Source organism: Frankia sp. Allo2 (assembly GCF_000733325.1).
Lineage (GTDB): Bacteria > Actinomycetota > Actinomycetes > Frankiales > Frankiaceae > Frankia > Frankia casuarinae.
In genome coordinates this window covers 1-213,532 of record NZ_JPHT01000005.1, presented here as the reverse complement: position 1 = coordinate 213,532, position 213,532 = coordinate 1, and the positions used below count along the sequence as shown (strand labels likewise).

Sequence of the window (213,532 nt, the reverse complement as noted above, 5' to 3'; positions counted from 1 at the left end):
GGCCAGCCGTGCGCGGCCGGACCGCGGTCCAGTTCGACCCGTAGCCGGTCACGCTGACTGTCCGACAGGCGGCATGACGCACCACTGGGTCCTCGTGAGGCCAGCGCCGCCGTGCCACCGGCCTGCCAGAGCCGTTTCCACTGGTAGGCCGACTTCGTACTCACCCGCAGCCGCCCGGCGACCTCGACCGGATCGACCCCGGCGGCGAACAGGTCCGCCGCCTGCACCCGGACCACTTCCCGACGGGCACGACCCTGCNCGGTAAGCCCGCCACCATCCGCATACCTCATGCCCGATACAAGCGTCGGACACGGCCGGGTCATACCCGGACAGACCGGATGTGATCAAACAGACCCCGACCATTCAAGATCTGTACTCCCGGATTGGTGTCGATGCGCGTCGCGCGTCGCCTGGGGGCGTGTGACGTAAATCTCCCTAACTGGGTGCCAAGCCCTTTTATCGATCTTGATCTCAGCTAGCTTGCTGGGAATTTTGGGGCATTTGAAGCTTTTGCGTAGCAATCATGTACGGTTCGCAATCGTGATGTCATCCTTGGTTAGGTTGCATGGGCTCTGGTCCGTGAGGAGGCGGAGTCCCAGGATTCCCGATCCTTATGATCTTAACAATCGATCGGTTGAAGATTGTGCTGTCGCTGGACGAGCACTGTGTCCCGCTCCGTCCACGCTGGTACATGCGTGGCTCACCGCTCGCGACCGTGCGGTGTGCCGGGCAGTTCTCGCCTGCTCGTGGTTACGGGTCCACGTGTAGAGCCGGGCACGGGCCCGGCGGCCGACCGCACGCCCCAGCCGATGGCCGTCGTCACCTCGGTGTCCCGCGCGACGGACAGGGCGCGTACCCAACGCCCGGCTGGTGTCGCCGCCCTCACCGGCCACCTTCAGTCCTTCGGGGCACGCCCGGCCGGGTTGGTCCGGACCGTGAACCCGGATCGGGAGAGGATTGGCACGGGACCGAACGGGATGGCCCGGATGGAAACGGGATGGCCCAGATGGGGATGGTGTCGTGCACAGGTTCGAGGACCGCTGGGTGGTTTCCGCCAGTGATCTTGTCGACGTCGTCGAGTGTGGGCATCGCGTCGGGCTTGCGCACGCGCTCGCCGCCGGGCTGGTGACCGGGGAGACGTCGGAGAACGGGCCGCGCCGGATCGACCGGGTGCGCCTGACCCCCGCGGACACCACTGCCGTGCGGCACGGCGAGGCGCACGAACGACGCTGGCTGGAGCATCTGCGCCGGTGTTTTGGCGCGGACGGGGTCGTGGCGATCGAGCGGCCCGCCCCCACGCTCGCCGCCCTGGCCCAGGCCCACGAGCGGACCCGCCAGGCGTTGGCCGCCGGGGTTCCCGTCGTCTACCAGGGGGCGCTGTTCGACGGCGCGTTCCAGGGGCGCCCCGACTTCCTCATCGCGGCGCATCTCGACCCGGTCGCCGGCGCATCGACCGGGCCCGCGGTCGCGGGCCGTTACGAGCCCTACGACGCCAAGCTCGCCCGGCACGCCAGTCCGGGAGCCGTGCTGCAGCTCGCCGCCTACGCGGCGGCCTTACCGTCGGTGGGCGTACCCGTTCCGCGGTTCATGCATCTGCTGCATCCCGCGCAGCGGGCCACCGCTCCAGAGCCAGAGCCAGAGCCAGAGCCCGCGCTCGGGGTCGGGGTCGGGGTCGGGGTCGTGCGCACGTTCCGGGTCGACGATGTCGTGCCGATGGTCGGGCACGCGCGCAGCCGTCTCGCCGATCGGCTGGCGGCTGCCCCCGCGGTTCCCGAACCGTCCTGGGCCGAGCCCCGGTCGGCCTGCGCCACCTGCGCGTTCAGCGCGCACTGCGCGCGCGGCCGGGCGGAGGCCCGCGACCTGTCGCTGGTCGCCGGGCTGCGCGGCGACCAGCGACAGGTGCTGCGCGCGGCCGGCATCACCGCGGTGGAGGAGCTCGCCGCGGCCCGCGACGACCAGCGGCCCGCGACGATGTCCCCGGCGACGTTCGCGGGACTGCGTCTTCAGGCGGAACTGCAGGCCGGGCAGGATGCGACGCGTACCGCGGACGACCCGGTCGGGACGGTGACCGTCCGGATGACCGGCCCGGAGGGTCTCGCGGCCCTTCCGGTGCCCGATCCCGGTGACATCTACTTCGATATGGAGGGCGATCCGTACGCGCTGGACGCCGCCGGTCTGGAGTACCTGTTCGGCGCGGTCACCCTCGCGGACGGCGAGCTCTTCCGGGCGTTCTGGGCACACGATCGGGCGGGGGAGCGGCAGGCGTTCGAGCGTTTCGTCGACTGGGCGACGGAGCGGTTGCGCGCGCACCCCGGCGCGCACATCTACCATTACGCGCCCTACGAGCCGAACGCGTTGCGCCGGCTGGCCGCGCGACACGGCACGCGGGAACGGCAGGTAGACGATCTGCTCGCCGGGCACCGGCTGGTGAATCTCTACGCCGTGGTCCGGCGCAGCCTGCGGATCTCCCAGCCGTCCTACTCGATCAAATACCTCGAACCGCTGTTCCTGCCCGGTGCCCGACAGGCCGAGGTGAAGAACGCCACCGACAGCATCGTGGCGTACGAGAGCTTCCTGGCACACCGCGCCGCCGGGGAGCTCGCCGCGGCCGACCGCGTCCTCGCTCAGATCGCCGACTACAACCGGATCGACTGCGTGTCGACCCACCGACTGCACCGCTGGCTACTGGGCCTGCGGGGGGCCGACGGCGGCACGCCGCGGATCGACACCGCTGCCGCCGTTGACACCGCTGCCGCCGTTGACACCGCTGCCGACGCCGCCGACGACGCGCTCGTCGACGCCGCCGACGACGCGCTCGTCGACACCCTCGTCGCGGGCCTTCCCGACGATCCGGCCGACTGGACGGGAGACGAGCGGGCGCGCGCCCTGCTCGCCGCGGCCGTCGGATACCACCGGCGTGAGAACAAGCCCGCCTGGTGGTCGTACTTCGCGGCGCTGACCGCCGATCGCGCCACGCTGGAATCGGCCGACGACTGCGCGGTCCCGGTGAGCTGGACCGTTGTCGAGGACTGGGTCGAACCGGCCGGGCGACGGCGGCGGAGTCGTCGACTGCTGCAGGCCCGCGTCGATCCGGACCGTCCGCATCCCTTCGACCGCGGCGAGGCGGTGCGGCTGCTCTACCCGGGACCGCCCGGGGCCGAGGGCGCCACCACCGACGCGGTCGTCGAGCGAGCCGAGCCGCACACGCTGCTGCTGCGGGAGAGCGTCGCCCCCGACGGCGTGGCCCGCAGGCCGCCCCTCGCCGTGCTGCCCGGATCGCCGGTGCGTCCGGAACCCAAGCCGGCGGCGATCCGCGGCCTCGCCCGCCGGACCGCCGACGCCCTGCCGGACCTGCCCGCGGACCCCGCGTTGGACCTGCTGCGACGTCGCCCCCCGCGGCTGGTCGGCCGGGACGACCTGCCGGCGCCCGGCGAGCACGACGGAGACCAGATCGCCGCCGTGCTCGCCGCGGTGAGCATGCTCGACGGCTCCTACCTGGCCGTGCAGGGGCCGCCGGGGGCGGGCAAGACCTACCTCGCCGGCAGGCTCATCCGCCATCTCGTCGAGCAGGGGCGCACGGTCGGGGTCTGCTCGACCAGTCACAAGGCGATCGAGAACGCGATGCTCGCCGCGACCGGCCAGCCGCCGGCGGACCCGAAGCCCGCGGATACCCGGGCCGCGGACGCCCGGGCCGCGGACGCCCGGGCCGCGGACGCCGTGCCCGCCTGGCGCCCCGCGGTGCCCGCCGCGAAGAAACAGCGGTCCGGGGCGAGGCCGGCTTCGGCGGCTTCGGGCATGTTCCCGCCCTGGGATGGTCCGCGGGATCTGCGGGCACTCGCGGCGTGGCGCCGGGAGCACCCCGAGGGCCACCTGGTCGGGGACACCGCCTGGGCGTTCGCGAACCCGGTGCTGCGTGGTGACCCCTTCGACGTTCTGATCATCGACGAGGCGGGGCAGTTCGCGCTCGCGGACACCCTCGCGGTGGCTGGCGCGGCCCGCAACCTCGTGCTCCTCGGCGATCCGCAGCAACTGCCGCAGGTGGTGGCCGGCATCCATCCGGACGGCGCGGACGCATCGGCGCTGTCGCATCTGCTCGGCGACGCCGAGGTGATCCCGCCCGAGTTCGGCTACTTCCTCGACCGGACCCGCCGGCTGCACCCGGCCGTGTGCGCGCCGGTGTCGGCGCTGGCGTACCGGGGGCTGCTGCACGCGCATCCGGTGGCCGGGACGCGCGCCGTGGCGGGTGTGCCGGCCGGGCTGTACCTGCACGACGTCGAGCATCACGACAACGGCACCCGGTCGGACGAGGAGGTGGCCGTGATCCGTGACATCGTTCGCCACCTGCTCGGTCGTACCCTCGTCGACGGCGGGCCCCCGCGCCNGCTCCTCGGCAGTGACCTGCTCGTCGTCGCCCCCTACAACCGGCAGGTGCGGGCGGTCGAGCACGCGCTGGGCAAGGCGGGCCTGCCCGGGGTGCGGGTCGGGACGGTGGACCGTTTCCAGGGCCAGGAGGCAGCCGTCGTCATCACCTCGCTCACCACGTCCAGCTCGGCCCAGGCGCCGCGGGGGCTGGACTTCCTGCTCTCCCGCAACCGGCTCAACGTCGCGATCTCCCGGGCCCAGGTGGCGGCGGCGCTGGTCATGTCACCGGCGCTGCTCGACAGCTCTCCCCGTTCGGTCGCCGAACTTCAGCTCCTCGCCGGGTTAGCCCGGCTGCGTGTCATGGCCCGAACGGACCTGCTCGCCGTGCGCTCCCCGATACATTCCTGACACTTTCCTGGTACGTTGCCGGAACCTGGTGGGTGGTGGCGATGAAGCCACGGAGTCCACTACGCGCCCGCGGCCCCCGACTCTCATGCAGATATGTAAAGTCCGTTTCGTCGGTATTTGTTTGTGCTTATTGTAAAGCCGGTGCTAGGATTCGCGACGTCTGGGCAGGTTGGGGAAGGGGATGCTCATGACTCTTACACTGGCTATTCCTAGCCGTATGCAAACTGTTCTGCCTCGGGCGCTCGTGCGCCTGCGGGCCTCATCGGGTGCACACATTACTTTCGGGGGAATGGTCGCACTCCATTCCCGCACCCTGACCATCACCAACGTGGACGGGCCGGGGCCGGCCGGGCTGATCGGTGTCGAGATCCCGTCCGGGATGGGCATCGGTGGTCAGGTCGTCAAGCATTGCCGGCCGGTCGTCATCAACGATCGAGCTGCCGCGCGAAGAGCGCTGCGATCCACCGCCGCGGAGATCGACGACACCGGTCTCGGTGCGATCATGGCGGTGCCGGTGTGCGAGGACGGCGCGGTGGCCGCGGTACTGTACGCCGCTGTCGAACCGGATCTGTCATTCGATGAGTCGGCTATTCACGCGGCCATGGCGGTGGCCCGGTTGATGGAGCGCGAACTCGGTCTCGTCAGTGGGGGGCCGCGGTCGAGAGTGCCGTCGGTACCGGTCCAGGGGCGGGTACCGGTCCAGGGGCGGGTACCGGTCCAGGGGCGGGTGCCGGTCGAGGGGCGGGTGCCGGTCGAGGGGCGGGTGCCCGTTCAGGGCGGGGTGCCGGTCGAGGGGCGGGTGCCCGTTCAGGGCGGGGTGCCGGTCCAGGGGCGGGTGCCGGTCCAGGGGCGGGTGCCCGTTCAGGGCGGGGTGCCGGTCGAGGGGCGGGTGCAGGTGCCGATCCAGGGCGGGGTGCCGGGGGCCGTCCCGTTTCCGCGGATGCCGGGTCTGCCCCGGGAGAGCCTGCGGCTGGCCTATCGGGAGCTTCAGGAGGTCACCGAGCATGTCGCCGATCCGTTTCTGCGTGGTCGCATCGGCGGGGTGTCCGAGCTGCTGCGCGGGCTGCTCGCCGAGGAAACGAAGACGGTCGGACGGCTGACGCTGACCCCGCGCGAGTTGGAGGTGCTTGCCCAGGTCTCGTTGGGATTGTCCAACGTCGAGACGGCCCGCCGGCTGACGGTCTCGCCCGAGACGGTGAAGGCGTACCTGCGCAGCATCATGCGCAAGCTCGGTGTCCGTAACCGGACGGCCGCGGTACACGCCGCGCGCCAGATGGGAATGCTGCCCTGATCTCAGGGGTCCGCACCGGACCCCTGCCGGGGGTGTGGCCGTGGCTGCCGGTCTGGCAGTCACGGCCATTCGACCCCGCCGTATATTCCCGGCGCCGGTGTACGAGGATCTCGACCGCGGGTCGATGTGGCCTGCCATCGGTGCCATAGCGGCGTTTTCACGTTGTGCGGGCAGGCGTGGCGGGGCCGCCCGGCCGGCGAGCCGAGGCTCAGGCTGGACCTGAGGCATTGCCCTACTACCTTTGGGATTGTTCCCGGCATTCCCGCCCACTCCTCCTACGCCGCGGCGGCAGCCTATCCTCGAAGATTCTTCCAGTTGCCCTGCTTTCGGCGGCCGAATATCGATCGTGGCCGGGTTCCCGCTACACTTCTGCCTCCGGGCGAGGGTAGTTCGGAACCGGGACCCCAGGCGGGTCTACTTTCGAGGCGGAAGCTCGGGACTTCCTCGCAGTGCTCCATGCGGTGCTCCATGCCCGGACGTGTGGTCGCTGGCGGCCACCGTCCGGCCGTTACGAGATCCATCGGCACGGGAGATCCTCGAAGGAGCGTCATGCCGTCGTTCGCTGATCCGGCGCAGCAGCGCGAATCCCGACCCGATCGGGTGACGTATGCCGCGTTGTCGCACGGACGGGACGAGGGGTCGCACGGACGGGACGAGGGGTCGCACGGACGGGACGAGGGGTCGCACGGACGGGACGAGGGCTGGGCCGACCGCGGCCCCGCGTCGGCGGGCTCCACCGGCGCACCACCCCGTTCGCTGTTCACGATGGTGGCTGACGCGGCCGTCGTGTACCGGGGAAGGGTACTCGCCGCCGCCTGCCTGCTGGTGGTCGTGCTGCTGCCGTGGAATGCCGGAATCTACGACCAGCTCGCCACCGGTGGTTTCTACGCACCGGGCGATCCGTCGACGCGGGCTGAGCGGCTGCTCGACGAGGAGTTCCCGGACGCGCCCCCCGACGTCGCCATCATGCTGACGTCGGCCCCGGGTATCGACGGGCCGATCGCCGCCCGCCTGGGCCGGGAGCTCACCGGGCGGATCGCCGCGGAGCCGGGGGTGACCTCGGTGCTGTCGTACTGGCCGGGCGGGCCCAACGAGGCGAGCCCGCTGCTGCGTGCGAAGGACGGCCGGTCGGCCCTGATCGTGTTCCGGCTCACCGGTTCCGAGGACCGCATCCAGCACCGCCTGAACGCCCTGCACGACCGGTACGCCCACGATGGTCCGGGGGTCCAGGTCCGGTTCGGCGGGGCGCCCGCGGTCATGCGTGATGTGACCGAGCGCAGCCGTGTCGACCTGGCGCACGGTGAGCAGATCTCCGCTCCGCTGGTGTTCCTCGTGCTGCTCTACGCCTTCGGCACGGTCCTGGCCGCCCTGCTTCCGGTCCTGGTCGGCGTGGTGTCGGTGGTGTCGAGTCTCGCGCTGCTGCGGCTGGCGGCCACGCTCACCGACGTGTCGGTCTTCTCGGTGAACCTGACGACTGCCCTCGGATTCGGTCTCGCAGTCGATTACAGCCTGTTCATCTTGCGACGTTTTCGGGACGAACGGGACCGCGGGCTGCTCCCGGCGGCGGCGCTGCGCCGGACGCTGGAGACCGCCGGGCGCACGGTGTTCTTCTCCGGGGTGACGGTGGCGCTGTCCCTGACGGCCGCGCTGGTCTTCCCGATCTATTACCTGCGTTCGTTCGCCTTCGCCGGCATCATCGTCGTCGTCGCATCGGAGGTGGCCGCACTGCTCGTGCTGCCCGCGGCGCTGATGGTGCTCGGTGACCGCATCGAGCGCGGCAACGTCCGGCTGGCGTTGTCGCGCCTGAGACGCTCGGGGTCACGCCCCTCGGGTCGCCGGCGGTCCGGTGGCCACCGCGTGGGGGCCTCGGCGGCTGGCCGCGGCTGGTCGGCGCTGGCGCGGCGGGTCATGCGCCACCCGGTGTTCTTCGGTGGGGTCGCGATCTTCGTGTTGGTGCTGTGTGCCGCCCCGCTGCGCCACCTCGACCTCGCGCTGGCCGACGACACGGTCCTGCCGGCGACCGCGGAGGCTCACGTCGTCAACGACGCGATGCGGGAGGACTTCGTCGTCTGCCTGTCCTGCCAGATTCCGATCGTGGTGCCCGGAGTGGACGCGCGGGNCCNGGGGAGCGCCGAGAAGCTGACCGACTACGCGACCCGCCTGTCCGCGCTGCCGGGCGTTGCCCGCATCGACACCGTCACCGGCAGCTTCCTGCGGGGCGAGCGGGTCGGTGTGGTGCCGAAGACTGCGATGAGGTACGTCGGAACGCACCGCGGCGCCTGGCTGTCGGTGTGGCAGACCGACAGGTCTCCGCTGTCCGAGTCGGCGAAGGACCTGGTGCGGAGGCTGCGGGCGGCACCGGCGCCGTTCGGCGTCCTCATCGGCGGACTCGCGCCGCACTTCCTCGACACCTCGCATTCCATCAAGCGGAGTCTGCCGCCGGCCTTCGCCGTCGTGATGACGGCGACCTTCATCCTGCTGTTCCTGTTCACCGGCAGCGTGCTCCTTCCGCTGAAGGCGATGTTCCTCAACACGCTGAACCTCGCTGCCACCGTCGGGCTGCTGGCGTTCGTCTTTCAGGACGGACACCTGACCGGTCTGGTCGGCGACTTCCAGGTGTCGGGCACGCTGGAGATGACCAGCCCGGTCCTGATGTTCTTCATCGCGTTCGGGCTCAGCATGGACTACGAGATCTTCCTGCTCGCCCGCATCCGCGAGGAGTACCTGCGGACGGGAGACAACCGCGATTCCGTCGCCCGTGGGCTGGGGACGACCGGTCCACTGATCACGAGTGTGGCGCTCGCTCTCATCGTGGTCATGGTTGCGCTGTCCGCGTCGGACATCAGCATGATCAAATTGGTGGGTATCGGGCTGACCGTGTCGATCGTGCTCGACGTGACCCTCGTTCGAGCGATCCTCGTCCCGGCGTTCATGGCCCTGGCGGGCGACTACAACTGGTGGGCTCCCGAGCCGCTGCGCCGTCTGCACGCGCGGTTCAGCCTGCGGGAGGGCGGCGACGAAGCGGCCTCGCACGCGGGGGACCCGGGGCCCGGGGGACCCCCCGACCCCGGGGGACACTCCGACCCCGGCAACCGCATGACGACGAAGATCATTTATCGGCGGGGGNGGGGNGAACCTACCCGAGGGGCCCGGCCGCCGGTCGGGCCGGCCCCGACCTGGCACTACTACCTGCGCCCGCGGCGGCGCGCGGACGGTGGGCCCTTACCGGCCATGATGGGTATCCGGGGTTTCGCACTCGACGACATCCGCGTCGAAAGCGCATAGGTAGTACGCATTAGGTAGTAAACGCCAATCTCGGCCTTGGCCGGTAGCCTCGGGAGCTGACGACTCCTACCCGCCGCCGCGGGCTTGCGCGGTCCGCCTGCGGTTGGCCTTCTTGATCGCATCGACGAGATCGTCCCTCGACATCGTCGAGCGGCCGGGGATGTCGAGCTCACGGGCGAGCGCGCGCAGGTGTGTCAGCGAGGCGTTCGCGTCCACGCCCTCGGCGGTCGGCCCGCTGTGCCGGGAGGCGGGCGTCGGCTTGGCGGCCTGATCGTCGGAGGGACCGGGCCGACTCTTCGGCCGCCAACGGTCCCCCACCTTCTCGTGGGTGTGCTTGAGCGCGGCAAAGGCCGCACGGTGGGCACGCGCACCCTCACCGTAGGTTTCCACCGCCGAGTCGTGGGTCTTCTTCCAGGTGCGGATGGCCTGATCGTCGGAGCGGGTGNTGGTGGACGGAACGTCGTCCCGCATCTCGTCGGCCTGCGCCTTCTTGTCGGTCTTGTCGGTCCGCGGCTTCTTCCCGACCATGGCACTCCTCCTCCCGAACGGATGCTCAGGTCCTCCCGAGCGGATGCTTATGGACCTTCCCTCGATGCCGGGACGTATTCCCGTCCCCGTTGCCGCCGGGTAGCTCGTGGCCCGTGGTGGATCTCTTGGCGCCTTGATGCAAAGAGTGAGGCATCGGCTACCGTAGCGTGCCAATGTCTCGACCATGACGACCCGAAGGACGCCTCATGTCCCATGCCGCTGACCCGTTTCGTCGGCGTCGCCGTGAGCCCGGTCTGTCCCGGCGCGGAATTCTCGGTCTCGCCGGTGCCGGTCTGGGTGGAGGGGCGGAGGCGCTGCTCGCCGCCGCGCCGAGCAGCGCGTCCGCTGGCCCGGCCGGGCCAGCGGACGCGGGGGCCCGACCCGGTGCGGAAGCGCGGGCCCTCTCGGCGCCGGGGACGCGTGTCGTGCTCGTGCCCCGGACCCTGGCCGCCGTGACGAGGGGAGCGGGGCCCGCGACGTCGGATTTCGACATCGGTTACGTGGCGGTCCGATGGACACGTGACGGGAACGATCGCGCGGCGGATGGCAGGGCCGGTTCCGGGGGTGCCGGCACGGGGACCGCCGGGACCGCCGATGCCGGCGGTGCCGTTTCTCGGGGCGCCGAGATCCGGCTGCGCCAGCCGGGGGGTGGGTTCGACGCATGGCGGCCGCTGGCGGTCGGCTGTCCGGCGGAGCGGGACGATTCGCCGGCCGGGGGGAGGAGCGCCGCCGTGCTGGTCGCCGCGCACCGCGCGACCGGCTACGAACTGTGGTTGCCACCCGGCGCGACGTCCGTGACGTCCACCGCCCTGAACACGACGTCGGGGCCGTTGCAGCGGTTGACGGCCCCCATTGTGTCCGCCTATGCCGCCCTTTCCGCGATCTCGGCTTCCCGCGCCGCCCTTTCCGCGCCTTCGGCTTCCCGCGCCGCCTGGTCGCCGGGGCTCTTCGCCGCGCCCAGGTCGTCGCCGCCGCCCCGGGTCGCGACCGCGTCCGGGGTGTCGGCGGTCCCCGCCGCGCCGGTCGCCCCCGTCCGGCTGCCGGCGACGCTTGACCTGCGCTACCTGCCCCGGGCCGCGTGGGGCGCGGACGAGTCGCTACGGCTGTCCCCCTCGTCCGGCAGCGGTTGGAAACCGACGTACCACCCGGGCCAGGTGGTCACGGTTCATCACACGGTGACGCCCAACGACGATCCGAACCCCGCCGCCACCGTGCGGGCGATCTACCACTTCCACACGGTCGAGCGGGGATGGTCGGACATCGGGTACCACCTCCTCATCGACGAGGCGGGCACGCTCTACGAGGGCCGGTGGTCGGGAACGGACAGCGTTCCCGGCCACCGGGAGGACGGCTACGTGGTGACGGGCGCGCATGTGGCGGACTTCAACGCCGGCAACGTCGGCGTCGCGCTGCTCGGTGACCTGCGGACGCGCATCCCCACCGCCGCCGCCCGTCGCACGCTCGTCCTGGTGCTGCTCGCGTTGACCGGAGCGCATCATCTCGACCCGCTCGGCACCGTCCACTACGTCAATCCGGTGAGTGGCAGGCGTCGTACCGTCCCGGCCGTCAGCGGGCACCGCGACTGGATGGCCACCGAATGTCCGGGCGGCACGGCCTACACCGCCCTGGCAGGTGTGCGGACGGACGTCGCCCGGCAGCTGATGTGAGGCTCACCGGCTGGTGCCCCGCCGGGCGACGGGGTGGGCCGTGGACGGATTCAGGGGCGCCAGCCGGCATAGACCGCGAACCTGCCGTGCTTGACGACGCAGTCGACCGGCGCGAATCCGGCGTCGGCCAGCCAGTCGAGCTGGTCGGCGAGCGGCGCGCACCGATCGAAGGACATCCGCCGCAACGCGGCCTCCCACTCGGCGTCGTCCGAACCCGCCGCCCGGGCCTGCCGTTCGTGCATGTCCTCGTACTGCCGGGTCAGGGCGGCGGTTGGGCCGTTGACCTGCTCGAGGTTGACGAACAGCCCACCCGGCCGCAGGACGTCGCGCACCCGGCGGAACAGGTCGCGCTTGCCGGGGTCGTCGAGGTGGTGGATGGCCAGCGCCGAGACGACCGCGTTGAACGGGCCGGGAGGCAGGGCGGATGCGAGGTCCGCGACGGTGACGGCCTCGACCGGGCCGCCGGACAGCCGCGCCTGGGCCTTGGCCAGCATCGGCGCGGCGCGGTCGAACAGGTGCAACCGGACGTCGGGGACGGCCGCGACGACCGCGGCGGCCAGCAGACCGGTGCCCGCGCCGAGGTCGAGCACCGCCGGTCGGGCGCCACCCTGGCGTGCCACCAGGTCGCCGACCGATCCGTACAGCAGGTCGAAGGAGGGGACGAGCCGGCGGCGCTCCCCGTCGTAGGTCCCGGGATCCCAGCTGGGTGTCTCATAATATGAGATAGGCATCTCATTCATTGAACAATCATACGATCGGGCCCGGCCGCGCAGCACCGCTTCCGGCGGGTCCGCACATCGTGCGTCACCCCGCAGGTCCGCCCCGTACTCCGCCCCTTGGGCCTCGTGGCGCCCTGTACGCCGGCGTTCGCTCCCGCTCGTCCCGCTGTCGGCGTCGATCTCGCCGACGGTGTTGCCTTCGGTACCTGAAACTCACAGGTACCTGAAAGTATGATGTTGTTCGCGTCATGTCTCGGGAGGCGTCACGTTCGGGAGGAGGGACGCTCGGGAGGAGGGACGCATGAAACGGGTGGCCGCGGTGAGCACAGCGACGGCGGTCGCCCATGTCCTGCGGGAGGAGATTCTCAGCCGGCAGGACGGCGACCTGTACCTTGGCCAGGAGAACGAGCTGCTGGCCCGGCTCGGCGTCAGCCGGCCGTCGCTGCGTCAGGCGGTGCGGCTGTTGCAGGCCGAGGGGATCCTCACCGTCCGCCGGGGTCATCACGGCGGTCTGTACGGACAGCGGCCGGACGCGGCCGGGGTCGCCCACATGGCGTCGGTCTTCCTGCGCACCCGTCGGGCCTCGTTCGCCGACCTCAGCGCGACCCACGCCCTCATCACCACAGAGTGCGCCCGGCTCGCCGCGCTCAATCCGGATCCGGCCGAGCGGGGTCGGCTGCTGACCTTCGTTGACGCCGACGCCGGTGGGGACGCCCGCGACCACGCCCGGGCCCGGGCGCAGTGGGGCGTGCTGCTCGCCGAGATCGCCCGCAGCCCCACCCTTCAGCTCTTCGAGGACGTGCTCGGTTCGCTGTCGCGGTATCCGACCTCGCGGCCGTTCCTGCTCGACCCCGACAGCGTCGCCCTGGCCTGGGAGCAGTGTCGGTGGATCGCGGAGGCGGTGCGGGACGGCGATGCCNACACCGCCGCCATGCTGTGCCGCGAGCACGAGGACGCGATGGCCCGCTACCTCCGCGACCAGCCGGATGATCTCCTCGGCTGGTGAGCCGTCCGGCCGGGTCCATGCCGCCACCCTCGCGCATCGTCTGCCCGGCGATAGTGGCCGGCTGGCCGGGCGCGCGGGGTGGGGCCCCGTGCCTCAGACCGTGAACGTCCTGGTGATGGCCTGCTCGGTCTGCTGGAACGAGCCGTTGGAGTCGTGCACCGCCGTCTTGAGCGCCAGGATGTCCTCGGTCAGCTCGCCGGCCGCCGTCGACCACGTGGTCCGCAGCGGGGCGTACGCCTGCTGCTCCGTGCTGCGCCAGCTCAACGCCGCCGACCTGACGGCGGCGTTGGGGTGTCCGTAGGCGGATGAGCCGCGGGCCCCGGCGCCGCCGGGGTCCACGGGCCGCCTCGGTCCACGGGTCGGGTTCAGTCCAGCAGGCCGCTCTGCCGGGCGGCGTGCACGGCTGCCGTACGGTTACGGACCCCCATCTTGCGCATGATGCTGCGCATGTAGGTCTTCACGGTCTCGGCGCGGATCGTGAGGTGCTCCGCCGCCTCGACGTTGGAGCAGCCGNTGGCCACGAGGGNCAGCACCTCCATCTCCCGCAGGGTGAGGCGGAAGGGCGGCGGCTTCGGCGGGCCGGGCGTGACGACCGGTTCGTTGCGCAGCAGGGAGTAGATGTGCAGGATCTGCCGCCGGAGATGGGGGGCCGTCATCTGGGCGCTCAGCTCCAGTAGCTCGATCTGGGCCAAACGGACCCGCTCCCGCTGCGTGCGAGAGTCGGGCGGCTGTCCATCGGCGACGAATGGTCCCGGTGCGTGGTCAAAGCCGGCGGGGGTCATCGTCCGGTGCAGGCGCACCTGCATCGGGATCGAATCCGATGCCACTGGGCCCATTATGCTCCTCTCCCTATCCACGTCGATAACCCGGCTACCTCCGGCTGGGCGCCCCCGGCCAATCAGGCGCGTACCGGTGTATTCATGAAGGGGTGGTCGGTCCCGGGATCAGCCGTACACCACCTTTGTGCGATGCCTTCCATGATCCGATCGCGGGTGAAGTGGACACACCGCCACGTCGGCTCCGCTCCAGGCTGGCCGTCCGTCTTCGTCGGATGGCCGCTGCCGGCTACATCGAAAAGGTTATCTCCTTGCCCCGGCCGGTCGTCAATGGTGTCGCTCCCATGGGTGAGAACATACTGCTCCCCCCAGTCGGAAGGTTCGAGGGTAGTCTTGAATGCTACCCCGAAAGGGGCTCCTTCGGGTGCGTCATGTCACGTCGCCGCACCAAGGTCCCCCTCGGTTTGAGGGGGTGCGAAGGAGATTCCTGGAGGTCGGCGGAAACCCGCACGTCAGCGGGTTGATGGTGGGCAGCGGAAACGGCCTCGGGAGTTATCCGATGAGCCGGCTGGGTTAATAGATGGGACGGCGGCGGATGATGTGCGCGGATGCACGGGAATCTGCGCGGGTGGACGGTAGGAATAGGCCAGGCTGGCCATGGCGGCCGCGGTCACACCCGGTCGGAGCCACCCGGTCGGAACCACCCGGTCGGAGTTACCCGATCGGAGCCACATCCGGCTGGAGCCACCCGGTCGGAGCTNCCCGNCCCGACCCGACCCGAGCCCGCCGGCCCGCGTCGGCCCGCCGCCCCCTCGATCATGCGCGCAGCCGTGTACCGAGATCGCGAGGACGTCAAGGTCGAGGAGGTCCCCGAACCGGGGTGCCGGCCGGGGCACGTCAAACTTCGCGTCGCCCACAACGGGATCTGTGGCAGCGACCTGCACGAGCACTACGCCGGCCCCATCCTCTTCCACGCCGAGCCGCATCCGCTGACCGGCCTGTCGATCCCCCTCGTCCTGGGACACGAGCTAGGCGGCACCGTGGTCGACGTGGGCGATGGTGTCGGCTCGGTCGCCGTGGGCGACCGGGCGGCGCGCGGTGACGCTACCAGGCAGTCGGTGGTGATCGACGATGGTCTCGTGATGCGCTGAAACGCGGGTTTCCGCTCGAGCCGGCGGGTCAGGAGTGGATGACGGCCCGGCCGGTCATCGACTCGGGCAGGATCCGTACCCAGTGCGGATGCTCGATGCGGTCCGCCCAGGGCTTGAGTCCCGTCTGCTCAAGCCTGGCCAGCGTGCCCGGGTCGGTGACGGACACGGCCTTCCCATTGATCAGGACGCTCCAGCCGCTGCGGGACGCCGGATCGCGCCCGTCGACCTCGAAACCAACCGCGTCCTCCTCGATCGCGGCGGTCAGCTTCGAGCCCACGGCCGTCCGGAAGGCCACCGCCTCCCCGTCCATCACGTAGTTCACCGGCAGCACGAGGACCTCCCCATCCGCCCGGAACGCCACCCGGCCGAGCTGCTCGTTCCCGAGCAGCCACAGGCAGGTTGCGGGGGACAGCACCCCGCCACCGGCATGGTCGAAGGCGAACGCCACCCTGATGCTGGTCCCGCTGGTCTGGGTCGGTGTCTGCGTCGTGGGCATGGCCAGCTCGGTCCGATCGGTCGGTGAAGCCACGGTGACGAGCGCCGGCGCGCCCGCGTTCGGCGGGGTCATCGCGTCATCCCCCTCGTTCTGGGTAGTCGACGTACCTCCACTTCTGGACGGTAGTCGGACGGGGCGACCGCGGGCAGGGCCGGTCGTCGCGCCGGCGCGGGTCGTCCGACCGGGGGATGGCCTGCCGGTGGTCCGCACCGGTCCGCGGGGAAGGCGTTCGCCGGCCGGCCGGGACGGTGGTTACGCGGCCGGGCGGTGGTCACGCGGCCGGCTCGATGTCCGGTATCCGCGCGGCGCGGAACGTCACCTCACGCCGCAGCCGGAACCCGAGCGACTCGTAGAGCCGGATCGCGTTCGTGTTGGTCGCCGCGGCGTGCAGGAACGGTGTCTCCCCGCGGGCCCGGATGCCCGCGGCGACCGCGCGGACGAGCCGGGTCGCGAGGCCCTGGCCCCGGTGGTCCGCGTCCGTGCAGACGGCGCTGATCTCGGTCCAGCCGGGCGGGTGCAGCCGTTCCCCGGCCATCGCCACCAGCGTGCCGTCCCGCCGGATGCCGAGGTACGTGCCGAGCTCGATCGTGCGAGGCAGGAACGGCCCGGGTTTGGTGCGTTCGGCCAGCGCGAGCATCTCCGGCACGTCCGCGGTCCCCAGCCGCACGGCCTCCTCGTCCGGGAGCGCGTCGACCCCCTCGTCTACGAGCTGCGCGCCGTCGAAGATCGCATCCCCCCAGCCGGGCGGCGGGGAAGCGTCGATGCCGGTGAACGGCGCGATCGCGCCCGGGCCGAGCAGCGCCGCGACGTTGCGCCAGGTGCTCTCGTCGGGCACGTCCGGCAGGGCGACGAACGGTGACACGCCGACCGGGTAGCGCAGCACGTCACCGACCCGCTCGGCGAAATGCGCGTGCGGACCCAGGAGGGAGGAACGGACGGGGTTGTTCAGCACATGCTGGCCGGTCGCGTGCCGCCCGGGCTCCGGCCGGTCGGGTCCCGGCCGCCCGGGGGCGTGCCGCCCGGGGGCGTGCCGCCCGGGGGCGTGCCGCCCGGGGGCGTGCTGTCGGGGAACGGCAAGCTCGGTCACGCGGCGACCTTGATCACGATCTTGCCGCGGGCGTGGCCGTTCTCCACCGCGCGCAGCGCCGCCGGGGCCTGGTCCAGCGGGAAGGTCGCGGTCACGAGCGGGTCCAGCGCGTCGTCCACGACCAGCTGGGCGACCGCGTCGAGCACGCGGCTGTCCCGGGCCCGCTGGACCGTCGTCCCGCCGTACCGGTCGCTCGCCCCAGACAAGGCCGTGACGAGCTTCGACCGGTCCGCGAGGACCTCGACGACGTCGTCCAGCGTCTCGCCCCCGACGAGATCGTAGATTCCGTCGACCCCCCGGGACGCGGCGGCCCGCACCCGGTCCGCGACATCGGGGCCCGGCTCGACGTGCGCCACGCCGAGGGCCTCGACGAAGTCCTTCTTGCCGGCGCTCGCGGTGCCGACGACCGTCAGGCCCGCATGCCGGGCGATCTGCGCGGCGGCCACTCCCACGCCGCCACCCACACCGATGATCAGCAGGGTGGCGCCGGGCGGCAGGGCCAGCTGGTGCACGCCGTCGTAGGCGGTCGCCGCCGCGACCGGAAGCGTCGCCGCGGCCACGAAGGACACCGCGGCCGGCTTGCGCGCGCTCTCCCTGGCGGTCAGCACCGTGTACTCGGCGTAGCCACCGCCCGGCGCGCTGCCGAACACCTCGTCGCCGACGGCGAATCCGTTGACGTCCGGGCCCACCTGCGTCACCACGCCGGAGGCCTCCACTCCGAGCACGACCGGAAACACGGCCGGCGGGGCGGCCGGCAGCCGCAGGCCGCCCCGCAGCTTCCAGTCCACGGGGTTGACCCCGGCGGCGCGTACCGCGATCGTGAGCTGACCCGGCCCGGCCACCGGGATCGGGAGGTCAGCGAACGCCTCCACCTCCGGACCGCCGTGGTCGTTGTAGACGTAAGCCTTCGGCACCACAACCACCGTTCCCTTCGCCGTTTCCCTGGCCGTCCCGCCGCGGCTGTCCCACCGCGTCGAGACCTCCGCGATGTCCGCGATGTCCGCGGCAGGCGTCAACGCCGACCGCGATCACCTACAACACCGGGGCGGGCCGTCACCTTCCGGCGGTGGCCGGCACCGGGACGGCGGCGGCCACCGCCGAGGTCAGGCCGATAGTCGAATTCTGGTTCTGTTCGACGTCGAAGAAGGGCCGAAGAAGATCGAAGAAGGCTGGGGGAGGCCGGGGGAGGCCGGGAAAGGCCGGGGTGACCTGGGAGGCCGAGAAAGGCCTGGACAGGTGCGAACCCGGCCGACTCACGTCCGGCGCAGCCACTGCTCGGTGAGTAACTCGTAGGACCGCACCTGCTCGGCGGGGGTGACCTGGCGGGGCCGGTTCTGCGCTCACGGCCACGACCCCGCCGGTGGCTACCGGCACCGAGCCTGCCCTACAGCCGACCCGGTGACTCCCATAAGCCTGCTAACTCCCTCCAGGTAGGGCCAGCGGAGTTAGCCGGCGAGGAGCTGGCGGGCCATGACGATGCGCTGGATCTGGTTGGTACCTTCGTAGATCTGGGTGATCTTGGCGTCCCGCATGAGCCGTTCGGCGGGGAAGTCCTGGGTGTAGCCGTAGCCGCCGAGTAGCTGTACGGCGTCGGTGGTCACCTGCATGGCGGTGTCCGACGCCAGACACTTGGCGGCGGCGCCGAAGAACGTGAGGTCGGCGTCCCCCCGCTCGGACTTGGCGGCGGCGACATACACCATCTGGCGCGCGGCCTCCAGCGCCATGGCCATGTCGGCAAGCATGAACTGGATCCCCTGGAAGTCCGCGATGCGCTTGCCGAACTGCTTGCGCTCCTTGACGTAGTTCAGGGCGAGGTCGAGTGCGCCCTGGGCGATGCCGATGGCTTGTGCACCGATGGTCACCCGAGTGTGGTCGAGAGTACGCAGCGCCAGCCGGAGGCCGTGACCGAGCTCGCCGATGAGACGATCCTCGGGAATTCGGCAGTCGTCGAAGAGCAGCTCGCGGGTCGGAGAGCCCTTGATGCCCAGCTTCTTCTCCGGGCTGCCGACGGAGAAGCCCGGGTCGGAGCTCTCCACGATGAAAGCGCTGATGTTGGCGCCGCGTCGGCCGTCGGGGTCGGTGACGGCGAGCACGGTGTAGTACTCGGAGATCCCCGCGTTGGTGATCCAGGACTTCTGCCCGGAGAGCACCCAGTGGTCGCCGTCGCGGACGGCGCGGGTCTTCATCGCAGCGGTGTCGGAGCCGGCCTCACGTTCGGAGAGGCCGTAGGAGAAGGCGGCCTCGCCGCGGGCCAGCGGTGGGAGGTATCGCTGTTTCAGGTCGTCGGTGCCGCCGAGGATGAGCGGGAGGCTGCCGAGCTTGTTCACGGCGGGGATCAGCGAGGAGGACGCGCAGACGCGGGCGACCTCCTCGATGACGATGCAGGTGGCGAGCGCGTCGGCGCCGACGCCGTCGTATTCGACAGGGACGTGGGGCGCGTGGAAGTCGGAGGCCACCAGCGCGTCGTAGGCCTCCTGCGGGAACCGGCTGTGGGCGTCGACGTCGGCGGCGTACGGCGCGATCTTGTCGTAGGCCAGGGTGCGCACGGCGTCGCGCAACTCGAGGTGCTCGTCGCTGAGTCGGTACAGGTCGAAGTCGGTGGCGGTCATGGGTTCCTCGCTCACTAGGTCGCTTGCCAGGGCGCTCAGTAGGTGCAGAAGAGTTACTAAGGCGCTCAGTAGGTGTAGGGCGCTNAGTAGGTGTAGAAGCCGCGGCCGGTCTTGCGACCCAGCAGGCCGGCGTCGACCATGCGGGCCAGCAGCGGCGGCGGCGCATAGAGGGGTTCCTTGAACTCCTCGTACAGCGACTCGGCCACTGCCTTGGTGGTGTCCAGCCCGATCAGGTCAGCCAGCGCCAGCGGTCCTTGCGGGTGGGCGGCACCACGGACCAGTCCCTGGTCGATGTCCTCGGCCGTGGCGAACCCGGACTCCAGCATCCGGATCGCCGAGAGCACGAACGGGATCAGCAGGGCGTTGACCACGAAGCCCGCCCGGTCCTGGCAGTCGATGGCGTGCTTGCCCAGATCGTCCTGCACGAACGCCCGCGCCCGCTCGGTCGTCTCCGGGTCGGTCAGCAGGCTCGGCACCAGTTCGACCAGGGACAGCACCGGGACCGGGTTGAAGAAGTGGATACCCAGGACATGGGTGGGCCGTTCGGTGGCCACGGCGAGCTTCATGATCGGAATGGAGGAGGTGTTGGAGGCCAGCACCGCGTCCGGGTCCTTGACGACCTCGTCGAGTCGCTTGAACAGCGTGGACTTGGCGGTCTCGTCCTCGACGATCGCCTCCACCACGAGGCCGCGGTCGGCCAGGGCCTCGATGTCCTCGACGACCTGGATGCGTTCGAGTACTTCCGCGGCGCTGGCCACCTTGCCGCGGCTCTCCGCGCGGGACAGTGATGTCTCCAGGCGCTGCCGTCCCGCGGTCACGGCGGGCGTGGTCATCTCCACGACGACCACGTCCTTGCCGGCACGGGCGCAGACCTCGGCGATCCCGGCACCCATCAGGCCACAGCCGACGATACCGACCTTGTTGATGGCGTTCACCTGGCTCCTCCTCCACGGTGTTGGTACGCAGTATCATAGTTGTGGAACTACGTACCACCAAGTAATTTCGGTGCCGTGGAGCAGCAGCNGGCCCGCTTGGCCAAGGACAGGCTCGTCGCGGCGGCGTTCGAGCTCTTCGAGGAGCGTGGCTTCGAGGGCACGACGGTCGACGACATCGCGCAACGCGCGGGCGTCGGTCGGACGACGTTCTTCCGGATCTACCGGTCCAAGGAGGACGTGATCTTTCCCGAGCACGACGTGCTGCTCGGCCACATCGAAGCCCGGCTTGCGACCGCCGCTCCAGAGACCCGCGGGCTCGCTCTCGCGGAGGCCGCCCGCATAGTGCTGCAGCACTACCTCGCCGAGGGCGAGCTCGCCCGCGCCCGCTACCGCCTGACCAGCACCGTCCCTACACTGCGCGCCCGCGAGGTGGCCGGCATCCGGCNGTATCAGCGCCTGTTCGCCAGGTTCCTGCGCGACTGGATGGGCAACGCGCCCGACGGCGCCCTGCGTGCCGAGTTGGTGTCCGCGGCCATCGTCACCGCCCACAACCATGTGCTCCGACGCTGGCTCCGAGGCGAGACCACCTCCCCCGGCGAGGAGTTCAACCGTGCGATGGAGGTGGCGCTCGAGCATCTCGAAACACCTGCTGAAGCCGGGACAGCCGTTGTCATATTCCGCACCTCCGCCGGCGTGGACGCCGTGGTCACCCGGCTGCGTCGGGCACTTGAAGAGGAACAGCGGCGCCCCTTGAGCTAGCGAGGGTGTCTGAAAGGGATGCCGGCGGACCTACTTCGCGGTACTGGTCACGGAAGGGGACGCCCCGGACCGCGCCGGGGAACGGTGGCGATCGACCGAAGGGCAGGATGGGCACACGGTCCGGGGCGGACACCGCCCGCCCGGCTGCTCTGCTCGTTGCCCCGCTCGGTCCGTTACCCTGCTACCCCATCCGAAGCTGGAGATCGTCTTGTCCCACCCCGAGGAAGCGGTGATTCTCATCGTCCCGGCGTCCCGGCGGCTACCATGATCGGACGCGAACCCTTCCGCGGCGCGGTCCTCGATGCGGTGCTGGAACGGATCACCTATGCCAACGAGGAGACCGGCTACACGGTCGCGCGGGTTGACACCGGGCGCGGCGGTGACCTGGTGACCGTCGTCGGGGCGTTGCTCGGCGCGCAGCCGGGGGAGTCGCTACGGATGCGGGGGCGATGGGGTTCGCACCCGCAGTACGGCCGCCAGTTCCAGGTCGAGGATTACACGACCGTGCTGCCGGCGACCGTCCAGGGCGTGCAGCGCTATCTCGGCTCGGGCCTTATCAAGGGCATCGGTCCGCGCCTGGCCGAACGCATCGTCGAGCATTTCGGGGTCGCGGCGCTGGACGTCATCGAAAAGGAGCCGGAACGACTCATCGAGGTGCCGAAGCTCGGCCCGAAGCGTACCAGGGCGATCGCCGAGGCGTGGGAGGAACAGAAGGCCATCAAGGAGGTGATGGTCTTTCTTCAGGGGGTGGGTGTGTCCACCTCGCTGGCGGTGCGGATCTACAAACAGTACGGGGACGCGTCGATCGGTGTGGTGCGCAATGAGCCCTACCGGCTGGCCACGGACGTCTGGGGCATCGGGTTCCGCACCGCGGACACCATCGCGAAGGCGGTGGGGATTCCGCATGACAGTCCGCAGCGGATCAAGGCTGGCCTGCTGTTCACGCTGTCCGAGGCCACCGACGGCGGTGGCCACTGCTTTCTGCCCGAGCCCCGGCTCATCAGCGACGCCGTGCAGATTCTCCAGGTCGACACCGGTGACGTCATCGAGTGCCTGGGGGAGCTGGTCGCCGAGGACGGGGTCGTCCGGGAGGAGGTTCCAAGCGAGGATCCGGCGACGCCGACGGCCGCGATCTACCTGGTGCCGTTCCACCGGGCCGAGATATCCGTTGCCGGCCAGTTGCGCCGCCTGCTGAATACCGGCGCGGACCGGTTGGCCGCCTTCGCCTCGGTGGACTGGGACCGGGCGTTGGGCTGGCTGCGGGAGCGGACCGGGGTCGAGCTCGCGCCGGCCCAGCGCGATGCGGTGCAGCTTGCCCTGACGTCCAGGGTCGCCGTGCTGACGGGCGGACCGGGCTGCGGCAAGAGTTTCACCGTCCGCTCCATCGTGACGCTCGCACTGGCCCGGCAGGCGAAGGTGATCCTCGCCGCGCCGACCGGCCGGGCCGCGAAGCGGCTGACCGAGCTGACCGGGCACGAGGCATCGACGGTGCACCGGCTGCTGGAGCTGCGGCCGGGCGGTGACGCCGCCTTCGACCGGGACCGCCCGCTCGACGCCGACCTGATCGTCGTTGACGAGGCGTCGATGGTCGACCTGCTACTGGCGAACAAGCTTGCCAAGGCGGTTCCGCCCGGCGCGCATCTGCTGCTGGTCGGCGACGTCGACCAGCTGCCGTCGGTCGGTGCCGGCCAGGTGCTACGCGACCTGCTCGCCGAGGGGACGCCGATCCCGCATGTCCGGCTCACCCAGGTCTTCCGAGCGGCGACCGAGTCCGGGGTGGTGACCAACGCGCACCGCATCAACCGTGGTGACTATCCGCTGGTCCGGGGACTGCCCGACTTCTTCTTGTTCGCCGCCGAGGAGGCGGAGGAGGCGGCGAAAATCACCGCGGAGGTGGTCGCCCGGCGGATTCCGGCGAAGTTCGGGCTTGATCCGCGCCGGGACGTGCAGGTACTGACCCCGATGCACCGCGGCCCGGCGGGGGCCGGCGCGCTGAACACCCTGCTGCAGGAGGCCCTGACGCCGTCCCGCCCGAACGTGGCCGAGCGGCGCTTTGGCAGCCGGACGTTCCGGGTCGGCGACAAGGTTACGCAGGTGCGCAACAACTACGACAAGGGCGCGAGCGGGGTCTTCAACGGCACTCTCGGCGTGGTCACCGCGCTGGATGTGGAGAACCAGACGCTCACCATCCGGACCGACGAGGACGAGGACATCGACTACGACTTCGGGGAGCTCGACGAGCTGACCCACGCCTACGCGGTGACGATCCACCGCTCCCAGGGCAGTGAGTACCCCGCGGTCGTCATCCCGCTCACCACCAGCGCCTGGATGATGCTGCAACGCAATCTGCTCTACACGGCCGTCACCCGGGCGAAGAAGCTGGTCGTGCTGGTGGGATCCCGCCGGGCGATCGGCCAGGCGGTGCGGGCCGCCGGTCACGGCCAGCGGCACACCGCGCTCGACCACCGGCTGCGTAGCGGGTGACTGGTGAACACCACCTACCATCGGCTCGTAACGGTAACGGCGACACGGTCAGCTCGACGCCGCCACGCCCAGGCTCACGCTGGTTGCCGCGGCTATGACCACTGCCTCCGCTTCCGCGATGACCTTCTTGACGATCGGGGCGACCGGCGTCAGGTCGGTCGCCGTCCGGATCCGCTCCTTCGCGTGCCCGCGGGACGCGCGCTCGGGTGCCACCACCTCGAGTAGACGGGCCGGGCCCGCGAGCGCGAGCAGGAGAAGTTCCTCGGCGAGCAGCATCGTCGTCTCCTCATTCGTCGGCGTTCGTGCCCCGGACCCTTACCTGGTCCGGGGACGGGGGCGCCCGGTCGGCCGGCTGGCAATCCCCGGTCGCGAAGCCGACGCCCACAACGGCGTATATCGGCCTCCGGCCGCTATGAACCATGTCACATCTACCGCTGACGTTAGATAGAGGCGCTACCTTCGTGCGGTGACGACTTCCGACACCGCCGCCGGCACCCTGTCGCTTGAGGCCGACGAGGTCCTGGCCCGGCCCGGTCCGGACAACTACAAGTGGATCGCGCTGTCGAACGCGACCATTGGCATCCTGATGGTGACGATCAACAGTTCGATTCTTCTCATCGCCCTTCCGGATATCTTCCGGGGAATCGAGATAGACCCGCTCGCACCGGAGAACACCTCGTACTTCCTCTGGATCCTGATGGGATTCCTGCTGGTCACCTCGGTGCTCGTGGTGAGTCTGGGGCGGGTCGGCGACATGTTCGGCCGGGTGCGGATGTACAACCTCGGCTTCGCGATCTTCACGCTGTTCTCGATCCTGCTCGCCGTCACCTGGATGCATGGCACGGCAGCCGCCTGGTGGATCATCATCATGCGGGTGCTGCAGGGCGTGGGCGGTGCCTTCCTCTTCGCCAACTCCAGCGCGATCATCACTGACGCCTTCCCGGAGGACGAACGCGGGCTCGCCCTGGGGGTCAACGGCGTCGCGGCGATCGTCGGATCATTTCTGGGGCTGTTGATCGGCGGTCTGCTGGCGCCGGTCGAATGGCATCTGGTCTTTCTTGTCTCGGTGCCGTTCGGCATCTTCGGGACGGTCTGGGCCTACCTGAAGCTGCGCGACAACGGGGCGCGCACCCAGGCCCGGATCGACTGGGCCGGCAACATCACGTTCGCGGTCGGCCTCATCGCGATCCTGACCGGCATCGTCTACGGGCTGCAGCCCTATGGCGGTCACACGATGGGCTGGACCAAGCCGTTCGTGCTGAGCTGCCTGTTCGGTGGTCTCGCGGTGCTGATCGGCTTCGTCGTCATCGAGCTGCGCTCCGCCGACCCGATGTTCCGCCTGGACCTGTTCCGGAGCCGGACCTTCACCATGGGCAGCATCGCGGCTCTGCTCGGCGCGCTCGCCCGTGGTGGTCTGCAGTTCATGTTGATTATCTGGTTGCAGGGGATCTGGTTGCCGCTGCATGGCTACAGCTTCGAGAAGACCCCGCTGTGGGCCGGCATCTACCTGATTCCGGTGACCGTCGGATTCCTGGTGGCGGGGCCGCTGGCCGGCCGGTTCGCGGACCGCTACGGTGCGCGTCCGTTCGCCACCCTGGGACTGGTGATCACGGCGGTGGCGTTCCTGCTGTTCGACGCCATTCCCATCGACTTCGACTATCCGTGGTTCGCGCTGATCCTGTTGCTGATGGGCCTGTCCATGGGCCTGTTCGCGGGGCCGAACACCAGCAGCGTGATGAACACCCTGCCGCCCAACCAGCGCGGTGCCGGTGCCGGCATGCTCAACACGTTCCAGAACTCGGCCAGCGTGCTGTCCATCGGTGTTTTCTTCACCATCATCGCGCTCGGGCTGGCCGCCAGCCTTCCGGACGCCATGTACTCCGGGCTTGTCGGGCAGGGCGTCTCCCCGGCGAAGGCGCACGAGCTGGCGAACCTGCCGCCGATCGGCAGCCTGTTCGCCGCGTTCCTCGGGTACAACCCCACCGAGCGACTGCTCGGCCCGGACACCCTGTCGCAGCTCGACCCGGCGAAGGCCGACTTCCTCACCGGGCACACCTTCTTCCCGAACCTCATCTCCGGGCCGTTCGGTGACGGTCTGCGCCTCGCCTTCGCCTTCGCCGCCGTCGCCTGCCTGGTCGCCGCGGGCTTCTCCTGGCTGCGCGGGAAGCAGCGGCCGCACGTGCGCCGTCCGCTGCTCGAAGAGACGGCCGAGGGGCTGGCCGGCGCGGGCGACATCGCGGCGATGGAGGACGGTGCCGGGAGCGCTCTTTCGAGCAGCCCCCTGGCCGCCGAGCGATAGGCCGCGGGCTAGGCCGAGCGTGAGAAAGGCCCTGACGTCGATGATCAGAGCCGCCGATGGCGCCGTGCGGGCCGATGGCGCCGTGCGGGCCGATGGCGCCGTGCGGAACAATTGCCTGGTGCGGGACGGCGACGCGGCCAAGAGCCCGGTCAAGAGCGCGGCCAAGAGCGCGGTCAAGGATGCGGCTCGTGACCTGCGCGGGATCGGTCAGGCCGCGCAGGAACTGGGCGTCTCGGTGCGGGCCCTGCGGTATTACCAGGAGGTGGGGCTGCTCACCCCGTCCGGGCGCACCCTGGGCGGGAACCGGCTGTACGCGGATTCCGACCTCGCCCGGGTGCGGCGCATCCGCGAGCTGCAGACGCTGCTCGGCTTCAACCTGGACGAGATCCGCACGATCCTCGCCTACGAGGATCGTCTCGCCCAGGTCCGGCAGGAGTACCACGCGGCGTCCGACGACGCGGACCGCATCCGGCTGCTGACCGAGGGCACGTCGGCCTACCGGAGGCTCCGCGTCGAGATTGACGAGAAAATCAGCCGGCTGGTGGCCTTCCGTGACGAGATCGACGAACGGATCGAGCGGGCGGACCGGCTGGCCAAGGGGGTCGCCGACAGCTCTCAGTGATCATCCGATCGTCGGGTTGGGCCGGCGTGCCGGGTCGGTCCGGGAACCTCGACCGCCAGGAGCGCCACATCGTCGTTCAGCGTCGATCGCGTCCAGTCCCGGACCCGGTCGGCGAGATCGGTCAGCGCCTCGTCGAGTGACGTGTGGGCGAACGCGGCCTCGGCCGCGGGCAGCAGGGGGAAGAAGGCGCCGGTCGTGGGGGCGCGTGCCTCGGTGATGCCGTCGGTATAGAACAGCAGGCGATCCCCCGCCCGCAGCACGGTGTCCGTCACGTTGCTCCCGTCCGTGATCAGCCCGAGCGGTGGCAGCCTGGACGAGACAGTGAGCAGATCCGCCTGCCCGGCACGAACGAGAACGGGATCGGGATGTCCCGCGTTCGCCAGCGTCAGACGGCTGCCGTCGACCTGCCCGACGACCGCGGTGACGAAGTCGTCCAGGCAGCTGGCATCGGCGACCTCCGCGTCGAGGTTCGCCAGCAGATCGCGCAGGCCGCCCGTGCGTCGACTCATCAGCCGGAAGCAGCTGAGCACCCGGCTCGCGATCCGCACGGCGTCGAGCCCCTTGCCCCGTACGTCACCAATGAGCAGGCGGGTTCCCCACGGGCTGTCGACGACCTCGTACAGATCCCCACCGATCATGGCCTCCACGGTGGCACTCTCGTAGCGGACGGCGAACCGCAGCCCGCCGGACGACGACGGGACGGGACTGAGGATCGTCTGCTGCGCCACCTCGGCCACCCGAGTGACGTTCTGCAGCTTCGTCTCGCGTCGGATGTTGTATCGGCTGACCAGGACGGCCATCACTCCGCCGGCCGTGACCCCGACCAGCCGGACCACCTGGGCCGTCGGGCCACCGCCGCTCCGGCCGAACAGGTCATCGTGCAGACCCAGCAGGATGCCCGCCAGGACCGCCGCCACCCCGTAGCCTGCGGTCAGCCGGGGTCCGGCGAACGTGGCCGCGAGCATGGGGCTCAGAATCGCGAGTCCGATCACGTTCCATTTCTGGTTGCTCAGTTGCAGTCCGACCACCAGGGCGAGTATGAGCATCGGGGTGATCGGGGCGATCGGGGCGAACCAGCGCAGCACCCTCAGCACCTCAGTACCGCAGCACCCTCAGCACCCCGGGAGATCCGCCCGGGGATCTCGCCTTGGCCAGGCCGCATGGGTGTCTGTCTACCCGCGAGCGGTCCGGACCGAACCCGCCGGAGCCTGCTTCCAGGGGGCCTCACCAGCCAGCATGGACGCGCTGACCCGGCGGCGGGCCCGGCCCGCCGAGACCTCGATCGCGCGCCTCGCCGAGCAGCTCGCGGCGCTGTGAACCCGTTCAGCGGGGTGCCATCCGGATGGCACCGTCGAGGCGGATGGTCTCGCCGTTGAGCATGGGGTTCGCGATGATCTGGGTCGCGAGCAGGCCGTACTCGTCGGGGGAGCCCAGGCGCGAGGGGTGCGGGACCTGCTGGCCGAGAGAGACGCGAGCCGGCTCCGGCAGCGAGGCGAGCAGCGGGGTGTCGAACAGGCCGGGGGCGATGGTCACCACGCGGATCTTCAGACTGGCGAGGTCGCGGGCGATCGGCAGCGTCATGCCGACGATGCCGCCCTTGGACGCCGAGTAGGCGGCCTGCCCGATCTGGCCCTCGAACGCCGCCACGGACGCGGTGTTGATGATGACGCCACGCTCGCCGTCGATCTCCTCGGTCCTGCTGATCCGCTCGGCCGCGAGTCGGATGACGTTGAACGAGCCGATCAGGTTGACCTTGACGACCCGCTCGAAGATGGCCAGTGGGAACGGCCCTTCCTTGCTCAGCGTCTTGGCGGCGTTGCTGATGCCGGCGCAGTTGACGGCGATGCGCAGCGGGCCCAGCTCGGCAGCCACGTCCAGGGCTGCCGTCACGTCCTGCTCGGAGGTGACGTCGCCGGGGCTGAATCGCACCGAACTGCCGAACTTCTCCGCGACCGCCGCGCCGTTCGAGGACGGGAGGTCGAGGAGGACCACGCTGGCACCAGCGTCGATGAGCCGGGTGGCGGTGGCAAGGCCGAGGCCGGAAGCCCCGCCGGTCACCACGGCGACTGAATCCGTGATCTGCACGTGAGTTCCTCTCCGGGAGGGACATCGGCCGGAGGCGCGGCCTTGGCTGTGCGGGGTGGAGCTGGGGGAACGAGCCGGCCGTCCCCCGACCGGCGACCAGGGGAGGCGGCCATCCGTGCACACCCCGGAAGACGTGCACACCCCGGAAGAGTAGTGCAAGCCGCGCGGGCGGACAGCGCTCCCGTGGGCCGCCAGCTCCGCGCTGCCCACCGGTTGGCGCGGATTGGGACCGGGCCGGTGGGACCAGGAGGATCAGTAGGTGCAGGTGGGCGGGCCCGGCGAGGGCGCTCCCGGCGGCGCCGGTCCGGCGGCGGGTCCGGCCGCCGCCGGTGCGGGCGCAGGCGCGGTCCCACCGGCCGTCACACTCGGCGTCACCACCGCGGTGAAGCCGGAGCCCAGGACGAGCTGGACACCGGTGATGCTCGCATCGGCGAGCAGGACCGAGCCGGGCACCGCCGCGGCGACGGTGTTCGCCTCGGCCTCCTGCCCGGGGGCGTAGAGCACCCGGGAGGTCTCGTGGGTGAGGACCGAGGCGTTGCCGGCGTTGCGGGCGTGGAAGCCCTTGGCAGTCAGCTGCTCGGTGACCTTGGAGGCGAGTCCGGCCCGCGACGAGCCGTTGTAGACGGCGACCCGGACCTGGGAGGGCGCGGCGGCGGCGCCGGGAGCGAGCGCCGGACCGGTCCCCCCGCTCCCGGCGTCGGTGGTAGAACTCGCGCCCTCGGCCTTGCCACCCATCGGCGCGACGATGCGCTGCAGGTCGTCCGGCCGGTAGAGCTGCACGGAGGCCGGGACTCCGTGCAGGCGGATGTTGCCGTTGTCGTCNATCGCCCCCTCGGCACGGGTCGGCGCGTGGACGGGCACGGTCTGCATCTGGAGGCCCCCGGTGGCCAGCCCGCGGACTCGGGTGCCGAGGCTGCGCAGGTCGGCGATGCTGGTGTGGTTGTCGAGGGTGAGCGCGCTCGCTGCCGCCGATACCAGCTTCTGGGCCTTGATCGGGTTCGTCAGGGTGTCGTCTGCCATGATCTTGTGGAACATCGAGCCGATGAACTGCTGCTGCCGGCGGATGCGGTCGAAGTCGCCGTCCGGCAGGCCGTGGCGTTGGCGAACGAAGGCCAGGGCCTGGTCGCCGCCGAGCTGGATCGTCCCGGGCCCACCGACGAATCCGCTCATCGGGTCGTTGGTGTTCGTGCTCATCCGCCACCGCCCGCGGTCGTCCTGGTAGCGGCTCGGTTTCGCGTCCGACGGCTTGATGCAGACCTGGACACCGCCGATGGCATCGGTGATCTCCTTGAAACCCTCCAGGTCCATCGAGATGTAGTGGTCGACCTGCAGGCCGGTCAGGCTCTGCACCGTCTGCACCAACAGCGACGGGCCGCCTACGGAGATCGCGGCGTTGAACTTGTCGTGCCAGGCCTTGTGACGTTTGCCGGCCCCGTCGGTGTACTCGGGGATCAGCACATACATGTCGCGGGGGAAGGAGACCATGGTGGTGGTCCCATCCTTCGTCAGGTGCGCGAGGATCGTCGTGTCGGAGCGCTGGCCCGGCGCGTCTCCGTACTTACCGTTGGTACCGGCGCGGCTGTCGGTCCCGACCAGCAGGTAGTTCGCGGTCCCCACCCCGCCGGAGTCGCCGCCCGAACCGAGGCCGAGGTCGACCCGGTTGACCTTGCCGTCGACATAGAAGTACGCGGCCCAGCCCCCCACCGTGGCCACGAACACGAGGCAGGACACGCAGGCCAGGAAGACCCGCAACCCGCGACGCCTAGCCGACCGTCCGCCGCGTGCCGACCCGGATCCCGACCGGCCGGACCCCGATCCCCGCGGGTCGAGCNGGGGTGGAAGCNCCCGCGCGTGGTCGGCGGCGTCGTTCTGCGGGTGNGGTGCGGTCACTTCCCGCCTCTCCTCGAGCGGTCCGGCGAGCAGGGTCCGGCATGGCACGGAAAGTAACACGAATGGTTTCATGCTCCCTGATGAGGGGTTCAGCCGAGTTTGGCCATATCCGGGTGAGCGGCGGCGGCTTCACCGGCTTCACCGGCGGCGGACGACGATCACATAGTCCGGTCGGGTCCCGCCATCGCCGCCTGGATGTTTTCGGCGGCCGCGTCGAACAGGCGGTGTGCCAGCTCCGACAACGCGCGCGCGGCGGCCACCTCGTCCCCGATCTCGGGAACGTCGGACTCCCCGGGGTGCAGCCGGGCCTGCCCCGTCCCATGTAGATCGTCGCGGGCGCTGCCGTGCAGGGCCGCATCCGCCTGGGTACGGCCGTGCTGCTCCGTCAGGGAGATCTGCACGGTCCAGGTTCTCGTGGTGGTCATCTCGGCCTCCGTCCGACGAGTTCTCCTCGGATGAGTTCTTCCTGGTTGTCACGTGCCCGCGTGGTCCCCGGTGACACGGGGGGGTGACACGGGGGGGGGTGACACGGTGCCCGGCCCGGGCACCGGCCGGGCCGGGCACCCACAGGTGGCGTATGGCCCGTTCATCGGCGCGCTTAATGTTGGGCATCCTCCGCCTTCCGGTATTGCCGGGATTCACCGTCCCGGCAACGGGAAGGCGTGGGGCGCCGCGCCGGTTGGTCCAGGAGGAACCGGTCCCTGGGAGGGACTGGTCCGAACGCGAGAACGGGAGGCGAGTGGATGACGGCCGAGGCACGAGGGCGGATTCGGCTCGAACAGGGCCGCGGGCGGGTGCGGACGTATCTGGGCGGCCAGCTGGTCGCGGATCCGTCGGCCGGCGGGATCCGCGGACGGGTCAGCTAGTCGGCACCGACCAGCGCAGCTGGGTGCCGCCGTCGGGGCCCGGGCCGAGTTCGAAGGTCCCGCCGAGATCCCGCGCCCGGGCCCGCATGTTCGCCAGCCCGCTGCGGCGGGTGGTAGGGCCGATGCCGACCCCGTCGTCCACCACGTCGACGGTGACGGCGCCGCTCGCGGCGGTCACGGTCACCTCGACACTGCTCGCCTTGGCATGCCGGGCGGCGTTGGACAGCGCCTCGCGCACGACCGCGATCAGATGGTCGCCGACGGTAGAGCCGATCATCGTGTCCACCGGTCCGTCCAGCCGGACCCGCGGGGTGAAGCCGAACGCGCCGGTCATGTCGTCGATGACGCCCAGGATCTGCGCCCGCAGGCCGCTGCCCGTCGCCGGTGCCGCCCGGCCCCGCAGCTCGAAGATGGTGTGGCGGATCTCCCGTACCGTCTCGTCGAGATCCTCCACGTAGGTGTTCATCCGTTCCGCCCGGGTGGGCCGCTCCTCGCTGGCCGCGAGGCCCTGCAGGCCCATCGCCACCGCGAACAGGCGTTGCATCACGTGGTCGTGCAGGTCGCGGGCGATCCGGTCGCGGTCCTCCAGCAGGGACAGCCGGCCGCGTGCGGCCCGGGAGCGGGCGAGTTCCAGCGCGAGCGCGACGTGCGCGGCGAACGCGGCCGCCAGCTCCAGGTCCGCGTCTGTGAACAGGTCACCGCCCCGGCGCCGGGCGAGGATCAGCGCCCCGGACGTGACATGTGACGTGATCAGCGGAACGATCATCGTTGGCCCGATGTCGAGGTCGTGGACCTCGGATTCGGCCAGTTCACGGACGTCGGCGACGACCAGCGGCGCATGGTCGCATACCGCGCGGCCGGCCAGCGAGCTCTCTATCGGTACCCGTCGGCCCCGCAGCAGGTCCGCGTCCTGCCCGGCGGCGACGTCGAAGGACAGCTCGGTCGCCGTCTCCGACCCGAGGGCCAGCGCCGTCGTGTCCGCGCGGGCGACGTCGCGGGCCCGCTGGACGATCAGCTCCAGCGGGTCGTCGCCGTCTGCGAGCAGATGCCGGGTGATGTCGGCGGATGCCTGCGACCACTGCTGGCGATGCTGGGCCTCCCCGAACAGCCGGGCGTTGTCGATCGCCACACCGGCGTTCGCGGCCAGCGCGAGCGCCAGCTCCTCGTCCTCCGCGGTGAACACCCGACCGCCGCGTTTCTCAGTGAGGTAGAGATTGCCGAAGACCTCGTTGCGGACCCGGATCGGCACCCCGAGGAAGGCCCGCATCGGTGGATGGCCCGGGGGGAAACCGACCGCCTGGAGGTGGTCGGCGATGTCGTCGAGGCGCACCGGCCGCGGTTCCGCGATGAGCAGGCCCAGCACGCCGTCTCCCCGGGGCAGCCGCCCTATCGTCTCGACGAGTCCCGGGTCCATCCCGACGTGCACGAACTGTTCGAGCCGACCGTCGCGGGAGATTACCCCGAGCGCGCCGTAGCGGGCGTCAACCAGCTCGCACGCGGACTCGACGATGCGCCGTAGCACCACGTCGAGACTGAGGTCGGCGGTGACCATCCGGTTGGCCCGCAGCAGGCCGTGCAGCCGGCTTTGAGTGGCCAGAACGTCCTGGGCCCGGTCCACCAGCTGGGCGAGAAGCTCGTCGAGCTCGAGCCGAGCGACCGCGGGAAAGATCAGCTCTCCCGGCGGTCCCGGAGACGGCGCGGTGCCGGCCAGATCGGAGGTCCCTTCGTCCGCGGAGGCGAGGTCCCGTTCGGACTCCATGTTCTCAAGACGATAACCGACCGGGCCTGGGCCGGCATGATCCGCGGGATGAGGCGATGACCATTCTTCGCTGGCCGCGCACCGGTACGCCACCATGCGGGTATGGATATCGTCAGCGAGGCGGAGTTCGGTCGCCGCATCGAGACCCATCTCGCCGCGGGTTCCGGTGTGGGCGGTGGAGCCGGTCCTCGTGGAGCCGGAGCCGGTACGGGGGTAGCCGGTCCTGGCCGATGGCGGTCGGCCACGCCGCGGGTCGTGGCGGCGGGGAACTTCGCCACCCCGCTCGTCGCGTTGCGTGTGATCGACGCGGTGGTGAGTGAATACCGCCTCTTTATGATCAACGCTCAGGGTGGCGTGCCGGAACGCGGCGGCGTGACGCCGGAGACCGCGTTCGTCGGCCCGGCGATGCGCAACGTGCCCGGCCTCGACTACCTGCCCAACCGGCTCAGCCTCGTGCCTCGCCTGCTCGCGACCACCCACCGGCCCGACGTCGTCGTGTTGCACGCCAGCGTGCCCGACGGGGGGAAGGTCTCGCTCGGCACCGAAGTCAACATCCTGCCGGCCGCGGTCGAGGCGGCCCGCGCGCACGGGGGACTGGTGGTCGCCCAGCTCAACCCGGCGATGCCCTACACCTTCGGCGACGGTGAACTGAGCATCGATGACGTCGACCTCGCCGTGGAGGTGGAGCAGCCGCTCGCCAGCCCCGCGGTCACGCCCGTCGACGACGTCCGCGGGCAGATCGGCGAGCGGGTCGCCGCGCTCGTCGAGGACGGGGCGACCCTGCAGCTCGGCATCGGCGGTGTCCCGAACGCCACGCTGTCGGCCCTCGTCGACCGGCGGGNTCTGCGCGTGTGGACCGAGACCTTCTCCGATGGCATGCTCGCGCTCGAAGCCTCCGGCGCGCTGGCCGCCGGGACACCGCTGCGGACCTCGTTCCTGTTCGGGTCGGCCGAGCTCTACTCGTGGGCGCACCGCAATCCGCGGCTGCTGCTGGTGCGCACCGAAATCGTGAACGACCCGGGGGTCATCGCCCGGCAGCCGCGGATGACCTCGATCAACACCGCGCTGCAGGTGGATCTGTATGCGCAGGCGAACGCGTCCTGGATCCGCAACCGCATCTACTCCGGCTTCGGTGGGCAGTCCGACTTCGTCGTCGGCGCGCTGCACGCGGCCGACGGCAAGGCGATCATCGCCCTGCCGAGCCGGCATGCCCGGTCGGGGGATTCCTGTGTGCTGCCGCGGCTCACCAGCCCGGTCACCAGTTTCCAGCACAGCTACGTCGTGTCCGAGAACGGGACCGCGGCCGTGTGGGGGCGCGGCCAGCACGAACAGACCGCCCGACTCATCGACCACGTCGCCCACCCCGACGCCCGAGCCGGCCTGACGGAGGCGGCCGGGTCGCTGGGACTGCTCGCCGGCCGCGCATCGTCAACCGTCTGATCCGGGACCGTCTGATCCGATGATCGTCTGATTCGGTAAGCTGACCAGAAAGCCGAGGAACGCACGACAAGTCACCGGGTGGTCCGCCGCCAGGAGCGGCTTTGCGTCAAAAAGCGCGAGAGTGCCCCGGGCGTTAAAGACGCGAACACGGCATCCATGGCGGCCATGGCTGCCGCCGTCAAACAGCATGGCTGGAATAAGCCGCCCCCAACGGTCAGTTCTGTCGTTCCTGCGTCGAGAATCGGCCGAGCCCGGTCCCAAGACGCGACACGCAAGTTTTTCAATCGCCGGTGACGCCCAGGCCGACCGCTAGCCTCGCCATGACGGAAAGGAAAGGATAGGTCCACCGTCCGCGGGCAACGGGGTCGTTCATCTTCGGGAGAAAAATGTGGGACAGACACGCGACGGGACTATCTCGTTGGCTACGGGCGCGAATACTCTCACGTCGGCGCCTGACACCGACTCGACCGAATCTCCCGACATCGGCGACGCAGGACGGGTTCTGATCGTAGTTCAGAACCTGCCGATTCTGATCGACCATCGGACGTGGCAGGAATGCCAGGCGCTTCGCAACCAGGGCTACCAGGTTGCCGTAATATGCCCACGGGGCCCGGGGCAGCGGCGTCACCAGATCGTTGACGGTGTCAGCATCTGGACGTATCGTGGCGCACCCCGGACCCAGGGTGTGCTCAGTTACGTCTTCGAGTTCGGCTACTGCTGGGTGCGAACCGCTGTCCTGTCCGTCGCCGTGGCCCGCCGGCACGGATTCGACGTGATCCAGGCATGTAACCCGCCGGACACGTACTGGGCGCTCGCGCTGTTCTACAAGCCATTCGGCAAGAAGTTCGTCTTCGACCATCATGATCTCTGTCCGGAACTCTATCGCTCACGGTTCGGTAAGGACGGGGGGCTGTTGCTCCGCGCGTTGCTGCTGCTTGAACGGATGAATCAGCGGGTCGCTGACCACGTGATCGTGACCAACGAATCTTACCGGCGGCTGGCCCTGACCAGGGGGCGGCTGCCGTCGGAACGGGTGACCGTCGTCCGAAACGGACCGGACCCCGAACTGATGAAGCCCGCCGCGGAGCGGCCCGAATTGCGGCGCGGCCGGCAGCACCTTGCCTGTTATCTGGGAATAATGGGCCCGCAGGACGGTGTCGACCGACTCCTCGATGCCATACATCACTATGTCCACGTTCTCGGGCGCACCGACTGCGCCTTCGCCCTGCTGGGATTTGGTGACTGTCTGGACGATCTGCGGAAACAGTCGAGCCGGCTCGGTCTCGACGACTGGGTCGAGTTCACCGGGCGGGCCGACGACCAGATGATCCGGGACTACCTGTCCACCGCCACGGTCGGATTGTCGCCGGACCCGCGGAGCCCGCTGAACGAGGTGTCCACCATGTCCAAGACGCTCGAATACATGGCCTATGCGCTGCCGGTGGTGGCCTATGACCTGACCGAGACCCGGGTGAGCGCCGAGGACGCCGCCGTCTATGTACCCTCCGACACGGTGGCGGACTTCGCCCGGACCCTCGCCGAACTGCTGACGGACCCGGACCGACGCCGGACCCTTGGCGCCCGGGGTCGGGAGCGCATTGTGAACGAACTGTCCTGGCGGTATTCGGAGCCCCGCTACGTCGGGGTCCACGACCGGCTACGTGGTCGCNAGGCCGGCCACCCCAGTATCCCGGTCCCTCGTCAGGGCGGCTTGACCCGCGTGAGCGGCTCGGCAGCGCCGGTTCACGCGACCGGCTCCCGGGAACGAGCGGAACGATGAAGGTCGGTATTCTTGCCGGCGGTCTGGGCAGCCGGTTGGCGGAGGAGACGGTCATCAAACCCAAACCGATGATCGAGATCGGCAACCGGCCGATCATCTGGCACATCATGAAGTACTACGCTCACTTCCAGTTCACCGATTTTACGATCGCCCTGGGGTATAAAGGCGAATATATCAAACGCTGGCTGGTGGACTACGCGGCGCTGACCAGCGATCTCACGGTGTCGCTTCGGCAGAGCGCTGTGGAGCGGCACGGGGGTACCTCGGAGGATTGGCGGGNAAATCTGGTCGACACCGGTCAGAATACCGCCACCGGCGGTCGTATCAGGCGACTCGCGCCCTGGCTCGGTGACGCGGGGACGTTCATGTTGACCTGGGGGGACGGCGTAGCGGACATCGATCTCAACGCGTTGCGCGACTTCCACCGCTCGCATGGCAGGATCGCCACGCTGACCGCCGTGCGGCCACCCGCCCGGTTCGGTCACCTCGAGCTGGCCGGGGACCAGATTGTGGAGTTCTCGGAGAAACCACAGGCCGGTGAGGGCTGGATCAACGGTGCCTTCTTCGTCCTGGAACCGCAGGTCTTCGACTACATTGCCGGCGACGACACCCAGTTCGAGAAGGAGCCCCTTGAGAGGCTCGCCAAGGACGGTCAGCTCATGGCGTATCGGCATGGCGGCTTCTGGCAGTGCATGGACACGGTACGCGACCGCAAACTCCTGCAGTCACTGTGGGATGGTGGCTGTGCGCCCTGGAAGGTATGGGACTGAGCTCGATGCGTATTCTGGTCACCGGACNCGACGGATATATAGGAACCCGTCTCATCCCGCTCTTCCGGGCTGCCGGACACGATGTGGTGGGTCTGGACAGCGGACTGTTCTCCGGGTGTACCCTCGGACCCGATCCGGACTTCGTGCCGGCGTTGAAACTTGATATTCGGGACGTCCGGCCGTCCCAGCTGGAGGGTTACGACGCGGTGGTCCATCTGGCGGGCATATCCAATGATCCGCTGGGTGATCTGAACCCAGCCGTGACCTATGACATCAACGCCCGGGGGACGTTGCTGGTTGGGCGTGCCGCCAAGGCCGCGGGCGTACCGCGTTTCGTCTTCTCGTCCTCGTGCAGCCTCTATGGTGCGCACGGAGACGCGCCCATCGACGAGTCGGCCGAGTTTCATCCGGTGACTCCCTACGGCGAGTCAAAAGTGATCGCCGAACGAGAGCTCGCCGAGCTTGCCGATGACGATTTCAGCCCGGTCTTCCTGCGTAACGCCACGGCGTACGGCGTCTCACCCCGACTGCGTGGTGATCTTGTGGTGAACAATCTCACCGGCTACGCGGTGACGACCGGCGAGGTTTACCTCAAGAGCGACGGGACGCCGTGGCGGCCGCTGGTACACATCGAGGACATCGCCCGGGCGATGCTCGCCGTGTGCGAGGCGCCCCGCGAGAAGATCCACCTCAAGGCCTACAATGTCGGCCGGTCGGCGGAGAACTATCGGATACGCGACGTGGCCGCGATCGTCGAGGAGGTCGTGCCGGGCGGCCGGGTGGTCTTCGCGGACACGGCCGGGCCGGACAAGCGGAACTACCGGGTGGACTGCGACCGTATCGCCGAGGAGATACCGGGATTCCGGCCGGTGTGGACCGTCCGCAAGGGGGTCGAGGAGCTCTACCTGGCCTACGTCGCCGCCGGGCTGACCAAGGAGGAGCTGATCGGCTCCCGCTTCCAGCGGATCCAGCGCATCCAGCAACTCATGGCGGACGGTCTGCTCGACGTCACCCTGCGGTCGGCCGCACCGATGCGGGTGCCATGAGCGTGCTCGGCCGCCGCTGCCGCGGCTCGACATACCTGCGGCGACGTACCCGCGGCGGGGCTGCCGGTTCATCCTTCCCGTTCCGACACCGAGGGTCGTTCCATGACTGACCAGTCCNCCGCCTGCCCCGCCTGCGGCGGTTCCCNTCTCACCNCCNTCTATACAAANGACGACGTCCCNTCGCACAGTTGTCTGCTGCTGGCCGACGAGGACGAGGCCCGGGCGTTCCCGAAGGGTGATCTGCGGATCGCCTTCTGCGAGCGCTGCGGCTTCATCATGAACACGGCCTTCGATCCGACCAAGAATCAGTACTCCGCCCGGTACGAGGAGACGCAGGCATTCTCCACCCGATTTCAGGAGTTCGCGCGGGACCTCGCCAAGCGCTGGACCGACAAGTACGATCTGTACGGGAAGACGGTCCTGGAGATCGGGTGCGGCAAGGGTGAGTTTCTCGTCCACCTGGTGGAGCAGGGTGCCGGCGCCGGCATCGGGATCGACCCGGGTGTCCGGCCCGAGCGCATCACCAGCCCGGTTGCCGGCCGGCTGACCTGGATCACGGNCCTCTNCNCCGAGCGGTATGCGCACCTGACCGCCGATGCCGTCGTGTGCCGGCACACCCTGGAGCACATCGCGCCGGTCGGCGACTTCATGCGGATGATCCGGGCCGCGCTCGGTGACCGGACCGATATCCCGGTCCTCTTTGAGCTGCCGGACGTCCTGCGGGTGCTGCAGGAGGCGGCGTTCTGGGATGTGTACTACGAGCACTGCTCCTATTTCAGCGCCGGTTCGCTGGCGAGGTTGTTCCGAGCTACCGGGTTCGAGGTGCTCGACGTCTCCCTCGACTATGACGATCAGTACCTGCTGATCGAGGCGCGGCCGTCCACCGTTCCGGCGGCCGGTGACCCGCTGCCGATCGAGGACGACCTGGCCACCCTGCGCGTCGGGGTACGGCACTTCCAGCGTGAGGTGGCCACGACGCTGAACCGGTGGAGCGAGATGCTGTGGCGCGGGCACCAGCGCGGCGAAAAGGCGGCGATCTGGGGTTCGGGCTCCAAAGGTGTGTCGTTTCTGGCGACCCTCGGCCCGGCCGCCGACCTGGTCCGCTACGCCGTCGACATCAACCCGCACAAACACGGCATGTTCATGGCGGGCAGCGGCCACCGTATCGTCCCGTCCGAGTGGCTGCGGGAAGATAGGCCGGATCTTCTGATCATCATGAATCCGATCTATCGTGACGAGATCGCGGGGGAGTTGACCCGGCTGGGCGTCGACACCGAGCTGAGGGCCGTCTGAGTGAGCAATGTCTGTCTGGTGAGCAACGTCTGTCCGGTGACCAATGTCTGTCCGGCATGCCAGGGCACCGCGCTCGAAGACCTGGTACGTGTTGAGCGTTCGCCGGTGATGACCGGCGTGCTGTGGCCGTCGCGGGAAGCCGCCATGACCGCGCAGCGCCGTGCTCTGGAGCTGTCGCTGTGTGCCGAGTGCGGCACCGTGGTCAATGTCGCGTTCGAGGCCGGCCTCGTCGAGTACGGCGGCGAGTATGACAACTCGCTGCACTTCTCGCCCGCCTTCCGGGCGTACGCCGAGGCGTTGGCGGACCGTCTGATCGTCCGGCATAACCTGGTGGGGCGGGAGGTTGTCGAGATCGGGTCGGGCAAGGGGGACTTCCTGCGCCTGTTGTGTGCCCGGGGACTGTGTGCCGGAACCGGGTACGACCCGACCTACATCGGCCCCGAACGTGCCGACGACGCCGCGGTGACCTTTGTGGTCGACCTGTACGGTTCGCGCTATTCCCATCTCCCGGCGGATCTTGTCGTCTGCCGGCACGTCCTCGAGCACGTGTCCGATCCACTGGGCTTTCTGACCGATATCCGCAATGCGCTGGGCGGCCGGGACGCGTCGCTGTATCTCGAGGTGCCCAACGGCGGCTTCGTCCTCGGCGAGGCGGGGGNGTGGGACTTCATCTACCCGCACGTGTCGTACTTCTCGCCGGCTGGACTTCGGCGGGTGGTGAGCGCGGCCGGGTTCACCATCACCGACGCCGGAACATCCTACGGTGACCAGTTCCTCTGGATCGAGGCCAAGACGGCGCCGACGACCCGTCCGTCCGGTCGGATCGGACCGGCCGCCGGCGAGGACGTGGTGGCGACGGACCGCTTCGTGGTCCAGGCCAGAAAGTTCGGTGACGTCTACCGGGAGGTTGTCGGGCGCTGGTCCGCGCATCTCGCCGACCTGGCGACGGACGCCGATTCCGCCTGGGACGCGCCGCGTGCGCTGGTCTGGGGCGCGGGGTCCAAGGGGGTGGCATTCCTCAACGTGTTGGACGTCGGTTCCGCCGTGCGGGGAGTCGTCGACCTCAACCCGCGGAAGAGGGGCCTGTTCGTGCCCGGCACCGGGCATCCGGTGTTGGCACCCGAGGACCTGTCGGTGGAGCGGGTGGGGCGCGTTTTTCTTCCGAATCCGCTGTATCTGGACGAGGTGCGCGGCCGGTTGGCGGAACTGGGTGTGCCCGCGGAGGTCGTGCCACTTAGCAGCTGACAATCTCGTCAGCAGAGGTTCGGCTCCGGTCGGACGGAGGGACGATGGAGAATGGCCATACCTATCGACAGCGGCACCCAGGACGAGGCCCGACCCAAGGGACCTGATCGCCAGGCGGGGCGTGGTGTCGTGGGGCGTGATGTTGTGGGGTGTGATGTTGTGGACCGTGGTGTTGTGGGGCCCGGTGTCCCGTCACCCCACCCGGACGCCCGGCCGCTCGTGACGGTGGGACTACCCGTCTTCAACGGGGAGAACTTCCTGGCTCGGGCGCTGGAGTCGATCGTCGTGCAGGACTACCCGAATCTTCAGATCGTCGTCGCCGACAACGGCAGCACCGACCGAACCGAGCAGATCTGCCGGGAATTCGTCCGCCGGGATCCGCGGATCGAGTACCACCGGAGTCCGGTGAACCGCGGCGCGGCCTGGAACTACAACCGGATCGTCCACCTCGCCGCGGGAACCTACTTCAAGTGGGCCGCCCATGACGACCTCTGCGCCCCCGCGTTCGTCAGCCGGTGCGTCGAGGCCCTGACTGCCGCGTCGTCCGCCGCCGTCCTGGCCTACCCCAAAACGGCGCTCATCGACCTGAACGATACGGTGACCGGTGGCTTCGAGGATGGGATGAACCTGTGTGAGCCGACGCCGCACGAGCGTCTGCGACACTTCCTGTCGACCCGTACGGAATACCATCCGGTATTCGGCGTCATACGGGCAGAAGCGCTCCTGAAGACGGATCTCATCGGAAAGTACGTCGGTTCAGACGTGGTTCTCCTGGCGCAGCTCGCCCTGGGCGGCCAGTTTGTCGAGGTGCCCGAACGCCTGTTTCTCAGGCGTTTCCACGAGAATACTTCTATGAATGCCAACCCAGATGCCGCGGAACGCGCTCTGTGGTTTGACCCGCACCGGCGGGCGCCGTCGCTGCCGATGGTGGAGAAGACCATCAGGATGGTTCACGTGATCCTGTCCCACGACCGGCTCGACCGGGCCGAGCGGGCTCGCTGCCTGGCGGTTCTGGGGCGGCAGTGGGCATTGCCCCATGCTCGGCACATGGGTGGCGAGGTACGCGCGGCATTCGGGACCCGAATCGGGACCCGAATCGGGACACGAATCGCCGCGAAGTTCCCCTCCCAGCGGTCCAGGTAGCGCGGCGACACGCGGGTCGGCCTGCATATCGGCGCGGCGCAGGGCGACTACATTGAATCGGTCCAGGCTGATGATGGGATCGGTTCAGGTGCATGAATCCTTGGAGCCCCGAATGACAGAACCTTCCGGTCATGGTGCGGACCAGGCCTCGCCGTCGGCGTCGTCGGCTTACCGGGGGAGTCCGACATGGACATCGTGACGGTCTCCAGAACGGCGTTCCGCCGATGGTATGTCATGCTTCCGATCCTGCTCGCCACGGCGGCCGCAATCGGGATCACGATGTCTGTCGCCAAGCCCGTCTACCAGACGAAGGCCATGGTCCTCGTGGTCGGCCCGTCGGTGGAGCAGAAGCTCGCCGCATCCTCCTCCGGTTCCGGGTTTATCCTGCAGCCCGTCAACCCGCTTTCCTACTTCGGCGATTCGCTCAAGTCGCTGGCTCTCACGGAGTCGAAGATCATGGACTCTCGCCAGGTACGGGAGGAGATCCGTTCGGCTGGATTCCATGGTGACTACGAGATCTCGGTGCAACCGGAGACGGTATTCCTCGACATAACGGCCACGGCCGCCGATCCCACCGAGGCCACTCGCACCCTGGATCAGGTGGTACGTGTGATCACCGCGAAGTCGAACGGCCTGCAGTCTGCTGTGCCGCCGGACCAGCGTTACCGGATAGCGCCGCTGTCCGAGCCGCCGCTGATGAGCGTGCGGCCCGCCCGCAGCCTCAAGCTGCTTGGCACCGTCGCGTTCCTCGGCGTAGCGGCGGCGCTGGGGCTGGCGCTTGCCGTCGACGCCGAGGTCGGGCGCCGGGCCCGGTCACGGTCACGGGCGGAGCATTACGGTGCCGCCCGGGCAGGCGCCAGCCGCGGCCGGGGTCGGCGCGGACGGCACGCACTGCCCGAAGATTCCATGGCGGGCACTCGACGGGTCGCCTGGCGGTTCGAGGCGAATCGGTGAGAGGCGAACCGGTGATCAGCGGGCTGGTGGCCGGATGACCGCCGGCTCTCTCGTCGGCCGGGCGGCGCCGGGGGTCGGGCCGTTCGGTACCGGCCAGGCACCCGGCGTCGCCGGGCCGGTGCTCGCCGCGGTCGCGTTCGGATCCGCCACCGTAGCGGCGGCGATGGTGCTCGGGCCGGTCGGGCCGGCCGTGGTGCTGGCCGTCCCGGCCGTGGCGGTACCCCTGCTGGCGAGTCGGCGGGACGCGGTGACGCTGCTGACATCGATGGTCTTCGTTCTCTTTGCCGTGCCGGCGACCTACCGGCTCCCCCCGCTGGGGAAGCTGACCGTGCCCGTCGGCCTCTGCTGTCTTGCCGGCTGGCTGGTTCACCAGGCCGCACGACGTGCCCGCTTCGACCCGGTGTTCCAGCCGGTGCGGGCCGCGACGCTGGTACTCGTATGGGTTCTCACGCTCAGTTTCGCGATGATGTTCACCCGCGTGGTGGAGGCGACAGAGGTCAGCTCCGCTCATCGCAGTCTCGTGACGGTGGTGGCACAGGCCGGGGTGACGCTGTTGGCCGCCGATGCGATCCGGTGCCGGACCCGGCTGGACAGCCTGCTGCGCCGGGTGGTGCTGGGCGCCACCTTCATGGCCGCCATCGGCGGGATCGAGTTTNTGACCGGNCGTAACTACAGCGCCGTCCTGGTCCCCCCGGGACTGTCGCTCAGTCCGGACGTCGATCGCATTGACGTCCGGTCCGGCTTCGAGCGGGTCGCCGCGACGGCCGTGCATCCGATCGAGTTCGGGGTTGTCCTGGCCGTGGTGTTGCCGTTGGCCCTGCACTACGCCATTGCCGCCCGCGGGTGGGCGCGGGTCGGTGCCTGGGCCCAGGTCGCCGTCATCGGGGCCGTCCTGCCGATGAGCGTCTCGCGAAGCACCGCCGTGAGCCTCGCCGTGGCGATCCTGACCCTGACGGCGATCTGGCCGGTTCGCCGCCGCCTCAACGGCCTGCTGGCGCTGGCCGGGTCCGTCCTCGTCCTGCACACGGTGTTTCCCGGTCTGATCGAGGCGACCGTCTCGCTGTTCCTGCGGGCCGACGCGGACCCCAGCGTGACCGGCCGCACCGAGGACTATGCCCCGGTCTGGAAGTTGTTCACGCAAAGGCCGCTCCTCGGCCGTGGGCTGGGCACGNTCACCCCCCACCAGTACTTCTACCTTGACAATCAGCTACTCGGCTCGGTGCTGGAGACCGGAGTCGTCGGGACAACCGTGCTGCTGGTCTGGGTCGCCGTCGGTCTCTCGGTGGCCCGTGGGGCGCGGCGGTGGGCCCGGGAACAGCGTGACCGGGAGCTCGGCCAGGCGTTGACGGCCTCGATCCTCGCCGGGGTCGCCAGTTTCCTCACCTTCGACGCCCTGAGCTTCGCGTTGCTCGCCGGCCTGCTGTTCCTGCTCATCGGCTGCGCCGGAGCACTCTGGCGGATGACCGCCGCACCGGCGGTCCTGGCCCCCGGGGGGCAGCGGTGACCCAGCCGGCCGTGACCCAGCCGGCCGTGACCCGGTCGGCCGCCCCGTCGGGGGCGAGGGAGACCGTGGCGGAACCGTCGCCGCCCCGTCGGGCGCCGCGCGGTTCGATGGCCAGCGGCGCCCGGTGGATGTCGGTGAACCAGGTTGTCGTGCAGGTCACCCGCCTGCTGGTCCAGGTCGTCCTGGCGCACCTGCTCGAACCGCGGGCGTTCGGTCTCATGACGATGGCGCTGGTCATCGTGATGTTCCTCGAAATTCTGCGGGGTTTCGGGACCGGCATGGCGGTCGTCCAACGAGACAAGATCAGCGAGCGGCTGCTCAGCAGCGTCTTTTTCCTCAATATCGGGCTTGGTCTGGTCATCTCGGGCCTGCTGGCGTTGCTGGCGCCCGGCCTGGCCAGCCTGTACGGCGACTCGGCGCTGACGCCCGTGCTCCAGGTCCTGGGCCTCGGCCTGCTGCTCGCCAGCCTCGGTGACCTGCAACAGTGGCTGCTCCGCCGGGAGATGAAGTTCGGTGCCGTCGCCGCGGCGAACATCATCGGGACGGCGGCCAACGCGGCCTGCTCGATCGTGCTCGCTCTGCTGGGCTACCAGGTGTGGTCACTGGTCATCGGCTATCTGGTCGGATTCGGGGTCACCACCCTCGTCGCGTGGCTGCAGTCGCCGTGGCGTCCCAGGGCCTCGTTCAGCCCCGCCGAGGTCAGGTCCGTGCTGCGTTTCAGCGCCAACCTGAGCGGGTTCAGCGTCTTCAACTTCTTTCTGCTGCACGGCGACAAGGTGATTGTCGGGCATTTCCTCGGAGCCCAGCAGTTGGGCTACTATGGCCTGGCGCAGCGGGTGCTCATGTATCCGGTGAGCACTGTTTCCACGGCGTTTCAGGAAGTCATGTTCGCCGGTCTTTCCCGGCTCCAGAACGATCACTCCGCGATCCGCCGGGTCTATTTCCGGTCATGCGCGGTCGCCGCTCTGGTCTGTTTTCCGGTCATGGCTGGACTCACTGTCGTCGCGCGCGACGTCGTCCTGGTCGTGCTCGGCGCGCGCTGGGAACGGCTGGTGCCGCTCATCTGGCTGCTCGCCCCGATCGGCGGCATCCAGTCGGTGAGNTTCAGCGTCGGAGTCCTCTACAACGTGAAGGGAAGAACCGACCTGCTGCTGCGCTGGGGAATCTTCTCCGGCCTGCTGATGCTCGGCAGCTACTTCGCCGGCCTGCCGTGGGGAATCAACGGGGTCGCGGCGGCGTACGCCATCGTGATCGTCCTCCTGCTGCCGCCCGGCTTCGCGATTCCCTTCAGCCTGGTGGACGCGAAGCCGCGCGAGCTGGTCACCGCGGTCTGGCCGCACGTCGTGGCGACCGCGGGGACCGTCGCCGTGATGGCCGCCGTCCAGTGGCTCACCCACGGGTTCCGGCTCGCCCGCCCGGTGTGCCTGTTGGCGAGCGTGCTGGCTGGTGCCGCGACCTACGTCGTGATCACGTGGAGGCAACGTCCACCCGCGTTGGCGGACCTACTGCAGTGCGTCCGGCGCGCGAGCGCCGGCTCGGGGCAGCCTGCTTCGGCGTCGTCGCGCAGAGACGGCGCGCTGGGCCCGACGGCTCACGGGTGAACCCGATGGCTCAACGGTGAAGGAGTTCACTCTTATGAAAGACGCCCCCACGGCGGATCAGCGGGACGTGGTGCTGGCCCTGCCGATCGAGACGCTCCAGGACATGGCGATCAGGGCGTACATGCGTCCTCCCGATCGTCTCCTGCTAACCCTGCTGCGATCGCCCCGGGTCCGGCGCGTGGTGGTGGCCGAGCCGTTCCGGAGCCATCTCGGTACGGTGCTGCGGGGCGGCCGGAGCACCGTCCTGCCACCGTCCGGTGGCGTTGAGGGGCATCTGGTGTCGCCGCAGCGGTGGCGCCGCAAGGACCCGGTGACGCTGCCGTCGCTGCGGGCGGCCTATCGGCGGTATGACAGGAGGCTCGGCCGGGCCGCGGCCCGAGCCGGCTGTAAACGACCCGTCGTGATCACCATGTATCCGCCGCTGGCGGGCTTTGCCGACATGTCCTGGGCCGGCTCGGTCATGTACTACGCCCGGGACGACTGGGCGACCTACCCACCGCTACGGCGGTGGCATCCGGCCTTCCGGCATGCCTACGAGGAGATCCGGCGCCGGCGGCTGCCGGTCATCGCGGTGTCCAGGCCGCTGCTGGAACGCCTCCATCCCACCGGTGCCGGGCTGGTCGTGCACAACGGTGTCGATCCGGCCGAGTGGCTGCGCCCGCCGTCCCCGCCGGACTGGCTCCGGCGCCTCCCGCGGCCGTGGTGCGTGTATGCGGGCACCGTCGACACTCGCCTCGATCTGGACATGATTCGCCGCCTGGCGTCGGCCGGCACCGTGATTCTGGCCGGCCCCATCCCGGACGAGGCCTCCGTCCGGTCGCTGCGGTTGCTGCGGTCGGTGCGGTTGCCTGGGCATCTGCCCCGGCCGGCCGTGACCGGTCTGATCGCCGCGGCCGACGTGTGCCTGCTCACCCACCGGAGCACTCCGTTGACCGAGGCCATGGACCCCATCAAGATCTACGAATATCTGGCGGCCGGGCGTCCCGTCCTCGCCACGGACCTCGCCCCGGTTCGGGGCATCGGGCGGCGGGTCCGGCTGCTGCGCCCGGGGGACGATCCGGTGGCGGCGATGAACGAGGTCCTGATCTGGCCGGCCGTCACGGAGGCTGACCGGCTGGATTTCGTCGCGGACAACAGCTGGTCCGCTCGGCACGTCGCCTTCCTGGACTTCGTCCTTGGCCCGGCCGCGCCGGCCGAATCCCGTCTTCTGGCGGTGCAGGCGTAGACCGGCTGGCGGTCCTCGCTCGGGTCTGCGGACCCGCGAAAAGAGCCGGTATGGCGCGGCCTCCGGCTCAGTGGGATATCCCTGGAAGGATTCGATGGCTCGCGCTGAGTTGACCAATCGACGCCGGTATGTCCTGATTGGATCCGTGGCGATGCTTGCGGTGCTGGTGGCGGGCGGTGGGCTGCTGGTCGCCCTTCGCTCGAGAGGCGGGCCCNCGCGGACGGCGGGCGCACCGGCCCCCGCCACTGTCCCGGCCGGGGTTTCACCGGATGGCGCTGCCGCGACCCGCGGCCTACCAGGGGACGACCAGGCCGCGGCCCGAGGATGCGACCGCAAGCCGGACGCCTCGAACACCGGCCCCGCGCCCGGATCCCGGTTCCAGCCGATGCCCGCCGGGAAACTGGCCACTCCCGGACAGGTACTGGAGAACAAGGAGTTCTCCGGACTCATCGACATCTACGCCGACAACGTGACGATAAGAAACTCGATCGTCCACGATGGCATCCGCGTGCGCGGAAGCCACGTGCTGATCGATCACGTGGCGACAAGTGGGATTGCGATCAGCGGTGGCACCGGTCACGTCATCCAGTACAGCAATCTTTCCGGTGGCGACGACGGCTTCCACATCTCGTCCACGCTCGAACCGGTTTCCGGCGTCATCATCCGCCATAACTACGTCCACGACCGAAGGCCGCCGAAAGGGGCCCACACCGACGGCATCCAGGTCCGCGGCGTCCGGAAACTGAGTGTGGTGTGCAACAACATCGACCTCTCCCCGTACGACAAGACCCAGACAGCCGTCGTCTTTCTGGAGTGGGCGAACGGAGGCAACCGTGACGTGGTCGTCGACCACAATTGGTTGAACGCCGGCGGAACGACGCTCGTGGTCGCCGCCAAGAATCTCCGCGTGACGGACAACCGTTTCGGCCGCGGCTTCCGCTGGAATGTCTGCCGGCTGGGCAACGACGATGCCGGTAGGAGCACTTTCTTCAGTGCCGGGAATGTCTGGGCGGACAACGGCCGGCCGGTGGTCCTGTGTGGCCAGACCCGATGACCTGTGTGGCCGGACCCGATGTGTGGCCGGACCCGAAGTAAGGTCAGGGACACGACGTCGACGTTGACGGTGCCGGGCTGCCTCCGCGGCTGCTGCCGTCACGCTCCCACGTGCCGAGGTCCCCGCGACGCACCTTCCGGCGGGCGAGCACCTTCGCCACGGTGGAGACCGCGAGGTACGCCGGCGCCGCGCCGAGCAGGCGGGGCTCGGCGCGGACCACCCTGAGCCAGTCCACGGACCCGCCGACGATGCCACGACCATCCTTCGTGGAACCGCCCGCGGGCGCCAGCCCGAGGGCGCGCAGTTGGGCGTTGCCGGCGAAAACCCGGCTCTTTTGTCGAACGAGGTCGCGTGCGGTCCGGGCCGGATGTACGACGAAACAGGTGCCGTCGACCGTGGATCGCTCATCCGGTGCGAACCGGTGATAGAGGAAGAAGTCATCCGCGATTGCGTCCGGGAAACGATCGAAACAGGCCCGGCCCTGCTCGCTCACTCCGATGACCCCACCGATTCGGCCGTTGCGCACATAGGGCAGCCGCAGCCAGATGCGGTAGTAGTCGCGTACTACACGGCTCGTGCCGGCAAGACGGATTGTCAGGTGCGGTGATGCGGCCAGTGCCGGGCCGGTCCGCAGCACGTCGGCCACCTGTAGCAGGTCGGCGCCGGACACCTCCAGGTCGGCGTCCACATAGAATCGCGGGAAGGTGGTGACCTCGGCGTCGCCAAGGTTCAGCGCGGCCGCCTTGCCGGCCTTCGCGGTCTCCACGCAGCGGACACCTCGGTCGCGGACCCGACGGGCGGTCTCGTCGGAGCAGCCGTTGGCGACCACGACGATCTCCAGGTCCTCGGGGGCGGCGCCGTCGGCGAGCCGGTCAAGGCAGCGGCCGATCACGGCCGCCTCGTTATAGGCCGGAATGACGACGCTTGCGCGCGCATGCTTATAGTGCGCCGGGGTGGCGGGGGTTTTTCCGCTCACCCGGTCGGCGCGATCTGACTGTTGCATGACAAAATCCACGGTCTGATCACCCCAGGCCGGCGCCGGCCCGCGCGACGCAGTCGTATTCAGGTAGGCGGGCGGCACACACGGTAGACCATCGTGACCGGACCGGGCGCGTGCGTGGGGACCCGACGACACTTCCCGTGGTGACGCCCGGCGCTGGCGATGAGAACTCTCGTGAACTACCAGAACTTAGGTGGACTAATGGTCGAATGTAATCTTGCGCTTCACTACAGCGGCGGCCTTGACGCGAACAAGTGGCGCGAGCGTCACGGTCGCGGCGAGGTTCCGGACGCTCTTCCGTATGGGTTCGATCGGTTGGCGCGCTATTCAGTGAAAGTCTCTCCGGTTAGCTTGCGGGTATCCCGGGACGCGTTCTTCGTTCGTGGTCCGCGTATTTTCGGCGGCTATGAGTGGGTGGAGACCGCGGCCTCCCGCCGAACGGTCGGTGGCTCGGACGTCGTCTTGTGCTGGGACGAGCGGGTCGGGGTCCCGGCGGCGCTGATGGCGGGAACGCGAAACCATCCCCCCGTCGTGACCGGCGTGATCTGGCTGGCCGATGTCGCCGGTCGACGGCCCGGCTCGCTGAAGATCGCCCGTTGTGCCCTGCGAAGGTCCAGCCGGATATTTACGCTTTCCACCGCCCAGATTCCGCCGCTCCGAACGCAGCTGGGCATTCCTGAAGGACGTTTCTCGCACGTCCTGTTCGGGGTCGACTCCACATTTTTCCGGACCTCTGTCAACCCTCCGAAGAAAGGGCTCGTGGTGAGTGTCGGAAATGATCGGCACCGCGACTTCGAAACGTTGATCCGCGGCCTGTCCCAGGGGTGGAGCAGGCTGGCGGAGCTGAGGCTGGCGGAGCTGAGACTCGAGCTGGTGACAGCCCGAAACGTGGCCGTGCCACCGTGGCTCGGCCGGCGTCGGAACCGTCTTACTCTTCCCGAGGTGAGCGATCTGTACAGGGCCGCGTCGATGGTGGTCGTCTGCCTCCGGCCCAATCTTCACGTGAGCGGCGTAACCGTCGTGCTGGAGGCGATGGCCAGTGGTNGTCCCGTCGTGGTGACCGATACCCCCGGCATCCGGGACTACGTCGATCACGGCCGTACCGGGATTCTCGTTCCGCCCTACGACACCGATGCGCTCGCTGAAGCGGTCGTGCATCTGGTGCTCGACCCGGACCGGGCGGCCGCGCTCGGTGCGGCCGCCCGCCTGGACGTCGAGCATCGCCTGAACACGGAAGCTCAGGCCCGCCGGTTCGCGACTTTGTTGAGAGAGCTCTAGCCCAGCCCGGAAAACGGAGAATCCGTGGTCAGGAGAAATACCGACAGATGGGCGTTCGGGACCGGCCGGGGTCCTCGGGCACCGACGGTTTCCTCGGTCGTGGTCGGACACCGGCATGTTTGAATGACGGTGTGGTTTCCGCTGCGTCGTCACCGCCGGCCGGTGAGCGGGGGTCATCCGGTCCCCCGCCGGGGGCGGGCCGGGCTGCGCGCCACCGGCGGGGACGAGCGGGGNGACGCCGGCTCATCGTGATGCTGTTCGCGGTGTTCCTGGCAGGTTTCACCGCGCTTACCCTTCGGCTGTTCGTATTCCCCGCCGCCGACGTGCCCGTCCAGGCGGACGCCATCGTCATGTTGGCGGGTCCGGGGGACAGAACCGGCAAGGCGATCGAGTTGGCCCGTACCGGTTACGCTCCCGTCCTCGTGATGTCCACCCCAGGGACGCGGGGGTGCTCGGCCCACGAGGCACCGAAGGCGGAGGTGATCTGCTTTTCTCCGCACCCGGTGACTACGCGGGGCGAGGCGCGGGCAGCCGCTGAGCTCGCCGCCCGACATGGCTGGACCAGGATCCTCTTCGTCACCGGCCGCGCGCAGGACACCCGCGCCCGCATCCGCATCAGCCGCTGCTTCCACGGTGATCTGCGGGTCACTGTGGTCGGTCCGCGTCGCCTCCGGGAATGGCCTTATGCGATCGCCTACGAGTGGGGCGCCCTCGCCAAGGCGCTGATCTGGCAGCGAAGCTGCTGACCCCGAGGAGCAGACCAGGAGACCGGGTGGGAATACTGGCCCACGTTGCGAGGATCCGGAATACGCCAGAAACGCCCGCCGGCCTGCGGTCGGATAACCAACCGAACGACAACCCGTCGTCTAGGGTGAGGCAGGAACTGGCGGCCGGGGCCAGCCGGCACGATTCGCGTTACGGCCGATGGCCGGACCACCACTGCCGACACAGATTACCTGGGTCACAGATTACCTGGGTCTGGAGAGGGAAATGGGCGTCGACGTCTCGATCCTGATCGTCTCGTACAACACCGGCGCGATGACGGCGGCATGCCTGGAGTCCTGTGCGGCCACGTCCGACGGCCTCGCGACCGAGATGATCGTCCTGGATAACGCCTCCACGGACGACTCCGTCTCGATCATCCGTGATCGGTTTCCCAGCGTGAACCTGATCGAGCAGAGGACGAACCTCGGCTTCGGTCGGGCGGTCAACCTCGCGGCTTCCCAGGCGAAGGGGGAGTACCTGCTCCTCCTCAACCCCGACACGGTGGTGCTCCCCGGCGCGGTCGCGAACCTGCTGGACTTTGCGCGGGCCAACCCTAGGCACGGCATCTACGGCGGTCGCACCCTCGGTCCAGACCACACCGTCGACCCCAGGTCGTGCTGGGCTGTTCCGACCGTCTGGAGCCATGTGTGCTTCGGCCTCGGACTGTCCACCGCCTTCCGGCGTTCGGCCCTGTTCGATCCCGAATCGATGGGACCGTGGCCTCGCGACACGGTTCGGACCGTGGGGGTGGTGACGGGCTGCCTGCTGCTCATCCCACGCGCGCTGTTCGAGCAGCTCGGTGGCTTCGACTCCCGTTTCTTCATGTACGGCGAGGACGTCGACCTGTCGATCCGGGCCCGCCGGGCCGGCCTGGATCCCGTGATCACACCCGCCGCGGTCGTGGTTCACCATGGCGGTGCGTCCTCCGCCGGATGGGCGGACAAGCACGTGCTGGTGATGACGGGCAAGGTGACATTGGCGCGGACCCATTGGACCGGGTGGCGCCGGACGGTGTGTCTGGCGATGCTGGTCCTCGGGGTGGCGCTGCGGGCGGCCCTCGCCACGGTAATCGGCCGGCCGGCCGGCACCGGGAGCGGCGGCTGGCGCGTCGTATGGACCCGGCGGGCCGACTGGCGGGCCGGCTATCCGCCCCTTCCGCCAGCCTAGAATGCGCCGGACCGCCGCAGCACGGCGCTAACAGTCCGGGCGATGATGGCGAGGTCGAGCATGATCGACCAATTCTCTACGTAGTAGAGGTCGAGTCGCACCCCGTCCCGCCAGGGCAGTTCTGAACGCCCATTCACCTGCCACAGTCCGGTCAGGCCGGGCTTGACCTTGAATCGACGGTGGACGGAGTCGTGATATTGAGCGACCTCTGCCGGCAGCGGCGGCCGCGGCCCCNCCAGCGACATCTCGCCGCGGAGGACGTTGACGAGTTGCGGCAGCTCGTCGATCGACAGGTGCCGTAGCGTTCGTCCGACCCGAGTGACGCGGGGGTCGTCGCGAATTTTGAAAAGTGGTCCGTCGGCCTCGTTGCGCTCCTCCAGCGCTGCCCGGCGCCGTTCGGCATCCACGTACATCGTCCGGAACTTGAGGATCTGGAACTCGCGGCCGTCCTTACCCACCCGGGTCTGGCGAAACCATGCCGGTCCGGTGCTGTCAACCTGGATGGTCAACGCGACGAGAAGCAGCAGCGGGGACAGGGTAACGAGGGCCACGGCGGCAAGGACCCGGTCGAAGATGTCTTTGGCCACCTTTCGCCAACCGGTATAGACCGGGCTCTCCACGTGTAGCAGGGGGAGACCGGCGATCGGCCGCAGGGATACCCGCGGCCCGGCGATTCCGGCCATGCTCGACGCGATGACAAGATCGACACCGGTCCCCTCGAGGTCCCAGGCGATCCGCTTGGCGGCTTCGATGTTGACCGCCACAGACGAGGCGACCACCACCGTGTCGGCCATGGCGCGGGCGACGGTGGACCGCAGCGCCGGCAGGGCGCCGAGGACGGGAAAGGGAGAATAATCGGCCGAGTAGTCGTCCTGCCGGGGTAGACATGCGCCGACGATCTCGAATCCGGCTGCGGGTTCATATCGGAGCTCGCTGACGAGTTCGGCCACCGTGCTACGGTCGCCGACGACGACGACCCGGTGGCGGGCACGGCCGGCCCGCCGAGCCGCCACCAGCCGTCGGCGGGCGAGCATCCGACCGGTAATCAGCAGCAGTAGCCCCAGCGGCAGGACCACCAGACAGAACCCGCGAGCGACTTCTGCGCGCAGGACGTAGGAGAGGATCGCCGTCGTGCCCCACAGTCGGAATGTCGCGACGCTGATCCGCCGGTATTCCTCGGTTCCGATGCCCAGATATTTCGTCTGATAGGTGTCGGCGGCGCCGAGCATGGCGATCCAGCCCAGTCCGATACCTATCGCGACGGAAAGATATGACGCCCCGTGGACGGTTGGGTTCGCATTCATGCCGAACCGGAGGAGATAGGAACAGGTAAGCGCGACCGTGATTGCCGTGGCATCGATGATGAAGATTCTGGCGGTCAGCCTGACCTTCCACTCCGGCGGCCCGGCTGCCGGCGGCTCTGGTTGCCGTTGTCGCGGAATAGCCGGGACGGTCGTGTCCCGGGGCGTGGCCGCCACCGACGAGAGCACCGCGGGGTCCTCGTCCCGCCCCCCGGTCGAGTCAGACACCTCGGGCCTTCGTCGTGCGGTGTCCCCGGCCTTGGCCATATTGGTTGTTCTCCGCTCCATCGGATGGCAGTGGGTGTTCATAGTTGCTGCTGGATTGGACCTGGAACGATCCTTCTTCCGTAGCCAGCGAAGGTGAGCCAGTCGGTGAGCAGCCCCAGCGACCCGCCGGTCGTGGCGAACGTACGCACCTCAGTGGTCGCGCGTCCAGAACCCCGTCTGGACACCTCGTCTGAACGTGTATCGCTGCCGCGACCGTGTCCCGGTGAACGCATCCGCTGGCCATGCCCCGACCGGCCGGGGAAACGGTTGAGCCGCCGGTTGCGTGCCATCCGCCGCCGGCGATGAGGAAATATCCCGACCCCCGTCGGCGACACGCCAGCATCCCGGGTTTCCAGAGCTATCAACATCCATTATCTAGAGTCACGGCGCGTGACGAGCGCGTGGTCGGAAGCTCGGCAGGACGAAATTCCACCGTGGTCCACCGACTATCCAGGTCTGTCCAGGGGGGCGTCCTTGTCTGGTTCGGGTGATTCGCCATCGGTAAGTGTGGTGATTCCGGCGCTCAACGAGGCGCGGAATCTGCGGGAAGTATTCGGCCGACTTCCGGTGGACGCCGAAATAATCCTGGTGGACGGGAACTCCACCGATGACACCGTCCGACTGGCCCGCGAGCTACGCCCCGACGTGGTCGTCGTCCGCCAGACCCGATACGGCAAGGGCAACGCCATGGCCTGCGGCTTTGCCGTGGCATCGGGGGACATCGTGGTCACGCTCGACGCCGACGGCTCGGCCGACCCGGCCGAGATACCCTCCTTCGTCGCGGCCCTCGTCCAGGGCGCCGACTTCGTCAAGGGAACCCGATTCGCCCACCGTGGCGGCAGCAACGACATTACCCTGCTGCGTACTCTTGGAAATCTCTTCTTCTGTCATCTGGTCAACCTGCTCTTCCACCGCCGGTTCACCGACCTGTGCTACGGCTACAACGCATTCCGGCGAGATTGTCTGCCGATGCTCGGGCTGATGCCGGGAGAAACCGACGGCATTCGGCGGCATGGCGACGGCTTCGAGATCGAAACCTTGATCACCCTCCGTGCGACCAAGGCCTGCCTGCGGGTCACCGAGGTCGGCAGCTTTGAGCACAAGCGCCTTCACGGCGCGAGCAACCTGAATGCGGGCCGGGATGGTATGCGCGTCCTGCGGACCATCCTCGTCGAATGGTCGGAAAACCTTACCGCCCGGTCACGAAACCGCGCCAGGTGGGACGGCATGCTGCTCAGCAGTCCCGGTCAACCGGTATCGACCATCGTCAGCCAGCGACGTCCGGGCGACCTTCCCCATGGCCGGCGCAGGACAACCGGCGCGACGGAATACGCGTGATGACCCCCCCGGCCGGCCCGCGGCTCTCGGTGGTCATCTGTGCCTATACCGAACGGCGCCGGCACGATCTGCAGCGCGCGGTGACCAGCATCGCCGAACAGACCAGGAAGGCCGACCAGCTGATCCTCGTCATCGACCACAATGACCGGTTGCGCCGGTGGGCCGAGGCTGCGTACCCCGGTGCCACCGTGATCCCCAACACCGGCCGCCGTGGCCTGTCCGGTGCCCGCAACTGCGGCGTCGGGGCCGCCACCGGCGACGTGGTCGCCTTCCTGGACGACGACGCCCACGCCGAGCCGGACTGGCTGGCCCAGTTGGCCGCCCACTACACCGACCCCCGGGTCGCCGGGGTCGGCGGTGCCGCCATGCCGGTGTGGCCGCACCGCCGACCCCGCTGGTTCCCCCCCGAGTTCGACTGGGTGGTCGGATGCAGCTACGTCGGGCTGCCGACCGACACGGCTGCGGTCCGTAACCCGATCGGAGCGGGGATGTCGTTCCGGCGGGCCGTGTTCGATCGCGTCGGCGGGTTCACCGAGGGGCTTGGGCGGGTCGGCACCACACCGCTGGGCTGCGAGGAAACCGAGTTCGGTATCCGCCTTCAGGCGATCCTCCCGGACGCTGTCGTCCGCTACGAGCCACGGGCACGGGTCTGGCACCAGGTAACCGGCGACCGGGCCTCCCTGCGGTACTTCCTGGCACGCTGCCATGCCGAAGGCCTGTCCAAGGCCGCGGTAGCCGACCGGGCCGGGGCGGACGCGGCGCTCGCCACCGAACGGCAGTACCTGAGGCGGACGCTGCCCCGAGCACTGGCTCGTGACCGCCACAGCCTGGGCACCTGGCCGCGAGCCGGGGCCGTGCTGGTCGGCACCGGGTCCACGGCCATCGGCTACGCACGCGGCCGGCTACGCCTCGCCGCCGGCCGGCGTGACACGCCACGTCAGCCGATCCCGTCGGAGGTAGCTGTGATCCCGATTCTGCTGTACCACTCGGTGACCGATTATCCGGTGGCGAGCTATCGACGTTGGACGGTCGATACCGCAACCTTTGTCCGCCATCTCACCCTCATTGCCGGTTCCGGCCGGGTACCGCTGACGGTGTCCGAGTATGTCGAACGGAGGCGGCACCAGACCCTGCCTCCGCGACCGGTCCTCATCACCTTCGACGACGGATTCGCCGACAACCTGGCCGCCGCTCGTGAGGTCGTCGCGCACGGGCTCACCGCGACCTGCTACGTCGTCACCGACTGGATCGGCCAGGTCGGCATGCTGCGCGGCGCCGACCTGCGGACCCTGGCCGGCCTCGGGGTCGAGATCGGTGGTCACAGCCACACCCATCCCCGGCTCGACGAGCTTCGCCCCGACGAGGCGCGCCGGGAGATCAGCGACTGCAACGCCCGGTTGACCGCTGCGATCGGCGCACCGGTGGGCTCCTTCGCCTACCCCCACGGCAATTACGACCATGCCGTTCGGCGGCTCGTCGGGCAGGCCGGCTTCACGTCCGCCTGCGGGGTGCGCAACATGATGTCGCACGGCGCCGACGACCCGTTCGCCCTTGCCCGACTGACCGTGACGGTCGACACCCCGGACCGGCAGATCAGGGCGTGGCTGGACGGGGCCGGCCGCGCGGCCCCCGCTCGGGAGTTGCTGCGTACGCGGGGCAGCCGGCTCTCCCGTCGAACGAGGGCTCGGCTCCTCGGCCCGCGTCTACCCTACCGACCAATCGTCACCGATCTGCCCGTACCAGCCGATCTGCCCGTACCAGCCGTCCCGGCGGCGTTCGGGGAGGTGCGGCCGTGACCACCACGCCGCCGGCCATGATGCTGCCGGGCGACGGTCCGATCGCGCTGCACGAGGTAGAACTGTCCGCGCCGCTTCCGGTGCTCACCGGTGACGGGCCGGCACAGGTGCTGGTCCGGCTGCACGGCCGTCCCCTGGGGGTGGTCGCTGCGACGCTGTCCCCGGCCGGCCTGCGCCCGGACCAGCTCGCCGGCCGGGTCATGGACAGACTCGGGCCGGACGTGGCCGCCCACCTGACCGCGGACGGGCTCGCGGTTCCCGAAACGGTCCCGATCGACGGAGTTGTGACGTCAGACGTCTGCCGGCCGGTGCTCCCCGCCGAGCTCGCCGGGACCGTCGTCGTGACAAGCTGCGTCGCCTCCCCCTCGCTGGCGGCCACGCTCGCGGGAATCCTGGCGCAGTCCGTGCCAGCGCAGGAAATCATCGTGGTCGACAACCGGCCGCGCACGAGCGGCATCCGCGAACAGCTCAGTCGGATGGCCGGCGAGGTGCGCTACGTCGCCGAGCCAGAGAGGGGGCTTTCCCGGGCCCGCAACGCCGGACTGGCCGCCGCGACCACACCGGTGGTCGTCTTCACCGACGACGACGTCGAGGTCGACCCGCGCTGGTTGGAGTTCCTCCTGTCCGGGTTCGCCGCCGGCTCGGGTGTCGTCGACGAGACGGTGGGGTGCGTCACCGGGCTGATCCGGCCACTGGAGCTCTCAACCCCGGCGCAGGTGTGGTTCGAGCAGTTCGGCGGCTTCGGCAAGGGCTTCGTCGGACGCCGGTTCGACCGCACCGAAAATCGATCAGGCGACCTGCTCTATCCCTATACCGCGGGCGTGTTCGGCAGCGGCGCGAACAGCGCTTTCCGGACTGATACGCTGCGTCAGCTTGGTGGTTTCGACGAATTTCTCGGCACGGGCACCGCGGCCCGCGGTGGCGAGGATCTCGACATCTTCCTGTCCGTGGTGCGCAGTGGCCACGTCCTGGTCTACGAGCCGGCCGCGCTGATCCGCCACCTGCACAAGCGGACCACTGTCGAACTGCGGCGCCAGATGTACGACTACGGGGCCGGCCTCGGGGCGATGGTCACCAAACGCATCGCGACTCAACCCGCCGAACGCCTCCAGATCGCCCGTCTCGTCCCCGGCGGCCTGCATCATCTTCTCCACCCACGCAGCAGCAAGAACGCCGGCAAATCCCGTGACTATCCCCGGTCCCTGACCTTGATCGAGTTGGTCGGTGTGGCCCGAGGGCCGGTCGGCTATGCCGCCAGCCGGGCCCTCGCCCGGCGCCGGCAGCGCGATCTTCCTCATGACCACGCACCGACTCCCGGTGCTCCCCCCGCCCCCTTTCCCAGGGCGCCCATCCCCGAACCGCGGATCTCCACCGTGACCACTGGAGCGCAACCATGAGCAGCGTGTACGCCCGCCGAACAACGCAGGCGGCGCTCGTGGCGGTAACCGTGATGCTCGCCTTTCTTGTGGTCTGCCGAACAGATTCTCCGGTACGGGTCCTGCTCGCCGTCCCCGCCGCCTTCCTCCTTCCCGGGGCCGCCGTGCTGGCCAGGCTCCCGGTCGACGGGACGGCGGCATGGATCGGGCTTGCCGTCGCCATCAGCCTTGCCGTCGACGTCCTGACCAGCATGCTCATGGTCTGGTCGGGATGGTGGCACCCAGCCGTGATGCAGTCCGTCGTGGGACTTGCCTGCTGCGCGGTCCTCATCCACAGCCTGCGCGCGGAGCTGCGCGCCCAGCCGCGCGCCCGGCCGCGCGCTGACGGGAAGGTGCGAGGGCGTTGACCGGCAGACCGCTGCTTCCGCCGGAGATACCGGATCCCCGGCTCGGCCAGAACGCGGCTTCCCAGCCCCACGCCGCGGCTGCCCGGGCCCGCCTGCGCTCGGTCCGTCAAAGACGGCCCGAGGACCCCGGAATCCGGCGGCCGGCGCGGTTGTCAGGCCCCTTCGCGACGGGCCTTCGCTGGCTGTTTCCGCTGGCGGTCGGCATCACCCTCTGGGGGCTGTCACTGCGGTGGATCCACGTCGAGAACCTCACCGACTACGGTCTCCCGCCGGCACTGCCCATCGCCTGGTACGTCGGCCTGGGCGTGCTCCTGCTCGGCGCTGTCGGCGCCGTCGGGCGGGCCCGCTTCCAGCCGTTCATCGCGGCGGCCTACCTGCTTGCCTGCATTCTCGTGCTCTACGGCACCCTTCCGCTCATCCTGGACGTTCCGCACTACCCCTGGGTGTACAAGCACATCGGCGTGGTCCGCTATATCGAGCAGCATGGCGGCGTCGACATCGACATCGATATCTACCACCGATGGCCCGGCTTCTTCGCCGGTACCGCGGTCTTCGGCTCGCTTGCCGGCCGACCCANCCCGATCGCCTTCGCCGCCTGGACCGAGGTCTTCTTCACCGGCATCGACGCCCTTCTCGTCTGGGCGGCCACCAGGACGCTGCTTCGCGAGCCACGGATCGCTGCGGGCGCGGCACTGGTCTTCGTCGTGACGAACTGGGTCGGGCAGGACTATTTCGCCCCCCAGGCCCTCAGCCGGACGCTGGCCCTCGCCCTGTACCTGGTGCTCCTGCGGCAACTCCGCACCGGCGCGCCGAGGGCCATCCTGCGGCGGACCGTGCGGTCCGCCGGAGTCCACAGCAGAAGGCCGCCGCTGCGCTTCGCCGCCCCGCCAGGCCCAACCTGGCCGCTGCCGGTGGCGGTCGGCGTCGTGCTGCTCCTGGACGGGGCGGTGGTGGTCAGCCACCAGTTGACCCCGTACCTGCTCCTCCTCGGAGTCGGTGCGCTGACCGCGGCCGGGCTTGTGCGGCCGCGGTGGGTGGTGGTCGCCATGGCCGGTCTGACGATCGCCTATCTGATCCCGCACTTCGCCTATGTTCAGGATCATTTCGGGGTCTTCAGCAGTCCCGACCCGTTCGCGAACGCCCGGTCAGAGGAGCCGCCGCTTCCTTCGTCGGGGAAGCTGGCCAAAACCACCGGACTGATCCTGACCGGCACGGTCTGGGCGCTGGCCGGAGTCGGCGGGCTGCGCCGGCTGCACCGCGGTGACGGCCGGGTGCTCCCGCTCATCCTGCTGAGCATCGCACCGGGCGTCATCCTGTTCGGGCAGAGCTACGGCGGTGAAAGCATCCTGCGGGCGATTCTGTTCTCCCTGCCCTGGTGCGCGCCGTTGGTGTGCTGCGCCGTCGCGCCGATGACCGGGCGGTGGCGACGGCGGCACGTCCTGGCGGGCTGCGGCGGGATTCTCCTCCTCGCCACGCTCTTCATGCCCGCCTTCTTCGGGAAGACGGAACTGAATCTCATGAACGCCGACGAGGTCCAGGCCGGTGATTATCTGTACGCGCACGCCCGGCCCGGGTCGGTGGCCGTGCTGACCGGGGCCACCTTCCCGAGCCGCTACGGGGCTCGATATCCCGAGGTGGACGATGTCCTGATCACCGACACCTTCGGCGAGCGCGCAATCAGGCCATCGACGGTGAATGCCGTGGCCGACTTCATCGGAACGTACCCGGGACGGGGTTACCTCGTTTTCTCGACGGCACAGGAGGTGTATGACCGTGTATACCGGACGGCGACCGCCGGTGCGCTGCGGGCGGTGGAGACGGCCGTCCGCTCCTCGCCGCGGTTCCGCCTCTGGTACGCGACCCGGAACACCCGTATCTACGAACTCGCCGGATAGCACCTGGACCCTGCCGCGGCCCCGTTCGCCGCGGACTCTGCCGCTATCGGCGAACGGGGCCGCCGGCCAGAGCGGTGCCCAGAGCGGTGCGCTGTACCGCAACGGCATGGCGTTGGCGATGAGCGGCGGCCTCTCGTCGTTGGTGGGCAGCCTCTACTGGGTGCTGGCCGCCCGGCAGGCCGACCGGCCGTCGGTCGGCGAGGCCACCGCCCTCATTTCGGCCCTCACCGGTCTGTCCTACCTGTGCCAGCTGGGCCTGGGGGGCGCATTGACCGCCTTCCTGCCGCAGGCGGGGGGCCAGGCGCGCCGCCTGGTCGTCGGCGCCTACGCCGGCGCGGCCGGCCTCAGCCTGCTGGTCGGTTTGAGTTTTGCCTTGCTGGCCGCCCGGATGAGCCCGGCTCTCGCAGTTCTCCAGTCACCCCGGATCGCCCTCTTCTTCGCCATCTCGGTGGCGATCTGGTCGCTGTTCGCACTGCAGGACAACGTCTTCACTGGCCTGCGGAAGGCGGTCGTCGTACCGATCGAGAACACCGCTTACAGCGTCGTCAAGCTCATTCTGCTCGTCACCTTCGGTGGCGGGGTGAGCGGACTGGCATTGTTCACCTCCTGGGTGATGCCCGCGGCGGTAGCCGTCATACCGGCGTCGGTCATGCTGCTGGTGTGGCTGCGACCCGCCGGACGTGCGCCAAGCCCACCCGGGCTGGCCGCGGACTTCCGAAAATACCTGGCCGGCGACTCGCTGGCGGAGCTGGTGTCCCAGCTCAGCACGACGCTCCTGCCGATGATTGTCATCGCCCGGATCGGGGCGACGGAAGGGGCCGCGTTCGGAATCAGTTGGTTGATCATATGCACGGTCGACGAAATCCCCTGGAGCCTCGGGACCTCGCTCACGGTCGAAGGCGCGCAGCCCGGCGCCGACTCTCGCCGCCTCCAACGGGCGATGCTGCGCCGCATTCTCCCGATTGTTATCGGAATCGTCCTCGCCCTCATCGTCGCCGCGCCGCTTGTACTGGCTCTCTTCGGCCCCTCCTACCGGGCCGACGCGACCACTGTGCTTCGACTGCTGCTGTTGGGCTCGGTCGCCCGCACAGTCGTCATCCTGGAGCTGTGCACGGCCCGCGCGCAGCGGAGGGCCGGGTGGCTCGTGTGTATCGAGGCGCTGCTGGCGGTGCTGGTGCTGCCCAGTCTCTGGCTGCTGGGTGGGAGCCTGGGACTGGCGGGGGNCGGNCNGGCCNGGTTCGGATCACAGACCGCGACCGCGTGTGTGGTGCTCGCCGCGGGTCGAACCGGCGATGACCAGGTCGACTCGCCACCCTACCGCGGCTTCTCCGCCCGCCCACAGGTCAGCACCGGAAAGCGCGCGTCCTGAACATCGAGATCCTTGCGACTGACGTCGCCGACTGCCAGACCCAACAACGCCGAGACACCGGCCAGGACGTTTCCGAAACCCTCCACCGTGGCCTCGATCCCGACTCGGGCGAGTTCGGCGCGAAGACCCGGCGGCGTCCAGCGCCACTTGTCGTCGGCCCCGTCGTCCACGTCAATACGTCCCAGTGCCGGAACCGAGATCAACAGGACGCCGTTCGGTCGAAGCGACCGCCACAGATTCTCCAGACAGCAGCCCGGAGAGGTGTACTGAAGGACCTGAGTGAGAATCACACAGTCGAACTCGGCGGCGGGCAGACTGTCCGCGACATCGAGGTCGACATGAAGATCGGCATGATGGTTCGTCTTATCCCGGTCGATGATCGTAATCCGACCCGGAGTTCCGAACCGCGAGCTGTATTCCGCGTTTTTGACCTCCAGTACATGCCCCCGGATATCGTTGGCATGCCGACTGATCCACTGTTCGATATAGTGCCGGTCGACCGGCAGCCCGCGGTCCCATCCGTAACGGTCGCTGAACGGTCTGACCCGTTTCATGTTCCCCCACGACACCCGGAGCCCAGGCGCGTTCCGCAGCGTCCAGTACGCCATCTGCCGCACCACTTGCGGCGATCGCCGGTAGTAGCCGAGAGCCCACTCCGGCGGGAATCTCTCCCGCTCGACCGCCGGGTTCCCCGCCCTGGGCCTGTCACGTTGCATCACGTCACGCGTCACAGCCTTTCCGGTCGTCGTCACCGCCAGGCGGCCGTTTGCCGCTCCCGGGCGTAGAGCAACGGTCCGGCGGCGTAGCCGGCGAACTCCCGCAGCAGGGCACCCTTCGGGGCCTGGACCCGCCCGTCGAGCCGCTGGCTCGTCGCATGGCCGATGCGGGCCATCCCACGCAGGCCTCGTGGGATGCGACGTACCACCTCACCCCGGGTCGACCGCTGGAGAAGCAGCTTGGCCAGGAAGGCCGTGAAACCGGAGCCGTAGCCGAACATCTGAGCGAGCAGCGCCGCGTCGTCGGCGCGGTGGTGATGCCAGACGAAGGCGGCTGGTTCGTACGCGATCGCTCGGCCCGCCCGCAACATGCGCACGAAGAGATCGAGGTCCTCGCCGCCCCGGCTCCTGGTGCCCGCTCCCAACGCCTCGTCGAAGCCACCCAGGTCCCGCAGGAACGCGACGTCGAACCCGACATTCGCGCCGGTGCCGACGAAACCTATATAGGGGTACAGCGGACCGTGCCGCTCGTTGTCGGCGAGGTCGAAAAGCACCGGCTCGCAGCGGGTGGACCAGTACGACGCCCGGGCGTCGAAGTAGACTTCGGCCGCGCTCACGATGCTCGCCGTGCAGACGAGTCCCGTGACGCACGCAACGTCCGGCCGGCGCCGGAAACCCCGAACCAGCCCGTCGATCCAGCCGGGGTCAACCGAGACGTCGTCGTCGGTATAGGCGACGTACACCCCCCGCGCCAGCGCGAGCCCGCGGTTGCGGGCGCGGGAGAGACCCGGGCGTGGTTCGGGGACATAGCGGAATCGTTCGTCGGTGGCCGAAAACGAGTCGACGACCCGCTTCGTGGCGTCGCTCGACGGGGCATTGTCCACGATGAGGAACTCGACGGCCGGATAGGTGACCTCCGTGAGTCGACGCAGGCAGTTGGCCAGGATCTCACTGCGGTCTCTGGTGGCGACGACGACGGAGACGAGATCCGTGGAATCGAGATCGGTGGATTGAACCTTGTTCGGGCAGGCCTCGGTGGCCGCGGCAGGCCTGGTGCGGGCGTCGAGGCGCTCGAGCGGGCGGAGACCCTCGCCGACCAGGTGATCGTTGATGCGCCCGCCGAACTCCGACCAGACCCTGCCGAGCAGCTCATCGACGTCGATGCCGGTGGCCGTCCTGGCGGCCGCCGCGTAGCCGAGCGGCTCACCGTGCAGCAGGGCGAGGACCCGCGCACGTCGCTGACGGTCGCGTGGCGGCACGACCGAGCGCACGACGCCCCCGGCCGACACCTCGAGCTCACAGCACCAGATACCCTCGTCGGCCGCGGCTGGGCCGGCCGGGGACTCCCGATTCCCGTGCAGGTTCATCCGACGCTCCTCGCCTCGTGATCTTCGGCCTCGTGATCTTTGGTGTGTCCGCGGATCGTCCGTTGGACCGGGAGAACTCGACGCAATGCCCCACCCAGTTCCCGCTCGATGTCGGGACGGATGTCGGGACGTCGGTAAACCTGCGATCTGCGCACCGTCTCGACGAGCGCATCAACGCGGGTATGGCGCTCCACCTCGATCCTGGGCAGGGCATAGCGGTCCTGAGCCGTGGGGAAGGCGCGCCGAGTTTGCAGCGCGAACGCCGCGTCGTATCCCGCCTTCTTCACCATCATGCGCACGCGCGCGTCATGTTCCCCGTAGGGATAGGCGAACAGGCGTGGCACGGGCAGCCCGATGGCCGCGAGGTCGCCGCGCGCCGCGGAAAGATCGTCCCACAGGCCGGCCCCACTCATCCTCGTCAACTGCCCGTGAGTGCGGGAGTGCGCCGCCACTTCCCAGCCTTCCTGGTGAAGGGCACGCAGCCGGCTCGCGTCGAGGAGCGGCAGCCTGGCGGCGCCGTTCACCGCATCCCACCTNTNCNAACCGCCGATCTCTTTCGTGACCACGAAAACCGTCGCGGGAATACCAAGTTCCCGAAGGACGGGCACGGCGTGTTCGAACAGACTCGAATAGGCGTCGTCGAAGGTGAGGACCAGCGACTGATGCCGGGCGGGCCGGCCGTCGAGATGATGCAGGAGTTCATCGACCCCGACGAAGGTGAAGCCGGCGCCCAGCAGGGCTGTCAGCTGGGCCCGGAACTGTGGCGGGGGAACCGCATACCTACTCAGCAGGGGATCCGACACGTCCTCTATCGCATGATAGGCAAGGATCCGCAGGCCAACGTCCGGTGCGTGCAGGAGACCGCCGCGCTGGTGGGTTCCCCGCCAGTAGGAGCAGTCGCGTAGTCCCAGGAACATCCATCTGGTGGGCCGGTCCACCTTCCCGGCGCTGACTCTTCCGAGCACGAGACCCGCCGGGACGCGGGACGCCCAGGGCGGTGCCGCCGCCGCGGCCCTGGTGAGGCTTCCTCTGATCGTCTTCCCGCCATGCTGGGCAAAGAGCAGGTCACCGAGACCCGGATGTTTTCGGGAAAGCGCGGCATCGGCCTGCCCGGCCTGCGTCCACTGCCTCAGGTGCGCCTCGGGCGAAACGACGTAACGCTGGTAGGAGACGGCGTCGGCGGCGAATCGAACCCGCGCACCGCTCTGCAGCAGCCGGTAGAGGAAGTCGGTGTCCTCACCGCCGAAGCTGCCGCCGGCGGTAAAACCCGTGTCGAAACCGCCGAGCCTGGCGAAGGTCGACGCCCGCATCGACACCTGCCCGGAGAGCAGGTCCGCGACGGTCAGCCGCCCGTCCGACCGCAGCAGCCTCCGGCGGCGTGCCCGGGCCCACCGGTCGACTCCGTAGGTGAGCACCGTAGGAGGCGAGGCGGGGTGCATCGGGATGTGGCCGACCACGGCGTCGGCGCCGGCGGCGAGAAGCCGCTCATGCTCGACGAGGAGCCGCCGGTCCGCCGCCATGTCGTCGTCGAGAAAGAGGATGAACTCGCCGAGCGCGCCCGCGGCGCCACGGTTTCTCGCTGCGGCCGCGCCCGCGTTCTCCTGCCACAGGATTCGCTTGGAGAACGGCAGAGAGACAGCCTGGAGAGCCTTCTCAGTGCCATCCGTGGAACCGTCGACGACGACGATCAATTCGCAGGGCCACGGCATATCGAGATACCTGAGTTCCGCAATACTCTGCAATACCACGTCTCGGCGGTTGTATGTCGGCATCACAATGCTGAACCGGACCGAACGCCCATTACGGGCGGGCTGCCCCGCCGAATGGTCCGGGATGTCCACGCTCGGTTTCTCACGGTAGCTCATCGCGAATTCCACCGAGCCAACCCGGATGACGCTCGCCCCATGGGCCTGACTCTAGTTCGAGCCGGTCGGTGCGGCGGGACGCGACCCNCGGNCGTGTCGTCCAGGCAGATCAACCTCACGATCGCGTTCCACGAGCGCGGATAACGCTACGCGGCACGCAGCGGCAGAGCCCGGTCCCGGTCACCGGCAACGTACCCGGTCGCTTCCTTCGTTTTCTTCACACCGTTGATGCGAAGTAATCCCATGGCGGGTAGTACCAGGGTTAGTAATCCCAGGGCAAGGTTCCTGGGGATGGTCATGGTGTGTGGGCGATTGCGAACTCCCTCGACCGAGGCGTCGCCTGACCGGGGCGCCGCTACTGGGCACCCAGTAGCGGCGCCGCTACCGCGCATCCGGCCGGCGGGGCTGGTCGCGCAGGCGTTCCAGCGCCCGCCGGTCGCGCTTCGTCGGCCGCCCGGCGCCCCGATCGCGCACGGCCACCACCGGCGGCACCTCGCGCGCGACCGGCGGGCTGCGGTCGACGAAGGACTCCGCGGCAACGGGCGCGCCGACCCGCCTGTGCGGGATCCGGGTGACGACGACGACCCGCTCGTGCCCGGGCTGGCGCACCCGGATCTCGTCGCCGGCCCGCACCGGATGGGCCGGCTTGACCCGCTCGCCGTTGAGGCGGACATGGCCGGCGCGGCAGGCGGCGGTCGCCTGCGATCGCGTCTTGACCAGGCGCACGCACCAGATCCAGGTGTCGATCCGGGCGGTTCCCGCCGGCGACGTCATAGGCGTGGGCGACGTCATAAGTCTGACTGTACGAATCGACCGGCCGACCTGTCGTCGTTCGGGGACGGTCAGGCGGTGACGATCGACCTGCGTGGCGGTAGCAGGGCGCTCGTGACCGCCGCGACCGTGCCGGCGCCGGGACCGGCGTCGGTGAGAGCCGCGACGGAGTCAATGGGGTGGGAAGGCCGTGACGGGCCCGGTGATCGACAGCCGCACGCGGGTGCCGGGTTCGGGAAGCTGGCGCCCCGGCACCCGCGCCGTCACGGTGCGGCCGGACCGGTCGAGCCGGAGCTGGACGGTGGCGTCGTGGCCGAAGTACCGCACCTCGGTGACCCGGCCGACCACCACGTTCCGCTCCTTGTTCCGCTCCTTGTTCCGCTCTTCGTTCCGCTCTTCGTTCTCGTTTCGGTCCTGGCTCTCGTGCTGGTTCTGGTTCTCGTTCTGGTTCTCGTTCTGGTTCTTGTCGCCGTCCGCCGCGGCGAGGAGCCTGATCTGTTCCGGCCGGACGAGCAGGCGCGCCTCGCCCTGGGGAGACCCGGGCCGGACGGCGAGTTCGCCAAGGTCGCAGGAGGCGGTGAGCCCGGTGACGACGGCGGGCATGAACACGGCGGCGCCGACGAAGGCCGCGACGGTCGGGTTGCCGGGTGAGGCGTAGACGCCCTGGGGCGTGCCGGTCTGGGCGATGCGACCGGCGGCCATGACGGCGACCTGGTCGGCCAGTGACAGCGCCTCGTTCTGGTCGTGCGTGACGAGCAGCGCAGTGGTCCGGTTGGCACGCAGCGCTTCGACGACGGCGCGGGCGGTGTTCAGGCGGAGCCCCGCGTCCAGGGAGGAGAACGGCTCGTCGAGCAGCACCAGGGACGGCCGCGGGGCCAGGGCCCGCGCCAGCGCCACGCGCTGCTGCTGGCCGCCGGAGAGCTGATGAGGGAACCGGCGGGCCAGGCTCGCGTCCAGCCCGACGAGGTCGAGCAGCTCGGCGGCCCGCCCGGCGGATCGGCGTTCGGCGCGGGGCAGGCCGAACCCGATGTTGGCCGCGACGTCCACGTGCGGGAACAGGGCACCTTCCTGCGGGACGTACCCGACCCGCCGCCGCTGGGCGGGAACGCTGCGACCGGGGCCGAACACCCGTTCGGCGCCGAAGTCGATCGTCCCGCCGTCCGGGTCGCCGAATCCCGCCACCAGCCGTAGCAGGGTGGTCTTGCCGCAGCCCGACGGCCCGAGCACGGCCGTCACACTGCCGTCGGGCACTCGCAGATCGATCCCGGCGAGGGCTGTCGTGGCGCCGAACCGTTTGGTGACCTGGCTGACACTCAGCGCTGTCACGTGCTTCTCCTAGCAGAACGGGTGAGCAGGAAGGTCGCCGGGGTCGACAGCAGCACCATCAACCCCGCGTAGGGGGCGGCCGCGCCGTAATCGACGTCGCGGACGTTGCTCCAGAACTCGGTCGCCAGGGTGTCGGTGCCGGTGGGTGACAGCAGCAGGGTCGCGGTGAGTTCGGTGACCACAGCGAGGAACACCAGGATGGCGCCGGCGCCGACGCCGGGGGCGATCAGCGGCAGGGTGACCCGCAGCCAGGCCCGCGTCGGGCGCAGGCCCAGGGCGTGTGCGACGTCGTCCAGGACGGGTGGCGCCTGCGCGATCGCGCCCCGTACCGCCACCGTGGCCCGCGGCAGGAACATGATCGCGTAGGCGGCGATCAGGAGGGTGGTGGTCTGGTACACGGCCGGCAGGATGTGCAGCGATACCGTGACGAGAGCGAGCGCCACCACGATGCCCGGCAGCGCGTTGGCCGTGTAGGTGCTGCGTTCAAGCAGCGTCCCGATCCGGCCCGGGTGGCGTACCGCGAGCCACGCCACCGGAAGCGCCAACAGGACGGTGCACAGCGCGCCGGCGAGGCCGAGTCCGGCCGCGGTCGCGGCGGCGGTGGCCAGTTCGACGGCGGGGAAGGCGGCGGAGGCACCCACCAGCAGCCAGCGGACGAGGCTCACCAGCGGCACGCCGAGCGCCAGGCCCACGACCGCGCCGAGCCCGCCGACGGCGGGGGCGGTGAGCCGGCCGAGCCGGGCGGGTTGCGCGGTGCGGCTGGCTCCGGGCCCGAGCCGGGCGTAGCGGTGCCGACCGCGCNGGCTCAGCTCGGTGCCGACCAGGACCGCGCAGTACAGCACCAGGACGCCGGCGAGCATGTTCGCCGCCGGGCCGTTGAACGACGAGCGGTACTGGTCGTAGATGGCCGTGGTGAAGGTGGGGAACCGCAGCATCTGCAGGGCGCCGAACTCGGCGAGCAGGTGCAGGCCGACCAGCAGCGACCCGCCGAGGACGGCCGGGCGCAACTGCGGGAGCACGACCCTGGTGAACGTCCGCCACGGGCCGAGCCCGAGTGACCTGGCGGATTCCTCCAGCGCCGGGTCCAGCCCCCGCAGGGTCGCGCCGACGGGGAGGTAGACCAGCGGGTAGTAGGCGAGTGTCACGATCAGCAGGGCGCCCGGGTATCCCTCGACGTCCGCGGTCAGCGAAACCCAACCGTAGCTGACGACAAACGCGGGCAGTGCCAGCGGAGCGGCGAGCAGCACGTGCCAGACCCGTCGTCCCGGCAGGGCCGTCCGTTCCACCAGCCAGGCGGCGGCCGTGCCCAGGACGGCGCTGGCCGCCATCCCGCCGGTCACGAGCTTGGTGGTGTTGACCAGCAGCTCGCCGACCCTGGGCCGGATCAGCAGCCGCCAGGCCTCCGACCAGCCCACACTGACCGTGTATCCGACGACGAAGAACAGTGGGACGGCCGCGAGCAGCGCGACGAGCACGCAGGCCAGCAGCAGCGGGCGCGGGTACGCCGGGCCGGTGCGTACCCACCATCCCGCCGTCGTGGGCTGGCCGTTCAGAGCAGGCCCGCCCGCTGCATCAGTTCGACGACCTTTGGTCCGTTCAGGGTCGAGATGTCGATGTCGGGCGGATCGAGGGTCGACAGCGGCTTCAGCGCAGGGTTCGTGGGGACCGCGTCGGACACGGCGTACTCCAGGGCACCGCTGTCGACCAGCGCCTTCTGCCCGGCGTCGCTGGTGAGGAAGGCGACCAGCCGCTGCGCCTCGGCCTGCTGGTCGCTGGCCGCGAGGACGCCGGCGCCGGAGACGCTGACGAACGCGCCCGGGTCCCGGTGGCCGAAGAAGTGCAGGTCGACGTTCCTGCTGTCCTTGCCCGACTCCGCCTGGTCCTGGTACCAGTAGTAATGGTAGATCACAGCGGCGGGGNCCTCNCCCGCGTTCACGGCGCGCAGCGCGGCGATGTTGTTGTCGTAGATCTTCGCATTGCGTTTCAGCCCGGCGAGCCACTCGGCGGTGGCCCCCTCGCCCTTCACCGCGAGTACGGCGCTGACGATGGCCTGGAAGTCCGCTCCGGCCGCCGCGACACCGACCTTCCCCTTCCACGCCGGTCCCGCCAGGTCCATGATCGACGTGGGCAGCTCGTTCTTGGCGACCTGCCCACGGTTGTAGATGAACACCGTCGACCGGGCCGCGAAACCGACCCAGTTGCCGGTGCTCGGGACGTACTGGTCAGGCACCTGGCCCAAGGTGGCCCGGTCCAGTTTGCTGAAGCGGCCGGCGCGGTCGACCAGCGTCATGGCCGGCGAGTTCTCGGTGACGAAGACGTCCGCCGGCGAGCTGTCGCCTTCCTGGACGATCTGGTTCGCCAGCTCGGGGTCGCCGCCGCGACGCAACTCGACCTTGATGCCGGTCTGCTTGGTGAACGCGTCCACCATCACCCGCATCAGGTCCTGGTGCTGCGCGTTGTAGAGCGTGATCGTCTTCCCGTCGTCCCCCGAGCCGCACGCTGACAGGCCGGCCAGGCAGGTGGCCGTCACCAGCACGACCAAGGTTCTTCCTAACGAACCCATCGGGCTCCTCCAGCTGAACACTCCACCTGAACCCTCCACCTGGACAGACACGTCCGACCGACCTCGAACCCCTAATCGGTGTAGAAGTTAACTCATGCTTACCTTAGCGCCGTAGAATGTGACGAGTGGCACAAGTCGGGAGCGCTGGCGGGCGAACCGCGGAGCGGACGCCTGGCGCCGAGTGGGATCGGCACGCCCGCCGTGAGCCGGCTGAGAAGGCCCATGGCATGGAACGAGACCTTCCACGCGGCGACGCCGACGGTGAGCGAGGCCAGCAGCGCCAGGACCGGATGGTCGTCCTGCAGAAGGGGGAACACCTGCCAGTGGGTCAGGTAGATGTAGAGCGAGCTGCCGGCCAGCGGGCCCGCCAGCCGGCGCAGCGGGCGTGGGCAGCGGACGCTCGTGGTCCAGGCCAGCAGGAGCACGCCGCCGAGCACCACGTGCTCCCGGCGTGCGTCAGCGAAGAACCCGGGGATGGTGAGCGCCGCCGCCGCGGTGAGGGCCAGCCGCTGCCGTACCGTGGTCGCGGCGGCGGTGGCCCATCCCAGCGCGAACAGCCAGAGCACCGCCACCGACGTCTGGGTGTGGCGTGGTCCCGGCGGTAGGGCCACGACGTCGAAGCGGGTGAGCAGACCGGCGGCGAGGACACCGGCGGCGACGGCCCACGGGCGGCGCCGCTGCCAGCGGTCGAACGCCGGCACGCCGAGCAGGGCCGCGAGGACCAGCAGGATCTGGACCAGGGCTTCGACGAACCAGAACTCCCAGGGTGGGCCCGCGCGGTCCGGCCCGAACACGCTGTTGAGCAGCACGATGTTGGCGGGTTCGTGTTCGTCCATGACGAGCACGAGTACGGTGATGAAGACGATGCTCGGCATCGCGAGGTACGCGATGCTGCGGAGCAGCCCGCGGACCCGGTCGCGCCGCGGCGCCGCGGTCAGGTGGAAACGGGCGAAGTTGTAGCCGGCGACGGCGATGAGGAGATGGGCGCCCCCGAGGATGCCGCCGACGGCGTCGAAGGTGTTGGCGTGCGTCCCGACGATCAGCACGATCGCAACCGCCCGGAGCAGCACGCTGGTCTCGATCGAGCTGCCAGAGCCGCCAGCCCGGCGCTTCGGTCGCGTGGCCGGCTTCAGGTCCCGCACGGCCATGGTGTGCCAGCCGGCGGGCAGGTGTCCGAGGGCGTCCTCCAGCCGCAGTGACAGTTCCACGTAGGACAGCGAGTCGCCGCCCAGGCTCACGAAGGTGCTGTCGTCGGTGACATCGTCGCGGTGGAGCAGCTCGGCGAACAGCCGGCGTACGTCGGCTGTTCCGTCCGACGGTCCGTCCCGTCCGGTGGGCGCGGTCGTGCGCGCCGGTCGCGCGTCGCGGGCGATCTCCTGCAGCGCGACCAGATCCGGTTTGCCGGTGGCCAGGCGGGGCAGGGCGGCCAGGCGGTGGACGCGGACGGCGTTCTCCGGCAGCCGGCAGGCCCGCGCGACCAGCCGGCGGACCGAAGGCGTGTCCCGGTCACCCTCGATCATCACGTCAACGGCGTCGTCGCCGGTCACGCAGCAGGCGCTGAGCCCCTGGCCGGCGAGGGTGTCTTCCACGTGTTGCAGGTCGATCCGGATCCCGAAGACCTTGGCGAATCTGGTCTGCCGTCCCACGATCTCGTACAGGCCGTCATCGGTGCGGCGCGCGACGTCCCCGGTGCGCAGCTCGTCGAGCGTCGGACCGAGCGCGAGGTCCGAGGCCGTCCGCGCGTAACCCATCATGACGTTGGGCCCGGAATAGACGAGCTGCCCCAGATCCCCGGTGCTGTCGGTGCTCCCGGTGCGGTCGGCCAGCGGCTCGAGCCGGAACGACCCGCCCGGGACCGGGACTCCGATGGTGTGGGGGTGGGTCGGCGCGAGGTGCGGCGGCAGGCAGGACATCCGCGCCGTGGCCTCGGTCTGGCCGTACATCACGACGAAGTCCCAGCCGTTGCGTCGTCCGAGCTCGGCGTAGCGGGCCACCCGGTCCGGCGCCAGTCGACCGCCGGCCTGCGTGATGTAGCGCAGATGCGGCAGCGACATCGCGTCGAAACCGATCCTGTCGAGCAGGTCGAACGTGTAGGGGACGCCAGCCAGCGAGGTTCCCTGCCCGTCCCGGAAGAGGTTCCAGAAGCAGGCGTCCACGACGGACAGGGACGTCAGGATCAGACCGGCCCCGCACAGGAGGTGACTGTGCACGACCGACAGCCCGTAGCAGTAGTACAGGGGCAGGGTCGTCGCGGCGCGGTCGCCGGGGCGAAGGCCGAGGCACTCGACGATCGACTCGGCATTGGCCTGCAGGTTCGTGTACGACAGCCGGACCAGTTTCGGTGAGCCCGTCGAGCCCGACGTGCTCAGCAGCAGCGCGAGGTCCGGATGAAGGTCGTGCTTCGAGCCCTCCCGCCGCTGCTCGACGCNGGTCCGCGTGCCGGCCGGGCGGATCACCACGTCGGGGTCATAGGACGTGATCAGGGCGTCGGTCGACGCGGCGTTGTCACCCGGCACCAGCAGGACCGCGTGCCCGGCGGACAGCGCCGCCAGGTACAGGACGAGGACGTCGATCGTGTTGACCGCCGCGAGGAGCACCAGCCGCCGCCCGGCGCCGAGCCGACCGGCGGCGGCGTCGACGCGTGCCGCCAGTTCGCGGTAGGACAGCCGGCCCTCAGCCGTGACAACGGCCGTGCGGTCACCGTGCCGTTCAAGGTGGCGGGCGAGGAACACAGTCGAGCTTGCGAGGGACGGGCCTGCCTTGGTCACCCAGCCAATGTACAAGTAAGGAAAGCCTACCCTAAGTCATACCTCTCACTGCGCCTACGTCATCGACCTGTGACGTTCGGTGCCGCAGCCGCCCATGGATGATCTTGCTGTGTGGCGGTGGCAGTGGCGGCGGCAGCGGNGGNGATGGTGGCCCCCCNCCCCAGGGNGGCACCCACCTGCTGGGAGGAGTTGAGTAACGCCGCGGGCGATATGGCGTCGTCGTCGGTTCGGAATGATGTCCAGCGGATAAGCGTGGTTCGCCGGGTGGCGGGCATCAGCTTGTTGACCTGTGATGTCGAGCGCCAGCTGACGGCAAGGTCCTTGTATCGGTGACCGACGAGGGGAGAATAGGATCGTGAGCGACATAACTGCCTCAGATCGTCGTACACATGAAAGATCCACAAATGTGCCCTGGTTTGGTTTTCTCGCCGTTGGAGCAGCTTTTGCCCTGTTCGCGCTGGCCATTCCGCAGTTCGATCTGACCACGGTATGGTCGATCGCCGTGCTTCTCGGGATCGTCCTGCTCCTCGGTGCGGTGAGTGAGTTGCTGGCGGCGGCGGCGACGGCCCGGGACTGGCGCTGGTCCCATGCGCTGCTCGCGGTGCNGTTCGTGGCCGGCGGGGTGGTGGCGCTGGTCTGGCCGGATCCCACGGTCAAGGCAGTGGGCCGGATCGCGGCCTGGTTCTTTTTGATCAAGGGTCTCTACGACGTCGTCAACTCGTTCGTCGCCCGACGGACTGAGCAGCAGGCCGCGGCCGGGCAGTACGCCACCGCGGCGGAGGGCCGCCCCACCCCGGCCCAGTGGTGGATGCCGCTGATCGTCGGTGCGTTGGAGATCGGGGCGGCGTTCTGGGTGGTGGGTTCCCAGCGGGTCTCGTTGCCGCTGCTGGCCCTGTGGGTGGGCCTCACGGCCCTGGCGATCGGGCTGACCAAGATTGCCATGGGGTTCCGGCTGCGGGGCGTTTCCCGACCGCCCGCCTCGCTGGAGGGCCTGGCGATTCCCGGCTTCGGCGCCGGCGCGGTGGAAGGCAGGCGGCTGGAGGAGGGGCGCGTCCAACGACCCGTGTCCGGGAACCGTTGACGATCCCGGGTGGTCCCCGGATCCCGGCCCCGGTTTCTTCCCGGCCCATCGGCTTCCGCCACCGCGGTCGGTCTGACCCTGACGCCCCACCGCCCCGACTCGCGTCAGGGCGGTGGGGCGTCAGGGTTGTGCCCCGCGGGAGGCCCCTCGCCGCCTCGGCGCGCGTCGGCATAGCCTCGGCGGCGTGATCCGTGAGTCGCTGCCCGTCCCGTCGTGGGTGATCCGCTTGCATGCGCGTGCGCTCGCGCGGTTGACCGGCGCGCCCGAGGCGCGGCGCAGCGTCCGGTTCTTCGCCGACCAGGGCCGGGTCGTCGCGGTCCTCGTCGGGCTGTCCGTTCTCGGTTCGGCCGCCGTCGCCGTCGGGCCGTTCGTCCTGCGCCATCTCATCGACACGTCGTTGCCCACCGGCCAGGTGCGTGACCTCGTCGTCCCCGTTCTGCTGCTGTGCGCGGTGCTGGTGTTCGAGTCGAGCGTGCTTTCGGTGCGCATGGCGCTCATCGCTCGGCTCGGCGGCGTTGTCTCCGTGCGGATCCGTCAGACGGTGAACGCTCACCTGCAGCGCCTGCCCTTCGCCTTCTTTCCCCGCAGCCAGCAGGGGGAGGTGATGACGGTGATGTCCACCGACGTCCTGAACGCCCAGAACGCGATTTCCGCCACCGTGCAGGCGGTGGTCTGCCGGATCGCGGACATCGTCGTCGGCTCGATCGTCGTCTTCGTGCTGGACTGGCGTCTGAGCCTGGCGGTGATGGTCTTCGCGCCGGCCACGCTGCTGATCGTCCGCTCGGGCCGGCGGCGGCTCGCCGCGCTGTCCATCCGCCAGCGGGAGCTCGACGGTCTGCTCATGGTCCAGGTCGCCGACACCTCGTCGGTCTCCGGGGCGCTGCACGTGCGGCTGTTCGACCGGGTCGACTACGAGCAGACCCGCTTCGACGCGGCGGGCGCCGAGCTGCTCGCCGCCGCCGAGGATCAGGCCCGGCTGATGTCGCGGGTCCGGTTCCTGGTCAACCTCGGGATTATCGCGACGATGACGGCGGTGCTGGCGCTGGGGGCCTGGCTGGTCTCCAGCGGTCGCATCACGCTCGGGACGGTCGCAGCCCTGGGCGGCGCGTTGCTGGTGGCCTTCGGACCACTGTCGTCCGCTGTCAACCTGCGTGCGGAGCTCGCGGGTGCGGGCGCGTCCTTCCGGCGGATCTTCTCCCTGCTTGACGTCCCGCAGGACGAGGTACGCCTGAGGTTCGAAGGGGCCCGGGCCCCCGCGCTGACCGTCCCCCGCGCNNNNCGGTCCGGGACGGAACCGGTGCCGGCCGCCGCTCGCTGGGGAGTCGATGCCGGCCGGGGACTCGATCTGACGTTCGACGACGTATGGTTCTCTTACGATCTTGCCACGGCCGAGGACCGGCCGGACGGCGACTGGCCGGACGACGACCCGACGTGGAACCTGCGCGGGGTGACCCTGAAAGTCGCCGCGGGGACGACGACGGCGATCGTCGGGGCCAGCGGGGCCGGCAAGACGACCATCACCTATCTGGCCAGCGGCATGCACCGGCCGCGGCGCGGCGGCATCCGTCTCGGCGGGGNTCCCCTCGACGACATCCCGCCGGATAGTCTGCACACGATGATCGGCGTCGTCCCTCAGGACCCGCATCTGTTCCATGACACGATCGCGGCGAACCTTCGTTACGGCCGGTTGGACGCAACCGACGACGAGCTGCGTGCCGCCCTGGCGGCCGCCAGCCTCTCCGCCCTGCTCGACCGGCTGCCCGAGGGCCTGGCGACCCGGGTCGGCGCCCGGGGCTACCGGTTGTCCGGTGGTGAGCGGCAGCGGTTGGCCATCGCCCGGGTCCTGCTGCAGTCACCACGGGTGCTGGTGCTGGACGAGGCGACCTCGGCGCTGGACACCGTCTCCGAGGCCGCCGTGCGCACCGCCCTGGACCGGCTCGCGGTGGGGCGGACGTGCCTGGTGATCGCGCACCGGCTGTCCACGGTGATTGACGCCGACCGCATCTACGTGATGGACCACGGCCAGATCGTCGAGGACGGCACGCACAGCGAGCTGCTCGCCGACGGCGGCGCCTACGCCCGCCTCTACCGGCCCACCGTCGTCTGATCGGGTGGGGGCTGTCGGTGGTGGTGCCGTCGCGAGCTGGCCGGCGGGAGGCCGTTACCCGCGTCGGCAGCCTTCCCGGTGCGCCCGGACCGCCCGTAGCACGCCCCGGGCGAGCAGGAACAGCACGAACAGCATCCCGCCGGCCGGCAGCGCGACCAGCAGCGCGGAGACGACCTCCGCGAATGCGGTGACCAGCTTCCCGTCACGGGTCGCCCGGCCCGCCAGCCCGAGATAGTCCCACATGGCCCGGGTCGTCCGGGTAAGCACGANCGGAACCGAGACCATGAGCACGACCAGGTTCACCAGGATCAGCGGCGCCGCGAGCAGCGCCCAGGCGGTCACCACGATCCGGGCCGGCCGGGTCAGCCCGTCCGGTCGGCTTCGGATGTCCGGCGGGGTCAGCCCGTCCGGTCGGCTCCGTCCTGCTGATCGGGCAGGCCGCCCGCGCGGGACGCGGTTGCGCCGCCGTGGCAGCGTCGCGCGTAGCGCCGGCCCCATCCGGTTGAACAGGTCCGGTACCCCGGCCAGGTCGCTGACGATGTAGTAGCCGTCGAGCCGGACGAAGGGCGCAAGCTGGCGCATGGCATCCAGGTGGACAAGGACGACGGCGGTCACCAGCACACCGGCGTGGGTGAGCGCGAGAGCCCCGGCGAGCAGCAGAACGAACAGTCCGTTGAAATAGATGCCGCCGAGGTCGGTGCGCAGCCGGCCGAGCCGGCTCAGCCGGTAGGAGTCGGTGACGTCGGTGAAGAAGGCCGGCCACACCAGGTACATGCCGAAACCGATGACTCCCGGGCGGGCACCGCCGTAGTGGCAGGCCGCGGCGTGCCCGCATTCGTGGAACAGTGCGCCGGCGAGGGCCAGGCCGACCACCACCAGGATCAGCGCCGGGGTCGCGAGCACCTCCGCCGCGCTGTCTCGGACGCTGTGCCGGCCGAACGTCCACACGTCGGTGACCACCAGCAGGGCCAGCAGCAGGGCCACGGCCGCTGGCCGGAACAGCATCGCGAACACCCGGCTGACCCGGTGCACGGCCGGCGCGGGTAGCAGGGTGTGCCGGGCTGCGAGTGTGAACAGCGCCTTCGCCCGTGGTGCCGGGGTGACGCCGTTCTCGCTGGCGATCAGGCCGAGTGGCATGAGCCGATCCGCTACGAGGTACGCGACGTCGGCGCCACTCATCCGGCGGGCGCAGACCACCGTGACCCGGTCGGCAATCGCGGCGACGTCGCGGGCGCCGTCCGCCGCTTCGAGGATGTGCGCGAGCAGTTCGGTGAGTGCGACGACCTGACCGTCGGCGCGGCGGGCCAGGAAGACGGGTCGGGCCAGGCCCGACCCGGTGAACTCGCCGAGTAGCGCCAGGCCGTCGGCCCGGCTCGGTCTGGCGGGTACCTCGGTCGGCCCGGGAACGCCCGTCGGATCGGTGACGCCGGTGACGCCGGTGATATCGGTGACGCCGGTGATATCGGTGAGGTCGGGCGTCCGGTCCGGTTTGGAAGGCACCGGCGGCATCGTTGTCGGCCGGGTGGACGACCGGGTGGACTCGGTCATCTGCGTCCCATCCTCATTGTCATGAACTGGCGGGAAGCCGGCCGCCGGTCCGTCGACCGGCGGCCGGCCGGGTGACCACCCCGGAGGAATCCGGCGGTGTATCTGTCGGTCGTAGCGGTAAAGCGGTAAAGCGGTAAAGCGGTCGGTGTTATTTCTGTATGATGATGTTGATGCTCGGTACCAGTGTGATGAGAATGGGCAGGAATCCACCGGCGACCTGCGGCTCCGCATGAGCGTCGATCTGTGCCATTTTCGACCAGGGGGAGCCGACCGGAAAGAAGGTTGGGTCAAACTCCTTCCGACCGATCTCGACCGCGGCGAGAGTCGTCCGTTCGGGTAGTAGTTCCGCCCATTCCAAGAACAGTTCTCCATTCAGCTCGCCGGCGCAGTTGCCCGTGATATCGTTCATCCTTGTTTCCCACCGATCTGAGTTGCCTCGGATATTCGGGCGGTGGGAACGCTAGCCACCGCTCAACCTGGTGGCCAGCACCTGCACAAGGTGTGTCACGGTCGTGCCAGCGTCGGTCGAAACTTCGGCTGGCCTTCTCGGATCGGCCTGACCGAGGCGAGGGCATGCCTTCCGGCCGGCCGAAGGATAGTCGGCCGGCCGGTGGCCGCGGGTGCACGGTGCCCTTGGCGACCTCGGGAGAACGTGGTCGGGTGCGGTTACCCGGCCGGGGAGACCGGCGTGAGGAGCAGAATCGTTCCGGAGTTCACCACTGCTCGATGCGGTTCCAGCTGTTGGCGATGGNCTTGACGAACGCTCCGTCGCTGTAGGCGGTCTGCGGCTCCGGATGATTATCGATTTGGGCATTGTTGCTGCCCGGCGAGCCGACCGGGTAGAAGGTGGGGTCGAACTCGGTGCGGTTTATCTCGATCGCCGCCAGGGTCATGCGCTCGGGCAGCAGCTCCGCGTGTTCTTGCGCCAGCTCGACGACGTCTGTCTCCCTGCGGTCCCTCATCTTCTGGCTCCCCTGTGTGTCGCTCGGTACCCGTCATGACGCAGGATGTGGGCACCGGCCGGTGGCGAGGAATCGGCCGGCGCGGGGCGGGGTCAGAACTCACCGGAGGGCGCGGATTCCGCGGCATCCGGTGGTACTACCGAACTGTAGGAGCCGCGGTTACCCTCCGCAACACGGATCTTGTCCTCGGTCGATCTGACCGGTCCAGGCCCACTCGGCGGGTGGTCGGATCATCATCNGCGCCCGGGCGCGAGCCTGGCGTGGGGAAGGCCGATTCTCTACGGATGATTCACCATGGCATTTTTCCCGATGGCGATAGATGGGAAATCAAAAATGGTAGACAATATTGAACTATGGTGAATTTTGTCAAAAAATATAAAATAATACTGACGTGTCGAACAATGCCGATCCACTTGTTGATGGATGTTCTCTTCCTTGGGGCTATCTTCGGCGGTGGATATCCGGATGCGGTCCGTTCAAACGACAGCAATTTTTCGCGTGGATGGTAGCGTCGTCGGTGTCCGAGGTCCCGCGTGAACGACGAAGGGTGGACAGGCGATGGCNGCGGCACCGATAGTTCCGCTGCATATACGGCGAGCGCAGTTCGATCCGATCGAGGAACTCGTCCGGATCCGGGACACCGACGGCGTCTGCCGCGTTGTCACCGTGTTCGGGATACCCGCGTATCTGGTCAGCCGGTACGAGGACGTCCGCGAGATACTCGCGGATCCGGGCAGGTTCAGCAACGTCAATCAGTGGGTCGTAGGTCCTGGCGGTCCCGTCCTGAGTGATGAGGAAATCGCCGAACTGCGGGCGGGGCAGATGCTCGCGTTCGATCCGCCAGATCACACCCGGCTGCGCCGGATGCTCACCCCGGAGTTCACCGTGCGCCGGATGCGCGGGTTGGAGCCGCGGATCCGGGACATCGTCGACGCGGCGCTCGACGAGGTGGAACGGGCCGGCCGGCCTGCCGATCTGGTCGCGACCTTCGCGCTTCCGGTGCCGTCGCTGGTGATCTGCGAGTTGCTGGGGGTGCCGTATTCCGNCCGCGCGGAGTTCCAGCAGCGCACCCGCCGGCAGATCGACGCCTCGTTGCCGATCGAGCAGCGGCTGGCCCTGCAGCGCGAGGCCCGTGCGTACATGGCCGGGCTGGTCACGCGGGCGCAGGCGGCCCCGGGCGAGGACCTGCTGGGCATGCTGGTGCGCGAGCACGGCGACGAACTGAGCACCGCCGAGCTGGTCGGCATCGCCTCGCTGCTGCTGGTCGCCGGGCACGAGACGACGTCGAACATGCTTGCTCTCGGCACCCTGGCGCTGCTGCGCCATCCCGACCAGCTCGCCATGGTCCGCGACGATCCGGCCCAGGTCGAGCCCGCCGTCGAGGAACTGCTGCGGTGGCTGTCCATCGTGCCCTCCGGTGTGCCCCGCACGACGACGACCGAGGTGGAGATCGCCGGTCACCGCATCCCGGCGGGCGAACAACTGCTCCTGGCGCTACCCGCGGCCAACCGAGACCCGGCTCTCGTCGGGGATCCGGACCGGCTCGACATCACCCGTGGCGCTCCCGGCCACGTCGCTTTCGGCCACGGCGTGCACCACTGCCTGGGAGCGCCGCTGGCCCGGATGGAGATGCGCATCGCGTTCCCCGCGCTGCTGCGACGCTTCCCCGATCTCGCGCTGGCCGTGCCCTACGAACAGGTCGCGTTCCGTGCCCATCATGTCGTACACGGGCTGCACGCACTCCCGGTCACCTGGTGAGACCCGGTCCCTGGTGGAAGAGGGCGGAACAGGAGGGTGTCGCATGAAGATTGTCGCTGATCGCGCCGTCTGTGTCGGCGCTGGGATGTGCGTGATGACCGCGCCGGAGGTCTTCGATCAGGGTGACGACGGCCTCGTCGTCACCCTGATCGAAGAGGTCGCCGCCGGTCGGCTGGACGCTGTGCGCCGATCGGTCGCGCTGTGTCCGTCGAAGGCGCTGCGCGTGCTGGACGACTGACGAACGGGTCGGCCGCCCGGCGGGCGTCACGCGGTGCAGTTGCTGGTGAAGCCATCCGTGGGCGGCGTGGATCCCGGGGGCGTGGACATGGCACCTCCGATGCGTCGCGACCGGGGTCATCGGGCGCACGTCCGGATGGCGGGCGAGATCCGGTCTCCGCTGATCATAATAGGTTGATGAGCTGACGGATCGCGGCGCATCAAGACCCTGATGCGTGGTTCCGTGCCGCTCCGGGGTGCCGTGTTCCGGGGTGCCGTGTTCCGGACCGCCGTGTTCCGGACCGCCGTGTTCCAGGGGTACCGTGCTTCCGGTTTTGGGGGCTTTCCCGACCGAGAATTTCCGTAGGCCCGCTCGGCCGAAGGTGGTCCATGAGCCNACGGGCGCGTCCGCACGTCCACCGAGACGGCGGCGTATATCTTGGGGTCGCGTCATATCAGTCCCGCGTCCGGAGTAACGTCTCCTTAGCGGTGCCACGCTGATATGCCGGCTGAACCCGACAAAACCCTCGGAGGAGACAGACTGTGTCGGATTCGNAAGGTCTTGTGTTCGCGTCAGCGGAGTGGCTGCCCAACGGAACCGAACATTGGGCCAACTTCAAGGTGACCATCTCCAACTACTCCACCGAGGACGTGGTGGATCCGGAGATATCCTGTACGTTCGCCGCGCCCCGGCTCATCCGGAATGTTTACGGACTGGTGTTCAACCCAGTTGATCGGCCGACTGACGTCGTCACTGGCCGCCTGGTGTCCGAACGGAAGATCATCCAGGCGAGGGGATCGCAGGAGTTCACCCTCGCGATGCAGAACGGTGGTACGGGCGCCGGCTCGGATCCCGCCCTGCTGCCGAACGGCTTCACGGTCAACGGGGAGAACGCCAACCCACCCGAGGACACCGATCCGCCCACGGTGCCGGAGAAGCTGCGCATCACCGGCTGGGCGCCGCACAGCCTGCACCTGACCTGGGATCCGTCCACGGACAACATCGCGGTGGCGGGCTACGAGGTGTTCTACCGGACTCCGGGTGGAGAACCCCGTGTCCTGGCGACCACCGCCGCCGAGGCCACGGTGTCGGGGCTGAACTCGTTGACGGAGTACATTCTGCGGGTCCGCGCGTTCGACGTCAGCGGCAACCGGTCGGAGCTGTCCGAGGAGGTAGCCGCGTCGACTACCGCCCCCCTCCCGGACCCCGGTACCTGGGATGCGCCGCGAGCGCCCTTCGTCGACTACACCGCATGGCCGAACCCGAAGCTCGCCGAATACGGCTCCCTGTCCGGAATCGACAGTTTCTTCGTCGGCTTCCTGGTGGCGCAGCCGGGCGGCGACAAGAAGGTGTACTGGGGCGGCTATCCGAGCTACGGGGAGGCCGCGACAGGCGATTTTGGCAAGGAGGACTTCGCCGCGTTCACCGCGCAGGGCGGGAAGGTCATCCTCTCCTTCGGGGGTGCTTCCAACGTCCCTCTGGAGGATGTGGAGACCGACGTTTCCAAGATTGTGGCGACGTATCGGGCGATCCTCGCGAACTACGGGGTCAGCCATGTCGACTTCGACTTCGAGGGAGCGTTCATCCAGAACCGGGCGGGGTTGGAGCGGCACGTCGCCGCCATCTCCCAGGTGCTCCCGGCCTACCCCGGCCTGAAGATCTCCTACACGCTTCCCGTCGACGGCGCTCCCGGCAGCCTGGTGGGTTTCAACCCCGACGGGGTGCGTCTGCTGCATCTGCTCGCCGACGCGGGCGTCCAGCCATCGCTGATCAACGGCATGCTGATGGAGTTCGGCCAGACGGCCCCCTCGGACGCCTATGAGTGCTGCGTGATCGCGCTTAACGGCATGTTCACGCACATCGCCGGGGCCTGGCGCGACTGGGACGAGCAGAAGGTCTGGCGGCGGATCGGCGCCTGCCCGATGTTCGGCCGCCACATCAACGGCCGGATCTTCACGCTGGACCACATGCGCCGGCTCGTGGAGTTCGCCCGTACCCACAACATCGGCGCCGTCTCCGGTTGGGACGCCACCCGGGACTACAACCAGGGCCGCCTGCCCGAATGCGCCGACTTCAACGGGAACGACCTGGCGAAGTGCACCTACGTCGAGCAGAACCCGTTCGACTTCTGCAAGATCATCGCCACCTACCGACCCGAGTCCGTTCCCGCCGCCGCGCTGCGGCGGTAGGTCCGCGCCCGCGGCCCGGCGGCGCACGTAGCCGCCGGGCCGCGGTCCGGCTTTCCTGGCGGCATTCCGCCAGGCGGACCGGCGGATCCGTCAGGCGACGGAGGACATCCCCGGTTCCCAGATCTCGAACCCGGCCGCCAGGTAGCGGTTCCTGGCCGCGGCTCGCATGATCTTGCCGCTGCTGGTCTTCTGTAGCCGGCCCGGCAGGGCCAGCACGAGGTCGTTCACCGAGAGGTCGTGTTCCCGCGTCACCGCCGCCCGGATCGACGCAGCGACGTCCCTCGCGTCGGCGGTGAGGCGCTGCTCGTCCCTGATCTCCTGCACGACGACCAGCTTCTCGCTGTCGGCACCGGGAACCGAGAACGCGGCGCACCCGCCGGGGCGCAACGCGGGGTGGGCCGACTGGACGGTGAGCTCGATGTCGTGGGGATAGTAGTTCCGGCCCCGAATGATCACCAGGTCCTTCAGCCTGCCCACGACGTAGACCTCGCCGTCGACCAGCAGGCCGAGATCGCCGGTGCGCAGGTAAGCCCGGCCGGTCTCGCCGTCGAACTCGGCGTGGAACACCTCGGCCGTCGCCTCCGGGCGGCGCCAGTATCCCTGCGCCACCTGGTCGCCGGAGACCCAGATCTCGCCCACCTCGTCCGCGGGGCACGGGCGTCCCGTTTCGGGGTCCACTATCCGGAGCTCCTCCTCCGGGAGGACGAGCCCGGATCCGACGAGACTCCGGCCGCGTCCGCCCGATGCCGGCACATAGCGCCGGTGACCGAGCGCCTCGACGTCCGCCTCGAGGGCGCGGGGACCGCGGCCCTTCCGGCTGCCGGTCACGAGCAGGGTCGCCTCGGCCAGGCCGTAGCACGGGTAGAACGCCTTCTCGTCGAACCCGTGGGGCGCGAAGATCGCCGAGAACCGGCGCAGGGTCTCGTGACGGATGGGCTCGGCCCCGTTGAACGCGACCTTCCAACAGCTGAGGTCGAGGTCCGGCACATCCCCCCGGGCGGCCCGTGCGACGCAGACATCGAAGGCGAAGTTGGGCCCGCCGCTGGTGTGGGCCCGGTACCGGGAGATGGCCGACAGCCAGCGCAGGGGCCACCGGATGAACGTCATCGGCGCCATGAGGATGCTGGTCGCCCCGAGGTAGAGCGGCTGCAGGATGTTGCCGATCAGCCCCTGGTCATGGAAGAACGGTGCCCAGCCGACGAACGTCGAGTCCTGATCGTGGTCGAACGCGCGCCGGATCATCTCCTGGTTCGCGGCGAGGTTCCGGTGGGAGACCATGACCCCCTTCGGATCGGACGTGGAACCGGAGGTGTACTGAAGGAAGGCGACGGAATCCGGCGGACAGGGCCGGGGGCGGAAGCTCGTGCCCGCCTGGTCCGTCTCGTTCGTCTCGTCCGCCACCTGGTCGACCGGCAGCCAGGGGAGGGGGCCACGGATCGATTCCACGACGGGCCTGATGTGCTCGACCATCGCGCCGACGGTGAGCACGGCCGAAGGCTCGCAGTCCTTGATGATGCTCCGGGTCGCGTCCTGGATCAGGTTCCTGCGCGGGGGGTTGACGGGGACCGCGATCACCTGCGCGTAGAGGCAGCCGAAGTAGGCGACGATGAAATCCAGACCCGGCGGGAAGAGCAGCAGCGCCCGGTCGCCGGGCCGGCAGCGCCGGATCAGCTCCCCGGCCACGGCGANCGCCCGCGCGTGCAGGTCGCCGTACGTCAGTACCGCCTTTTCCGCCTCGTGTTCATCCACGAACACGTAGGCCCGCCTGGCCGGCTGGCGGGCGGCGCGGTTCTGTAGGACTTCCGGCAGCAATGTCGCGTGCGGCACCCTTTTTCCTTCCCTCGACTTTCCCTCCCGCCCCGGGAGCGGCTCGACGGAGCTCATTCCAACGCCGCGGCGATGCGCGCCGCGATGGCCACCCGGTGGCGTTGATGGAAGAAGTGATCGCCCGGGAAGGTGTGGACCGCGAAGGCCGCGTCCGTCTCGTCCCGCCAGGCTTCGATCTCGGCCAGGTCGACAACCGGGTCCGCGGTTCCGTAGAAGGCCGTGATCGGGCAGCGCAGCCTGGGTTCGGAGCGGTACGCGTACTCCTCGCTGAGCGTCAGATCGACTCTGGTGAGCCGTAGCGTGTAGCGCAGGAAGGCCGCACTCCGATGTGAGCCCCCCGTGTCACCCATCGTCTTCAGCGCGGCAACGAGCGCGTCGTCCGGCAGGTGATGGATCGGTGCCCTGCTGGCGGGCCGGTGTGGCGCCCGGCGGCCGGAGACGAACAGATGCACCGGNGGGATACCCGCCGCACTCAGCGCGCGGGCCAGCTCGAAGGCGACCAGTGCTCCCATGCTGTGGCCATACAACGCCACGGGCGGGTCGATCAGCCGGGTCACCTGTGGTAGCAACGCGTCGACGGCATCGTGCACCAGGCGCAGCGCGGGCTCGGCCACCACGTCCTCACGACCGGGCAGCTGGACCCGCACCGCCGCGACGGTCGACGGGAACAGCCCAAGCCATCTGGCGAAGGAACTGGCTCCGGCACCGGCGTGCGGGAGGCAGATGAGCCGCACGGCGGCATCCGTCGGTTCGTACCGCAGCCACGTCCGGCCCGTCAGCCCGGTGCCCGTCAGCCCGGTGCCCGTCAGCCCGGTGCCCGATACCCCGGTGCCCGATACCCCGGTGCCCGATACCCCGGTGCCCGTCACCCGACACCCCGCACCGAGACCGGAAGCTGCTTCAGCCCGCGGACGATGAAGCTGTGATCCTGCCAGTCGGGTTGCGTGACCAGGAGTTCCAGGCGTTCGGCTCGCCGGTACAACCGATCAAGGGCGACCTGGGCCTGCAACTGCGCCAGAATCCCGCCCAGGCACCCGTGCATCCCGTGGCCGAAGGCGAGATGCCCTCGTGCGTCGCGGGTGATGTCGAACTCGTCCGGCCGGCTGAACACCGCGGGGTCGCGGTTCGCGGCGCCGAGGCACAGCAGAACCTGATCGCCTGCCCGGATCCGGCTTCCGTCGATCTCGACCTCGCGCGTCGCGACGCGCTTGGTCAGCTGCAGGGGACTGTCGTAGCGCAGAGCCTCGTCGACGGCGCCGCCCAGCAGCTCCGGCCGACGGCGCAGGCGCGCGTCCTGATCCGGGTGCTGGAGCAACGCGAGGAGACCGTTGCCGATGAGGGATTTCGTGGTCTCGTTGCCGGCCACGAAGCACATGATGCAGACGAAGACGACTTCCTCATCGCTGAGCCGGTCGCCCCCGGCCGTCCGCGCGGCGAGCAGCCGGCTGATCAGATCGTCACCCGGCCGGGACCGGCGTTCGGTGACCACGTCGTCCAGGGCCTGCGCGAATGTCTCGACGACGTCGGATACCCGGGTGAAGTCCTCGGTCTTCATCAGCCCCGGCTCGAGCAGGAAGCGGATGTCATGCGTCCAAGGCCCGACGCGCTCGCGCAGGCTGTCCGGAAGGGCCATCCAGTCGCACATGACCGTGAGCGGTAGGGGCCCCGCGAGATCGGCGACGACGTCCATGCCGCCGTCGTCCCAGGCTCGCCGCACCAGCCGCTCCGCGACCTCGTGGACGCGGGGGCGCAGCTCGGCGACCGCCTGCGCCGTGAATACCCGGTTCACCAGGCCACGCAGCCGGGCGTGGTCGAGGTTGTCGGTGAAGACGAGCGACTTGGTCGCCAGCCGCCCGATCCGCGCCACGTCGTCCCGCGACAGCCGCGACGCCTGCCGGCTGACCAGCTGGGGGATGAGCCCGGCGCTGAACGTCCGGTCGTGCAGGACACCGCGCACGTCGGCGTGCCGCGTGAGCACCCACATGCCCAGCGTCCGGTGGACGGGCTGCGCGCCTCGAAGCCGCGCATAGAGCGGGTACGGACTGCGCCGGAACTCGGCGCCGAAGGGGTTGAAGCGGATCGGTGCCCGGGTGGCTTCGGCGGTCGCGGTGTCGGCGGTCGCGGTGTCGGCGGTCGCGGTGCTGGGTGTCGGGGACGTCATCCCGCCCGTGCTCATCCCGCCCGCACCCCGCGGCCCTCGAAGTATCCGCTCCCGAAGGGCTGAAGGACGAGCCTGAGCAGGCAGATCTTTCCCATCCGGAACCCCAGGGCGGACAGCTTCAGGTAACGCTCGTACCGGGCGACCACCTCCGGTCCGACGACACCCACGGCCTCCTCGCGGTGTCGGCGCAGTCGGCGGGCCCACTCCTCGCATGTCCAGGCGTAGTCGAGCCGACCGTTGTGCACCGACTGGATCTCGAAGACACCCTCCGCCGCGGCGGTGATCTCCGTGAGCGTCGGCAGATCCGCCGCCGGAAATATCTCCTGCTGAATGAAGGCGCTCGCGTTCTCGCGGGACATGTTCGCGTAGGCGATCGTCTGCAGCGACAACACGCCGTCCCGCTTCAGCCAGCCGTGGCAGCGGGTGAAGAACTCCCGGTACAGGCGGATCTTCTCGGCGGACGAGTCGTCGGGTCCGGCGAAGTGCTCGAAGGCACCGATGGAGATGATCCCGTCGAACCGGGTGCCGGGTTCGTAGTGCGCCCAGTTCTCCGTGCGCACCTCGACACCGGGATAGCCGCGGGACCGGACGAAGGCCGCCTGCTCCGCACTGAGGGTGAGACCGACGGAGCGTCGCACCCCGTGCGTTTCCGCCAGTCGCCCCAGGATCGAGCCCCACCCGCAGCCGATGTCCAGAACGCTTTCGGCGCGGTCGGCGCGAATCGCGTCCAGGTGGAACCGCAGCTTCCTTTCCTGGGCTGTTTCCAGGGTGTCGTCCGCGCCTTCCCGCAGCGCGCAGGAGTAGGTCAGCGAGCGGTCCAGCCAGAGCCGGTAGAAATCATTTCCGACGTCGTAGTGGTGGCGGATGGCCGCCGCCGCTCCGACCGTCCGATCGTGTCCGACCGAGGTGGCCATGACGACTATGCCACGTGCCGCGGGAGCTGCGTGTGCAGGTACGTGGCGACCGCGTTGAGGTTCGGGTTCTCGAACAACGCCTCGGGCGGTAGGTCGACGCCGTAGCGTTCCTCAACCTCGATCAGCAGGGAGACGGCGAGGGCGGAATCGATTCCCAGTCGATCGAAGTCCGCGTCCGGATCGACCTCCTCCGCGGGTATCTCGAGGAGACCCGCGACATACTCCTGGCACCAGGTGACAATCTCTTCCCTGCTTGGCTCCACCGTGCTCGCTCCTTATACCGCGGTACTCGGAGCGGATCTTCTGGCGGCGATGCGCTTCGCCGCCATCCGCTCTTCGGACGGAAGTTTGACATCCCAGGCGAGGCCACTGACCGCGAGCAGCCTGATGAGCCAGTAACCCGGATCGAGGCGGTACCACCGCAGCCCGAAGGAGGGCGAATCGGGGAACGCGTGGTGATTGTTGTGCCACGATTCGCCCAGGCTCAGCAGGGCGAAGATCCCGCCGTTCCTGCTGTTCTCCCGGGACTCGTAGGGGCGGGTGCCGAACATGTGCAGGAAGGAGTTGATCCCCCAGATGACGTGTTCGAGGACGAACATCCGTACGAGACCACCCCAGAGGAAGCCGCTCACCGCCCCGGTCCAGCTTTGGTAGACGAGGCCACCGACGAGCGCCGGGAGCAGAAGCCCGAGCGTCACCCAGTAGTAGTAGAGGCGGGCCACCCGGACCAGCGCGCGGTTCTTGATCAGATCCGGCGCGTAGTGGACGACGTTGGGATATTCGTGGCGGCGCATCCACAGGAAGTGCGAGTGGGCCAGGCCGCGGAGCCGGCCCTTCAGACCGTTGCCGGCGAGATTCGGCGAGTGCGGGTCTCCGTCGCGATCGCTGCACTCGTGGTGCCGCCGGTGCAGAGCGACCCAGGACACCACGCCGCCCTGGCCGGCCATCGAGCCGAGTACCGCGAGCGCGGCCGCCGCGGCCGGCGCCGCCTTGAACGCGCGGTGCGTGAAGAGCCGGTGATAGCCGACGGTGATGCCCAGACCGGTCAGGAGCCACATCGAGAAGAGTAGGGCGAGTTCGGTGGCCCCGATCGGATGTACCGCGAGAAACGCGATGGCGGCGGCGGTGCCGGCAATCGGGAGGACGTCGAACAGCAGGAAGTGCCGGCGCTGCAGGCGATGCAGGTAGGAATTGCTGATCGTCTTCCGGCGGGGAGTGGATCCATCGGCTCCGTACCCGTTTTCAGAGTACCCGGTTTCAGGAATGTGCGTTGCAGGCTGGAAGCCAGCCATTCTCGACCGCCTCCTCCGGAGGGCTGCGGATGGGTCGTCGGCCCGAACTTTTCCGATCGTAACAGCCGTCGTGGCCGGTTCCGGAACATGCGCCGGAGTAATCGATCGTGAGATTGTGTTTCGTTATCGTCCGCTGCTGAGCCGCACCCGCCGGCTCTCCGGCCCACGGATAGTGCGGGTGCCGCGGTAGTGCGGATGCCGCGGTAGTGCGGATGCCGCGGTAGTGCGGATGCCGCGGTAGTGCGGGTGCCGCGGTAGTGCGGGGTGTCGCCCAGCACCGTCATAGGGCGACACCGCATGGTCAGGGCGACAGCCGGATGGGGAGTGTCTCCAGGCCACGCACGGCCAGATGCGGGCGATAGGAGGGAGGGTCGCTGGCCGGCGTGAGGCTACCGGCCCGGCGCACGAGTGCCTGCAGGGCGATCTCCGCCTCCAGTCGGGCGAGCGGCGCGCCGAGACAGTAGTGGATCCCCAACCCGAAGCCGAGATGACGGGGGGCGGGTGTCGGCCCGGCGTACCGGCGGATGTCGAACCGGTCCGGCTCCGCGAAGGTCCGCGGATCCCGCCCGGCGGCGGCCAGCATGATGACGCCGACCTCGCCCGCGGCGAAGGAGTGCCCGGCGACCTCGGTGCCACGCAGCGCGAGACGCCCGACGAACTGGACGGGCGGGTCGTGGCGCAGCGTCTCGTCAACGAGTGCGGGCGCCAGGTCGGGGTCGGCCCGCAGCGCGGTGAGCTGGTCGGTGTCACGCAGCAGGGCGAGCACCGCGTTGCCGATCAGGTTGATCGTGGTCTCGTACCCGGCGACCAGCAGCAGAGCGCACAGCTCCAGCAGTTCGGCCTCGGTCAGGCTGTCACCCTGCTCCCGCACCGCCACGAGAAGACCGAGCAGGTCGTCGGTCGGCCGAGCCCGTCTGGCCGCGATCAGATCCGTGAAGTAGGCGTCGAACTCGACGGTGGCCTTCCCTCGCAGGGCCAGCTCGTCGGGTGTGAGCAGATAGTCCGGATCGAGGCCGCGGGTGAGGGCGGTTCCCCAGGCCCGGAACGTCTCCTCGTCCCGCACGGGCACACCCAGCAGATCGCAGATGATTCTCAGGGGAAGGGGACGGGCGAACGCGTCGATCAGATCCACCTCGCCAGCCGCGAGCGCGGCGTCGAGCAGCGACTCGACCAGGACGGTGATCTGTGGCCGCAGCCCGGAGATGACCCGGGGAGTGAACGCCTTGCTGACCAGCCCGCGCAGCCGGGTGTGATCGGGCGGGTTCACGCCGAGGAGCGACCGCAGCCCGCCGTCGAAGCTGTTGGCGGAACGCCAGGCGTTGGTTCCCCCCTCACCCCGGCCCCAGGCGGCGTCCTGCAGAACGTGCATGCAGTCCTGGTAGCGGGTGAGCAGCGTGACCTGCTGGGCGCCCAGCGGCAGACGGTAGAACGGATCCGCCTCCCGTAGGGCGTGGTAGCTGGGGTAGGGATCATGGCGTCGGGCCGGATCGAACGCGCCGAAGGCCGGCGGCGTGCCGACCGCGGCCGCACCGGACGGGGAATCGGCATCCATTGTCAGCTCCTCGCTTCCGGTGGTCGGTGACCCCGCAGCCGCGCCGCCGCCGCTGCGTGCGACCGTGAAGGACGTTTGCAGGGCGAACCGGACTCCCGATGAAGGGAACGCGAACGGACGACGAGAAGAACGGGAAGGACGGGAAGGACGAGGAGACNGAGAAGGCCGNCCGGCCTCTCCCTCATNGNGGGAGAGGCCCGCCGGCGGCGGTGACGACCACCCCGACCGCGGCGGCGATGAGCAGGGTGAGAACGACGCCGCGGCGCAGGGGCAGCAGGAGGATCATGGCGCCGCCGAGGGTGGCATACTGCCAGGGCCGGTCGAGCGCGCCGGCTAGCGGGATGGCGGAGCCGAGGATGGCGCCGGCCGCGGCGGGGGCGGCGCCATCGAGGAAGGCGCGGATTCGCGGTTCGGCCCGCAGCCGGGCGAAGTGGGGACCGCCGAGCAGGATGAACGCGAACGACGGACCGAAGGCGACGGCTGCGGCCAGTAGCCCGCCGCCAATCCCGGCTGCCGCGTACCCGACGGCGGCGACGGTCTGCACGACGGGGCCGGGGGTGATCTGTCCGAGCGCGACCGCGTTGAGGAACTGGTCGGCGGTCATCCAGTGATAGTGGTCGACCGCGTCGGTCTGCATCAGCGGGATGATGACGAAGCCGCCGCCGTAGGACAGGGCACCAACCTTGAAGGCAACCCAGATCAGCGCGAGCAGCCCGCCGGTGCCGGTTGCCGCGGCGGCGAGCAAGGGCATGGGTGGCGCGGCAGCGCCCGGCTGGCGGCCGGGCCGATGGTGGCGGCGGGCGGCCAGCTCGAACGCGCCGCAGCCGAGCAGGACGAGCACCAGCCACGGGCCGACAGCGGCGGCAGCCGTCGCCCCGGTGGCCAGGTAGCACGGCCAGCGCAGGCGGCTGACCGTGCGGGCCCGCCGCCAGCTTGCCGGCAGCAACGCGACGCCGGTCTGGACGGCGACGGCCGCGACCGCGGAACCCGCCCCGGCGCCGGCGGCGCGCACCCACCGCGGCGGCGAGCCGGCGAGGAAGATCGCCGCCAGCGCGAGAATCAGGATCAGACCTGGCACGATGAACGCGATCCCGCCAACGAGCGCACCCGGCCGGCCCCGGAGCCGCCAAGCGCAGTAGATCGCCAGCTGGGTGGACGCCGGTCCGGGCAGCAGGTTACAGACCGCTACGGCGTCTTCGAATTCGGTGGCGGTCAGCCACCGCCGTCGCTCCACGCAGAGCTGGCGCAGCAGCGCGATGTGCGTCGGCGGGCCGCCGAAGCCGAGGCAGCCGATCCGGCCCCATTCCCGTAACACGGCGAGCAGGCTCGGGTGAGCGGGGGTGGCCGCGGACGGCGCATCGAGCTCCACGGTTGACATCCTCTCCTCCCCCGAGGGAGGGGATTCCCGGGCCTCGCGGCACCCGGCCGGGTGGTCAGGGTCGGCGCCGATCCACGAACCCTCCCTCCCCTGAAGCACTCGACTGAAGCACTCGACCGGCTGGCCGCGAGATGGTGGCCGCGAGGGTGTGTCGCGGCCACCATCTCTGCGAGCCAGGCAGCTCGGTCAGATCTTTCAGATTTTAGCGAGGAGGTTCCGCATACTCGTGATCTCGGCGTTCTGGGTGTTCTGAATATTCTCGGCGAGCTGCTGCGCCGGGGTATAGCGTCCGTCGCGGATTTCCGTCTTCGCCATGGTGACGGCTCCCTGGTGATGTGCGATCATCATGGTGAGGAACATCTTGTCGAAGGCGGGTCCGGTCGCGTTCCCCAGCGCGGTCATGTCCGCGCTGGACATCATTCCTTCCATGGTGTCGCCCGGCATCATGGTTTCTGATCCGTGGCCGTTCATGCCGTGGCCGTTCATGCCGTGGCCGTTCATGCCGTGGCCGCCCATGCCGGGGCCGCCCATGCCGGGGCCCGATCCGCCGCCGCCGGCGGGGGGAGCGGTGGGCTGCTTCCAGGCCGTGAGCCAGCCGACCATCGTGGTGATCTCCGGAGTCTGCGCGGCGCGGATCTGCGGCGCGAGGGTCTTCACCTCCGGGTTCTGGGCGTGGGTGCCGGCCAGGTCGGCCATCTCGATGGCCTGCCGGTGATGGGGGATCATGTTCTGGGCGAAGATGACGTCGGCGGCGTTGTAGTCGGTGCTGCCGGTGGCACTGGTGGCACTGGTGGCACCGGTGCTGCTTCCCCCGCTGCCGCACGCGGTAAGAACGGCTGCGGCCAGAAGCGCCGGGATGAGCAGGATGAGTCGTCTCATGCTGGTTCCTCGTCTGCCAGGTGTCGGTAGATCCTTGTGCGGGTTCGCCGTGCGGAAGTCCGTGGGGACGCGCAGGCGAAAGCCGACCGGTCTACAGGCGGAGCACGCAGAGGCAGACGAGTGAGGGTGCGTGGGACGGTGGCGGTCCGCCGGGGGGCGATCGTCCAGGCCGGGATGACGCCACACGTAGCCGGCTCCGGGCGGTGAAGGTCGAGCGGACGGCGCGGGTGAGCAGCAAGGCGATGAACAGGACGCCGGCCAGGCGAAGGAACGCCAGGCACAGCTGACCGGCATGCCCGTCGTGGCCTGCGTCTGTGGCCGGCATCGTGACCCTGGTCCGCGGGTCGAGACCGGCCAGGTGGACGGGCGCGGAGCGCGGATTCATCCCACCGTCGGGCATCGTCGCGTCGGGCATCGTCATTGATTCGCTCCGGGCCGCGGGGAGCCCGTGCGTGCCGGAGTCGGTATGGCCGGCNTGCGCGGACAGGCCGCCGTGCATGAGCAGAATGCCGAGGAGCACGGGCANGAGAAGCGGGAGCAGATGCAGCCTGCCCGGGGTGCTCTTTTCTCTTCCTCGGCGCCGGACCCTCACCGTTGCATGATGCTCCACGCGCAGGCGCTCGGTAAAACCCGCGCCCGGGCCGGCTCGTCTCTCGCACGGTCGAAAGAGCGGCTTACCGGACCCTGCCGACGTAGTAGCTGCTGCTGTAGATGGGCTGTAGGTTGACATTTCGTCGAGTTTGTGGCGCGGCCCACATATAGCCGTTGCCTGCGTAGATGCCCAGGTGGGTGATGTTGCCGGGAGTCCCGAAGAAGATGAGGTCGCCGGGCTTCTTCCCGGACCTGGGGATGCGCACCGTGGCCTGGAACTGCTGCTGGCCGGCCCCTGGTCCGCACCCGAGTTGCACATGCCGCACGGCTCGGACGCCGTACACCGACCACCGCACCGCCGGACCCTTGTTGACGATGTCGACCCGATCCAGCCCCAGAGAAACTGCGACAGCACGGCTCGCCGTGGTCTCCTCCCCGGCGTCGTCGAGCCAGCAAGGAGCTATGATCATGGTGTTGCGCGGCAGGGACCTTCGGATCCAGCAGGCTTGAGAGGAGACGCGATGATTCAGGATCGCGGTCCTTCCCTTCGTCCCCGATGCCGACGACCCGTACGGCATCGGGGACGGCTCGTCGACGCCCTGCTGTCCGGCAGCTACCTCGCCCTCACCCATGCCACTGTCGACTTCGACCCGACCCTGCTGGCGGCGACCGAGACCTATCGGCAACGCGGCATCCCACGCAGCCACGCAGCCGCGCCGAGGTGGAACGTTTCCTGGCTGGCCTGGAACTCGTCGAGCCGGGCGTGCAGGTCGTGCATCGCTGGCGGCCGGACGACACCACGCCGAAAGACGTCACCGACGCCCAGGTCAACAACTACGGCGCCGTAGGCCGCAAACCGTAACGTCCCTCCGATCGGCCCCGATGCTGGCGGTACCCACCTCCAGAGAAGCTGTGTCTCCCCAGATCACCTCTGGGGAGACACAACGAGGAAACCCTGGCGAACTTCGGCGCTTCGCCGCTGGGGCGGATCACTACCAGCGTGGGCGCACCGGTCCACCCGTGAAGAACCGGAGCAGGTCGCCGAGGATCCACTCAAGATCCAAATTGGGTTCCGGCTCGACTGGCGGTCCGGCCAGTCGAGCACCGGGGNGAACGGTGCGGTCGGTCACTGGATACCTCGATCAGACGGCGACCGACCTGAACGGGGCGCTCCTCCCCAGGCCGGTGATACGCGCGCGGAACGGGGCAGGCAGATGGATCACATCAGGCCTACTACTCGGCCGTAGGCGCCCACCGGGTCGTCCTGGCTGGGTGGGTCCGGGTGGCGGTGCTCGGGGAGGGCGGACAGCTCCGGCCGGTAGACGACCAGCCTGCCCGCGNGTTCCCGCTTGGCCGCGTACATGGCCAGGTCGGCCTGGTGCAGCAGGCTGTCGGGACTGGCCGGCCGGGTGGTGGAGCCGTCGAGCGTGACTAGGCCGAAGCTGGCCCGCGGGGTGTAGATCTGCCCGGCCAGCAGGCACGGCTCCTGGACTGCCATCGCGAGCCGCTCNCCCNCCTTCCGGGCGTCGACGCCGCCGCTGCCGAGAATGATGGCGAACTCGTCCCCGCCGAGCCGGGCGACGGTGTCCACCGCGCGGGTGTCCGCCCGCAGTCGCTCCGCGCTGATTTTGAGGAGTTCGTCCCCGGCGGCATGGCCGAGCGTGTCGTTCACCAGCTTGAACCCGTCGAGATCCAAAAACAGGACGGACACCGTCCCGGAGTCGCCGGCGTGGCAGGCGTCGGGGTTGTCGGGGTTGTCGGGGTCGTGGGTGAGGGCTCGTTGCAGCCGCCGAGTGAACAGCGCCCGGTTCGCCAGGCCGGTCAACGGGTCGTGGAACGCCTGATGGTGAAGCTGCCGTGCGCGCTGGCGTACCTCGGCCAACAGTCGGTTACTCTCCGCCAGGGTGACCATCTGCCGGACCAGCGCCACCAGCAGCAGTCCGACCATGCCGTACGCCTCGAACCGGTCGAGCTGCGCACCGGTCGACAGTTTGCCCAGGATCAGCAGGCCGGCCGCACCGAGCACGGCGTAAGGCAGCACGGCGTGCGCCCACACCGCCCGGGGGCCGCCCGGGGTGAGGCTGTCGGTCGTGAGGCTGTCGGTCGTGAGGCTGTCGGGTGTGGGGTTGTCCGGGTGCGTGCGCGCCGGTAGCAGAGCGGCAAGGAAGATCATCATAAAGGCGAGGGTGAATCCGATCATGGCCCAGGGGGGAAGGTGGTGGCTGTCCGGCGCGGTGCTGTAGACGGAGATGTTGCTGGTGAGTCCGTCGATCAGCAGGCCCGTGCTGAGCAGTACCGACGCCGCCGGGGAACGCGGCCGGCGGAAGCAGGTGATCAGCAGCACCGCCGTGGCGAGGATCAGGCTGGCGACCGGGTGGAGCAGGGCGGCCAAGAGCTGGATGGGGTCGGGCGGGCCGGCCGGGACGAGCGCGGCGAGAGTCGTCCCCCACGCCAGCAGGATGATCGAGCCGACGATCAGCACACAGTCCAGCAGGGTGATCGTATGCCAGCGGTATCCGCTGTGTCGCGCGGTCCTGGTGTTCTCGCCCTGGCCTTCCACCGGTGCGGTGGGTAGGGACAGCAGCCCGGCCAGGGCCACCCCGTAGAGAACGAGGAAGATGGCATAGCTCGGGGACATGCGGCCAGTCAGGAAGCCGCCGGCGAGGAACGTCGCCGCCGTCGCGAGGTTGGCGACCAGCACGCCGCCAGCGGCGAGGCGGGCGAACCGCCGGCGGCGCTCCGTCCCGCGAACCTGCCGGGCGGTCCGGAAGCAGGCGGCCGCAGTGGCCAGTTGGGCAGCGGCGTCGAGGAAAATCGACGCGATTCGGGGGGTCTCCGGATTTACGACCAGTTTTCCCCAGGTCTTGCCGGATTCGGCTGGCCGCTGCGGGGCAAGTTCCCGAGTCCTCGTCTGGAAGAACTCGACGGCGGGCGTCCTCGCCAGCGTGTACCACCTATCGTGGGTGATCGGGTATACGGGGGTCATTATTTCTCCTTGGCGGGGTGTCAACCCGGATCGCCGTATTGCGTGCACAGCCAGCGACGATCATGACGGTTGGCGGTCGACGAAACACCGCGCCTGATCGTGCAGTGCTGTCACCGTCTTGACCTGCGTGACAGGTTCACCGTCCGTCGCATACAGGTCGGTGAGCGTGTCAGCGTTGTCGACGTTGACAAGGGTTCCCATCGGCTTTCCGCTGCCTTGTTGTATGAAGTGAGTCACAGCCTTGCAGTCGGTGGGGGGTGGTGCACCACCCCTCCGGGTAGTCAATAGCTGGAAATCGGGTGGTCAGTGTCCTGAGCGAAGCCACTCTTCCCGGAGATCCTGGTTTAGATCTTCTTTTTTTATGCGGAGCGTGGCGAGAAGCATGGGCGGTGGTCGAATCCGAGCTCCCGCCACCGTCGAAAGACCGGCGGGCACCACCTCAAGGGCACGAACGTCCACGTCCGCCGACGGTGCTCCCGTTGCTGACGGTGTTGGTGCGGCTCGCCTGCGTGCAGGACCGGGATGGCGGCCGGCCGCCGCTGGCTGGCCGCCCCTGGCTACCCACCCGGCGATCGCCGGACGGGAAAACCACGGGTTCACCCGTGAATGGACATGAACCTAAAGTTTTGATATCGCGCCTGGACTGGGCGGTTCGGGTGCGTGGAGCCGGCGTTGCGGCGGTGGGGACGTTCCCATTTCCGTAGCCGGGNGTGGGTGGGAAAGGCGACGGGATCTGCCGGGCCGGGCCCGTTTCCAGCGGCCGCCTTCTCCAGGGTCGGGCCTTCTCCAGGGTTGCTGTGGATGGTGCCTGCCCGTGCCGTTAGGGTGCTCGTCAGTGGCATCCGAGTGGCATCCGAGTGGCGAGCGGATGTCCGAGTGGCAAGGGGATGGAGGAGCGGTGACGGAAACACGGGACCCGGCGTGGGTAGCGACGACGGGGGACCGGGAGCCGGTGAACCTGCGGATGGATCTTCCTCATACGGCCCGGATGTATGACTACTACCTGGGTGGGAAGGACAACTTCCCGGCCGACCGGGAGGCCGCCGAGCAGGTCATCGCCGCGTTCCCCAACGCCCGCGTCACGGCCCGGGAGAACCGGGCGTTCATGACGCGGGCGACCCGGTTTCTGGCCGGGGAGGTCGGGATCCGCCAGTTCCTGGATATCGGTACCGGCATCCCCACCAGCCCGAACCTGCACGAGATCGCCCAGGGCCTCGCCCCCGACACCCGGGTGGTTTACGTCGACAATGACCGTTGCAAGTCGGGTTGTGCACACGCCTGAGTCACGGGTGCACGTCGGCGCGCGACGCCGCGCCGCTATCCAGCACGCCGCACGGCCTTCGCTAGCCAGGGCCATGGCCAGGGTGGGGCGGCTGGTGGCGCTGCCCGCCGTGTGGGGCGCCGTACTGGACACGGTGCCGAGGCCCCGGATCTCGTCCGTGTCGAGGAAGGCCATCGGGTCTCAGCGGTGCAGGGGCCGTTACGATACGGCGTAGTTCGGGCCGGATATGTCGTTCTGCACCCTGTGACACGACATGCACAGGGCTCACGCGCGTACCCGTGGTGGGGTGCCACGGGCAGAAGGGGGTCAACAGTCAGTGACTGACAGCGATCGCGTCCCGGGTTGGTCCTTCTCATCGGCCGCAGCCAGCAATAAGATCACCGAGTCTGGCAGTNCCCCGGTTGATCTGAAGACCGATATTCCGCACTCAGCCCGCCTCTACGACTACTACCTCGGAGGCAAGGACAACTTCCCCGTGGATCGGGAGGCCGCAGAGAAGGTGATCGCGGCAGCGCCGGAAGCGCCGCTGATGGCCCGGGAAAACCGTGGCTTCATGCATCGTGCCGTCGGTCACCTCACCTCAGAAGGCGGGATCCGTCAGTTCCTCGACATCGGGACAGGTATCCCGACGAGCCCCAATCTGCACGAGGTGGCCCAAGGAACCGCCCCTGACGCGCGGGTCGTCTATACCGACAACGATCCGATCGTGCTCGTTCACGCCCGCGCTCTGCTGGCTGGCACGCCGCAGGGCCGTATCGCCTACCTTGACGCCGATGTTCGGGATCCTGTCGGCATTCTGGCCTCATCCGAGGTTCGGGACTGCCTGGACCTCACTCAGCCGGTCGCGCTGTGCCTGGTCTCGATCCTGCACTTCATCGCGGATGACGACGATCCGTATGGCATCGTGCGCACGCTGGTCGACGCTCTTGCACCCGGCAGTTACCTGGTTCTTTCGCACGCCACGACCGACACCCAGGCACGGGGAGTGTCCGACGTCGTGTCGACCTACGGTCGCTCGTCATCGTCGCTGACGGTCCGCAGCAACAGTCAGATCATGGCCTTCTTCGACGGGCTGGACATGCTTGAGCCCGGCCTGACCCTGGTCCCGGCGTGGCGACCCACCGGCGACCTCCCCAAGGGCCACGAACTGGTATGGATTGCGGGCGGTGTAGGCCGTCTGCCCTGACCAGCCCACCGCGCGGACCAGCCGCCTACCCAGGCTGGCTCGCTGGCCGGTGTACCGGTGGAATGTCAGGCTAGTTGGAGAGGGCGGCGATGCTGGATCTGAGGGAACAGTCCATACCGGACGTACTCGAAAAATGCAGGAAGGCACTGGATGTAGAGTTCAACGACGATATTCCGGCGTTCGGATGGGGTGGGAAATCCGTCGGCTTTGAAACAAGCCGGGGTACGTGGGTGAAGATTCTTTCCCGAGCGGCCGGTTCGATAAACGAGCGGACGTGGACCGGAGAGGAATGCTCCTCCGTCCTGTCGGGGGTGTCGAAACCGAAGCTTCTCCGCTCCATTCGGTGGTCGGATGATGATCGGGGAGTCGTCTGGCGTGCAGATGAGACGACGCTCGTCTCGTTCTCGATTGTCAGCTCCACGCCCGAGATTCGGAACGATTCACCTGGACTCTCTGATGCATGGTGGTCAGACCTACGTGAATCGTTGGCTGCCTTGGCAAGACACAGGACGACCCGTGTCGGTGTACGTCAGNATCTCATCAACCGCCGTATACGTGAATTCGCAGGAGACGCGATCGACTCTTCCGTGGATGAGTGGACGACCGCGCACGCCGATGTGCATTGGGCAAATCTGACGGCGCCCACGTTGGTGCTCCTCGATTGGGAGGGATGGGGACTTGGGCCGCGCGGTCTGGACGCGGCAACTTTGTGGGTGTTCTCGCTCCTCGCGCCGCCCGTGGCTGAGAAAGTGAGCCACGAATTCTCCGAGGATCTTTCATCCCGGTCCGGGAAGATCGCACAGCTTTTCATGTGCGTGGAGTTGCTGAAAATGGTGCGCGACTTTGGTGACCACCCGGACATGGAGAAGCCATTGGCTCGCGAGGCTGACCGGTTGACGATAGAACTCTCGGGCCCCATGNGATGATCCACCGCCCGGTTCCATTACTAGGCATCGAGTGGTCGACGATTACGCAGGAGAACCCTATACCGTTCGATATTCTCCTGATCAACGTCAAGTCGGGCTGCCTCCACGAGTTGCCTCAGGTGACTTAGGCGGTTGAGGCTAACCGCGACTCGGGCGGCCGGCGGCAATTCGTAGGCGAGACGGAAAGCCACCTGCGGTACGGCAAGGACAAATGGCGGGCGGGCACTCAGAAGCGATGCGAGGTTTAGACTTTCCCAGAAAGACTGCCGGGTGTCGCCACCAAAAGGGCTCATCCCCCACCGGTTCCTCACGTCTACGCGAAGCAGCCCAGCGAAGGAATCAGCAGCCTCCCAGACAGCCGGACTCGCAAGCACGCCACTTCGGTGCATCAGATGGGCGGGGCGGGGCGCGTGGTCCGGCAGGTAGCCTCCAAGCGCGTCGACCAGCGGTCGAGCATCCCATGTCGAGATGCCCCATTCCGCGCACAGGCCAGATTGCACAGCGTCGTTGAGTGTCCGGGCAGCTTCCAGGAAGAGATCCTGGCCGCGGCCGGCTCCAGCCTCTCTCACGCTCCTTTCCGGGTTGTGTAGAAAGACGACGTCGGGAACCCGCCCCAAAGCGTCCACGCTTTTTTCCATCGCGCGCCTAATCCGTGCAGGCTCCAAGGAATGCTCAGAATGCCCGGTCGAGGAAGGGAAAAATCCAACCTTCGTCGAGAGGTGGAACTCGGGGAGGAGATCGGGGATCATGGCGGACAGCCGCGCGTGCGACGAGAAATCGGCGTAGTTGAAGGCCGTGTCGATGTCCCGCACACCCTGCTCCAGGGCTGCTTCTAGGATGTCCCGCTGGTGACGAGTCCTGTATAGCCCGAGGACAATTCTTCGGTCAGCGCGATGCATATTCCCTCCCGAACGAGAATCCGCGCGAGAGGTCGGATATTGATCCCTGTCTCAGCACTCGCCTTATCCAGATCCACGGGACATCCTGCCAGCAGGAGGGCGAGTGCCGGCGCCGCCTTCTCCCGAACGGTAATCTTCCTGCCACCCGCGTAGACCACAAGGTTAGAACCTTCCCGTTCGACGTGAGGCGCGAACTCGGAAACGCAGACGACGACGTCCGGCTCCTGCGATGAAGGGAGCAGCGGAGCGTGCCGCGCGGAAGGCTGCGACCGCTCACGCGCGGCAAGGAAAGCTGCCGGCGGATAAGAACGGAACAGATCAACCGCAGCGGCTTCGAGACGCGCCTGTTCCTCTTCTCGCTCATCACTGGAACCGAAACGACTCAGATCTCGCCGGAAGATCTCCAGGTCGCGTGCGCGGTCGGCAACCCAGGCTAGCCAGTCTACTCCCGTACGTTTGACGAACCCGAAGGTGAGGTGAAGGCTCAACGGATCGCTGTGGTCGGTGCGAGTCGCCTGGTGCCAGTAGCCACGCGGGATATGCATCACATCCCCTGCCTTTAGGACGCCCTGCCATACCGATTTCTCGCTTGCGGCAGAATTCGGTTCGGCATCGCGGTACATAGGAACCGGCCGCGAGTAGCTACGGACGTCCCAGGTCTTTTCGCCCACAAGTTGGACAACGATGACGTCGTGGTCATCCCAATGGCTCGGAAAACCCGAAGTCGATCGGGTCGTCAGATACGCGTTGACCTGCACCAGTTCATGCGACCACCATTGAAGTGCGCGAGTGGCAACCTCCAGCGTGGGATCAAATGTGTCCAGAGCATCGAGCACAAGAGTCACGCCCGTATCAAACAGGCTTTCCATCGCCCGAGGATCCGCCACGCGAATATTCTGCCGTCGCCTGTTAGCCTGAGAACGAAGGTAGTCGCTGGGATGGAGTTCTCCTCCGTNCTTGAAAAGGCGAAGCTGAGGTGGTTCCAGACTTCGTCGCATGACGATGTCCAATAGTCGCGAAGGGGTCATCAGCCGTTGACACAATGACGTGTCTGCCAGATGACCCCGCGCGAACTTCCGTCCAAGAGGTGAGACGTCCTGCCAATTGAACGCACCCTCAATTCCCTGGACCAGACGATNCTCCATCGCTAGCGACTCGCTCCTCGCTGCTCAAAGGTATCGAGGGTGGCCATGGTGCCGCGTTCCTAGCTATCCCTAGCTGTTTTCCTCGGGAAAGTTCAGCCCGTCTCCCGATCCTCCGTCGCTACGACCGGTGCTTCCGCCGTCGGAGTGCTCGGCGTCGTAACGGTCCTGCACGTGCGCCAGGTTTTCAACGGCTACAACCAGGTCATCGTCAGGGTTCATCTAGCTTCCTCGCTCTCAATCAGGCGCCACTTGGGCTTCCGCCCGGACGTCACATGGTAGGAGCCCCCTAAAGGGCATCGCAACCGCTTTGACGAAAGAGATGCAGCTGTGTAACTGAAGCAAGCAGCCCGGGACCGGACGGCGAGCCGAGGCAGACGAAAGGCGTTGACATCTGTATGCGCAGGTAGACCGGCCAACGGGGCCGCCAAAGGAAGCAGTAGGCGCCCACACCTCGACCCGGGNGGGAGTGCTCAGGAGGGGTCAGCGCAAGCGGGCGTCGCTGGGCGGGAAATACCCGCACTTGCGACGCCCGCACGGTCCCGGTGGCAACGGGGCTCAGCGTCAGGAGTCGAACTCACCATCGTTGATGCCCGCGACAAACGCCGCCCACTCGGCGGGAGTGAAGCGCAGGACCGGCCCGCCTTGTTGCTTCGAGTCGCGGACGGCCCGGCCGCCGTCGGGTAGGGTGGCTACCTCGACGCAGTTGCCGCCGGTGCCTCCGGAATAGCTACTCTTGCGCCAATTCAGTGCGTCGTTACCGGATTCGGTCATCGCTCCATGTCCTCACGTGCGGCTTTGATAGTTGATAGGGAGCCGTTGGTCGGGGCGAGGGCGGAGCTTCGGAGTTGGTTCATCCATGTCTCGTAGCGCCGAACCTCCGCCTGCTTCTCCAGGTAGAGGCTTCCCGTGGGCGCCTCGATGTAGACCATTTCGGGTGCTCCTCCGGTGTCCGGGAAGCCCAGGATGGTGAAGCTTGAGATCATGCCGGCATGGGCGCCTGCGGTGAAGGGCACGATCTGGATCGTCACGCCGGGTTGGTCGGATGCCTCGATGAGCCGGTCAAGCTNCCTGGCCATGATCGCGGGGCTTCCGACGTGGCGGCGAATCACTGCCTCGTCAAGGATCGCCCAGAGCTGGACGGGCTGATCACTGGTGAGGATCTTCTGCCGGTTCATCCGTAGTTCCACGGCTCGGTCGACTTCGTGCGCAGGTAGTTCCGGCGATGCCGCGCGGATGACGGCCCGTGCATAGTCCTCGGTCTGGAGCAGGCCGGGCACAAGCAGGCTCTCGAAGGTCGTGATCGTGGAAGCTTCGGCTTCCAGGCCGATGTAGACCTGAAACCAGCGCGGGACAAGATCGCCGTAGGAGTGCCACCAAGCGGGCTTGCGACTCTCCTTCGCCAGCGCCAGCAACGCCTGTCGCTGGTCGGCGTCGGTGACGCCATAGAGGTCAAGCAGATCCGCGACGTTGCGCGTGATGAACCGGAACTGACCGGTCTCCATCCGGCTGATCGTCGGCCCGCTGCGGTGGATGTGCTCCCCGGCCTGGTCGACGGTCAGCTCCTTCGCGTCCCGTAGGCGGCGCAGCTCCGCGCCCAGCCGTCGCCGGCGCACCGTAGGGCCTGGCGTGCTCGCCATGCTTCTCCCCTCTTTCTGGTAGCAGTCTGCCAGCCCATCGCTCGGCGCTGCCTACCCAGATCGAACGCAGGGCACGTACGTACTTGCGTATGTTGGCTCAGTGGGTGCATCCTGCCACTACCGCGCTGTCGACCGTGACAGCGGGCGTCGCGCGGGANGGGAGGCACAGCGAGGGACTCCCGCCCGCGACCAAGGGAAGAGGGGCCATGGACGAACGCCGCTTCGTGGTGTGGCAGGCACCGCGCCCTCAGCCGGGCACCGGTCGCAACTCAGGGTTTCAGCATGACAACGGCTGACCCGTCGCCGGTGGTCCGGGTGGCCGTGGCGTACTTCCCCCCGACAGCCGCCGCTATTCCGGCCGTGCGTGCGAGCACGGTTCGCACGCTCGCAGCGTGGTTCCTCGATCCAGCGGCCGTCAGTGGTGCGGAATGCGTCGTGTGCGAGTTGGCGTCGAATGCTGTGAAGGCGAGCCGCCCGGAAGACGTGGTGGCCATTCGACTTACTGCCACGGGCAGGAATGTACTTGTGGAAGTGTGGGACGGTAGCGATATCACACCGCGGATCACAAGCCCCGACCCTTTCAGCGAGGGCGGGCGTGGCCTGTTGATGGTCGACGCGCTGTCGCGACGATGGTCGTGGTATCGGGTCAAAACGGGCGGAAAAGTGGTATGGGCCGAGATTCCCGGCGTAATGCGGGCCGCGTCGCAGACGACACGCGCCACCGCGCCGATGCCGACCCGGCAACCGCAGATAGGGCCGGAGCCTACAGCGCCGGTCGTCTATCGCACGGACCCGGAGACCTTGCAGCGGGTCGCGGACGCGATACGCGCGCTGGACCCGTGGCATCGACCCCCGACCGGCCGACGTTCACCCGAGAGCACAGCGCGCATCGCATAACACGCCAGGACGGAAAGGGGGGGACATGCGACGGCCGAGCGCACGTGCGGAACGAAACGGGTTACGGCTCCGCATGCTGGACGAAGGTATGACCCACGCGGATATCGCGGACGAGTTCATCCGCCGCTATCGGTATCGTCCCCGCGCGGCATTCCGGCACGCCTACGGGTGGACACTGGAACGGGCCGCCGACCATATCAACGGCGACGCGGCCCGTCTCGATCTCGACCCGGACGGCAGAGCTCCCATGACCGCGCCCCGCCTGTCGGAACTGGAGCAATGGCCGGAACCGACCGCACGGCGACGGCTCACCCCGCAGACCCTCGCGCTGCTCGCGACCGCGTACGGAACCGACGTGCACAGCTTGCTCGACGGTCACGATCACGCCCGCATCCGGTCCGCCGACCGGCTGGTGATCAACGCGATGATGTGCATCGGCCAGCCGTCCGCCTGCCTGTGCGACCGACGTCGACAACCAGCGGCGGCGCGGCCCCGGGTGCCCAGGCCACGGCCGGACACACGGGCATCGTCGGGAGTCCTGCTGTGAGGGCATACCCCCTGCCCGTCCGGTAGCCCGACCGGTCCGCGTTGCGGTCTCCCATTTGAGCCGCTACCCGGCCGGGGCTCGCTGGCGCAGGCCGCACGCCCGCTGGCACGACCCGAGGACAGCCCGACTTGTACCCCCGCAGGTCGTTGGTGCGGGGCGTCCGGCGCGGCTGCCGCGAGTGGCCGACCGGACGAGCACGTCTCGCCCGTCTCGCCACGGGCGGTGACCGCTGCGCTGTGCAGGGGTGTGCACAGCGGTGTGCAAGGGCTGTGCACAGCGGTGTGCACGAGGGTGTGCACGCATGGCCCTACGCGCGTGGGCGCGCGCCTGCGCGCGTAGGGCCATGCTGGTGCCCGCTGGGCATGCATTGCACAAGAAAGGTCACGTTCCGTGATGGCTAGCGTCATCGGGGATCGCTGGCGATGCGAGGTCGGTCGTCACGTGATGACCGGCGGGTCCGGGGCCTGGCCGTGCGTGGTGGCTGTGGTGGGAATGGTCGCGGTTGTGGCGGTGTGGGGTCGGCTGTGCGTGCGAGGGGCGAGTTTCGGGGGCGGGTGGCGGTGGGCTGCTACCCGCGTCGGACGGCTGTTTGTGCAGCGTGGCAGGGGTGTCGGGTACGGCGGGTCGGGTGGGCGTCGCCGCTACCCGTAGCGGCGACGGCGCGACCGGGGCGGGGGTGCCAGCGGAGTGCTGGGCGGTGCCAGCGGGGCGCTGGGCATGGTGCTCGGGCGGGGTGGGGCCGTGGCTGGCTGGCCAGTTGGGAGGCCCTGGGGTGGTTGGCGCGGACATGCGGCCGGCGGCGGCGTCCAGGATGGCCGTAGAGCGCCCGAACTGCCCAGCGGTAGCCCGGTTTCTGGGAATGGGCGTGCGGCTGTGTCTGGCGTGTCGGGGCGGGGTCGGCGGGCGGTTCGCTGGCAGGGCGGCGCGAGGTGTGCTGGTTAGGCTGGGGCCGTGGCCGGGCGTGGCCCGGTGGTGTCCCCCCGACGACGTGGGTTGAGGTTCTGGGCGTGTCCGGTCGCGGTTGCCGAGAAACGTGCCGAACCACCGTGGTGGAGATGTCCGAGTGAGGTTTTCACACCCCCCGATTCTGTGATCTCCGTCACCTTTGCTGATCGCTGGCGTGTTCTTTTGCGGTGTTTGCCGGAAATGTGAGTCCGCCCATCGGGCCCCCCACCCGCCTACCCACCGGACCCCCCAACGGGCCACCCGTAAAGACGGGTAGGTGTGACGTCCGGTGCTGGCGCAGGTCAGGGGCTGTTTCGCACCCACCCAAGCACTCCAGGACTGAACTCCTGATTCAGCATTCTGTCATAGTCCGGGGTGTGGGGGGCGGCCGTTCGCGTGGTCCGGTCAGGCATGGCGCGATGATTCTGCGGGTATGACAGATGTGATGTGTTCTGTGGTTCCGCGCGTCGCGAGGAGTGCCGTGCCCTGTGCGTCGTCTGCCCGCCCGCTGGTCCTCGGTTTCTCGTGTGGTTCGTCGGCGCGCCTGTGCGGCGCGGTCCGGGACCGCAGCGCGGGCCAGCGGTGCGGCCCACGGCGGCCAGACAGGCCCGTAGCACGGTCGCTGTTCGGGAGTGCTGGGCAAACGGCACGGGCCGCGCCACAGGGCGTCTGAGGCGGGCCGGGCGCCGCTGACGTCGCGGTGTGACGCCCCCCGGGGGGTGCTGTCCGCCCGTGCCGGGGTTCCGTGACGGCCGTGGACGCGATCCGGGTTGAGTCCGGGTCTGCTGCCGGTCGGGTCCGGGTCTGCGGCGCGTCAAGTCCCGATCCGGGTTGAGTCCGGGTCTGCTGCCCGGGAAATCCCCGGAATGACCCAGCCTGATAGCTGCCCCGCGCTGCCGCATCGGGAATGGTGGTGATACCCACCCCGACGATACGAGAAAAGACGCCGGAGTACCGCACGTGGCAGTGGTATTCCGGCGTACGACCCCCCGCGAGGAGGCGTCTATTGCCTGTTCTCCTGGACGCTGGCGACGAGTCCGCCCCGTCGTCACCCCCCTTGCGGGACAGCGTGAGGAACAGCCCGGTCGGTCTGACCGGGCACAGCCGGTGCGTCCGCGTGCCCCGCGCCCCTGTCCCCCGGGTGCGGGTCGGACGCGTCCACCGTCGTCCGCCGGTGCGCTGTCCACGAGCGCGCGCACGGCGGCCAGCACAGCCCCCGCCCTGGGGCGGAACGGTAGCGGCAGCGCCGCTACCAGGTAGCGGCACGGCTACCCCGCCCCGGGCCCGCGCACCCCCGCTGGCCTGCGCTGTTCCGGCCGGGTAGCGGTAGCGGCTCCCGCCCCGCGCCCCCCGCAACCCGCCGAAACCGGCCGTCGACGCCCCCGGCCCGCCGCTACCGCTACCGGGAACCCGTGCAGGGACAGGAGGACCCGACACGTCCGTTCCGGCCGCACCCGACGACCCCGCCCCATCCCCGTGGCCACCTCGCACCACCCCCGCCCCCGCACCACCCGCACCGGCCGCCCGCGACGACCCCGCCCCGTCGCCACCCCCGCCCGGCCCGACCCCGCACCCCCACAGCGACCGTGACCCTCTCCCGCCCGGTGAGACCGTCGTCACTGTCTCGGCGCAGGATTTCAGGCTTCCTGACGTGCTCAAACACCTGGAAGCAGGAAGGATCGTGCTCGTCATTCCCACCCGCCGGTAAGCCACCCGGCGGCGCGCGGAACGGCTGGACCCCCGTTCCGCGCGCCGCGTTACCCGCGGAAGCAAAACCCGTTACCAAGGTCCACAATGCCATTCGCGCCGCTCGCGTCCGCGAACTCCGTGCCGATCTTGATGCCCCACGTTCCGTCATGATCGGACAGTTCGATGCCCCACGAGTCCTTCACGGCGCGGACCATGCCCCGCTTCTCATCGGTGTCACCGGCCGCCCACGTGTCGGCCACCGTCCGCCCGGTCTCCGCGTAGTCGTACACATCGGGGATAACCTCGAATTGTTCGATGGCCACCCGCAGCGCCTTACGCGTTGCGACCAACTCATCAAGCTTGTCATCGTCTTCCGTGACGGACAGACGGCTTTGGATCCTGGCGAGTTCCGCCCGCATCTCGTCGAGCTCGTGAGCGTTTCCCGCGACACGCTGAAAAGCAAGGATCGGTGTCGTGTCATGGGAGAACATGGACTCGATGACCTCGATGATCGGCAGAGCATCGCAGCCCGTGAAAAGTCCGCACGCCTTACGCTGCTTGGCGTGACCACCACAACGGAGCTTCGGAGTGCGCGGGTTGCCGGCCGGAGTGAGACCAGCGTTAACATGAACCCTCCCGCCGCATGACGGGCAGTCCAGAACCCCACTCATCCAGTTGACGGGCCGCGCCACGGGTCGGCCCCCCTTGTTTCCCCTGCCGTCCGTCAGATTAGCGGCAAGCACGTTGTTCGCACGCCACCACAGCGCCGAGTCGACCACGGGCGTAACCTCATGCGCCCACGTCTCGGTAACGCCCCCATACGTGTACCGGCACTCTTCAACCCCGGTGTGATTCGCGGTAAATCGCACAAGGTTCTTGACCGACGCCGGATACAGGTCGTAGACGCGGCCGATCGATTGCAGGGATTCACGGTTGGCGACACGCTCGTAAATGTCCCTGACCGACTTCGGGTCGACGCAATACGCCTGCTTCGCGTAACGCTCCCCGTTAGCTGCCCAGAACGTCGGCAGCGGGCCGTGATGCGCACCATTCCCCATAATCATCGAGATACCGCGATAGGTCGTCTGCTTAACCGTCTTGGACTTCTCGGCATTCGCGTGCTGGGCGACAAGAGTCACGATGCGGCCGGCGAAATCCGTCCTACCGAACTGAGGTTCAGCAATCGAGATGATGTCACCACCCGCAGACCGGATACCGAGCAGGATCTCCGCTTGCGCGTCCAGATCATCGCGACGGTCAAGCCGTGAGGATTCGGTCACCATAAGAATCGTGTAGTCCCGACGCGCGATGTCGGCAATCACCTCGCGCAACGCCGGTTCCTGCGCGCCGTGGCTCGCGCTGTAACCGTGAAGCTTGACCCACTTCACGATCGTGATCCCACGCTGCGCGGACTCCTCAGTGATGATCTTGATCTGTGAGCTCTCGTCCTGGCTACCCGTGGACACCCTGACGAATCCGGCCCCAAGCTCGCCCACTGTCCAACCTCCACTGTCGGCGCTGGTCACGACCCCCTGCACCGTGCACACTACCCGACAACCTACGACCCGATCGTGCTCACCCACGCCCGCGCGTTGCTGACCAGCACCCCGCAGGGGCGCACCGCCTACCTCGACGCCGACCTGCGCGACCCTGACGGGATCCGCGCTGCCCCGCAGCTGCACAGCACTCTTGACCTCACTCGGCCGATCGCCCTGTCCGTCGTCGCGATCTTCCATTTCATCCCCGACGCGGATGATCCCTACGGGATCGTGCGTCGGCTCCTCGACGCGTTGCCGTCGGGGAGCTATCTTGTCCTCACCCACGGCACCGGAGATTATGATCCGGACGCGGAACGGGCGGCGGAAGCCTACCGGCAGAAGGGGATGTCGGTGCAGCCCCGCAGCCGATCCGAAGTCGAACGTTTCTTCGACGGGTTGGAGCTGGTCGACCCCGGGGTTCAGGTCGTTCACCGCTGGCGGGCCGACGGCAGCGCCGTCGAGGAGCTGACCGACGCGCGGGTCAGCATCTACGGCGGCGTTGCCCGCAAGCCGTAGCACACCATCCGGGCCAGGGCAGGTCTGAACCCGTCAGGCCGCGCAACATCCAGACATCCAGACGTGCCTACCCATAACAAGATCTACAAGATGCCTGAATGCTTACGCGCAACGCCCGGGCGGGCCGAGGGCTGTACGCCGGTGACCGCGAACCGCTCGACCACTACCGCTCGCCGTTGATCCATGGCTCCGGTCAGACCGGAAACTCGGTCCTCGCCGGCTCTGTGGCCACGTGCGACAGGTGTTCGCCCCACCGGCGCGCGCGGTCGATCTCCCCTGGTGCGAGTGCGTTGTCCTTCGTCACGAAGAAGCTCTCCGGCGGGCAAACCTGTCGCGCTCCGTGCCGGCGCAGCAGCCGGTGAATGCGCTTTGACGCCCGGCCAGTCAAGATCGAGGGCCCGTGTGCGCGCGTATCGAACGCTGCCGCATACCCCTCGATCACGCCGCAGCGGGCGAACCATTCCCGCAGTCCGGGGCCTTCTGCGCCGGGCTCGAGCGCCACACCGCTCGGTGGCTTCCGAGCGATCTCGCCGGCCGACGTACGGCTGGCCGGACGGCTCATGCCGTGCACATGCGTGGGACCGCCCACGACGACGACGTCGGCACCGCTGATCACCTCAGGATTTGCGTCACGCACCGGGATGACGACTACCTCATGGAGCGGGCCGATGCCATCCGCAATCGCCTGGCCAATCTGCCTCGTGTTCCCGAACATCGACTCGTACACAACAACAACCCGCATGGCGAAATGCCTCCTCGGATTCACTTACGGCGATGACCCGCAAACGCCGCCGCCTCGGGATCCGACGTTGCCGCTGCCTCGGGAGCCGACGTTGCCGCCGCGTCGCGGGAGGCAGCATCCGCATAGTTCCCTTCGTCTCCTCTTCGCCGTGACCGGCCAAGATCCGGCCCGGGCCTCCACGCCTTGTGCTCCTCAGTGGTCCCCAGCGGGGGCAGCATCCACCGGTGCGAAGGTCCCGGCCAAGCAGAGCACTGATGCCCGGTGGCCTCGCCCAACCGGTCATAGCGCGGCGGTGGGACTGAGCAGGATCGCGGACATCCTTCACGGTCCGCGTCGATGCCCATACAGTGAGCGCCTGATCAAACGTGTGCCCGGCTGGAGCGATTCCGCCTACGGCTACGCAGATCGTCCTGTTCCGCGCGCACCCACCACGCCGTCACGGCCGTCCGCCCGTGCCCGAGGAGTGAGAGGAGCAGAAGGCACGCCGCAGCGACCGGTTAACTGTCCCGGTCCCTGATCAGTCGTTGCCGCCTGTCGTGCGGCGGGTGCTGAGCAGGCGCTCTTCCAGCCAGGCCCATCCTTCGGGGCGACGGTGCCAGCGGTGCCAGTCCCACAGCACCCCGTGCACCCGCGGGCCCTGTTTGATGACCGCCAGCACCGCGACGCGGGTGCCTTCGGAGACAACCATCTCGGGGAACTCGCGAACCGCGCCGTCGGCGGTCCGGAACGATATGCCGCCGCTGCCGAACGGACCGGCGACCATGTCAGCCAGCTCCCCGACCGCTCCTTCGACGCGCGGGATCTCGACGGTCGCCGCCCCTCGATGGGGAACGTCACCGATCGCGACTAGTTCCCCCGTGTCGTGGAACCATTCCAGGTGCGCGACCCTCGACGCGAGGGCAGCAGCGACCGGGTCGGGCACCTGCCAGTTACCGAAATTGGTGATGAAACTGGTCGGGCGCCGCTCGTCGGCAGCGAGGAAGTCGTTGATCCCCCAGATCTCGACGTCCGCGCCTGCGACGGGCAGATGGNAAAGTGGNCCCCCGCCGGTATTCGCGGTCACCCTGCCTCCTCACGGCGCCGTTGCTCGATCCTCAGTTTGCCAGTTGCCAAAGCACGTTCCGCGCCGCCCCCTGCCGCGATGCGTTCCGGCCGGGTCGCGAGTCTGTTCTGGCGACCGTCGTAGGACGTCGTAGGACGCCGCCCGGCACGAGACACCACGGAGGAGACCATGACGACCACACCGGACGGCCCGGCCACAGCGCTGCCTGGCCGCCCGCCCGTCGTTGACCTGACTGCCTGGCAGACCGCCCNTGACGAGCTTCTGGTCCGCGAGAAGGCCCACACCCGCGAGGGCGACGCCCTCGCCGCGGCCCGCCGCCGGCTGCCGATGGTGGAGCTCGACGGGACGGTCGAGGTCGTCGGGCCCGACGGCCCGGTCCCGTTCCTGGACTTGTTCCAGGGCCGCGACGAGCTAGTGGTCTACAAGCACATGTGGTATGACGGCGCGCCGCACCAGGGGCAGTGCGAGGGCTGCACCACTACGGCCTGGCACCTGAAGGACGCCGTCTACCTCAACGCCCGCGGCGTCTCGTTCGCCATCCTGACCACGGGCCGTTGGGACGAGGTGGCCTCCTACGTTGAGTTCATGGGCTACACCCAGCCCTGGTACTCGGTGCGCGACGTGGACGGGCCGGTCGGCGGCAGCATGGGTTACATCACCTGCTTCCTGCGCGACGGCGACCGCGTGTTCCTCACCTACTCCACGACGGGCCGTGGCAACGAGCCGGTCAACGGGTCCCTCGGCCTGCTCGACATGACGCCCTACGGCCGCGGCGAGGCATGGGAGGACAACCCCGAGGCCTGGCCCGAGGGGCGCAGCTCGTGCTGGTTCTGGCGCTCGGACGCGGACGGGAACGCCACCTGGGGCCCGACCAGCCGCCCCGTGCCGCAGTGGACCCGCCCCGGCGCGACCCCCGTGGAGACCCTCGGTCGGCACGGCCACCACCACTGACGCGCCTTCGTCGACGGTGTCGGCAGGAAGCGCCCGTTGAGCGTNTCTATGCTGGCGTGCGTCTTAACGAGGATGAACAGGAGAAAATCCGCGCGGGGCTGCGGACGGAGCTTGACACTCGTCGGCGGGTGCGGCGAGCTGTACCAGCTGTCCGGACCGCAGGTGCAGCGCATGAGTAACCAGGCTTTCTTCACGAAGCTCTTGGCAGAGGTCGAAGAGGACGAGGCGGTCGTAACCGGCGTACGCCTCCGCGAGCCCTACGCCACGCTGACAGGAGAGGCGTTTCGGCGGGCGGNGGCCGGGGGNGGTGGCCGCGCCGGGCATGAGCCGGGCTGGGACAGTGACAAGCCCGGTCTGGCCGCGGACACAAGCCTCGGCCACGATCTGGACCCTGTTGGGGATCTTGGTCGTGGCCAAGGCTTGACCGTGACCAAGGTTCGAAAACGATCTATCTGGTACCCCGGGTGGGATTCGAACCCACACTGTCGGTGGTTTGAGCACCGTCTCTCTGCCGTTGGAGTACCGGGGCCGGCGGGNGGNGCGTGTTGGATCAGACGGAACAGGGGCGAGTTGGCGCAAGTGGAACGGGCGGAGGAACCGGGCGGGACGAGGGCGAGGAGATCGCCGTCGAACCTGGCCGGAACCGCTCCTTGAAGACTCTATCCGGGTAGGGTGCGTTTCGACCTCCCGCCCTCCGTGTCCGGGGNGGGACGGCCCCCCGATCGTCCGTCCTGCCACACTAGGGACGCACCTCCGAGACCAGGAGTCCGACTCGATGAGCCACCCCTCCTCGAACCCGCGCCGGGTTCTGATCGCCGAGGACGAAGCGCTGATCCGGCTCGACCTCAGGGAGATGCTCCAGGAGGAGGGCTATGAGGTGGTCGGGGAGGCGGGCGACGGCGAGATGGCCGTCAACCTCGCCGGCAAGCTCCGCCCCGACCTGTGCATCCTCGATGTGAAGATGCCGAGGATGGACGGCATCGAGGCCGGTGCGAAGATCGCCAAGGACCGTATCGCTCCCGTCGTCATCCTCACCGCCTTCAGCCAGCGGGAGCTGGTGGAACGTGCCCGTGAGGCCGGCGCCATGGCCTACGTGGTCAAGCCGTTCCAGAAGAAGGACCTGCTGCCCACGATCGAGATGGCGATGAGCCGCTTCACCGAGATCGTGAGCCTTGAGGCCGAGGTGGAGGACCTGCAGGGGCGCCTGGAGGCCAGGAAGATCATCGAGCGGGCCAAGGGCGTGCTGCAGACCGAGCACGGCATGACCGAGCCGGATGCCTTCCGCTGGATCCAGCGCACCTCGATGAACCAGCGCCGGACGATGCGGGCGGTCGCCGAGGCCGTGCTGTCGGGTGAGGCGTTGCCGGGCTCGTGACCTCCGTGTCCGTGACCTTCGCGTCCGTGACCTTCGTGTCCGTGATCCCGGAGGCCGGGTGAGCGATTCGTCGCGGACGTCTCTCGCGTCGATGACCGGTTCGATCGGGCGGTGGACCCGGGCCAGATCGCGCACCGGTCGCGGACGCGTGGCGCTTGCGGCTCTCGCCGTCCTGGTCCTCGCGGTGCCCTCGGTCCTGGGGCTCACGCTGGCCGCCAGCCTCGGCGCAGGCGATGACGCCGGTGGCGGCGCTGGCGCCAGAGCCGCCACCGGCGTCACCCGGGTCGCCACCCTCGGTGTGATGGCGCCGCTGTCCGGGGATCTCTCCACGGACGGGGTGAGCGCGCGCAACGCCGTCGCGCTCGCGGTCGACGAGGCCAACAAGTCCGGGGCCGTCCCGGGCTGGCGCATCGAGCTGTCCGCCCACGACGACCTGTCCCGTCCGGACGGGGGAGCGCAGGCCGTGGACGCCTTCGTGGCGAACAATCATGTCATCGGCGTGGTCGGGCCGCTGAGCTCACTCGTAGCGAAGGTGTCCCTGCCCACGCTGAGCGCCGCTGGCATCCCCGTCGTCTCCCCGTCGAACGCGGACCCGACGCTGACCGACTCCGGTTCCCGGCCGCGCACCCGGCCCTTCCCGTCCTACTTCCGCCTGGCCGGAACGGACGAGCGCCAGGCCCGGGTCGCAGCCGAGTACGCGGTCAGGACGCTCGGCCGCAGGCGTATCGTCGTCGTTGACGGCGAACCGAGATACGGCACGACCCTGGGCGCCCGCTTCGCGGCGCGCGCCGCCGCTCTCGGCGCGTCGGTGACATCGGTGTACCAGGTCCGGGGGGACGAAGCGGACGGATCCGAGATCGCCGACACCGCGCGGGCGATCGAGGAGGACGCCCCCGATCTGGTCTACGTCTCGACGGGTGCGGCCTTCGCCGGGAAACTGCGGGCCCGGCTCGCCGACGCGGGGACGTCGATCCAGGTAGTGGGTTCGGACGCGTTGCTCCAGCCCCGCTACACCGACGAGGCGAGGTCGGCAGCCGACGGCGATCTGATCATCGGTCCGCTGGTCCCGCCGACCCGGCTGCCGTCCTCGGGTGCCTTCGTCGCGGACTACTCCGACCGTTTCGGGGGACCGGCGGATGACGAGGGCAGTACCCGTCCCGGGGCCTCGGGCGGCGTGGAATCGCCTGGCGCGAGTGGGCGGTCGAGTGGGACTCTGGGCCCGCGGGGCCAGGAGGACCCTGCGGACCTGCGGAGCCAGGAGGATCCAGCGGAGACCGCCTCGCCCGGCCGGGGCGCCACCACCACCCCGAGGGTGGTCCACGGCACCTCGGCACCGGTATCGGCACCGGGGCCGGGCCTGGAGGAGGGGCCCCACGGGCCCCCGGCCGCCGGTACCCGCGGTACGTCCGGGGTGAACGACCCCGCCGCGGAGCTGGAGCTGCGGCGGGCCGAGGCCATCCCCGCGGTCGCGGCCTATGCGTACGACGCCGCCAGGGCGATCATCCGCGCAGCGGCCACGGTGCTGCCGGGCCGGACGACCGTGGACGCGGCCACCAGACACGACCTCGTGACGGCGATCGGAAGCGGCTCGTTCGCGGGGATCACCGGCTCCGTCGCCTTNGACCGCTGGGGGGACACCCGATCGCCCACGGTCGTGCTCTACACGGTACTCGGCGGCAGATTCGTCCCGTTGAAGACGGAGAACTGACCGACCGGCGGTGACGTGTCGGCGGCTGCCGTAATGGCTGCGGCGGCTGCGGCAACCGACATCCTCCGACCGGGCCGTTGCGGGTTCTGCCGGGTCGTTCGCTTCTCCGATCGGGTCGTTTGCTTTCGGACTCACCGGCGAAACCCCCTTCAAGTTACGACACGCTCACGTTGCGCTTCCCTTCCACTCCTCCGAAGGTTACGTTTTCGTCACTATCCGCTGTCGATCGGTTGCCGATGATGCGGTGGCGGACCGGGTCCTGACGCCGAGGGTGTCGGTAGCGGCAGCGATGTGCTGTGGGAGGGCGTGTCATGACGGGTCCTGGACGGCGAGGGGGCGTGCCCCGACCGAGCGTGACGCGGTGGGGGGCCCTCGGATCCGTGGGTGTGCTGACAGCCGCGGCCGTCCTTGCCGGCTGCGGCGGTGGTTCGTCCGGNGACGACGGGNAAAAGGAATACGCCATCGGTTTTCAGGGGCCGCTCTCCGGCGACAACCAGCAGCTCGGCATCAACGCCTACGACGGGGTGCTGACCGCTGTCGAGCTAGCGAACCGGCGCAAGGATCTGCCGTTCAGGCTGCGCCTGGTCGCCTCGGACGATCAGGGTATGGCCGAGCAGGGGCCCACCGCCGCGCAGAAACTGATCGACAATCCGGAGGTCATCGGCGTCGTCGGCCCCGTCTTCTCCGGACCGACGAAGTCGAGTGAGCCGCTCTACAGCGGGGCCGGGCTGCTGTCGGTCAGCCCGTCGGCCACCAATCCGGCGCTCACCGATCTCGGGTTCACCAGCTTCTACCGGGTCATCGCACCGGACACCGTGCAGGGATCCGCCGCCGCGGAATACCTTGCCAAGGTCGTGAAGGCGGACAAGGTCTACTCTCTCGACGACCGGAGCGAATACGGCACCGGCTTGTCCGGAGCGCTCGAGAAGGCCCTGACCGGCCGTGGCATCCGCGTGATCCACGACGGCATCAATCCGACGAAGGACTACACGTCCCAGGCCACGAAGATCCTCGCCGAGAATCCGGACGCCGTGTACTATTCTGGCTACTATGCGGAACTCGCGTTGCTGACCAGGGCGCTGCGCAGCAAGGGGTACACCGGGAAGGTCGTCAGCGGCGACGGCGCGAACGACGACCAACTCATCCACCAGGCCGGTGCCGGCAACGCCGAGGGAACGCTGCTGACCTGCCCCTGCGGTGACCCGAACAGCGATCCCGCGGCGGCGGGGTTCGTCGCCGACTACAAGACGATCAACGCCGACGCGCGGCCTGGAACCTATTCCGGCGAGGCTTATGACGCCACGAACGCCGTCATCGAGGTGCTGCGCCGGCTCGGTAGCGGCGCGACGCGGGAGGCCGTGCTCGCCCGGTTCGGCTCGGTCGACATTCCTGGCGTCACCAAGCGCATCAGATTCCGGAAGAATGGTGAGGTCGAGGGCTCGACGGTCTACGTGTACGAGGTCCGGGCCGGGAAACGGGCCGTGCTCGGCCCGGTCAGCTCCCTCGTCAGACCGTAACCGGCGGACCTGCCCGGCCGGCGGAGCGACGTGGTCGACGCATCGGTCCGCCCGCTCGCGGCGAAACTGTCCGACCCACGGCCTAAACTCGCCGCGTGTCCGTCACCACTTCGTCCCCCACCTCGTCTCCGTCCGGGAGCCGCTCGGCAGCGTCCGCCACTGGGGCCACTGGGGCCACTGGGGCCACTGCGGCCACTGCGGCCGGCCCGGCCGTGTCCTCGCCGAGTCCCGCGCCATCGAGCCCCGCGAAGTCGACCCCGGCAACGCCCCGGTTGTTGCTGCTTGATGGGCACTCGCTGGCCTACCGTGCCTTCTACGCGCTGCCGGTGGAGAACTTCTCCACCACCACGGGCCAGCCGACGAACGCGGTGTACGGATTCACCTCCATGCTCATCAACGTCCTGCGCGACGAGCGGCCGACCCATGTCGCCGTGGCGTGGGACCTGCCGACCCCGACCTTCCGGCACACCCAGTACGCCGAGTACAAGGCCGGTCGGGGCGAGACCCCGGCCGACTTCGTCGGCCAGGTCAGCCTCATCCACCAGGTGTGCGACGCCCTCGCGGTGCCGGGGGTCAGCGCGCCGGGATACGAGGCCGACGACGTGATCGCCACGCTCGCGACCCTGGGCGCGGCCGAGGGGATGGACGTGCTGGTCGTCACGGGTGACCGTGACGCGCTGCAGCTGGTCGACGAGCGGGTGACGGTGCTGATGACCCGCAAGGGCATCAGTGACATGGTCCGCTTCACCCCCGACGAGGTGCAGGCGAAGTACGGCCTGTCCCCAGTGCAGTACCCGGACTTCGCGGCCCTGCGCGGGGATCCCTCCGACAACCTGCCGTCGGTGCCGGGGGTGGGGGAGAAGACCGCCACCAAGTGGATCCAGCAGTTCGGCTCGCTGGCCGAACTGGTCGACCATGCCGACGAGATCGGCGGGAAGACCGGGGCGTCGCTGCGCGCCCACCTGTCCGAGGTCATCCGCAACCGTTCCCTGACGGAGCTGTCCCGTGACGTGCCGCTCGACGTCGTCCCCGCCGGCCTGCGGATGCGGCCCTGGGACCGGGAGGCCGTCCACCAGCTGTTCGACACGCTGCAATTCCGGGTGCTGCGGGAGCGGCTCTACGCGGCCCTCGCGATCGCGCCGCCTCCCGCCGACGAGGGGTTCGAGATCGAGCTGACCGTGCTCGGGCCGGGCGAGGTGGCCCGGTGGCTCGCCGAGCACGCCCACAGGGTCGGCCGTACCGGCCTGCACGCCCGGGGCACCTGGGGGCGCGGCACCGGTGTGCTCGCCGGTCTCGCGCTGGCCGCGGCCGGCGGTGCCGCGGCCTGGATCGACCCGACGCTGCTCACCCCCGCGGACGTGGCGGCGCTGGGCGCCTGGCTCGCCGATCCGAACCAGCCGAAGGCCGCCCACGACGTGAAGGGGCCGATGCTGGCCCTGACCGAGCTTGACCTGCCGCTCGCCGGCGTCACCAGCGACACCGCGCTCGCGGCCTATCTGGCTCTGCCCGGCCAGCGGTCCTTCGACCTGGCCGATCTCGTCGCCCGGTACCTGCATCGCGACCTGTCCGCCGACCCCGTCCCGGGCGGCCAGCAGCTGACCCTCGACGGCTCCGGCGAGGCCGACCAGGCGCACGCGGACGCCGTGCGGGCCCGGGCCTGCCTCGAGCTCGCCGACGCCCTCGACGCGGACCTCGAACGCCGCTCCGCCGCCACCCTGCTGCGGGACATCGAACTCCCGCTGGTCACGGTCCTGGCCGGCATGGAGCGGGCCGGCATCGCCGTGGACTCCGAGCACCTGACCGAGCTGCAGAAGCACTACGGCGGCGAGGTCAGCGCGGTCGCCGCGCAGGCCCACGAGATCGTCGGCCGGCCGTTCAACCTGGGCTCCCCCAAGCAGCTGCAGCAGATCCTCTTCGACGAGCNGGGCCTGCCCAAGACCAAGAAGATCAAGACCGGTTACACCACGGACGCCGACGCCCTCGCCTGGCTGGCGGTCCAGTCCGACCATCCGCTCCTGCCGGTGCTGCTGCGGCACCGCGACGTGGCCCGCCTCAAGACGGTCGTCGACTCGCTGATCCCCATGATCGACGATATTGGGCGCATCCACACCACGTTCAACCAGACGATCGCCGCGACCGGCCGGCTTTCCTCCGCGGACCCGAACCTGCAGAACATCCCGATCCGGACGGCCGAGGGGCGCCAGATCCGCCGGGCCTTCGTCGTCGGCGCGGGCTACGAGACGCTGCTGACGGCGGACTACTCGCAGATCGAGATGCGGATCATGGCTCATCTTTCGGGTGACGAGGGCCTCATCGAGGCGTTCGGCTCCGGCGAGGACCTGCACACCTTCGTGGCCGCCGAGGCGTTCGGCCTGCCGGTCTCCGAGGTCGACCCGGAGCTGCGCCGGCGGATCAAGGCGATGTCGTACGGCCTGGCCTACGGGTTGTCCGCGTTCGGCCTCGCCGGGCAGCTCGGCATCGCGCCGGACGAGGCCCGGGAGCACATGGACGCCTACTTCGCCCGGTTCGGCGGGGTCCGCGACTTCCTGCGTGGGGTCGTGGAACGGGCCCGCAAGGACGGCTACACCGAGACGATCCTCGGCCGCCGTCGCTACCTGCCCGATCTGACCAGCGACAACTCCCAGCGGCGGCAGATGGCCGAGCGGATGGCGTTGAACGCGCCGATCCAGGGTTCCGCCGCGGACATCATCAAGATTGCGATGTTGGGGGTCGACCGGGCGCTGTGTGCCGGGGGGTACGCCTCCCGGCTGCTGCTCCAGGTGCACGACGAACTCGNCCTCGAGATCGCGCCCGGCGAGCACGATGCGGTCGAGCGGCTGGTCCGGGCCGAGATGACCTCCGCGTACACCATGTCGGTGCCGCTCGACGTGAGCGTCGGCGCCGGCTGCACCTGGGACGACGCGGCGCACTGAGTGTTCCTGTTACTGAGTGTTCCTGTTACCGAGCGTTCCTGTACCCGGATGTCATTTTTGTGCCGAATTACTCCGCTGGCTTCCCGGATTTTCCGTCGTCTCCGGTATCAGTCGAGGAATTGTACCGAACCGTGAAATTGCATCGGTGTCGGGAAGCTGCTGGCTATGATGTCGGTCACGCCGGATCGACGGCTATGTTGGAAGGAAGCCTGACCCGGCCCTGTCGCCGTCGTGCACCGTGATCTCTCGGATGCGGGGTCGTTGCGACACCCGGAGCGACGTCCCGTTCGGTGCGGTTCGTCCCTGTTCGGTCCGCCTGATCCGCTCGGTCCGTTCGGTCGGGCTCATCGCGGGTCAGTGCGGGAGGAAGCGGTTTTTGATCAGCGGGCGTACGTTCGCCGGCCGTCGGCGTTTTCTCGTGGTCACCCCTGCGATCGCGGCGGTGCTCTTCCTGCTCGCCGGGTGCATTCCGGGCTCCCCGGGTTATCTGCGCTGGGGAAACTGGCTGGGTCTGGTGGTCGCGGTCGGTAACGCCGTCGTCGGGCTGGTGGCCAACCCGAGAGGGCGCTGGATTCCGCCCGTCGCCGTCGCCTCGCTCGCCGCCGCGCTCGCCTTCGCGCTGGCGAGCGCGGCGCCCGGCCGGAACGCGGACACATACCTGACCTGGTTCCCGGTGCTGTGCGCCTATGCCGCCCTGGTCCCCGTCGGCTGGGCCGTCGCCGGCACCGCGGCCGTCTGCGCTGCCGTCGTCGCCGGCGTCACCGCCCACGGCGGACTGGCCGAGGCCGCCGCGCCCATGTTCTCCACCATCGCCGCCGTCATGCTCGTGGGCGCGGTGGCGAAGGCCCTGTTCCGTGAGGGCCTGCTGCAGAACCGTTCCGATCCCCTCACCCGCCTGGCCAACCGGGGCGGGACGATGGAAATCGGGCAGTCCGCCGTTGCGAAGATCAATGCCGCGGGGAACGAGGCTGTCCTCGTCCTGGTGGACCTCAACCGGTTTCACGAGGTCAACGATGCGCTCGGTCACCTCGGCGGCGACCAGCTGCTGAGGATGATCGCTGAGACGTTGCCGACCCTGACCCCGAGGCCGGTGTTCGTCGGTCGGGCCGGCGGGGACGAGTTCGCGCTGGTGTTCCGCGGGCCCGAGATCATCCCGGCGCCGCCCGCTTCATCCGTCTCATCTGCCTCGCCCCCCTCATCCACCTCATCTGCTTCACCTGTCTCGCTCGGCCCGTCGGGCGCGCCGGCCGTCCGCGGCCCCCTGCCCGCGGCCATAGCCGCCGGGCGGCGGCGCACCCTGGGCCGGCGGGTCCTCCGCCAGATCCAGGGGCCCTTTCAGGTCTGCGGGGTCGACGTCGAGGTGGACGCCTCGGTGGGCATCGCGGTGGCCCCCCGCGACGGCGCGACCATGGCCACCCTGATGAGCTGCGCCGATGCGGCCCTGCTGCGGGCCAAGCGGGTCGGGGAGAGCGTGGGCCTGTGGGATGCCGGCATCGCCGGGGTGCGGCCCGAGGAGATCGCGTTGAACGCCCAGTTGCGCGCCGCGATCGGCCGCGACGAGCTCGTCCTGTACTACCAGCCGGTCCAGTCAGCTCGGACCGGTGGGATCGTCGGTGCCGAGGCGTTGCTGCGGTGGCGACATCCGAGCCGTGGGCTGCTCCCCCCCGGCGAGTTCCTGCCGATCGCCGAGCGGTCCCCCCTGATCGCGGACCTGACCCGGTGGGTTCTCGACGAGGCACTGCGGCAGTGTGCCGCCTGGGACGCGGGGGGCCTGCACCTGCCGGTGTCGGTCAATCTCTCCCCCCGGATGCTGGTGATCGACGATCTTCCCCGGGTGGTCTCGGACTCGATCGCCGCGCACCGGCTGGCCCCCGACGTCCTCACCCTGGAGATCACCGAGAGCGCCCTGGTCACCCAGCCCGCGCGTGCGGCGACGATGCTGGGTCAGTTGCGCTCCCACGGCGTGGCGCTCTCCCTCGACGACTTCGGCACCGGGTATAGCTCGATGGAGATCCTCAAGACGTTGCCGTTTGACGAGGTCAAGATCGACCGGGGGTTCGTCACGGACGTCCGGGGGAGCCTGCCCGACGCCGCGATCGTGCGTTCCGTGCTCGATCTGGGACATCGCCTGGGGCTGCGGGTCGTCGGTGAGGGCATCGAGGACGAACGGACCCTGACGATGATGGTCGACTTCGGCTGCGATCTGCTGCAGGGAGAGGCGATCTCGCCTCCGCTGCCGGCGGAGCGCGTCCGCGAGCTGCTGCGGACCCGGGCCGCGAAGGCGGGCAAGGTGGTCCCGGGCGGTGACGTTCGATGTCGCCGGGCGTGATGGTCCGAATTACCCGGCTGCGCTGACCTGCCCGGCTGCGCTGACCTGCCCGGCTGCGCTGACCTGCCCGGATACGCGGACGACGATGCCGACGGCCTGCCACGCCTCGGAGACGGCCTTCCGCGCGTCCGCACCGAACAGCAGGCCGGCCTGGTGCACGGTCACCGAGGCGAATGCACGGAACGTCGTGTTCGGCCGGATCTGCGGTGCGCGCAGGGTCTCGTACCAGATGCGGCCGGCCTTCTCCCAGGCGTATCCGCCGAGAGCCGTCGCGGCGAGGTAGAACGCCTTGTTCGGGATGCCCGAGTTGATGTGGACGCCGCCGTTGTCGGCGGTCATCCGGACGTAGCGGTCCATGTGGTCCGGCTGGATGTCGTCGCCGAGTACCGGATCGTCGTAGGCGGTCCCGGGGGCCTTCATCGACCGCAGCGCGACGCCTTGGACGGCGTCTGTGAGCAGCTCGTCGCCGATCAGCCAGTCGGCCTGCTCGGCGGTCTGGCCGCGGACGTACTGCTTCACCAGGGAACCGAAGACGTCGCTGATCGACTCATTGAGCGCGCCGGACTGGTTCACATACATCAGCGCCGCCTCGTCCTCGGTGACGCCATGGGTCAGTTCATGACCGATGATGTCGAGCGACGCCGTGAAACGCTTGAACAGCTCGCCGTCGCCGTCGCCGAACACCATCTGGCGGCCGTTCCAGAAGGCGTTCTCGTAGTGGTCGCCGTAGNGCACGGTGGCGAGCAGAGCCATCCCCTCGTCATCGATGGAGCTCCGGCCTAGGACGTCGGAGTAGAACGCGAACGTCGAGCCCAGGCCGTCGTAGGCCTCGTTGACCGCCGCGTCGTCGATCGCGGCGCCACCCTCCTCGCGAACCATCGCACCCGGCAGGATCTCGGTGCCGCCCGCGTCGCTGACGGTACGCCGCGGGCCGGTCTCGGGCGCCGGGCGCGGTGGGACGGCACCGCGCCGCGTCGAGCGCATCAGGGCGTTGTGCACCCGGATGGTGCGATGAGAGGTGTCCTGGAGCAGGGTGGACAGGGCCCGGGAACGCTGCTCCTCGGTGCCGTTGCGGACAATGCGTTCGAGGATGTGGGGTGGGACCGCGCAGGGCAGGGCGTGGCGGGGGCAGGGCATCGTCGACTCCGTAGCGTGAGATGATCGCCGGTGGATTCCCGCGGGCGTCGACGGCCGCGGATGACCCCGGAGTCACCGACCTTGCTACCTGCGACACAGGATGTCCAGAGAGTGCCGGTCCACCGCCTTCTTCTGGCTAGCCGGAAACGTTCCGTTACCACCCTATCCGCGATGCCGGCCGGGCGACCAGCCGGACGATGGGCCGGGCGGGGAACCGGATGCAGTGCGGAGCCGACCCCGACGGCGCAGGAGCGTCCGCGCCCCCAGCTGGATGATCGCCAACGTGAGGCTGCCGAGGATCAGGAAGGTCATGTTCTCGTCGAGCCAGGTGACGACGCCGTGCATCCATGGCGTCACGGCACGCGCCGCCGTCAGGTAGAGGGCCGAGGACAGCAGGGAGCCGGGAACCAGGAAGCGCAGGAACCGGCGCAGCGGGACGTCGCCGGCGCCGAGCGCCGCGTCCACCGCCGCGTTGGTGTTCAGCAGGCAGAACCACAGCAGCGGGCGCTGGGTGCCGCGGCGGGACAGCGCCGCCACGACGCGGCCGGTGCTGATGCGCCGTAGGAGCACCGAGCGGATGTTGTTGCGGGCCAGACCGAAGTAGCCGACGTCGATCAGCCCGCGGAAAAACGCGGCGATCAGCAGGGCGGGAACGAACGGCACCGTGCCGCCGACCAGCAGCAGGATCGCCCACGTGGGTCGCAGCGCAACGAGCAGCAACGGTGCCGAACCGGCGAGCGCCGGTGCCAGCGCGAGGCCGAGGGCACCGAGACCGAGCAGCGTGCCGGTGAGCAGGGCCGGCCAGAGCCGGTGCGCGACCGGGGCAACCTCCATCCGCACAGTCTGCCAAGTACGCGAGCTGCCAAGTACGCGAGCTGCCAAGTACGCGAGCTGCCAAGTACGCGAGCTGCCAAGTACGCGAGGGCGCAGCCGGGCGGACCGGCTGGGTGGCTGGCTCCGGGAGCTGGCAGACTCGGCGATGTGTTCACAGTAGGTCTGACGGGTGGCATTGGTTCGGGCAAGAGCGCGGTGTCAGCGTGCCTCGCGGCCCGGGGCGCCTTGCTGATCGACGCCGACCAGGTCGCCCGGGACGTGGTGGCGCCCGGCACCCCGGGGCTCGCCGCGGTCCTGGCGGAGTTCGGCACCGAACTGGCGAACGCGGACGGCGGCCTGGACCGCGAGGCGCTCGGCCGGATCGTGTTCGCCGATCCCGCCGCCCGCGGCCGGCTCGAAGCGATCGTCCATCCGCTGATCCGCGAGGAGACGGCGCGGCGCATGGGGGAGGTGTCACCGAGCGGAATCGCCGTGCACGACATCCCGCTGCTCGTCGAGGTGCACGCCGAGGGCACCTACGACGTGGTGCTGGTCGTCGAGGCGCCGCGGGAGCTGCGGCTGCACCGCCTCGAGGGCCGCGGCCTGCCCCGCGACCAGGCGCTGGCGCGGATGGCGAACCAGGCCACGGACTCCCAGCGCCGGGCCGCTGCCGACATCGTGGTGGACAACGGCGGGAGCCTGGACGACCTCGACGCCCGCATCGAGGAGGTCTGGCAGGATCTGCTGGCCCGCCGCGACGCCAAGGCCACCGCCAAGGCCACCGCCAAGGCCGAGACCGTCGCCAGCGGCACGGATACTGCCGCCAGCGGCACGGACACCGCCGCCCCAGCCGGCTGATCGTGGCAGGCCGGCGCTCACGGCATCACTGCACGCCGGCGGCGCCCATGCCACGCAGCTCCTTCTTCAGCTCGGCGATCTCGTCGCGCAGCCGGGCGGCCAGCTCGAACTGCAGCTCCTTCGCCGCCTCGTGCATCTGGTCGTCGAGCTGGCGGATAAGCTGCGCGAGTTCGTGGGAGGGCAGGCCGGCGAGTTCGGCGGCGTACCGGCCGACGGCGCCCTCCCTGCCGGCGCGCGACTTCATCCCCGGAACCGGGGCCTTGCCGCGGGACTGCGATCGGCCGCCGCCGCCAATCAGCTCGCCGTCGGCCGACTGGCGAACCATGTCGTCGAGGATGTCGACGACCTTCTTGCGCAGGGGCTGGGGATCCAGCCCGCGCTCGGTGTTGTAGGCGATCTGCTTCTCGCGCCGCCGGTTCGTCTCGTCGATGGCGCGGCGCATCGACGGGGTGATCGCATCCGCGTACATGTGGACCTGCCCGGACACGTTACGGGCGGCCCGGCCGATCGTCTGGATCAGTGACTTGTCCGAGCGCAGGAAGCCCTCCTTGTCGGCGTCGAGGATGCTCACCAGCGACACCTCTGGCAGGTCGAGACCCTCGCGGAGCAGGTTGATCCCGACGAGCACGTCGAACTCGCCGCGGCGCAGCTCGGTGAGCAGCTCCACCCGGCGCAGGGTGTCCACCTCGCTGTGCAGGTACCGCACCCGGATGCCGAGTTCGAGCAGGTAGTCGGTGAGATCCTCGGCCATCTTCTTGGTCAGCGTGGTGACCAGGACCCGTTCGTCCCGCTCGGCGCGCAGCCGGATCTCGTGGACGAGATCGTCGATCTGCCCCTTCGTCGGCTTGAGCACGACCTCGGGGTCGAGCAGGCCGGTAGGCCGGATGATCTGCTCGACGACGCCGACGGACCGGCCCAGCTCGTAGGGGCCCGGGGTCGCCGACAGGTAGACCGTCTGGCCGATGCGCTCGAGGAACTCCTCCCACCGCAGCGGGCGGTTGTCCATGGCACTGGGCAGCCGGAACCCGTGCTCGACGAGGTTGCGCTTGCGGGACATGTCGCCCTCGTACATCCCGCCGATCTGCGGGACGGTGTTGTGCGACTCGTCGATCACCAACAGGAAGTCGTCGGGGAAGTAGTCGAGCAGGGTGTGCGGCGGGCTCCCGGCCTCGCGGCCGTCGATGTGCCGGGAGTAGTTCTCGATGCCCGAGCAGAACCCGACCTGGCGCATCATCTCGATGTCGTAGGTGGTGCGCATCCGCAGCCGCTGTGCCTCCAGCAGCCTGCCCTGCCGCTCCATGGTGGCCAGCCGCTCGGCGAGCTCCGCCTCGATGCCGGCGATCGCCCGCTCCATCCGCTCCGGCCCGGCGACGTAGTGCGTGGCCGGGAAGACGTAGATCTCCTCCGCCTCGCTGACGACCTCCCCGGTCAGTGGATGCAGGTAGGTGAGCCGCTCGATCTCGTCGCCGAACATCTCGACTCGGACGGCGAGCTCCTCGTAGACCGGGAAGATCTCCACCGTGTCCCCCCGGACCCGAAACGTCCCGCGGGTGAAGGCGAGGTCGTTGCGGGTGTACTGCACGTCAACGAAGCGGCGCAGCAGCAGGTCCCGCTCGATCTCGTCGCCGACCCTCAGCCGCACCATCCGGTCGATGTACTCCTGCGGTGTGCCGAGGCCGTAGATACAGCTGACGCTCGCGACCACGACGACGTCCCGACGGGTGAGCAGGTTCATCGTCGCCGAGTGCCGTAGCCGCTCCACCTCCTCGTTGATCGAGGAGTCCTTCTCGATGTAGGTGTCCGTCTGCGCGATGTACGCCTCGGGCTGGTAGTAGTCGTAGTACGAGACGAAGTACTCGACGGCGTTGTGCGGCAGCAGCTCCCGGAACTCGTTGGCGAGCTGCGCGGCGAGCGTCTTGTTCGGGGCCATCACCAACGTCGGCCGCTGCAGGCGCTCGACCAGCCACGCGGTGGTCGCGGACTTTCCGGTGCCGGTGGCGCCGAGGAGGACGACGTCGGACTCGCCGNCCCCGACCCGCCGGGCCAGCTCGTCGATGGCGGCAGGCTGGTCGCCCGACGGGGAGAAGTCGGACACGACCTGAAACGGCGCCCGCGTCCGCTCGATGTCGATGGTGGGCCGTTCGAACGTTGTGCTCACGGCTTCTAGCACACCACAGGCCTCCGACAGTTTCCGAATCTCGATGTTGCCGAACTTCGATGTTGCCGAACCTCGGCAACGAAATCGTCGGCAAAGTCGCGGACTCCCTGCGGTGTCTGCCGGGACGTTGACGGGCAGGCTATGCGTTGAGCATGTATGACACCCGGTCGTGACCGCGGCCCGGTGAAGGCGAAAGGAGCTCTGAGCGGACATGNCCNCCCACGACGCCNCCCGACGGGGACATCTCCCGCCGATCACGGTGCGTCCGGGACTGGCTGTCTCGGTGGCGATCGTCACTGTCCTCCTCTCCGCGATCACGCTGCCGGCCACCGTGCCCGGCCGGCCCGGATTCGCCTACCTGTCCGGCGGTCTGATCGGGGCGGGCTTGCTCGTGGGCGTCCTGCTGGCCGCCGATCTGATGCGGGCCCGGTCGGCCCGTCGGTCGGGGGTGACCGTTCTCGGCATCACCCTCGGCGCCTTCGGAAGCCGGCTGGTCCTGGCCGGTGCGCCCGACCGCTCCGCGGGCGTGGCGGTCGCCCCTCACCCGACAACCCCTCACCCGGCCGCCCACCAGCCGGCACTCCACGGTATCGATCTCGCGCCGCCGCCCGTGGCGGCCCTCGATCCCACGCCGGGGACGGGCACCCAGGTCGGCACCCAGGTCGAGGCGCGGATCGCGCGGGCCGGCCTGCTCGTCACCGCTGCCGCCGGGGCCCTGCTTGTCGTGCTCGGTGCCCTGGCACCCGCCGGCACCTGGGAACTGGCCGGCGAGGTGGCCCTGTGGGTGGGTACCTTCGCGCTGCTGGTGACCCTCGTTGACGTCCTTCCCTCCCCGCGCAGCTCCGGCGGCCGGCTGATCGCAGCCCGGGTGGAGCGCCGCACTGGCAGTCGTGCGCGCGCCGAGCAGGCCGCGGCCCGCGCCGGCGTGATCACTGGCTGGTCACTGATCGCCGTCGGGTTGGTCGGGTCGTTCCTGGTCGGGTTCGTCGCGCTGTGGGCTGTCCTGCTGGGTTGGTTGGCGCTGGGCACCTCCCGGTTCGCCCAGGCGCAGCAGCGGACCTACGTCGCGCTGGAGGGTCTGACCGTCCGGGACGTGATGAGCCCGCCGCCGCCGCCGTTGTCCGCCTGGACGACCGTCGCAAGCGCGCTGGACGAGGTTGTACTGCCGTCGCGGAGGGCGGTGTTCGGAGTCGAGGACTTCGACGGATCCCTCGCCGGGGTGGCGCTGTTGCGTGACCTCGCCGCCGTGCCGATGGACGATCGAGGTCTCGCCCGGATCAACCGGGTCATGATTCCGCTGGAGATGGTTGCCACCGCCCGTCCGGACGAGCAGCTGACGGACGTCACCGGCCGGCTTCTGGAGCGGCCGGCCGCGGGCTGCGTCGCCGTCATTGGCGCCGCCCCGGATGACGGTCGCCTTCGCCTGATCGGAACGGTGGGCCCGGTGGAGCTGAAGCAGGCGGTGGAGACCGCCCCGCTGCGCGGGCGCGCCACCACGGTCCGCCCCGCCCATCCCGGCGGCTTCTGGCGCTGACCGCCCGCCGTGGCGGGCACCCGACTCCGCTGGAGATCATCTGTGTACGTGCCCCCCTGGGCTTGGGCCGCCTTCGTCGGCGTCCTGCTCACACTCCTGACCATCGACCTGCTGGCACATCGTCGGGCTCACGTCATCGGCTTTCGCGAGGCCGCGTGGTGGAGCGTTCTGTGGGTCTCGCTGGGCATCGGATTCGCCGGTGTCATCTGGGCCTGGCAGGGCCCGGGGCCCGCCGGCGAGTACGCCGCCGCGTGGCTGCTGGAAAAGAGCCTGTCCGTCGACAACCTCTTCGTCTTCGCGCTGATCTTCTCTTATTTCAAGGTGCCTCGCGCCTACCAGCACCGCGTCCTGTTCTACGGTGTGCTGGGAGCGCTTGTGCTCCGTTTCCTGTTCATTGCGGCCGGCATCGCGCTGCTCGAACGGTTCAGCTTTGTCATCTACGTCTTCGGGGCTTTTCTGCTCTACACGGCGGTCACGATGCTCCGGGGCGACGGCGTCGAGATGGATCCGGGCCGAAGCAGGGCGGTCGCGCTGCTTCGCAAGGTCATTCCGGTCACCGACGACTATCAGGGGCAGCGTTTCGTGTTTCGGCGTGCCGGGAAGCTGGTCGCCACGCCGCTACTGGCCGTCCTCGTCGTGATCGAGACCGCCGACGTCCTGTTCGCGTTCGACTCGGTGCCCGCCGCGCTCGGTGTGACCGACAAGGTGTTCCTGGTCTACACGAGCAACGCCCTGGCCATCCTGGGGCTGCGGTCGTTGTTCTTCCTGCTCTCCGGTCTGATGGAACGTTTCCACCACCTGGCGACGGGGCTCGCGTTCATCCTGGCCTTCATCGGCGTGAAGATGTTGCTCACCGACGTGTGGCACCCGCCGATCGCGCTGTCGCTCGGTGTCATTGTGGTGACATTGATCGTGGCCATCGTCTGGTCGCTGCGCACCNCCCCGCCGGCCCCGCGGTCCGTGGCCGAGCCGGAGGGGGTAACCAAGCCGGAGGGGGTAGCCGAGCCGGGGGGCGTGGCCGAAGGCTCCCAGGAGGTGCCCCGATGACCGGTGGGCGGGTGGCGAACCGGGCCCGGTTCGCCACTTGCCCGGAAACATATCGAGGAATGGTGTCGCGACGCGCCGGGAACGAGGATGCCTGACAGTCCTGGCTCAGCGGTTATGCTGGCTCCGGCGGGTACTGCGGTACATTCGGTGCACATCCAGCCGCCGGAACGTATCTCTCTGACGTGGGCGAGGAGACGCGCGGGCGGGAATACTCGACGTTCCGGGACCGATCGTGTGTACTCGTTCGGTGTGAGTCGTGGTCCTTTCTTGCCGATTCTTCCCGAAATTTCGCAGCTCGTTGCGGGCGTACTAGCCGAAGGCGGATGATGCACAGGCTGTTGGCGGTCGTCGTTTCTCACGGGGGATCGACGTCTCTGTACCGGTTGCTGACCACACTGGATGCCATGGCGGAATGTCGGGTGTTTCTGGTAGAAAATGATGGGAAATCCCGACATGATGCGTTGCCGGACGGTGTGCGCGTGGTCCAGGGGCACGGGAACGTCGGATACGGCACCGCGGTGAACCTCGCTGTCCGCCGTGCCCTGGAGGACGGGCTGCGGCCGGAGTGGATCCTGGTGGTCAACAGTGACGTGACGGTCCCTGCCGACACCGCGACGATGATCCCGAAGCTGCTCGCCTGGGCCCCGTCGTCCGCCGACGTGGTCGGCTTCCCGATCCGCGGCACGGCGGGCGAGCGGGGACGGGCGAGTGCCGTCCTGCCGCGCCCGCGGACGAACGCCTACACGGCGGTACGGGGCGAGATCGCCGCGGNNGAGANNNGGCCGGAACTGCGCTATCCGGTCGGCGCCTTCTTCGCCNTCCGCTCGGAGATTTTCCTACGGCTGGGCGGATTCGACCCGTCGTACTGGATGTACTACGAGGAGACGGATCTGTTCGCCCGGTTGCACGCCGCGGGTGGGCGCATCGTCTGGGCGGACGACGCCTGGCCGGTCGTTCATGTGGGCGGGGAGACCGTCGGGCGGTCCGGGCTGCTGTACGCCGAACTCGGCCGGTCGGCAGCCACCTATGCCCGGCGGCACCGTCACGACGTGGGCCGGTCGTGGACCGCGGTGCACGCGGCCCAGTTGACCGTCCTCGCCGCGCGCAAATTGGCCGTGGGCCGGTCGCACGACGCGTTGCGCGCGGTCCGGATCCTCTCCGGGCTGGTGAGCGGGCTGGCCCGGCCAGGCTGGGAGCCCGCGGTCAGCTCACGGTGGCACGCCGTCCCGGCCGAGACGCGGCTGCGTCTCGGCCATCTCCGCCCGGTCCCGCGGACGCCGCGGCAGCGGCAGGACGATCTGATCGATGATCTCGCCGACGGCTCCCCCGGCTCCTCTGGCCAGCGGACGTAGCGCCAGCATCACCTCGTGCCGGAGGGGGTCTCGGGGGAGTGAGCGTATCCGGTGGCGTGAGTGCGCGAGCTCGCCGCAGCCGGCCTCACCCCCACCGTCACCAGCCGCGGGCGCGCCATTCCGCCAGGTGCGGGCGTTCGGCGCCGAGGGTGGTGTCGTGTCCGTGGCCGGGGTAGATCCAGGTGGTGTCCGGCAGTGGGCCGAAGATCTTGCGTTCGAGATCGTCCATCAGCGTCGTGAAGGCCTGTTCGTCACCGAACGTGTTTCCAGGGCCGCCAGGGAACAGGCAGTCTCCGGTGAAGAGGTGGGGAGCGGCGGGATCGGCGTCGTAGAGCAGGGCGATGGATCCGGGTGTGTGCCCGACCAGGTGGATCACCCGAAGGGCCGCCGTCCCGACGGCGATCTCGTCCCCCTCGCGCACCTGCCGCGCGGTGGGCACCGGAATGGCCGGGGCGTCGTCCGGATGGGCGACCGTGCTGGCCCCGGTGGTGGTGACCACATCTGCGAGGGCCTGCACATGATCATCGTGCCGATGGCTGGTGACCACCGTTGCCAGCCCCGCGTCCCCGACAAGCCGCAGCAGCGTGTCGGCCTCGTTCGCCGCGTCGACGAGCAGCTGCTCCCCGGTGACCGGGCAGTGCAACAGGTAGGCGTTGTTGTTCATCGGGCCGACGGCGACCTTGGTGATCGTCAGGCCTGGCAGGGTCCGCACGTCGGCCGGACCGCCGACCGTGACTTTCCCGGTGTACTCGGTGTAGCCGGTGCGGCTGGTGTCGCCGCCGTTGGCGTCGCTCATGACGATCCTCTCCGGAGTGGATGGCGCGGATGGGACGGGAACAGGGGATAGCTGCCGGTCGTTACGGTCCGTCGGGTGGCACCGGGAGATCTGACGCCTCTGACGCCTCTGAGGTCTCTGCCGGATGCGACGGATTCGTCCGGCTGATGGTTAGGTGGCCGCCCCCGGAAAAGTGTCGGTCCTCATCCGTAGCATGGCCACACTCGCCCAGGTCCGGTCTTACTGAAGATCATGAGGGTTTGTCGATGGCCGATCGTCTTGTCGTGCGTGGCGCGCGTGAACACAATCTCCGTGACGTCGACCTCGACCTGCCCCGCGACGGGCTGATCGTCTTCACCGGTATGTCCGGGTCCGGCAAGTCCAGCCTCGCCTTCGACACAATCTTCGCCGAGGGGCAGCGGCGCTACGTGGAGTCGCTGTCGGCCTATGCGCGGCAGTTCCTCGGGCAGATGGACAAGCCCGACGTCGACTTCATCGAGGGGCTGTCTCCGGCCGTCTCCATCGATCAGAAGTCGACCTCGCGCAACCCGCGGTCCACCGTCGGCACGATCACCGAGGTCTACGACTACCTGCGGCTGCTCTTCGCCCGCGCCGGCCGTCCGCACTGCCCGAAGTGCGGGCGGCTGATCTCCCGGCAGACCCCGCAGCAGATCGTCGACCGGCTGCTGGAGTTGCCCGAAGGCACCCGCTTCCAGGTGCTGGCCCCGGTGGTGCGTGGCCGCAAGGGCGAGTACGTCGACCTGTTCGCCGAGCTGCAGAGCTCCGGGTTCGCACGGGCCCGCGTCGACGGCACGGTGGTGCCGCTCACCGATCCGCCGAAGCTGGAGAAGCAGCGCAAGCATACGATCGAGGTCGTCGTCGATCGGCTCGCGATCAAGTCGTCAGCGAAGCGGCGGCTCACCGACTCGGTGGAGACGGCCCTGAAGCTGGGCGGCGGGCTCGTCCTGGTTGACTTCGTCGACCGCGACGCCGACGATCCCGAGCGCGAGCGGATGTACTCCGAGCATCTGGCCTGCCTCTACGACGACCTCTCCTTTGAGGAGCTGGAGCCGCGGTCGTTCTCGTTCAACTCGCCGTACGGCGCCTGCCCCGAGTGCACCGGGATCGGGACCCGCAAGGAGGTCGACCCGGAGCTCGTCGTGCCCGACCCCACCCTGTCGCTGGCGCAGGGCGCGGTGGCCCCCTGGTCGGGCGGCCACAACAAGGAGTACTTCGAACGGTTGCTCACGGCCCTCGCCGAGGACCTCAGCTTCAGGATGGACACCCCGTGGGAGGGGCTGCCCGAGCGGGCCCGCAAGGCCGTGCTGTACGGCAGCGGCGACACCGAGATCCACGTCGGCTACACCAACCGCTACGGCCGCAAGCGTTCCTACCACACCTCCTTCGAGGGCGTGATCGGTTTCCTGGGCCGCCGGCACCGCGAGGCCGAGTCGGACAGCAGCCGGGAGCGGTACGAGGGCTACATGCGCGACATCCCCTGCCCGGCCTGCCGCGGCGCGCGGCTAAAGCCGGAGTCACTCGCGGTGACGCTGGGTGGCCGGTCGATCGCCGAGGTTTCGGGTCTGGCGATCGGCGAGTGCGCCGTGTTCCTGCGCGGGCTCGACCTCACCGAACGGGAGCGGACCATTGCCGGTCGGGTGCTCAAGGAGGTCGACGCGCGGCTGACATTCCTGCTGGACGTGGGGCTGGACTACCTCTCCCTCGACCGGGCCGCCGGCACCCTGGCGGGCGGCGAGGCACAGCGCATCCGGCTGGCCACCCAGATCGGTTCCGGGCTCGTCGGGGTGCTGTACGTGCTCGACGAGCCGTCGATCGGCCTGCACCAGCGGGACAACCGCCGGCTCATCCAGACCCTGCTGCGGCTGCGCGACCTGGGTAACACGCTCATCGTCGTCGAGCACGACGAGGACACGATTCGCGCCTCCGACTGGGTGGTCGACATCGGCCCCGGCGCCGGCGAGCACGGCGGTCGGGTCGTCGTCTCCGGGCCGGTCGAGAAGCTGCTCGCCAGCGAGGAGTCGATGACCGGCGCCTACCTGTCCGGGCGGCGGCGGATCCCGGTGCCCGACATCCGCCGGGTGCCGGCCAAGGGCCGGGCACTGACCGTGCACGGGGCCCGGCAGCACAACCTGCGCGACGTCACCGTGTCGTTCCCGCTGGGCTGTTTCGTGGCCGTCACCGGGGTGTCGGGCTCGGGGAAGTCCACCCTCGTCAACGACATCCTCGCCGCCGTCCTGGCGAACAAGCTCAACGGCGCCCGGCAGGTGCCGGGCCGGCACCGCACTGTCAGCGGGCTCGACAATCTCGACAAGGCGGTCCGGGTCGACCAGTCCCCGATCGGACGCACGCCGCGGTCCAACCCCGCCACCTACACCGGCGTGTTCGACCACATCCGCCGGCTGTTCGCCGAGACGACCGAGGCGAAGGTCCGTGGCTATCTGCCGGGCCGGTTCTCGTTCAACGTCAAGGGCGGGCGGTGCGAGGCGTGTTCCGGTGACGGCACCCTCAAGATTGAGATGAACTTCCTGCCAGACGTGTACGTGCCGTGCGAGGTCTGCCACGGCGACCGGTACAACCGGGAGACGCTGGAGGTGCACTACAAGGGCAGGAACATCGCCGAGGTGCTCGACATGCCGATTGAGGAGGCGGCGGAGTTCTTCGCCGCGGTGCCGGCCATCGCCCGCCACCTGCGGACGCTGAACGACGTCGGCCTGGGGTACGTCCGGCTCGGCCAGTCGGCGCCGACCCTCTCCGGCGGCGAGGCGCAGCGGGTCAAGCTCGCCTCGGAGCTGCAGCGGCGCTCCACCGGCCGGACGGTCTACGTGCTCGACGAGCCGACGACCGGTCTGCACTTCGAGGACATCCGCAAGCTGCTCGGCGTGCTCGGCCGGCTGGTCGACGCCGGGAACACGGTCATCGTGATCGAGCACAACCTCGATGTCATCAAGACGGCGGACTGGATCATTGACCTGGGTCCGGAGGGGGGCACGGGAGGCGGCCGTGTCGTCGCGCAGGGGTCGCCCGAGGCCGTGGCTGCGGTCGAGGAGAGCCACACCGCGGTCTTCCTCCGGGAGATCCTCAGTGACCGGGTCGCCGAGGTGGGACCGCTCCCGCCCTCTCAGGTCCGCAGCAGGTCCGCGAGGACGGCGTCCAGCTCCTGTTCGGTGTGCTCCTGACCGGTCGGGACAAGCCGCTCGGTGCGGTCCAGGAAGCTGCGCAGCGACGACGCCGCGACCACTACCACGGACTGGCGGTCGCCGTGCACCAGGTCGAGCCGCACGCCGCGCCGATCCGCGTCGGGACCGATCCGGACGTCCCCGTCGCCCACCGCCGTCTCCAGGCCGGCGCGCAGGGTGTCGCGTGGTGCGACCCAGCTGCCCTGCGGCAGCGCGGGATGCTCCGGCCTGGACACCAGCGTCATGGACACGGCCAACGGGTCGCGGGCGCCCCAGCAGATCTGGAACACGGTGATCCGCCCACGGCTGGACGCGTCGTCCACGACGAACTCCGCCGTGACGTCCTTACCAAGCACGCGCTGGCTCCCTCGGTTCGCTTGCCCGATGTCTCGAGGGTCGCAGCCCTCCGCCCCGGACGCCAACGGGGGCCCCCGAAACAGCGGAAGGTGTGTAATCGGTCACGATGCTGCCGGGTGGCCGTCGCCGCTCGTCACCCTACCGCCACCACCGGAGGGAACCCGCCGCCAAGCCCGCGCGCTATGCGTGATGAAATGGTTACGTGCAGGTGCTGCTTGCTCGGGATGAAGGTCGCCGTAGGCTCGGTTCATGGCTGATCCGGCGTCCTACCGGCCCGCGCCGGGCTCGATCCCCGAGACACCCGGTGTCTATCGTTNCCGTGACGAGCACGGTCGCGTGCTCTATGTCGGCAAGGCCAAGAACCTGCGGGCCCGGCTGGCCAACTACTTCGCCGAGTTGCACACCCTCCATCCGCGTACGCAGCACATGGTCTCCTCGGCGAGCTCGGTCGACTGGACCGTCGTCTCGACCGAGGTCGAGGCCCTCCAGCTCGAGTACACGTGGATCAAGCAGTTCGACCCGCGCTTCAACGTCCGCTACCGCGACGACAAGAGCTACCCGAGTCTCGCCGTGACCCTCCACGAGGAGTTCCCGCGCCTGCAGGTCATGCGGGGACCCAAGCGCAAGGGCGTCCGGTACTTCGGCCCGTACGCGCATGCCTGGGCCATCCGGGAGACCCTCGATCTGCTCCTGCGGGTCTTCCCCGCCCGCACATGCTCGGGCGGGGTCTTCAAACGGGCCGCGCAGGTCGGACGGCCGTGCCTGCTCGGGTACATCGACCGGTGCTCGGCACCCTGCGTGGGACGGGTCGACGCGGCCACCCATCGGGAGATAGTCGAGGACTTCTGCGACTTCATGTCCGGGCAGACGGGCCGTTACCTGCGTCGGCTCGAACGGGAGATGCAGCAGGCGGCGCAGGCCCAGGAGTACGAACGCGCCGCGCGGCTGCGCGACGACATCGGCGCCCTGCGCCGTGCGGTTGAGAAGCAGGCCGTGGTCCTGCCCGACGGCACCGACGCCGACGTCATCGCCTTCGCCGAGGACGAGCTGGAGGCCGCCGTCGCGGTGTTCTACGTGCGTGGCGGGCGGGTACGCGGCCAGCGGGGCTGGGTCGTCGACAAGCTCGACGAGGTCACGACCGCGGACCTCGTCGAGCAGTTCCTCACCCAGGAGTACCTCGACGGCACGGGAGCGGCCTCGACCGGGACCGCCGGTTCGACGGTGCCCACGACCACCGCGGGATCCCAGGGGGAAGGCATCCCCCGCGAGATCCTGGTGCCCGCCCTGCCGCCCGATGTCGAGGCGGTCACCGAACTGCTCGGCGCGGCCCGGGGTAGCCGCGTCGAGGTCCGCGTGCCCCGCCGTGGGGACAAGCGCACCCTGCTCGAAACGGTGGAGCGCAACGCCAAGCAGGCGTTCGCGCTGCACCGGACGAAGCGGGCCAGTGACCTCACCGCCCGCAGCCGTGCCCTCGCCGAGCTTCAGGAGGCCCTGGAGCTGCCCGACGCGCCGCTGCGCATCGAGTGCTTCGACGTCTCGAACACCCAGGGCACGAACGTCGTGGCGAGCATGGTCGTGTTCGAGGACGGCCTGCCGCGCAAGTCCGAGTACCGCAGGTTCGCGATCCGCGGCATCGCCGGCCGGGAGGGTGCCGGCCGGGAGGGTGCCGGGGACGACGTGGCGAGCATGTACGAAACCATCCACCGGAGGTTCTCGCGCTACCTCGCCGAGCGGTCCCGCATCGCCGACATCGCCGACATCGCCGAGCTTGGCGACATCGCCGGCGCGCCGGGTGCCGCGCAGCCGATCGATCCGGGGACCGGGCGGCCGCGCCGGTTCGCCTACCCGCCGAACCTCGTCGTGGTGGACGGCGGGGCGCCCCAGGTGGCTGCGGCGGCCCGGGCGCTCGACGAGCTCGGCATCGACGCCGGCCCCGGCGGGGTGGCGCTGTGCGGGCTGGCGAAGCGGCTGGAGGAGGTCTGGCTGCCGGACACCGCGGACCCGGTCATCCTCCCGCGGACGTCCGAGGCGCTCTACCTGCTGCAACGGGTGCGCGACGAGGCGCACCGCTTCGCCATCGCCTACCACCGGCAGAAGCGGTCCACGGCCATGGTGGCCTCCGCCCTCGACGAGGTCCCCGGCCTGGGTGACACCCGGCGCAAGGCCCTGCTGCGCCACTTCGGTTCGGTGGCGAAGATACGGGCGGCGAGTGCCGAGCAGATCGCGCAGGTGTCCGGCATCGGCCCGCGGACGGCGGCGGCGATCGTCACCGCGCTGGCCCGGTCGGCGCCGGGCCGCGCCGACGCGCCCGCCCCCGTCGTCGACCCGCGCACCGGAGAGATTCTCGACACGGAGACCGTCTCATGACCACCCCGACCCTGGATCTGGCGATCATCACCGGGCTGTCCGGCGCCGGGCGCAGCACCGCGGCGAAGTGTCTGGAGGACCTGGGCTGGTTCGTCGTCGACAACCTTCCTCCGGAGCTGCTGTCCACCATGGCTGAGCTGGGCCGTCGTTCCGGTGGGGCAATCAGCCGCATCGCCGTCGTGGTGGACGTGCGGGGCCGGCCGTTTTTCTCTGACCTGCGCGCCGCGATCGCGGCGCTCGACGCGCGGGGCATGCATCCCCGGATGCTGTTCCTCGAGGCCAGCGACGACGCGCTGATCCGCCGGTTCGAGCACGTCCGCCGGCCGCATCCGCTGCAGCGCGACGAGCGGGTGGTCGACGGCATCGGCCGGGAACGGATTCTGCTCGCCGAGCTGCGCGGCGAGGCCGACCTGGTCCTCGACACCACCGACCTGAACGTCCACGAGTTGCGGTCGAAGATCGACGCCGCGTTCGGGCAGCCGAACGCCAACCGGCTCAACGCCACGGTGGTGTCGTTCGGGTACAAGTACGGACTTCCGCTGGATGCGGATCTCGTCGCCGACTGCCGGTTCCTGCCCAACCCGCACTGGGTGGAGGCGCTGCGCCCGTTCACCGGCCGCGATCCGCAGGTGCGCGACTATGTGCTGGCCCAGCCGGGAGCGCAGGACTTCCTCGACCAGTACTCGGCGCTGCTCCGCCTGGTCGGCGAGGGTTACGCCCGTGAGGGCAAGCGGTATCTCACGCTGGCCGTCGGGTGCACCGGCGGCAAGCACCGTAGCGTCGCGATCGCCGAGCAGCTCGGCATCCGGCTCGCCGCGGGCGGCGTGGGAGTCCGGGTGGTGCACCGTGACCTGGGACGGGAGTGAACCATCCGTGAACCTCAAGGGCGTAGCCGCGCGCTCCGACGGTCCGGACCGGGCACCGGCGGTCGTCGCCTTCGGCGGCGGCCACGGGCTCGCCGCCTCGCTCGCCGCGCTCCGGCAGATCACCTCGGCGCTTACCGCCGTGGTGACCGTCGGTGACGACGGTGGATCCTCCGGGCGGCTGCGCGCGGAGCTCGGCGCGCTCCCCATGGGCGATCTGCGAATGGCCCTGGCCGCGCTGGCCGGACCGGACGGATGGTCGACCACCTGGGCGGACGTGTTCCAGCACCGGTTCGGCGGCGACGGGCCGCTCGCCGGGCACGCGGTCGGCAACCTCGTGCTGACCGCGCTCGCCGAGCGCACCGGATCACCGGTGGCCGCGCTCGACTTGGCCGCCACCCTCCTCGGCGTGCGGGGGCGGGTGCTGCCGCTGTCGACCAGGGGCATCGATATCGTCGCCGACGTCGTGGGGCTGGATCCGGCGGCGCCCACCGCCGAGGTCGAGGTGCGCGGGCAGGCCGCGGTGGCCACGACCGGTGGACGGGTCGCGGGTGTCCGGCTGTCGCCGGCGGCACCGCCGGCCTGTCCGGAGGCGGTGACCGCGGCGGGCGCGGCCGACTGGATCATCCTTGGACCGGGATCGCACTACACGAGCATGCTGCCGCATCTGCTGGTTCCTGAGATGAACCGGGCGATCGCGACGTCCCGGGCGAACCGGGTGATGGTGTTGAACCTGACCGCCCAGCCGGGGGAGACCGAGGGATACNCCCCCCAGGCCCATCTCCNCNCCCTCGGCCGGCACGTTCCCGGCCTGCGGCTGGACGTGGTGATCGCCGATCCGACCGCCGTGCCCGACCCCGATCTGCTCGCCCGGGCGGCGGCGGACGTCGGTGCCCGGCTCCATCTGGCGCCGGTGCGGATCCCCGGCGCGCCCGTGCACGATCCGGTCCGGCTCGCCGCGGCCTTCCGTGCGGTGTTCGCGGGACTCCCGGAGGCGACCTGCCCGACGCCCGCGTCCCGGCGGCCGGTCACGCAGTACTCATCGTCCGGCGGACCGGTCCGCCGGACCCCATCCGGTGAAGCCAAGGAGTGATCGGTGTGGCGGCGATGACGGCCACCGTCAAGGACGAACTGAGCCGGCTGCGGGTCGCGAAGCCCTGTTGCCGGCGGGCCGAGATGGCGGCCCTGCTGCGCTTCGGTGGGGGGCTGCACATCGTCGGTGGTCGTATCGTGGTCGAGGCGGAACTCGATACTGGCGCGACCGCCCGCCGGTTGCGTCGTGAGGTCGCCGAGGTCTTCGGCTTCCCCTCGACGGTGGCCGTGCTGGCCGCCGGTGGGCTGCGCCGCTCGGTGCGCTACATCGTGCGCGTCGAGCGAGACGGCGAGCAGCTCGCGCGGTCCACCGGCCTGCTCGACCAGCGTGGCCGTCCGGTGCGCGGGCTGCCGCCGCAGGTGGTCACGGGCTCCGCCTGTGACGCCGCGGCGGCCTGGCGGGGCGCGTTCCTCGCCCACGGTTCGCTGACCGAGCCGGGTCGGTCCTGCTCGCTGGAGGTGACCTCGCCTGGTCCAGAGGCCGCGCTCGCCCTGGTCGGCGCGGCGCGTCGGCTGGGGGTCCAGGCCAAAAGCCGGGACGTGCGCGGCGTCGATCGCGTCGTCATCCGCGACGGCGACGCGATCGGCGCGCTGCTGACCAGGATCGGTGCGCACGACAGCCTGCTCGCCTGGGAGGAACGGCGGATGCGCCGGGAGGTCCGGGCGACCGCCAACCGGCTGGCGAACTTCGACGACGCCAACCTGCGCCGCTCCGCCCGGGCCGCGGTGGCCGCCGGCGCCCGGGTGCAGGCCGCGATGCGCATCCTCGGCGACGACGCCCCGGAGCACCTGCTGGCGGCCGGCCGGTTGCGCATCGAGCACGCGCAGGCCTCCCNGGAGGAGCNGGGCGCGCTCGCGGACCCGCCGCTGACCAAGGATGCGGTCGCCGGCCGGATCCGCCGGCTGCTGGCGCTCGCCGACAAGAGGGCCAACGCGCTCGGTATCCCCAACACCGAGGCGAGCGTCTCCCCGGATCTCCTTGAGAACGCCTGAGCAACAGCGGCCCAGGTCAGGCCCAGACATTTCATACCTGCAAGTCATACCCGCAAGTGGACTACTGGCCCAGTAGCACCATCGGGATCGGATGGCTCTTCGGGGCTCTTCGGGGTGGGACCCGCCCTGTGGGGCGCCCGCCTGGGCGGTTCGGCCGGCGTCAGCGCGGGTCCACGGGATCTGCCGGCCCCCGGCCCTGCGCGGAGGCGCACCGGCGGTGCGGCAGCGCAGCCATGTGATGGGATGTAGTTTCCGGGTGGGGCGTGCCCGCACCGTGTGAGGAGACCAACATCGCACGGTTCGGATTCCCGCCGATGATGTGCAAACTCGTTAGGCTCCTGCCTCGACAGCGCCACACGAACGACAGCGCCACACGAACGAGAACGTCACAACCGAACGACGACGTCGCGATGGAACGACGGCGTGACTATCGAAACGACGAGACAAGACGGTAGGGAGTCCTGGACGTGGCTACGCGGGTGGGTGTCAACGGCTTCGGGCGAATCGGTCGTAACTTCTGGCGGGCGCTCGCGGCGAGCAACCGGAACGATCTCGAGATCGTCGCGGTCAACGACCTGACCGACAACAAGACTCTCGCGCATCTGCTCAAGTACGACACCACGCTGGGTACGCTTTCCGCTGCGGTCGGTGTCGTTGACGAGGGTATCCGCGTCGGTGATACCGTGATCAAGGTGCTGGCCGAGCGCGACCCGGCGGCGCTGCCCTGGGCCGATCTGGGCGTGGACGTCGTCATCGAGTCCACCGGCCGCTTCGCCAAGGCGGCGGATGCGGGCAAGCACCTGCAGGCGGGTGCCAAGAAGGTCATCATCTCGGCGCCGGCCAAGGACGAGGACATCACTGTGGTGATAGGCGTGAACGACGACGCCTACGACCCGGCCAGGCACCACATCCTGTCCAACGCATCCTGCACGACGAACTGCGTCGCGCCGATGGCGAAGGTGCTCGACGAGGCCTTCGGTATCAGCCAGGGGCTGATGACCACCATCCACGCCTACACCAACGACCAGGTCATCCTGGACTTCCCGCACTCGGACCTGCGGCGGGCGCGGGCTGCGGCGCAGAACATCATCCCGACCACCACGGGTGCGGCGAAGGCCACCGCGCTGGTCCTGCCCCACCTCAAGGGCAAGCTCGACGGACTGGCGATGCGGGTGCCGGTCCTCGACGGCTCGGTCACCGACCTGGTGGCCACCCTGGACAAGAAGGCCAGCAAGGAAGAGGTCAACGCGGCGTTCAAAGCGGCGGCGGAGGGCCCGCTGAAGGGCTACCTTGTCTACACCGAGGACCCGATCGTCTCCTCTGACATCGTCAACACCCCGGCGTCCTGCACGTTTGACTCGCTGCTGACGATGTCCGCCGGCAATCAGGTGAAGGTCGTCGGCTGGTACGACAACGAGTGGGGCTACTCCAACCGGCTGGTCGACCTGACCGCGCTGGTCGCCGCGCGTCTCTAGGCCCGCGCGCCGCTGGTCGCCGCGCGCCGCTGGGCCCGCGCGCCGCCGGCAGGCGAAACCCGTCGGGCGGCGCCGGTCCTCCCCGGCCGTTCCTCCCGACCGGGCCGGAGAGGATCCTCTCCGGCTCTTCCTCGACAATTTCTCTCCCCAATGGAGTAACGAAGCGTGAGGACGATCGACGACCTGCAGGTCGCCGGGCACCGAGTGCTGGTCCGCAGTGACCTGAACGTGCCGCTGGATCGTTCCGGTGACACCCCGCGCATCACCGACGACGGCCGGGTCCGCGCCAGCGTCCCGACCATCTCCGCGCTGCTGGACCGGGGCGCCCGGGTGGTCGTGAGCTCGCACCTGGGCCGGCCGAAGGGCGAACCGGACCCGAAGTACTCCTTGGAGCCGGTGGCGGGTCGGCTCGCCGAGCTGCTGGGCCGGCCGGTGGCGTTCGCCGGCGACGGCAGCGGTGACATCGCCGGTGCGCATGCCCGCGAGGTGGTCGCCGGACTCGGGGACGGCGAGGTGGCCCTGCTGGAGAACCTGCGCTTCGCCGCCGGGGAGACCAGCAAGGACGCGGCGATCCGCGCGGCTTTCGCCGACGAGCTGTCGGCGCTCGCCGAGTTCTACGTCGGGGACGCCTTCGGCGCGGTCCACCGGGCCCATGCCAGCGTCGCCGACGTCCCGAAGCGGCTGCCGCACGCCGCGGGTCGGCTCGTGCGTACCGAGCTGGAAGTGCTCCGCCGGCTCAGCAGCGACCCGGCGCGTCCCTACAGTGTCGTGCTCGGCGGGTCCAAGGTGTCCGACAAGCTCGGCGTGATCCGCGCGCTGCTGCCCAAGGTCGACGCGTTGCTCGTCGGCGGGGGGATGTGCTTCACCTTCCTGGCGGCGCTCGGTCACGGGGTCGGCGGGTCGCTGCTGGAGACCGAGATGATCGAAACGTGCAAGGAGCTGCTCGCCGAGGGCGGGGAGCGGATCGTGCTGCCGACCGACGTCGTCGTCGCGGACAGGTTCGCCGCCGACGCGGACACCGCCGTCGTCGCGGCTGACGCCATCCCCGCCGGCTGGCTCGGGCTCGACATCGGCCCGGCGTCGACGGAGCTGTTCGCCGCGCGGCTGGCCGGAGCGGCCACGGTCTTCTGGAACGGGCCGATGGGCGTGTTCGAGCTCGCGCCGTTCGCTGCGGGCACCCGGGGGGTGGCCGAGGCGGTCGCCGCCGGCAAGGGGTTCTCCGTCGTGGGTGGCGGCGACTCCGCCGCGGCGGTCCGCACGCTCGGCATCCCGGAGGATGCCTTCAGTCACATCTCGACCGGCGGCGGCGCGAGCCTGGAATACCTGGAGGGCAAGACGCTGCCCGGGCTCGCGGCCCTCGATGTCTGATTTCCGCGGGACGTCCGGCCTCCGCGGGACGTCCGGCGTCCGCGGGACCTCCGGGGCCGGGGCCGGCTGATGGCCCTGCTGGGCCGGGGAAGATCTGAGCGAGGTTCCGACAGGGGATCCGGGAAGAACAGGGGATCCGGGAAGGACGAGGACGGCGTGGGCAAGGACAGGTCGGTGAAGGGCGCTGCCGGTTCAAAGGGCGCCGCCGGCGTCAAGGGCACCGGCCGACGGACGCTGGTAGCCGGCAACTGGAAGATGAACCTCAATCACCTCGAGGCGATCGCGCTGGTGCAGAAGATCGCCTTCGATCTCAAGCCCGCCGAGCTGGAGACCGTCGAGGTCGTCGTTCTCCCGCCGTTCACCGATCTGCGCAGCGTGCAGACCCTGGTGGACGGGGACAAGCTCGCCATCGCCTACGGCGGGCAGGACCTCTCCCCCTACGCGTCGGGNGCGCACACCGGTGACATCAGCGGGGCGATGCTGGCCAAGCTCGGCTGCGACTACGTCGTCGTCGGGCACTCCGAGCGCCGGGCCGACCACCACGAGGACGACGCGCTGGTGGCGGCCAAGGCGAAGGCGGCCTTCTCCGTGGGGCTCACCCCTATCCTGTGCGTGGGGGAGCCCGAGGAGATCCGGGCCGCCGGCACCCAGGTCGAGCACGTGCTGCGTCAGCTCGAGCGGTCGCTGGCTGGCATCACCGCCGAGCAGGCCGCGACGATCGTCATCGCCTACGAGCCGGTGTGGGCGATCGGCACTGGCCGCACCGCCTCCGCGCAGGACGCCCAGGACATGTGCGCGGCGGTCCGCGGCCAGCTGGCCAGTCAGTACGGCGATGAGATCGCCGCGGGGATCCGTGTCCTCTACGGCGGCTCGGTGAAGGCAGCGAACGCCGGCGAGCTGTTCACCATGCCGGACGTGGACGGCGGGCTGGTCGGCGGGGCGAGCCTGGTCGCCGAGGAGTTCGTCGGCATCGTGCGCAGCGGGCCGCCGGCCTGACGGCGGACGCGTCCGTACACTCGCCTACCGCGCACTCGCCCTGCCGCCGGCCGTCCCGGTGCCGGACCACCGGACCAGGCGAAGCACTGTCGGTGAGAGCGGATACTGTTGCGTGGCGACGTGTCCGGCCCGCCCGATCCCCTCAAGGCGTGCCGGTTCCACCCACGTTGCTGGAAGGCCGAGGAGGTGTGTAGGACGGTGGAACCGCCCTTGTCGGAGGTTCGGCCTGGGCACCGAGCGGCCTGCCACTTCCCCGAGGAGCGGGAGCTGGTCTAGATGACGATCGGTCTGTCGATCGCCCTGATTGTCGCGAGTATTCTGATGATCATGCTTGTGCTGTTGCACCGAGCCAAGGGAGGCGGGCTGTCCACCCTGTTCGGCGGCGGCGNGTCCTCGTCGCTGGGTGGGTCCTCGGTCGTGGAGAAGAACCTCGACCGGTTGACCATCGCTGTTGGGATCATCTGGTTCACCTGCATCGTCGGTCTCGGTCTGCTGCTGAAGAATTGAACGCCCAGTTCGGCCCGCGCCCTGGTCCCGGCCGCGGGAGTGGTCGCGGCCGTGGAGGCCGGCTGCCTCGCCTCGTGTCCGTGCTCGCCACGATCCTGCTCGCCACGGTCCTGGCTGCCACGGTGACCGCCTGCAGCGGTGGCTCGGGGGACGGATCGCGTGAGCTCGCTGCCAGTCCCACCCCGGCGACGACCACCACGCCCCCTCCGTCCGGCAAGCCGGGCGGCACGCTGCGGATCGTCACCCAGTGGATGCCCAGTGGCGATCCGGGCTGGGCCGACCAGCCCGGCGAGCGGGCGGTCAGCCGGCTCGTGACCCGCCAGCTGTACAGCTATCCCTCCGACGAGGACACGACGAAGTCGACCATCCCGCGGCCGGACCTCGCCGTCGGCGCGCCGGTCGTCACCGAGAACGGGCTGGTCTACACGGTGCGGCTGCGTCCCGCGGCGCGCTGGGACACCCCCAACCAGCGCCGGATCACTGCCAACGACGTCGCCCGCGGCATCAAGCGACTGTGCACGCCCCCGAACCCGTCACCGCTGCGCGGCTACTTCACGGCGACCATCGTCGGATTCCGGGAGTTCTGTGCCCAGCTGGCGGCGACCCCGGTCGCCGACGCCGCGGCCTTCGTCGAGAGCAGCACCGTGGAGGGCATCGAGATCGTCGGCGACGACACGCTCGCGTTCCACCTACTGGCCCCGGTGAACGACTTCGTGGACGTGCTGGCGCTGCCGGCGGCCTCCCCGGTGCCGCTGGAGGCCCTGGCCTACCCGCCGGACTCGCTGGAGTACCTGCACAACCTGGTCTCGGCCGGGCCGTACCGGTTCACGGTCGCCCCCGGCGAGGGGTACCGGCTGTCGCGCAGCCCATCGTGGAGCGCGTCCTCGGACGGGATCCGCCGCGCCCTGCCCGACCATATAACGATCTTCGACGGCCTGAGTCCGGAGGCCATGCAGCAGGAGCTGGAGAGCGGCGACGCGGACATGTCGCTCGACGGGAAGATACCCGACAGCCGGGCCGTGGAGCTCGCCAGGGCGAACGACCCCCGTCTCGTGGTCGACGGGGTCGGGGTCACCCTGGCGCTCACCGTCGGGTTCAATGGGCCCTCCGCGGCCGCGCTGCGTGAGCTGTCGGTCCGCCGGGCGCTGCCCTACTGCATCGACCGGGTGAGCCTCGCGGCGGCGCTCGGCGGCCCCGAGTTCGCCGCTGCCGCCACCGGGTTGCTGCAGGAGACGATGACCGGCTACACCGACGCGGATCCCTTCCCGAGCCCGGCGGGACTCGGCGACGCGGCCCGTTGCCGGGAGGCGCTGAGCCATACCCCCGGCGGACCCGTCACGGCGCTGTCCCTGCTCACCACGGACAGCGCCACCGACGTGGCGGCCGCCGAAGCACTGCGGACCGCCTTCGCCCGTTCCGGTATCCGCCTCGACATCCGGATCCGGACCGGCGAGCGCTACCGTGCGGCAGCCGTCCACCCCACCGGGCAGTTCTGGGACCTGGCGCTCACTACTATCGCCCCGGACTGGTACGGCGACGCGGGCCGCACCGTCTTCCAGCCGTTGCTGGACGAGACGTGGGCCGGCCCCAGGCCGGCCGACGGCGGCTACCGGGATCCGGGCGCCCTGCATCTGCTCGCCACGGCGCTGCGGGCCACCAGCGAGGCGACCGCCGCGAGCAATTGGGCCGACCTGGAGCACACGCTGGTCGAGCAGGTCGCGGTGATCCCGCTGGCCGTCGTGCACNCCCCGCAGTTCCACAGCACGAACGTCACCGCGTTCACGATCGTGCCGTCGATCGGCACCGCCGATCCGACCGCGGTCTCGCTGGGGTCCGGATGACAGCCGACCTGAACACGCTCCTCCCACCGGGGGTAACGCCAGGGGTAACCAGGCGGGGGTGGCCGGTGCATCCATGGGTGGCTCTCGCGGCCTACACTCCCTCCAGGACGTACCCGGAGGAACATCTGGGGAAAAGCGCCGGGAACGTCAGGTTTACGAAACCGGGTACGAGGTTTCGCGGCACTCGAGGCAGCGAAATCGGCAGGCACGGTTTCCGTGCTACCACCCATGGGACGAGACGAAGGAGCACGCGGGCCGTGGCAGGTGGCAACGCCATCCGGGGGAGCCGGGTCGGGGCAGGACCGATGGGAGAGGCGGAACGGGGCGAGACCGCGCCCCGGCAACGTATCTCCTTCTGGTGCGCTAACGCGCACGAGACGAGACCGTCGTTCGCTGCGGACGCGGCGATCCCCGACACGTGGGATTGTCCGAGCTGTGGTTTTCCGGCGGGACGGGATCGGGACAACACCCCGGCCCCGCCGCGCACCGAGCCGTACAAGACCCATCTCGCCTACGTGCGGGAACGACGGAACGAAAAGGACGGCGAGGCGATCCTCGCCGAGGCGCTCGCCAAGCTTCGGGGCGCATCCTAGCCCGGCCCCGGCCCCGGCCCCGGCCCCGGCCCCGGCCCCGGCCCCGGCTCCGGCCCCGGCCGACGGTCGCCGCCGGCGGCGACCGTCGGCGCACGCGCGCCCCGCCCCCGCTCCCGCAGCCGTTGCGCCGTCGCCGAGGATGCCCCTGTGACTGTGGATGGTGTCGGCATCGGCCCGCTCGTCGCCGGGCGGTACCGGCTCGTCGAACGGATTGGCTCCGGTGGGATGGGCACCGTGTGGCGGGCCCACGACGACGTGCTCCGGGNCGAGGNGGCGATCAAGGAGATCCGGGTCTCCGCCGACCTCGACGACGACGAGCGTGCCGCCGGAGTGGAGACGGCGATGCGCGAGGCCCGCAACGCCGCCCGGCTGCGGGGGAACCCACACGTGGTCACCGTCCATGACGCCGTGGAACACGACGGCCTGCCGTGGATCGTGATGGAGCTGGTCCGGGCCGGCACACTCGCCACGACGGTCAACCGGGACGGTCCCCTGCCGCCCGAGCGTGCCATCCAGGTCGGGCTCGCGGTCCTCGACGCCCTGGTCGCGGGTCAGCGGATGGGCGTGCTGCACCGGGACGTCAAACCATCGAACATCCTGCTGGCCGACGACGGCCGGGTGCTGCTGACCGACTTCGGCATCGCCACCCACGCCGCCGACCCGACCCTCACCGGCGGCATCGGCAGCGGCGGGACGCCCGCTTACATGGCGCCCGAACGCCTCCTCGGCGGCCCCGCGACCCTGGCCGGCGACCTGTTCGCCCTCGGCGCCACCCTCTACTTTGCCGTCGAGGGGGTCTCACCGTTCCAGCGCGACACGCTGCCCACCACTATCGGCGCCGTGCTGCACGCCGATCCGCCACCCTTCCTCCGGGGCGGCAGGCTGTCGGCAGCGATCGCCGGGCTGCTGGCCAAGAACCCGGCGAGCCGGCTGCGCGCGGAGGGAGCGCAGGCGTTGCTGACCTGGGCCGCGTCCCACCCAGCCGATTCCGCCCCGGCATCCCTGGTATCTCCGGCATCTCCGGCATCCCTGGCCGCGTCGTTGCCGCCGTCCTCGGCATCCCCGGCCGCGTCGTTGCCGCGGTCCCCGGCGCCGGACGCGGTGATCCGGCGCCGGACCGGGTCGCGACCCGTGCCGTTCCCGCCGGCCTGGCCAGGGACGGCGCGGCCCCCCGGCGCGGTCGGGTGGGTCCGGTCGTGGCGGGCACCCCGGCTGATGGCCGGGGCGATGATCCTCCTGGTGCTGCTCGCCGCCGTGGCCGCCGGGGCGTACCAGCTGTTCGGCGCGGACGACGGCGGCGACGGCGACCGGCGTCGTGCCTCGCCGCCGACGGTCGCCACGCGGGATCCGGCGGGGGTCGGGTCGCAACCGGGCGCCGAGGCTGGCGAGGCGCTGCCCCCGGGCATGATCGGCAGTTGGAGCGGATCGGTGACGCAGGCGTTCGTGCACTTCAACGCCGAGCTGGTGCTGCGGGGCGGCCGGATCGGCGAGGTGATCGGCACGAGTGCCTACCCGGAGAGTGGATGCGCCGGCGAGCTCGTGCTGCGGGGGGTGTCCGGCGCCTCGGTCCGGCTCGAGGAACGTCTCACCCGGGTCGGGGCGTTGTGCTTCGCCGCCACCTGGCTGGACCTCGTGCTCCACGGCGACGGCACGCTCGACTGCTCGTATCCGGCGACCGAGATCAGTTCGGCGGGGCAGGCGACCATGCGCCGCTCGGCGCCCCCCATGTCCCCATCGTCCCCCGCGCCTCCGGGCTGACCGGGACTGCCGGCTGACCGGACTGCCGGGTGAGCGGGTGAGCGCGCTGGGCGGTCCACCCCCGGCGGGTGAGGCGGCGAGACGGGGGGAACGGCCCGGCGCGGGTATGAACGGACCGGGTCAGAAACCGGGTCCGGGCCGGAACCGGGGCCCAGGACGCCGGGACGGCCGTGGCCCGTCCAGGCCACCGCCCGACCACGGCGTGGACAGGTGGACAGGAGGTACTCCGTGGATCCCGATTTTCCGCTACTCAGTGTCTTCCTCTATATGCTGTGGTTTTTTGCTTTCATCCTGTGGCTGTGGCTGCTGTTTGCGGTGATCATGGATGTGTTCCGCAGCCAGGATCTGTCCGGATGGGCGAAGGCCGCCTGGACGGTCGCGATCGTGGTGCTGCCCTGGCTCGGCGTGATCGCCTACCTGATCGTGCGGGGTGGCAGCATGCACGAGCGCAGCCGCGCCGCGGCGCAGCGCGACGAACAGGCCTGGCGCGCCTACCTCCAGGAGGCCGCCGGGACAACGAGCGACGCCGACGAACTCGGCAAGCTCGCGCACCTGCGCGACCGGGGGATCATCAGCGAGGCCGAGTTCGAGCGGGGCAAGACCAAGATCCTGACCTGATCCGCCGGTGCCGTCCCGTGGGCCCGGCCCACGGGACAGGTCTACGGGACAGGTCGTCCACGGACCGTGTCACTGCCAGCCGGGCAGCCGGGAGGCGGCGGCCCGGTCGGCGAGCCACAGGCTGCGGTCGCGGCCGACGGCTCCCGTCGCCGGGATCGTGATCGGTCCCGCTCCGGAGAACGACGCCGCGACCGCATCGGCCTTCTCCTCCCCGGCGACGATCACCCAGACCTCGTGGGCGGACTGAATGGCCGGCAGGGTCAGCGTGACGCGTTCCGGCGGTGGTTTGGGGCAGTCATGCACGGCCACCACCGGTTCGGTCGCGACGACCGCGGGGGAGTCCGGGAACAGCGAGGCGACATGGCCCTCCGGGCCGAGCCCGAGGAGCACCACGTCGAAGCTCGGCACCGCCGATCCGGCGACGGCACGGGTGGCCAGCAGCGCGGTGTACTCCGCCGCGGCGGACTCCGGATCGGTATAGCCGGAGGCCGAGGCCCGTCCCTCGACGTCACCGCCCGCGGTCGGGGCCGCCAGATGGCCCATCGGGAAGATCCGTTTGGGATCCACCGGGATGTGATCGAGCAGCGCCTCCCGCGCCTGCCGCTCGTTGCGGTCGGGCGAGCCGGCCGCGACGAACCGCTCGTCGCCCCACCAGATGTCGACCTTGCCCCAGTCCACCGCGTCGAGAGCCGGGTTCGATCGCACCGCCCGCAGCAGGGCGATGCCGATGCCACCGCCGGTCAGGACGAGTGAGGCCTCCCCGCGGGCCGTCTGGGCGTCCACCAGCCGGGTGATCAGCCGGGCCGCGGCCGCCCTGGCCAGTACCCCGGCGTCACGATGGAGGACGAGCTCCGGCTCGGCCGTCATGCGCCACCCACCGTCCGTTCGTTGTTCGGGGCACTCGTCATCGGGGCGGTGCCCGGGGCCGCGGTGCTGGACGTCACGGTGCCCGACGTCACGGCGCCCGACGTCGCGGCGCCGGCGGCCAACGCGTCCGTGGTGCCCACGGTCTGGTCCATCGGGTCCCGCCAGATGTGCTCTCGGTGCGGCGAGCGTCTGGTCAGGTTCGGCAGGCCGCTCCAGGTACCCAGGGCCTCGGCGTAGACGGCGTCCTCGTCAAGCCGGCGCAGCTCCTCGGCGAGCAGGTCCCCGACGCCCCGGTCGGCCAGAGGCAGTACCCGGTCCGGGTACCCGGTGCGGGAGATCATCGCCGAGCGGGAGTCGGTGCGGGAGACGGCCAGCCGGTCCCCGTCGAGGGCGACGGCGACCGCGGTGATACCGGGCCGGCCGCCCGTCTCGTCGACCGTCACCGGGACGGCGAGCCTGTTCTGGAGCCAGCCGGCGAACAGCTGGGCGCTCGGATCGGCCCGGCCGGCGGTGATGACGGCCGAGTCCGGCCGCTCGCTGACCACCGCGTCGAAGGCGGCGGCGAGCAGGGTGCGCCAGGGCGACAGCCTGGTCCAGGACAGGTCCGTGTCGCCGGGGGCGAAGTCCGCGGCCCGCTGGAACAGGGCCGACAGCGGATCCGGGCTGGCGGTGACGTCGGTGACCCGCCGGTCGGCGAACACGCCGAGCGGGTCGTAGGCGATCCGGGCCGGCGGCTCGTCGTGCCACCAGGTGACCACCGGGGCGTCCGGTGCGAGCAGGGGAAGCACGACCGATTCCGCGTGCAGCGCCAACCGGCCGGACATCCGCATCACGACCGCTTCGCCCGGGCCGAGCCGACCGCCGATCGAGACCTCGGCGTCGAGCCGGGGATGCGGCACGTCGACCTGCCGGCGGACGACGATCAGTAGCCGGCACGGATGGGCCGAGGCCGCCAGCGTCGCCGCGCCCTCGGCGGCGCTGACGTGCTTTTCGTCGACGACGACGACGAGGGTCAGCGCCAGGCCGAAGGCCAGGGCTCCGGCCGCCCGTCGTTCGGCGGCGAGGGCCTTGACCACCTCAGAACCGGTGGTGTCCCACAATGTGGTCACGAGGGGCTCCTAATCCATGGTCATGGCCGCCGCCACCGGCGACCGTCGTGGGCGAGCATCTCGTCGGCGGCAGCCGGACCCCAGGTGCCGGCCCGGTAGCGGTGCGGGGTGGTGCCCGCCCAGTGCCGCTCCAGCGGATCGACGATCCGCCAGGACTCCTCGACCTCCGCGTTGTTCGGGAACAGCGTCGCGTCGCCGAGCAGCACGTCGAGGATCAGCCGTTCGTAGGCCTCCGGCAGCGCCTCGGTGAACGCCTCACCGAACAGGAAGTCCATCGCGACGTCCCGGACCTCCATCGCCGAGCCGGGGACCTTGGAGCCGAACTTGAGCGTGACCCCCTCGTCGGGCTGCACCCGGATGACCAGCTGGTTGTTGCCGAGCTCGGTGGTGGCGGTCTCGTCGAATGGCAGGTGCGGCGCCTTCTTGAAGAAGATGGCGACCTCGGTGACCCGCCGTGGCAGCCGCTTGCCGGTCCGCAGGTAGAACGGCACCCCGGCCCACCGGCGCGTCTCGATGCCGAGGCGCACCGCCGAGAAGGTCTCCGTCCGCGACTGCGCAGGGATGTCCTGTTCGTCGAGGTAGCCCGGGACCCGCTCCCCGGCGAGCCAGCCCTGCTCGTACTGCCCCCTTACCGCGTAGCGAGTGAGGTCCATGGGCAGCGACACCGCGCGGAGCACCTTCAGCTTCTCGGTGCGGATGGTCTCCGCGCCGAAGCTGACCGGCTCCTCCATCGCGGTCAGGGCGAGCAGCTGCAACAGGTGGTTCTGGAGCACGTCCCGAGCGGCGCCCGTCTCGTCGTAGAAGCCGGCCCGGGTGCCGATCCCGACGTCCTCGGCCATGGTGATCTGCACCGAATCGACGAACTGGGAGTTCCAGATCGGTTCGAACAGCGTGTTGGCGAAGCGCAGCGCGAAGAGGTTCTGGACCGTCTCCTTGCCCAGGTAGTGGTCGATGCGGAACACCCCGGACGGGGTGAAGACGTCGTCGACGAGCGCGTTGAGCTGCCGGGCCGACTCCAGGTCGTGACCGAACGGTTTCTCGACGACGACCCGGCGCCAGCCGCCCGAACCCGCGGCCGAGGAGAGCCCGGTGCGCTGCATCTGCTTGAGCACGACCGGGAAGGCCGACGGCGGGATCGACAGGTAGAACGCCGCGTTGCCACGGATACCGTGGGAGTGCTCCAGGCTCTCCAGCGTGCGGGCGAGCCGGTCGAACGCGGCGTCGTCGTCGAAGGACCCTGGCAGGAACCGCACGGAGCCCGCCAGCCGGTCCCAGACCTCTGCACGGAAGGGGGTGCGGGCGCCCTTCTCGGCGGCCTGCCGGGCGAACTCGGCGAAGTCCTCGTCGGGCCAGTCCCGGCGGGCGAACCCGAGCAGGACGAAACCCGGCGGCAGCAGGCCGCGGNGGGCCAGGTCGTAGACGGCGGGGATCAGCTTCTTGCGGGCCAGGTCGCCGGTAGCGCCGAACACCACCAGGGCGCTCGCGTCCGGCAGGCGCGGCAGTCTGCGGTCACGTGGGTCCCGCAGCGGGTTGGTACTCACCGTGGGCGCCACCCGTTCCCCCTTCGTTCTGCTTGTGGTCTCTCCGAGGTTGTTTCACCGGGGACCGTCGGGTGTCCATGAACGACGCTGAGACGATCATCACGGCCGTGGCGACGGCCGTGGCGACCGCCACGGCCACGGCCGGCGCCAGGCCTTACGCGGACGAACCGGCTGATCCCAGGTGCGCCGCGATGGTGTCCAACAGCTGGGTCCACGAGTCCTCGAACTTCTGTACGCCCTGGCTCTCCAGGGTCTCGATCACGTCGTCGAGATCGATTCCGACGGCTGTGAGCTGGGCGAACACCTCGTGGGCCTCCTCGTAGCGGGGGCGGATCGTCTCACCCGTCACCGACCCGTGGTCGGCGAACGCCTCCAGGGTCGCCTCCGGCATCGTGTTGACGGTTCCGGGCGCGATCAGCTCGGTGACGTAGATCGTGTCCGGCAGGGACGGGTCCTTGGTGGACGTCGACGCCCACAACGGGCGTTGGGGCTTCGCGCCCGCCGCGGCCAGGGCCGCCCAGCGGGGGGTGGCGAACGCCTTCTCGTACCGCTCGAAGGCCAGCCGGGCGTTGGCGACGGCGGCCCGGCCGCGTAGCGCCTTCGCCTCCGAGGTGCCGATCTTCTCCAGCCGCTGGTCGACCTCGGTGTCCACCCGGCTGACGAAGAACGACGCGACCGAGGCCAGGTCGGTGATGTCGCGCCCCGCGGCCAGGGCCTTCTCCAGACCGGTCATGAACGCGTCGATCACGGCGTCGTACCGGTCGAGTCCGAAGATCAGCGTCACGTTCACGCTGATGCCCTGGGCAAGCGTCTCGGTGATTGCCGAGAGGCCGGCCCGGGTGGCGGGAATCTTGATGAACAGGTTGGGTCGGTCGACCAGCCACCACAGGGCACGCGCCTCGGCGAGCGTGCGCTCGGCCTCGTGGGCGAGCCGGGGATCGACCTCCAGGGACACCCGGCCGTCGACGCCGCCGCTGGCGTCGTAGACGCCGCGCAGCACGTCGCAGGCGTCGCGCACGTCGGCGGCCGTGATGGCCCGGACGGCCTCGCCGACGTCCACGCCGCGGATCGCCAGGTCGTGCAGCTGCTCGTCGTACAGGTCGCTCGAACTGATCGCCTTCTGGAAGATGGTCGGGTTGCTCGTCACGCCGACAACGCCGCGGTTCTCGACCAGGTGGGCGAGGTTGCCGGTGCGTAGGCGGTCCCGGCTGATGTCGTCCAGCCAGACCGCCACTCCGGCGGCTGAGAGCTCGGACAGGGGATTGCTCATCGGGCTGACTTCCTCTCCGCGGGCGGTGGCGTCCTCACCATGTCTCCAAGGCCTCCAAGCTGTTCTCGCGCTTCATGGCCGTTCTCGCGCTTCGGATGGGCGCACCCCCTTCAGGGCACTACCCTCTGGGGCCGGCTCCATCCCAGTCTGTTTCCAGTCTGATCCCAGTCTGCGGATCCCCGTGACAGTCGGGTGGCGGTTGGGAGAACAACGCGCACGACGAGTGGAATCCCGGTCCCTGCGGTTCATGCCTGATGCCCGATGCCCGCCGTCCATGCGCCATGCCCACCGTCGCTGTCCGATGCCCCACGCCAGTACATGTCGGTCGCCGCCGCCCGGGGGGCCGCGTGGCGCGGTTGTGAGAGAGGACGCAGGACGGCGGCGGGGGTCCGGGCGCGGTCGACGCGCGTACGCAGCGCCGCGGCGGCTAGACTCCGACACGTCGTAGAACACCGTCCGCTCCGACTTTCGGGGCACCGTCCCGCGTGGGTCGCCCGTCGATCCCGCCGATCGCGAGGTCGCTCTGTCTACCGAGGCCGTCCTTCGTCACCGGCATGTCCCCGCCCGCGGACCGGGGCGGGCGGGCGCCTCCAAGCCAACGACCGCACCGGCGCCGGCGCTCGAGCCGCCCGGTGTCCCCGCACCGGCGCCGGGGGTCGGCGGCCCGCCAGCCCCCGCAGCCGGCCCGCCAGCCCCCGCAGCCGGCCCGCCAGCCCCCGCAGCCGGCCCGCCAGCCCCCGCAGCCGATCCGCCCGCCGACGGGCTCCCGGGCGCCGGGCACGCGACTCGCGGGGGCTGGGCGGCCGTGTCGGCGAAGGCCCGCGGCTATGTCGCCCTAATGAAGCTGCGCGTGGTCGAACTGCTGCTCATCACCACCGTCCCGGTCATGATGCTCGCCGAACGGGGCGTGCCGTCGCTCTGGCTGATCGCCGTGACCCTGGTGGCGGGAACCCTCGCCGCCGGCAGCGCGAACACGATCAACTGTTACGTCGATCGTGACATCGATCAGATGATGGGCCGCACGAAGCGCCGTCCGCTCGTGCGGGCGACCGTCACGCCCACGGAGGCGCTGACCTTCGGCATCGTGATCGGGATCGTCTCGACGCTGCTCTTCGGTTTCCTGGTCAACTGGCCCTCCGCGCTGCTGGCGGACGGGGCGATCGCCTTCTACGTCTTCGTCTACACCCTCGGGCTGAAGCGCCGCACCCCGTCGAACATCGTCATCGGGGGCGCGGCCGGCTGCTTCCCCGTCCTGATCGGATGGTCGGCGGTCACGGGGACCGTCGGCTGGGCCGCGGTGCTGCTGTTCGCCGTCGTCTTCTTCTGGACCCCGCCGCACTTCTGGGCGTTGGCGATGAAGTTCCGCGACGACTACGCCGCGGCGGGCGTCCCCATGCTGCCGGTCGTCGCCTCCGTCCAGGTCGTCACCCGGCGGATGCTGGGCTACGCCTACGCGATGGTCGCCGCCTCGCTCGCGGTCGCTCCCGTCGCCTCCACCGGCCCGGTCTACCTCGTCGCCGCCGTCGCGGTGGGAGCCTGGTTCCTGGTCGAGTCGCACCGGGTCGCCCGCCGGGCCCGGCACGGCGAGGACCCGAGGCCGATGCGCCTGTTCCACATGTCGATCACGTATCTGACCCTGCTGTTCGTGGCGATCGCCGTCACCGCTCTCGTCTGATCTCGCCCGACCCCACCGACCCCGCCCCGTCCTGATCCCGGTGTCACCGGGCGGGACGGGGCGTTGTTTTGCCGGCGGGCCGCCCGCGAAGGGTCTGGGACGGGCCCACCCGTCCTGGCCAGTTGACACCAGTGCGGCGCGTCTACCGGACGGGCACACCCAGACCCGGCGGACCACCGCGGCTGGTCGTGGCCACCACCGACCCGGCGACCCTGCCATCGACCAGTACCTGGTATCTGGCCACCNCCCTGCCCCNCCCCGACCTGCCCACCGCGGCGGCATCGGCGTTCCCACCCGCCGCCCACAGCGAGATCGACCGCCTGTACGGGCCGCACGGCTGGGTCGAACAAGACTACAAACAGATCACACACGAACTCGGCTGGGCCGACGTCCAGGTCCGCTCCGCCACCGCGATCGCCCGCCACCCGGCCCTGGTGAACTGCGCGTTCAGCCTGTGCTGGCACGACACCCCCGAACACCCACCACCCCACCCGGCGGCAGCCCGCGTCCGGTCCCGACCCGCACACTGCCGTCCTGGCCGGCCAGCCTCCGCCGGGTCCGCGCCCGCCTGATCCCGTTCCGTCTCCCGCGGCAGCGGAGGCGATCGCGTTATTCGGTTCTGGCGACGATCACGTGATGGCCTGGTTTCCGAGTTGTCTGATCAACACGCGCTTACGCAGGAGATCGAAGTTCGCCCGTCCATACATCTGCCTCTTCACCATCTTTAGGAATCGTAATGAAATAACAAATGCATGTTCGGGAGCATCTTAGCAGGTCACAGGGCCGCGAGAGGCTCAAGTTGCACAGGTTATTTCATTCCGCCTACTTACAGTTACGTGGAATCACGGCGCCCTCGACGGGCCCGGAACTGTGCGGCAGGGTGAGCCCGGCGACGACGGCGTCGTAGTCGTTGCGGAGGTGGCGGGCGAACGACGCCAGCGCTGGCAGGTAGGGCCGCGAAGGCGGGCATGGCCACCGGCATCGGCGAGACCTTTCAGCAGGTTGGTGTCGCCATCGGGATCGCCGGCTTCGGCGCGCTGTTTCAGCAGCTGGTGCTGTCGAAGTACGCTGGACCTTCGGCCGTGGGACGGGAAGTTGCCGTCGGCAACATCACCCGGGCTGGCGACGCCGGTCGGGCCGCGTTCGTGCATAGCTTCACCAGCGTCATGGTCGTCTGCGCCATTGTGTGCGCGGTCGGCGCCCTGGTTGCCTTCTTCTTCATCCGGCAGCGGGACCTGCATGAATCGGCGCAGGTGTTGTAGCGGTCGACCCGGTCCCCGGGTCGCTCCACCCCGGGGACCGGTCTGGTTCACGAGACCGCTGCGGTCAGCGCGGCCAGTGACTTGAGCACACCGGCCCGGATCTGGTCATCGGTGACCACGCCCTGGTCGTTGATGGTCGATCTGTGGACGGGGATGTGCATGCAGGCTTCCTCGACGATCATGGCGCCGGTGTAACGCAGCACCTTGCGCAGGGAATCGTGCGCGTCCGCGGCCTTTGTCGTGGACGGCGATACGTTGATCCATGCCGTGGGTTTGTCCCCGATCTCGATCCCACCGACGGTCCAGTCGAGCAGGTTCTTAAAGGAACCCGGCAGTGCGCCCGCGTACTCCGGCGTGCAGATCAGGATCGCAGCGGCCGATGCAATGCGGGCCCGCAGGTCCACTACCGACACAGGCAAAGGATCTTGGTCGTCGTCAGGGTTAAAGTGCGGCAGCTTGGCCATACCGTCGTAGTCGTCCGCAACGAATCCCGGCGGGGTCAATGCTCGCGTGGTGCGTAGCAGCGCCGAGTTGGACGACCCGGCGCGGAGGCTTCCGCATAGCAGAAGAATTTTTTGGGTGGCATCCACACGGCCGATTCTAGCCGCCGACTTTCACCTGGTCCTTCGTTGGGTGTGCCAGAAATGGAAAATTACTCCTGAGTTGGGAAGGTCAGGCTTGTCCAAGCCTCCATCCATCATAATCGAGCTCCAAATCATCGGTCATCCGGCGAGACCCCCGCAACGGCGCTGTTGCATTGTGAGGAGTCGGGGCAGGGCCTCGACAAGATCACATAAGGCTGTGATCGGTTACACTCGGTAGTGGCGCTGGCGCCCGGTCTGGGGGACGGTCTCCAGACCATGCCCAACCCTCCACACTTGTCCGTCGCGTTTCCGTCGCGACGTCGGCCCCTCGGCGGAGGCCGTGCCGCGGCGGGTCGTCGGACGTCGAGCCGGCCGCCGGGACTGTTTCCCGTCTCAGGAACGGGGCGTGGCCGCCGTGGCCAGGGTGTCGGTGGTCCCAGGGTGTCGGTGGTCCCAGGGTGTCGGTGGTCCCAGGGTGTCGGTGGTCCCAGGGTGTCGGTGGTCTAGGAGCCGATGCCGGCGCCGGTGGGGGCGGTGGTCCCGACCGGCCCGGCGGGCGTGGGGACCTCGGCGCCGGCCGCCGCGAGCGTGGGCGCCGCGTCCGGTGCCGGCCGGGGGTGCCGGGAGCTCAGGGCGAGCCAGAGCCGCAGCGCGGCGACCCACATCACGGTCGCCCCGGTCATGTGCAGGGCGACGAGGAGGGCGGGAACGCCGAGGAAGTACTGAGTGAATCCGATCGCGGCCTGCGCGAGGACGGTCCCGACCAGGGCGAGGGAGGTCCGCCTGGCCTCGTCGGGGGCCTCGGCGACCCGCACCGCGAACGCCATGGCCGCGACGAGCCCGACCAGCAGCATCGCGCCGTCGGCGTGCAGTTGGGAGACGTTGACGAGGTCGAACCCGAAGCGGGCCGGATGGTCGCTGTCACCGCTGTGCGGCCCGGCGCCGGTCACGACCGTGCCGAGGACGAGCNCCCCCGCCGAGACGACCACCAGCAGGCGCGCCAGCCACCGCAGCGCGGGACCGACCCCCGGGGTCGGCGCACCCGCGTCCTGGCGGGCCCGGTGGTCCAGCAGGACCGCGTTCCACAGCAGGACCATGGAGAGCAGGAAATGGGCGGCGACGGTCGCCGGGTGCAGCTTCGTCAGGACGGTGATCCCGCCGAGCACGGCCTGCCCGAGGAAACCCACCCAGAGGCCGAAGGACAGCAGTCGAAGATCGCGCCGCCGTCCGCCCCGCAGGCGGAGCGCGACCAGCGGGGTGATCAGCGTCACGAGGCCGACCACCAGGCCGACGACCCGGTTGCCGAACTCGATCGCTCCGTGCAGGGCGTATTCCGAGTGCGGCACGAACGAGCCGTCCCCGCACTGCGGCCAGGTCGGGCAGCCGAGGCCGGAGCCGGTCAGGCGGACCACGCCGCCACTCACCACGATCAGTGACAGCAAGACCACGTTGAGCGTGGTGAGGAGCCGGAAGGCGCGAAGGCTGATCAGCGGCAAACTCCGACGCTCTGTAGAAGCTGGCACGACTGCCATGGTAACGCCCTGTCCGGCACGGGCCGCTCGGATCCTTCTCCGTTGGTCGGATGGTGCCTGCCGGCCGGATGGTGCCTGCCGGCCGGATGGTGCCTGCCGGCCGGATGGTGCCCGGTGACCGGACGGTCGCGGTGTCGGCTCTACTCCCAGTCGGCTCTACTCCCAACTGAAGGTGCGGGCGGCGAGCGCCAGACTCGCCACCGCCCAGGCCACGAGCACGATCAGGGGGCGTGCCCCCGGACCGTCGCCCTCTGCCAGGACGGCCCGCAGCCCGTCCGACAGCGCCGCGGTCGGCAGCGCCTCGGCGACCGCCCGCAGCCAGCCGGGAAGCTTCGACAGCGGGAACNCCNCCCCGCCGATCAGCAGCAGCACCAGGTAGACGCCGTTGGCGGCGGCGAGCGTCGCCTCGGCCCGCAGGGCTCCGGCCATCAGCAGGCCGAGCCCCGAGAACGCGGCTGTGCCCAGGACGAGTAGCGCCAGCACCGCCGGAACCCCGACCGGCCCGCCGGTCGGGTCCCAGCCCAGCGCGAATCCGACCGCCACCAGGAGCACCAGCTGGATGACCTCGACGGCGAGCACCGCCAACGTCTTGCCGGCGAGCAGGACCACGCGCGGCAGCGGGGTCGCCCCGAGGCGTTTGAGTACGCCGTAGGAGCGTTCGAAGCCCGTCGCGATCGCCTGCCCGGTGAAGGCGGTCGACATCACGGCCAGCGCGAGCACCCCGGGGACGAGGAAGTCCACCGGCCGCTCGGTGGAGCTCGGCAGCACGTCGACGGCGGTGAAGAAGGCCAGCAGACCGACCGGGATGATCAGGGTGAGCAGGACGGACTCGCCGCGCCGCAGGGTGAGTACCAGCTCGAGCCTGGTCTGTGCCGCCAGCATCCGGGCCCGCGACGCGGGCGCCGGAGCCGGGCGCAGATCGAGCAGCGGGACGCCGGTCATGAGCGCAGCTCCGATCCGGTCAGTTCCACGAAGACGTCCTCCAGCGTGCGTTGTTCGACCCGGAGATCCTCTGCCAGGATGCCGTTACCCGCGCACCAGGCGGTCACCGCGGCGAGCAGTTGCGGGTCGACCGTGCCCTGCAACAGGTAGTGCCCAGCCGGGCCCTCCTGCACGGTGGTGCCGTCGGGCAGCGCGAGCAGCAGCCGGCCGAGATCCAGCCCGGCGGGGGCCCGGAAGCGCAGCTGCCCCTCGGCGCCGCCCCGGGTGAGCTCCGCGGGGGAGCCGACCGCCACCACCCTGCCGTGGTCGACGATGATCACCTGATCGGCGAGCCGTTCGGCCTCGTCCATGGCGTGGGTGGTCAGCACGACGGTGACCCCGGCCGTGCGCAGCTCCTCGACGAGTTCCCAGGTGTCCCGCCGGCCCTGGACGTCCAACCCGGCCGTCGGCTCGTCGAGGAAGACCAGCTCCGGGCGGCCGACCACGGCCATCGCCAGCGACAGCCGCTGCTGCTGGCCGCCGGAGAGCCGGCGGAACGGGGTACCGGCGGACCCGGCCAGCCCGAGCCGGTCCAACAGCGCCGCGGGATCCAGCGGGTGGCGGTAGTGCGAGGCGACGAGGCGCAGCATCTCGCCGGCGCGGGCGCCGGGATACATCCCCCCGGACTGCAGCATCACCCCGACCCGGGGGCGCAGGGCAACGGCGTCCGCCCAGGGGTCGAGTCCGAGGACCCGCACCTCGCCCGCGTCGGCACGGCGGAATCCCTCGCAGATCTCCACGGTGGTTGTCTTGCCGGCGCCGTTCGGCCCGAGCAGCGCCGTGACCGTGCCGGTCGGGACGGTAAGTGACAGTTCGTCCACGGCGCGTATCCGACCATCGGGTGTCGTCGACGGTCGAGCGGCGTCGCCGGAAGGGACCGGCGGCGCCGGGGGCGCCTGGCGCACGGGGGGCGTAGGGGACGGCGTAGGGGACGTGGAGAACGCCGCGGGACCGCGCCCGGCCCGACCGGTGCGGGTCCGCCGCCCGGACCCGTGAGGACGACGACCGGAACGCGGGGAAGCGGACCGCGAGGAATACGTCTTCACGAGGTCCGTGACACTGACTGCCAGGATCTCGGCCACCTTGCGATCCTACGGACATCGCGGGTCGGGCGGAGGGCCGGTCCGCCCCGGCACGAGGCCTTCGGCTGGGTGGAACGGGCACCACCGGGCGGCCGTGCCCTAGTCCCGTTGCCAGTCCCGTTGCTAGCCCCGTTGCTGCGGCGGGCGGNNGGGCAGCGCCCGGCGGCGCCCGCCGACCGCCACCGGCTCGCCTGGCTCCACCAGCGCTCCCCAGGCGCCCAGCCGCTCGTACAGCATCGCCGGCGTGGTGCTGTAGAGCCGGGACAACGACTGCAGGTCGGAGCGACGCAGCCGCAGGACGTCGCGTGAACTGTCCGACCGCAGGACCTGCACGATGGCGATCCNGCGCCGCAGCGGTCCGGTGCGGGTCGGGGGCAGCTTGCGCAGCCGGCGCAGGTCGATGACCAGCGGCGGCAGATGGTCGGTCTCGCGGCGATCGGCGGCCGGCGGTACCAGCAGCGTCGCGGGAACGTCGTACAGCTCGGCGAGCTCGACCAGTCGATGCACGCGCAGGGTCCGAGAGCCTCGCTCGTAGGCGCCCAGGGTCCCGGCAGTCCACCGGCCATGCGTGCGCTCCTGGACGTCCAGCAGCGACAAGCCACGCCGGTTGCGCGCCGCGCGAAGCCGGCGGCCGAGCTCCAGGGCGTAGTCCGCCTCGGTCACGGTCTCCGTCCGGGTCAAGGTCGACAGGAGACGCCAACCGCCCCCTGTGACAGATTGTCAGGCCTCGGTTCGTCTGGCAGCCGGTTCGACCAAGAAGCCGCGAGGGAACGTGGCCCTGGCGTGGTCCCGCGGTCGCGGGGCGCAATCCGGGAATCGCGACAGTGTTTTTCCGGCCGCGCCAGCCCCGTCAGCCCGGTCGGCCGGTCAGTCCCGGTCGGCCCGGTCGGCACCGTCGGCCCGGTCAGTCCCAGTCGGCGTCGTCGGCGTCCTTGGCCCAGTCCCGGGCCCGGTCCACGGCGCGCAGCCATCGCCGGTAGGACCGGTCCCGCTCGGCCCGGGACAGCCTCGGCCGGTACCGCTCGGCGCTGCGCCGATGCCCGGCGAGCTCCTCGCGGTCGGCGAAGAACCCGGTCGCGAGCCCCGCGAGGTAGGCCGAACCGAGCGCGGTCGTCTCGATGTTGTCCGGGACGTCGAGCTCGACGCCGAGCAGGTCGGCCTGGAACTGCATGAGCCAGTGGTTGCGGGCGGCCCCGCCGTCGGCCCGCAGCTCGCGCACCGGGAAGCCCGCGGCACCCATCGCCTCGACGACGTCCCGGGTGCGGTAGGCGATGCCCTCGAGCACCGCGCGGACGACGTGCNCCCGGGTGGTCCCCCGGGTGATCCCGAGCAGTGCGCCGCGGGCGCGGGGATCCCAGTGAGGGGCGCCGAGGCCGGCGAGCGCCGGGACGAAGTAGACGCCGTCGTTGCCGGTCAGGGAGGCGGCCAGGTCGGCGGTCTCGGTGGCATCCCGGATGATCCCCAGGGAGTCCCGTAGCCAGTCGACGGCGGCACCGGTGGACAGGACCGCTCCCTCCAGCGCGTACCGCACCGGTTCGCCGTCGAGCTGGAACGCCGCGGTCCGCAGCAGCGTCGACTGCGGCGCCGGCAGGGCCGAGCCGGTGTTCACCAGCACGAAGGAACCGGTGCCATAGGTGTTCTTGGCCTGGCCGGGTTCGAAGCAGCCCTGGGCGAACAGAGCGGCCTGCTGGTCGCCGATCACGGCCGCCACCGGGATCCGCACGCCGAGGAAGGCGTCCGGATCGGTCTCGGCGTAGACCCGCGAGCTCGGCGCGACAGCGGGCAGCACCTCGGCGGGAACGCCCAGCAGATCGAGCATCTCCGGGGACCAGGTCGCGGCGGCGAGGTCGAGCAGCAGGGTGCGGGAGGCGTTCGTGACGTCGGTGACGTGCGCGGCCCCGGCGGTCAGCTTCCAGACCAGCCAGGAATCGACGGTGCCGAAGGCGATCTCCCCCCGGCCGGCGCGCCGGCGCAGCCCGGGGTCGTCGTCCAGGATCCAGCCGATCTTGGTACCGGAGAAGTAGGGGTCGAGTACCAGCCCGGTGCGTTCCCCCACCGCACCCGCGTGCCCCTCGGCGGTGAGGCGTTCGCAGACCGCGGCCGTCCGCCGGTCCTGCCACCCGATGGCCGGGTGGACCGGGGCGGAGGTCCGCCGGTCCCACAGCACGGTGGTCTCGCGCTGGTTGGTGATGCCGAGGGCGGCGAGCTCCCCGGCCCGGCGACCGCAGCCGGCCAGGGCCGCGGCGACGGTGTCGACGACGCTGCGCCAGAGCTCGTCCGGATCCTGCTCGACCCAGCCCGGCCGGGGGAACCCGGGCCGGATCCCGGTGTAGCCGCGGCCGACGACCACCCCGTCCCGGTCGAGCAGGCAGACCGTGGTCCCGGTGGTCCCCTGGTCGACCGCCGCCACCAGGGATCCGCGTGCCGGCACGCTCATCTCGTTCCTCCCGCCCACGGGTCCGCTGACGCATGGTAAGGACGCATGGTAAGGAGGCATGGTAGGGGAGCGATGCACGGTAAGGAGAGGGACGCGGGGGAGGAAAGATAGACAAGGGGTAGGTAAGGCGGACCCGGCGTGCCGGGAACGGCGGCTCAGCCGAGGTTGGACAGGTCGACGACGTCGCCGGGCGGGGTGCCGGTCGCGGGCGTCCCGTAATCGTCGAAAGTGATCTCGTTGGTGGAGCGGCCGGCGACGACCACCTTCAACGGATAGCCGGGCCCGGTGTTGGCCGCCCAGAAGGCTGTTCCGTCGGGGCCCGCGGCCCGGACGGCCTGGGTGCCGGCCAGCTTCTCGGTCCGCACCGGGCCGGACAGCCCGACGACGTAGCTGGTCAGCGACGCGGCGAGCCGGTCGAGGGTAAAGTAGCTGTATTTCGCGGCGTCGGCGGGGGCTAGGCGGACCCAGCGGTCGGCGAGGAGGTTCCCGGCCGCGGCGTCACCGGTCCCCTCGTAGTAGGCGCGGCCGCGGCGGACGTAGGTGTCGTCTTTGATCTTGAAGATCTGGGTCCGTTGACCGTACTCGTCAATGGTGCCGCGGGTGACCGTGCCGGACATCACCAGGTCGTAACCGGCGGGGGCGTCCGAGCGCGGGTCGGCCTCGGTGCCGACGACGTGGACGCCGGTCGCGGTGCGCAACGCCTGCAGGGTGCGCGTGCCGACCTCGCCGGCAGGCAGCTTCTCCAGCCCGTTGCTCTTCTCCCCGCCGCCACTGCAGGCCGCCGAGGTCGCGAGCAGGAAAGTCAGTCCGAGGGAGAGCAGCGCCCGCCGGACCCCGCCGCGCCACAGTTGTGATCGCATCCGCCCGTCGCCTCCCGCCTGAGATCGTCTCCGGGTCGGTGGCGGCCGGGCGCGACCGCGCGTCGCGACCGTCGGCCCGCTGGTGTGCCGACCTGGTGTGCCCACCCGGGGTGCGCGCCCGGGTGGGCGCGCAGGTATGGCAGTGGGCGCAAGTCTGGCATTCCGCCGCCTGCGGTCGTCGGTCGGGTACGGCCCGTGGGTATCCGTTGTGTGCTCACGTCCGGCGGATGTGATCTGCGTCATGGCTGTGGCGAAGATCGCCCCATTGGGCTGTAGTTCCGGCGACCCCGGTTCGACTGCGCCCAGGAAATAAGGCACACTGGCGTTGTGAAATACGACCACGACGGGACGAGCGGGACGGCGGACGGCCGTACCCGCGACCGGGTCGTGCGTCTGCTCCTGGAGGGCGGCTCGGCCACGGCAGCCGAGCTGTCCCGTCAGCTCGGGGTCTCCCCGGCGGCTATCCGCAGGCATCTCGATGCCATGGTCGCGGATGGCATCATCACGCCCACGGAGAGCCGGTCCCGGGGGCCGCGTGGCCGGGGACGCCCGGCCCGGCGTTACGCGCTCACCGAAGCCGGCCATCAGGCCGGTCCCAACGCCTACTCCGATCTCGCGGCCGGTGCGCTGCACTTCCTGGCCGAGGTGGGTGGCGCGAGCGCGGTCACCCAGTTCGCCGATACCCGCGCCGTCGACCTGGAGCGGCGGGTGCGCGAGGCGGTCGTGGCGGCGGAGCCGGCGGATCGCCCGGCGGCGCTCGCCGAGGCGATGACCGCCGCCGGGTACACCGCCAGCGTCTCCGAGCTGCCCACCGGTCTGCAGATCTGCCAGCATCACTGCCCGGTCCAGTTCGTCGCGGAGCGCTTCCCGGCGTTGTGCGACGCCGAGACCGCGGTGCTGGCCCGCGTGCTCGACACCCACGTGCAGCGCCTGGCGACGATCGCGCACGGCGACGGCGTCTGCACGACCCACATCCCCGCGGGTCACCCGCCCGCGGGTCACCCGCCCGCGGGTCACACTGCCGTGAGCCACACCGCCGCGGATCATCCGCCCGCGGGCACGGCGCCCGGCATGGCTTCGCGTGCCCGGTCCGATCGGAACGGGTCCGATCAGAGCGGGTCCGGGAAGGACGGCTCCGCTCGGGTGCTGCCCGATTCCGCCGTGGCCGGATCCGGCCCGGCCCGGCCCGCGTCCCTGGCCTGTCCACCATCCTCGTCTTCGGAGGGTTTCGCCCTATGACCACCTCTGCCGAGACCGCCCTGGAAGGCCTTGGTTCCTATCGGTTCGGATGGGCTGACACCGACGCCTACGCCGCCGACGTGGAGCGCGGCCTGTCCGAGGCGGTTGTCCGCGGCATCTCGGCCAAGAAGTCCGAGCCGTCGTGGATGACCGACCTGCGCCTCAAGGGGCTGCGGCTGTTCGAGCGCAAGCCCATGCCGACCTGGGGTGCCGACCTGTCGGGCATCGACTTCGACAACATCAAGTACTTCGTCCGCTCCACCGAGAAGCAGGCCGAGGAGTGGGAGGACCTACCCGAGGACATCCGGGCGACCTACGACCGGCTCGGCATTCCCGAGGCGGAGAAGCAGCGCCTCATTGCCGGGGTCGCCGCCCAGTACGAGTCCGAGGTCGTCTACCACAAGATCCGGGAGGACCTCGAGGAGCAGGGTGTCCTCTTCCTGGACACCGACTCCGGGCTGCGTGAGCATCCGGAGCTGTTCCAGGAGTACTTCGGCTCGGTGATCCCGGTCGGGGACAACAAGTTCGCCGCGCTGAACACGGCGGTGTGGTCGGGCGGATCCTTCATCTACGTGCCGCCGGGCGTGCAGGTCGAGATCCCGCTGCAGGCCTACTTCCGGATCAACACCGAGAACATGGGCCAGTTCGAGCGGACGCTGATCATCGTCGACGAGGGCGCCTACGTGCACTACGTCGAGGGCTGCACGGCGCCGGTCTACTCGTCGGACTCGCTGCACTCGGCGGTCGTCGAAATCGTCGTGAAGAAGAACGCGCGCTGCCGGTACACGACCATCCAGAACTGGTCGAACAACGTCTACAACCTGGTCACCAAGCGTGCCGCCTGCCACGAGGGCGGCACCATGGAGTGGATCGACGGCAACATCGGTTCCAAGGTGACGATGAAGTACCCGGCCGTGTGGCTGCTCGGCGAGCACGCCAAGGGCGAGGTGCTCTCCATCGCCTTCGCCGGTGCCGGTCAGCACCAGGACGCGGGCGCGAAGATGGTGCACGCCGCGCCCCGCACCTCCTCGACGATCGTCTCCAAGTCGGTGGCCCGCGGCGGCGGGCGGACGTCCTACCGCGGGCTCGTCCAGATCAACGAGGGCTCGTCGGCCTCCCGCTCGACGGTCAAGTGCGACGCGTTGCTCGTCGACACGGTGAGCCGCTCGGACACCTACCCCTACGTTGACGTGCGCGAGGACGACGCCTCCATCGGGCACGAGGCGAGCGTCTCCAAGGTCGGCGAGGACCAGCTGTTCTACCTGATGAGCCGGGGTCTGTCCGAGGAGGAGGCGATGGCGATGGTCGTGCGCGGCTTCGTCGAGCCGATCGCCCGGGAGCTGCCCATGGAGTACGCCCTCGAGCTCAACCGCCTCATCGAGCTGCAGATGGAAGGTGCGGTCGGCTGATGGTCGTCATCGACGCCACCGGTCGGCCCCCGGCCGCCTCCGGTGCCGTACCCCGTCCCGTACGGTCCCGTAACCCGCTCGACCACGCCGTGCCCACCGGACGCGAGGAGGCGTGGCGGTTCACCCCGCTGCGCCGGCTGCGCGGACTGCCGACCGGCCCCGAGGCCGACGGCAAGGTCTCCGTGTCGGTCACCGCGCCCGCGGGGGTCGAGGTGGAGCAGCTCGCCGCCGCCGACGCCCGGATCGGTCGGGTGCTGACCCCGGCCGACCGGGTGGCCGCCTTCGCCCTGACCCGGTCGGCGGGCGCGCTCGCCGTCACCNTCCCNGCCGAGGCCNCGCTCNCCNAGCCGGNGGNCGTGCACCTGCACGGTGAGAGCCCCAGGTCCCCGGCCGGGTTCGTCGCGACGAGCGGCGACGGCGGGCGGCGCGGCTCCCCGGGCGGGGTGGCCTACGGTCACGTCCTCGTCGAAGTGGGCCCGTTTGCGTCCGCCACCGTGGTGCTCGACCACACCGGCAGCGCCACCTACGCCGGCAACGTCGAGGTGTACGTGGGGCACGGCGCCTCGCTCACCTTCATCACCCTGCAGGACTGGGACGACGACGCCGTGCACCTCGGCGCGCACGCCTACTCGCTGGGGCGCGACGCTCGGCTGCGCTCGTTCACCATCACCCTCGGCGGTGATCTGGTGCGGCTCAACCCGACCGTGGACTACCGCGGGCCCGGCGGCGACGCCGAGCTCTACGGCGTGTTCTTCACCGATGCCGGCCAGCACCAGGAGCACCGGCTGCTCGTCACGCACGAGCCGCGTTCCTGCCGCAGCCGGGTCACCTACAAGGGCGCGCTGCGCGGGGACGCCGCCCACGCGGTGTGGATCGGCGACGTCCTCATCGGCGCCGGCGCCGTGGGCACGGACACCTACGAGCTCAACCGCAATCTCGTGCTCACCGACGGCGCGCGGGCCGACTCGGTCCCGAACCTGGAGATCCTCACCGGTGAGGTCACCGGTGCCGGTCACGCCAGTGCCACCGGCCGGTTCGATGACGAGGCGCTGTTCTACCTGCAGTCGCGGGGGATCTCGCCCGAGGAGGCCCGCCGGCTCGTGGTGCACGGTTTCTTCGCCGAGATCATCGACCGGATCGACGTGCCGGAGCTGCGGGAACGCATCATGATCAAGATTGCCGGCGAGCTGTCGGCCGACCTCCCGGACGAGGCTGCGGAGCCGTCGTCGGCGGAGTTGTCGGTGGAGGTGGGCGGATGACGACCGCGACCGGCGGTTCTGCCGCGGGCGGCTCCTCGGTCGCCCCGCGGTGGCACCGGGTGTGTGCCGCCGCGGACCTCGCCGAGGGCACCGCGATCGGCACCGAGATCGAGGGCGTGCCGGTGTGCGTGGTGCGGTCGGGCGGGGCGGTCTACGCCGTGCGTGACGAGTGCTCGCACGCCGACGTGATGCTCTCCCAGGGCGAGGCCGAGGACGGCAAGATCGAGTGCTGGCTGCACGGGTCCCAGTTCGACCTGGCCAGCGGCGTCCCGCTGAGCCTGCCGGCGATTGAGCCGGTGCCCACGTACGCAGTGACCATCGACGGCGACGACGTGCTCGTCGACGTCACACATTCGAACCCGGAACGAGGGTGACGGCAGCGGTGTCCACACTGGAGATCCGCAATCTGCATGTCTCGGTGGAGACGGACGGCGAGGGCACGCGCGAGATCCTGCGCGGGGTGGACCTGACCGTCCGCAAGGGCGAGACGCACGCGATTATGGGGCCGAACGGGTCGGGTAAGTCGACGCTGTCCTATTCGATCGCGGGCCATCCCAAGTACACGGTCACCGAGGGCAGCATCACGCTCGACGGCGAGGACGTCCTCGCGATGAGCGTCGACGCCCGGGCCCGGGCCGGGATCTTCCTGGCGATGCAGTACCCGGTGGAGATCCCCGGGGTCTCGGTGTCGAACTTCCTGCGCTCCTCGGTCACGGCCGTGCGCGGCGAGGCGCCGAAGCTGCGGACCTGGGTCAAGGAGGTCAAGACCTCCATGGCCGCGCTCGAGATGGACCCGGCGTTCGCCGAGCGCAACGTCAACGAGGGCTTCTCCGGCGGCGAGAAGAAGCGTCACGAGATCCTGCAGATGGCGTTGCTCAAGCCGAAGATCGCCGTGCTGGACGAGACCGACTCCGGCCTCGACGTCGACGCGCTGCGCATCGTCTCCGCAGGTATCGAGTCGGTGCGGGCCAAGGGGGAGACGGGCATCCTGCTCATCACCCACTACACCCGCATCCTGCGCTACATCCGTCCCGAGTTCGTCCACGTCATGGCGGCGGGGCGGATCGTCGACGAGGGCGGCCCGGAACTGGCCGCCGTGCTGGAGGAGTCCGGCTACGACCGCTACGTCAAGGGTGGCGGCGCGGCCACGCCGGCCGGCGTGGGAGCGGTGTCATGACGCTGACCGACGCGGCCGTGCGCCCGGGGTCCGGACCCCGGCTCGTCNGCGGGTTCGACGTCGAGCAGGTCCGCCGGGACTTCCCCGTCCTGGCCCGCACGGTGCACGGCGACCGGCCGCTGGTCTACCTCGACAGCGCCGCCACCTCGCAGAAGCCGCTGGCGGTGCTCGACGCCGAGCGGACCTACTACGAGCTGCACAACGCCAACGTGCACCGCGGCATCCACGTGCTGGCCGAGGAGGCCACCGGGCTGTACGAGGCCTCCCGGGACAAGGTCGCCGCCTTCATCGGGGCGGGCGACCGCCGGGAGGTGGTGTTCACCAAGAACTCCTCGGAGGCGCTGAACCTCGTCGCCTACGCGATGAGCAACGCCGGGGCCGCCGGCGCCGAGGCGGAGCGGTTCCGGGTCGGCCCGGGTGACGAGATCGTCGTCACCGAGATGGAGCATCACTCCAATCTCGTGCCGTGGCAGATGCTGGCCCGGCGCACCGGGGCGACGCTGCGCTGGATCGGGCTGACCGACGACGGCCGGCTCGACCTGAGCAACCTCGATTCGATCATCACCGAGCGGGCGAAGGTCGTCGCCTTCGTCCACCAGTCGAACATTCTCGGCACGATCAACCCGGTCGCGCAGGTGGTGGCGCGGGCCCGCGAGGTCGGCGCGCTGACCGTGCTCGACGGCTCCCAGTCGGTACCGCACAACCCGGTCGACGTCACCGAGCTCGGGGTGGACTTCCTGGCCTTCACCGGGCACAAGATGTGCGCGCCCACCGGGGTCGGGGTGCTCTGGGGACGCTACGAGCTGCTTGGGGTCATGCCGCCCTTCCTCGGCGGCGGCGAGATGATCGAGCTTGTCACCATGGAGGGCTCGACCTACGCGGCGCCGCCGCACCGGTTCGAGGCCGGCACCCCGATGATTGCCCAGGTGGTCGGGCTCGGCGCGGCCGTCGACTACCTGACCGCGCTCGGCATGCCGGCCGTCGCCGAGCACGAGCACGCGGTGACGGCCTACGCGCTGGACGCCTTCGCCGAGGTGCCGGGGTTGCGGATCATCGGTCCGCCGGCGGCGGACGCCCGCGGCGGGGCGATCTCCTTTGTGCTGCACGAGGACGACGGCCGGCCGATCCATCCCCACGACGTCGGACAGATCCTCGACGAGCGCGGCATTGCCGTGCGGGTCGGGCACCACTGCGCCCGGCCGGTCTGCCTGCGGTTCGGGGTACCTGCGACGACCCGCGCGTCGTTCCACCTCTACACGACGACCGGCGAGGTCGACGCCCTGGTGGAAGGACTGCACGGGGTCCGGAGGTTCTTTCTGAGGTGAAACTCGACTCCATGTACCAGGAGATCATCCTGGACCACTACCGCAACCCGCTCCACCGGGGGCTGCGGGATCCCTTCGACGCCGAAGTGCACCACGTCAACCCGACCTGCGGCGACGAGGTGACCCTGCGGGTGAAGGTCTCGGACGGGGTCGTCGAGGACGTCTCCTACGAGAGCGAGGGCTGTTCGATCAGTCAGGCGTCGGCGAGCGTCATGAGCGACCTCGTGATCGGCAAGTCGGTCGACGCGGCGCTGAAGCTCGAACGCGAGTTCCTGGCGCTGATGCAGTCGCGGGGCACCATCGAGGGTGACGAGGACGTGCTGGAGGACGCCGTGGCGTTCGCCGGCGTCTCCAAGTACCCCGCCCGGGTGAAATGTGCCCTGCTGTCCTGGATGGCGTGGAAGGACGCGACCGCTAAGGCGATGGATCCGAGTGTCGCCGTCGCCGGCGCATCCACCTCTGTCGCGTACCCCCGCGTCGCCCCCCTCGACGTACCCGAGCAGGAGAAGCCATGAGCGAGACGGTGACCGAGACGCGCTCGGCCGCGACGGGAGAAACCGCCGAGGCGGCGGATCAGCCCGCCGGGGTCCCGAAGCCGGTGCTGGACCCGGACCCGACGGGACCGGACGCCCCGCCGGAGCTCGCCAGCTTCGAGGACATCGAGGAGGCGATGCGCGACGTCGTCGACCCGGAACTCGGCATCAACGTCGTCGACCTCGGCCTCGTCTACGGCATCCACGTCGCCGACGACAACACCGTCACCCTCGACATGACGCTGACCTCGGCGGCCTGCCCGCTCACCGACGTCATCGAGGACCAGACCCGCTCCGCCCTGGTCGACGGCCCGGACGGGCTGGCCGCGGACGTGACCATCAACTGGGTCTGGATGCCGCCGTGGGGGCCGGACAAGATCACCGACGACGGTCGCGAGCAGCTGCGCGCGCTCGGCTTCAACGTCTGACGTCCCCCCGGCCCACTGGATGAACAACCGGTGGGGTTCGCGCAACGTACGGCTGGCTACCCAGCAACCACCGCTCACTCCGCCCGTATCCGCCCGCCAGGCTTGTAGGGTCGGAACCAGGCGATCGGCGTCGTCATCGGCCCATTTCGGCGGGCTTCCCGCCTCGTGGCGTGGTGTCCGGCCCCGCCGGTCGTTCGGAGATCGAGCCGGAAGACGGGAGCCTGTCTGTGCCGAGCCCGCGGGTCCTCGGTCTGGTGCTGGCCGGGGGTGCCGGACGGCGGCTGGCGCCGCTGACCGCGGACCGGGCGAAGCCCGCCGTCCCCTTTGGCGGGCTGTACCGCCTGATCGACTTCGTGCTGTCCAACCTGGTGAACGCGGGCTACCTGCGCATCGCGGTCCTGACCCAGTACAAGAGCCACAGTCTCGACCGGCACATCACGACGACATGGCGGATGAGCAACCTGCTCGGCAACTACGTCACGCCGGTGCCGGCGCAGCAGCGGCTGGGGCCGCGATGGTTCGCCGGCAGCGCCGACGCCATCCACCAGTCGCTGAACCTCGTCTACGACGACGCCCCGGACATCGTCGTGGTCTTCGGCGCGGACCATGTGTACCGGATGGACCCGCGGCAGATGGTCGCCCAGCATCTCGACAGCGGAGCCGGCGTCACCGTCGCCGGGCTGCGGGTGCCGAGATCCGAGGGCAGGGCGTTCGGGGTCATCCAGACGGCGCCCGACGGCCGCACGATCGAGGCGTTCCTGGAGAAGCCCGCCGATCCGCCGGGTCTGCCGGGTAGCCCCGAGGAGACGTTCGCCTCGATGGGTAACTACGTCTTCTCGACGGACGTGCTGATCGACGCCCTGCGCAAGGACGCCGCGGACGAGGACAGCGTCCACGACATGGGCGGGAACATCATCCCGATGCTCGTGGCCCAGCGGGCGGCGGCGGTGTACGACTTCGCCGGCAACGTCGTCCCGGGCACGACGGTGCGTGACCGCGGCTACTGGCGCGACGTCGGCACCGTCGACTCGTACTTCGAGGCGCAGATGGATCTGTGTGCGCTCGACCCGGTGTTCAACCTCTACAACCGGGAGTGGCCGATCCTCACCAGCATCCCCTCGCTGCCACCGGCGAAGTTCGTGCACGACGGCCTGCAGCGCACCGGCACGGCCGTGAACAGCATCGTCAGCAATGGAGTCATCATCTCCGGGGGCACGGTGCGCTCGTCGGTGCTGTCCCCGGGAGTGCGGGTGAGCTCCTGGGCCGAGGTCGACCACACGGTGCTCATGGACAACGTGCTCGTCGGCCGGGGGGCCGTCGTCCGCGACGCCATCCTGGACAAGAACGTGCACGTGCCGGCGGGCGCCCAGGTCGGGGNGGACAAGGACCGGGACCGCGCCCGCGGCTACACCGTGAGCGAGCAGGGCATCACCGTCGTCGGCAAGGGCGTCACGATCGCCGACTGAACCGGCCGCCATCCGCCCCATCCGCCCGCACCCGCCCCGCTCCTCGCCTCCACCGCCCGCACCCGTCCCGTTTGCACCCGTCCCGTCACGGCACCGTTGGGAGAGACCGCACATGCGCGTCGCCATGCTCACCCGGGAGTACCCCCCGGACGTCTACGGCGGGGCGGGTGTGCACGTCGAGTACCTGAGCCGGGAGCTCGCCCGGCTTGTCGACCTCACCGTCCACCGCGAGGGGCCGGCGCCGGGCGGCGGGTCGGCGGGCGGCGGGCCCGCGGGTGCGGCGCCGTCGACCGGCGCCGTCGACCGACCGGTGGTCGAGAGGGCGGGTGCCCCGGGGGTCGCCGCGGTCGCGGCGCACCGGGGCTGGGCTGCGCTCGCCGACGCGAACGACGCGCTGCGGACCGTGTCGATGGACCTGTCCATGGCCGCCGCGGCGGTCGGCGCGGACGTGATCCACTCGCACACCTGGTACGCGAATCTCGGTGGCCATCTCGCCGCGCTGCTCGGCGGCGTCCCGCACGTGATGACCTCGCACTCGCTGGAGCCCCGGCGTCCCTGGAAGGCCGAGCAGCTGGGCGGGGGCTACCGGGTGTCGTCCTGGTGCGAGCGGGTCGCGATCGAGTCGGCGGCCGCCGTGGTCGCGGTCAGCGCGGGCATGCGCGTGGACATCCTCGATGCCTACCCGGCGGTCGATCCGGCCCGTGTGCACGTCATCCGCAATGGCATCGACACCGACGAGTACCGTCCGGACACCGCGACCGACGTGCTGGAACGTCACGGGGTGGATCCGGCCCGGCCGACGGTGATCTTCGTGGGGCGGATTACCCGGCAGAAGGGGCTGCCGGTGCTGCTGCGGGCGGCTGCGGCGATCGACCCCCGGGCGCAGCTCGTGCTCTGTGCCGGGGCCCCGGACACCCCTGCGCTGCTCACGGAGATCACCGACCTGGTCGAGGGCCTGCGCGCAGGCCGCGACGGCGTGGTCTGGCTGCCCGGGATGCTGACGAAGCCGGAGGTGATCCAGCTGCTCAGCCATGCCACCGTGTTCGTCTGCCCGTCGGTCTACGAGCCGCTCGGCATCGTCAACCTGGAGGCGATGGCGTGCGGCACCGCGGTCGTCGCCTCCCGGGTCGGTGGCATTCCCGAGGTCGTCGACGACGGCGTCACCGGTCTGCTGGTGCCGCCCGGCGACCCCGGCGCGCTGGCCGGGGCCGTCAACGAGGTGCTCGCGGACCCGGTCCGGGCGGCCGCGATGGGCCATGCGGGCCGGGACCGGGCCGTCACCGAGTTCGGCTGGGCGGCGATCGCCGAGCGCACCGCGCGGCTGTACGCATCGCTGACCGGCGGCTGACGCCTCAGCTCGGCTGGAGCCGTCAGCTCGTCCAGGCCGTTTCGGAGACCGGGGAGCGACCNAGCAGCGGACGCCACCAGGCTTCGTTCTCCTTGTACCAGGCGATGGTCGACCGCATGCCCTCGGCGAAGTCGATCAACGGCGTCCAGCCCAGCTCGGTCCGCAGCTTGGTGGAGTCCAGCAGGTAGCGGCGGTCGTGCGAGGGGNGGNCGGGNACGATCGTCTTCAACGACGCGGGCAGACCGAGCTCGGCGAGCACCGTGTCGGCGATCGTCTCGATGTCCGCCTCGACGCCGGATCCGACGTGGTAGGTCTCGCCGAGCCGCCCACGGTCCAGAACCGCGTCGATCGCCCGGCAGTGGTCCATCACGTGCAGCCACTCGCGCCGGTTCGTGGTGGAGGCGTACATCGGGAGCGACTCGCCCTGCAGCGCCCGGGTNACGAACAGGGGGATGACCTTCTCCGGGAACTGGTAGGGACCGTAGTTGTTCGAGCAGTTGGTGATCGTCACGGGGAGGTTGTAGGTGAAGCCGTAGGCGCGTACGGCGTGGTCCCCGCCGGCCTTCGCCGCGTTGTAGGGCGTGCGGGGGAGGTAGGGGGAGTCCTCGGTGAAGGCACCGGGGTCGTTGAGGTCCATGTCGCCGTAGACCTCGCAGGTGGAGATCTGGTGGAAGCGGGCCACCCCGACCGTGCGTGCCGCCTCGAGCAGGGTCTGGGTACCCATCACGTTCGTCGCGAAGAACTCGCCGGGGCGGATGATCGCCAGGCTGTTGTGCGACTCGGCGGCGAAGTTCACCACCACGTCCACGGAGTGCTCCCGCAGCACCGACTCGACGAGCTCCTGGTCACGGATGTCGCCGTGGACGAACGTGACGCGGTCCGCGACGTCGGCGAGGTTCTCCCGGCAGCCGGCGTAGGTCAGGGCGTCGAGCGCCACGACCGCGTCCTCCGGATGCCGCGTCCGCCAGTAGCGGACGAAGTTCGATCCGATGAACCCGGCGGCTCCGGTCACGAGGAGCGTCGACATGGTGTGCCTTTCGATCGGTGCGCCTGCGCGGCGACGCATGCGGCTGGGCGGTGGACGGACGTCGCCCATGTTCTCGTGGCGGGCGGGCAGCGGCCTGGCCGGCGCGCGGCCACCCGGACGACGGCGGGNGACCGTGGGCGCACGGGGCACCTTACGCTCTGGCGCGTGGCGGACCTGTTCGAGGGCTATCCGGCGGCCACGGCGCCCGATGGCTTCCGTACTCTTGAGGTCATGAGCATCGTCGTATCGTGATCGTCGCGCGCCCGACCGTGCCGTCCCTGGTGGGCACGGTGCGCGGTCTNCCCCGTGCCCGACCTNCCCCGTGCCCGNCCTCGGTCGTCCCGGTTCGCCGTGCTCTGGTGGGGTCCCCGCCGTTGTCCGTGTCAACCCGACGTCGCCGGTGTAACGCTCTGACGCTCGCCCGGCGTTGTCTGGAAGCCCGAAAGAGGCCCTACCTCGATGATCATTGTGTCCGAGCTCGAACTGCGTGCCGGAGCCCGCACTCTGATCGAGCCCGTATCCTTCCGGGTGCAGCCGAACGACCGGATCGGTCTCGTCGGGCGCAACGGGGCCGGCAAGACAACGTTGCTGAAGGTGCTTGCCCGGGAGGGGCTGCCGTTCGCCGGCACCGTCGACATCCGGGGTGAGATGGGTTACCTCCCCCAGGACCCGCGTACCGGCGATCTGGCCGACACCGCCCGTGATCGGGTGCTGTCGGCGCGCGGTCTCGACGTTCTCCTGCGCGAGATGGAGAAGCTGCAGCTGGAGATGGCCGAGCTGGTCGACGCCACGGCGCGGGACGCGGCGATCCGCCGCTACGGCAGCCTGGAGGAGCGATTCGGGACGCTCGGCGGTTATGCCGCCGAGGCGGAGGCTGCCCGGATCTGCTCGTCGCTGGGCCTGGCCGATCGGGTGCTCGCCCAGCCCATCGGCACCCTGTCCGGTGGGCAGCGGCGGCGGGTCGAACTCGCCCGCATCCTGTTCGCCGGGTCCGGCAACGCCGACGCGACCCTGCTGCTCGACGAGCCGACGAACCACCTCGACGCCGACTCGATCGGGTGGCTGCGGGACTTCCTGCGCGCCCACACGGGCGGCCTGATCGTGGTGAGCCACGACGTCGACCTGCTCGACAAGTGCGTGAACAAGGTCTTCCACCTCGACGCCAACCGGGCCACCCTCGACGTCTACAACGTGAACTGGAAGACCTACCTCAACCAGCGCGAGCTGGACGAGCGCCGCCGTCGCCGGGAACGCGCCAATGCCGAGAAGAAGATCGACTCGCTGAAGGCGCAGGCCGACAAGATGCGCGCCAAGGCGACCAAGGCGCGGGCCGCCCATCAGATGGACCGGCGGGCCGAGCGGCTCGCGGCCGGGCTCGCCGAGGCGCGCGTCGCGGACCGGGTGGCCAAGCTGCGCTTCCCGGACCCGGCTCCGTGCGGCCGCACGCCGCTGACCGCCACCGGACTGTCGAAGTCCTACGGCTCGCTGGAGGTGTTCACCGGTGTGGACCTCGCGATCGACCGCGGCTCGCGGGTCGTGGTCCTCGGGCTGAACGGTGCCGGCAAGACCACGCTGCTGCGCATCCTGGCGGGCCAGGAGGCACCCGACGTCGGCCAGGTGCATCCCGGTCACGGTCTACGTCTCGGGTACTACGCGCAGGAACACGAGACGCTGGACACCAGCCGCTCGGTGCTGGACAACATGCGGGCCGCCGCGCCGGGGACGTCGGACGTGGAGCTGCGTCGCATCCTGGGCGCGTTCCTGTTCAGCGGAGACAGCGTGGAGCAGCGCGCCGAGACCCTGTCCGGCGGCGAGAAGACCCGCCTCGCGCTCGCCGGACTGGTCTGCAGCTCCGCCAACGTCCTCCTGCTCGATGAGCCGACGAACAACCTCGACCCCGCCTCGCGCGACGAGGTGCTTGCCGCGCTCGCCACGTACCGGGGCTCGGTCGTCCTAGTCACCCACGACCCGGGGGCCGTCGAGGCACTCGACCCGCAGAAGGTCCTGATGCTGCCGGACGGGGTCGAGGACAACTGGTCACCCGATCTGGCCGAGCTCATCACCCTGGCCTGAGCAGGGACCCTGCGCCGGGAACCGAACGGAGAACCTTTGTGAGTACGCAGGGCGGCACCAAGGCGGTAATGGCGGCACTGGCCGCCAATCTGGGTATCGCGCTGGCGAAGTTCGTCGCGNTCCTGGTCACTCAGTCGTCGTCGATGTTGGCCGAGTCCATCCACTCGGTGGCCGACTCCGGCAACCAGGGCCTGCTCCTGCTCGGCCAGAAACGTTCCGTCCAGCCGCCGGACGAGGAGCATCCCTTCGGGTACGGGCGGGCGCGTTACATCGCCGGCTTCCTGGTCGGGATCGTGTTGTTCAGCCTCGGCGGGCTGTTCTCGGTGTATGAGGGCGTCGAGAAGCTGCGCCATCCGCATGAGCTGGAGAGCGGGCTGGTCGCGGTCGTCGTCCTGCTGATCGCGGTGCTGCTGGAGTCCTACTCCTTCGCGACCGCCATGCGCGAGTCGAAGAAGACGAAGGGCGACCGGTCCTGGTGGCGGTTTATTCGGGAGGCGCGGGCCCCGGAACTGCCCATCGTCCTGCTGGAGGACCTGGCAGCCGAGCTGGGGCTGATCTTCGCGTTGCTCGGGGTCGGACTGACGCTGGCACTAGACGACCCGATCTGGGACGGCGCGGGAACGCTGGCCATCGGCGTGCTCCTGCTGATCGTGGCCGTCATCGTGGCGACCGAGGCGTACGGCATGCTGGTGGGCGAGGCCGCAGCCCCGGCAATGGTCGCCACCATCCGCCGCACGCTCGCCGCCGCCCCGGGCGTCGCCACGGTCATCCACCTGCGCACGCTGCACCTCGGGCCGGACGAGCTGCTCGTCGCCGCCAAGATCGGTATCGGGGCGGAACTGGCGATGCCCGAGGTGGCCGCCACCATCAACGGCGCGGAGGCGGCGCTGCGGGCCGCGGTGGCGGTTCCGCTGCGCATCTTCCTCGAGCCCGACATCCTCCGCGACGAGCCGGGTCGACGACGGGATCCGTCAGCCGGTGCCGCCGGCGAGGCAGAGCCGCAGCGCGAGCGCGCTCAGGGCGCCGAGGGACATCAGTACCACCGGCAGGTTTCCCGCCCGTAGCTTGTCCCCAGGCAGTTCCGGTCGGGGACGGGGCGCCACCGCGGCCACCAGCAACCAGGGGAAAACCGGCAGCCAGGACTCTTCGACGTCGCCCTCGGCCAGTCCGAGGACCGTCGCGAACAGCATCGTCGCGCCGGCCCCCACCAGCAGCGGCCAGCCCGGGGTCAGCCGCAGGCGGCGCGCCGCCCGGACGAGAACCGGCCCGCCGACGAGGACGACCACGGTCAGATCCACGGCGATCCAGGCCAGCGTGCCGGCGAGCCCCGGCCGTGGCGCGCTCGCCAGGGCCAGCCCGTCGGGCCAGGAGAAACCCCACGCGTAGAAGAGCCACAGCGGCAGGAGCGCGCCCAGGCCGGTCATGACGTTGAGGATCGGGCGACGGCGGACGAAGTAGGCCGCCGCGACCGCCACGCCAAGCCAGACCGAGGCGTAGCCGAACAGCCCCGCGAGGCCGAGCAGCAGCCCGCTTGCCAGCGCCCACCACATCGAGCGCCGACCCGGTTCGCATCCGACCACCCCCACCGCGACGGCCAGGGTGGCCAGGGTAGCCGTGACGGCGTCCGGGGACGCCGCCATCCATCCGTTCCACGGGGCCAGGACGAGGACGGGGACCAGGCGCCGGGCGGCCGTCTCATGGCACAACGAGCGCACCGCGATCGAGACGGCGGGGACGACCAGCGTGCCCAGGGCGGTGAACAGCATCCCGATCGCGACCGCGCCGTGCATCCCCACCCTGGTGAGCACCCAGACGGTCAGGACGGGGCCCGGAGGATGGGTCGGCAGGACGGCCGTAGTCCCCGCGGCGGCGTGCGTGGTGGTCGCGGTGTAGGAGGCGAGGAAGCCGAGCGGATCGTCACCGACGGCTTTTGCCGCCGCCAGGAGATCCGCCGGGATGCGAAGATCCGCCGTGATCTCCCCGGGTGCGACCAGCGCGAGCGTGCCGCTCCACGCCAGCGATCCGACGTAGCCCAGGACGAGCAGGACGGTCCAGGGCAGCCTGTTCGTCGGGCCGGTCGCCATGGCCGGGGTGTTCGGGGTGTTCGGGGTGTTCGGGATGGCCGGGGTGTTCGGGGTGTTCGGGGTGGCCGCCGGGGGGATGGTCGAGGCCCACCAGGCGGTGAGGGCAATCACGACCACGGCGATCGCGAGCGGGACCAGGACGAGGGAATCGAGACGGGGAGCCCATCCGCCGCGCAGCGGCGGGTCACCGATGCCCAGATCAAGGTCGCCGGTGGAGACGAGGAACATGCCGACGAGACCGCAGGCCACCAGGATGAGCCACAGCGCCGCCTCGCTGGCCTCGGTATGCCCGGCGGACCCAGCCCAGGGCCGGGACAGGCCGCCACGCGGTCCGGGCGACCGGCTGGAGGCGGCGACAGCGGTCGGGTCGGAGGCGCCGTCCGTCGCGCTCACCGGTCCGTACCGAGGCAGGCCGCGTAGCTGGGCACCTTCGGTGCCGACCCGGAGATCATTACGTCACCGACCACCACTGCACGGTAACGAGTCCGGTTCGCTCCCAGCGCCGCAGTTGCTCCCGAGCCGGATGCCGGAGGTGCCGGCGGGGGNGCGACGAGCCGTCCGCGGTCTCGCCGGATCGGGCCTTGGCACGGGAGCGGGCCCGGCCCCGACGAGGNGGACAACCGGTGTCGGATGTGAGGAATCAGTCGAATCGATCGGCCGCGTTCGCGGTCCGTCGGCTCGCTCTGTACAGTGATCGACTGATGGTCGTACCTGCAGCGTTGCATCGAGAGAAGATCTTGATCGCGAAGATGACGATGTTCGTGGCGACGCGCCGATGCTGTTGTCGGGCCGCGTACCGGGGATTGGGGACACTGGTCTCGGTAGCACTGTCGGCCATGCGCGCCTGCTGTGCCAGCGGGTGGGTGCGACCCGTGCCATCGCTGGTGACCGCCGGCATGGAGGAAGGAACGCGAGGGCACGGTCATGCACCGGCGTCGCGTGTGATGGATCACATCTGCTTCGAGTGGCGCGTTTACTCAAGCTGAGTGAAGATCGGTTCGCAGATCATCGAACACGGAGGGGGCCACGTTGGCCGAGCTCAGGAAAGGAACCCGGATCACCGGCGCCGAGCGGGACAAGCTTGCCGCNGAACTTCGGAAGAAGTACGAAGGTGGGCAGAGCATCCGCCTGCTCGCCGAGTCCTCTGGTCGTTCGTACGGGTTCGTCCACCGGATCCTCTCGGAGTCCGGTACGACCCTGCGCGGCCGGGGTGGTGCGACCCGGGGCACCAAGAAGAAAAGCGCCTGAATCATGGCGGTCCCCGCCGCCGCTGTAGCGGCGGCGGCGGCCGGGCTGCGCGTGCGGGTCGCCGGGCCTCTCGTCACGATCGGGATGACGGACCTCGGTGATACCGGCGGGGCCGGTTCGTTCCCGGCTCTCGCGTCGGCGCTGGTCGGCGAACTGCGTCGGTTGACCGGTGAGGTCCGGGTCCTGGTTGTCCGGATAGGTCATTGCCCCCCGCCTGCCGCTGACCTCACCGACCCCGCACCCCGGGTGGGCGAGGGAGGACCTGCGTCCGCCGAGGGGCGGCTGTCCCCGGCCGCGGGCTATCGCGCGTGGCGCGACGCGATGGGGCGGGTCTCCGACCGGTCCGACCTGATCAGTGTGGCCGTCGTGGACACGACGGTCGGCGACCTCGGTCTCGCGGTGACGGTCGCCTGTGACCTGCGGGTCCTCGCCGCGGATGCGCGCTTCCGGCTGACCTGGGCGCGTGACGGCTTCCTGCCCGCGGCCGGTGCCATGGGTCGGCTGGTCGAGCTCCTCGGATACGCGAATGCCCTGGACCTCTGCCTGACCGGCCGCGAGCTCGCCGCCGACGAAGCGGCCAGGATCGGGCTGGCCCAGCGGGTCCTGCCGCGTGAGCTGCTGGACGAGCAGGTCGGCGTGCTGGTCGCGGCGCTCCTCGCGGTTCCCCGCGACATCGCGGCCGAGGTGAAGGCGCTGATGCGCGGCGCGCGGCGTTCCCGTCCCGCCACCCGCTCCGGCCGTCTCAACGAGCGGGCCGAGGACGAGGCCTGGGAACGCGTCGTCATCGCCCGCTCCGCTGCCGGTGACGACCCCGCGGCGGGGTGAGCGGCAGCCAGCACNCCCGACGAGCCGCATCCGCTGCGGGAATGCCCGTCCGCAATTCCTGCTTACCTCGTTACACACTAAACACCGCCGCCAGGGAGGGCTGATGCGACCGGGAACGGACGGTTGGTCCACGATGCGTACCTTCCAACAGGACCGTTCGGTCACCCGGACCTCGCTGCGGCCTGGCACCCTGCGCAGGATCGTCGCCTTCGCCCGCCCCCATCGGCGGCAGCTCGCCTACTTTCTCGCGCTCATCGTGCTCAGCTCGGCTGTCGGTGCGGTTGTTCCGATGATCTTCAAGACGATCATCGACGACGGCATCGTGCGCCACCGGGTGGGGTTCGTGCAGGCGCTCGCCGCGGTCGTCGCGGGCCTGGCGTTCCTGGACGCCGGTCTGTCGCTCGCGCAGCGCTGGTTCTCGGCCCGGATCGGCGAGGGTCTGATCTACGAGATGCGCAGCCAGGTGTTCCGGCACGTGCAGTGCCAGCCGCTCGCCTTCTTCACCCGGACCCAGACCGGGGCGCTCATCAGCCGGTTGAACAACGACGTGCTCGGCGCGCAGTCGGCGTTCACCAACACGCTGTCGTCGGTGCTGTCGAATATCCTGTCCGCCGGATTCGTGCTCGCCGCGATGCTGGTGCTGTCCTGGCGGATCACGCTCGTGTCGCTCGTGTTGCTGCCGGTATTTATTATTCCGGCCCGCTTGTTGGCGCCCCGCCTGGCCAGGCTGACCCGGGAGAGCTACGGGTTGAACGCCGAGATGAACACGACGATGACGGAACGATTCAACGTGTCCGGAGCGATGCTCGCGCAACTGTATGGTTCGGCGGAACGGGAGGACGAGAACTTCCGTGTTCGGGCCGGGCGGGTGCGTGACATCGGGGTGACCCAGGCCATGTACGGCCGCATATTCTTCGTCTCGCTCACCCTGGTCGCCTCGCTCGCGACCGCGATCGTCTACGGGATAGGCGGTCGGTTCGCTGCCCAGGGCAGCTTGGAGGTCGGTACCCTGGTCGCGCTCACGGCCTACCTCGGGCGGCTCTACGGGCCGCTCACTCAGCTCTCCAACGTGCACGTCGACGTCATGACGGCGCTGGTGTCCTTCGAGCGGGTCTTCGAGGTGCTCGATTTGGAGCCGGCGATCGCCGACCGGCCGGGCGCTGTCGATCTGCCGGCAGGCGCGGCGACCATCGAGTTCGATCATGTCGGTTTCCGTTATCCGGCCGCCGACGAGGTCTCCCTGGCGTCGCTGGAGTCGGTCGCCGTACTCGACCCGCGGGTGCCCACGCCGGTGCTGCACGATGTCACCTTCCGGGTCGAGCCGGGGCAGGTGATCGCGTTGGTCGGCCCGTCCGGAGCGGGCAAGACGACGATCAGCCAGCTCGTTCCGCGCATGTACGACGTGCGGTCGGGGTCGGTACGCATCGGCGGGCACGACGTCCGCGATCTCACCCTTCGGTCCCTGCGGTCCGCCGTCGGTGTGGTCACCCAGGACGCGCATCTGTTCCACGACACCATCCGCGCGAACCTGGCCTTCGCCCGGGCGGACGCCTCGGACGAGCAGATGTGGACCGCTCTGGACGCGGCGCGGATCGGGCCGCTCGTGCGCTCCCTGCCGGACGGCCTGGACACGGTCGTCGGTGACCGGGGCTACCGCCTGTCCGGCGGGGAGAAGCAGCGGCTGGCCATCGCCCGGCTGCTGCTGCGCGAACCGGGCATCGTCGTGCTGGACGAGGCCACCGCGCACCTCGACAGCGAGTCCGAGGCCGGCGTGCAGCAGGCGCTGACCGCCGCGCTGGTGGGACGGACATCCCTGGTCATCGCGCACCGGCTGTCCACGGTGCGCGACGCCGACCGCATTCTGGTGGTCGACGACGGGCGGATCGTGCAGAGCGGGACCCATGAGGAGCTGCTGGCCCGCGGCGGGCTCTATGCCGAGTTGTACCGGACCCAGTTCGCCCCGGTCACGCCCGTCGGTGCTGATGCGGGGTGGGCCGAAGGGGCCAGTGCCCCACCGGTCGGGGTCTGACTCCTGGGCCACATCCGGGCGCGCCACGTTCGGGCGGCCGGCGTCGCGCCGACCCGACAGGTGGGCGGCGACCGGCCGTGGTCCGCGGCCGGTCGCCGCCCACGGCCGCCCGTCGTGGCGACACTAAGATCCGGGCTCGGCCGAACGAAGCGCTGCGGCCGTGGGGGAGCTCTCGCCGGCCGCGCTGCCGGCGTGCACCTCCGAGGCGACGACGCTGGTCTCGGCGGGAGCCATGACGTCGGCGACGGCGATGTCGATGTCGCCGGACGGCTGGCGGTGGATGGCGGGATTTTGTTTCATATCGGCTCCGGGGGGACTCGATCGTGCCCTACCGACTTCCGCATCCGAGGAAGCGGATCCCAGGAACGTCCGGCGCCCTTGCCGTCTTTCCCGTATCACGCGCGTCAACCGACAGGGGTGTGGCGCGGACGATATGAACGGTACGCCGCCGTGCGACCACGTGCAGCATATAACGGATACGCCTGATCTGACTACTTCTCGGGCCGCCGCGCGCGCCTCCCGGTGGCCCCCGTGTGCAATGACCGACGATCAGTACTTAGGCTCTGGGTGTGCCCCGTAGAGCCAAGATTGTTTGTACCCTCGGCCCCGCGACCAGCTCGCCAGAGAAGGTCCGGGCCCTCGTCGACGCGGGAATGGACATTGCCCGACTAAACTTCTCCCACGGAACACACGAACAGCATGCCGTCACTTACGCGCGGGTGCGCGAGGCCGCGGAGGCGGCCGGCCGCAGCGTCGGCACGCTCGCCGACCTCCAGGGACCGAAAATCCGGCTGGGGAACTTCGCCGACGGCGGGGTCACCCTGCTGCCCGGTCAGCGGTTCACCGTCACGATCCGCGATGTTCCCGGCGATCAGCATCAGGTCGGCACGACCTACCCGGGCCTGCCGGGCGACGTCGCGGCCGGGGATCGCGTCCTGGTCGACGACGGCCGCCTGGTCCTGCAGATCGACGGGGTGACTGACACCGACGTCCACACCACGGTCGTTGTCGGCGGGCCGGTGAGCGACCACAAGGGGATGAACATTCCCAACGCCGCGCTCACCGTCCCGGCGCTCACCGAGAAGGACGCCGCTGACCTGCGGTTCGCTCTCAACCTCGGGGTGGACATGGTCGCACTGTCCTTCGTCCGGAGCGCCGTGGACGCCGCGGCGGTGCATGCGATCATGGATGAGGTGGGGATCCGGGTTCCGGTCCACGCCAAGATCGAGAAGCCGCAGGCGGTCGCCGAACTCGACGAGATCATCGAGGCGTTCGACGGTCTGATGATCGCCCGTGGCGATCTCGGGGTCGAGCTGCCGCTCGAGGACGTGCCGCTCGTGCAGAAGCGCGCCGTCAGCCAGGCCCGGGAGCGGGCCAAGCCGGTGATCGTCGCGACCCAGGTGCTCGAGTCCATGGTCAGCGCGCCGCGGCCGACCCGTGCCGAGGCCAGTGACTGCGCCAACGCCGTCCTGGACGGCGCTGACGCGATCATGCTGTCGGCGGAGACGAGCGTCGGTGCCTACCCCATCGAGGCCACGGCCACCATGGCGCGCATCATCGAGACCGCCGAGGCCGACCTCGGCCGGATACCGCCCCTGCGGACCGAACCGCGCACGCTCGGTGGGGCACTCGCCCAGGCCGCCGCGTCGGTAGGAGCCGCGGTCGGCGCCCGTTACCTCGTGGCCCACACCCTCAGTGGTGACACGGCCCGGCGACTCGCCCGGTACCGTACCGAGGTCCCGGTGCTGGCCTTCACGCCGATTCCGGCTGTCCGCAACCAGATGGCGCTCTTCTGGGGCGTGGAAACCTTCCTCGTGCCGTTCGCGGACAGCACGGACGAGATGGTCCGCCAGGTCGACAGCGCCCTCTTCCATATTGGCCGATGCAAGCCGGGTGAACTGGTGGTNGTCGTCGCCGGGACGCCGCCGGGCGTGGCCGGCATGACCAACATGATGCGGGTCCATCGCATCGGGGAGGCCATCTGACCCCACCGTCTGAACCGACCCCACCGTCTGGTGTCAGCGTCGCATCCCTGATCTTTGATCCCTGACCGAGAACTGGCATACCTCGAGCACCCCGAGCCGCGCCGACGCCGAGTCCGCCGGTCACCGGCGGCCCGCCGGCGCGGCCCCCCGTTGTGCCGTTGCCGTTCTGGCACATGTCAGGCGTGGACCGATGACTGTCATGATGAGGCCCAGCTGGGCCTAGGCGGACAAGCTGGGGGCGTGGTACGGCCCGGGGCCCGGCCGCCTCCGGTCCGTACCGGTCCGTACCGGGTCGGCCGGCGGCCTGTTGCACACGGTGTATGTCAGGAAGTGGTGGGATGGCCGAGCAGGGAAGTGGGACGGACGGTCAGGCGTCCGACGCCCGGTCGACGAACGGCGACGCCGCGGCCAATCCCGAAACCGGAGTACCCCGGACCGGGCAGAGCGGTGGGACCACGGAGAAGACCGCACCGCGCCCGGGGGCCGGGAGGAACGCGGCCGCCACGTCCGCCCGTGCGCCGAATCCGACCTCCTCCCAGAGCGGACGAGCAGCGAGCGCGAGTTCGGCCGATGCGGATCCGGCCGGCCGGAGCGGTGCGGAGCGGGCCGGAAGCCCGCAGGGCACGACAAAGACAGAGAATCCCGGAAAGCCGGGAAACTTCGGAAAGCCGGGAAACCCCGGGAGCGCGGGGAGCGCGGTTGCCGCCCCGCGGCAGGGTACCGGCCGTATCCCGCCGACGTCGGTTCCACCCTTGGGAGGAGCTTCACCGGCGCGGTCCGTGGGCGGCGGGCAGCGGTCGGTGCCGCCGGCTCCCGCCCGGCCAGCCGCGGCGGACACCCCGGAATCATCGAAGCGGTCGACGCCACCGAAGACCGACACACCCGGCCAGCCTGCTTCCGGCCAGGGGCGCGGCGCCGTCCGACGGCCCCCGGCTTCGTGGCCCGGGCCGCCCGTCTCNCCCCCGCCCACCCCGGCGGCGGCGCCACCGGCCGCGAGCCGTTCGGGTAGTCCCGCGGCACCGCCTCCCCCGAGTCGCGCGGGGAATCCGGTCAGTTCGGCCGGAAGCGCGCGTTCGACGCCCGGCCGTACGAGTGCCTCCCCACCGCCGGTCCCCGCGCCGCTGCCGGCACCGGCGCCGACCCGGGCTCGCCCGCCGGCGCCGTCCGAGCTGTCCGCCAGCCCGTCCCATCCCGCCGGACAGTCCCCGATCCGGGAACGGATCAGCCCGTCGTCGCCCGACGGTCCACTCCCACGTCGCGGGGACGAGGGCGGCCGCGGATCTCGTCCCGACCGGCCGGTACCGCGATCCGGGGCGTCCGGTTCGCCGACGCCGACGCCGACGCCGACGCCGACGCCGACGCCGACGCCGACGCCGACGCCGACGCCGACACCGACACCGACACCGACACCGACACCGACACCGACACCGACACCAACGCCGACGCCGACGCCGACACCGACGCCATCCCGACCCGCGTGGTTCGAGCGCGACGTCTCGAGGACCTCCGCCGGTTCCGGTGCCAGGGTGCCACCCGTTCCCGGCGTTGAGGAGGGTCCTCGGCCGCGAGGAGTACCGGCGCCCGTTCCCGTCCGGGATCATCGAGAACCTGGAAGGGATCCCCTGGAGGCCGCGGCCGGGCGTCGGATGGCCGCCCGTACCGACGGGGATGATCATGTGCTCGATCATGATCGTGGTCGTCCACGGGCGTCGCGTTCCACCGACCCGCCGACCATGCAGGTGCGCCGACAGCTCAGGCCCGATCTCGAACCGGATCCGATGCCCTCCGGCACGAGGGACGAGGCGNGGCCCCTACCGGTCTCCGGCGCGGGGCCGGGCGGCGAGCCGGTGACCGATGCCTATCCCTACCCCGACCCGGCCTTTGACCGCCGGCTGCACGCGTATCCCGGGCGGAACCGGGGCGCGGGTGACGACCATGACCTGGAGGGTCAGGAACGGCGTGCGGACCCGGGGCCGCGGCCGGTTGTCCCGCGTCCGCAGGCCTTGCCCGAGGCGCATCGTCCGTCGACGCCGTCCGAACAACCGACGCCGTCCGAACAACCGACGCCGTCCGAACAACCGACGCCGTCCGAACAACCGACGCCGTCCGCTTTCCCGCCGGCCACCGCGCCCCGGCCGGTCGCCGCGCTGATGGTGGTGCTGGCGGCCGTCGGCGCCGGCATCGGTTCCGTCCTGCCGTGGAGCGAGATGTCCAGCGGCGACGAGACACGTACGTTCAGCGGTCTTGTGGTCGGAGACGGGCGCATCGTCGGTGTCCTGGCGGTCACACTCGGTGCCATCGGGGTGGGACGGTTGGTGCGTCGGCCGCTTGCCGGTGCGATCGATGTCGCCCTCGCCCGAATCATCGCAGTTCTGATCGTGATCATCACCGCTCTGGACCGGGTCTACGGGCCGCCGACCCTCGCATCGTTCCGCGCGATTTCCGCGGATGCAATCTCGATCCGTCCACAGGCAGGGATCACGGTGTGCCTCGGCGCCGGCCTCCTCGCCCTGATCGGGGCGATGCTGCTCCAGCCGAGGACGAAGCCCCCTCGAAGATGACCTGTCCGCATCGATCCGGTCTCGGCGGTCGTGCTTCGAAGTCCTTCCGCTGACCCCTTGACGGGGGACAACGGATTCGGTGGATGTGGGTCATGACCGAATCGTCATTGTCCGCGAGGATATTCCTGGTCAAGGAGACACGGGGGAGGCAAGGGGACACAGGGAGGACAGGCCGCCGGGCCAGGGGATGTCCGCCGAGGTGTTCCGTTCCTTGATCGGGCGCGCGCTCTCCCGCTGTGCGGGGGGTGGCGCGAGGGCGCGCGCCGGGTCCACCTCCTCGTGATCACTCTGGTGGCGCGGTCAGGCCGTTCCCTCGGCACCGGGGTTGAGATGACCGTCTTCCACCGCGAGTTTGTAGAGGTCGACCTTGGTGCTCGCGTCCCGCCCGGCCTTGCGGTACTTCGACCGGACCCGATCGATGTACTGCTTCGCCGTTTCCGGGGAGACGTTCATCTTGTGGGCAACCGTCTTCATGGGCATTCCGGTCGCATAGAGACGCAGNGCTTCTACCTCTTTGGGCGACAGATCCGGTTTGTCCGTAGCGTCATCGGTGAGCAGCAGGAATGCCAGCTGCGGCGAGATCCACCCCGTTCCCGCGGCGGCGGCGCGGATCGCGGTGGCCAGATCCTCGATGTCGTCGGTCTTCGGGACGAAGCCCGACGCGCCGGCGCGCATCGCGTCGCGAACCGTCGCGGGAGCCGCCGCGGCGCTGAAAACCACGACCGCGCGGTCCACCGCGAGCAGCCGCTGGATGTTATGGGGCGGCGCGGTGCCATCGCCGAGATCGAGATCGAGCAGGATCACCTGGGCGCCGCGCCCCGGACCGGCCAGCAGGGCTTCGATGGAGTGGGCGGTGCCGATCAGCCTGAAGTCCTCGACGTCGTGAAGGAGGTCCGCGAGGCCGCGAAGCACGATCGGGTGATCGTCCACTGCCGCCACGGTGATGGCGCCAGGTACTGCGGGTACTGTGGTTCCGTTCGCTACGCTCATGCTGGTCCAGTCGTTCTCCCGGACTTGCCGGCCACGAGGCGACAGACCTCGTCAGGCCGTACGGGCGTTGGTGCCCGCTGGCGGAGCGTGGGGGCGCCACCGATCGCTGGGTGCGTCGGGGACACCGCATCCAGCGACGCCAACCATTTCAGCAGATCCCCACCGGGTAGCTGGTGGAGCATGGGGAGGGCCCAGCGTGGCGAGCGTCACGAGGGACACGTCCATCAGAAGACGATCGTAGATCGTCGGCCGTCCACGCCCGAGCGCGGCTCGGACGTGCTAGCGGCTCGTGGCGAGTTCGTCGGCGTCGGCGCGGGCAATGGGTGCTACGCCAGCGGCGCGCCTGGAGCCAGGCCGACCGTGCTGTCGCACGACCCCGGCAGCGGGCGCCGACGACGGCTAGCTCGTCCAGTCCTCCCAGCTCAGGCCGGTGACCCGGCTGAACTCCGAGGTGTTCGCCGTAACGACTGTCAGCCCGCGCCGCAGTGCCTGCCCGGCGATCAACAGATCGTAGGCGCCAATCGGCGTCCCGGCCTTCTCCAGGACGGCGCGCACCTCGCCGGCAGCACGGGCATCCTCGTCATCGAAGTCAAGCAGGTCCAGGTCACCGGAGAGCAGTATCCGCAGGCGCTCGGTGTTCTCCGGCACCTGAGCGCTCTTCGCCACGCCGTACCACAGCTCGAACAAGACGACCGACGAGAGCGCGAGATAATCCTCTGACGCTTCGGCCTCCCGGTACCGTTCCCGCACGCCGACGGGCTTGTTCCGCAGCAGTGCGACCACAGTGCTGGTGTCCAGGAGGCAGTTCACCCGAAGAAGTCCTCCCCGGCGGGCGTCGGCGGCTGGTTCCTGCCGTCCTCGAACAGCGGCACGTCCACGAAACGGTCCAGCTCGGCGAACCAGGCGTCGACATCGGACGCGATCGGCTCTAGCAGCACGCCGTCTCCCATGTGCCGGACGCGCACCCGGTCACCGGGCAGCCGGAACTCCTTCGGGAGCCGCACTGCCTGGCTTCTGCCGTGCATGAAGAGCCTCGCGATCGCCGTGTCCGCCACAACGCCTCCCGCGCATGATAGCTATCGATAGTATATACCAGGTGTCCGCGGCCGACTCGGTCAGATGGCGGTAGCGCGGGCACGCTGTGGCATGAGGCGGCGGTGCTGGCGGCACGTACGAGGGCGGCGACAGCCGAAGACGCGCTGGCTGGTCGGCCTGCGGGCAGGTGGCCGCCGGGGCGTCAACGATCGTAGGCGATGCGTTCGAGCCCCATGGCCAGCCTTTCGAACTCCGCCGGATCGGTATAGACGTGCGCGCTCGCGCGGAGGACCGGCCCGGTGAGATCCCGGGAGCGCTCCACGGGGATGGCACTGGTGAGCACCCGGTCCTCTCGGTAGAGCCGGTCCCGGACGGCCACCGGATCGGTGCCGGGGGGCGGTTGCATGGTGATGATGCCGCACGGTGAATCTGGGTCCTCGCGCACCCGCCAGCCGCCGGCCCCGTCGAGAAGGCGTCTTCCCTGACCGGCCAGCCGCGCGATGCGGGCGAAGACAAGTGACGGGCCGGAATCCGTCAATTCCGTGACGGCCTGCCCCAGGCCGATGCGGGACACGGTCGCCGCCTCTCCCGAGCCGGGCCAGTCCGGGGAGAGGAACCGGACGGTCGTTGCGGTCGAAGCGTGCGCTGTGCAGGCTCGGCACGGCGATATCAAGAAGATCGACGCTGCCTTTCCGGACGGCGAGAAATCCTGCTCCTCGTGGCCCGCAGAGCCATTTTCTCGACGTTCCGATATAGGCGCTGGCCGCGGTCTGGCGCACCTCGACCTGGCCGAGGGACTGCGCCACGTCGAGTACCAGGGGGACGCCTTCGGCCGCGCAGCGCGCACCGATCGCGGCTGCCGGCTGAACGATGCCCCGTTGGCTTGGCACCTGCGGAAACACCACGAGGTCGAGGTCGGCGAGACCGATGCGCCCGGGTGCGTCGGCGCAGGCTACTCCGGCCCGGTCGAGCGTCTCGACGTCGATGACCCCGGTCTCGTCGACGGGAAGATCGACCAGCGAGACCGCGGTGCGCAGCGCCCGGGCGGCGAGTACGAGCATGTTGGACCCGTACTCGCTTGGTACCACGCCGATCCTCGCCCCGGCGGGGAGCCGCCAGGCCATCAGCAAGCTGGCGAAAGCCGCGCTCGCCGAATGGTGGAAGCTCAGGTCATCAGCGTCGAGTCCCGGGCCCATCAGGCTGACGAGCCTGGCCCGCGTGGCGTGGAGCCCGCTGCCTGCCTCCACCTCGGCGGCGTACGCGCCGAGTGCGCTCTCGCGCTCCAGGTACGCGGCCTCGGCCGCGATCGTGGCCCGACTGGGGCGGGCCGCGCCGGCCGAGTCGAGATGAACCACCGACGACGGTGACCGGGCCGCACGCCAGCGGTGGAAGAGCCGGAGCTGCTCGGGATCTTCGTTCGGCCCGGGATCGTCGCTGTCGGTGAACCGGCGCTGGCGGGGCTGATGGATCGACGGTGTGTCCACGGGAACAGGGTGACACCTCGACGACGCGTGCGGCACCGTGCCGACGGTATGGACGTCGTGGTTGCGACGGTGTTTCCGTCGGTCGTGGGTTCGAGTCCCACCCGCTCCACCATGTTTGGCATTGTACGAACCGCTCCCTTCGGGGGCGTTGTGGCTGGTAGGGCGGCTGCGGCGGTCTCGCTCGGCTCGGGNCTGGGGNCTTTGAAGACCGGTTGGAGCCGTCCGGGGCCGAGGATCTTGACTTCGTGGATGAGGGCTTCGACGAGGGCTTTGCGCTGAAGGTCGGTGCCGACCTCGATGATCGTATCGATGTGGCCTGCGATCTTGCTGAGGGTGGCGCGTGGGGGCATGACGGGTTCGTCGTCGATCTGGGCGGTGAGTTCGGTCTGTCGGCGGCGGAGCTGCTTCTGCTTGGTGCGCAGCGTGGCGAGTCGGGTGGCGAGGGTTTCTTCGTCGAGGGTGCCGCGCTCGAACGCGGATAGGTAGCGGTCGATGGCCTGGTCGGTTTGGGTGAGGTCGGCCTGGACGGTGGCGAGTTCGCCGGTGCGGTCGGCGTGGGCGTCGTGGTGGCGCTGGCGGGCGTGGTGGACGGCGTCGGAGATGAGCTGCTGGTGGTCGCGGTAGAAGGCGGCGAGTGCGGTGAGGACGGCTTGGTCGAGGGCGTCGGCGTCGAGGCGGGGGGCGTCGCAGCGGTCGCGGCTGTAGCGCAGGCGGGTGAAGCAGGTGTAGTAGCGGTAGGTGCGGTTGCGTCCCCCGGCGTTGGAGCCGAGCATCGCTTTGGCGCATTGCGGGCAGCGCATGCGGCCGGTGAGGTAGTAGTCGGAGTCGCTGGCGGCTCGGTGGGTGTGTCCGTCGCTGCGGATGGTGAGGATCTTCTCGGCCTCAGCGAACTGGGCCGCCTCGATGATCGGCTTGTGGGTGTCGGTGACGGTGATCTCGCGGAAGGTCAGCTCGCCGAGGTAGATGCGGTTGTCCAGGACGCGGAGGACCTGGTGTCCGGACCAGGGTCCGCCGGTGGTGGTGCGGTGGCCGCGCTCGTTGAGGGTCTTGGCGATGGCGCGGGTGCCGACCCGTTCCTTGACGTAGAGGTTGAAGATCAGGCGGACGACGGGCGCTTCCTTCTCGTCGACGAGCAGTTTCCAGTTGGCGCGGTCGACCTGGTAGCCGAAGGGCCGGTTGCCGCCCATCCATAGGCCCTTGGCGGCTTTGCGTTCCATGCCGGCGATGACCCGGTCGATGATCGTGTCGCGCTCGAACTGTGCGAACATCGCGAGCATCTGGAGCAGCATGCGGCCCATCGGGGTCGCGGTGTCGAACGGCTCGGTGGCCGAGCGGAACACGACGCCAGCCTGGTCAAGTTCTTCGAGCAGGGTGACGGTGTCGCGCAGGTTGCGGGAGAGTCGGTCGACCCGGTAGACGAGCAGGACGTCGATCAGTCCGTGGCGGGCCGCGGACAGGGCGCGTTGCAGGTCGTCGCGTTCGGTGGTGGCGCCGGAGGCGTCGTCGGAGAACCGGAGGGCGATGGCCCAGCCGGGTTGGGAGTCGATGTAGGAACGGAGTCGTTCTTCCTGGGCTTCGATGGAGTAAGGCTGGTGCTCGTCGTCGGTGGAGCGCCGCAGGTAGATCCCGACCCGGACGGTGTCGAGCGGGTCGACGGCGGGCTGGGGGGTGCGGTTCGCGCTCTTGCGACGCGAGGTCGCACGGGCCATGGCGCGTGTCCCTTTCTCTCGGAACTGGTCGTGTGCGGCGGCCGGGCTTTAGGCGTGGCGCCAGTGGCGCTGGAAAGCGCGACGCCACATCGACGGGAGGGAAAATCGGGCGCGGGCCGGCTCACTGCTGTCGTCGTCGAGCAGGAGGTAGGCCGGGTGATGGGCCGCGAGGTAGGCCAGGGTCTGGGCGTACTGGTCGGTGAGGGACTGCTGGCCGCCGTCGGTGGCGATCCGGCTGTAGAAAACGACCGGCGGGACGGCGGGNTCGGNGATCGCCGCCGTCTTTGTGATGGCTCGTCGGGCTGAAAATGGGCAGGGCATACCGAGGGTTCCTTTCTAGATGATGGGCGGGCGGCCCATCTGATGGGGACGGGCCGCCCGCCCGGTAGAAAGGTGCGGGGTCGTCAGGCCGCCTTTTTCGGCGCGGTGTTCGGCGCGCCCTTCCTTTCCCACTGTAGGACAAGTTCAGCCAGAACGGACACGGCGGTGTCGTATTCTTCGGGGGTCATCCAGACGGTTTCGATGTGCTCGATGGTGATGTCCCTGACCGCGTCCTGACGTCCGGTCGACACAGCCGATGTGTCGTCGCCGCGATCGGCGGGTGCGGTGTCGTCCCGATCCTGGGGCCGCCGGCGGGTCACCGCGACGTCTCCGGCCCGACGGAAACATTTCTCATCCAGGTGCGGTTTCGGTCGTGAAACGGCCGCGGTGGAGTCATGTGATCGGCCCCTGCCCGCCGTTGGTGTTTCCCGGGTCGGTCGGCGGGTCGACGAATTCCCACGGTGGTAGCTGCGCGCTGAAAATCCCTGCGCCGGGGGGCGCGAGGAGCTGTGCGTGGTGGAACGTGCGCCCGTCGATGATCGGCTGGTGGGCGCCGAGGCAGATGACCCACTCATCGGGCGGGACGGGCCGGCCGGCGCGGGTGCGACCCCAGACGGTGGCGCCGGTGTAGACGGGGTTGGCCAGGACGCGGGCGACCGCGGCCGGGGCCCAGGGCCGAGGCAGGCCGCTGGTGGGGTCGACGGGGAGGAGGGTGGGGTCGGGGATGCCGTGCAGCCGGGTCGTGATCGCCCGTGGCGTGAGCCGGTCGTCGATCCGCCAGTGGTAGATCGCCGAGACGACGGACGCGGGCCCGAAATCGACGACGAGCCGGACCCGGCGGCGCCCGCCGCCGGGGGCCGGAACGTGCAACGGCAGGTAGCCGTAGGGAATCGGTCCGAGGTGGTAGCCGCCGCGGACGAGGGCGATCTGCGCCAGGCGGGCGCGTTCGGTGGTCTGAGCGTGGTGGGCGGCGAGCAGCCGCGCCGCGCGCGCCGCACGGCGGTGGACCAGCCGCGACCACCAGCCAGGCGGGCGGGCCGGCTCGGTGGGGGCGGGTGGCAGCACGGGGATGGGCGACAGGTCAGACATGGGGGCTCCAGCCACAGAAGGGCGAGCAGAAGGGAAGCGGGAAGACCGGCCGCGGTGCGCCGGCCGGCGCAGGGCGGGTCTTAGGCGGCGCGGTTCGCCGCGGCGGCGGGCGGGTCGGCGGCGGGCGCCGGGCTGGACGGCGGCAGCTCCGGTGGGCGCGGGGGCCGCGCCGGCTGCCCGCGGGACCGGAAGAGGAGCACGTCGTGGTGGGCAGGCCAGGCACGGCCGGTCGCGGGCGCGGCGTCGAGCGCACGGGTGTAGGGGACGGCGGTGAGCGCGACCGCGCGTTGCACGGGCTGCCAGCCTGCCTTGCGGCCGGCGGCGACGATCCGGCTGGCCAGATCGAGGCCATCGGCGACGTGGTAGGCGGCCACGACCACGAGGCGGCCCGCGGGCCGGGCCAGGTCCCGGTAGCCGGCGAGGCGGGTCGCCAGCCGGTCGCCCCTCAGACCATGCGGGCCGGCCGAGTCGGCGGGCGGTCCGAGGGCGGTCAGAAGCAGGTCGACCGGTCCGAGTCCGGTCCAGGACCACCCGTCGGGCAAGCGGTCCAGAATCGTCCCGTCACCGGGCGCGCCCCGCGCCTTGGCCGCGGTCAGGGCGTGGCGAGCGGTCTGCCAGGCGCGCCGGTCCGCTGCGATGCCGACGGCGTGCCGTCGAGCCAGAACCGCCTCGACGAGAACGGCCCCGTCGGCGCAGTCCGGGTCGCAGACGGTGTCGCCGGGCCAGCTGTAGAGGGCGATGGCATGGGCAGCGACCGCCGCGGGAACCGCCATGTCCGCCGCGGCGCCGCCACGCGGGCCGTCGCCGGCACCGTCCTGGCCGGCGAGGGCGAGCAGGCCCGTCGGCCAGACCGTCGCCGCCCGTCCCCGGCGCCAGCGTTCGGCGTCGCTCCTCACTGGCGCTCCTGTGGGCCAGCGGGCAGTACCGGGGCGAACAGCAGCAAGTCGGAGTGCACTCTGCGGGCCACCGTCGCGCGTGGCAGGGGGGTGGGCGGCTGGTCGAGCTCGTCGAGGGGAACTTCCAGCAGCACGAACCGGTCGAGCAGCGCGAGCCCGTGGCGGCCGGTCGCGGCGGTCAGCTCGGCGGTGGGTTCGATCAGCCAGCCGGCGATGCTGTCGCTGCGGCTGATCACAGCCAGCAGGCCGCCGGAGGTGACCAGACGGGCCCACGGAACACCGTGGAGCCAGCCGGTCCGCGTCGGCTCGACGACCGTGACGACCAGCGAGCGACGGTCGTCGTCCGGACCTTCGCCGGAGGTGGCGGGTCCGGGTCCGGACCCGGACGTCCACGGGCCCGGGGTGGCGGGCGCGGGGCGGACCTGGACGTGCCGGCCGAGTCGGGCCACGGCCCCACCAGCATCGGCGAGCCGGTCCGCCTGCGTCTCGCGGCGGCCTGCGGCGAACCCGTCCGGGGCCGGCGGGGTCAGCAGCAGGACCGGGTCGCCGGGCCGGGNGTGGGNGGCGACGAGCTGTTCGACGGCGCTCTGAAGCCAGCCGGCCGGCGGCCGGGCGGGGCTGTCCGGCGGGCACGGCCAGACGGTCGCCAGCTGCCCGGCGGGGACGACAGCGCCCCTGTCGCGGTCAGGGTCTGATACGGGCATCGAGAGGGTTCCTTTCACGGCGGTGCGTTTTNGCGGCCGTAAAAGGAGACCGTCTGCTGGGCATGCCTCGGACACCAGCCCGGCGACTTTTTTNAAGATTTTTNCCGCTGGGCATTGCCTAGTCCGACCGGACTATTGATCGCTGGCAGCTCGCTGGGCATTGCCCGAACAGGCCACCCGAAACTTTTTTCAAGATTTTTCCCGCTGGCATCATTGCCGACCCGTCGCGGTCCCCGCTGGGATGCCCAGCGATCTTCGCTGGATGTCACAGCGTCGCAGCTCACAGCCCTGCTGTGCAGGCTCGTGCCGCCGCTGGCGTCGGCTCGACTCCGAGGCTGGCGAGAGTGCCGAATAAAGATCGCTGGGATTCTGCTGGGCGCCAGCGATCTTTTCTGTGCATTCACTGGGAGATCGTTCTGGCTTTTTGCTGGGCACGGCGTGGCGTCCTTAGAGCTGTCCGAGTTTCCGTGACAGCAAAGGACGACGGTAATGCCCGACGGAATGTCTTCCTNTCCCGCCCGGCCGGCTGGCCGCGGCGTATCCGCGTTGCCTCTGGCGACCTTGCGGGACTGCTTCGGCCTGCTGGTGGCCGGGCCGGCGCCGTTGGCGCTGGACGGGTCGGTGGTGCCAGGTCTGCCAACCCGGCTGGTGGCGTTGGACGAGCTGCGGAACCTGCTGCTGGCCGGCTCCTGCCCGCAGGCCGTCCGCGACGCCGCGTGGGCGGTGGTGATCCGCCGCTCCCGCCGCTACGGCGGTGCGTGGACGGTCGGCGCCGCCGGGATGGCGCTGCCCGCACTGCACGCGATCTGCGCCCGGCTCGGCGGCTACAGCGACCTCGACCCGGCGGACGTGCAGGCGGAGGTGCTCACCGGGTTCCTCGAAGCGGTGGCCACGGTCCGCCTGGACCTGCCACGAATCGCGGTGCGGCTGCGCTGGGCCGCCTACCGGGCCGGGCTGGCGCTGACGGTCCAGCAGCGGGAAGCCCCTCGTCCCGACCCGGACCTGTTCCAGACCGTCGCCGCGGCCGAAGCCGCGCGGTCCGATCCGAGCCAGGCCGGTCCCGAGCAGGTCTTGGCAAACGCGGTCGCCGCCGGCGTCCTGACCACCACCGAAGCCGATCTGATCGCCGCGACCCGCCTGGATGACCTCCCGCTCAGCGCCTGGGCCGCCCGCCACGCGACGGCACCCCGCCACGCCTCCCGGCTGCGCGAGCGGGCCGAACGACGCCTCGTCGGCCACCTCACCGACCCGGCCGGTACCAGCCAGGCCCCGCAGGCGGCCAGCGAGCCCCCGCCCCGGCCACATCCACCGGCCGGTGTCCTCAGCTTCCTCCCGCCGGCCGGCACGCCGGCACTCGCGGTTGCGGGGGTGCCGGCATGAGCCCGACCCCACCACCCCAGCTCCGCGCCCCACGTCCGAGCCGGCGGGTCGGATGGTGCCGCACAGTCCTGCTCGTCGCCGTCGTGGGCGTGTTCGTCCTGGCCGGAGGCGCGGCGGCGTTCGCCGCGACGGTCCCTCCGGGAGCGCCCACGGCACCGGACCTGAACACGGTCCTGAACAACATCCGCAACTGGATCATGGGGATTCTGGCGCTGCTGGCGACGGTGTTCCTCTCGATCGGCGGCGTGCGCTACCTGATCTCCAACGGCGAGCCGAGCGAGGTCGGCAAGGCCAAGGACTCCTTCCGTAACGCCGGCTGGGGTTATGGGCTGGCCGCGCTCGCGCCGGTCGTCGTCGAGATCCTCAAGCAGATCGTCGGGGGCTAGGCCGTGACCGCCGCCTCGCACCGCCGCACCCTCCCACCCGGCACGCCGGGCTCGTCGTCCGTCCCGACGCGCCGCCGGCTGGGCTTCCCTCGGCGCCGCCACCGCCGGCGGGGCCGAGGGCTGCTGCTGGCCGGGACGGCGGCGTTCGCGCTCCTGCTGGCGGTCGTGGTTCCCGCGGTGGCCTCCGCCGCCACCGCACCACCCGTCCCTTCGACTGCGCCGTCCGCTGGCGCGCCCGGCTCCACCGGCCCCACCCCGGACCCGCAGCCTGGGCCGTCCCCGGTTCCTCCGGGCCAGGAGCCGCCGGCCACGCCAGCTCCCTCGGGCGGAGGTGCCACGCCCGCGCCCGACACTCCGAGCACCCCACCCGACGGCAGCGGCGGCAATGGCAGCGGCGGCACCGGCGAGCCGTGCCCGGCCGACAACCCGGACTGCACGACCACGCCGGAGGTCCCGGCGCCACCGGTGCCGCACACGACGCCCCCGGCGCCGGACACCGGCGGCGACGGCGGCGGGATCGTCGGCTGGATCACCAACGCGATCAACAACGCCATTACCGCGTTTTTCCGCACGCTGGTGACCGCCGCGCTCAACCCGCTGCTGGATCTGCTGGGCCGCACGTTGCTGACCACGCCGGAACCGTCCCAGCTTCCCGCGATCGGTGAAATGTGGTCGACGTCGTGGGCGATCAGTGCCACCGCCTACGGCGCCCTGATCATGTTCGGTGGGATCACCGTCATGTCGTTGGGGACGGTCCAGTCCCGCATCTCGATCAAGGAGATCGCCCCGCGTATCCCGGTGGGTTTCCTCGCGTCCGGGCTGTCGCAGTTCCTGGCCACGAAAGCCATCCAGGGCGCGAACGTGCTGCCCGGCGCGATCCTCGGTCAGGGGCTGAATCCCGACACCGCCGCCGGGCAGCTGAGGAACATCGTCCTCGGGTCGATCGCGCCGACTCCGGGCGGCCTCGGCCGCAGCGTCTTCGTCATCTTTCTCGGCCTGTTTCTCGCCGGCTCCATTGTCGCGCTGCTGTGCACCTACATCGCCCGGATCACCATCGAGGTGGCGCTCATCGGCGCGGCGCCGATAGCGCTGGCCGGGCACGGCCACCCGCTGACCGAGAAGATGGCGTTCTGGTGGTGGCGGGCGTTCTTCGGCTGCCTGGGTATCCAGATCGTCCAGTCGTTCGTTCTCATCGCCTCGTTCAAGGTGTTCTTTACCCCGGGCGGGTTCACCGTGTTCGGCCCGACCCCGGACGGCGTTGTGAACCTGCTGGCCTCGATCACCCTGATCTATTTTCTGTTCCGGATTCCGTTCTGGATGATGCCAAGGATCGGGCACGGCGGCGGGCACGGCATTATCGGCCGGGTCGTGCGCGCCTACATCATCGGCCGGGCGCTGGGCCTGCTCGGGGCCCGGTTCGGACGGGGCGCGGGCCGACGGGCTGGGCGAGGCCGCGGCGGGCGCGGCCGGGGCGGGCGCGGCAGGCCGGGCAGGGGCCGGCCTGGCGGCGGGCCGGGCGGTGGGCCGGCCGACCCGTACGACCACATCGAGGCCGACCCCGACGGGCAGCTGCTCATCCCGCTGACCAGGGTGCCCCGCGTCCGCCGCCCGGGACCGGCGCGCGGGGTACCTCGCCCACCGCGGCAGCCGAATCCGGCCGGACGGTCCCGGCCGCGGCACCGCCAGCTGTCCATCCCGTTCGGCCAGGCCGTCGCCCCCGGCGGGCGTTACCTGCCCCGCGACGGCGGGGCGTGGGTGGACCGCGACGGCCAGCTGCTGCTGCCGTTCGAGGTCGACCAGCCGCACCCACCCAAGGCCCCACAACCCGTGCGGCGTCCGGCCTCGGCGCGGGCCGGCGCGGGCCGGTCTGGTCCCGGCCGGCCGACCCAGCCTCGTCCGGCGCCGAGGGGCCGGCAGCTGGAGCTGCCGTTCGACCCCTACCAGGGCATCCGCCCGGACCGCACCGGCCAGTACGCCCTCCCGCTGGAGGGCCTGCCCCGCACCCCACGCCCCGCCCGGCCGTCCCCACCTGCACCACCGCCGTCGCCATCCCGCCCGACCTCGCCGGCGCGGCCGGTCCCGCCCCTCTACCGGCAGCTGATGTTGCCGAACATGCCCCGCCGCCCCCGCCCACCCCGACCGGAAGGTGATCAGCCGCGATGACGCATCCCGTACGAATTCCCGCCGATGTTGATCGCGAAGATCGGATCATGGCGGGCCTGACCGCCCGGCAGGTGTTGATCCTCGCGCTGACCGCGATCGTGCTCTACCTCGCCTGGGCCGCGACCCGTGCCCTGCTGCCGTTGCCGGTGTTCGCGCTGCTCGCCGTCCCGGTCGCCGCGGGCGCCGGCGTCCTCGTCCTGGGCCAGCGCGACGGGCTGTCCCTCGACCGGATGCTCGTCGCCGCGATCCGCCAACGCACCAGCCCACGACACCGCATCAACGCCCCCGAAGGAGTGATTCCGCCGCCGTCCTGGCTGGCCGCCCGCGCCACGAGCAGCTCCGGTGACCGACGGCCGGCCGCGGGCGGGCAGAGCGCGGCGCCGCTGCGGCTACCGGCCCGCACCGTCACCACCAACGCCGGGGTCGGCGTGATCGACCTCGGGCCGGACGGGCTTGCGGTCGTCGCGGTCGCGAGCACGGTGAACTTCGCGCTGCGCACGCCGGGCGAGCAGGACGGGCTGGTCGCCGTGTTCGCCCGCTACCTGCACTCCCTGACCGCGCCGGTGCAGATCCTCGTGCGGGCCATGCCCGCCGACCTGACCGACCAGATCCGTCAACTCGACGACGCCGCCGACCAGCTGCCCCACCCCGCGCTCGCGCACGCCGCCCGCGAACACGCCACCTACCTGGCCCAGCTCGCCGACGAGATGCAGCTGCTGACCCGCCAGGTCCTGCTGGTCCTGCGAGAGCCGCTCGTGGCGGCCGGCCCGGTCGACGGGCTCGGGGGCGCATCCCCGCTGGCCGCACTGTCCGGCCGACGGGCGGCGGCCCGCGACGCCCGCCGCGCCGGAGCGGCCATCCGACGGGCCGCGCACACCCGGCTCGCCCGCCGGCTCGCCGAGGCGACCGACCTGCTGGCACCGGCCGGGATCGTGGTCACGCCGCTGGACGCGGGCACGGCGACCAGCGTGCTGGCCGCTGCCTGCAACCCGGCCGGCCTGGTGCCGCCGGCCGCGCTCGCGGCCCCCGACGACGTCATCACCGCCGATGTCCCCGAGCCCGTCGACAGCTACTCGGCCTACCAGCCCGACACCGACGACGGCTTCCTGGACGACGCCGGGTTCGACGACCCGGACGCGGCGGTCGGAGCCGGCTATGGCGACCGGTTCGACGACGCCGATGGGGACGGCCCGCTCAACGACCCCGACTTCTGGGACCCGCCCGCCCTGCGCCCGCCGGCCGGGCGTTCCGACGGCGGCTCCCGACGGCCAGCACGACACACGGCGCGCAGGGGACACGCCCGATGAGCAGACGAGCCCGACGCCGGACCTCCGCGCAGGCCCCCAGCCCGTCGACCCGGACAGTGGACGCTGCCGCGGCGGCGTTCGTCCCGGACGCACTCACGATCGCGCCCCGCCACCTGGACGTCGGCGGGGATTACGTGGCCACGATGGCGATCACCGGCTATCCGCGTGAGGTCCATGCCGGCTGGCTCGCCCCGCTGGTGACCTACCCGGGCCGGGTCGACGTCGCCGTGCACGTCGAGCCGATTGACCCGGTCACCGCGGCGAACCGGCTGCGCCGGCAGCTGTCGAAGCTGGAGTCCGGCCGGCAGCTCGGCGACGAGAAGGGCCGGCTGGTCGACCCGCAGGTCGAGGCGGCGACCGAGGACGCCTACGACCTGTCCGCCCGCGTAGCCCGCGGCGAAGGCAAGCTGTTCAGGCTGGGTCTGTATTTCACCGTCCATGCGGCCAGCGAAGCCGAGTTGGCCGACGAGGTCGCCGCCGTGCGGGCGCTGGCGGCCAGCCTGCTGCTGGACGCCAAGCCAGTCAGCTACCGCTCGCTCCAGGGCTGGGTCAGCACCCTGCCCCTCGGCTTGGACCAGGTGCGGATGCGCCGCACCTTCGACACCGCAGCCCTGTCCGCGGCGTTCCCGTTCACGTCGCCCGATCTGCCGCCCGCCGACCCGACCTCTCTGGCTCCGACCGGGGTGCTCTACGGGCTCAACGTCGCGAGCAACGGGCTGGTCCACTGGGACCGGTTCGGCGACGTCGACAACCACAACGCCGTCATCCTCGGCCGCAGCGGCGCCGGCAAGTCCTACCTGGTCAAGCTCGAACTCCTGCGCAGTCTCTACCGGGGCATCGAGGTCCACGTCGTCGACCCGGAAGACGAATACGCCCGGCTCGCCGCCGCGGTCGGCGCCAGCTACCTGCACCTCGGCGCCGACGAGGTGCGGATCAACCCGTTCGACCTGCCGATCCAGACCACCCCCGACGGGCGGCGCACCGCACCGCGCGACGCGCTGGTGCGGCGCAGCCTGTTCCTGCACACCGTTATCGCCGTCCTGGTCGGCCAGCTGAGTGCGGCCGAACGGGCAGCCCTCGACGTCGCGATCACCGCCACCTACCAGGCCGCCGGGATCAGCTCCGACCCGCGCAGCTGGAACCGGCCGGCACCGCTGCTGGCCGACCTCGCCACCACCCTGGCCAGCTCCAACGACCCGGCCGCGGTCGCGCTCGGCGCCCGGCTGCACCCGTTCACCGCCGGGGCGTTCTCCGGCCTGTTCAACGGGCCGACGACCCGCCGCGGCGACGGCCACCTTGTCGTCTACTCGCTGCGCGACCTTGCGGACGAGTTGAAGCCGATCGGGACGCTACTCGTCCTCGACGCCGTGTGGCGGCGAGTCTCCAACCCCGCCGACCGCCGTCCCCGCTTGGTCGTAGTCGACGAGGCATGGCTGCTCATGCGCCAGCCCGCTGGCGCGGACTTCCTGTTCCGCATGGCCAAGTCGTCCCGCAAGCACTGGGCCGGGCTCACCGTGGCCACCCAGGACACCGCCGACGTGCTCGCCACCGACCTCGGCAAAGCGATCGTCACCAACGCCGCCACCCAGATCCTGCTCCGCCAGGCACCGCAGGCCATCGACGAGATCACCGCCATCTTCGACCTGTCCCAGGGCGAACGGCAGTTCCTGCTGTCCGCCGACCGCGGACAAGGACTCCTCGCGGCGGGGGCACAACGAGTCGCTTTCCAAGCCCTGGCCTCGCAGGTCGAGCACCGCCTGGTCACGACCAACCCAGCCGAACTCGCCGCCGACCCCGACAACGCGGCCGACGACGGCTTCCTCGATCTCGCCGTGCCGGACGACCCGACCGATGACAACGGCCAGATCTACCTCGATGCCGCCTGACCAGCACCGCCATCCCGCAGGGAGATCGTAACCATGGATCTGCTCGCCGCGGCGACCACCACGCCGTCGTCGCCGCTCACGATCTATCTGACGGACCCGTGGGGCTTCCTCCACCAGATCTTCGGCCAGCTACGGGGATGGGTGGCGGTGTGGGGCCCCATCGCCGGCCCGCTGCTCACCCTCACCGCCGCCGGCCTGGTTACCTTGCGCCGGCGGCTGCGCCGCCGGTACCAGCAGCAGCTCGCCGCAGGCGCCCGCCTCGTGACCGTGCTGGCCCCGCCCACCGTCGACCCGGCGGGCGCGGGCGCGCTGTGGGCGAACCTGCTCGGCCTGCTCCGGCCCGGCTGGCGGCGCCTGATCGGCCAGCCGCACCTCGTGTGGGAGTACCAGTTCACCGCCGACGGGGTGCGCATCCAGATGTGGGTGCCCGGCGTCGTGCCCGACGGCTTCGTCGAACGCGCGGTCGAGGCGGCCTGGCCCGGAGCGCATACCCACACCACGCCCGCCCGCGCACCATTGCCCGTCGTGGCCCGGCCAGGCCGGCGGCTACTCGCCGCCGGCGGCGAACTGCGCCTCGCCCGCCCCGAAGCACTCCCGATCCGGGTCGACCACGACGCCGACCCGATCCGCGCCCTGCTCGGCGCGCCCGGCAGCCTCGCCCGCAACCAACGGGCGGCGGTCCAGATCCTGGCCCGGCCGGTCACCGGCCGCCGCGTCGCCCGGTCCCGCCGGGCCGCCCGCCGGCTGCGCGCCGGCGGCTCCGCGCACCTGATCGGCGGGCTGCTGGACCTGCTCACCCCCCGCACTGGCCGCACCCGGCAGCGCCGCCGGACGGCTACCACCCCGGTGAAGGTCGACCCGCAGACGTCGCTGGCCCTGTCCGCGGAAGACCGCGCCATCGTCACGAAACAGCGCGGGGCCCAGTACGAGGTCCGTGTCCGCTACGCCATCGCCGCGATCCTCGACGATCACACCGACGACACCACCGCCGCCCAGGTCGCTAGCCAGCTGCGCGGACGGGCGCACGCGATCGCGAGCGCCTACGCGGCCTACGGCGACCACAACTACTACCGCCGCGTGCGGCTGCGCCGTCCCCTGCCCGTCCTCGCTACCCGGCAGTTCGGCCGTGGCGACCTGCTCTCGGTCGCCGAGCTCGGCGCGCTGGCGCACCTGCCGGTCGACGAGGCGACCCCGGGCCTGCAACGCGCCGGAGCGAAGGCGGTCGCCCCGCCGCCTGGCGTCGCCGGGCCCGGCCCGAATGTGCGCCCGCTCGGGCGGACCGATGCCGGGCGTGCGCGTCCGGTCGGTCTGCGGGTCCCGGACGCCCGGCATCACCTGCACGTCCTCGGCGCGACCGGCGCCGGCAAGTCCGAACTGCTCGCCCGCATGACGCTCGACGACGTCGCCGCCCGTCGAGGGGTGGTCAACGTCGACCCGAAGGGCGACCAGATCATCGACATCCTCGCCCGCTACCCGACCGACGCCCTCGACCGCCTCGTCCTGTTCGACGCNGAATCGAACAGCCGGCCACCCTGCCTCAACCCGCTCGACCAGCCCGACCGGGGCCGGGCCGTCGACAACCTCGTCTCGATCTTCTCCCGGGTCTACGCCGACAGTTGGGGGCCGCGCACCGAGGACATCTTCCGCGCCGGCCTGCTCACCCTCGCCGCACAACCCGGCGTCCCGGTGCTCACGGATCTACCGAAACTCCTCACCGACACCGCCTACCGGCACCGGGCATTGGGCGAGATCAACGACGACATCCTCGCCGGCTTCTGGACCTGGTACGAATCCATCTCCGACGCCGCACGCGGCCACGCCGTCGCCCCACTGATGAACAAACTGCGCGGCTTTCTGCTGCGGCCGTTCGTGCGGGCCGCGATCGCCGCCGGACCCTCGACCGTCGACATGGACACCGTGCTGAACGACGGCGGGGTGTGCCTGGTCCGCATCGCCCAGGACGCCCTCGGCGTCGAAACCGCTGCCCTGATGGGCTCGATCGTCGTCTCCGCCGTCTGGCAGGCCNCCNCCCGCCGCGCCCGCCTCCCCCAAGGGAAAAGGCCCGACGCCAGCCTGTACTTGGACGAGGCGCACCATTTCCTCACGCTTCCGTACGCGTTGGAGGACATGCTCGCCGCCGCCCGCGGCTACCGGCTGTCCCTCACGTTGGCGCACCAGAACCTCACCCAGCTGCCTCGGCACCTGGAAGAAAGCATCGGCGCCAACGCCCGCTCCAAGATCTATTTTACGGTCAGCCCGGCGGACGCGAAGCGGCTCGCCCGGCACACCGAGCCCCGGCTCGCCGAACACGACCTCGCCAACCTCGGCGTGTTCCATGCCGCCGCCCGCCTGGTCGTCGGCGGCGAAGAAGCCCCCGCCTTCACGGTCGTGACCGAAAAGCTGCCGCCGCCGGTTCCCGGCCGCGCCGCCCAGATCCGCCGAGACCTGCGCCGCCGCGCCGCCACCCCCGCCGCACCTTCCCCTGCCGGTCCGGGTCCGCGCCCGACCGCCGACCCGCGCCGCGTCGCCTGACGGCGCCCCGCCGCCTCGAAGGAGCGTCCCCGATGGCCAAGCCCTTGCCGCAACGCGCCCTACGCCTCCCGCAGCGTCCCGCCGCCCGCGTCGTCGCCGACGCCAACCATCTCGCGAACCTCACCCCTCACCTCAGCCCCCGCGACCGCTGGATCACCCGGCTCCTTTACGAACACCGGGTCCTGACCACTCATCAGCTCGTCCACGCCGCCTGGACCAACCGTCGCACCGCCAACGAGCGGCTCCTCCAGCTCTACCGCTGGCGTGTCATCGACCGCTTCCAACCCCTGAGCCCCCTCGGCGAGGGCATGCCCCCGGCGCACTATGTCTGCGACGTTGCCGGCGCCGCGATCCTCGCCGCCGAAGACGGCATCGACCTGGCCGCGACCGGTTACCGGCACGACCGGGCACTCGGCGTCGCCTACTGGCCCCAGCTCGCCCACCGCGTCGCGGTCAACGGCTTCTTCACCCACCTCATCGCCCACGCCCGACAGCCCAACCCGCCCGGCACGCTCACCGCCTGGTGGTCCGAGGCTCGCACCCGGGCCGCGTTCGGCGACATCGTCCGTCCCGACGCCTACGGACGGTGGACCAGCCGCGGCAGCGACCTGGAATGGTTCCTCGAACTCGACTGGGCCACCGAGCCGTACGCCCGCCTCGCCGCGAAGATCGACAAATATGGGCGGCTCGCCTCCGCGACCGGCATCACCACCCCGGTCCTGTTCTGGTTCCCCACCATCGGCCGGGAGACCCGCGCCCGCCGCGCGCTGGCCGACGCCGTTGCCGGGCTCGACCAGCCGCACACCGTCCCGGTCGCGACCACCGCGGCCACCCTCGCCCCGCCCGACGACCAGCTCGACCCGGCCCTCGCCCGCTGGCTGCCGCTCGGCGCCAGCCGCCCCGGCCGGCTCACCCTCGATCAGCTGCCCCGGGCCTGGCCCCGTCTGCCGGCACCCGCGCCGGTGTCGGACCGGCCGGATGCCATCTCCGCCGGGTCGGGCCTGCGCCCGCCTGCTCCGATGCCGCCCGCCAAGTACCGGGGGTGAGCGGCCACGACCAAGTACCTCGCCGGCGCGGTCGCCGCCGTCGTCCTGCTCATCGTCATGATGGGGGCCGCCGCCGCTGGGGTGGCCGAACGCGTCCTGTGCCTGCCCGTCGTCGGCTGGTTCCTCGGCTGCTCCAGCGGCGGCAGCCCCAGCCAGACCGCGCTCGACGACATCCCGCCCGACTACCTGAACCTCTACATGCAGGCCGCCGCGAGCTGCCCCGGCCTGTCCTGGACGACCCTGGCGGCCATCGGGAAAGAAGAATCTGATCATGGTCGCAGTCGGCTGCCGGGCGTGGTCAGCGGCGTCAACGAAGCCGGCGCCGGCGGGCCGATGCAGTTCCTCGCCACCACGTTCGCCGACGTCGTCGCCCACCACCAGCTACCGGCCGGCGGCGCGAACCCGCCGTCTCTCTACAACCCCCAGGACGCCGTCTACGCCGCCGCGGCCTACCTCTGCGACAACCACGTCGCCACCGACCTGACCGGCGCGATCTTCGCCTACAACCACTCGGACGCCTACGTCGCGCAGGTCGTCACCCAGGCCACCCAGTACAGCTCGACCAGCGGCTTCGGAGCCGACACCGCGCCGTCCGACGCCGGCTACGCCGCCGTCCTCTACGCCCAGGGCCAGATCGGCATCCCCTACCTCTGGGGTGGAGACGGCCCGGCCGAGGGCGGCTTCGACTGCTCCGGCCTGACCCGCGCCGCCTACCTGGCCGCCGGGATCGACCTGCCCCGCACCGCTCAGACCCAGTATGAGGCCGGCCCCGTGGTCCCGCCGGGAGAACCGCTCCAGATCGGCGACCTCGTCTACTACGGCACCGCCACCAACATCCACCACGTCGCGATCTACATCGGAAACGGCCAGATGATCACCGCTCCAGGGCGGGGCAAAGTAGTGAAAATAGCCCCATACAGGTGGCAGGGGGACGACTATTTCGGGGCAACCAGGCCGGGCACGTAGGGTGCGATTTATTCGCACGGGGTGCAACGTCGGGCTGGAGCATTCCAGCGCGCTCGCCCAGCGCTGTCCGGGCGAGCACGATAGCCTATTTCTCGGATTCATTTTCCTCGCGGGCTCGTCACCGAGCTGCTGCCCAACCCGGAGCCCGCTCGCGGCGTCAGCAGGGCGATCCGGCCGTCCGGGTCGTGGCGCTGCCGTATCCCTGGGCATCGCCTGGCCGTGCCGCACGCGACCGGGCACGTCGGTCCCGTGACGTCACCGGGACAGGAGGATGCAAGGAGTGCGAAATGGGCAAGTCGACGCCGATGGACCGCGAGGCAGCTGACCGGATCAGCGAGGCAGCGTTGCAGGACCCGTGCTCCGACACCGCGCAGAGTGGCTTCGACGTGCGGGCGCAGGAGGCGGCCGACCGCAACGAACAGGACGACGAGTAGGCCCGAAAGGGCTGCGCGTGGCGGCCGAACTGCTCAGCGATGAGCAGCCGCCAGCGGTTGCCCTGATGGCCGTGGCTCACCGACGGGCATTCCGCCGGTGGGCCACGGCAACGGGATCACGGGTAGTAGACGGGTGAGCCTGCGGCCGGGCCCGACCCTTGCCCAAGGATCTCCGTCGGGGGAAGCGCCATGGAGGTTGTCCGTGTCTGCGCGCCCCTCCCGCCGTGCATGGCGGGGGCACGGCAGCGGACGCGCTGCCGGCTGGATCACGGTGCCCAGGTTCAGACGGTGTCGGAGAGGTCCGGGGTGGCGCTCGTCGGGTCGAGCACCTTCCACTGCTGGAGCCTGTCGAGCAGCTGGCTGCGGTCGAGGGTGTAGAGGGTCGCGAGGGTGCGCAGGTCCCCTTCGCGGATCGAGAGGACCCGGCCGGCGTAGTCGCCGCGTTCTCGCTGGATCTCGGCGACCCAGCGGCGCAGCGGGCTGGCGTCGTCGTCGGGCACGCCGGCCAGGGCGGGCAGGTTGAGCACGACGCGCGCCGCCCGCGGCGGGAGGGGGTCAGGCCGTCCGCCGGGCAGCAGCTCGTGGGCGGGGACGCCGTAGAAGTCGGCGAGCGCCGCGAGCCCCTCCACGCTGATCATCCGGTCGCCGCGCTCGTAGGAGCCGACCGCCGCGGTCTTCCATCGGCCACGGGACAGGGTCTCCACCTGCTGGAGAGAACGGCCCTGCTGGGTGCGGATGGTGCGCAGTCGGGCGCCTACCTCGCGGGCGTAGGCGCGGTTCTCACTCGTCGTGGGCATGGTTTCCCTCCTGCGGATGGGTGGGGATGGAGCGACGGCGCCGGAAGGGCCGGGGGGACCCCGAGTCCGTGTGCCAAGGCCGGATTGCGGCGCTCGGGCTGCGGCCAAGAACCGGCGGCAGGTTCGAGGCAGGCTGCGTGCGTCCGAGCACCGCACGTGCCTGTGATCAGTCCGCCGGTCGGGCCGTGCGGCGCCGACCGCGCGGGGGACGGCTGCCGGCTACGCGCGAGGCCAGACGGGTGCGGCGGCGCGGAGTCCCGGCGTCCCAGCGGACGGTCCTCGCGGAGGGCGCAAGTGATGGTTCGAGGTAGCCGCGCGAGCGGACCGGCGCGGAATGCAGTCCTACGGCCAGCTGGCCACGTCGCGGGTGGTATGGGTGCCCACCGTGTCCAGGCTGCCCACGATGCTCGCGCACGTGGACGCGCTCTCGTCGAAGGGGAGATCGTCGTAGGGGTATCGGGGTGCGGCGGTCGGGTCAATGCCATGGTCGGCGGCGCGGGNGGCGCGGGCGACGGTGAAAACGCTGCCGTCGGGATAGTGGTGCTGGTAGGCGTCACAGTCGATCGGCCGGATGGCGGTGGCGCGCAGTCCGGTGAACGTCGCGTGGTAGCCACACAGCCAGCGGGTAGCGGCGTGACGGCTGCCAGCGCGGCGTAGAACACGGACGCCGTCGAGGACAAGCCATCCTGCGTGGGGCCAGCCATGCACGACGCGGTGTTCGATAATCCAGCGGCGCGCCTGATGGCGGGTACGGAACCGCCGGGGGACGTGGTTCTCGGTGTCGTCGAGGTCAGCGAGGAAGCCGTCGTCCCGGGTGCGGATCGTGCCGGCGGGCCGCCAGCGACCTGTCGGGGNGGCGAGGAGAACCCGCCACACCTCGCGGTCGGCCGAGCCCCGACGCCGGCTGTCTCGGCGCAGGCGCGCGGTCGCAAGCGCGACGGCGTGGGCATGGCACCAGGCGTCGAAGTGGGCCTGTGGGACAGTGCCCGCGGCGCCGATCGTGCGCCCGGCGGGGTCGGTGGCGGTGACCAGGCCGGGACCTGTCGATACGGCGGTCAGGCCGTAGCCCGGCGGGGCCCGGTCGAGCGGGTGCAGGGCCGCCACGCTTGCACAGCGCTCACACACGGCTGCGGCGGGGCCAGTCCGGTCCGGGGACAGCGTCCGCTCGCCGAACCTGCGAACGCAGAGGGTTACCTCCGCATCGGGGAGCGTGCAATGGACGAGCCGGGTACGCGAAGAGACTCGAAGCGTCGTGTACCCATCTGGTAGCGGAAAGTCGTCAGATGCTGGCATGGAGATCTCCGAGAGTTAGCGCAGGTGGCGGACGCCGGCCCCCGCGATGCGTCGCCGTGCGAGCGCGACCCGGTGCCCGGCGCACAACGAGGACCGGGAGGCGGTGTCGCCGACATCGGCGCCCACCCTGCGGGCGGTCGGCGGCATGCGGACCGGGAAGATGGGCAGCGGCTCAGAGACAGCGGCAGAGGACGCCCGCTCGCACACGCTGGGACGTGGGCTCCCAGCGCGCCTGGCTGGCGGGCGGGGCACAGCCGCTCGCCGGCTCGCGTCGTCCGGGAGCGCGCTGGCCGCTCAGCGAACGCGCGGAGGGCGAGCCGGCCGAGGCCGGCGGCCCGGGAACGCCCGGTGGGCGGCCCCGGGACAAGGCCAGGCGGGCGCTGGCCTACTCAGCTGGCCTACTCGTCGTCGGTGAGAAGGCGGAGCAGACGGACGCCGGGGAAGCCGTCGGTGGACAGGGCCCGCAGGTGAAACGTGGTGGGCTCGTCGAAGACGGGCTGGCCGCCTGGCTGGCGGGTGTAGGGGGCCCAGCCGTAGTCGACGCCGTCGTCGGCGTCGTAGGCCGTCCAGACCACGCTCTCCTGCTCGCCGTCACGCAGGGGCCGGACGGAGAACGCGTGGGCTTCGAGGCTGCCAGGGACCGTCTCGATGATCTGCGGGACGGCGAAGGTGAACCGGCGGGCGTGCAGGGTGCGGGCGAGCTCGGCCGCACGGGTCTCGAAGCCGGTCCGAGCGGTCTCACTCTGGACGTAGTCATAGTCGGACAGGATCTGGCGGCGGTCCCCGTCGAGGATGACGATCGCCGGATAGTCGGTCATCCGGATGGACTGCTGGACGCGGTCCACGACGTCGGTCACCAGGCTCCAGGTGGCGTCGTTCATCGCGGCCTCCAGCAGGGTCCGGGGAATTTCCGTTCCAGATTCCTTGGCGGTGGAACGGCGGTTGAGGTGTAGCCGGCGCGCGGGCTTGTCCACCGTATGCGGCCATGCACGTCCCGTGCCGCCGGCCGCTGGCTATGGTCCTGGGTTTGTGGTGCAGGTCCTGGCGGACGCGGACAATCTCGCGGCCCGGTGGATGACGGTGACGATGCGGATCGTCGGCGGCTACGGGTGCGCGGTGACGGCCGCGGGCGCGGCCGGGAGGTTGGCGGCGGTGCGCTGGCCGGCGCAGTGCCGGCTGGTGGCTGCCGAGGGCTGGCAGCGCGCGGACCTCGCGCTCGCGGGTGCCTACCGCAGCGACGAGGCGCCGTTGCTGCTGGTAACAGGCGACGGCGACTTCGCGTACCTCGCGAGCCGGCATCCCGGCCCGGTCGCGGTCGCCGGGGTGCTCGTCGCCCGCGCGCTACGGGACACCGCGACCGTGATCGACCTGGCCCGGGACGGCGCCGCCCCGCTGGTGCGCTGGTTGAACCACGTCAGCCCGCGCTGAACCGGCCACGTGCCTGGCGGGGCAGGTCAG

174 protein-coding genes, 1 tRNA gene and 6 pseudogenes are annotated in these 213,532 nt (G+C 70.1%); 95 read left to right on the top strand and 86 right to left on the bottom strand.

The genetic code is table 11. The features are described 5' to 3' along the window. The coding region (locus ALLO2_RS06420; RefSeq protein WP_232234923.1) for a helix-turn-helix domain-containing protein at positions 1 to 236 on the bottom strand (236 nt) is incomplete at its 3' end. A gap of 784 nt (positions 237 to 1,020) precedes the next feature. Here ALLO2_RS06420 and ALLO2_RS06415 point away from each other — a divergent pair. From ALLO2_RS06415 to ALLO2_RS06405, 3 genes are all read left to right on the top strand, one after another. Then, complete coding sequence (locus tag ALLO2_RS06415; RefSeq protein ID WP_198030953.1) at positions 1,021 to 4,770, top strand: TM0106 family RecB-like putative nuclease; 3,750 nt, start codon at positions 1,021 to 1,023, stop codon at positions 4,768 to 4,770. Between the two features lie 181 nt (positions 4,771 to 4,951). Continuing rightward, positions 4,952 to 6,061: a LuxR C-terminal-related transcriptional regulator gene (locus tag ALLO2_RS06410; protein ID WP_023840927.1), complete on the top strand. Its 1,110-nt coding sequence runs from the start codon at positions 4,952 to 4,954 to the stop codon at positions 6,059 to 6,061. A gap of 549 nt (positions 6,062 to 6,610) precedes the next feature. Beyond that, complete coding sequence (locus ALLO2_RS06405; protein WP_232234922.1) at positions 6,611 to 9,346, top strand: MMPL family transporter; 2,736 nt, start codon at positions 6,611 to 6,613, stop codon at positions 9,344 to 9,346. Positions 9,347 to 9,412: 66 nt separating this feature from the next. On the opposite strand, the gene ALLO2_RS06400 is transcribed toward ALLO2_RS06405, so the two are convergent. Beyond that, entirely contained in the window at positions 9,413 to 9,874 is a 462-nt protein-coding gene (locus ALLO2_RS06400) for a ChaB family protein (RefSeq protein ID WP_084588365.1), read from the bottom strand. Positions 9,875 to 10,080: 206 nt separating this feature from the next. Here ALLO2_RS06400 and ALLO2_RS06395 point away from each other — a divergent pair, with 206 nt between their 5' ends. After that, on the top strand, positions 10,081 to 11,541 hold the full coding sequence (locus ALLO2_RS06395; protein ID WP_011435978.1) for an N-acetylmuramoyl-L-alanine amidase: 1,461 nt from the start codon (positions 10,081 to 10,083) through the stop codon (positions 11,539 to 11,541). Positions 11,542 to 11,591: 50 nt separating this feature from the next. Here the strand turns inward: ALLO2_RS06395 and ALLO2_RS06390 are convergent, their stop codons facing one another. Further along, positions 11,592 to 12,281, bottom strand: coding sequence for a trans-aconitate 2-methyltransferase (locus ALLO2_RS06390; RefSeq protein WP_011435979.1), 690 nt, complete (start codon positions 12,279 to 12,281; stop codon positions 11,592 to 11,594). A 280-nt stretch (positions 12,282 to 12,561) separates the two neighbouring features. On the opposite strand from ALLO2_RS06390, the gene ALLO2_RS06385 reads away from it, so the two are divergent. Then, the gene (locus ALLO2_RS06385) at positions 12,562 to 13,266 is read left to right on the top strand and encodes a FadR/GntR family transcriptional regulator (RefSeq protein WP_035730378.1); all 705 of its coding nucleotides are present in this window, start codon (positions 12,562 to 12,564) and stop codon (positions 13,264 to 13,266) included. 93 nt (positions 13,267 to 13,359) lie between these two features. Here ALLO2_RS06385 and ALLO2_RS06380 read toward each other — a convergent pair whose 3' ends face one another. Further along, positions 13,360 to 13,605, bottom strand: coding sequence for a hypothetical protein (locus ALLO2_RS06380; RefSeq protein ID WP_011435981.1), 246 nt, complete (start codon positions 13,603 to 13,605; stop codon positions 13,360 to 13,362). Between the two features lie 26 nt (positions 13,606 to 13,631). Continuing rightward, positions 13,632 to 14,102, bottom strand: coding sequence for a response regulator transcription factor (locus ALLO2_RS06375; RefSeq protein ID WP_035730376.1), 471 nt, complete (start codon positions 14,100 to 14,102; stop codon positions 13,632 to 13,634). Positions 14,103 to 14,872: 770 nt separating this feature from the next. Between ALLO2_RS06375 and ALLO2_RS06370 the strand changes: the two genes are divergently transcribed. Next, on the top strand, positions 14,873 to 15,193 hold the full coding sequence (locus ALLO2_RS06370) for an alcohol dehydrogenase catalytic domain-containing protein (RefSeq protein ID WP_035730374.1): 321 nt from the start codon (positions 14,873 to 14,875) through the stop codon (positions 15,191 to 15,193). A gap of 28 nt (positions 15,194 to 15,221) precedes the next feature. Here ALLO2_RS06370 and ALLO2_RS06365 read toward each other — a convergent pair whose 3' ends face one another. The 6 genes from ALLO2_RS06365 to ALLO2_RS06340 all read right to left on the bottom strand — a co-directional run bounded on the left by ALLO2_RS06365 (position 15,222) and on the right by ALLO2_RS06340 (position 20,311). After that, entirely contained in the window at positions 15,222 to 15,761 is a 540-nt protein-coding gene (locus tag ALLO2_RS06365; protein ID WP_011435984.1) for a pyridoxamine 5'-phosphate oxidase family protein, read from the bottom strand. Between the two features lie 199 nt (positions 15,762 to 15,960). Continuing rightward, positions 15,961 to 16,776 (bottom strand): GNAT family N-acetyltransferase, encoded by an 816-nt coding sequence (locus ALLO2_RS06360; protein WP_023840925.1) that lies wholly within the window; start codon positions 16,774 to 16,776, stop codon positions 15,961 to 15,963. Next, positions 16,773 to 17,690, bottom strand: coding sequence for an NADP-dependent oxidoreductase (locus ALLO2_RS06355; protein WP_035730472.1), 918 nt, complete (start codon positions 17,688 to 17,690; stop codon positions 16,773 to 16,775). Before ALLO2_RS06355 ends, ALLO2_RS06360 begins: the two co-directional genes overlap by 4 nt. 139 nt (positions 17,691 to 17,829) lie before the next feature. Next, positions 17,830 to 18,048, bottom strand: a complete 219-nt coding sequence (locus ALLO2_RS26220) for a hypothetical protein (RefSeq protein ID WP_035730371.1) — start codon at positions 18,046 to 18,048, stop codon at positions 17,830 to 17,832. A gap of 173 nt (positions 18,049 to 18,221) precedes the next feature. Next, on the bottom strand, positions 18,222 to 19,385 hold the full coding sequence (locus tag ALLO2_RS06345) for an acyl-CoA dehydrogenase family protein (RefSeq protein ID WP_011435988.1): 1,164 nt from the start codon (positions 19,383 to 19,385) through the stop codon (positions 18,222 to 18,224). A gap of 65 nt (positions 19,386 to 19,450) precedes the next feature. Further along, positions 19,451 to 20,311: a 3-hydroxybutyryl-CoA dehydrogenase gene (locus ALLO2_RS06340; RefSeq protein WP_035730470.1), complete on the bottom strand. Its 861-nt coding sequence runs from the start codon at positions 20,309 to 20,311 to the stop codon at positions 19,451 to 19,453. An 84-nt stretch (positions 20,312 to 20,395) separates the two neighbouring features. On the opposite strand from ALLO2_RS06340, the gene ALLO2_RS06335 reads away from it, so the two are divergent. Together ALLO2_RS06335 and ALLO2_RS06330 are read left to right on the top strand one after the other, a co-directional pair. Beyond that, positions 20,396 to 21,079: a TetR family transcriptional regulator gene (locus ALLO2_RS06335; RefSeq protein ID WP_035730369.1), complete on the top strand. Its 684-nt coding sequence runs from the start codon at positions 20,396 to 20,398 to the stop codon at positions 21,077 to 21,079. 264 nt (positions 21,080 to 21,343) lie between these two features. After that, positions 21,344 to 23,563, top strand: coding sequence for an ATP-dependent RecD-like DNA helicase (locus ALLO2_RS06330; RefSeq protein WP_011435991.1), 2,220 nt, complete (start codon positions 21,344 to 21,346; stop codon positions 23,561 to 23,563). A 48-nt stretch (positions 23,564 to 23,611) separates the two neighbouring features. Here ALLO2_RS06330 and ALLO2_RS06325 read toward each other — a convergent pair whose 3' ends face one another. Further along, a complete protein-coding gene (locus ALLO2_RS06325) occupies positions 23,612 to 23,839 on the bottom strand; it encodes a hypothetical protein (protein WP_011435992.1) in 228 nt (75 codons plus the stop codon). A 190-nt stretch (positions 23,840 to 24,029) separates the two neighbouring features. On the opposite strand from ALLO2_RS06325, the gene ALLO2_RS06320 reads away from it, so the two are divergent. After that, the gene (locus ALLO2_RS06320) at positions 24,030 to 25,862 is read left to right on the top strand and encodes an MFS transporter (protein WP_011435993.1); all 1,833 of its coding nucleotides are present in this window, start codon (positions 24,030 to 24,032) and stop codon (positions 25,860 to 25,862) included. Positions 25,863 to 25,902: 40 nt separating this feature from the next. Continuing rightward, positions 25,903 to 26,484 carry a MerR family transcriptional regulator gene (locus tag ALLO2_RS23130; RefSeq protein WP_011435994.1) on the top strand — a complete coding sequence of 194 codons (582 nt, stop codon included), beginning with the start codon at positions 25,903 to 25,905 and terminating at the stop codon, positions 26,482 to 26,484. Here ALLO2_RS23130 and ALLO2_RS06310 read toward each other — a convergent pair. Then, a complete protein-coding gene (locus ALLO2_RS06310) occupies positions 26,478 to 27,578 on the bottom strand; it encodes a PP2C family protein-serine/threonine phosphatase (RefSeq protein ID WP_232234921.1) in 1,101 nt (366 codons plus the stop codon). The two genes, ALLO2_RS23130 and ALLO2_RS06310, sit on opposite strands and share 7 nt — an antisense overlap. Positions 27,579 to 27,648: 70 nt before the next feature. Between ALLO2_RS06310 and ALLO2_RS25430 the strand changes: the two genes are divergently transcribed. Then, complete coding sequence (locus ALLO2_RS25430; protein ID WP_023840923.1) at positions 27,649 to 27,801, top strand: hypothetical protein; 153 nt, start codon at positions 27,649 to 27,651, stop codon at positions 27,799 to 27,801. 6 nt (positions 27,802 to 27,807) lie between these two features. On the opposite strand, the gene ALLO2_RS06305 is transcribed toward ALLO2_RS25430, so the two are convergent. From ALLO2_RS06305 to ALLO2_RS06295, 3 genes are all read right to left on the bottom strand, one after another. Further along, entirely contained in the window at positions 27,808 to 28,569 is a 762-nt protein-coding gene (locus ALLO2_RS06305) for a 3-hydroxyacyl-CoA dehydrogenase (RefSeq protein WP_011435996.1), read from the bottom strand. A 252-nt stretch (positions 28,570 to 28,821) separates the two neighbouring features. Further along, positions 28,822 to 30,459: an LCP family protein gene (locus tag ALLO2_RS06300; RefSeq protein ID WP_035730465.1), complete on the bottom strand. Its 1,638-nt coding sequence runs from the start codon at positions 30,457 to 30,459 to the stop codon at positions 28,822 to 28,824. Between the two features lie 158 nt (positions 30,460 to 30,617). Then, on the bottom strand, positions 30,618 to 30,884 hold the full coding sequence (locus ALLO2_RS06295) for a DUF1876 domain-containing protein (RefSeq protein ID WP_011435998.1): 267 nt from the start codon (positions 30,882 to 30,884) through the stop codon (positions 30,618 to 30,620). A gap of 318 nt (positions 30,885 to 31,202) precedes the next feature. Between ALLO2_RS06295 and ALLO2_RS27765 the strand changes: the two genes are divergently transcribed. Next, positions 31,203 to 31,325 carry a hypothetical protein gene (locus ALLO2_RS27765; RefSeq protein WP_023840921.1) on the top strand — a complete coding sequence of 41 codons (123 nt, stop codon included), beginning with the start codon at positions 31,203 to 31,205 and terminating at the stop codon, positions 31,323 to 31,325. Here the strand turns inward: ALLO2_RS27765 and ALLO2_RS06290 are convergent. Next, positions 31,318 to 33,084 carry a GAF domain-containing protein gene (locus tag ALLO2_RS06290; RefSeq protein ID WP_011435999.1) on the bottom strand — a complete coding sequence of 589 codons (1,767 nt, stop codon included), beginning with the start codon at positions 33,082 to 33,084 and terminating at the stop codon, positions 31,318 to 31,320. The genes ALLO2_RS27765 and ALLO2_RS06290 overlap by 8 nt on opposite strands. A gap of 102 nt (positions 33,085 to 33,186) precedes the next feature. Between ALLO2_RS06290 and ALLO2_RS06285 the strand changes: the two genes are divergently transcribed. The 12 genes from ALLO2_RS06285 to ALLO2_RS06230 all read left to right on the top strand — a co-directional run bounded on the left by ALLO2_RS06285 (position 33,187) and on the right by ALLO2_RS06230 (position 48,139). Beyond that, positions 33,187 to 34,524, top strand: coding sequence for an acetyl-CoA hydrolase/transferase family protein (locus ALLO2_RS06285; protein ID WP_035730366.1), 1,338 nt, complete (start codon positions 33,187 to 33,189; stop codon positions 34,522 to 34,524). Positions 34,525 to 35,005: 481 nt separating this feature from the next. Continuing rightward, a complete protein-coding gene (locus tag ALLO2_RS06280; RefSeq protein ID WP_369808127.1) occupies positions 35,006 to 36,304 on the top strand; it encodes a glycosyltransferase family 4 protein in 1,299 nt (432 codons plus the stop codon). Continuing rightward, the gene (gene rfbF, locus ALLO2_RS06275; RefSeq protein WP_035730361.1) at positions 36,301 to 37,074 is read left to right on the top strand and encodes a glucose-1-phosphate cytidylyltransferase; all 774 of its coding nucleotides are present in this window, start codon (positions 36,301 to 36,303) and stop codon (positions 37,072 to 37,074) included. Before ALLO2_RS06280 ends, rfbF begins: the two co-directional genes overlap by 4 nt. A gap of 5 nt (positions 37,075 to 37,079) precedes the next feature. Further along, on the top strand, positions 37,080 to 38,120 hold the full coding sequence (locus ALLO2_RS06270; RefSeq protein ID WP_035730457.1) for an NAD(P)-dependent oxidoreductase: 1,041 nt from the start codon (positions 37,080 to 37,082) through the stop codon (positions 38,118 to 38,120). Positions 38,121 to 38,222: 102 nt separating this feature from the next. Continuing rightward, positions 38,223 to 39,413, top strand: a complete 1,191-nt coding sequence (locus ALLO2_RS06265; protein ID WP_035730358.1) for a class I SAM-dependent methyltransferase — start codon at positions 38,223 to 38,225, stop codon at positions 39,411 to 39,413. Between the two features lie 36 nt (positions 39,414 to 39,449). Beyond that, complete coding sequence (locus ALLO2_RS06260) at positions 39,450 to 40,658, top strand: class I SAM-dependent methyltransferase (RefSeq protein ID WP_232234919.1); 1,209 nt, start codon at positions 39,450 to 39,452, stop codon at positions 40,656 to 40,658. 174 nt (positions 40,659 to 40,832) lie between these two features. Beyond that, positions 40,833 to 41,801, top strand: coding sequence for a glycosyltransferase family A protein (locus ALLO2_RS06255; protein WP_232234918.1), 969 nt, complete (start codon positions 40,833 to 40,835; stop codon positions 41,799 to 41,801). A gap of 186 nt (positions 41,802 to 41,987) precedes the next feature. Continuing rightward, positions 41,988 to 42,755, top strand: a complete 768-nt coding sequence (locus ALLO2_RS06250; RefSeq protein WP_011436007.1) for a Wzz/FepE/Etk N-terminal domain-containing protein — start codon at positions 41,988 to 41,990, stop codon at positions 42,753 to 42,755. 34 nt (positions 42,756 to 42,789) lie between these two features. Then, the gene (locus tag ALLO2_RS06245) at positions 42,790 to 44,259 is read left to right on the top strand and encodes an O-antigen ligase (protein WP_035730354.1); all 1,470 of its coding nucleotides are present in this window, start codon (positions 42,790 to 42,792) and stop codon (positions 44,257 to 44,259) included. Positions 44,260 to 44,366: 107 nt separating this feature from the next. Continuing rightward, on the top strand, positions 44,367 to 45,860 hold the full coding sequence (locus ALLO2_RS06240) for a lipopolysaccharide biosynthesis protein (RefSeq protein WP_035730454.1): 1,494 nt from the start codon (positions 44,367 to 44,369) through the stop codon (positions 45,858 to 45,860). A 34-nt stretch (positions 45,861 to 45,894) separates the two neighbouring features. After that, positions 45,895 to 47,085, top strand: a complete 1,191-nt coding sequence (locus tag ALLO2_RS06235; protein WP_011436010.1) for a glycosyltransferase — start codon at positions 45,895 to 45,897, stop codon at positions 47,083 to 47,085. 151 nt (positions 47,086 to 47,236) lie between these two features. After that, the gene (locus ALLO2_RS06230) at positions 47,237 to 48,139 is read left to right on the top strand and encodes a right-handed parallel beta-helix repeat-containing protein (protein ID WP_232234926.1); all 903 of its coding nucleotides are present in this window, start codon (positions 47,237 to 47,239) and stop codon (positions 48,137 to 48,139) included. Positions 48,140 to 48,182: 43 nt separating this feature from the next. Here ALLO2_RS06230 and ALLO2_RS06225 read toward each other — a convergent pair whose 3' ends face one another. Beyond that, the gene (locus ALLO2_RS06225) at positions 48,183 to 49,142 is read right to left on the bottom strand and encodes a glycosyltransferase family 2 protein (RefSeq protein WP_023840916.1); all 960 of its coding nucleotides are present in this window, start codon (positions 49,140 to 49,142) and stop codon (positions 48,183 to 48,185) included. Between the two features lie 171 nt (positions 49,143 to 49,313). Between ALLO2_RS06225 and ALLO2_RS06220 the strand changes: the two genes are divergently transcribed. The 3 genes from ALLO2_RS06220 to ALLO2_RS06210 all read left to right on the top strand — a co-directional run bounded on the left by ALLO2_RS06220 (position 49,314) and on the right by ALLO2_RS06210 (position 52,349). Continuing rightward, positions 49,314 to 50,417, top strand: a complete 1,104-nt coding sequence (locus tag ALLO2_RS06220; RefSeq protein WP_232234917.1) for a glycosyltransferase family 4 protein — start codon at positions 49,314 to 49,316, stop codon at positions 50,415 to 50,417. Between the two features lie 263 nt (positions 50,418 to 50,680). Then, positions 50,681 to 51,163, top strand: coding sequence for a YdcF family protein (locus ALLO2_RS06215; protein WP_131728911.1), 483 nt, complete (start codon positions 50,681 to 50,683; stop codon positions 51,161 to 51,163). A 244-nt stretch (positions 51,164 to 51,407) separates the two neighbouring features. Next, a complete protein-coding gene (locus ALLO2_RS06210) occupies positions 51,408 to 52,349 on the top strand; it encodes a glycosyltransferase family 2 protein (RefSeq protein WP_011436015.1) in 942 nt (313 codons plus the stop codon). On the opposite strand, the gene ALLO2_RS06205 is transcribed toward ALLO2_RS06210, so the two are convergent. Then, positions 52,346 to 53,878: a sugar transferase gene (locus ALLO2_RS06205; RefSeq protein WP_232234916.1), complete on the bottom strand. Its 1,533-nt coding sequence runs from the start codon at positions 53,876 to 53,878 to the stop codon at positions 52,346 to 52,348. The genes ALLO2_RS06210 and ALLO2_RS06205 overlap by 4 nt on opposite strands. Before the next feature lie 513 nt (positions 53,879 to 54,391). On the opposite strand from ALLO2_RS06205, the gene ALLO2_RS06200 reads away from it, so the two are divergent. From ALLO2_RS06200 to ALLO2_RS06185, 4 genes are read left to right on the top strand one after another with little or no spacing between them, the layout of a single operon-like run. After that, positions 54,392 to 55,255, top strand: a complete 864-nt coding sequence (locus ALLO2_RS06200; RefSeq protein ID WP_011436018.1) for a glycosyltransferase family 2 protein — start codon at positions 54,392 to 54,394, stop codon at positions 55,253 to 55,255. Continuing rightward, positions 55,255 to 57,051, top strand: a complete 1,797-nt coding sequence (locus ALLO2_RS24050) for a glycosyltransferase (protein ID WP_011436019.1) — start codon at positions 55,255 to 55,257, stop codon at positions 57,049 to 57,051. The genes ALLO2_RS06200 and ALLO2_RS24050 overlap by 1 nt, the downstream gene beginning before the upstream one ends. After that, a complete protein-coding gene (locus ALLO2_RS06190) occupies positions 57,048 to 58,448 on the top strand; it encodes a glycosyltransferase family 2 protein (protein WP_011436020.1) in 1,401 nt (466 codons plus the stop codon). Before ALLO2_RS24050 ends, ALLO2_RS06190 begins: the two co-directional genes overlap by 4 nt. After that, positions 58,445 to 58,834 carry a hypothetical protein gene (locus tag ALLO2_RS06185; protein ID WP_011436021.1) on the top strand — a complete coding sequence of 130 codons (390 nt, stop codon included), beginning with the start codon at positions 58,445 to 58,447 and terminating at the stop codon, positions 58,832 to 58,834. Before ALLO2_RS06190 ends, ALLO2_RS06185 begins: the two co-directional genes overlap by 4 nt. Positions 58,835 to 62,043: 3,209 nt before the next feature. On the opposite strand, the gene ALLO2_RS06170 is transcribed toward ALLO2_RS06185, so the two are convergent. The 8 genes from ALLO2_RS06170 to ALLO2_RS06135 form a co-directional block, all read right to left on the bottom strand. Then, on the bottom strand, positions 62,044 to 62,829 hold the full coding sequence (locus ALLO2_RS06170) for a bifunctional 2-polyprenyl-6-hydroxyphenol methylase/3-demethylubiquinol 3-O-methyltransferase UbiG (protein ID WP_108913499.1): 786 nt from the start codon (positions 62,827 to 62,829) through the stop codon (positions 62,044 to 62,046). A 17-nt stretch (positions 62,830 to 62,846) separates the two neighbouring features. Then, positions 62,847 to 64,181: a glycosyltransferase family 2 protein gene (locus ALLO2_RS06165; protein WP_011436025.1), complete on the bottom strand. Its 1,335-nt coding sequence runs from the start codon at positions 64,179 to 64,181 to the stop codon at positions 62,847 to 62,849. Continuing rightward, positions 64,178 to 66,046 (bottom strand): polysaccharide deacetylase family protein, encoded by a 1,869-nt coding sequence (locus tag ALLO2_RS06160; protein ID WP_157493281.1) that lies wholly within the window; start codon positions 66,044 to 66,046, stop codon positions 64,178 to 64,180. Before ALLO2_RS06160 ends, ALLO2_RS06165 begins: the two co-directional genes overlap by 4 nt. Before the next feature lie 381 nt (positions 66,047 to 66,427). Then, entirely contained in the window at positions 66,428 to 66,838 is a 411-nt protein-coding gene (locus ALLO2_RS06155; RefSeq protein ID WP_011436028.1) for an RNA-binding S4 domain-containing protein, read from the bottom strand. 150 nt (positions 66,839 to 66,988) lie between these two features. Beyond that, positions 66,989 to 68,143 (bottom strand): ABC transporter ATP-binding protein, encoded by a 1,155-nt coding sequence (locus ALLO2_RS06150; protein WP_011436029.1) that lies wholly within the window; start codon positions 68,141 to 68,143, stop codon positions 66,989 to 66,991. Next, positions 68,140 to 69,696, bottom strand: a complete 1,557-nt coding sequence (locus tag ALLO2_RS06145; RefSeq protein ID WP_051874929.1) for an iron ABC transporter permease — start codon at positions 69,694 to 69,696, stop codon at positions 68,140 to 68,142. Before ALLO2_RS06145 ends, ALLO2_RS06150 begins: the two co-directional genes overlap by 4 nt. After that, positions 69,693 to 70,706 (bottom strand): iron ABC transporter substrate-binding protein, encoded by a 1,014-nt coding sequence (locus ALLO2_RS06140; protein ID WP_051868675.1) that lies wholly within the window; start codon positions 70,704 to 70,706, stop codon positions 69,693 to 69,695. The genes ALLO2_RS06145 and ALLO2_RS06140 overlap by 4 nt, the downstream gene beginning before the upstream one ends. Before the next feature lie 98 nt (positions 70,707 to 70,804). After that, a complete protein-coding gene (locus ALLO2_RS06135; RefSeq protein ID WP_157493280.1) occupies positions 70,805 to 73,474 on the bottom strand; it encodes an AMP-binding protein in 2,670 nt (889 codons plus the stop codon). A gap of 406 nt (positions 73,475 to 73,880) precedes the next feature. On the opposite strand from ALLO2_RS06135, the gene ALLO2_RS06125 reads away from it, so the two are divergent. Beyond that, positions 73,881 to 74,555, top strand: a complete 675-nt coding sequence (locus ALLO2_RS06125; RefSeq protein ID WP_232234914.1) for a DUF308 domain-containing protein — start codon at positions 73,881 to 73,883, stop codon at positions 74,553 to 74,555. A gap of 184 nt (positions 74,556 to 74,739) precedes the next feature. Next, the gene (locus tag ALLO2_RS06120) at positions 74,740 to 76,662 is read left to right on the top strand and encodes an ABC transporter ATP-binding protein (protein WP_232234913.1); all 1,923 of its coding nucleotides are present in this window, start codon (positions 74,740 to 74,742) and stop codon (positions 76,660 to 76,662) included. A gap of 54 nt (positions 76,663 to 76,716) precedes the next feature. Here ALLO2_RS06120 and ALLO2_RS06115 read toward each other — a convergent pair whose 3' ends face one another. The 3 genes from ALLO2_RS06115 to ALLO2_RS06105 all read right to left on the bottom strand — a co-directional run bounded on the left by ALLO2_RS06115 (position 76,717) and on the right by ALLO2_RS06105 (position 79,172). Next, a complete protein-coding gene (locus ALLO2_RS06115) occupies positions 76,717 to 78,210 on the bottom strand; it encodes a hypothetical protein (protein ID WP_035730330.1) in 1,494 nt (497 codons plus the stop codon). A gap of 148 nt (positions 78,211 to 78,358) precedes the next feature. Beyond that, positions 78,359 to 78,619, bottom strand: a complete 261-nt coding sequence (locus ALLO2_RS06110) for a hypothetical protein (RefSeq protein WP_011436036.1) — start codon at positions 78,617 to 78,619, stop codon at positions 78,359 to 78,361. Positions 78,620 to 78,923: 304 nt separating this feature from the next. Then, on the bottom strand, positions 78,924 to 79,172 hold the full coding sequence (locus tag ALLO2_RS06105; protein WP_035730328.1) for a hypothetical protein: 249 nt from the start codon (positions 79,170 to 79,172) through the stop codon (positions 78,924 to 78,926). A gap of 558 nt (positions 79,173 to 79,730) precedes the next feature. On the opposite strand from ALLO2_RS06105, the gene ALLO2_RS06100 reads away from it, so the two are divergent. The 3 genes from ALLO2_RS06100 (at position 79,731) to ALLO2_RS23125 (ending at position 83,336) form a co-directional block, all read left to right on the top strand. Continuing rightward, positions 79,731 to 80,930: a cytochrome P450 gene (locus ALLO2_RS06100; RefSeq protein ID WP_035730327.1), complete on the top strand. Its 1,200-nt coding sequence runs from the start codon at positions 79,731 to 79,733 to the stop codon at positions 80,928 to 80,930. Between the two features lie 43 nt (positions 80,931 to 80,973). Next, positions 80,974 to 81,168 (top strand): ferredoxin, encoded by a 195-nt coding sequence (locus tag ALLO2_RS06095; protein WP_023840904.1) that lies wholly within the window; start codon positions 80,974 to 80,976, stop codon positions 81,166 to 81,168. A 521-nt stretch (positions 81,169 to 81,689) separates the two neighbouring features. Further along, on the top strand, positions 81,690 to 83,336 hold the full coding sequence (locus ALLO2_RS23125) for a fibronectin type III domain-containing protein (protein ID WP_232234912.1): 1,647 nt from the start codon (positions 81,690 to 81,692) through the stop codon (positions 83,334 to 83,336). A 90-nt stretch (positions 83,337 to 83,426) separates the two neighbouring features. Here ALLO2_RS23125 and ALLO2_RS06085 read toward each other — a convergent pair whose 3' ends face one another. From ALLO2_RS06085 to ALLO2_RS25425, 11 genes and pseudogenes are all read right to left on the bottom strand, one after another. Next, the gene (locus ALLO2_RS06085; RefSeq protein ID WP_035730430.1) at positions 83,427 to 85,163 is read right to left on the bottom strand and encodes a fatty acyl-AMP ligase; all 1,737 of its coding nucleotides are present in this window, start codon (positions 85,161 to 85,163) and stop codon (positions 83,427 to 83,429) included. Positions 85,164 to 85,216: 53 nt separating this feature from the next. Continuing rightward, positions 85,217 to 86,032 (bottom strand): thioesterase II family protein, encoded by an 816-nt coding sequence (locus ALLO2_RS06080; RefSeq protein WP_023840902.1) that lies wholly within the window; start codon positions 86,030 to 86,032, stop codon positions 85,217 to 85,219. After that, positions 86,029 to 87,339 (bottom strand): cytochrome P450, encoded by a 1,311-nt coding sequence (locus ALLO2_RS06075; protein WP_035730325.1) that lies wholly within the window; start codon positions 87,337 to 87,339, stop codon positions 86,029 to 86,031. Before ALLO2_RS06075 ends, ALLO2_RS06080 begins: the two co-directional genes overlap by 4 nt. Continuing rightward, positions 87,336 to 88,238 (bottom strand): class I SAM-dependent methyltransferase, encoded by a 903-nt coding sequence (locus ALLO2_RS06070; protein ID WP_011436044.1) that lies wholly within the window; start codon positions 88,236 to 88,238, stop codon positions 87,336 to 87,338. The genes ALLO2_RS06075 and ALLO2_RS06070 overlap by 4 nt, the downstream gene beginning before the upstream one ends. Before the next feature lie 5 nt (positions 88,239 to 88,243). Further along, positions 88,244 to 88,501: an acyl carrier protein gene (locus ALLO2_RS06065; RefSeq protein WP_011436045.1), complete on the bottom strand. Its 258-nt coding sequence runs from the start codon at positions 88,499 to 88,501 to the stop codon at positions 88,244 to 88,246. A 12-nt stretch (positions 88,502 to 88,513) separates the two neighbouring features. Further along, complete coding sequence (locus ALLO2_RS06060) at positions 88,514 to 89,530, bottom strand: fatty acid desaturase (protein WP_011436046.1); 1,017 nt, start codon at positions 89,528 to 89,530, stop codon at positions 88,514 to 88,516. Positions 89,531 to 89,831: 301 nt separating this feature from the next. Next, entirely contained in the window at positions 89,832 to 91,082 is a 1,251-nt protein-coding gene (locus ALLO2_RS06055) for a cytochrome P450 (RefSeq protein ID WP_011436047.1), read from the bottom strand. Between the two features lie 181 nt (positions 91,083 to 91,263). Then, complete coding sequence (gene chrA, locus ALLO2_RS06050; protein ID WP_051868679.1) at positions 91,264 to 92,460, bottom strand: chromate efflux transporter; 1,197 nt, start codon at positions 92,458 to 92,460, stop codon at positions 91,264 to 91,266. Between the two features lie 195 nt (positions 92,461 to 92,655). After that, positions 92,656 to 93,339, bottom strand: a complete 684-nt coding sequence (locus tag ALLO2_RS06045; RefSeq protein WP_023840899.1) for a DUF305 domain-containing protein — start codon at positions 93,337 to 93,339, stop codon at positions 92,656 to 92,658. 91 nt (positions 93,340 to 93,430) lie between these two features. Continuing rightward, positions 93,431 to 93,931: a hypothetical protein gene (locus ALLO2_RS06040; RefSeq protein WP_051874919.1), complete on the bottom strand. Its 501-nt coding sequence runs from the start codon at positions 93,929 to 93,931 to the stop codon at positions 93,431 to 93,433. Positions 93,932 to 94,013: 82 nt separating this feature from the next. Next, positions 94,014 to 94,229, bottom strand: a pseudogene (locus tag ALLO2_RS25425) (C40 family peptidase); the annotation flags it as partial. Positions 94,230 to 94,461: 232 nt separating this feature from the next. On the opposite strand from ALLO2_RS25425, the pseudogene ALLO2_RS24045 reads away from it, so the two are divergent. After that, a pseudogene (locus tag ALLO2_RS24045) lies at positions 94,462 to 94,792 on the top strand (SAM-dependent methyltransferase); the annotation flags it as partial. Positions 94,793 to 95,149: 357 nt separating this feature from the next. On the opposite strand, the gene ALLO2_RS06030 reads toward ALLO2_RS24045, so the two are convergent. Both ALLO2_RS06030 and ALLO2_RS25420 read right to left on the bottom strand, forming a co-directional pair. Further along, positions 95,150 to 96,916, bottom strand: coding sequence for a GGDEF domain-containing protein (locus ALLO2_RS06030; protein WP_035730323.1), 1,767 nt, complete (start codon positions 96,914 to 96,916; stop codon positions 95,150 to 95,152). 60 nt (positions 96,917 to 96,976) lie between these two features. Continuing rightward, the gene (locus ALLO2_RS25420) at positions 96,977 to 97,117 is read right to left on the bottom strand and encodes a hypothetical protein (RefSeq protein WP_023840896.1); all 141 of its coding nucleotides are present in this window, start codon (positions 97,115 to 97,117) and stop codon (positions 96,977 to 96,979) included. Between the two features lie 697 nt (positions 97,118 to 97,814). Here ALLO2_RS25420 and ALLO2_RS06025 point away from each other — a divergent pair. Beyond that, positions 97,815 to 98,168 (top strand): annotated as a pseudogene (locus ALLO2_RS06025) (SAM-dependent methyltransferase); the annotation flags it as partial. Positions 98,169 to 98,514: 346 nt separating this feature from the next. Continuing rightward, on the top strand, positions 98,515 to 99,384 hold the full coding sequence (locus tag ALLO2_RS06020) for an SAM-dependent methyltransferase (RefSeq protein WP_232234911.1): 870 nt from the start codon (positions 98,515 to 98,517) through the stop codon (positions 99,382 to 99,384). Between the two features lie 946 nt (positions 99,385 to 100,330). Here the strand turns inward: ALLO2_RS06020 and ALLO2_RS24040 are convergent. The 5 genes from ALLO2_RS24040 to ALLO2_RS06000 form a co-directional block, all read right to left on the bottom strand. Next, complete coding sequence (locus tag ALLO2_RS24040) at positions 100,331 to 101,122, bottom strand: aldo/keto reductase (protein ID WP_023840892.1); 792 nt, start codon at positions 101,120 to 101,122, stop codon at positions 100,331 to 100,333. Positions 101,123 to 101,142: 20 nt separating this feature from the next. Next, positions 101,143 to 102,354, bottom strand: a complete 1,212-nt coding sequence (locus ALLO2_RS24035) for a JmjC domain-containing protein (protein ID WP_084588366.1) — start codon at positions 102,352 to 102,354, stop codon at positions 101,143 to 101,145. Positions 102,355 to 102,423: 69 nt separating this feature from the next. Next, positions 102,424 to 102,573: a hypothetical protein gene (locus ALLO2_RS26215; RefSeq protein ID WP_023840890.1), complete on the bottom strand. Its 150-nt coding sequence runs from the start codon at positions 102,571 to 102,573 to the stop codon at positions 102,424 to 102,426. 342 nt (positions 102,574 to 102,915) lie between these two features. Further along, the gene (locus tag ALLO2_RS06005) at positions 102,916 to 103,125 is read right to left on the bottom strand and encodes a DUF397 domain-containing protein (protein ID WP_023840889.1); all 210 of its coding nucleotides are present in this window, start codon (positions 103,123 to 103,125) and stop codon (positions 102,916 to 102,918) included. Next, positions 103,122 to 103,991, bottom strand: coding sequence for a helix-turn-helix transcriptional regulator (locus ALLO2_RS06000; protein ID WP_035730317.1), 870 nt, complete (start codon positions 103,989 to 103,991; stop codon positions 103,122 to 103,124). The genes ALLO2_RS06005 and ALLO2_RS06000 overlap by 4 nt, the downstream gene beginning before the upstream one ends. A 282-nt stretch (positions 103,992 to 104,273) precedes the next feature. On the opposite strand from ALLO2_RS06000, the gene ALLO2_RS24030 reads away from it, so the two are divergent. Continuing rightward, on the top strand, positions 104,274 to 104,888 hold the full coding sequence (locus ALLO2_RS24030) for an ATP-binding protein (RefSeq protein ID WP_023840887.1): 615 nt from the start codon (positions 104,274 to 104,276) through the stop codon (positions 104,886 to 104,888). Positions 104,889 to 104,976: 88 nt separating this feature from the next. Continuing rightward, positions 104,977 to 105,435, top strand: coding sequence for a helix-turn-helix domain-containing protein (locus ALLO2_RS05995; RefSeq protein ID WP_232234909.1), 459 nt, complete (start codon positions 104,977 to 104,979; stop codon positions 105,433 to 105,435). A 2,702-nt stretch (positions 105,436 to 108,137) separates the two neighbouring features. Here the strand turns inward: ALLO2_RS05995 and ALLO2_RS05990 are convergent. Continuing rightward, the gene (locus ALLO2_RS05990; RefSeq protein ID WP_023841703.1) at positions 108,138 to 109,565 is read right to left on the bottom strand and encodes a recombinase family protein; all 1,428 of its coding nucleotides are present in this window, start codon (positions 109,563 to 109,565) and stop codon (positions 108,138 to 108,140) included. Between the two features lie 66 nt (positions 109,566 to 109,631). Here ALLO2_RS05990 and ALLO2_RS05985 point away from each other — a divergent pair. Next, positions 109,632 to 110,123 (top strand): annotated as a pseudogene (locus ALLO2_RS05985) (SAM-dependent methyltransferase); the annotation flags it as partial. A gap of 193 nt (positions 110,124 to 110,316) precedes the next feature. Here the strand turns inward: ALLO2_RS05985 and ALLO2_RS05980 are convergent. After that, positions 110,317 to 110,865: a flavodoxin family protein gene (locus ALLO2_RS05980; protein WP_011436054.1), complete on the bottom strand. Its 549-nt coding sequence runs from the start codon at positions 110,863 to 110,865 to the stop codon at positions 110,317 to 110,319. A 1,231-nt stretch (positions 110,866 to 112,096) separates the two neighbouring features. Here ALLO2_RS05980 and ALLO2_RS05970 point away from each other — a divergent pair. After that, positions 112,097 to 112,879 (top strand): DUF899 domain-containing protein, encoded by a 783-nt coding sequence (locus ALLO2_RS05970; RefSeq protein ID WP_035730309.1) that lies wholly within the window; start codon positions 112,097 to 112,099, stop codon positions 112,877 to 112,879. Between the two features lie 453 nt (positions 112,880 to 113,332). On the opposite strand, the gene ALLO2_RS05965 is transcribed toward ALLO2_RS05970, so the two are convergent. Further along, positions 113,333 to 113,408, bottom strand: a tRNA-Leu gene (locus ALLO2_RS05965). Between the two features lie 246 nt (positions 113,409 to 113,654). On the opposite strand from ALLO2_RS05965, the gene ALLO2_RS05960 reads away from it, so the two are divergent. From ALLO2_RS05960 to ALLO2_RS05940, 5 genes are all read left to right on the top strand, one after another. Beyond that, a complete protein-coding gene (locus ALLO2_RS05960) occupies positions 113,655 to 114,254 on the top strand; it encodes an ANTAR domain-containing response regulator (protein ID WP_011436057.1) in 600 nt (199 codons plus the stop codon). A gap of 91 nt (positions 114,255 to 114,345) precedes the next feature. Further along, positions 114,346 to 115,962, top strand: a complete 1,617-nt coding sequence (locus ALLO2_RS05955) for an ABC transporter substrate-binding protein (RefSeq protein ID WP_035730408.1) — start codon at positions 114,346 to 114,348, stop codon at positions 115,960 to 115,962. Positions 115,963 to 116,273: 311 nt separating this feature from the next. Next, a complete protein-coding gene (locus tag ALLO2_RS05950) occupies positions 116,274 to 117,479 on the top strand; it encodes a branched-chain amino acid ABC transporter substrate-binding protein (protein WP_198030952.1) in 1,206 nt (401 codons plus the stop codon). 212 nt (positions 117,480 to 117,691) lie between these two features. Further along, positions 117,692 to 120,412, top strand: a complete 2,721-nt coding sequence (gene polA / locus ALLO2_RS05945; RefSeq protein WP_035730305.1) for a DNA polymerase I — start codon at positions 117,692 to 117,694, stop codon at positions 120,410 to 120,412. A 250-nt stretch (positions 120,413 to 120,662) separates the two neighbouring features. Then, on the top strand, positions 120,663 to 122,741 hold the full coding sequence (locus ALLO2_RS05940) for a bifunctional diguanylate cyclase/phosphodiesterase (protein WP_011436061.1): 2,079 nt from the start codon (positions 120,663 to 120,665) through the stop codon (positions 122,739 to 122,741). Positions 122,742 to 122,750: 9 nt separating this feature from the next. On the opposite strand, the gene ALLO2_RS05935 is transcribed toward ALLO2_RS05940, so the two are convergent. Together ALLO2_RS05935 and ALLO2_RS05930 are read right to left on the bottom strand one after the other, a co-directional pair. Then, complete coding sequence (locus ALLO2_RS05935) at positions 122,751 to 123,878, bottom strand: M4 family metallopeptidase (protein WP_035730303.1); 1,128 nt, start codon at positions 123,876 to 123,878, stop codon at positions 122,751 to 122,753. A gap of 162 nt (positions 123,879 to 124,040) precedes the next feature. After that, on the bottom strand, positions 124,041 to 124,712 hold the full coding sequence (locus ALLO2_RS05930; protein WP_011436063.1) for a hypothetical protein: 672 nt from the start codon (positions 124,710 to 124,712) through the stop codon (positions 124,041 to 124,043). Positions 124,713 to 124,859: 147 nt separating this feature from the next. Between ALLO2_RS05930 and coaE the strand changes: the two genes are divergently transcribed. Then, positions 124,860 to 125,549 (top strand): dephospho-CoA kinase, encoded by a 690-nt coding sequence (coaE, locus tag ALLO2_RS05925; RefSeq protein WP_011436064.1) that lies wholly within the window; start codon positions 124,860 to 124,862, stop codon positions 125,547 to 125,549. A gap of 25 nt (positions 125,550 to 125,574) precedes the next feature. Here the strand turns inward: coaE and uvrB are convergent, their stop codons facing one another. Then, complete coding sequence (uvrB, locus tag ALLO2_RS05920; RefSeq protein ID WP_035730405.1) at positions 125,575 to 127,707, bottom strand: excinuclease ABC subunit UvrB; 2,133 nt, start codon at positions 127,705 to 127,707, stop codon at positions 125,575 to 125,577. Positions 127,708 to 127,918: 211 nt separating this feature from the next. On the opposite strand from uvrB, the gene ALLO2_RS05915 reads away from it, so the two are divergent. From ALLO2_RS05915 to ALLO2_RS05905, 3 genes are all read left to right on the top strand, one after another. Next, positions 127,919 to 129,241, top strand: a complete 1,323-nt coding sequence (locus tag ALLO2_RS05915; protein ID WP_035730300.1) for a peptidase M50 — start codon at positions 127,919 to 127,921, stop codon at positions 129,239 to 129,241. Positions 129,242 to 129,283: 42 nt separating this feature from the next. Then, the gene (locus ALLO2_RS05910; RefSeq protein WP_035730298.1) at positions 129,284 to 130,288 is read left to right on the top strand and encodes a TerC family protein; all 1,005 of its coding nucleotides are present in this window, start codon (positions 129,284 to 129,286) and stop codon (positions 130,286 to 130,288) included. A gap of 323 nt (positions 130,289 to 130,611) precedes the next feature. After that, positions 130,612 to 131,640 carry a glycosyltransferase gene (locus tag ALLO2_RS05905; protein ID WP_035730296.1) on the top strand — a complete coding sequence of 343 codons (1,029 nt, stop codon included), beginning with the start codon at positions 130,612 to 130,614 and terminating at the stop codon, positions 131,638 to 131,640. Between the two features lie 97 nt (positions 131,641 to 131,737). Here ALLO2_RS05905 and ALLO2_RS05900 read toward each other — a convergent pair whose 3' ends face one another. Continuing rightward, entirely contained in the window at positions 131,738 to 132,436 is a 699-nt protein-coding gene (locus ALLO2_RS05900) for an MBL fold metallo-hydrolase (protein ID WP_011436069.1), read from the bottom strand. A gap of 245 nt (positions 132,437 to 132,681) precedes the next feature. Here ALLO2_RS05900 and uvrA point away from each other — a divergent pair, with 245 nt between their 5' ends. Continuing rightward, a complete protein-coding gene (uvrA, locus tag ALLO2_RS05895; RefSeq protein WP_011436070.1) occupies positions 132,682 to 135,612 on the top strand; it encodes an excinuclease ABC subunit UvrA in 2,931 nt (976 codons plus the stop codon). Here uvrA and ALLO2_RS05890 read toward each other — a convergent pair. After that, on the bottom strand, positions 135,555 to 135,968 hold the full coding sequence (locus tag ALLO2_RS05890) for an SsgA family sporulation/cell division regulator (RefSeq protein ID WP_011436071.1): 414 nt from the start codon (positions 135,966 to 135,968) through the stop codon (positions 135,555 to 135,557). The genes uvrA and ALLO2_RS05890 overlap by 58 nt on opposite strands. A gap of 250 nt (positions 135,969 to 136,218) precedes the next feature. Between ALLO2_RS05890 and uvrC the strand changes: the two genes are divergently transcribed. The 13 genes and pseudogenes from uvrC (at position 136,219) to ALLO2_RS05830 (ending at position 150,440) form a co-directional block, all read left to right on the top strand. Next, a complete protein-coding gene (gene uvrC, locus ALLO2_RS05885; protein WP_035730294.1) occupies positions 136,219 to 138,336 on the top strand; it encodes an excinuclease ABC subunit UvrC in 2,118 nt (705 codons plus the stop codon). Then, positions 138,333 to 139,202 (top strand): RNase adapter RapZ, encoded by an 870-nt coding sequence (rapZ, locus tag ALLO2_RS05880; RefSeq protein ID WP_011436073.1) that lies wholly within the window; start codon positions 138,333 to 138,335, stop codon positions 139,200 to 139,202. The genes uvrC and rapZ overlap by 4 nt, the downstream gene beginning before the upstream one ends. 7 nt (positions 139,203 to 139,209) lie before the next feature. After that, the gene (gene yvcK, locus ALLO2_RS05875) at positions 139,210 to 140,292 is read left to right on the top strand and encodes a uridine diphosphate-N-acetylglucosamine-binding protein YvcK (RefSeq protein ID WP_035730292.1); all 1,083 of its coding nucleotides are present in this window, start codon (positions 139,210 to 139,212) and stop codon (positions 140,290 to 140,292) included. Between the two features lie 14 nt (positions 140,293 to 140,306). Then, positions 140,307 to 141,284 carry a DNA-binding protein WhiA gene (whiA, locus tag ALLO2_RS05870; RefSeq protein WP_198030954.1) on the top strand — a complete coding sequence of 326 codons (978 nt, stop codon included), beginning with the start codon at positions 140,307 to 140,309 and terminating at the stop codon, positions 141,282 to 141,284. 467 nt (positions 141,285 to 141,751) lie between these two features. Then, positions 141,752 to 142,759, top strand: a complete 1,008-nt coding sequence (gene gap, locus ALLO2_RS05865; RefSeq protein WP_023841695.1) for a type I glyceraldehyde-3-phosphate dehydrogenase — start codon at positions 141,752 to 141,754, stop codon at positions 142,757 to 142,759. A 165-nt stretch (positions 142,760 to 142,924) separates the two neighbouring features. Further along, the gene (pgk, locus tag ALLO2_RS05860; RefSeq protein ID WP_023841694.1) at positions 142,925 to 144,127 is read left to right on the top strand and encodes a phosphoglycerate kinase; all 1,203 of its coding nucleotides are present in this window, start codon (positions 142,925 to 142,927) and stop codon (positions 144,125 to 144,127) included. Between the two features lie 69 nt (positions 144,128 to 144,196). Next, a complete protein-coding gene (gene tpiA / locus ALLO2_RS05855) occupies positions 144,197 to 145,123 on the top strand; it encodes a triose-phosphate isomerase (protein WP_011436078.1) in 927 nt (308 codons plus the stop codon). 37 nt (positions 145,124 to 145,160) lie between these two features. After that, positions 145,161 to 145,399, top strand: a pseudogene (locus ALLO2_RS24025) (oligopeptide/dipeptide ABC transporter ATP-binding protein); the annotation flags it as partial. After that, positions 145,400 to 145,630, top strand: a complete 231-nt coding sequence (gene secG, locus ALLO2_RS05850) for a preprotein translocase subunit SecG (RefSeq protein ID WP_035730286.1) — start codon at positions 145,400 to 145,402, stop codon at positions 145,628 to 145,630. Positions 145,631 to 145,704: 74 nt separating this feature from the next. Further along, positions 145,705 to 147,471 (top strand): ABC transporter substrate-binding protein, encoded by a 1,767-nt coding sequence (locus ALLO2_RS05845; RefSeq protein WP_035730283.1) that lies wholly within the window; start codon positions 145,705 to 145,707, stop codon positions 147,469 to 147,471. 257 nt (positions 147,472 to 147,728) lie between these two features. Beyond that, the gene (locus tag ALLO2_RS05840; protein ID WP_011436081.1) at positions 147,729 to 148,064 is read left to right on the top strand and encodes an RNA polymerase-binding protein RbpA; all 336 of its coding nucleotides are present in this window, start codon (positions 147,729 to 147,731) and stop codon (positions 148,062 to 148,064) included. Between the two features lie 147 nt (positions 148,065 to 148,211). Continuing rightward, positions 148,212 to 149,822: a serine/threonine-protein kinase gene (locus ALLO2_RS05835; protein WP_035730280.1), complete on the top strand. Its 1,611-nt coding sequence runs from the start codon at positions 148,212 to 148,214 to the stop codon at positions 149,820 to 149,822. Positions 149,823 to 150,050: 228 nt separating this feature from the next. Beyond that, positions 150,051 to 150,440, top strand: coding sequence for an SHOCT domain-containing protein (locus ALLO2_RS05830; protein ID WP_011436083.1), 390 nt, complete (start codon positions 150,051 to 150,053; stop codon positions 150,438 to 150,440). Positions 150,441 to 150,509: 69 nt separating this feature from the next. Here the strand turns inward: ALLO2_RS05830 and pgl are convergent, their stop codons facing one another. The 4 genes from pgl to tal all read right to left on the bottom strand — a co-directional run bounded on the left by pgl (position 150,510) and on the right by tal (position 155,227). Continuing rightward, positions 150,510 to 151,307 (bottom strand): 6-phosphogluconolactonase, encoded by a 798-nt coding sequence (gene pgl, locus ALLO2_RS05825; protein WP_011436084.1) that lies wholly within the window; start codon positions 151,305 to 151,307, stop codon positions 150,510 to 150,512. Further along, on the bottom strand, positions 151,304 to 152,416 hold the full coding sequence (locus tag ALLO2_RS05820; protein WP_011436085.1) for a glucose-6-phosphate dehydrogenase assembly protein OpcA: 1,113 nt from the start codon (positions 152,414 to 152,416) through the stop codon (positions 151,304 to 151,306). Before ALLO2_RS05820 ends, pgl begins: the two co-directional genes overlap by 4 nt. A gap of 20 nt (positions 152,417 to 152,436) precedes the next feature. Continuing rightward, the gene (zwf, locus tag ALLO2_RS05815; RefSeq protein WP_084588361.1) at positions 152,437 to 153,969 is read right to left on the bottom strand and encodes a glucose-6-phosphate dehydrogenase; all 1,533 of its coding nucleotides are present in this window, start codon (positions 153,967 to 153,969) and stop codon (positions 152,437 to 152,439) included. 142 nt (positions 153,970 to 154,111) lie between these two features. Next, the gene (gene tal, locus ALLO2_RS05810; RefSeq protein ID WP_011436087.1) at positions 154,112 to 155,227 is read right to left on the bottom strand and encodes a transaldolase; all 1,116 of its coding nucleotides are present in this window, start codon (positions 155,225 to 155,227) and stop codon (positions 154,112 to 154,114) included. Positions 155,228 to 156,032: 805 nt separating this feature from the next. On the opposite strand from tal, the gene ALLO2_RS05805 reads away from it, so the two are divergent. Beyond that, a complete protein-coding gene (locus ALLO2_RS05805) occupies positions 156,033 to 156,902 on the top strand; it encodes a heme o synthase (RefSeq protein WP_023841562.1) in 870 nt (289 codons plus the stop codon). A gap of 968 nt (positions 156,903 to 157,870) precedes the next feature. Continuing rightward, a complete protein-coding gene (locus ALLO2_RS05795; protein ID WP_011436090.1) occupies positions 157,871 to 158,164 on the top strand; it encodes a hypothetical protein in 294 nt (97 codons plus the stop codon). Positions 158,165 to 158,211: 47 nt separating this feature from the next. Here the strand turns inward: ALLO2_RS05795 and ALLO2_RS05790 are convergent, their stop codons facing one another. The 7 genes from ALLO2_RS05790 to ALLO2_RS05760 all read right to left on the bottom strand — a co-directional run bounded on the left by ALLO2_RS05790 (position 158,212) and on the right by ALLO2_RS05760 (position 165,640). Further along, complete coding sequence (locus tag ALLO2_RS05790) at positions 158,212 to 158,754, bottom strand: NADPH-dependent FMN reductase (protein ID WP_011436091.1); 543 nt, start codon at positions 158,752 to 158,754, stop codon at positions 158,212 to 158,214. Positions 158,755 to 159,251: 497 nt separating this feature from the next. Then, positions 159,252 to 160,280: a heme A synthase gene (locus tag ALLO2_RS05785; RefSeq protein WP_035730270.1), complete on the bottom strand. Its 1,029-nt coding sequence runs from the start codon at positions 160,278 to 160,280 to the stop codon at positions 159,252 to 159,254. A gap of 156 nt (positions 160,281 to 160,436) precedes the next feature. Then, positions 160,437 to 161,222, bottom strand: coding sequence for an ABC transporter permease (locus tag ALLO2_RS05780; protein WP_035730266.1), 786 nt, complete (start codon positions 161,220 to 161,222; stop codon positions 160,437 to 160,439). Next, positions 161,219 to 162,343, bottom strand: coding sequence for an ABC transporter ATP-binding protein (locus ALLO2_RS05775; RefSeq protein WP_035730264.1), 1,125 nt, complete (start codon positions 162,341 to 162,343; stop codon positions 161,219 to 161,221). The genes ALLO2_RS05780 and ALLO2_RS05775 overlap by 4 nt, the downstream gene beginning before the upstream one ends. A gap of 123 nt (positions 162,344 to 162,466) precedes the next feature. Then, complete coding sequence (locus ALLO2_RS05770; protein ID WP_035730390.1) at positions 162,467 to 163,006, bottom strand: transcriptional regulator; 540 nt, start codon at positions 163,004 to 163,006, stop codon at positions 162,467 to 162,469. Positions 163,007 to 163,247: 241 nt separating this feature from the next. Then, complete coding sequence (glpK, locus tag ALLO2_RS05765) at positions 163,248 to 164,780, bottom strand: glycerol kinase GlpK (RefSeq protein ID WP_035730263.1); 1,533 nt, start codon at positions 164,778 to 164,780, stop codon at positions 163,248 to 163,250. A 155-nt stretch (positions 164,781 to 164,935) separates the two neighbouring features. Next, positions 164,936 to 165,640: a hypothetical protein gene (locus ALLO2_RS05760; protein ID WP_011436097.1), complete on the bottom strand. Its 705-nt coding sequence runs from the start codon at positions 165,638 to 165,640 to the stop codon at positions 164,936 to 164,938. A gap of 327 nt (positions 165,641 to 165,967) precedes the next feature. On the opposite strand from ALLO2_RS05760, the gene ALLO2_RS05755 reads away from it, so the two are divergent. The 10 genes from ALLO2_RS05755 to glgA all read left to right on the top strand — a co-directional run bounded on the left by ALLO2_RS05755 (position 165,968) and on the right by glgA (position 175,824). Then, complete coding sequence (locus ALLO2_RS05755) at positions 165,968 to 166,879, top strand: metalloregulator ArsR/SmtB family transcription factor (RefSeq protein WP_023841556.1); 912 nt, start codon at positions 165,968 to 165,970, stop codon at positions 166,877 to 166,879. After that, complete coding sequence (gene sufB / locus ALLO2_RS05750) at positions 166,876 to 168,288, top strand: Fe-S cluster assembly protein SufB (protein WP_011436099.1); 1,413 nt, start codon at positions 166,876 to 166,878, stop codon at positions 168,286 to 168,288. Before ALLO2_RS05755 ends, sufB begins: the two co-directional genes overlap by 4 nt. After that, positions 168,288 to 169,547 carry a Fe-S cluster assembly protein SufD gene (sufD, locus tag ALLO2_RS05745; protein ID WP_035730260.1) on the top strand — a complete coding sequence of 420 codons (1,260 nt, stop codon included), beginning with the start codon at positions 168,288 to 168,290 and terminating at the stop codon, positions 169,545 to 169,547. The genes sufB and sufD overlap by 1 nt, the downstream gene beginning before the upstream one ends. Beyond that, positions 169,544 to 169,921, top strand: a complete 378-nt coding sequence (locus ALLO2_RS05740; protein WP_011436101.1) for a non-heme iron oxygenase ferredoxin subunit — start codon at positions 169,544 to 169,546, stop codon at positions 169,919 to 169,921. The genes sufD and ALLO2_RS05740 overlap by 4 nt, the downstream gene beginning before the upstream one ends. Then, the gene (gene sufC / locus ALLO2_RS05735) at positions 169,918 to 170,724 is read left to right on the top strand and encodes a Fe-S cluster assembly ATPase SufC (protein ID WP_023841555.1); all 807 of its coding nucleotides are present in this window, start codon (positions 169,918 to 169,920) and stop codon (positions 170,722 to 170,724) included. The genes ALLO2_RS05740 and sufC overlap by 4 nt, the downstream gene beginning before the upstream one ends. After that, positions 170,721 to 172,049 carry a cysteine desulfurase gene (locus ALLO2_RS05730; protein WP_035730256.1) on the top strand — a complete coding sequence of 443 codons (1,329 nt, stop codon included), beginning with the start codon at positions 170,721 to 170,723 and terminating at the stop codon, positions 172,047 to 172,049. Before sufC ends, ALLO2_RS05730 begins: the two co-directional genes overlap by 4 nt. Next, a complete protein-coding gene (sufU, locus tag ALLO2_RS05725) occupies positions 172,046 to 172,564 on the top strand; it encodes a Fe-S cluster assembly sulfur transfer protein SufU (protein ID WP_011436104.1) in 519 nt (172 codons plus the stop codon). Before ALLO2_RS05730 ends, sufU begins: the two co-directional genes overlap by 4 nt. Further along, positions 172,561 to 173,010, top strand: a complete 450-nt coding sequence (locus tag ALLO2_RS05720) for a metal-sulfur cluster assembly factor (protein WP_011436105.1) — start codon at positions 172,561 to 172,563, stop codon at positions 173,008 to 173,010. Before sufU ends, ALLO2_RS05720 begins: the two co-directional genes overlap by 4 nt. A 227-nt stretch (positions 173,011 to 173,237) precedes the next feature. Continuing rightward, complete coding sequence (glgC, locus tag ALLO2_RS05715; protein ID WP_035730389.1) at positions 173,238 to 174,476, top strand: glucose-1-phosphate adenylyltransferase; 1,239 nt, start codon at positions 173,238 to 173,240, stop codon at positions 174,474 to 174,476. 112 nt (positions 174,477 to 174,588) lie between these two features. Continuing rightward, entirely contained in the window at positions 174,589 to 175,824 is a 1,236-nt protein-coding gene (glgA, locus tag ALLO2_RS05710; RefSeq protein WP_011436107.1) for a glycogen synthase, read from the top strand. 22 nt (positions 175,825 to 175,846) lie between these two features. Here glgA and rfbB read toward each other — a convergent pair whose 3' ends face one another. Continuing rightward, positions 175,847 to 176,851 carry a dTDP-glucose 4,6-dehydratase gene (rfbB, locus tag ALLO2_RS05705; RefSeq protein ID WP_035730255.1) on the bottom strand — a complete coding sequence of 335 codons (1,005 nt, stop codon included), beginning with the start codon at positions 176,849 to 176,851 and terminating at the stop codon, positions 175,847 to 175,849. A 459-nt stretch (positions 176,852 to 177,310) separates the two neighbouring features. Between rfbB and ALLO2_RS05700 the strand changes: the two genes are divergently transcribed. Both ALLO2_RS05700 and ALLO2_RS05695 read left to right on the top strand, forming a co-directional pair. Continuing rightward, positions 177,311 to 178,924 carry an ABC-F family ATP-binding cassette domain-containing protein gene (locus ALLO2_RS05700; RefSeq protein WP_011436109.1) on the top strand — a complete coding sequence of 538 codons (1,614 nt, stop codon included), beginning with the start codon at positions 177,311 to 177,313 and terminating at the stop codon, positions 178,922 to 178,924. Positions 178,925 to 178,962: 38 nt separating this feature from the next. Beyond that, positions 178,963 to 179,988, top strand: a complete 1,026-nt coding sequence (locus ALLO2_RS05695) for a cation diffusion facilitator family transporter (RefSeq protein WP_035730253.1) — start codon at positions 178,963 to 178,965, stop codon at positions 179,986 to 179,988. On the opposite strand, the gene ALLO2_RS25410 is transcribed toward ALLO2_RS05695, so the two are convergent. Continuing rightward, positions 179,896 to 181,401, bottom strand: a complete 1,506-nt coding sequence (locus ALLO2_RS25410; protein WP_023841551.1) for a hypothetical protein — start codon at positions 181,399 to 181,401, stop codon at positions 179,896 to 179,898. The two genes, ALLO2_RS05695 and ALLO2_RS25410, sit on opposite strands and share 93 nt — an antisense overlap. Before the next feature lie 636 nt (positions 181,402 to 182,037). Here ALLO2_RS25410 and ALLO2_RS05680 point away from each other — a divergent pair. The 3 genes from ALLO2_RS05680 (at position 182,038) to ALLO2_RS05670 (ending at position 185,110) form a co-directional block, all read left to right on the top strand. Beyond that, entirely contained in the window at positions 182,038 to 182,256 is a 219-nt protein-coding gene (locus tag ALLO2_RS05680; RefSeq protein WP_009399485.1) for a helix-turn-helix domain-containing protein, read from the top strand. A 3-nt stretch (positions 182,257 to 182,259) separates the two neighbouring features. Next, on the top strand, positions 182,260 to 183,081 hold the full coding sequence (locus ALLO2_RS05675) for an enoyl-CoA hydratase/isomerase family protein (protein ID WP_011436113.1): 822 nt from the start codon (positions 182,260 to 182,262) through the stop codon (positions 183,079 to 183,081). 103 nt (positions 183,082 to 183,184) lie between these two features. Then, the gene (locus tag ALLO2_RS05670; RefSeq protein WP_011436114.1) at positions 183,185 to 185,110 is read left to right on the top strand and encodes an ABC transporter ATP-binding protein; all 1,926 of its coding nucleotides are present in this window, start codon (positions 183,185 to 183,187) and stop codon (positions 185,108 to 185,110) included. Positions 185,111 to 185,233: 123 nt separating this feature from the next. Here ALLO2_RS05670 and ALLO2_RS26210 read toward each other — a convergent pair whose 3' ends face one another. Next, positions 185,234 to 185,410: a hypothetical protein gene (locus tag ALLO2_RS26210; RefSeq protein WP_023841550.1), complete on the bottom strand. Its 177-nt coding sequence runs from the start codon at positions 185,408 to 185,410 to the stop codon at positions 185,234 to 185,236. A 269-nt stretch (positions 185,411 to 185,679) separates the two neighbouring features. Between ALLO2_RS26210 and pyk the strand changes: the two genes are divergently transcribed. Next, positions 185,680 to 187,095 (top strand): pyruvate kinase, encoded by a 1,416-nt coding sequence (gene pyk, locus ALLO2_RS05665; protein WP_011436116.1) that lies wholly within the window; start codon positions 185,680 to 185,682, stop codon positions 187,093 to 187,095. Positions 187,096 to 187,462: 367 nt separating this feature from the next. Here pyk and ALLO2_RS26950 read toward each other — a convergent pair whose 3' ends face one another. Further along, positions 187,463 to 187,720, bottom strand: a complete 258-nt coding sequence (locus ALLO2_RS26950; RefSeq protein ID WP_152569697.1) for a hypothetical protein — start codon at positions 187,718 to 187,720, stop codon at positions 187,463 to 187,465. 596 nt (positions 187,721 to 188,316) lie between these two features. Then, positions 188,317 to 188,562, bottom strand: a complete 246-nt coding sequence (locus ALLO2_RS26205; RefSeq protein ID WP_035730249.1) for a hypothetical protein — start codon at positions 188,560 to 188,562, stop codon at positions 188,317 to 188,319. A 179-nt stretch (positions 188,563 to 188,741) separates the two neighbouring features. On the opposite strand from ALLO2_RS26205, the gene ALLO2_RS26200 reads away from it, so the two are divergent. Then, the gene (locus ALLO2_RS26200; RefSeq protein WP_051874910.1) at positions 188,742 to 189,656 is read left to right on the top strand and encodes a hypothetical protein; all 915 of its coding nucleotides are present in this window, start codon (positions 188,742 to 188,744) and stop codon (positions 189,654 to 189,656) included. Positions 189,657 to 189,956: 300 nt separating this feature from the next. Here ALLO2_RS26200 and ALLO2_RS05645 read toward each other — a convergent pair whose 3' ends face one another. The 10 genes and pseudogenes from ALLO2_RS05645 to ALLO2_RS05600 all read right to left on the bottom strand — a co-directional run bounded on the left by ALLO2_RS05645 (position 189,957) and on the right by ALLO2_RS05600 (position 197,884). Beyond that, positions 189,957 to 190,646 carry a response regulator transcription factor gene (locus ALLO2_RS05645; RefSeq protein WP_011436118.1) on the bottom strand — a complete coding sequence of 230 codons (690 nt, stop codon included), beginning with the start codon at positions 190,644 to 190,646 and terminating at the stop codon, positions 189,957 to 189,959. 399 nt (positions 190,647 to 191,045) lie between these two features. Then, positions 191,046 to 191,456 carry a type II toxin-antitoxin system VapC family toxin gene (locus tag ALLO2_RS05640; RefSeq protein ID WP_011436119.1) on the bottom strand — a complete coding sequence of 137 codons (411 nt, stop codon included), beginning with the start codon at positions 191,454 to 191,456 and terminating at the stop codon, positions 191,046 to 191,048. After that, positions 191,453 to 191,701 carry an antitoxin gene (locus tag ALLO2_RS05635; RefSeq protein WP_011436120.1) on the bottom strand — a complete coding sequence of 83 codons (249 nt, stop codon included), beginning with the start codon at positions 191,699 to 191,701 and terminating at the stop codon, positions 191,453 to 191,455. Before ALLO2_RS05635 ends, ALLO2_RS05640 begins: the two co-directional genes overlap by 4 nt. 182 nt (positions 191,702 to 191,883) lie before the next feature. Then, positions 191,884 to 192,255 (bottom strand): hypothetical protein, encoded by a 372-nt coding sequence (locus tag ALLO2_RS26945; RefSeq protein ID WP_023841546.1) that lies wholly within the window; start codon positions 192,253 to 192,255, stop codon positions 191,884 to 191,886. Between the two features lie 175 nt (positions 192,256 to 192,430). Further along, positions 192,431 to 192,988, bottom strand: a pseudogene (locus ALLO2_RS26940) (aminotransferase class V-fold PLP-dependent enzyme); the annotation flags it as partial. Continuing rightward, positions 192,877 to 194,874: a recombinase family protein gene (locus tag ALLO2_RS05625; protein WP_035730246.1), complete on the bottom strand. Its 1,998-nt coding sequence runs from the start codon at positions 194,872 to 194,874 to the stop codon at positions 192,877 to 192,879. The gene ALLO2_RS05625 and the pseudogene ALLO2_RS26940, both read right to left, overlap by 112 nt. Before the next feature lie 404 nt (positions 194,875 to 195,278). After that, entirely contained in the window at positions 195,279 to 195,446 is a 168-nt protein-coding gene (locus ALLO2_RS05615) for a hypothetical protein (protein ID WP_157493277.1), read from the bottom strand. Positions 195,447 to 195,588: 142 nt separating this feature from the next. Next, positions 195,589 to 196,284, bottom strand: coding sequence for a recombinase family protein (locus tag ALLO2_RS05610; RefSeq protein WP_011436124.1), 696 nt, complete (start codon positions 196,282 to 196,284; stop codon positions 195,589 to 195,591). An 80-nt stretch (positions 196,285 to 196,364) separates the two neighbouring features. Continuing rightward, on the bottom strand, positions 196,365 to 197,180 hold the full coding sequence (locus ALLO2_RS05605) for a hypothetical protein (RefSeq protein ID WP_011436125.1): 816 nt from the start codon (positions 197,178 to 197,180) through the stop codon (positions 196,365 to 196,367). Next, positions 197,177 to 197,884: a hypothetical protein gene (locus tag ALLO2_RS05600; protein ID WP_035730382.1), complete on the bottom strand. Its 708-nt coding sequence runs from the start codon at positions 197,882 to 197,884 to the stop codon at positions 197,177 to 197,179. Before ALLO2_RS05600 ends, ALLO2_RS05605 begins: the two co-directional genes overlap by 4 nt. A gap of 546 nt (positions 197,885 to 198,430) precedes the next feature. Here ALLO2_RS05600 and ALLO2_RS05595 point away from each other — a divergent pair. From ALLO2_RS05595 to ALLO2_RS25405, 9 genes are all read left to right on the top strand, one after another. Then, on the top strand, positions 198,431 to 199,264 hold the full coding sequence (locus ALLO2_RS05595) for a hypothetical protein (RefSeq protein WP_232234905.1): 834 nt from the start codon (positions 198,431 to 198,433) through the stop codon (positions 199,262 to 199,264). Beyond that, positions 199,261 to 199,650 (top strand): pilin, encoded by a 390-nt coding sequence (locus ALLO2_RS05590; protein WP_011436128.1) that lies wholly within the window; start codon positions 199,261 to 199,263, stop codon positions 199,648 to 199,650. The genes ALLO2_RS05595 and ALLO2_RS05590 overlap by 4 nt, the downstream gene beginning before the upstream one ends. 3 nt (positions 199,651 to 199,653) lie before the next feature. Further along, positions 199,654 to 201,813: a hypothetical protein gene (locus ALLO2_RS05585; protein ID WP_011436129.1), complete on the top strand. Its 2,160-nt coding sequence runs from the start codon at positions 199,654 to 199,656 to the stop codon at positions 201,811 to 201,813. Continuing rightward, the gene (locus ALLO2_RS05580) at positions 201,810 to 203,120 is read left to right on the top strand and encodes a PrgI family protein (RefSeq protein WP_011436130.1); all 1,311 of its coding nucleotides are present in this window, start codon (positions 201,810 to 201,812) and stop codon (positions 203,118 to 203,120) included. Before ALLO2_RS05585 ends, ALLO2_RS05580 begins: the two co-directional genes overlap by 4 nt. Next, positions 203,117 to 205,006 (top strand): VirB4 family type IV secretion system protein, encoded by a 1,890-nt coding sequence (locus tag ALLO2_RS05575; protein ID WP_011436131.1) that lies wholly within the window; start codon positions 203,117 to 203,119, stop codon positions 205,004 to 205,006. Before ALLO2_RS05580 ends, ALLO2_RS05575 begins: the two co-directional genes overlap by 4 nt. Before the next feature lie 33 nt (positions 205,007 to 205,039). Further along, positions 205,040 to 207,538, top strand: coding sequence for a TraM recognition domain-containing protein (locus ALLO2_RS05570; protein ID WP_035730237.1), 2,499 nt, complete (start codon positions 205,040 to 205,042; stop codon positions 207,536 to 207,538). A gap of 32 nt (positions 207,539 to 207,570) precedes the next feature. After that, positions 207,571 to 208,584: a replication-relaxation family protein gene (locus tag ALLO2_RS05565; RefSeq protein WP_011436133.1), complete on the top strand. Its 1,014-nt coding sequence runs from the start codon at positions 207,571 to 207,573 to the stop codon at positions 208,582 to 208,584. Positions 208,585 to 208,641: 57 nt separating this feature from the next. Next, a complete protein-coding gene (locus tag ALLO2_RS05560) occupies positions 208,642 to 209,550 on the top strand; it encodes a bifunctional lysozyme/C40 family peptidase (RefSeq protein ID WP_011436134.1) in 909 nt (302 codons plus the stop codon). A 287-nt stretch (positions 209,551 to 209,837) separates the two neighbouring features. Then, positions 209,838 to 209,984: a hypothetical protein gene (locus ALLO2_RS25405; protein WP_023842054.1), complete on the top strand. Its 147-nt coding sequence runs from the start codon at positions 209,838 to 209,840 to the stop codon at positions 209,982 to 209,984. A gap of 281 nt (positions 209,985 to 210,265) precedes the next feature. Here the strand turns inward: ALLO2_RS25405 and ALLO2_RS05555 are convergent, their stop codons facing one another. From ALLO2_RS05555 to ALLO2_RS05540, 4 genes are all read right to left on the bottom strand, one after another. Then, complete coding sequence (locus ALLO2_RS05555) at positions 210,266 to 210,781, bottom strand: transcriptional regulator (RefSeq protein ID WP_011436135.1); 516 nt, start codon at positions 210,779 to 210,781, stop codon at positions 210,266 to 210,268. 342 nt (positions 210,782 to 211,123) lie between these two features. Beyond that, the gene (locus ALLO2_RS05550) at positions 211,124 to 211,885 is read right to left on the bottom strand and encodes a hypothetical protein (protein ID WP_232234904.1); all 762 of its coding nucleotides are present in this window, start codon (positions 211,883 to 211,885) and stop codon (positions 211,124 to 211,126) included. A gap of 204 nt (positions 211,886 to 212,089) precedes the next feature. Beyond that, the gene (locus ALLO2_RS27760; RefSeq protein WP_255361178.1) at positions 212,090 to 212,221 is read right to left on the bottom strand and encodes a hypothetical protein; all 132 of its coding nucleotides are present in this window, start codon (positions 212,219 to 212,221) and stop codon (positions 212,090 to 212,092) included. Positions 212,222 to 212,472: 251 nt separating this feature from the next. Further along, positions 212,473 to 213,048, bottom strand: a complete 576-nt coding sequence (locus ALLO2_RS05540) for a hypothetical protein (protein ID WP_232234903.1) — start codon at positions 213,046 to 213,048, stop codon at positions 212,473 to 212,475. Positions 213,049 to 213,103: 55 nt separating this feature from the next. On the opposite strand from ALLO2_RS05540, the gene ALLO2_RS05535 reads away from it, so the two are divergent. Beyond that, positions 213,104 to 213,502: a hypothetical protein gene (locus ALLO2_RS05535; RefSeq protein WP_035730229.1), complete on the top strand. Its 399-nt coding sequence runs from the start codon at positions 213,104 to 213,106 to the stop codon at positions 213,500 to 213,502. Positions 213,503 to 213,532: the final 30 nt, after the last annotated feature.

Excerpts from the sequence above, each read along its gene's own strand:
- ALLO2_RS05760 (WP_011436097.1), bottom strand. The coding sequence starts at position 165,640 with ATGCGATCACAACTGTGGCGCGGCGGGGTCCGGCGGGCGCTGCTCTCC.
- ALLO2_RS26215 (WP_023840890.1), bottom strand. The coding sequence starts at position 102,573 with ATGAACCCTGACGATGACCTGGTTGTAGCCGTTGAAAACCTGGCGCAC.
- ALLO2_RS06365 (WP_011435984.1), bottom strand. The coding sequence starts at position 15,761 with ATGACCCCGCCGAACGCGGGCGCGCCGGCGCTCGTCACCGTGGCTTCA.
- ALLO2_RS06055 (WP_011436047.1), bottom strand. The coding sequence starts at position 91,082 with ATGGATGCCGATTCCCCGTCCGGTGCGGCCGCGGTCGGCACGCCGCCG.
- ALLO2_RS05610 (WP_011436124.1), bottom strand. The coding sequence starts at position 196,284 with ATGTCTGACCTGTCGCCCATCCCCGTGCTGCCACCCGCCCCCACCGAG.
- ALLO2_RS06185 (WP_011436021.1), top strand. The coding sequence starts at position 58,445 with ATGAGCAGCGTGTACGCCCGCCGAACAACGCAGGCGGCGCTCGTGGCG.
- ALLO2_RS27765 (WP_023840921.1), top strand. The coding sequence starts at position 31,203 with ATGACGGCCGAGGCACGAGGGCGGATTCGGCTCGAACAGGGCCGCGGG.
- ALLO2_RS05675 (WP_011436113.1), top strand. The coding sequence starts at position 182,260 with ATGGCGGTCCCCGCCGCCGCTGTAGCGGCGGCGGCGGCCGGGCTGCGC.
- ALLO2_RS26205 (WP_035730249.1), bottom strand. The coding sequence starts at position 188,562 with ATGGCGTCGGTGTCGGCGTCGGCGTCGGCGTTGGTGTCGGTGTCGGTG.
- ALLO2_RS24050 (WP_011436019.1), top strand. The coding sequence starts at position 55,255 with ATGACCCCCCCGGCCGGCCCGCGGCTCTCGGTGGTCATCTGTGCCTAT.
- uvrA (WP_011436070.1), top strand. The coding sequence starts at position 132,682 with ATGGCCGATCGTCTTGTCGTGCGTGGCGCGCGTGAACACAATCTCCGT.
- ALLO2_RS06295 (WP_011435998.1), bottom strand. The coding sequence starts at position 30,884 with ATGACCACCACGAGAACCTGGACCGTGCAGATCTCCCTGACGGAGCAG.
- ALLO2_RS05740 (WP_011436101.1), top strand. The coding sequence starts at position 169,544 with ATGACGACCGCGACCGGCGGTTCTGCCGCGGGCGGCTCCTCGGTCGCC.
- ALLO2_RS24030 (WP_023840887.1), top strand. The coding sequence starts at position 104,274 with ATGACAACGGCTGACCCGTCGCCGGTGGTCCGGGTGGCCGTGGCGTAC.
- ALLO2_RS06330 (WP_011435991.1), top strand. The coding sequence starts at position 21,344 with ATGATCGGACGCGAACCCTTCCGCGGCGCGGTCCTCGATGCGGTGCTG.
- ALLO2_RS06045 (WP_023840899.1), bottom strand. The coding sequence starts at position 93,339 with ATGAGACGACTCATCCTGCTCATCCCGGCGCTTCTGGCCGCAGCCGTT.
- ALLO2_RS06095 (WP_023840904.1), top strand. The coding sequence starts at position 80,974 with ATGAAGATTGTCGCTGATCGCGCCGTCTGTGTCGGCGCTGGGATGTGC.
- ALLO2_RS06110 (WP_011436036.1), bottom strand. The coding sequence starts at position 78,619 with ATGAACGATATCACGGGCAACTGCGCCGGCGAGCTGAATGGAGAACTG.
- ALLO2_RS05700 (WP_011436109.1), top strand. The coding sequence starts at position 177,311 with ATGATCATTGTGTCCGAGCTCGAACTGCGTGCCGGAGCCCGCACTCTG.
- ALLO2_RS05580 (WP_011436130.1), top strand. The coding sequence starts at position 201,810 with ATGACGCATCCCGTACGAATTCCCGCCGATGTTGATCGCGAAGATCGG.
- ALLO2_RS05995 (WP_232234909.1), top strand. The coding sequence starts at position 104,977 with ATGACCCACGCGGATATCGCGGACGAGTTCATCCGCCGCTATCGGTAT.
- ALLO2_RS25405 (WP_023842054.1), top strand. The coding sequence starts at position 209,838 with ATGGGCAAGTCGACGCCGATGGACCGCGAGGCAGCTGACCGGATCAGC.
- ALLO2_RS06390 (WP_011435979.1), bottom strand. The coding sequence starts at position 12,281 with ATGAATGAGATGCCTATCTCATATTATGAGACACCCAGCTGGGATCCC.
- ALLO2_RS06165 (WP_011436025.1), bottom strand. The coding sequence starts at position 64,181 with ATGAACCTGCACGGGAATCGGGAGTCCCCGGCCGGCCCAGCCGCGGCC.
- ALLO2_RS05795 (WP_011436090.1), top strand. The coding sequence starts at position 157,871 with ATGGCCACCGGCATCGGCGAGACCTTTCAGCAGGTTGGTGTCGCCATC.
- ALLO2_RS06155 (WP_011436028.1), bottom strand. The coding sequence starts at position 66,838 with ATGACGTCGCCCACGCCTATGACGTCGCCGGCGGGAACCGCCCGGATC.
- ALLO2_RS05960 (WP_011436057.1), top strand. The coding sequence starts at position 113,655 with ATGAGCCACCCCTCCTCGAACCCGCGCCGGGTTCTGATCGCCGAGGAC.
- ALLO2_RS25420 (WP_023840896.1), bottom strand. The coding sequence starts at position 97,117 with ATGGGAACCCTTGTCAACGTCGACAACGCTGACACGCTCACCGACCTG.
- ALLO2_RS06060 (WP_011436046.1), bottom strand. The coding sequence starts at position 89,530 with ATGGCTGGCTTCCAGCCTGCAACGCACATTCCTGAAACCGGGTACTCT.
- ALLO2_RS05590 (WP_011436128.1), top strand. The coding sequence starts at position 199,261 with ATGAGCCCGACCCCACCACCCCAGCTCCGCGCCCCACGTCCGAGCCGG.
- rapZ (WP_011436073.1), top strand. The coding sequence starts at position 138,333 with ATGACCACCCCGACCCTGGATCTGGCGATCATCACCGGGCTGTCCGGC.
- ALLO2_RS05565 (WP_011436133.1), top strand. The coding sequence starts at position 207,571 with ATGGCCAAGCCCTTGCCGCAACGCGCCCTACGCCTCCCGCAGCGTCCC.
- ALLO2_RS05555 (WP_011436135.1), bottom strand. The coding sequence starts at position 210,781 with ATGCCCACGACGAGTGAGAACCGCGCCTACGCCCGCGAGGTAGGCGCC.
- ALLO2_RS27760 (WP_255361178.1), bottom strand. The coding sequence starts at position 212,221 with ATGCCGCCGACCGCCCGCAGGGTGGGCGCCGATGTCGGCGACACCGCC.
- ALLO2_RS05900 (WP_011436069.1), bottom strand. The coding sequence starts at position 132,436 with ATGAGCGACGCCAACGGCGGCGACACCAGCCGCACCGGCTACACCGAG.
- pgl (WP_011436084.1), bottom strand. The coding sequence starts at position 151,307 with ATGACGGCCGAGCCGGAGCTCGTCCTCCATCGTGACGCCGGGGTACTG.
- ALLO2_RS06290 (WP_011435999.1), bottom strand. The coding sequence starts at position 33,084 with ATGGAGTCCGAACGGGACCTCGCCTCCGCGGACGAAGGGACCTCCGAT.
- ALLO2_RS06410 (WP_023840927.1), top strand. The coding sequence starts at position 4,952 with ATGCTCATGACTCTTACACTGGCTATTCCTAGCCGTATGCAAACTGTT.
- ALLO2_RS05980 (WP_011436054.1), bottom strand. The coding sequence starts at position 110,865 with ATGCGGGTTGTTGTTGTGTACGAGTCGATGTTCGGGAACACGAGGCAG.
- ALLO2_RS06075 (WP_035730325.1), bottom strand. The coding sequence starts at position 87,339 with ATGAGCACGGGCGGGATGACGTCCCCGACACCCAGCACCGCGACCGCC.
- sufB (WP_011436099.1), top strand. The coding sequence starts at position 166,876 with ATGACCACCTCTGCCGAGACCGCCCTGGAAGGCCTTGGTTCCTATCGG.
- ALLO2_RS06235 (WP_011436010.1), top strand. The coding sequence starts at position 45,895 with ATGAAAGACGCCCCCACGGCGGATCAGCGGGACGTGGTGCTGGCCCTG.
- tal (WP_011436087.1), bottom strand. The coding sequence starts at position 155,227 with ATGAGCAATCCCCTGTCCGAGCTCTCAGCCGCCGGAGTGGCGGTCTGG.
- glgA (WP_011436107.1), top strand. The coding sequence starts at position 174,589 with ATGCGCGTCGCCATGCTCACCCGGGAGTACCCCCCGGACGTCTACGGC.
- ALLO2_RS23130 (WP_011435994.1), top strand. The coding sequence starts at position 25,903 with ATGATCAGAGCCGCCGATGGCGCCGTGCGGGCCGATGGCGCCGTGCGG.
- ALLO2_RS06345 (WP_011435988.1), bottom strand. The coding sequence starts at position 19,385 with ATGACCGCCACCGACTTCGACCTGTACCGACTCAGCGACGAGCACCTC.
- ALLO2_RS06325 (WP_011435992.1), bottom strand. The coding sequence starts at position 23,839 with ATGCTGCTCGCCGAGGAACTTCTCCTGCTCGCGCTCGCGGGCCCGGCC.
- ALLO2_RS26210 (WP_023841550.1), bottom strand. The coding sequence starts at position 185,410 with ATGAAACAAAATCCCGCCATCCACCGCCAGCCGTCCGGCGACATCGAC.
- ALLO2_RS05930 (WP_011436063.1), bottom strand. The coding sequence starts at position 124,712 with ATGGAGGTTGCCCCGGTCGCGCACCGGCTCTGGCCGGCCCTGCTCACC.
- ALLO2_RS05670 (WP_011436114.1), top strand. The coding sequence starts at position 183,185 with ATGCGACCGGGAACGGACGGTTGGTCCACGATGCGTACCTTCCAACAG.
- ALLO2_RS05560 (WP_011436134.1), top strand. The coding sequence starts at position 208,642 with ATGATGGGGGCCGCCGCCGCTGGGGTGGCCGAACGCGTCCTGTGCCTG.
- ALLO2_RS06250 (WP_011436007.1), top strand. The coding sequence starts at position 41,988 with ATGGACATCGTGACGGTCTCCAGAACGGCGTTCCGCCGATGGTATGTC.
- ALLO2_RS06395 (WP_011435978.1), top strand. The coding sequence starts at position 10,081 with ATGTCCCATGCCGCTGACCCGTTTCGTCGGCGTCGCCGTGAGCCCGGT.
- ALLO2_RS05940 (WP_011436061.1), top strand. The coding sequence starts at position 120,663 with ATGCGGGGTCGTTGCGACACCCGGAGCGACGTCCCGTTCGGTGCGGTT.
- ALLO2_RS06210 (WP_011436015.1), top strand. The coding sequence starts at position 51,408 with ATGGGCGTCGACGTCTCGATCCTGATCGTCTCGTACAACACCGGCGCG.
- ALLO2_RS06005 (WP_023840889.1), bottom strand. The coding sequence starts at position 103,125 with ATGACCGAATCCGGTAACGACGCACTGAATTGGCGCAAGAGTAGCTAT.
- ALLO2_RS05575 (WP_011436131.1), top strand. The coding sequence starts at position 203,117 with ATGAGCAGACGAGCCCGACGCCGGACCTCCGCGCAGGCCCCCAGCCCG.
- ALLO2_RS06225 (WP_023840916.1), bottom strand. The coding sequence starts at position 49,142 with ATGCAACAGTCAGATCGCGCCGACCGGGTGAGCGGAAAAACCCCCGCC.
- ALLO2_RS05720 (WP_011436105.1), top strand. The coding sequence starts at position 172,561 with ATGAGCGAGACGGTGACCGAGACGCGCTCGGCCGCGACGGGAGAAACC.
- ALLO2_RS06070 (WP_011436044.1), bottom strand. The coding sequence starts at position 88,238 with ATGGCCACCTCGGTCGGACACGATCGGACGGTCGGAGCGGCGGCGGCC.